The organism is Sphingopyxis sp. LARHCG72 (genome assembly GCF_052871675.1).
Window position 1 is genome coordinate 389,723 of sequence record NZ_JBIXJU010000001.1, and the last position, 219,717, is coordinate 609,439.

226 protein-coding genes, 1 tRNA gene and 1 riboswitch (2 of these 228 only partly in view) are annotated in these 219,717 nt (G+C 66.4%); of the genes, 136 read left to right on the plus strand and 91 right to left on the minus strand.

The window, feature by feature from the left end:
* From ACIPPQ_RS01880 to gp17, 10 genes are all read left to right on the plus strand, one after another.
* On the plus strand, positions 1–596 hold the 3' end of the coding sequence (locus ACIPPQ_RS01880; protein WP_446542513.1) for a DNA-packaging protein. The gene continues 739 nt to the left of window position 1, outside the view; the window shows 596 of its 1,335 coding nt (coding positions 740–1,335); its start codon lies off the left edge, out of view; its stop codon occupies positions 594–596.
* A gap of 92 nt (positions 597–688) precedes the next feature.
* On the plus strand, positions 689–1,795 hold the full coding sequence (locus ACIPPQ_RS01885) for a phage portal protein (RefSeq protein WP_446542514.1): 1,107 nt from the start codon (positions 689–691) through the stop codon (positions 1,793–1,795).
* Positions 1,796–1,809: 14 nt separating this feature from the next.
* Positions 1,810–2,127: a DUF6127 family protein gene (locus tag ACIPPQ_RS01890; RefSeq protein WP_446542515.1), complete on the plus strand. Its 318-nt coding sequence runs from the start codon at positions 1,810–1,812 to the stop codon at positions 2,125–2,127.
* On the plus strand, positions 2,124–2,513 hold the full coding sequence (locus tag ACIPPQ_RS01895; RefSeq protein WP_446542516.1) for an HK97 family phage prohead protease: 390 nt from the start codon (positions 2,124–2,126) through the stop codon (positions 2,511–2,513). Before ACIPPQ_RS01890 ends, ACIPPQ_RS01895 begins: the two co-directional genes overlap by 4 nt.
* A gap of 5 nt (positions 2,514–2,518) precedes the next feature.
* Positions 2,519–3,658, plus strand: coding sequence for a phage major capsid protein (locus ACIPPQ_RS01900; protein WP_446542517.1), 1,140 nt, complete (start codon positions 2,519–2,521; stop codon positions 3,656–3,658).
* Positions 3,659–3,758: 100 nt separating this feature from the next.
* Positions 3,759–5,162, plus strand: coding sequence for a tail fiber domain-containing protein (locus ACIPPQ_RS01905; protein WP_446542518.1), 1,404 nt, complete (start codon positions 3,759–3,761; stop codon positions 5,160–5,162).
* Positions 5,159–5,314: a hypothetical protein gene (locus ACIPPQ_RS01910; RefSeq protein WP_327453332.1), complete on the plus strand. Its 156-nt coding sequence runs from the start codon at positions 5,159–5,161 to the stop codon at positions 5,312–5,314. Before ACIPPQ_RS01905 ends, ACIPPQ_RS01910 begins: the two co-directional genes overlap by 4 nt.
* A 14-nt stretch (positions 5,315–5,328) precedes the next feature.
* On the plus strand, positions 5,329–5,610 hold the full coding sequence (locus ACIPPQ_RS01915; RefSeq protein ID WP_446542519.1) for a phage fiber-tail adaptor protein: 282 nt from the start codon (positions 5,329–5,331) through the stop codon (positions 5,608–5,610).
* Positions 5,610–6,158 (plus strand): head-tail connector protein, encoded by a 549-nt coding sequence (locus ACIPPQ_RS01920; protein ID WP_446542520.1) that lies wholly within the window; start codon positions 5,610–5,612, stop codon positions 6,156–6,158. Before ACIPPQ_RS01915 ends, ACIPPQ_RS01920 begins: the two co-directional genes overlap by 1 nt.
* The gene (gene gp17 / locus ACIPPQ_RS01925) at positions 6,155–6,547 is read left to right on the plus strand and encodes a tail completion protein gp17 (protein WP_446542521.1); all 393 of its coding nucleotides are present in this window, start codon (positions 6,155–6,157) and stop codon (positions 6,545–6,547) included. The genes ACIPPQ_RS01920 and gp17 overlap by 4 nt, the downstream gene beginning before the upstream one ends.
* Positions 6,548–6,584: 37 nt before the next feature.
* Here the strand turns inward: gp17 and ACIPPQ_RS01930 are convergent, their stop codons facing one another.
* Entirely contained in the window at positions 6,585–6,920 is a 336-nt protein-coding gene (locus ACIPPQ_RS01930) for a hypothetical protein (protein ID WP_446542522.1), read from the minus strand.
* 49 nt (positions 6,921–6,969) lie between these two features.
* Between ACIPPQ_RS01930 and ACIPPQ_RS01935 the strand changes: the two genes are divergently transcribed.
* From ACIPPQ_RS01935 to ACIPPQ_RS01985, 11 genes are all read left to right on the plus strand, one after another.
* The gene (locus tag ACIPPQ_RS01935; RefSeq protein WP_446542523.1) at positions 6,970–7,377 is read left to right on the plus strand and encodes a phage major tail protein, TP901-1 family; all 408 of its coding nucleotides are present in this window, start codon (positions 6,970–6,972) and stop codon (positions 7,375–7,377) included.
* The gene (locus tag ACIPPQ_RS01940) at positions 7,374–7,685 is read left to right on the plus strand and encodes a GTA-gp10 family protein (protein ID WP_446542524.1); all 312 of its coding nucleotides are present in this window, start codon (positions 7,374–7,376) and stop codon (positions 7,683–7,685) included. Before ACIPPQ_RS01935 ends, ACIPPQ_RS01940 begins: the two co-directional genes overlap by 4 nt.
* A gap of 1 nt (position 7,686) precedes the next feature.
* Positions 7,687–7,890 (plus strand): phage tail assembly chaperone, encoded by a 204-nt coding sequence (locus ACIPPQ_RS01945; protein WP_446542525.1) that lies wholly within the window; start codon positions 7,687–7,689, stop codon positions 7,888–7,890.
* Complete coding sequence (locus ACIPPQ_RS01950; protein WP_446542526.1) at positions 7,883–8,467, plus strand: tail tape measure protein; 585 nt, start codon at positions 7,883–7,885, stop codon at positions 8,465–8,467. Before ACIPPQ_RS01945 ends, ACIPPQ_RS01950 begins: the two co-directional genes overlap by 8 nt.
* Positions 8,467–10,791 carry a DUF2460 domain-containing protein gene (locus ACIPPQ_RS01955; protein WP_446542527.1) on the plus strand — a complete coding sequence of 775 codons (2,325 nt, stop codon included), beginning with the start codon at positions 8,467–8,469 and terminating at the stop codon, positions 10,789–10,791. Before ACIPPQ_RS01950 ends, ACIPPQ_RS01955 begins: the two co-directional genes overlap by 1 nt.
* Positions 10,791–11,606: a DUF2163 domain-containing protein gene (locus ACIPPQ_RS01960; RefSeq protein WP_446543095.1), complete on the plus strand. Its 816-nt coding sequence runs from the start codon at positions 10,791–10,793 to the stop codon at positions 11,604–11,606. The genes ACIPPQ_RS01955 and ACIPPQ_RS01960 overlap by 1 nt, the downstream gene beginning before the upstream one ends.
* Positions 11,599–12,009 (plus strand): NlpC/P60 family protein, encoded by a 411-nt coding sequence (locus ACIPPQ_RS01965; protein ID WP_446542528.1) that lies wholly within the window; start codon positions 11,599–11,601, stop codon positions 12,007–12,009. Before ACIPPQ_RS01960 ends, ACIPPQ_RS01965 begins: the two co-directional genes overlap by 8 nt.
* Before the next feature lie 2 nt (positions 12,010–12,011).
* On the plus strand, positions 12,012–14,189 hold the full coding sequence (locus tag ACIPPQ_RS01970; RefSeq protein WP_446542529.1) for a GTA baseplate fiber-binding domain-containing protein: 2,178 nt from the start codon (positions 12,012–12,014) through the stop codon (positions 14,187–14,189).
* Between the two features lie 11 nt (positions 14,190–14,200).
* Positions 14,201–14,653: a DUF2793 domain-containing protein gene (locus ACIPPQ_RS01975; protein ID WP_446542530.1), complete on the plus strand. Its 453-nt coding sequence runs from the start codon at positions 14,201–14,203 to the stop codon at positions 14,651–14,653.
* A gap of 129 nt (positions 14,654–14,782) precedes the next feature.
* Positions 14,783–15,901, plus strand: a complete 1,119-nt coding sequence (locus ACIPPQ_RS01980) for an OmpA family protein (protein ID WP_446542531.1) — start codon at positions 14,783–14,785, stop codon at positions 15,899–15,901.
* A 233-nt stretch (positions 15,902–16,134) separates the two neighbouring features.
* On the plus strand, positions 16,135–16,560 hold the full coding sequence (locus ACIPPQ_RS01985; RefSeq protein ID WP_446542532.1) for an ExbD/TolR family protein: 426 nt from the start codon (positions 16,135–16,137) through the stop codon (positions 16,558–16,560).
* Positions 16,561–16,585: 25 nt separating this feature from the next.
* Here the strand turns inward: ACIPPQ_RS01985 and ACIPPQ_RS01990 are convergent, their stop codons facing one another.
* From ACIPPQ_RS01990 to ACIPPQ_RS02000, 3 genes are all read right to left on the minus strand, one after another.
* Entirely contained in the window at positions 16,586–17,122 is a 537-nt protein-coding gene (locus tag ACIPPQ_RS01990) for a DUF1993 family protein (RefSeq protein ID WP_446542533.1), read from the minus strand.
* Positions 17,123–17,149: 27 nt separating this feature from the next.
* Positions 17,150–18,949 carry an ABC transporter transmembrane domain-containing protein gene (locus ACIPPQ_RS01995; protein WP_446542534.1) on the minus strand — a complete coding sequence of 600 codons (1,800 nt, stop codon included), beginning with the start codon at positions 18,947–18,949 and terminating at the stop codon, positions 17,150–17,152.
* Between the two features lie 118 nt (positions 18,950–19,067).
* On the minus strand, positions 19,068–19,325 hold the full coding sequence (locus tag ACIPPQ_RS02000) for a YjhX family toxin (RefSeq protein WP_446542535.1): 258 nt from the start codon (positions 19,323–19,325) through the stop codon (positions 19,068–19,070).
* 276 nt (positions 19,326–19,601) lie between these two features.
* Between ACIPPQ_RS02000 and ACIPPQ_RS02005 the strand changes: the two genes are divergently transcribed.
* Positions 19,602–20,822, plus strand: a complete 1,221-nt coding sequence (locus ACIPPQ_RS02005) for a polyhydroxyalkanoate depolymerase (RefSeq protein WP_446542536.1) — start codon at positions 19,602–19,604, stop codon at positions 20,820–20,822.
* Positions 20,823–20,954: 132 nt separating this feature from the next.
* Positions 20,955–21,986: an NADP-dependent oxidoreductase gene (locus ACIPPQ_RS02010; RefSeq protein WP_446542537.1), complete on the plus strand. Its 1,032-nt coding sequence runs from the start codon at positions 20,955–20,957 to the stop codon at positions 21,984–21,986.
* Between the two features lie 45 nt (positions 21,987–22,031).
* On the opposite strand, the gene ACIPPQ_RS02015 is transcribed toward ACIPPQ_RS02010, so the two are convergent.
* The gene (locus ACIPPQ_RS02015; RefSeq protein ID WP_446542538.1) at positions 22,032–22,427 is read right to left on the minus strand and encodes a YkvA family protein; all 396 of its coding nucleotides are present in this window, start codon (positions 22,425–22,427) and stop codon (positions 22,032–22,034) included.
* 23 nt (positions 22,428–22,450) lie between these two features.
* On the opposite strand from ACIPPQ_RS02015, the gene ACIPPQ_RS02020 reads away from it, so the two are divergent.
* A complete protein-coding gene (locus tag ACIPPQ_RS02020) occupies positions 22,451–23,434 on the plus strand; it encodes a dipeptide epimerase (RefSeq protein WP_446542539.1) in 984 nt (327 codons plus the stop codon).
* Here ACIPPQ_RS02020 and ACIPPQ_RS02025 read toward each other — a convergent pair.
* Together ACIPPQ_RS02025 and ACIPPQ_RS02030 are read right to left on the minus strand one after the other, a co-directional pair.
* Positions 23,431–23,895, minus strand: a complete 465-nt coding sequence (locus ACIPPQ_RS02025) for a pyridoxamine 5'-phosphate oxidase family protein (protein WP_446542540.1) — start codon at positions 23,893–23,895, stop codon at positions 23,431–23,433. The two genes, ACIPPQ_RS02020 and ACIPPQ_RS02025, sit on opposite strands and share 4 nt — an antisense overlap.
* Before the next feature lie 65 nt (positions 23,896–23,960).
* Positions 23,961–24,356, minus strand: a complete 396-nt coding sequence (locus tag ACIPPQ_RS02030) for a VOC family protein (RefSeq protein ID WP_446542541.1) — start codon at positions 24,354–24,356, stop codon at positions 23,961–23,963.
* An 86-nt stretch (positions 24,357–24,442) separates the two neighbouring features.
* Here ACIPPQ_RS02030 and soxR point away from each other — a divergent pair, with 86 nt between their 5' ends.
* The gene (gene soxR / locus ACIPPQ_RS02035) at positions 24,443–24,913 is read left to right on the plus strand and encodes a redox-sensitive transcriptional activator SoxR (protein ID WP_446542542.1); all 471 of its coding nucleotides are present in this window, start codon (positions 24,443–24,445) and stop codon (positions 24,911–24,913) included.
* Between the two features lie 6 nt (positions 24,914–24,919).
* On the opposite strand, the gene ACIPPQ_RS02040 is transcribed toward soxR, so the two are convergent.
* The 8 genes from ACIPPQ_RS02040 to ACIPPQ_RS02075 form a co-directional block, all read right to left on the minus strand.
* A complete protein-coding gene (locus tag ACIPPQ_RS02040) occupies positions 24,920–25,210 on the minus strand; it encodes a putative quinol monooxygenase (RefSeq protein WP_446542543.1) in 291 nt (96 codons plus the stop codon).
* 19 nt (positions 25,211–25,229) lie between these two features.
* Complete coding sequence (locus ACIPPQ_RS02045; protein ID WP_446542544.1) at positions 25,230–25,814, minus strand: carboxymuconolactone decarboxylase family protein; 585 nt, start codon at positions 25,812–25,814, stop codon at positions 25,230–25,232.
* A gap of 1 nt (position 25,815) precedes the next feature.
* Positions 25,816–26,997: an acetyl-CoA C-acyltransferase gene (locus tag ACIPPQ_RS02050; protein WP_446542545.1), complete on the minus strand. Its 1,182-nt coding sequence runs from the start codon at positions 26,995–26,997 to the stop codon at positions 25,816–25,818.
* 64 nt (positions 26,998–27,061) lie between these two features.
* Positions 27,062–27,520 carry a MaoC family dehydratase gene (locus tag ACIPPQ_RS02055; RefSeq protein ID WP_327453389.1) on the minus strand — a complete coding sequence of 153 codons (459 nt, stop codon included), beginning with the start codon at positions 27,518–27,520 and terminating at the stop codon, positions 27,062–27,064.
* Between the two features lie 93 nt (positions 27,521–27,613).
* Complete coding sequence (locus ACIPPQ_RS02060; RefSeq protein ID WP_446543096.1) at positions 27,614–28,714, minus strand: mechanosensitive ion channel family protein; 1,101 nt, start codon at positions 28,712–28,714, stop codon at positions 27,614–27,616.
* A 126-nt stretch (positions 28,715–28,840) separates the two neighbouring features.
* Entirely contained in the window at positions 28,841–29,851 is a 1,011-nt protein-coding gene (locus ACIPPQ_RS02065) for a DNA topoisomerase IB (protein WP_446542546.1), read from the minus strand.
* Between the two features lie 37 nt (positions 29,852–29,888).
* Positions 29,889–31,271, minus strand: a complete 1,383-nt coding sequence (locus ACIPPQ_RS02070; protein WP_446542547.1) for a putative O-glycosylation ligase, exosortase A system-associated — start codon at positions 31,269–31,271, stop codon at positions 29,889–29,891.
* Complete coding sequence (locus tag ACIPPQ_RS02075) at positions 31,264–31,428, minus strand: hypothetical protein (protein ID WP_446542548.1); 165 nt, start codon at positions 31,426–31,428, stop codon at positions 31,264–31,266. Before ACIPPQ_RS02075 ends, ACIPPQ_RS02070 begins: the two co-directional genes overlap by 8 nt.
* A 65-nt stretch (positions 31,429–31,493) precedes the next feature.
* Here ACIPPQ_RS02075 and ACIPPQ_RS02080 point away from each other — a divergent pair, with 65 nt between their 5' ends.
* Together ACIPPQ_RS02080 and ACIPPQ_RS02085 are read left to right on the plus strand one after the other, a co-directional pair.
* A complete protein-coding gene (locus tag ACIPPQ_RS02080; protein WP_446542549.1) occupies positions 31,494–32,699 on the plus strand; it encodes a TIGR04063 family PEP-CTERM/XrtA system glycosyltransferase in 1,206 nt (401 codons plus the stop codon).
* Between the two features lie 56 nt (positions 32,700–32,755).
* Entirely contained in the window at positions 32,756–33,562 is an 807-nt protein-coding gene (locus ACIPPQ_RS02085) for a hypothetical protein (RefSeq protein WP_446542550.1), read from the plus strand.
* Positions 33,563–33,572: 10 nt separating this feature from the next.
* Here ACIPPQ_RS02085 and ACIPPQ_RS02090 read toward each other — a convergent pair whose 3' ends face one another.
* Together ACIPPQ_RS02090 and ACIPPQ_RS02095 are read right to left on the minus strand one after the other, a co-directional pair.
* Complete coding sequence (locus tag ACIPPQ_RS02090; protein ID WP_446542551.1) at positions 33,573–33,899, minus strand: hypothetical protein; 327 nt, start codon at positions 33,897–33,899, stop codon at positions 33,573–33,575.
* The gene (locus ACIPPQ_RS02095; protein WP_446542552.1) at positions 33,896–34,198 is read right to left on the minus strand and encodes a hypothetical protein; all 303 of its coding nucleotides are present in this window, start codon (positions 34,196–34,198) and stop codon (positions 33,896–33,898) included. Before ACIPPQ_RS02095 ends, ACIPPQ_RS02090 begins: the two co-directional genes overlap by 4 nt.
* Before the next feature lie 99 nt (positions 34,199–34,297).
* Between ACIPPQ_RS02095 and ACIPPQ_RS02100 the strand changes: the two genes are divergently transcribed.
* Positions 34,298–34,972, plus strand: coding sequence for a S24 family peptidase (locus ACIPPQ_RS02100; protein WP_446542553.1), 675 nt, complete (start codon positions 34,298–34,300; stop codon positions 34,970–34,972).
* Here the strand turns inward: ACIPPQ_RS02100 and ACIPPQ_RS02105 are convergent.
* Positions 34,969–35,274: a hypothetical protein gene (locus tag ACIPPQ_RS02105; protein WP_446542554.1), complete on the minus strand. Its 306-nt coding sequence runs from the start codon at positions 35,272–35,274 to the stop codon at positions 34,969–34,971. The two genes, ACIPPQ_RS02100 and ACIPPQ_RS02105, sit on opposite strands and share 4 nt — an antisense overlap.
* A 181-nt stretch (positions 35,275–35,455) precedes the next feature.
* Between ACIPPQ_RS02105 and ACIPPQ_RS02110 the strand changes: the two genes are divergently transcribed.
* On the plus strand, positions 35,456–36,742 hold the full coding sequence (locus tag ACIPPQ_RS02110; RefSeq protein ID WP_446542555.1) for a methyl-accepting chemotaxis protein: 1,287 nt from the start codon (positions 35,456–35,458) through the stop codon (positions 36,740–36,742).
* Between the two features lie 100 nt (positions 36,743–36,842).
* Positions 36,843–37,568 carry an aquaporin Z gene (gene aqpZ, locus ACIPPQ_RS02115; protein ID WP_446542556.1) on the plus strand — a complete coding sequence of 242 codons (726 nt, stop codon included), beginning with the start codon at positions 36,843–36,845 and terminating at the stop codon, positions 37,566–37,568.
* A 34-nt stretch (positions 37,569–37,602) separates the two neighbouring features.
* Here the strand turns inward: aqpZ and galU are convergent, their stop codons facing one another.
* From galU to ACIPPQ_RS02145, 6 genes are all read right to left on the minus strand, one after another.
* On the minus strand, positions 37,603–38,466 hold the full coding sequence (gene galU / locus ACIPPQ_RS02120) for a UTP--glucose-1-phosphate uridylyltransferase GalU (RefSeq protein ID WP_446542557.1): 864 nt from the start codon (positions 38,464–38,466) through the stop codon (positions 37,603–37,605).
* Between the two features lie 52 nt (positions 38,467–38,518).
* Positions 38,519–39,019, minus strand: coding sequence for an OmpA family protein (locus tag ACIPPQ_RS02125; protein ID WP_446542558.1), 501 nt, complete (start codon positions 39,017–39,019; stop codon positions 38,519–38,521).
* Positions 39,020–39,038: 19 nt separating this feature from the next.
* Entirely contained in the window at positions 39,039–40,262 is a 1,224-nt protein-coding gene (locus tag ACIPPQ_RS02130; protein WP_446542559.1) for a diguanylate cyclase domain-containing protein, read from the minus strand.
* Positions 40,259–40,831, minus strand: a complete 573-nt coding sequence (locus tag ACIPPQ_RS02135) for a YfiR family protein (protein WP_446542560.1) — start codon at positions 40,829–40,831, stop codon at positions 40,259–40,261. The genes ACIPPQ_RS02130 and ACIPPQ_RS02135 overlap by 4 nt, the downstream gene beginning before the upstream one ends.
* 105 nt (positions 40,832–40,936) lie before the next feature.
* The gene (gene msrA / locus ACIPPQ_RS02140) at positions 40,937–41,473 is read right to left on the minus strand and encodes a peptide-methionine (S)-S-oxide reductase MsrA (RefSeq protein WP_446542561.1); all 537 of its coding nucleotides are present in this window, start codon (positions 41,471–41,473) and stop codon (positions 40,937–40,939) included.
* 54 nt (positions 41,474–41,527) lie between these two features.
* Entirely contained in the window at positions 41,528–42,463 is a 936-nt protein-coding gene (locus ACIPPQ_RS02145; RefSeq protein WP_446542562.1) for a M48 family metalloprotease, read from the minus strand.
* Positions 42,464–42,564: 101 nt separating this feature from the next.
* Between ACIPPQ_RS02145 and ACIPPQ_RS02150 the strand changes: the two genes are divergently transcribed.
* The 5 genes from ACIPPQ_RS02150 (at position 42,565) to ACIPPQ_RS02170 (ending at position 45,979) form a co-directional block, all read left to right on the plus strand.
* Complete coding sequence (locus ACIPPQ_RS02150) at positions 42,565–43,614, plus strand: COX15/CtaA family protein (RefSeq protein WP_446542563.1); 1,050 nt, start codon at positions 42,565–42,567, stop codon at positions 43,612–43,614.
* Positions 43,611–44,414, plus strand: coding sequence for a hypothetical protein (locus tag ACIPPQ_RS02155; protein WP_446542564.1), 804 nt, complete (start codon positions 43,611–43,613; stop codon positions 44,412–44,414). Before ACIPPQ_RS02150 ends, ACIPPQ_RS02155 begins: the two co-directional genes overlap by 4 nt.
* 178 nt (positions 44,415–44,592) lie before the next feature.
* Positions 44,593–45,072, plus strand: a complete 480-nt coding sequence (gene rplM, locus ACIPPQ_RS02160; RefSeq protein ID WP_446542565.1) for a 50S ribosomal protein L13 — start codon at positions 44,593–44,595, stop codon at positions 45,070–45,072.
* The gene (rpsI, locus tag ACIPPQ_RS02165; protein ID WP_137891966.1) at positions 45,072–45,569 is read left to right on the plus strand and encodes a 30S ribosomal protein S9; all 498 of its coding nucleotides are present in this window, start codon (positions 45,072–45,074) and stop codon (positions 45,567–45,569) included. The genes rplM and rpsI overlap by 1 nt, the downstream gene beginning before the upstream one ends.
* 104 nt (positions 45,570–45,673) lie before the next feature.
* Positions 45,674–45,979 carry a hypothetical protein gene (locus tag ACIPPQ_RS02170; protein WP_446542566.1) on the plus strand — a complete coding sequence of 102 codons (306 nt, stop codon included), beginning with the start codon at positions 45,674–45,676 and terminating at the stop codon, positions 45,977–45,979.
* Here ACIPPQ_RS02170 and ACIPPQ_RS02175 read toward each other — a convergent pair.
* From ACIPPQ_RS02175 to ACIPPQ_RS02190, 4 genes are read right to left on the minus strand one after another with little or no spacing between them, the layout of a single operon-like run.
* Positions 45,976–47,016: a phosphotransferase gene (locus tag ACIPPQ_RS02175; protein WP_446542567.1), complete on the minus strand. Its 1,041-nt coding sequence runs from the start codon at positions 47,014–47,016 to the stop codon at positions 45,976–45,978. The two genes, ACIPPQ_RS02170 and ACIPPQ_RS02175, sit on opposite strands and share 4 nt — an antisense overlap.
* The gene (locus tag ACIPPQ_RS02180) at positions 47,013–48,101 is read right to left on the minus strand and encodes a hypothetical protein (protein ID WP_446542568.1); all 1,089 of its coding nucleotides are present in this window, start codon (positions 48,099–48,101) and stop codon (positions 47,013–47,015) included. Before ACIPPQ_RS02180 ends, ACIPPQ_RS02175 begins: the two co-directional genes overlap by 4 nt.
* A 54-nt stretch (positions 48,102–48,155) precedes the next feature.
* Positions 48,156–49,004, minus strand: coding sequence for a metallophosphoesterase family protein (locus ACIPPQ_RS02185; protein ID WP_446542569.1), 849 nt, complete (start codon positions 49,002–49,004; stop codon positions 48,156–48,158).
* Positions 49,001–49,831, minus strand: a complete 831-nt coding sequence (locus tag ACIPPQ_RS02190) for a diacylglycerol/lipid kinase family protein (protein WP_446542570.1) — start codon at positions 49,829–49,831, stop codon at positions 49,001–49,003. Before ACIPPQ_RS02190 ends, ACIPPQ_RS02185 begins: the two co-directional genes overlap by 4 nt.
* A 122-nt stretch (positions 49,832–49,953) precedes the next feature.
* Here ACIPPQ_RS02190 and ACIPPQ_RS02195 point away from each other — a divergent pair, with 122 nt between their 5' ends.
* The 3 genes from ACIPPQ_RS02195 to ACIPPQ_RS02205 are packed head-to-tail and all read left to right on the plus strand — an operon-like array spanning position 49,954 to position 52,432.
* Entirely contained in the window at positions 49,954–50,880 is a 927-nt protein-coding gene (locus ACIPPQ_RS02195; RefSeq protein ID WP_446542571.1) for an alpha/beta hydrolase, read from the plus strand.
* Complete coding sequence (locus tag ACIPPQ_RS02200) at positions 50,877–51,671, plus strand: nucleotidyltransferase family protein (protein WP_446542572.1); 795 nt, start codon at positions 50,877–50,879, stop codon at positions 51,669–51,671. Before ACIPPQ_RS02195 ends, ACIPPQ_RS02200 begins: the two co-directional genes overlap by 4 nt.
* Positions 51,668–52,432 (plus strand): phosphocholine cytidylyltransferase family protein, encoded by a 765-nt coding sequence (locus ACIPPQ_RS02205; RefSeq protein WP_446542573.1) that lies wholly within the window; start codon positions 51,668–51,670, stop codon positions 52,430–52,432. Before ACIPPQ_RS02200 ends, ACIPPQ_RS02205 begins: the two co-directional genes overlap by 4 nt.
* Here ACIPPQ_RS02205 and ACIPPQ_RS02210 read toward each other — a convergent pair.
* From ACIPPQ_RS02210 to ACIPPQ_RS02230, 5 genes are read right to left on the minus strand one after another with little or no spacing between them, the layout of a single operon-like run.
* A complete protein-coding gene (locus ACIPPQ_RS02210; RefSeq protein WP_446542574.1) occupies positions 52,420–52,848 on the minus strand; it encodes an HIT family protein in 429 nt (142 codons plus the stop codon). The two genes, ACIPPQ_RS02205 and ACIPPQ_RS02210, sit on opposite strands and share 13 nt — an antisense overlap.
* The gene (locus ACIPPQ_RS02215) at positions 52,845–53,945 is read right to left on the minus strand and encodes a CDP-alcohol phosphatidyltransferase family protein (protein WP_446542575.1); all 1,101 of its coding nucleotides are present in this window, start codon (positions 53,943–53,945) and stop codon (positions 52,845–52,847) included. The genes ACIPPQ_RS02210 and ACIPPQ_RS02215 overlap by 4 nt, the downstream gene beginning before the upstream one ends.
* Entirely contained in the window at positions 53,942–55,081 is a 1,140-nt protein-coding gene (locus ACIPPQ_RS02220) for a hypothetical protein (RefSeq protein WP_446542576.1), read from the minus strand. Before ACIPPQ_RS02220 ends, ACIPPQ_RS02215 begins: the two co-directional genes overlap by 4 nt.
* Positions 55,081–55,791 (minus strand): HAD-IB family phosphatase, encoded by a 711-nt coding sequence (locus ACIPPQ_RS02225; protein WP_446542577.1) that lies wholly within the window; start codon positions 55,789–55,791, stop codon positions 55,081–55,083. The genes ACIPPQ_RS02220 and ACIPPQ_RS02225 overlap by 1 nt, the downstream gene beginning before the upstream one ends.
* Complete coding sequence (locus ACIPPQ_RS02230; RefSeq protein ID WP_446542578.1) at positions 55,788–57,335, minus strand: lipopolysaccharide biosynthesis protein; 1,548 nt, start codon at positions 57,333–57,335, stop codon at positions 55,788–55,790. Before ACIPPQ_RS02230 ends, ACIPPQ_RS02225 begins: the two co-directional genes overlap by 4 nt.
* 113 nt (positions 57,336–57,448) lie before the next feature.
* On the opposite strand from ACIPPQ_RS02230, the gene ACIPPQ_RS02235 reads away from it, so the two are divergent.
* From ACIPPQ_RS02235 to zapE, 3 genes are read left to right on the plus strand one after another with little or no spacing between them, the layout of a single operon-like run.
* Complete coding sequence (locus ACIPPQ_RS02235; protein WP_446542579.1) at positions 57,449–58,231, plus strand: succinate dehydrogenase iron-sulfur subunit; 783 nt, start codon at positions 57,449–57,451, stop codon at positions 58,229–58,231.
* Positions 58,228–58,719: a PaaI family thioesterase gene (locus ACIPPQ_RS02240; protein ID WP_446542580.1), complete on the plus strand. Its 492-nt coding sequence runs from the start codon at positions 58,228–58,230 to the stop codon at positions 58,717–58,719. Before ACIPPQ_RS02235 ends, ACIPPQ_RS02240 begins: the two co-directional genes overlap by 4 nt.
* Positions 58,716–59,843 (plus strand): cell division protein ZapE, encoded by a 1,128-nt coding sequence (gene zapE, locus ACIPPQ_RS02245; RefSeq protein ID WP_446542581.1) that lies wholly within the window; start codon positions 58,716–58,718, stop codon positions 59,841–59,843. Before ACIPPQ_RS02240 ends, zapE begins: the two co-directional genes overlap by 4 nt.
* On the opposite strand, the gene ACIPPQ_RS02250 is transcribed toward zapE, so the two are convergent.
* Entirely contained in the window at positions 59,840–60,883 is a 1,044-nt protein-coding gene (locus ACIPPQ_RS02250; RefSeq protein ID WP_446542582.1) for a polysaccharide deacetylase family protein, read from the minus strand. The two genes, zapE and ACIPPQ_RS02250, sit on opposite strands and share 4 nt — an antisense overlap.
* A 322-nt stretch (positions 60,884–61,205) precedes the next feature.
* Between ACIPPQ_RS02250 and mdh the strand changes: the two genes are divergently transcribed.
* The 11 genes from mdh to ACIPPQ_RS02305 all read left to right on the plus strand — a co-directional run bounded on the left by mdh (position 61,206) and on the right by ACIPPQ_RS02305 (position 74,013).
* Positions 61,206–62,168: a malate dehydrogenase gene (gene mdh / locus ACIPPQ_RS02255; RefSeq protein ID WP_446542583.1), complete on the plus strand. Its 963-nt coding sequence runs from the start codon at positions 61,206–61,208 to the stop codon at positions 62,166–62,168.
* A gap of 349 nt (positions 62,169–62,517) precedes the next feature.
* Positions 62,518–63,408 (plus strand): succinate--CoA ligase subunit alpha, encoded by an 891-nt coding sequence (gene sucD / locus ACIPPQ_RS02260; protein WP_327453466.1) that lies wholly within the window; start codon positions 62,518–62,520, stop codon positions 63,406–63,408.
* Positions 63,409–63,476: 68 nt separating this feature from the next.
* Positions 63,477–63,767: a GIY-YIG nuclease family protein gene (locus ACIPPQ_RS02265; protein ID WP_294047981.1), complete on the plus strand. Its 291-nt coding sequence runs from the start codon at positions 63,477–63,479 to the stop codon at positions 63,765–63,767.
* Between the two features lie 82 nt (positions 63,768–63,849).
* On the plus strand, positions 63,850–66,672 hold the full coding sequence (locus tag ACIPPQ_RS02270; protein WP_446542584.1) for a 2-oxoglutarate dehydrogenase E1 component: 2,823 nt from the start codon (positions 63,850–63,852) through the stop codon (positions 66,670–66,672).
* A 25-nt stretch (positions 66,673–66,697) separates the two neighbouring features.
* Positions 66,698–67,936: a 2-oxoglutarate dehydrogenase complex dihydrolipoyllysine-residue succinyltransferase gene (gene odhB, locus ACIPPQ_RS02275; RefSeq protein ID WP_446542585.1), complete on the plus strand. Its 1,239-nt coding sequence runs from the start codon at positions 66,698–66,700 to the stop codon at positions 67,934–67,936.
* A gap of 4 nt (positions 67,937–67,940) precedes the next feature.
* On the plus strand, positions 67,941–68,258 hold the full coding sequence (locus tag ACIPPQ_RS02280) for a hypothetical protein (protein WP_446542586.1): 318 nt from the start codon (positions 67,941–67,943) through the stop codon (positions 68,256–68,258).
* Between the two features lie 48 nt (positions 68,259–68,306).
* Positions 68,307–69,704, plus strand: coding sequence for a dihydrolipoyl dehydrogenase (gene lpdA, locus ACIPPQ_RS02285; RefSeq protein ID WP_446542587.1), 1,398 nt, complete (start codon positions 68,307–68,309; stop codon positions 69,702–69,704).
* Between the two features lie 25 nt (positions 69,705–69,729).
* The gene (locus ACIPPQ_RS02290) at positions 69,730–71,067 is read left to right on the plus strand and encodes an amidohydrolase (protein WP_446542588.1); all 1,338 of its coding nucleotides are present in this window, start codon (positions 69,730–69,732) and stop codon (positions 71,065–71,067) included.
* A gap of 10 nt (positions 71,068–71,077) precedes the next feature.
* Positions 71,078–71,704 carry a trimeric intracellular cation channel family protein gene (locus tag ACIPPQ_RS02295; RefSeq protein ID WP_446542589.1) on the plus strand — a complete coding sequence of 209 codons (627 nt, stop codon included), beginning with the start codon at positions 71,078–71,080 and terminating at the stop codon, positions 71,702–71,704.
* 48 nt (positions 71,705–71,752) lie between these two features.
* The gene (locus tag ACIPPQ_RS02300) at positions 71,753–73,081 is read left to right on the plus strand and encodes an oxygenase MpaB family protein (protein WP_446542590.1); all 1,329 of its coding nucleotides are present in this window, start codon (positions 71,753–71,755) and stop codon (positions 73,079–73,081) included.
* A 26-nt stretch (positions 73,082–73,107) separates the two neighbouring features.
* The gene (locus tag ACIPPQ_RS02305) at positions 73,108–74,013 is read left to right on the plus strand and encodes an alpha/beta fold hydrolase (protein ID WP_446542591.1); all 906 of its coding nucleotides are present in this window, start codon (positions 73,108–73,110) and stop codon (positions 74,011–74,013) included.
* A gap of 126 nt (positions 74,014–74,139) precedes the next feature.
* On the opposite strand, the gene sppA is transcribed toward ACIPPQ_RS02305, so the two are convergent.
* From sppA to ACIPPQ_RS02335, 6 genes are all read right to left on the minus strand, one after another.
* The gene (gene sppA / locus ACIPPQ_RS02310) at positions 74,140–76,122 is read right to left on the minus strand and encodes a signal peptide peptidase SppA (RefSeq protein WP_446542592.1); all 1,983 of its coding nucleotides are present in this window, start codon (positions 76,120–76,122) and stop codon (positions 74,140–74,142) included.
* Positions 76,123–76,200: 78 nt separating this feature from the next.
* Positions 76,201–77,097 carry an NAD-dependent epimerase/dehydratase family protein gene (locus ACIPPQ_RS02315; protein ID WP_446543097.1) on the minus strand — a complete coding sequence of 299 codons (897 nt, stop codon included), beginning with the start codon at positions 77,095–77,097 and terminating at the stop codon, positions 76,201–76,203.
* Between the two features lie 17 nt (positions 77,098–77,114).
* A complete protein-coding gene (proB, locus tag ACIPPQ_RS02320; RefSeq protein ID WP_446542593.1) occupies positions 77,115–78,218 on the minus strand; it encodes a glutamate 5-kinase in 1,104 nt (367 codons plus the stop codon).
* A 45-nt stretch (positions 78,219–78,263) separates the two neighbouring features.
* On the minus strand, positions 78,264–79,055 hold the full coding sequence (locus ACIPPQ_RS02325) for a MipA/OmpV family protein (protein WP_446542594.1): 792 nt from the start codon (positions 79,053–79,055) through the stop codon (positions 78,264–78,266).
* A gap of 51 nt (positions 79,056–79,106) precedes the next feature.
* Positions 79,107–80,147 carry a GTPase ObgE gene (gene obgE, locus ACIPPQ_RS02330; protein ID WP_446542595.1) on the minus strand — a complete coding sequence of 347 codons (1,041 nt, stop codon included), beginning with the start codon at positions 80,145–80,147 and terminating at the stop codon, positions 79,107–79,109.
* 160 nt (positions 80,148–80,307) lie between these two features.
* Positions 80,308–80,916: a TetR/AcrR family transcriptional regulator gene (locus tag ACIPPQ_RS02335; RefSeq protein WP_446542596.1), complete on the minus strand. Its 609-nt coding sequence runs from the start codon at positions 80,914–80,916 to the stop codon at positions 80,308–80,310.
* A 56-nt stretch (positions 80,917–80,972) separates the two neighbouring features.
* Here ACIPPQ_RS02335 and ACIPPQ_RS02340 point away from each other — a divergent pair, with 56 nt between their 5' ends.
* The 3 genes from ACIPPQ_RS02340 to ACIPPQ_RS02350 all read left to right on the plus strand — a co-directional run bounded on the left by ACIPPQ_RS02340 (position 80,973) and on the right by ACIPPQ_RS02350 (position 83,127).
* Positions 80,973–81,863, plus strand: a complete 891-nt coding sequence (locus ACIPPQ_RS02340; protein ID WP_446542597.1) for a metal-dependent hydrolase — start codon at positions 80,973–80,975, stop codon at positions 81,861–81,863.
* 153 nt (positions 81,864–82,016) lie between these two features.
* Positions 82,017–82,565, plus strand: coding sequence for a hypothetical protein (locus ACIPPQ_RS02345; RefSeq protein WP_446542598.1), 549 nt, complete (start codon positions 82,017–82,019; stop codon positions 82,563–82,565).
* A 31-nt stretch (positions 82,566–82,596) separates the two neighbouring features.
* Positions 82,597–83,127 (plus strand): GNAT family N-acetyltransferase, encoded by a 531-nt coding sequence (locus ACIPPQ_RS02350; RefSeq protein WP_446542599.1) that lies wholly within the window; start codon positions 82,597–82,599, stop codon positions 83,125–83,127.
* On the opposite strand, the gene ACIPPQ_RS02355 is transcribed toward ACIPPQ_RS02350, so the two are convergent.
* Both ACIPPQ_RS02355 and ACIPPQ_RS02360 read right to left on the minus strand, forming a co-directional pair.
* The gene (locus tag ACIPPQ_RS02355; RefSeq protein WP_446542600.1) at positions 83,124–83,570 is read right to left on the minus strand and encodes an NfeD family protein; all 447 of its coding nucleotides are present in this window, start codon (positions 83,568–83,570) and stop codon (positions 83,124–83,126) included. The two genes, ACIPPQ_RS02350 and ACIPPQ_RS02355, sit on opposite strands and share 4 nt — an antisense overlap.
* 1 nt (position 83,571) lies before the next feature.
* Positions 83,572–84,489: an SPFH domain-containing protein gene (locus ACIPPQ_RS02360; RefSeq protein WP_446542601.1), complete on the minus strand. Its 918-nt coding sequence runs from the start codon at positions 84,487–84,489 to the stop codon at positions 83,572–83,574.
* 79 nt (positions 84,490–84,568) lie between these two features.
* On the opposite strand from ACIPPQ_RS02360, the gene ACIPPQ_RS02365 reads away from it, so the two are divergent.
* The 3 genes from ACIPPQ_RS02365 to ACIPPQ_RS02375 all read left to right on the plus strand — a co-directional run bounded on the left by ACIPPQ_RS02365 (position 84,569) and on the right by ACIPPQ_RS02375 (position 86,959).
* Positions 84,569–84,985 (plus strand): aldolase/citrate lyase family protein, encoded by a 417-nt coding sequence (locus ACIPPQ_RS02365; RefSeq protein ID WP_446542602.1) that lies wholly within the window; start codon positions 84,569–84,571, stop codon positions 84,983–84,985.
* Positions 84,986–85,032: 47 nt separating this feature from the next.
* Positions 85,033–85,383, plus strand: coding sequence for an aldolase/citrate lyase family protein (locus ACIPPQ_RS02370; protein ID WP_446542603.1), 351 nt, complete (start codon positions 85,033–85,035; stop codon positions 85,381–85,383).
* Between the two features lie 67 nt (positions 85,384–85,450).
* Entirely contained in the window at positions 85,451–86,959 is a 1,509-nt protein-coding gene (locus tag ACIPPQ_RS02375; RefSeq protein ID WP_446542604.1) for a M28 family peptidase, read from the plus strand.
* Positions 86,960–87,069: 110 nt separating this feature from the next.
* On the opposite strand, the gene ACIPPQ_RS02380 is transcribed toward ACIPPQ_RS02375, so the two are convergent.
* A complete protein-coding gene (locus ACIPPQ_RS02380; RefSeq protein ID WP_446542605.1) occupies positions 87,070–88,443 on the minus strand; it encodes a class II 3-deoxy-7-phosphoheptulonate synthase in 1,374 nt (457 codons plus the stop codon).
* 251 nt (positions 88,444–88,694) lie between these two features.
* Here ACIPPQ_RS02380 and ACIPPQ_RS02385 point away from each other — a divergent pair, with 251 nt between their 5' ends.
* Genes ACIPPQ_RS02385 through ACIPPQ_RS02400 form a run of 4 tightly spaced genes read left to right on the plus strand, consistent with a single transcriptional unit; the run spans position 88,695 to position 91,780 of the window.
* Positions 88,695–89,372 (plus strand): Crp/Fnr family transcriptional regulator, encoded by a 678-nt coding sequence (locus tag ACIPPQ_RS02385; RefSeq protein WP_446542606.1) that lies wholly within the window; start codon positions 88,695–88,697, stop codon positions 89,370–89,372.
* A 58-nt stretch (positions 89,373–89,430) separates the two neighbouring features.
* On the plus strand, positions 89,431–89,781 hold the full coding sequence (locus ACIPPQ_RS02390; RefSeq protein WP_446542607.1) for an ArsC family reductase: 351 nt from the start codon (positions 89,431–89,433) through the stop codon (positions 89,779–89,781).
* On the plus strand, positions 89,778–90,854 hold the full coding sequence (locus ACIPPQ_RS02395; RefSeq protein ID WP_446542608.1) for a glycerophosphodiester phosphodiesterase: 1,077 nt from the start codon (positions 89,778–89,780) through the stop codon (positions 90,852–90,854). The genes ACIPPQ_RS02390 and ACIPPQ_RS02395 overlap by 4 nt, the downstream gene beginning before the upstream one ends.
* Complete coding sequence (locus tag ACIPPQ_RS02400) at positions 90,851–91,780, plus strand: aldo/keto reductase (protein WP_446542609.1); 930 nt, start codon at positions 90,851–90,853, stop codon at positions 91,778–91,780. The genes ACIPPQ_RS02395 and ACIPPQ_RS02400 overlap by 4 nt, the downstream gene beginning before the upstream one ends.
* Before the next feature lie 58 nt (positions 91,781–91,838).
* On the opposite strand, the gene ACIPPQ_RS02405 is transcribed toward ACIPPQ_RS02400, so the two are convergent.
* From ACIPPQ_RS02405 to ACIPPQ_RS02415, 3 genes are all read right to left on the minus strand, one after another.
* Entirely contained in the window at positions 91,839–92,060 is a 222-nt protein-coding gene (locus tag ACIPPQ_RS02405) for a helix-turn-helix transcriptional regulator (protein WP_446542610.1), read from the minus strand.
* Positions 92,053–92,478 (minus strand): hypothetical protein, encoded by a 426-nt coding sequence (locus ACIPPQ_RS02410; protein WP_446542611.1) that lies wholly within the window; start codon positions 92,476–92,478, stop codon positions 92,053–92,055. Before ACIPPQ_RS02410 ends, ACIPPQ_RS02405 begins: the two co-directional genes overlap by 8 nt.
* Before the next feature lie 65 nt (positions 92,479–92,543).
* Positions 92,544–92,966: a hypothetical protein gene (locus tag ACIPPQ_RS02415; RefSeq protein WP_446542612.1), complete on the minus strand. Its 423-nt coding sequence runs from the start codon at positions 92,964–92,966 to the stop codon at positions 92,544–92,546.
* Between the two features lie 128 nt (positions 92,967–93,094).
* On the opposite strand from ACIPPQ_RS02415, the gene panB reads away from it, so the two are divergent.
* From panB to ACIPPQ_RS02445, 6 genes are all read left to right on the plus strand, one after another.
* Entirely contained in the window at positions 93,095–93,958 is an 864-nt protein-coding gene (gene panB / locus ACIPPQ_RS02420) for a 3-methyl-2-oxobutanoate hydroxymethyltransferase (RefSeq protein WP_446542613.1), read from the plus strand.
* A gap of 106 nt (positions 93,959–94,064) precedes the next feature.
* Positions 94,065–94,868, plus strand: coding sequence for a tetratricopeptide repeat protein (locus ACIPPQ_RS02425; RefSeq protein ID WP_446542614.1), 804 nt, complete (start codon positions 94,065–94,067; stop codon positions 94,866–94,868).
* A gap of 1 nt (position 94,869) precedes the next feature.
* Positions 94,870–96,204: an outer membrane protein assembly factor BamB family protein gene (locus ACIPPQ_RS02430; RefSeq protein WP_446542615.1), complete on the plus strand. Its 1,335-nt coding sequence runs from the start codon at positions 94,870–94,872 to the stop codon at positions 96,202–96,204.
* A 48-nt stretch (positions 96,205–96,252) separates the two neighbouring features.
* Entirely contained in the window at positions 96,253–97,641 is a 1,389-nt protein-coding gene (gene der, locus ACIPPQ_RS02435; protein ID WP_446542616.1) for a ribosome biogenesis GTPase Der, read from the plus strand.
* On the plus strand, positions 97,634–97,855 hold the full coding sequence (locus ACIPPQ_RS02440; RefSeq protein WP_446542617.1) for a sulfurtransferase TusA family protein: 222 nt from the start codon (positions 97,634–97,636) through the stop codon (positions 97,853–97,855). The genes der and ACIPPQ_RS02440 overlap by 8 nt, the downstream gene beginning before the upstream one ends.
* 117 nt (positions 97,856–97,972) lie before the next feature.
* Positions 97,973–98,377 carry an Hpt domain-containing protein gene (locus ACIPPQ_RS02445; RefSeq protein ID WP_293648964.1) on the plus strand — a complete coding sequence of 135 codons (405 nt, stop codon included), beginning with the start codon at positions 97,973–97,975 and terminating at the stop codon, positions 98,375–98,377.
* A gap of 67 nt (positions 98,378–98,444) precedes the next feature.
* Here the strand turns inward: ACIPPQ_RS02445 and ACIPPQ_RS02450 are convergent, their stop codons facing one another.
* Entirely contained in the window at positions 98,445–99,686 is a 1,242-nt protein-coding gene (locus tag ACIPPQ_RS02450) for a DUF418 domain-containing protein (protein WP_446542618.1), read from the minus strand.
* 130 nt (positions 99,687–99,816) lie between these two features.
* On the opposite strand from ACIPPQ_RS02450, the gene ACIPPQ_RS02455 reads away from it, so the two are divergent.
* Positions 99,817–100,596 carry a Coq4 family protein gene (locus ACIPPQ_RS02455; protein ID WP_446542619.1) on the plus strand — a complete coding sequence of 260 codons (780 nt, stop codon included), beginning with the start codon at positions 99,817–99,819 and terminating at the stop codon, positions 100,594–100,596.
* Positions 100,597–100,647: 51 nt separating this feature from the next.
* Here the strand turns inward: ACIPPQ_RS02455 and ACIPPQ_RS02460 are convergent, their stop codons facing one another.
* Positions 100,648–101,295 carry a flavodoxin family protein gene (locus ACIPPQ_RS02460; protein ID WP_446542620.1) on the minus strand — a complete coding sequence of 216 codons (648 nt, stop codon included), beginning with the start codon at positions 101,293–101,295 and terminating at the stop codon, positions 100,648–100,650.
* Positions 101,296–101,430: 135 nt separating this feature from the next.
* On the opposite strand from ACIPPQ_RS02460, the gene ACIPPQ_RS02465 reads away from it, so the two are divergent.
* On the plus strand, positions 101,431–101,769 hold the full coding sequence (locus ACIPPQ_RS02465) for a winged helix-turn-helix transcriptional regulator (protein ID WP_446542621.1): 339 nt from the start codon (positions 101,431–101,433) through the stop codon (positions 101,767–101,769).
* A gap of 6 nt (positions 101,770–101,775) precedes the next feature.
* Here the strand turns inward: ACIPPQ_RS02465 and ACIPPQ_RS02470 are convergent, their stop codons facing one another.
* The 5 genes from ACIPPQ_RS02470 to ACIPPQ_RS02490 form a co-directional block, all read right to left on the minus strand.
* Entirely contained in the window at positions 101,776–102,513 is a 738-nt protein-coding gene (locus ACIPPQ_RS02470; protein ID WP_446542622.1) for a DUF72 domain-containing protein, read from the minus strand.
* Positions 102,514–102,520: 7 nt separating this feature from the next.
* The gene (locus ACIPPQ_RS02475; RefSeq protein WP_446542623.1) at positions 102,521–103,075 is read right to left on the minus strand and encodes a nucleoside 2-deoxyribosyltransferase domain-containing protein; all 555 of its coding nucleotides are present in this window, start codon (positions 103,073–103,075) and stop codon (positions 102,521–102,523) included.
* Complete coding sequence (gene purL, locus ACIPPQ_RS02480; protein ID WP_446542624.1) at positions 103,075–105,330, minus strand: phosphoribosylformylglycinamidine synthase subunit PurL; 2,256 nt, start codon at positions 105,328–105,330, stop codon at positions 103,075–103,077. Before purL ends, ACIPPQ_RS02475 begins: the two co-directional genes overlap by 1 nt.
* Before the next feature lie 83 nt (positions 105,331–105,413).
* Entirely contained in the window at positions 105,414–105,710 is a 297-nt protein-coding gene (locus ACIPPQ_RS02485) for a hypothetical protein (protein ID WP_446542625.1), read from the minus strand.
* Positions 105,711–105,841: 131 nt separating this feature from the next.
* Positions 105,842–106,495 carry a hypothetical protein gene (locus ACIPPQ_RS02490; RefSeq protein WP_446542626.1) on the minus strand — a complete coding sequence of 218 codons (654 nt, stop codon included), beginning with the start codon at positions 106,493–106,495 and terminating at the stop codon, positions 105,842–105,844.
* A gap of 83 nt (positions 106,496–106,578) precedes the next feature.
* Between ACIPPQ_RS02490 and ACIPPQ_RS02495 the strand changes: the two genes are divergently transcribed.
* The 9 genes from ACIPPQ_RS02495 to tgt all read left to right on the plus strand — a co-directional run bounded on the left by ACIPPQ_RS02495 (position 106,579) and on the right by tgt (position 115,879).
* Positions 106,579–106,839, plus strand: coding sequence for an exodeoxyribonuclease VII small subunit (locus ACIPPQ_RS02495; protein WP_327453560.1), 261 nt, complete (start codon positions 106,579–106,581; stop codon positions 106,837–106,839).
* A 6-nt stretch (positions 106,840–106,845) separates the two neighbouring features.
* Positions 106,846–107,766, plus strand: coding sequence for a polyprenyl synthetase family protein (locus ACIPPQ_RS02500; protein WP_446542627.1), 921 nt, complete (start codon positions 106,846–106,848; stop codon positions 107,764–107,766).
* Positions 107,766–108,272, plus strand: coding sequence for a pantetheine-phosphate adenylyltransferase (gene coaD, locus ACIPPQ_RS02505; protein ID WP_446542628.1), 507 nt, complete (start codon positions 107,766–107,768; stop codon positions 108,270–108,272). The genes ACIPPQ_RS02500 and coaD overlap by 1 nt, the downstream gene beginning before the upstream one ends.
* 86 nt (positions 108,273–108,358) lie before the next feature.
* On the plus strand, positions 108,359–109,162 hold the full coding sequence (locus ACIPPQ_RS02510) for a peptidylprolyl isomerase (protein ID WP_446542629.1): 804 nt from the start codon (positions 108,359–108,361) through the stop codon (positions 109,160–109,162).
* A gap of 36 nt (positions 109,163–109,198) precedes the next feature.
* Positions 109,199–110,263, plus strand: coding sequence for a tRNA preQ1(34) S-adenosylmethionine ribosyltransferase-isomerase QueA (queA, locus tag ACIPPQ_RS02515; RefSeq protein ID WP_446542630.1), 1,065 nt, complete (start codon positions 109,199–109,201; stop codon positions 110,261–110,263).
* A gap of 110 nt (positions 110,264–110,373) precedes the next feature.
* Complete coding sequence (locus ACIPPQ_RS02520) at positions 110,374–111,888, plus strand: acetyl-CoA hydrolase/transferase family protein (RefSeq protein ID WP_446542631.1); 1,515 nt, start codon at positions 110,374–110,376, stop codon at positions 111,886–111,888.
* A 124-nt stretch (positions 111,889–112,012) separates the two neighbouring features.
* Entirely contained in the window at positions 112,013–114,157 is a 2,145-nt protein-coding gene (locus ACIPPQ_RS02525) for an EAL domain-containing protein (RefSeq protein WP_446542632.1), read from the plus strand.
* A gap of 61 nt (positions 114,158–114,218) precedes the next feature.
* Positions 114,219–114,707, plus strand: a complete 489-nt coding sequence (locus ACIPPQ_RS02530; protein ID WP_446542633.1) for a hemerythrin domain-containing protein — start codon at positions 114,219–114,221, stop codon at positions 114,705–114,707.
* Positions 114,708–114,754: 47 nt separating this feature from the next.
* On the plus strand, positions 114,755–115,879 hold the full coding sequence (gene tgt / locus ACIPPQ_RS02535; protein WP_446542634.1) for a tRNA guanosine(34) transglycosylase Tgt: 1,125 nt from the start codon (positions 114,755–114,757) through the stop codon (positions 115,877–115,879).
* 1 nt (position 115,880) lies between these two features.
* Here the strand turns inward: tgt and ACIPPQ_RS02540 are convergent, their stop codons facing one another.
* On the minus strand, positions 115,881–116,051 hold the full coding sequence (locus ACIPPQ_RS02540) for a NepR family anti-sigma factor (RefSeq protein ID WP_446542635.1): 171 nt from the start codon (positions 116,049–116,051) through the stop codon (positions 115,881–115,883).
* 210 nt (positions 116,052–116,261) lie between these two features.
* On the opposite strand from ACIPPQ_RS02540, the gene ACIPPQ_RS02545 reads away from it, so the two are divergent.
* The 7 genes from ACIPPQ_RS02545 (at position 116,262) to xth (ending at position 123,157) form a co-directional block, all read left to right on the plus strand.
* On the plus strand, positions 116,262–117,056 hold the full coding sequence (locus ACIPPQ_RS02545) for a response regulator (RefSeq protein WP_446542636.1): 795 nt from the start codon (positions 116,262–116,264) through the stop codon (positions 117,054–117,056).
* A gap of 64 nt (positions 117,057–117,120) precedes the next feature.
* Entirely contained in the window at positions 117,121–119,823 is a 2,703-nt protein-coding gene (locus ACIPPQ_RS02550; protein ID WP_446542637.1) for a bifunctional [glutamine synthetase] adenylyltransferase/[glutamine synthetase]-adenylyl-L-tyrosine phosphorylase, read from the plus strand.
* Between the two features lie 11 nt (positions 119,824–119,834).
* Complete coding sequence (locus tag ACIPPQ_RS02555; RefSeq protein WP_446542638.1) at positions 119,835–120,302, plus strand: peroxiredoxin; 468 nt, start codon at positions 119,835–119,837, stop codon at positions 120,300–120,302.
* A 1-nt stretch (position 120,303) separates the two neighbouring features.
* Positions 120,304–121,095 (plus strand): ferritin-like domain-containing protein, encoded by a 792-nt coding sequence (locus ACIPPQ_RS02560; protein WP_446542639.1) that lies wholly within the window; start codon positions 120,304–120,306, stop codon positions 121,093–121,095.
* A 186-nt stretch (positions 121,096–121,281) separates the two neighbouring features.
* Complete coding sequence (locus ACIPPQ_RS02565) at positions 121,282–121,914, plus strand: M23 family metallopeptidase (protein WP_446542640.1); 633 nt, start codon at positions 121,282–121,284, stop codon at positions 121,912–121,914.
* A 91-nt stretch (positions 121,915–122,005) separates the two neighbouring features.
* A complete protein-coding gene (gene erpA, locus ACIPPQ_RS02570) occupies positions 122,006–122,347 on the plus strand; it encodes an iron-sulfur cluster insertion protein ErpA (protein ID WP_446542641.1) in 342 nt (113 codons plus the stop codon).
* A 39-nt stretch (positions 122,348–122,386) separates the two neighbouring features.
* Positions 122,387–123,157, plus strand: a complete 771-nt coding sequence (gene xth, locus ACIPPQ_RS02575) for an exodeoxyribonuclease III (RefSeq protein ID WP_446542642.1) — start codon at positions 122,387–122,389, stop codon at positions 123,155–123,157.
* On the opposite strand, the gene ACIPPQ_RS02580 is transcribed toward xth, so the two are convergent.
* The 4 genes from ACIPPQ_RS02580 to ACIPPQ_RS02595 all read right to left on the minus strand — a co-directional run bounded on the left by ACIPPQ_RS02580 (position 123,154) and on the right by ACIPPQ_RS02595 (position 127,281).
* On the minus strand, positions 123,154–124,275 hold the full coding sequence (locus ACIPPQ_RS02580; RefSeq protein ID WP_446542643.1) for a DUF1501 domain-containing protein: 1,122 nt from the start codon (positions 124,273–124,275) through the stop codon (positions 123,154–123,156). The two genes, xth and ACIPPQ_RS02580, sit on opposite strands and share 4 nt — an antisense overlap.
* 5 nt (positions 124,276–124,280) lie before the next feature.
* The gene (locus tag ACIPPQ_RS02585; protein WP_446542644.1) at positions 124,281–125,708 is read right to left on the minus strand and encodes a DUF1800 domain-containing protein; all 1,428 of its coding nucleotides are present in this window, start codon (positions 125,706–125,708) and stop codon (positions 124,281–124,283) included.
* Positions 125,709–125,816: 108 nt separating this feature from the next.
* Entirely contained in the window at positions 125,817–126,104 is a 288-nt protein-coding gene (locus ACIPPQ_RS02590) for a putative quinol monooxygenase (protein WP_446542645.1), read from the minus strand.
* A 7-nt stretch (positions 126,105–126,111) separates the two neighbouring features.
* Positions 126,112–127,281, minus strand: a complete 1,170-nt coding sequence (locus tag ACIPPQ_RS02595) for an N-acetyltransferase (RefSeq protein ID WP_446542646.1) — start codon at positions 127,279–127,281, stop codon at positions 126,112–126,114.
* 126 nt (positions 127,282–127,407) lie between these two features.
* Here ACIPPQ_RS02595 and ACIPPQ_RS02600 point away from each other — a divergent pair, with 126 nt between their 5' ends.
* Positions 127,408–128,496, plus strand: coding sequence for a fatty acid desaturase family protein (locus tag ACIPPQ_RS02600; RefSeq protein WP_446543098.1), 1,089 nt, complete (start codon positions 127,408–127,410; stop codon positions 128,494–128,496).
* A gap of 397 nt (positions 128,497–128,893) precedes the next feature.
* Here ACIPPQ_RS02600 and lptG read toward each other — a convergent pair whose 3' ends face one another.
* Together lptG and lptF are read right to left on the minus strand one after the other, a co-directional pair.
* A complete protein-coding gene (gene lptG / locus ACIPPQ_RS02605) occupies positions 128,894–129,991 on the minus strand; it encodes an LPS export ABC transporter permease LptG (protein WP_446542647.1) in 1,098 nt (365 codons plus the stop codon).
* Positions 129,992–131,212 carry an LPS export ABC transporter permease LptF gene (gene lptF, locus ACIPPQ_RS02610; protein WP_446542648.1) on the minus strand — a complete coding sequence of 407 codons (1,221 nt, stop codon included), beginning with the start codon at positions 131,210–131,212 and terminating at the stop codon, positions 129,992–129,994.
* A 133-nt stretch (positions 131,213–131,345) separates the two neighbouring features.
* On the opposite strand from lptF, the gene ACIPPQ_RS02615 reads away from it, so the two are divergent.
* The 3 genes from ACIPPQ_RS02615 to ACIPPQ_RS02625 are packed head-to-tail and all read left to right on the plus strand — an operon-like array spanning position 131,346 to position 133,669.
* Complete coding sequence (locus tag ACIPPQ_RS02615; RefSeq protein WP_446542649.1) at positions 131,346–131,819, plus strand: DUF2141 domain-containing protein; 474 nt, start codon at positions 131,346–131,348, stop codon at positions 131,817–131,819.
* A gap of 7 nt (positions 131,820–131,826) precedes the next feature.
* Positions 131,827–132,801, plus strand: coding sequence for a diacylglycerol/lipid kinase family protein (locus ACIPPQ_RS02620; RefSeq protein WP_446542650.1), 975 nt, complete (start codon positions 131,827–131,829; stop codon positions 132,799–132,801).
* A 7-nt stretch (positions 132,802–132,808) separates the two neighbouring features.
* Complete coding sequence (locus ACIPPQ_RS02625) at positions 132,809–133,669, plus strand: hypothetical protein (protein WP_446542651.1); 861 nt, start codon at positions 132,809–132,811, stop codon at positions 133,667–133,669.
* Positions 133,670–133,702: 33 nt separating this feature from the next.
* Here the strand turns inward: ACIPPQ_RS02625 and ACIPPQ_RS02630 are convergent, their stop codons facing one another.
* The 3 genes from ACIPPQ_RS02630 to ACIPPQ_RS02640 all read right to left on the minus strand — a co-directional run bounded on the left by ACIPPQ_RS02630 (position 133,703) and on the right by ACIPPQ_RS02640 (position 137,239).
* On the minus strand, positions 133,703–135,679 hold the full coding sequence (locus ACIPPQ_RS02630) for an ATP-binding protein (RefSeq protein ID WP_446542652.1): 1,977 nt from the start codon (positions 135,677–135,679) through the stop codon (positions 133,703–133,705).
* Between the two features lie 113 nt (positions 135,680–135,792).
* Positions 135,793–136,995, minus strand: coding sequence for a serine palmitoyltransferase (gene spt / locus ACIPPQ_RS02635; protein WP_446542653.1), 1,203 nt, complete (start codon positions 136,993–136,995; stop codon positions 135,793–135,795).
* A 7-nt stretch (positions 136,996–137,002) separates the two neighbouring features.
* Complete coding sequence (locus tag ACIPPQ_RS02640; RefSeq protein ID WP_056372169.1) at positions 137,003–137,239, minus strand: acyl carrier protein; 237 nt, start codon at positions 137,237–137,239, stop codon at positions 137,003–137,005.
* Positions 137,240–137,391: 152 nt separating this feature from the next.
* Here ACIPPQ_RS02640 and ACIPPQ_RS02645 point away from each other — a divergent pair, with 152 nt between their 5' ends.
* From ACIPPQ_RS02645 to ACIPPQ_RS02665, 5 genes are all read left to right on the plus strand, one after another.
* On the plus strand, positions 137,392–137,961 hold the full coding sequence (locus ACIPPQ_RS02645; protein ID WP_446542654.1) for a Pycsar system effector family protein: 570 nt from the start codon (positions 137,392–137,394) through the stop codon (positions 137,959–137,961).
* A gap of 277 nt (positions 137,962–138,238) precedes the next feature.
* The gene (locus ACIPPQ_RS02650; RefSeq protein ID WP_446542655.1) at positions 138,239–139,636 is read left to right on the plus strand and encodes an MATE family efflux transporter; all 1,398 of its coding nucleotides are present in this window, start codon (positions 138,239–138,241) and stop codon (positions 139,634–139,636) included.
* Between the two features lie 131 nt (positions 139,637–139,767).
* Positions 139,768–140,055 carry a co-chaperone GroES gene (gene groES / locus ACIPPQ_RS02655; protein WP_037514464.1) on the plus strand — a complete coding sequence of 96 codons (288 nt, stop codon included), beginning with the start codon at positions 139,768–139,770 and terminating at the stop codon, positions 140,053–140,055.
* A gap of 63 nt (positions 140,056–140,118) precedes the next feature.
* Entirely contained in the window at positions 140,119–141,762 is a 1,644-nt protein-coding gene (gene groL / locus ACIPPQ_RS02660) for a chaperonin GroEL (RefSeq protein ID WP_093511951.1), read from the plus strand.
* Between the two features lie 111 nt (positions 141,763–141,873).
* The gene (locus ACIPPQ_RS02665; RefSeq protein ID WP_446542656.1) at positions 141,874–142,641 is read left to right on the plus strand and encodes a glutaminyl-peptide cyclotransferase; all 768 of its coding nucleotides are present in this window, start codon (positions 141,874–141,876) and stop codon (positions 142,639–142,641) included.
* On the opposite strand, the gene ACIPPQ_RS02670 is transcribed toward ACIPPQ_RS02665, so the two are convergent.
* The 4 genes from ACIPPQ_RS02670 to ACIPPQ_RS02685 form a co-directional block, all read right to left on the minus strand.
* Positions 142,638–143,315 (minus strand): DJ-1/PfpI family protein, encoded by a 678-nt coding sequence (locus ACIPPQ_RS02670; protein WP_446542657.1) that lies wholly within the window; start codon positions 143,313–143,315, stop codon positions 142,638–142,640. The genes ACIPPQ_RS02665 and ACIPPQ_RS02670 overlap by 4 nt on opposite strands.
* Positions 143,316–143,336: 21 nt before the next feature.
* A riboswitch (ZMP/ZTP riboswitch) is annotated at positions 143,337–143,429 on the minus strand.
* 34 nt (positions 143,430–143,463) lie between these two features.
* On the minus strand, positions 143,464–143,679 hold the full coding sequence (locus ACIPPQ_RS02675; protein ID WP_446542658.1) for a hypothetical protein: 216 nt from the start codon (positions 143,677–143,679) through the stop codon (positions 143,464–143,466).
* 75 nt (positions 143,680–143,754) lie between these two features.
* Positions 143,755–144,084, minus strand: a complete 330-nt coding sequence (locus ACIPPQ_RS02680) for an entericidin EcnAB (protein ID WP_446542659.1) — start codon at positions 144,082–144,084, stop codon at positions 143,755–143,757.
* 169 nt (positions 144,085–144,253) lie between these two features.
* A complete protein-coding gene (locus ACIPPQ_RS02685) occupies positions 144,254–144,586 on the minus strand; it encodes a hypothetical protein (RefSeq protein ID WP_446542660.1) in 333 nt (110 codons plus the stop codon).
* A gap of 230 nt (positions 144,587–144,816) precedes the next feature.
* On the opposite strand from ACIPPQ_RS02685, the gene ACIPPQ_RS02690 reads away from it, so the two are divergent.
* The 6 genes from ACIPPQ_RS02690 (at position 144,817) to ACIPPQ_RS02715 (ending at position 152,007) form a co-directional block, all read left to right on the plus strand.
* Complete coding sequence (locus ACIPPQ_RS02690; protein WP_446542661.1) at positions 144,817–145,803, plus strand: ArsR/SmtB family transcription factor; 987 nt, start codon at positions 144,817–144,819, stop codon at positions 145,801–145,803.
* Positions 145,800–146,738 carry a methylenetetrahydrofolate reductase gene (gene metF / locus ACIPPQ_RS02695; protein ID WP_446542662.1) on the plus strand — a complete coding sequence of 313 codons (939 nt, stop codon included), beginning with the start codon at positions 145,800–145,802 and terminating at the stop codon, positions 146,736–146,738. The genes ACIPPQ_RS02690 and metF overlap by 4 nt, the downstream gene beginning before the upstream one ends.
* Positions 146,735–147,784, plus strand: coding sequence for a homocysteine S-methyltransferase family protein (locus ACIPPQ_RS02700; protein ID WP_446542663.1), 1,050 nt, complete (start codon positions 146,735–146,737; stop codon positions 147,782–147,784). Before metF ends, ACIPPQ_RS02700 begins: the two co-directional genes overlap by 4 nt.
* A 4-nt stretch (positions 147,785–147,788) precedes the next feature.
* Positions 147,789–148,313 (plus strand): N-acetyltransferase family protein, encoded by a 525-nt coding sequence (locus tag ACIPPQ_RS02705; RefSeq protein ID WP_446542664.1) that lies wholly within the window; start codon positions 147,789–147,791, stop codon positions 148,311–148,313.
* A 22-nt stretch (positions 148,314–148,335) separates the two neighbouring features.
* On the plus strand, positions 148,336–150,954 hold the full coding sequence (gene metH, locus ACIPPQ_RS02710; protein WP_446542665.1) for a methionine synthase: 2,619 nt from the start codon (positions 148,336–148,338) through the stop codon (positions 150,952–150,954).
* Between the two features lie 93 nt (positions 150,955–151,047).
* Positions 151,048–152,007: a right-handed parallel beta-helix repeat-containing protein gene (locus ACIPPQ_RS02715; RefSeq protein WP_446542666.1), complete on the plus strand. Its 960-nt coding sequence runs from the start codon at positions 151,048–151,050 to the stop codon at positions 152,005–152,007.
* Positions 152,008–152,010: 3 nt separating this feature from the next.
* Here the strand turns inward: ACIPPQ_RS02715 and ACIPPQ_RS02720 are convergent, their stop codons facing one another.
* The 5 genes from ACIPPQ_RS02720 to ACIPPQ_RS02740 all read right to left on the minus strand — a co-directional run bounded on the left by ACIPPQ_RS02720 (position 152,011) and on the right by ACIPPQ_RS02740 (position 156,439).
* Positions 152,011–152,517: a YbjN domain-containing protein gene (locus ACIPPQ_RS02720; RefSeq protein ID WP_327453647.1), complete on the minus strand. Its 507-nt coding sequence runs from the start codon at positions 152,515–152,517 to the stop codon at positions 152,011–152,013.
* 100 nt (positions 152,518–152,617) lie between these two features.
* Positions 152,618–152,971: an accessory factor UbiK family protein gene (locus tag ACIPPQ_RS02725; protein ID WP_446542667.1), complete on the minus strand. Its 354-nt coding sequence runs from the start codon at positions 152,969–152,971 to the stop codon at positions 152,618–152,620.
* A 36-nt stretch (positions 152,972–153,007) separates the two neighbouring features.
* Positions 153,008–153,565 (minus strand): TspO/MBR family protein, encoded by a 558-nt coding sequence (locus ACIPPQ_RS02730; protein WP_327453651.1) that lies wholly within the window; start codon positions 153,563–153,565, stop codon positions 153,008–153,010.
* A gap of 61 nt (positions 153,566–153,626) precedes the next feature.
* Positions 153,627–154,367 (minus strand): TlyA family RNA methyltransferase, encoded by a 741-nt coding sequence (locus ACIPPQ_RS02735; RefSeq protein ID WP_446542668.1) that lies wholly within the window; start codon positions 154,365–154,367, stop codon positions 153,627–153,629.
* Positions 154,367–156,439: a protein-disulfide reductase DsbD family protein gene (locus ACIPPQ_RS02740; RefSeq protein ID WP_446542669.1), complete on the minus strand. Its 2,073-nt coding sequence runs from the start codon at positions 156,437–156,439 to the stop codon at positions 154,367–154,369. Before ACIPPQ_RS02740 ends, ACIPPQ_RS02735 begins: the two co-directional genes overlap by 1 nt.
* Before the next feature lie 117 nt (positions 156,440–156,556).
* Here ACIPPQ_RS02740 and ACIPPQ_RS02745 point away from each other — a divergent pair, with 117 nt between their 5' ends.
* Positions 156,557–158,209 (plus strand): alkaline phosphatase family protein, encoded by a 1,653-nt coding sequence (locus ACIPPQ_RS02745; protein ID WP_446543099.1) that lies wholly within the window; start codon positions 156,557–156,559, stop codon positions 158,207–158,209.
* Positions 158,210–158,230: 21 nt separating this feature from the next.
* The gene (locus tag ACIPPQ_RS02750; RefSeq protein ID WP_446542670.1) at positions 158,231–159,061 is read left to right on the plus strand and encodes a pyrroline-5-carboxylate reductase family protein; all 831 of its coding nucleotides are present in this window, start codon (positions 158,231–158,233) and stop codon (positions 159,059–159,061) included.
* Position 159,062: 1 nt separating this feature from the next.
* On the opposite strand, the gene ACIPPQ_RS02755 is transcribed toward ACIPPQ_RS02750, so the two are convergent.
* Positions 159,063–159,575 carry a MarR family winged helix-turn-helix transcriptional regulator gene (locus ACIPPQ_RS02755; RefSeq protein WP_446542671.1) on the minus strand — a complete coding sequence of 171 codons (513 nt, stop codon included), beginning with the start codon at positions 159,573–159,575 and terminating at the stop codon, positions 159,063–159,065.
* 78 nt (positions 159,576–159,653) lie between these two features.
* On the opposite strand from ACIPPQ_RS02755, the gene ACIPPQ_RS02760 reads away from it, so the two are divergent.
* Together ACIPPQ_RS02760 and ACIPPQ_RS02765 are read left to right on the plus strand one after the other, a co-directional pair.
* Positions 159,654–160,739, plus strand: coding sequence for a branched-chain amino acid aminotransferase (locus ACIPPQ_RS02760; RefSeq protein ID WP_446542672.1), 1,086 nt, complete (start codon positions 159,654–159,656; stop codon positions 160,737–160,739).
* Between the two features lie 56 nt (positions 160,740–160,795).
* A tRNA-Gln gene (locus tag ACIPPQ_RS02765) sits at positions 160,796–160,870 on the plus strand.
* 142 nt (positions 160,871–161,012) lie between these two features.
* Here the strand turns inward: ACIPPQ_RS02765 and ACIPPQ_RS02770 are convergent.
* Genes ACIPPQ_RS02770 through alr form a run of 3 tightly spaced genes read right to left on the minus strand, consistent with a single transcriptional unit; the run spans position 161,013 to position 163,778 of the window.
* Entirely contained in the window at positions 161,013–161,357 is a 345-nt protein-coding gene (locus ACIPPQ_RS02770) for a RidA family protein (protein ID WP_327453680.1), read from the minus strand.
* 34 nt (positions 161,358–161,391) lie between these two features.
* Entirely contained in the window at positions 161,392–162,651 is a 1,260-nt protein-coding gene (locus ACIPPQ_RS02775) for a D-amino acid dehydrogenase (RefSeq protein ID WP_446542673.1), read from the minus strand.
* Positions 162,648–163,778: an alanine racemase gene (alr, locus tag ACIPPQ_RS02780; RefSeq protein WP_446542674.1), complete on the minus strand. Its 1,131-nt coding sequence runs from the start codon at positions 163,776–163,778 to the stop codon at positions 162,648–162,650. Before alr ends, ACIPPQ_RS02775 begins: the two co-directional genes overlap by 4 nt.
* A gap of 143 nt (positions 163,779–163,921) precedes the next feature.
* Between alr and ACIPPQ_RS02785 the strand changes: the two genes are divergently transcribed.
* Positions 163,922–164,383 carry an Lrp/AsnC family transcriptional regulator gene (locus ACIPPQ_RS02785; RefSeq protein WP_446542675.1) on the plus strand — a complete coding sequence of 154 codons (462 nt, stop codon included), beginning with the start codon at positions 163,922–163,924 and terminating at the stop codon, positions 164,381–164,383.
* A gap of 72 nt (positions 164,384–164,455) precedes the next feature.
* Here the strand turns inward: ACIPPQ_RS02785 and ACIPPQ_RS02790 are convergent, their stop codons facing one another.
* A complete protein-coding gene (locus tag ACIPPQ_RS02790; RefSeq protein ID WP_446542676.1) occupies positions 164,456–165,460 on the minus strand; it encodes a LacI family DNA-binding transcriptional regulator in 1,005 nt (334 codons plus the stop codon).
* Positions 165,461–165,605: 145 nt separating this feature from the next.
* Here ACIPPQ_RS02790 and ACIPPQ_RS02795 point away from each other — a divergent pair, with 145 nt between their 5' ends.
* From ACIPPQ_RS02795 to ACIPPQ_RS02820, 6 genes are all read left to right on the plus strand, one after another.
* Positions 165,606–167,027, plus strand: a complete 1,422-nt coding sequence (locus tag ACIPPQ_RS02795) for an MFS transporter (RefSeq protein ID WP_446542677.1) — start codon at positions 165,606–165,608, stop codon at positions 167,025–167,027.
* A 257-nt stretch (positions 167,028–167,284) separates the two neighbouring features.
* Entirely contained in the window at positions 167,285–170,689 is a 3,405-nt protein-coding gene (locus ACIPPQ_RS02800) for a TonB-dependent receptor (protein WP_446542678.1), read from the plus strand.
* Positions 170,690–170,762: 73 nt separating this feature from the next.
* Positions 170,763–172,310 (plus strand): tryptophan halogenase family protein, encoded by a 1,548-nt coding sequence (locus tag ACIPPQ_RS02805; RefSeq protein WP_446542679.1) that lies wholly within the window; start codon positions 170,763–170,765, stop codon positions 172,308–172,310.
* The gene (locus ACIPPQ_RS02810) at positions 172,307–173,794 is read left to right on the plus strand and encodes a tryptophan 7-halogenase (RefSeq protein WP_446542680.1); all 1,488 of its coding nucleotides are present in this window, start codon (positions 172,307–172,309) and stop codon (positions 173,792–173,794) included. The genes ACIPPQ_RS02805 and ACIPPQ_RS02810 overlap by 4 nt, the downstream gene beginning before the upstream one ends.
* Entirely contained in the window at positions 173,787–174,833 is a 1,047-nt protein-coding gene (locus tag ACIPPQ_RS02815; RefSeq protein WP_446542681.1) for a cupin-like domain-containing protein, read from the plus strand. Before ACIPPQ_RS02810 ends, ACIPPQ_RS02815 begins: the two co-directional genes overlap by 8 nt.
* 25 nt (positions 174,834–174,858) lie before the next feature.
* Positions 174,859–176,880 (plus strand): glycoside hydrolase family 97 protein, encoded by a 2,022-nt coding sequence (locus ACIPPQ_RS02820; protein WP_446542682.1) that lies wholly within the window; start codon positions 174,859–174,861, stop codon positions 176,878–176,880.
* A gap of 17 nt (positions 176,881–176,897) precedes the next feature.
* Here the strand turns inward: ACIPPQ_RS02820 and ACIPPQ_RS02825 are convergent, their stop codons facing one another.
* A complete protein-coding gene (locus tag ACIPPQ_RS02825; protein WP_446542683.1) occupies positions 176,898–178,481 on the minus strand; it encodes a Na+/H+ antiporter in 1,584 nt (527 codons plus the stop codon).
* A gap of 374 nt (positions 178,482–178,855) precedes the next feature.
* On the opposite strand from ACIPPQ_RS02825, the gene ACIPPQ_RS02830 reads away from it, so the two are divergent.
* From ACIPPQ_RS02830 to ACIPPQ_RS02840, 3 genes are all read left to right on the plus strand, one after another.
* Entirely contained in the window at positions 178,856–179,635 is a 780-nt protein-coding gene (locus ACIPPQ_RS02830) for an SDR family NAD(P)-dependent oxidoreductase (protein WP_446542684.1), read from the plus strand.
* Entirely contained in the window at positions 179,632–180,420 is a 789-nt protein-coding gene (locus ACIPPQ_RS02835) for an enoyl-CoA hydratase/isomerase family protein (protein WP_446542685.1), read from the plus strand. Before ACIPPQ_RS02830 ends, ACIPPQ_RS02835 begins: the two co-directional genes overlap by 4 nt.
* A gap of 193 nt (positions 180,421–180,613) precedes the next feature.
* A complete protein-coding gene (locus tag ACIPPQ_RS02840) occupies positions 180,614–182,338 on the plus strand; it encodes an arylsulfatase (RefSeq protein ID WP_446542686.1) in 1,725 nt (574 codons plus the stop codon).
* A 3-nt stretch (positions 182,339–182,341) separates the two neighbouring features.
* Here ACIPPQ_RS02840 and ACIPPQ_RS02845 read toward each other — a convergent pair whose 3' ends face one another.
* Positions 182,342–182,968 (minus strand): TetR/AcrR family transcriptional regulator, encoded by a 627-nt coding sequence (locus tag ACIPPQ_RS02845; RefSeq protein WP_446542687.1) that lies wholly within the window; start codon positions 182,966–182,968, stop codon positions 182,342–182,344.
* Positions 182,969–183,089: 121 nt separating this feature from the next.
* Here ACIPPQ_RS02845 and ACIPPQ_RS02850 point away from each other — a divergent pair, with 121 nt between their 5' ends.
* The 3 genes from ACIPPQ_RS02850 to ACIPPQ_RS02860 all read left to right on the plus strand — a co-directional run bounded on the left by ACIPPQ_RS02850 (position 183,090) and on the right by ACIPPQ_RS02860 (position 187,061).
* The gene (locus tag ACIPPQ_RS02850) at positions 183,090–184,724 is read left to right on the plus strand and encodes a sulfatase-like hydrolase/transferase (protein ID WP_446542688.1); all 1,635 of its coding nucleotides are present in this window, start codon (positions 183,090–183,092) and stop codon (positions 184,722–184,724) included.
* 46 nt (positions 184,725–184,770) lie between these two features.
* Positions 184,771–185,778, plus strand: a complete 1,008-nt coding sequence (locus tag ACIPPQ_RS02855; RefSeq protein WP_446542689.1) for a substrate-binding domain-containing protein — start codon at positions 184,771–184,773, stop codon at positions 185,776–185,778.
* Between the two features lie 68 nt (positions 185,779–185,846).
* The gene (locus tag ACIPPQ_RS02860) at positions 185,847–187,061 is read left to right on the plus strand and encodes an MFS transporter (RefSeq protein ID WP_446543100.1); all 1,215 of its coding nucleotides are present in this window, start codon (positions 185,847–185,849) and stop codon (positions 187,059–187,061) included.
* Here ACIPPQ_RS02860 and ACIPPQ_RS02865 read toward each other — a convergent pair.
* Positions 187,058–187,504 (minus strand): Lrp/AsnC family transcriptional regulator, encoded by a 447-nt coding sequence (locus ACIPPQ_RS02865; RefSeq protein ID WP_327453722.1) that lies wholly within the window; start codon positions 187,502–187,504, stop codon positions 187,058–187,060. The two genes, ACIPPQ_RS02860 and ACIPPQ_RS02865, sit on opposite strands and share 4 nt — an antisense overlap.
* Positions 187,504–189,441 carry an isoaspartyl peptidase/L-asparaginase gene (locus ACIPPQ_RS02870; protein WP_446542690.1) on the minus strand — a complete coding sequence of 646 codons (1,938 nt, stop codon included), beginning with the start codon at positions 189,439–189,441 and terminating at the stop codon, positions 187,504–187,506. Before ACIPPQ_RS02870 ends, ACIPPQ_RS02865 begins: the two co-directional genes overlap by 1 nt.
* A gap of 185 nt (positions 189,442–189,626) precedes the next feature.
* On the opposite strand from ACIPPQ_RS02870, the gene ACIPPQ_RS02875 reads away from it, so the two are divergent.
* From ACIPPQ_RS02875 to ACIPPQ_RS02885, 3 genes are all read left to right on the plus strand, one after another.
* Positions 189,627–192,371, plus strand: coding sequence for a TonB-dependent receptor plug domain-containing protein (locus tag ACIPPQ_RS02875; RefSeq protein WP_446542691.1), 2,745 nt, complete (start codon positions 189,627–189,629; stop codon positions 192,369–192,371).
* A 120-nt stretch (positions 192,372–192,491) separates the two neighbouring features.
* On the plus strand, positions 192,492–193,334 hold the full coding sequence (locus tag ACIPPQ_RS02880; RefSeq protein WP_446542692.1) for an amidohydrolase family protein: 843 nt from the start codon (positions 192,492–192,494) through the stop codon (positions 193,332–193,334).
* 3 nt (positions 193,335–193,337) lie between these two features.
* Positions 193,338–194,240, plus strand: a complete 903-nt coding sequence (locus ACIPPQ_RS02885) for an aldo/keto reductase (protein ID WP_446542693.1) — start codon at positions 193,338–193,340, stop codon at positions 194,238–194,240.
* A 173-nt stretch (positions 194,241–194,413) separates the two neighbouring features.
* On the opposite strand, the gene ACIPPQ_RS02890 is transcribed toward ACIPPQ_RS02885, so the two are convergent.
* The 4 genes from ACIPPQ_RS02890 to copC all read right to left on the minus strand — a co-directional run bounded on the left by ACIPPQ_RS02890 (position 194,414) and on the right by copC (position 197,423).
* Positions 194,414–194,839, minus strand: coding sequence for a GNAT family acetyltransferase (locus tag ACIPPQ_RS02890; RefSeq protein ID WP_446542694.1), 426 nt, complete (start codon positions 194,837–194,839; stop codon positions 194,414–194,416).
* A gap of 10 nt (positions 194,840–194,849) precedes the next feature.
* Positions 194,850–196,016: an iron-containing alcohol dehydrogenase gene (locus ACIPPQ_RS02895; protein ID WP_446542695.1), complete on the minus strand. Its 1,167-nt coding sequence runs from the start codon at positions 196,014–196,016 to the stop codon at positions 194,850–194,852.
* A 95-nt stretch (positions 196,017–196,111) separates the two neighbouring features.
* Positions 196,112–197,035, minus strand: a complete 924-nt coding sequence (gene copD, locus ACIPPQ_RS02900; protein ID WP_446542696.1) for a copper homeostasis membrane protein CopD — start codon at positions 197,033–197,035, stop codon at positions 196,112–196,114.
* Positions 197,036–197,039: 4 nt separating this feature from the next.
* Entirely contained in the window at positions 197,040–197,423 is a 384-nt protein-coding gene (gene copC, locus ACIPPQ_RS02905) for a copper homeostasis periplasmic binding protein CopC (protein ID WP_446542697.1), read from the minus strand.
* Between the two features lie 147 nt (positions 197,424–197,570).
* On the opposite strand from copC, the gene ACIPPQ_RS02910 reads away from it, so the two are divergent.
* The 9 genes from ACIPPQ_RS02910 (at position 197,571) to ACIPPQ_RS02950 (ending at position 206,922) form a co-directional block, all read left to right on the plus strand.
* Positions 197,571–197,819, plus strand: a complete 249-nt coding sequence (locus tag ACIPPQ_RS02910; RefSeq protein ID WP_446542698.1) for a hypothetical protein — start codon at positions 197,571–197,573, stop codon at positions 197,817–197,819.
* Positions 197,819–198,259, plus strand: coding sequence for a periplasmic heavy metal sensor (locus tag ACIPPQ_RS02915; RefSeq protein ID WP_446542699.1), 441 nt, complete (start codon positions 197,819–197,821; stop codon positions 198,257–198,259). The genes ACIPPQ_RS02910 and ACIPPQ_RS02915 overlap by 1 nt, the downstream gene beginning before the upstream one ends.
* Positions 198,256–198,822, plus strand: coding sequence for an RNA polymerase sigma factor (locus ACIPPQ_RS02920; protein WP_446542700.1), 567 nt, complete (start codon positions 198,256–198,258; stop codon positions 198,820–198,822). The genes ACIPPQ_RS02915 and ACIPPQ_RS02920 overlap by 4 nt, the downstream gene beginning before the upstream one ends.
* Before the next feature lie 98 nt (positions 198,823–198,920).
* Positions 198,921–200,708, plus strand: a complete 1,788-nt coding sequence (locus tag ACIPPQ_RS02925) for a copper resistance system multicopper oxidase (RefSeq protein WP_446542701.1) — start codon at positions 198,921–198,923, stop codon at positions 200,706–200,708.
* Complete coding sequence (locus tag ACIPPQ_RS02930; RefSeq protein WP_446542702.1) at positions 200,705–201,802, plus strand: copper resistance protein B; 1,098 nt, start codon at positions 200,705–200,707, stop codon at positions 201,800–201,802. Before ACIPPQ_RS02925 ends, ACIPPQ_RS02930 begins: the two co-directional genes overlap by 4 nt.
* Positions 201,803–201,838: 36 nt before the next feature.
* The gene (locus tag ACIPPQ_RS02935) at positions 201,839–202,351 is read left to right on the plus strand and encodes a DUF411 domain-containing protein (protein WP_446542703.1); all 513 of its coding nucleotides are present in this window, start codon (positions 201,839–201,841) and stop codon (positions 202,349–202,351) included.
* A gap of 413 nt (positions 202,352–202,764) precedes the next feature.
* Positions 202,765–205,476 carry a TonB-dependent receptor domain-containing protein gene (locus ACIPPQ_RS02940; protein WP_446542704.1) on the plus strand — a complete coding sequence of 904 codons (2,712 nt, stop codon included), beginning with the start codon at positions 202,765–202,767 and terminating at the stop codon, positions 205,474–205,476.
* A 10-nt stretch (positions 205,477–205,486) separates the two neighbouring features.
* Complete coding sequence (locus tag ACIPPQ_RS02945; protein WP_446542705.1) at positions 205,487–206,191, plus strand: hypothetical protein; 705 nt, start codon at positions 205,487–205,489, stop codon at positions 206,189–206,191.
* Positions 206,188–206,922, plus strand: a complete 735-nt coding sequence (locus tag ACIPPQ_RS02950; RefSeq protein WP_446542706.1) for a PepSY domain-containing protein — start codon at positions 206,188–206,190, stop codon at positions 206,920–206,922. Before ACIPPQ_RS02945 ends, ACIPPQ_RS02950 begins: the two co-directional genes overlap by 4 nt.
* Positions 206,923–206,940: 18 nt before the next feature.
* On the opposite strand, the gene hutC is transcribed toward ACIPPQ_RS02950, so the two are convergent.
* From hutC to ACIPPQ_RS02965, 3 genes are all read right to left on the minus strand, one after another.
* On the minus strand, positions 206,941–207,729 hold the full coding sequence (hutC, locus tag ACIPPQ_RS02955; RefSeq protein WP_446542707.1) for a histidine utilization repressor: 789 nt from the start codon (positions 207,727–207,729) through the stop codon (positions 206,941–206,943).
* 115 nt (positions 207,730–207,844) lie between these two features.
* Positions 207,845–208,129, minus strand: a complete 285-nt coding sequence (locus ACIPPQ_RS02960) for a hypothetical protein (RefSeq protein WP_446542708.1) — start codon at positions 208,127–208,129, stop codon at positions 207,845–207,847.
* A 139-nt stretch (positions 208,130–208,268) separates the two neighbouring features.
* The gene (locus ACIPPQ_RS02965; protein WP_446542709.1) at positions 208,269–208,673 is read right to left on the minus strand and encodes a MerC domain-containing protein; all 405 of its coding nucleotides are present in this window, start codon (positions 208,671–208,673) and stop codon (positions 208,269–208,271) included.
* A 79-nt stretch (positions 208,674–208,752) separates the two neighbouring features.
* Between ACIPPQ_RS02965 and ACIPPQ_RS02970 the strand changes: the two genes are divergently transcribed.
* Positions 208,753–210,843 carry a TonB-dependent receptor domain-containing protein gene (locus ACIPPQ_RS02970; protein WP_446542710.1) on the plus strand — a complete coding sequence of 697 codons (2,091 nt, stop codon included), beginning with the start codon at positions 208,753–208,755 and terminating at the stop codon, positions 210,841–210,843.
* A gap of 72 nt (positions 210,844–210,915) precedes the next feature.
* On the opposite strand, the gene ACIPPQ_RS02975 is transcribed toward ACIPPQ_RS02970, so the two are convergent.
* Both ACIPPQ_RS02975 and ACIPPQ_RS02980 read right to left on the minus strand, forming a co-directional pair.
* The gene (locus ACIPPQ_RS02975) at positions 210,916–211,719 is read right to left on the minus strand and encodes a hypothetical protein (protein ID WP_446542711.1); all 804 of its coding nucleotides are present in this window, start codon (positions 211,717–211,719) and stop codon (positions 210,916–210,918) included.
* Positions 211,720–211,788: 69 nt separating this feature from the next.
* Complete coding sequence (locus tag ACIPPQ_RS02980) at positions 211,789–212,799, minus strand: serine hydrolase domain-containing protein (RefSeq protein ID WP_446542712.1); 1,011 nt, start codon at positions 212,797–212,799, stop codon at positions 211,789–211,791.
* 130 nt (positions 212,800–212,929) lie between these two features.
* On the opposite strand from ACIPPQ_RS02980, the gene ACIPPQ_RS02985 reads away from it, so the two are divergent.
* From ACIPPQ_RS02985 to ACIPPQ_RS03000, 4 genes are all read left to right on the plus strand, one after another.
* Positions 212,930–213,673 (plus strand): GntR family transcriptional regulator, encoded by a 744-nt coding sequence (locus ACIPPQ_RS02985; protein WP_088474317.1) that lies wholly within the window; start codon positions 212,930–212,932, stop codon positions 213,671–213,673.
* A gap of 513 nt (positions 213,674–214,186) precedes the next feature.
* Positions 214,187–214,984: a hypothetical protein gene (locus tag ACIPPQ_RS02990; protein WP_446542713.1), complete on the plus strand. Its 798-nt coding sequence runs from the start codon at positions 214,187–214,189 to the stop codon at positions 214,982–214,984.
* 97 nt (positions 214,985–215,081) lie between these two features.
* Entirely contained in the window at positions 215,082–217,325 is a 2,244-nt protein-coding gene (locus ACIPPQ_RS02995) for a TonB-dependent receptor (protein WP_446542714.1), read from the plus strand.
* 73 nt (positions 217,326–217,398) lie between these two features.
* Complete coding sequence (locus ACIPPQ_RS03000; protein WP_446542715.1) at positions 217,399–218,631, plus strand: serine hydrolase domain-containing protein; 1,233 nt, start codon at positions 217,399–217,401, stop codon at positions 218,629–218,631.
* An 82-nt stretch (positions 218,632–218,713) separates the two neighbouring features.
* Here the strand turns inward: ACIPPQ_RS03000 and ACIPPQ_RS03005 are convergent, their stop codons facing one another.
* Positions 218,714–219,322 carry a TetR/AcrR family transcriptional regulator gene (locus ACIPPQ_RS03005; protein ID WP_446542716.1) on the minus strand — a complete coding sequence of 203 codons (609 nt, stop codon included), beginning with the start codon at positions 219,320–219,322 and terminating at the stop codon, positions 218,714–218,716.
* A gap of 173 nt (positions 219,323–219,495) precedes the next feature.
* Here ACIPPQ_RS03005 and ACIPPQ_RS03010 point away from each other — a divergent pair, with 173 nt between their 5' ends.
* Positions 219,496–219,717 carry the 5' portion of a TonB-dependent receptor gene (locus ACIPPQ_RS03010; protein ID WP_446542717.1) on the plus strand. The gene runs 2,082 nt beyond the window's last position, so the window shows 222 of its 2,304 coding nt (coding positions 1–222); its start codon is at positions 219,496–219,498; the stop codon falls past the right edge of the window.

The following is a 219,717-nucleotide window of genomic DNA, read 5'->3' on the forward strand; positions in this document are numbered from 1 at the left end:
AGATGCTGGAAGATGTCGAGGGCGCGATGTGGACGCGCGCGCTGATCGAGCGGTGCCGGGCCGACGCCGACGCGGCGGCCAAGCCGGTGCGCGTCGTGATCGGGGTCGATCCGCCCGCGACGAGCCGCGGCGACGCGTGCGGGATCGTGGTGGCGGCGTTGCTGCGTGACGGGCGGCTCGCGGTCGTCGAGGATGCGAGCGTTGAAAATCCGCCGCCCGGCGTCTGGGCGCAGGCCGCCGCCGCAGCCGCGGCGCGCTGGGGTGCCGACCGGATCGTCGCCGAGAGCAATATGGGCGGGGAGATGGTCGAGGCGACGCTGCGCCAGGCCGACTGCACGCTGCCCGTGGTGCCGGTCCATGCGAGTGTCGGCAAGGCGCGCCGCGCCGAGCCGGTCGTGATCGCTTACGAGCGCGGCGAGGTGGTGCATGCGGGGGTATTCGTAGAGTTGGAGGACCAGCTTTGCGGGTTGCAGGTGGGTGGCGGCTATGCCGGGCCGGGGCGCTCGCCCGATCGGGCGGATGCTTGCGTTTGGGCGTTGGCGGCTTTGCTGGAGGGGAGAAGGAAGGGACGGGCGCCGGGGGTAAGGCGGGTTTGAAGTTCCGTGCCCCGGTGAAAACCGGTGTTCATTGACGTCGTGCCATGCCGCACTGGCCCCGGCTTTCGCCGGGGTACACATAGGAGATCAACATGAACTGGTTTGGCCGCAAGGCCGCGCAGCTTCCTGCGCGGCCCGCTTTGTCGCGTGTGTATGGGACGTGGAGCGCGCCTGCTCCGATGAGCTGGGAGGCGCAGGTGCGCGAGGGGTATTTGTCCAATGCGATCGCGCAGCGGGCGGTGCGGCTGGTCGCCGAGGCGGCGGGCAGCGCGCCGGTGGTGGCGAGCGATCCCGCGCTCGGCGCGCTGGTGTCGGCGACGTCGGGCGGGCAGGGGCTGATCGAGACGCTGGCGTCGCAATTGCTGCTGCACGGCAATGGCTATGTGCAGATATTGACCGATGGTGCGGGCGCGCCGGCGGAGCTGTTTGCACTGCGGCCCGAGCGGGTGACGGTCGAGGCGGATGGCCGCGGATGGCCGGTCGCCTATCGCTACAAGGCGGGCGGGTCCGCGGCGGTGCTGCCCGCCGAGGATGGCGCGGGGCGCGTCGCGGTGGTGCATGTGAAGGCGCTGCATCCGCTCGACGATCATTATGGTGCGGGGTGTCTGGGCGCCGCGTCTGGCGCGATCGCGGCGCATAATGCGGCGGCGAAGTGGAATGCGGCGCTGCTCGACAATGCGGCGCGACCGTCGGGGGCGCTGGTGCACGATCCGGGGGACAAGGGCATGCCCTTGTCGGCGGAGCAGGTCGACCGGCTGCGCGAGGAGCTGGCCGAGAGTTTCGCGGGCGGCGCGAATGCGGGGCGGCCTTTGCTGCTTGAAGGCGGGCTGAAGTGGCAGGCGCTGTCGCTGTCGCCGGCCGAGATGGATTTTCTGGCGCTGAAAGACAGCAGTGCGCGCGAAATTGCGATGGCGTTTGGGGTGCCGCCGATGCTGCTCGGGCTGCCCGGGGACGCGACCTATGCCAATTATCGCGAGGCGAACCGCGCGTTGTGGCGGCTGACGGTGCTGCCGCTTTGCGCGAAGATTTTGGGGGCGATTGCGCAGGGTTTGAGCGGGTGGTTCGATGGCGCCGAGCTGCGCGTCGACCTCGATCGCGTGCCGGCGCTGGCCGAGGACCGGATGGCGCTGTGGCGCGAGGTGTCGGCGGCGGACTGGCTGACGGCGGACGAGAAGAAGGCGCTGCTCAGCGTCAACTAACCGGAGAAATCGACATGGACGAAGACGAAGCGCTGGCGCGGTTGATCGCGCTGGCGGGGACGGGTGTGGCCGGTGTGCCCGACGCGGCGTTGCTGCGAGCGGTCGTCGAGGAGGCGAGCGAGCTCGGGGCTCGGCGCGCGCTGGCGAGGCTCGGCCTCGCCGACGAGGCGGCGCGCGACGATATCGGCGATTTGCGCCAGCTGCTGGGTGCGTGGCGCGATGCGAAGAAGAGCGTGTGGGCGGCGGTGGTCGACTGGGCGGTGCGCGGGATGCTGGCGCTGCTGGTCGTCGGGCTGGCGATGAAGCTGGGGCTGCCGGGGCTGCTCAAATGAGCGTGCGCTTTGCGGGCTATGCTTCGGTGTTCGACCGGGTCGATCGCGGGGGCGATGTCGTGCGCAGCGGGGCCTTTGCGGCGAGTTTGCGCGAACGGCGGGCGGTGCCCCTGCTGTGGCAGCATCGGCCGGGCGCCAGCATCGGCGTGATCGAGACATTGGCGGAGGACGCGCGGGGGCTGCGGGTCGTGGCGCGGGTGACGCATCCGGCGGCGGCGAAGCTCGTCGCGGCGGGCGCGCTGACGGGGCTCAGCTTTGGATATCGGGTGCAGGCTTCGCGCGGCGGCAATCCGCGCGAACTGGTCGCGCTCGATCTCGCCGAAGTGAGCCTGGTCGCGGCGCCGATGCAGCCGCTCGCACGGGTGATTCAGGTGGTGAAGGAGTGACAAGCATGGACGATATGGAAGTGAAAGCCGACGCGCTCGACGGCGCGTTCGACGCGGTGCTGGCGGCCGAGGCGGTCGACGAGCTGAAGGCTTCGGTCGCGGCCTTGCAGCGCCAAGTCGACGCGCAGGCGGTGGCGGCATCGCGGCTGCCGCTCGACGGCGCGAAGGCGGCGGATCCGGCGCGCGATGCCTTTGTCGAGCGATACCTGCGGCGCGGGATCGATGCGGGCGTCGAGATGAAGAGCCTGTCGGGGGCGAGCGGCGGCGAGGGCGGTTATGCGGTGCCGCGCGAGATCGATGGTTCGATCGCGGCGACGCTGAAGACGCTGTCGCCGATCCGGTCGATCGCAACCGTCGTTCAGACGGGGACGAGCGGATACCGCAAGCTGGTCGCGACGGGATCGATGGGCGCGGGCTGGGTCGGCGAGACCGCGGCGCGGCCCGAAACCGCGACGCGCAGCTTTGCCGAGATCGCGCCGCCGTCGGGCGAGCTCTATGCCAATCCGGCGGCAAGCCAGGCGATGCTCGACGATGCGATGTTCAACGTCGAGGACTGGCTGGCCGAGCAGCTCGGCCGCGAATTTGCGGTCGCCGAGGGCAGCGCGTTCGTGAACGGCAACGGGACGAACCGGCCCAAGGGCTTCCTGACCTATGCGACGACGAACGAGATCGACAGCGTGCGTGCGTTCGGGACGTTGCAGCATCTGGCAACCGGGACGGCGGGCGCCTTTCCGGCGTCGAACCCGCAGGACAAGCTGGTCGAGCTGGTCCATTCGCTGAAGGCGCCGTACCGGCAGGGGGCGTGCTGGGTGATGAACAGCGACACGCTCGGCCGCATCCGCAAGTTCAAGACGTCCGACGGCGCCTTCATCTGGCAGCCGGGGATGGTCGAGGGGCAGGCCGCGACCCTGCTGGGTTATCCGGTGGTCGAGGCCGAGGATATGCCCGATGTCGGGGCGAACAGCCTGTCGATCGCGTTCGGCAATTTCCGCGCCGGCTACCTTGTCGCCGATCGCGGCGAGACGCGCATCCTGCGCGATCCGTTCAGCAACAAGCCCTTCGTGCATTTCTATGCAACCAAGAGGGTCGGCGGCGCGATCATCGATTCGCAGGCGATCAAGCTGATGAAGTTCGCCGCCAGCTAAGCTGGCGCGCGATGGGCGCCCGGCGCCGGCTTCTTCCCTTTCGGAAGCCGCGCCGGGCGCCAATTTTCCTGCTATCGATACTGGAAAGGATGGCCTCGCCATGCCGACCCCCTTTTTCGCCGACCTGGTGCGCGAGCTGTGCCAGGAAGGCGGGACCGGACCGCTGATGCCCACGGGCGCGGTGCCGGGCCATCGCCGCTTTGCGGGCGCCGTCCCGCCGAACATGCCGTTTCATTACGCCGTCGCGGGGATCGCGCATCCCGACCAATGGGAAGCCGGCGAGGGGTGGATCGACGCGCTGGGCCGGCTGGTCCGCGACAGCGTCGCCGCGTCGTCGAGCGGCGGCGCGACGGTCGATTTCCTTCCCGGCCTCAAGACGATCGCGCTGACCGTCGGGGCGAGCTGGTTCGCCGCGAGCGATGGCGGCGAAGCGGCGCAGGACGATGCGATCGCGGCGCTGGAAACCGGCCTCGCCGCGAAGCAGCCGCTTTCGACGACGCATGGCGTCGCGGCGAATGCGGCCGCGGGCGACCTGGTGACCGTCCGCCGCGACGACGGCTGGGTGAATGTGCCGCTGGCCACCTTTCCGTTTCGCGACGCCGGCGGACGCCACGGGCTGAGCGGGCCGCTCGGCGCGGCGGACGGCAGCGCGGCAGTGCCCGCGATAAGCTTTGCCGCCGACCCCGATTGCGGGCTGTTCCGTCCGGGCGCGAACATGATCGCGATCGCGACGGGCGGGACCGAGCGACTGCGCCTGTCGGCGTCGGGAAACCTCGGTATCGGGACGAGCGCGCCGGCGGCCGCGCTGCACGTCGTGCAGCCGAATGCGACGCTGGTGACGGTCGAGGCGACCAACGCGGGCGCGACCGATACGCAGCTGCGCATCGTGACCCCCGACCGCGATTGGCGGATCGGGCAGAATGTCGGCGGCGTCGGGGTCGGATCGCTGATCTTTTACGATGTGACTGCGGGGGCGCCGCGCCTGATCGCCGAACCCGGCGGCCCGGTCCGGCCGGGCATCGACGGGGGCCAGACGCTGGGCACCGCGACCGCGCGCTGGTCGCTGCTGTTCGCCGCGACGGGGGTGATCAACACGTCCGACGCGCGCGACAAGAGATGGCGCGGCGGGGCGAGCGACGCCGAAATGCGCGCCGCGGCCCGCATCGTCGCCGAACTGGGCTTTTACCAGTGGAACGAGGCGATCGCCGAAAAGGGCGCCGATGGCGCGCGCTATCATTTCGGAGCCCGCGCGCAGACGGTTTGGGCGATCATGGCCGACGAAGGGCTGATCGCGCCGCTGGACGCCGATGGGAGGCCGGGAGCCGCACGCTATGCCTTTTTGTGCTGCGACGCGTGGGACGCGGCGGTCGCAACCAATCCCGATGGTGCGGAGCGGTGCGCGCGTGCCGCCGGATATCGTTTCGGCCTGCGCCCCGACCAGCTGGCCCTGTTCCTGATCGCCGCGCAGGAGCGCCGGATCGCGGCGCTGGAGACGGCGGCATGACCGGCGGATCGGCGCTGGGTTCGCGCGCGATCGGCGATGTCGCACGCCGCGACCTCGCCAGCGAATGGAGCGGCCCCGCGCCCGCGGCGCCGCAAGTCGGTGTGCCGCTGGTCCGCGAGGCGGGTCGCCGCGTGATCATCCGCAAACCCTGAACGAAAGGACCGGCATGACGATGATGGTGAAGGATCCGGACAGCCGGATCGATTTCGAATTCGACTGGGCGGTCGCCTATCCCGACGGGCAGGCGGTGACCGCGAGCGCGTGGACGGTCGTGCCGGACGAGGCGGGCGGCGTCGCGGTTGCGGGCGCGGCGCACGACCTGATGCGCGCGACCGCGACGCTGGCGGGCGGGGTCGCGGGGCGTGTCTATCGCGTCACCAACCGCGTGACCTTGAGCGACGGCCAGATCGACGAACGGTCGATGACGGTGCGGGTGGAGGAGCGGTGATGGCGGAAAGTCTGGTGCCGGGCGAAGTCCCGGTGAGCCTGAACGAGGCGCGCAGCTGGCTGCGGCTGGGAGCGACGATCGACGATGCGGTGGTGGCGGGGCTCGTTCGCGCGGCGACCAGCGTCTGCGAAGCCTTTGTCGGCCAGTGGCTGATCGTGCGGGCGGGCGAGGATATCCTGCCGCTCGCGCCGGGCGGCGTGATCCAGCCGGGCGCGCGGCCGGTCGTGGGGATCGACGCGGTCGACCTGCTGTTGCCGGATGGCGGCACGGTGGCGCTGGCCGCGGGCGACTATCGGACGGCGATCGGCCGCGACGGCACGGCGCGGGTGACGATCGACGATCCGCGCGGCGCAGAGCGCGCGTGCGTCGCGTATCGCGCGGGAATCGCCGAGGGCGCAAACGACATTCCCGAGGCAATCCGTCAGGGCATCCTTCGCATGACGCAGCATTTGCACGATGCGCGCGACGGTGCGGGCGCGGCGCCGCCGGCGGCGATCGCGGCGCTGTGGCAACCGTGGCGGCGCCTGACGCTGGGGGGCGGGCAATGACGAGCGCCGAAGGCGCGCTGCGCGCGCGGGCGCTGGACCTGCTGGCGAAGGACGCGGCGCTGGCGGGGCTGGTCCATGGCATTTTCGACGGCACCCCGCCGCGTGCGAGCGCGCCCTATGTCACGGTCGGTACGGCGGAGGGCAGCGACTGGGGGACCAAGGACCGCGCCGGGCGCGAAATACGCCTGGCGCTGACGCTGGTGGGCGTCGGCGGCGCGGACGGCGATGCAGCGGCGGCGCGGATCGATGCCGTGGCGCACGCGATGCGCGGGCCAGCCGGCGCCTGGACGGTGGTCGCAGCGCGGACGATCCGGACGCGCTTCACCTTCGCTCGCGATGGCGGCTGGCGGCATGAAATGGTCGTGCGGTGCCGGTGTCTCGCGGCGTGAACGCCCCTTCCCCGAAGGGAAGGGGGAGCTGGAGCGATCAGTCGCCCGGCAGCGTGTTGGTCGATTTATAGTCCTTGAACTTGTCGGTGAAATTGGCGTGGTAATCGTCGATCTGCATTTCGGCGTCCTCGCCCGCGACCTTTTCGGAATCGCCGCCCGAGCGCCCGAGCGCGATCACCGCCTTGCGGAAGGCTTCGCGCTCGGTGGAGCAATTCGCCTTCACCGTCATCTCATATTCGGCCTCTTCCATCTTGGCCTCGAGCGCCTTCTTCATGTCGGTGCGCAGGCACTTGGTGAAGGCGGCGCGCGTCGTGTCGACCGTCGCCGAGGGCGACTGCACCATGAGGGCCAAAACTATTGTCGTGATCAGCATCCTGCGACTCCCCGTTAGCGGATGATTTTTTACCCGAGGAGATTAGACGATGGCGATTGAAAATGGGAGCGATTTTCTGCTGAAGATCGGCGATGGCGACGTGCCGCCGGCGTACCGGACGGTCGCGGGCCTGCGCACCACGCAGATGTCGGTGAACGGCGAGGCGGTGAACGTCACGACCAAGGATTCGGGCGGTTGGCGCGAACTGTTGTCGGGGGCCGGGGTGCGGTCGGTTTCGGTAAGCGCGGCGGGCATCTTCACCGGGTCGGACGCCGAGGTGCGGCTGCGCGGCGCGGCGTTGTCGGGAGTCCTCGACGATTATGAATTGAGCTTTGAAAGCGGGGAACGGATGCGTGGGCGCTTCCTTGTCACGCGGCTCGATTATGCCGGCGATTATAACGGCGAGCGCAATTACACGCTGAACCTTGAATCGAGCGGCGCGGTGGTGAGCCTGTGAGCGCCGCCAATGCGCTGCGCGGCGAGGCCGAGCTGCTCGTCGGCGAGCGCGTACTGGTACTGCGTCCGAGCTTTGCGGCCCTGGTGGCGGCGGAGGCCGAACTGGGGCCGTTGTTCGCGTTGGTCGAGCGCGCCGCCGATGGACGGCTGGCGCTGGGCGAGCTGGCGAGCCTGTTCTGGCATTGTGTGAAAGAGCGGCCCGAGGCGCTGACGCGCGAAATGGTCGGCGAAGCGGTCGTCGCAGAGGGGCTGGCGGCGGTGACGCCGGCGCTGCGCGTGCTGTTGGGGCAGATATTGCAGGGACGATAAGATGGCGGACGAGCGGCTGGGCCGGGCGGCGATGGCGCTGGCCGGCGTGATGGCGCGCGTCGCCGGATGGCGGCCCGACGAGTTCTGGGCCGCGACCCCCGCCGATGTGTGCGCCGCGCTGGCGGGATGGGTCGAGACCGATGCGGATGCGCCGGTCGATGGCGCGGCGCTTGCCGCGATGATGGAGAGGTTTCCCGATGGGTGACGAGATCGACGAGATGGTCGTGGCGGTGCGTGCCGATACCGGCGCCTTCCGGCGCGACATTGCGGCGCTGCGCGCCGAGCTGGGCGGGCCGCTCGTCGCGGGCGCCGAGGATGCGGGGCGTGCGATCGAACGCGCGCTGTCGCGCGCGATCGTCAGCGGCAAGATGGGGTTCGAGGATCTGAAACGGCTCGCGCTGTCGGTGATGAACGAGATCGCGCGTGCGGCGATTTCGGGCGGTATCAACGCGGCGATGGGCGGCGGCGGCGGATCGGGGAGCGGAGCTGGAGGATTGCTGTCGCTCGGCACCTCGATCGCGATGGCGCTGTTCGGGGCGCCGGGGCGCGCGACGGGCGGGCCGGTGAGCGCGGGACGCGCCTATCGCGTCGGCGAGCGCGGCCCCGAACTGTTCGTGCCGACGGCGAGCGGGCGGATCGAGGCGGCGGGAGGCGCAGTACGCAACATTGCTATCACGGTGAATGTACGCGGCGAGGCGGGAGGTGAGCCGCAGCGGCTGGCGCAGACGGGGCGGCAATTGGCGCGCGCGGTGCGGCGTGCAGTCGCGGCGGGAGAAGATTGATGGGGTGGGCGCTGGTGGCGGCCGCCGAGCCCCATCATCGGAAAGGCTGGCTCAAGCGGTTCGATCCCCGCTTTTGGACGGTCGATTTTGCGCGGCCGATGATGGCGAGCGTGACGAGCGATGCACCGGGGGTGCTGCGCGTCGAGGCGGTCTTTTATCGGAAAGAGGACCTCGCGGGGCTGATCTGGGAGGCGGAGGATCGGTGGGATCATCCTTTGCTGGCGTATGAGACGAAGCGTGATTTCCGGCATACGCAGCTCAAATTTCAGTGGCGCTCGGGCGGGATCAAGCCGCTCGATGCGCTGCACGGGCCGACGCTGACGATCGAGGGACGCGATGCGGAGGGAAACCCGCGCGCCTGGTATGTGCGGCTGTGGAATTATGCCGAGGGGACGGGCGAGGATGCGGTCGTTCGCCTTGATTTCGACGCGCTCGACGGCGGCTTCCTGTTGCCGGGCGAGGCCGACCCCGTGTGGGCGGGTGACATCGACCGGATGTTCATTTCGCTGGTGCCGCCGGACTATGACGGCGGCGACGCCGTGCTGACGGTACCGGTGGCGGGCTGGGCCGAGATGAGCGCGATCGCCGCATCGGGATCGGGGTCGGTGCTCGCGGTCGGCGACGCGGTGATGCCCGAGCACGGCCTCGGGATCGCGAGCGGCTATGACGACAGCTACCACCTGACCCCGGCGCGGCTGGTGCGCCAGGTCGTGCAGCTCGGCTATCGCGGCGATATCGTCCATTATGTCGGGATGAGCCATTATATGCGGCTCGAAGCGGCGGGTGGCAGCTTTCACGCGAGCGTTGCGGGCGGGGCGATCAATGCGCCGTGCGCGGCGTGGCATGCGGCGTTCGCGGCGGCGTGCCGCGATGCCGGGCTGGGGGTGATCTGGTCGCTCTCCTACGAGCTGTTCGACGCCTATTGCCCGGCCGACTGGAAGCAGCGCGATGCGGACGGAGCACCCGCGCTGACGGGGTGGGAGCCGCCATCGACCTTGCTGTCCCCGGCGAACGCGGCGGCGATGGGATATTTGCAGCTGGTCGCGCGGACGTTTGTGGCAATTGCGGCGGCGGCGGACTTGCCGATGAAATTCCAGGTCGGCGAGCCATGGTGGTGGATCGCCGCGGGCGGACGGATCTGTGCCTATGATGCGGCGACGACGGCGGCGCTGGGGTCGGCGAGCGTGGCGATTGCCGACGTGCGTGGGGCACTGGGCGCGCCGCAGCTGGCGATGCTCGATGCGCTGGGGACGTTGCTCGCGACGTCGACTGCGGCGCTAGTCGCGGCGGCGCGCGATGAGGCGGGGGCGGCGCATTTGGTGAGCCATTTGCTCGTCTACCTGCCGACCGTTCTCGACCCCGCGGCTCCGGCGGTGCGGCGCGCCAATGTACCGCTCGGGTGGGCGGCGCCGGCGTTCGATGTGCTGCAGCTCGAAGATTATGACTGGGTGACCGGTGGGCGCGGGGCGGAGACGGCAAGCGCGCGTGCCGCGATGGTGCTGGGGCTCGGTTATGCAATTGAAGATCAGCATTATTTTTCGGGTTTCGTGCTGCGCGCGGAAGACCGCGCGCAATGGGCGGCGATCGCCGATGCGGCCGATCGCGCGCGGGGTGCCGGCGTGGCGCGCGCCTTTGTCTGGGCGCTGCCGCAGGTGGCGCGCGACGGGTTCGTGACATTTGACGGGGAGGGTGCGGTGCAGGCTTTCGATGCGGTGGATTTCCCGCTGGCGATCGGGCGCGAAGCGATGGTCGCGACCGAATTTTCGACGCAGATCGTGAGCTCGCCATCAGGGCATGAGCAGCGCGCGAGCGAATGGGCGGAGGCGCGAATGCGTTATGACGCCGGACCGGGAATCCGGTCGGAGGCCGATGTGCGGCTGCTTGCCGATTTTTTCCGCGCACGGCGCGGGGCGGCGCGGGCGTTCCGCTTTCGCGATCCGTTCGATGGCAGCTCGGCGGCGGACGACGGCCTGCCGACGGCGGGTGACCAGATGCTGGGGGCCGGCGACGGCGCGCGGCGGCAGTTTGCGCTGGTGAAGCGCTATGGCGCCGGTGATGCCGAGCAGGTGCGGAACATCAGGTTACCGGTCGAAGGCAGCGTCCGTGTGTCGGTCGACGGGCTGGAGACGGCGGCGTTCCTGCTGACCGATGAGGGCGAGGTGCTGCTCGACGTCGCGCCGGCGGTCGGGGCGGCGGTGCGCGCGGGCTTCCTGTTCGACGTGCCGGTGCGCTTTTCCGAGGATAGGCTGGAGGTGAGCCGTGCGACCTTCCTTGCCGGCGAGCTGGCAAGCGTGCCGCTGGTCGAAGTGCGGGCACCATGGTGATGCTCGAAGCGCCGGGATGGCTGCGCGAAGAAGTCGTGACGCTCGCGTGGTGCTGGCGGCTGGCGCGGCGCGACGGGGTCGTAGTCGGGCTGACCTCGCACGACCGCGACCTCGCGGTAGGCGGGATCGTCTATCGCGCGGCACCGGGGATGAAGCCGTCGGCGCTCGAGACGAGCGACAGCCTCGACGCCGCGACGATGGACCTGGAGGGCGCGATCGCCAGCGATGCGATCGCGGCGCGCGACCTCGACGCCGGGCGCTGGGACGGCGCGGAGCTGGAACTGTTAGTGACCGACTGGAGTGCGCCCGGCGTCGCGCCGGTGACGGTGGCGCGGGGATCGCTGGGCGCCATCGAGCGGCGCGGATCGGCCTTTGCGGCGGAGTTGCAGGGAGTGACGCGGCTGCTCGACCGGCCGGTGTGCCCCGCGACGTCGCCGTCGTGCCGGGCGGAGCTGGGCGACGGCGCGTGCCGCGTCGACCTTGCGCCCTTGACGCATTTTCGGCGCGTGGTGGCGGTCGACGGCCGCACGGTGACGCTCGACGCCGTCGCGGGCGGCATGGGATTTGGCGAGCTGATGTGGATGGAGGGCGCCAATTGCGGGCTGGCGAGCCCGGTGATCGCAGCCGACGGGGCGGTCCTGCATCTCGCCGAGGCGCCGGCTGTTGTTCCGGCGGGTCCGGTCCGCGTGCGGTTGATCGAAGGATGCGACCGGCAGCTGGCGACCTGTCGCGACCGCTTTGCCAATGCGGTGAATTTCCGCGGCGAGGCGCATCTGCCCGGCAACGACCTGCTGACGCGTTATCCCGGTGGATGACCTTGCGGCGCGGGCCTTTGCGGCGGCGCGGGCGATGGTGGGGGTGCCGTTCCGGGTGCAGGGAAGCGACCCGGTGACGGGGCTCGACTGCGCGGGGCTGGTGTGGGCCGCCTATGCCGCGGCGGGGCGGCGGCTGATGCGGCCGGTGGGTTATCCGCTACGCGGCTGGTCGCGCGAGCGGGTCGAAGCGGCGCTGGTCGAAGCGGAGTTTTGCGTCGGCGTCGATGCCGCCCGCGTCGGGGATGTCGCGGTGATCGTGCATCCGGCGCGGCAATATCATCTCGGCCTGTTGGGGTCGGAGACCTTGATTCACGCCCATGCCGGGCTGCGCCGCGTGGTGGAGGCACCGCTCGATGCCCCGGCGCGCGCGGCGGTGCGATGGCGCCTTTCAAACGGGGAATAGCAATGGCGACTTTGGTGCTGACGGTGGTCGGCGGGATTGTCGGTGGGCCGGTGGGGGCCGCGATCGGCGCGGCGATCGGCCAGCAGGTCGATGCGGCGATTTTCAAACCCAAGGGGCGTGAAGGGCCGCGGCTCGCCGACCTGAAAGTGCAGGCGTCGACCTATGGCCAGCAAATCCCGAAACTGTTCGGGACAATGCGTGTCGCGGGGAGCGTGATCTGGGCGACCGACCTGATCGAGCGGCGGAGCAAGCGAGGCGGCGGCAAGGGGCGGCCGTCGACCAACGAATATAGCTATTCGGTGTCGCTCGCGGTGGCGCTGTCGTCGCGGCCGATTGGCGGCATCGGGCGGATCTGGGCCGATGGCAATCTGCTGCGCGGATCGAGCGGGACGTTCCAGGAGCGCTGCACCTTTCGCTGGCATGACGGAAGCGAGGACCAGGCGGTCGACCCGCTGATCGCCTCGGCGCTCGGGGTCGGTTCGGCGAGCGCTTTTCGCGGGCTCGCTTATGCCGTCTTCGAGGACCTGGAGCTGGGGTCATTCGGCAACCGGATTCCCTCGTTGACCTTCGAGGTCGAGGCCGATGCGGGGAACATCGACGCCGGGCTGGTCGGCAACAGCCTGCTCGGCGAGGCCGGGCTTTGCGCGGGCGATTGGCCCTTTTCGGGCTATGCAGCATCGGGCGACCGGGCGCGCGACGCGCTGGCGCCGCTGTTCGACGTCGACGGTGTCCGATTGGCGAGCGGCCCCGGCCCGTGGCGCCTCGCGCCCGCCGCGATGACGGGTGCCGCGCTGGCGTTGGCCGATTTTCGTGAAGCGCGCCGCGACGAAGCGGAGGCCGACCGGGCCGAGCAGCGCCGCGCGCCGTTGTCGGCGCTGCCCGGCTCGATCCGGCTGCGCCATTACGAACCCGACCGCGATTACCAGCTTGGACAGCAATCGAGCCGCGTCGCGGGGGGCGGGCTACGCGAGGAGCGGATCGACCTGCCCGCGGTCCTGCCCGCGGCGTCCGCGCGCGCGCTGGCCGAGCGGCTGGCGACGACGGCCGCCGACGGGCGCGAGACGTTCATCTGGCAAGCCGATCTGGCGGCGCTCGCGCTGCCGGTCGGCCGGGTGGTGGTGCTGGCCGACGGCAGTGCGTGGCGGCTGGCGGGGCGGACGGTTCGGGCGCGCGAAATCCTGCTCGAACTCAAGCGCCATGCGCCGCTGCCGGCAGTCGAGCTTCCGGCGGCGCCGGGGATTCCGGTTCCTGCGCCCGACTGGCCCGATGCCGCGGGCACGGTGCACCTGTTCGACCTGCCCAACACCGGTAGCCCGGCCGCTTCGGCGCCGCATATCCTGATCGCGGGGGCCGGAAGCAATAATGGCTGGCGCGGCGCCGATTGCTGGGTCGTTGCGGTGCCGGGTGCGGAACCGATCCCCGTCGGTACGCTGCGGCCGTCGGCGGCGCTGGGGCAGCTTGTTGCGCCGCTCGCCGCGGGGGCCGAGGGCCTGTTCGATCTTTCCAACACCGTGCTGCTCGAACTGGTCAATCCGGCGATGACACTCGAATCGGTGGACGATTCGGCCCTGCTCGGCGGCGCGAACCGGGCGATGGTGGGCGGCGAACTGTTGCAATTCGGCACCGCCGATATCGTGGCGCCGGGGGTCTGGCGCCTGTCGCGCTTGCTGCGCGGACGCGCCGGCACCGCGGCCGATGTGCCACATATGGCGGGTGCGCCTTTCGTCCTGCTCGACGACCCCGCGCTGCTGACGCTGCCCGAAACGGTCGCGGGATGGGCGGAAGCGGGCGGGGCGGTGCTGCAATGGGCGCCGCGCGGCGGGACGGATCTCTCCGATGTCGCGGTGCCGGGATCGGGCCGGGCGCTGCGGCCGCTGGCGCCGGTGCACGGACAGATCCGGCCCGATGGCGCGGGCGGGGTGACGGTCGGCTGGATCCGCCGCAGCCGCGTCGACACAGGCTGGCGCGACCATGTCGACCTGCCGATGGGCGAAAGCCGCGAGGCGTGGCGTGTCGCGATTTCCCCGCCGATTGCCGGCATCGGCCCGTGGGAGAGGGCCTCGCCGACCCTCGATATCAGCGCGGCCGAACTCGCCGAACTGCCGCCGGGATGCACCCTCGAGATTCGTCAGGCGGGCGACTTCGCACTGTCGTCCCCGTTGTCCTTGCCGCTGACCTGAAAGGATTAGTCATGACCGACATGCCCTCTACATCGCGTTTTGCGTTACCGTTACTCGCCGTCGCGCAGGCGCAAAAGGAGGTCACGCACAACGAGGCTTTGACGCGGCTCGATGCGCTGATCCATGCCGCGATCGAGGCGGGGCCGCTAGCCAGTCCGCCGTCCGGCCCCGCCAGCGGGCAATGCTGGATCGTCGGCGCCGCGCCGACCGGGGACTGGACGGATCAGGAAAATGCGCTGGCGCTTTGGACCGTCGGCGGATGGCGCTTCGTGCCGCCGCGCGAGGGGATGTCGGTGACCCGGCTGACCGACGGGGCGCAGCTGCGTTTCGAAGCGGGCGCATGGATCGCGCCCGGCGTGATCGAGGCACCGGCGGGAGGATCGATAATCGACTCCGAAGCGCGTAGTGCCATCTCAACGTTGATCCTTCACCTCGCCGCGCAGGGTCTTCTGATTTCAGGCTGAATTTCCGTTCGATCGCGTTGTTAGTGCGACTTTTTGGCAACAGATTGACGATTTGTTCACTTGCACGGAACCAAAGCGGCGAGTAGGACGTCTGCCGAGACGTATATCTCAATTGAAAGGGGAATTACTATGAGGAAGCTTGCCGTCGCTCTGGCGTTGGCCTCCACCACCCTGGCGTCGCCCGTTCTGGCGCGCGACAACTCCTGGTATGTTGGTGTGGGTGCTGGCGCAATGCTCGTCGAGGACCTTGACCTCGATATCGGCACTTTCAACAATGCCGGTACGCTCGATCATCGCGCTGGCTATGATTTCGAAGGTACCGTCGGTTATGACTTCGGCGGTTTCCGTGCGGAAGTCGAAGTCGGCTATCGTGAAGCCGACATCAAGTCGGGCCGTTTCGCCACCCCGGGTATCCCGCAGTCGGTTAGCGGCGCAGGCAATCTGGCAACGGGTTCGTTCGATCTCGCCGGCGACACCAACGCGCTGAGCTTCATGGTCAACGGCATGCTCGACTTCGGTGACGACGACGGCCTTCAGGGCTTTGTCGGCGGTGGTGCCGGTGTTGCCCGCGTTTCGGTTGAGCCGGTCTATGCCGGTAACTTCCTCGACGATTCGGACACCGGCTTTGCATGGCAGGCGATCGCGGGTATCCGCGCTCCGCTCAGCAGCAACATCGACGTTGGCCTGAAGTATCGTTTCTTCAACGCCGACAACCTCGACCTGGTCGACCAGCGCGGCCGCGACGTTTCGACGCGCTTCCGTTCGCACTCGATCCTCGGCACGCTGACGTTCAACTTCGGTGGCGCTCCGGCGCCGGTGGAACCGGCTCCTCCGCCGCCCCCGCCCCCGCCCCCGCCGCCCCCGCCGCCTCCGCCGCCGCCGCCGGTCGTGCAGTGTGAGCCCGGACCGTACATCGTGTACTTCGACTGGGATAAGTCGGACATCACGCCGGAAGCGGCTTCGACGCTCGACAACGCGATCAGCGCCTACAACCGTGGTTGCACGGGTACGCAGGTCATGCTCGCCGGTCACGCTGACCGTTCGGGTTCGGCCAAGTACAACGTCGGCCTGTCGGAACGTCGCAACACCGCGGTTCGCAGCTATCTCACCGCTCGCGGTATCTCGGATGGCTCGATCAGCGCGCAGGGCTTCGGCGAAAGCCGCCCGGCCGTTGCAACCGCCGATGGCGTCCGCAACGACCAGAACCGTCGCGTGGAAATCACTTACGGTCCGAACTCGGGCATGTAAGACGGGTTTCCATCCCCGACGGGGACTGGAAGAAAAGAGGGGCGGTACCGAAAGGTGCCGCCCTTTCTTTATGCGCGGCGCGTGCGGGTGCACCGCGACGAAATTGTCCGAATTGCGCTTGCTTTAGCGGTATTATGATATACCATCACAAATAGAGCGGGGTCACCCCCGCTCCGATGACGGGGTGGGCTCCCGATAGTCGCGGACCGCCTCCCCGAACCGGGAGAGAAGCCATGCGCCGACGCCGCAGCATTTTCCGTACAGATCCCAACGCCAGCCCGATGATCAACACGACGCCGCTGATCGACGTGATGCTGGTGATGCTGGTGATGTTCATCATCACCATCCCGCCGCCGACGCACAGCGTCGATGTCACGCTGCCCGTCGGGCCACCGCGGGATGCGAGGGTGCTCGACGCGAATCGCGTGACGATCGACACCGCAGACGTGATCCGCTGGAATGAGGAGGCCGTCGACTTGGCGCAACTCGGCTTGTTGGTAAAACAAGCCGCGGAGCGTCCCGACCCCGCTACGATCCTGCTCGAACCCGACGCCCGCGCGCGCTATTTGCGCGTCGATGAAGCGATCGGTGCGATCCGGCGCAACGGTGGGTCGAAACTCGCCTTCCCCGGGATCCACAGCTACGCTGGCCTGATCTGATCCGTGACGCGGTTCTCGTCGCCGATCAGGCGGCGGGGGCCGTCCCGGGACGGAGGTAGCGCATCATATAGCTGACATAGTCGGCCTTACCGAGCGGGACGCCCATATGGCGCAGCACCGCATAGGCCGCGGTCCGGTGGAAGTAGAATTGCGGCTGCGCCCAGTCGCGGACATAGTCGAACGCGCGCATGTCGAACGCCATGCCGTTGGGCAGCGTGAAGCTGACACCGCGGTCGCCGTCATCGCCGAGCGCGGCGGGATCGACTGCGTCGAGGAAGGCGAGGGCGGCCGCGAGCTGATCCTGCATCCCCGCGAAATCGATGGCGTCCTCGGCAAAATCCGGGACAGCGGTACCTGCGAGACGCGCGAGCGGCTGCAGCGCCTGGATGCACGTAAAGCGGACCTGTGCGGCGAGCGGGAACATGTCGGGCGCGAGGCGCGCGACCGCGAACTGCAATTCGCCGATGCCATTCTCCTCGCCCCATGTGCGGGCCCGCGAAAGCTCCCCGGACAAGGCGCGCAGGCCGTTCTGATACGCCGGTACGGTGAGGTCGTAGAGCATCGTCATATCCTTCGTTGGTCGGGTCGGTCAGGCGGCGGCGAATTTGTCCTGGAACTGGAGCCGCGCGAGGCGGGCATAGAGACCGTCGGCGGCGACGAGTTCGTCGTGCTTGCCTTCCTCCACGATGCGGCCGTCGTCCATCACGACGATGCGGTCGGCGGCGCGCACGGTCGCGAGGCGGTGCGCGATGACGATTGTCGTGCGGTCGTGCATCAGCGTTTCGAGCGCGTCCTGAACGAGCTTTTCGGATTCGGCGTCGAGCGCCGAGGTCGCTTCGTCGAGGAGGAGCAGCGGCGCGCGGCGGAGCAGCGCGCGCGCGATCGCGACGCGCTGGCGCTGGCCGCCCGACAGGCGTGCACCGCCCTCGCCCATGAAGGTGTCGAGGCCTTGCGGCAACTTGCGGAGGAACTCCTCGGCATTGGCCGCGCGCGCGGCTTCCCACAGCTCTTCGTCGCTCGCCGACCAATTGCCGTAGCGAAGGTTGTCGCGCGCCGAGGCGGCGAAGATTACCGTTTCCTGCGGGACCATCGCGATACGCGCACGGATGTCGGCGGGGTCGGCCTCGGTGAGCGGGACGCCGTCGAGCAGGATCTGTCCACGCTGCGGATCATAGAAACGCTCGGCGAGCTGGAACAAGGTCGACTTGCCCGCGCCCGACGGGCCGACGATCGCCACCGTTTCGCGCGGGCGGATCGCGAGGCTGAAATCGTGGAGCGCCGGCGCGTCGGGGCGCGTCGGATAGCGGAATTCGACGTTTGCGAACTCGAGCGTGCCGACGGGCGGCTCGGGGAAACGGCGCGGCTTTGCCGGGGGGGCGATGCTGGCTTCGGCATGGAGCAGTTCGCTCAGCCGCTCGGCCGCGCCCGCGGCGCGGAGCAGGTCGCCATAGACTTCGGTGAGCGCGCCGAACGCCCCCGCGACGAGCCCGCCGGTAAGCACGAAGGCGGCGATGGTCCCACCCGTGATCGTACCCTGCGCGACGCCTTCGGCGCCGTACCAGAGCAGGGTGGTGATCGCGCCGAAGAGCAGCCCGATGACCGTCGCGGTGATGATCGCGCGGAGGCGGATGCGGCGCTTGGCGGTGGCGAAATTGGCTTCGACGGCAGTCGAGAAACGTTCGGCCTCGCGCGTTTCCTGTCCGAATGCCTGGACGATCTTCATCGCGCCCATCTGTTCGGCGGTCGTCGCGCCGATGTCGGCGACGCGGTCCTGACTCGTCCGCGAAACCTTCTGGAGCCGCCGTCCGAGGAGGACGATCGGCAGGATGATGACGGGGATTCCGAGCAATATGCCTGCCGTCAGCTTGGGCGAAAGGCTGAACAGATAGATGATGCCGCCGATGCCCATGACGGTGTTGCGTAGCGCGACCGAGACGGTGGTGCCGACGACCTGCTCGATGATCGCGGTATCCGACGTCATGCGCGAAGCGATTTCGGACGGGCGGTTTTCCTCGAAGAAGCCGGGAGCGAGGCGCAGCAGGTTTTGCTGCACCGCCTGGCGGATGTCGGCGACGGTGCGTTCGCCGAGCCAGCTCACGAAATAGAAACGCAGCGCGGTCGCGACGGCGAGCGCGATGCAGATGGCGTAGAAGAGCCGGAAATGCGGCGCGACATTGCCGCCGCCGGCGATGAAGCCGCTGTCGATCATTTCCTTGAACTGATACGGGATCGCGAGCGTCGCGAGCGCCGCGATCCCCAGCGCGATCGCGGCAATAACCAGCTGCAGCGGATAGCGGCTGGCATAATGCCACACCATGCGCAGGCTGCCGAGCTTGCGGCGGGATTCAGCGGAAGCTTTCGCGGCGGAAAGGTCGGTTTGGCTGGCCATCGCACCGGCCCTAGCAGCGGTAGAGACCGCGCTCAACGATGCAGAATGCGGCGCTGCTTCAAGCGCTTTGAAGTCGCGCTGCAAGGAGCGCGGCAAGGACGCCGCGCTCCACCCTTTGTCAGCGATTGTCGAGCTGCGCGCGCACGGCGCGAAGCCCCGCCTGCGTGATGCGGTACGGCGCGCCGCCGTGCGAGCCGATGAAGCCGCGGCGCCGTAGCCGGTGAAACAAGGACAGGCCGGTACTGGCGAGGACAAAGCCGTCGCGGGTGAAGCACAAGGCCTCGACGATATGGCCGTCCTCGCCGCGGCGATGGCGGATCATGCCGCCCTGCGCCAGCACATGGAGCACACGCTGCTCCGCTTTCGAGATATTCATGGGATATGTCCGGATTTTGCATGCAACAACGGCGCGCCGACCGGGGGTCGGCACGCAGCGCACATCCCGTTTTCGCCGGGATGTTAGCGGTTGCCCGCAATCTCAGACATAATCACTCCATCGGCGCATCAGGCGCCTGCGACGGGAAGATTATTCGCAATCGGTACGCCCCGCAATGATTATGATGCATTGCACAATGAGACGGAGCCCCTAGACTGCTAACCAATGAGCAGGCGCCGAAGAGCGCCGCCGGGGTCACGCAAGGAAGAATCGAATATGCTTTATCACGCGTTTGACATGCAGAAGAACTGGCTCGCGGGGGCGAGCGCGCTCGCCACGGCGGGGGCGCAGGTGATGCAGCACCCGGCGAATCCGCTCGGCTATTTCAGCGGCAGCCCGATGTTCGCGTCGGCGCTCGAGGTGTTCGCGCACGCGTCGGCGCCGCGCGGCAAGCCGGGGTTCGAGTTGTACGAAACCGAAGTCGCGGGCGAGACGGTGCGGGTGACCGAGGTGGTCGAAGCGCGCAAGCCGTTCGGCCAGCTCAAGCATTTCAAGCACAAGGGGGCGAAAGACGCGCCCAAGCTGCTGATCGTCGCGCCGATGTCGGGTCATTATGCGACGTTGCTGCGCGGCACGGTCGAGCGGATGCTGCCGGATCATGATGTGTGGATCACCGACTGGCGCGACGCGCGCAACGTGCCGCTGGAGGCCGGCAAGTTCGACCTCGACGATTATGTCGATTACCTGATCGCGTGGCTCGAGCATATCGGCCCCGGCGCGCATATGCTCGCGGTGTGCCAGCCGTCGGTGCCGAGCCTCGCCGCCGCGGCGATCATGGCGGCGAACAAGCACAAGTGCCGGCCGAAGACGCTGACGATGATGGGCGGGCCTATCGACACGCGGAAAGCGCCGACCGCGGTGAACGAGCATGCGACGACGCGGCCCTATGCCTGGTTCCAGGAAAATGTGATCGCGACCGTTCCGGCCTGGTATCCGGGCGCCGGGCGCCGGGTCTATCCGGGCTTCCTCCAGCTCGCGGGCTTCATGTCGATGAACCTTGGCAATCACATGATGAGCCATTGGGAGATGTTCAAACATCTCGTCGATGGCGACGGCGAAAGCGCCGACAAGACCAAAGAATTCTACGACGAGTATCGCGCTGTGTGCGACATGACCGCCGAATTCTATCTGCAGACGGTCGACGCGGTGTTCCAGCGCCATCTGTTGCCGAAGGGCGAGATGACGCATCGTGGCCAGCCGGTCGATGTCGGCCTGATCGAAGATATCGCGATCCTCGCGATCGAGGGCGAGCGCGACGATATTTCGGGGATTGGCCAGACCAAGGCGGCGCTGACGATCGCCAAGGCACTGCCGGCCGAAAAGAAGAAATATCTGATGGCCAAGGGCGTCGGCCATTACGGCATTTTCAACGGCCGCAAATGGCGCGACGAGATCGCGCCGGTGGTCGAGAAGTGGATTCGCGCGCACGGCGGGTAAGGTTCGGCTGCGACGGGTGGCCCGCCGCCCCCGAAAACAATATGTGCGCGCCGCAGGACAATGGCGGGCTGGCGACGGCGGCGAGCGGCAGCCATAACAATCCGGCCCTGTCCCGGGCACCGGAGTGTTGCCATGCCCCAGCCGATCATCAATCGCCAATGGTTGCTGGCCCGCCGTCCCACGGGGCAGGTGCTTGTCGATGATTTCCGGCGATATGATGCGCCTCTGCCCCGTCCCGACCTGGCTGCGGGGGAAATTCTCGTCCGCAATCTCATGTTCGGTTTCGACCCCGCCCAGCGCGGCTGGATGGACGACGTCGCGAGCTATATGCCGCCCATCGCCATCGACGAGCCGGTGCGCGGCAGCGCCGTCGCGCGCGTAATCGCCTCCGCCAACCCCGCCTATCCCGAGGGGGCCATGGTGCGCGGACTGTTCGGCTGGCAGGATTATGCCGTCGCAGCGCGGGCAGGCGAAGCCGATCCGGTGCCAATAGCGGCCGACGTCGCACCCGAAGAGGCGTTGGGCGTGCTGGGCGCGGCCAGCCTCACCGCCTATGTCGGTATGCTGGATGTCGGGCGCCTCGGCGCGGGCGATTGCGTACTGGTTTCAGGCGCAGCGGGCGCTGTCGGATCGATCGCGGTGCAGGTCGCGCGCCTCCATGGTGCGCGTGTCATCGGGATCGCCGGCGGGCCCGAAAAATGTCGTTGGCTGATCGAGGATTATGGCGCCGACGCCGCAATCGATTATCGCAACGAGGATATACGCGCGCGGCTCAGGGCCCTCGCACCGGACGGGATCGACCTGTTTTTCGACAATGTGGGCGGCGCCACCCTCGAAGCGGGAATTGCGCATATCGGGCGTTTCGGCCGGATCGTCCTGTGCGGCGCAATCGCGGGTTACAATGACGAGCGCCCGGCTCCCGGTCCGCGCAATCTGATGCGCCTGGTCTCGCAGCGAGCAGAAATGCGCGGTTTTATCCTGCTTGATCATCTGGATCGGGTGCCCACGGCGATGGAGCAGCTCGGGCAATGGGTTCGCGGCGGCGACATACGCTATCGTACCGACATTCAGTCCGGCTTCGAGGCGGTCCCGCACACCTTCCTGCGCCTGTTCAGCGGCGCCAGCCATGGCAAGCAGCTGTTGCGGATCGACGGGACGGAATAGCCCGGCGCCGTCGGCATACCGCTTGCTGCGGGGCTGCGCACCGGGTCAATGCCAGGGCGATGTGCGCACCGACCAATAGACGATATAGAGCAGCCCCGCCCAGAGCATCAGGATGAAGGCCATCCCGGTGCGGCTCGACGGGCGTTCGCTTGCCGCCTCGGCGGCGGCGTGAAGCTCGGCCCAGAGCGGCGCGGGGATCAGGCGGCGCACAGCGAGCAGGCCCAAGGGCACGATGATCAGGTCGTCGAGCCAGCCGAGCACGGGGATGAAATCGGGGATCAGGTCGATCGGCGACAGCGCATAGGCGGCGACCGCGATCGCCAGCGCGCGCGCGAGCCAGGGTACGCGGGGGTCGCGCGCGGCGAGCCAGGCGGCGTGCGCCTCGACCGCGAGACGGTGGCCAAGGTCGCCGATGCGTTCGGAAAGGGATTTGCCGGTCATCATTTGATCATTACTGTCCCCGCATGGCTATCCAACTGAAAAGCGCGCGCGTCGAACGCTGGCCGGTCGCGGGCGCGTTCGTCATCAGCCGCGGCGCGAGGACGCATGTCGATGTCGTCGTTGCAGAAATCGAGGGAGAAGGTGCCGTTGGGCGCGGCGAGGGGACGCCGATCTATTATCTCGGCGAAGATGCGGCGGGCTGCCGCGACCAGATATTGCTCGCCGCGCCGCATATCGCCGACCTCGACGCCGCGAGTGCGCGTGCCGCGGTGCAGGAATTGATGGCGGCGGGGGCGGCGCGCAATGCGCTCGACTGTGCGCTGTGGGATCTCGAGGCCAAGCAGCGCGGCCTTCGGCTCTGGCAACTCGCCGGATGCGACGAGGCGCCGACGTCGCGGGTGACCGCGTTCACCATCTCGCTCGGATCGCCCGGCGCGATGGCCGAGCAGGCGGCGACGGCGGCCGCCGACGGCTATCGCCTGCTCAAGCTCAAGCTGACCGGCGAGGATGACCGCCTGCGCGTCGCTGCGGTGCGCAAAGGCGCGCCCGAAGCGCGGCTGATCGTCGATGCGAATGAAAGCTGGGGCGCGATCGACATATTGAGCGAGGCCGAGGCGCTTGCCGACATGGGGGTCGAAATGATCGAGCAGCCGGTGCCGGTGGGCGCCGACGCGCTGCTCGACCCGATCTATGCACCGATCCCTTTCCTCGCCGACGAAAGTTGCCAGACAGCAGCCGACATCGCGCGGATCGGTCCCTTTTACGACGGGGTGAACATCAAGCTCGACAAGGCGGGCGGGCTGACCGAGGCGCTACGCATCGCCGACGCCGCCGATGCAGCGGGGCTGTCGATCATGGTCGGGTGCATGTTGTGTACCAGCCTTGCGATCGCGCCGGCCTTTGTTCTGGCGCAGCGCGCGCGCTGGGTCGACCTCGACGGTCCCGCCCTGCTCGAGCGCGACCGCGAGGGCGGATTCGAGTTCCGCGAGGGGCGGATCGGAATCTAGAGCGCCACCTCGGCGTGCTGGCCGAGTTCGCCTTCCTTCATCGTCATCCCCGTCGCGAGCTTGAACAGCCCCTTGATGCTCGGGTCGGCGGTCCAGATTTCGGCATTGTCGAGATCGAAGCGGAGCAGGACCAGCTTGGGGTCGTCCTTGCCGCCTTCGTACCAGGCCGCGATGCTGTTGTTCCATAATTTGTCGAGCACGGCGCGGTCGCTTTCGCGGACAAGCGTACCCGAAATGCAGGCGAACAGGTCGTGACCCTTCGCGGAAAACTGGGCCATCGCGGGGCCGCCACCCGAAAGCCGGTTGTCGGTCGCTGTGAAGAACCAGAAGGCGCTGTTGGCGTCCTTGTCGAGCTGCGCATTCATCGGGATGTGATGTTCGCGTTCGCCGGTCGCGCCGACCATGACATAGGGGCTGTCGGCCAGCGCTTTCCAGAATTGCTTTTTTATATCGTCGCTCATGGGAACGGCTCCTTTCGTCCCCTCGATGACTGATCAATGCGGCAATCGGACGGTCGTTGCCCCGTTCAACGCAGCCGGGGCTCGGCATAGCTGACGACTTCATATTCGATGCCGTCGGGGTCGAGGAAATAGAAGCGGCGGCCCGGCTCGTAATCGCCATGCTCGAACGGGACGAGGCCCACCGCCTTGACGCGCATCTCGATCGTGTCGAGATCGTCGACCTGCACCCCGACATGGTTGAGCGGGACGCCCTTTTCATATTGGGCGCCGGCATGCTGGCCGTCGGGGCCGGTGTAGAGCGCGATATAGGCGGAGTCGCTGCCGAGATGGATCGTGCGGCCGCCGTCGCGCGCGGGGCCGCGCCAGCGCTCGTGCCAGCCGAAGATGGCGGAGAGAATTCCCGCCGTGCGGTCGGGATCGCTGACCGTCAGATTCACATGCTCGATGAAGGGGTGCGTCACCTTGTCTTCTCCTGATTCGCGTTGACGCGCGGCTTATGAAAGCTCAAGTGAGGTTTAGATCAAGCGAAAAGCAAGGAGCGCCCGCGATGCACCGGACCGACCTGATCGCGATCGGCGAGCTCGCGGCGCGCACCGGCGTCGCGGTGTCGGCGATCCGCTTTTACGAAGCGAAGGGACTGGTCGAGGCGCTGCGCACCGGGGGCGGGCAGCGGCGCTTCCTGCGTGCAGACATCCGCCGCGTCTCGTTCATCCTGATCGCGCAGCAACTGGGATTGAGCCTCGAGGAGATCGCCGCCGAACTGACGCGGCTTCCCGCAGGGCGGACGCCGAACGGTGCTGACTGGACGCGGATCAGCACGGGGCTTCGCGCGCGGATCGACGCGCAGATCGCGGCGCTGCAGCGGACGCGCGAACTGCTCGGCGATTGCATCGGGTGCGGCTGCCTGTCCCTGAAGAAATGCGGGCTCTATAACCGCGACGACAAGGCGGCGCAGCGCGGCGCCGGACCGCGCTACTTGCTCGGCGACCGGGCGAAAGAGATTGCCGAGCTGGGCTAGCGGCGATCAGACTGCGGCGAGACGCTCGATTTCGGGCGCGCCGGCAAGGCAGGGACCGAGTTTCGCGCCGAGGGTGCGGAAATGGTCCGACGCGCGGTGCGCCTCGACTGCCGCATCGTCGTCATAGCATTCGAGCACCTTGTAGACGCCGGCCTCGGCGGTACGGAACAGGCGGTAATAGCTGTTGCCGGGCTCGTTCGCGGCGACCGCGGGCGCAAGTTCGGCGAACACGCCTTCGAATTCGGCTTCTTTACCAGCTTGCACGCGCAGCGTGGCGATCACACCGATGGCACTCATCTTCATTCTCCCAATTTGATCAGGCCCTGAGGTCGGGGTCGACGTCCCAACCGTCCTCGACCTGGATGCCGAAGCTGTTCAAAATCATCGAAACTTGCGTGTACTGGCCGACGGTCATGACGAGGTCCATGCGGCCCTTGTCGCCGAGCGGCGCGAGCGCGGCCCAGATGGCATCGCTCACGAAATGGCTGGTCGAGAGTTCGTCGGTGGCGCGGAGCATCGCGCGGTCGAGGTCGCTCCAGCCTTCGGCGTCGGGACCGGCCTTGATGCGCGCGATCTCGTCTTCGGAAAGGCCGCAGTCGAGCCCGATGCGCTTGTGCTGGGTCCATTCGTAACCCGATCGGCAGTTGTAGCCGGTGCGCAGGATGACGAGTTCGCGATCTCGCGCGCTGAGCGCGCTCCGCTTCGAGAGGATATAATTGCCCCAGCCGAGGAAGGCGGTCAGCGCCTTCGGCGCATGGGCAAGGGTGCGGAAGATGTTGAGGATCTTTCCGCCCCCGACCTTGCCGCCATCGGTGGCAAGGAAGGGTTCGAGCGCGGCGCGCTGGTCGGCATCGAGCCGGTCGAGGTCGACCGGCTCGATACGCGGAGCGTTCAGGCGCAAATCAGAAGACCTCGAACAGGCCCGCTGCGCCCTGGCCGCCACCGATGCACATGGTGACGACGGCATATTTCACGCCGCGGCGCTTGCCTTCGATCAGCGCGTGGCCGACGCAGCGCGCGCCAGTCATGCCGAAGGGGTGGCCGATCGAAATCGAGCCGCCATTGACGTTGAGCAGCTCGTTCGGGATGCCCAGCTTGTCGCGGCAGTAGAGGACCTGCACTGCGAAGGCTTCGTTGAGTTCCCAGAGGCCGATATCGTCCATCTTGAGCTCGAAGCGTTCGAGCAGCTTGGGGATCGCGAAGACGGGGCCGATGCCCATTTCGTCGGGTTCGGTGCCCGCGACCGCCATGCCGACATAGCGACCGAGCGGCTGGAGACCGCGCTTCTCGGCGACCTTGGCTTCCATCACGACGCACGCCGACGAACCGTCGGCGAGCTGGCTGGCGTTGCCTGCGGTGATCGTGTGGCCTTCGCCCATCACCGGCTTCAGGCTCGAAAGGCCTTCGAGCGTCGTGTCGGGACGGTTGCACTCGTCCTTGTCGGCGACGACGTCCTTGAAGCTGACTTCCTTGGTTTCCTTGTCGACGACCGCCATGGTCGCCTTGCACGCGACGATCTCGTCGTCATACTTCCCCGACGCCTGCGCGGCGGCGGTGCGCTGCTGCGACTGGAACGAATATTCGTCCTGCGCTTCGCGGCTGATGTTGTAACGCTTCGCGACGACCTCGGCGGTGCCGATCATCGGCATGTACGTGTCCTTGTGCATCGCGATCAGTTCGGCGTCGGTTTCGATGAAGACCTTGCCGCTGCCGCTGACCTTCGAGATCGATTCGATGCCGCCGGCGACGGCGATGTCCTGACGATCGACGATGATCTGCTTCGCGGCGGTCGCGATCGTCATCAGGCCCGACGAGCACTGGCGGTCGATCGACATGCCGGGGACGGTGACGGGCAGGCCGGCGCGCAACGCGACGAGGCGGCCGATGTTCATCGTCTGCGATCCCTGCTGCATCGCGGCGCCGAACAGCACGTCGTCGATTTCGCCGCCCTCGAGGCCGGCGCGCTCGACCGCCGCGCGGACCGAATGGGCGCCGAGCGTCGGGGCGAGGGTGTTGTTGAACGAGCCACGCGCCGCCTTGGTCAGCGGGGTGCGGGCGGTGGAAACGATGACGGCGTCACGCATGATTGGGGTCCTTCTTGTTGGTTCCGGTTATCTTTTCGGGGGAGGTCTGCCGGTCAAATCCTGTTCAGACGAAGAATTGCGTAATCCACTCGGCGATCAGCGCAGGCTTTTCCTCGCCTTCGATCTCGACGGTGATTTCGTTGGTCTGCTGCCACTGGCCGGGGCGCTTTTCCTCGAGCTCGAGCAGCTTCACATGGCTGCGCACGCGCTTGCCCGAGCGGACGGGAGCGAGGAAGCGGACCTTGTTGCCGCCGTAGTTGACGCCCATCTTGACGCCCTCGATCTTCGGCGCGTCGGTCTTTGCGCCGAGCATCGGGATCAGCGAGAGCGTCAGAAAGCCGTGCGCGATCGTGCCGCCGAAGGGCGTCAGCTTCGCCTTTTCCTCGTCGATATGGATGAACTGGTGATCGCCCGTCGCGTCGGCGAATTTGTTGATCATGTCCTGATCGACGAGCACCCATTCGGACGTGCCGATATTCTGCCCGACCTTGGTCTGCAGCTCCTGCGGCGTGGTGGTGGCCATAAATCATCCCCTATATGCTGGTTCGGGGCGCGTTCTAGGCCTCTCTTGACGCGTTGCACAAGGCCCAACCCCCGCGGCCCCGGCGCCGTAGCGTCAGCCGGGCTTGGCTGCCTTCGCGGCGCTCCCCTTGGGTTTCGGAGACTCGGAATAGGGCATGATCATCGTCCCGTCGGGCGCCGCGGTAAAGGTGGTCTGGGTCGGATAGGCGAACTCGTATCCCGCCTTCGCCATCGCTTCGAACAGCCGGATGCCGATATCGGTGCGCGCCGCGGCGACGACGTCGAACTCGTCGCTGAACACGTCGAACAGCAGTTCGAAGTCGAGGCTCGACGGCCCGAAGGTCAGGAAGCTCGAGCGGATGAATTCCTGTCCGCCCGCGACCACCTGTTCCTCGAGCAGCGCGGGAAGGTCGCGCAGCATCTCGGGGCTCGTCTGATAGATGACCCCGATCTTGAAGGTGATCCGGCGGCGGTGGAGATGCGCGAAATTGGTGATCTCCTTGCTCAGCAAATTGGTGTTCGAGATCACCAGCAATTCGCCGTTGAGTGAACGGAGGCGCGTGCTTTTCAGCCCGATACGTTCGACAGTTGCGGTGCTCGTGTCATATTTGATCGTCTCGCCGACGCGGAACGGCCGGTCGAAGATGATCGACAGCGAGGCGAAGAGGTCGGAGAAGATGCCTTGCGCGGCAAGGCCGATCGCGATGCCGCCGATGCCGAGACCGGCGATCAGGCCGGTGACATTGACCCCCATATTGTCGAGGATGACGATCGCTGCGATCGCGAACAAGGCGACGCTGATCAGCAGGCGGATGATCCCCATCGCGTTCGACAGCGTCTCGTTATGCCCCTCGGCGGCGCGGCGCTGGATCAGCCCGAGCACGATCTCGCGCGCCCAGATCGCGACCTGGAGCACCACCGCGACGGTGAAGACGAACTGGACCGTCTGCATGATGATCGCTGGCGGCTGCGCATAGCCCGCGACCATGCGGATCGCGATGATCGCAAGCACGCCGGATCGCGTCTTGTGGATGACCCGCCCGGCGATATGCGTCAGCGTCATCTCGCCCTCTGCCCGCTGGGCATGTTTGAGGGCGAAGCTGCGGACCATCGACAGCAGGAAATAGATGATCAGGCCGACGCCGATCGCGATGCCGATTTGCAGCCAGTGGCTGTCCACCCAGGCGACGCTCATGTCCCACCAACGCTGGAGGTCGTCGAGCGGGTTGGTCGGGGACGCCCGCGCGGGCGCGGTTTTCGGGGCGGCGGAGGTCGCAGCGGCAAGCAGGGAGAAAGTCACGTCGGGTCCTCTTGAATCGGATCAGGCGGATTGGAGCAGCACCGCGGCCGCGGGCGCCTGCTCCAGATAGGTCAAAAATCCGCGTTCGTAACGCGAAAGATAGCGCGTCGCGCGTGGCAGCTTGCCGGCGGCTGCGGCGAAGCGCTCGCGCGCCTGCGCCGCCGCGAGCATCGCGGGGTGGACATAGGCCTTGCGCGCGATCGCCGGCGTGTTGCCGAGGCGGTCGGCGACATGTTCGAGCATCGCCTTCAGCGTTGGCGGTTCGGGCGCGTCGTAAAGGAAGGCGAAGGCCTCGACGCTCGCCGACCAGGTACGGAAATGCTTGGCGCTGAATTCGTCGCCCATCGCCTCGCGGATATAGGCGTTCACATCATCGGAGCCGACGGCGCAGAAGCCGTCGTCCTCGGCATATTGGAACAAATTCTGGCCGGGCAGGTCCTGCAACCGGCGGACGAGCGTGGAAAGGCTGCGGTCGCTGATCGCCACTTCGCGCTTCGCGCCGCCCTTCGCGACATATTTGAGGCGGAGCGTCTTGCCCGAGAGTTTGGCGTGGCGCTGGCGCAGCGTTGTCGCGCCGAAACTCCTGTTCGCGGCGACATATTGTTCGTTCCCGACGCGGAGCGCGGCGAGGTCGAGCAGGCGCACGACCGCCGCGACGACACGTTCGGAGCACAGCGTCCGGCGGTTCAGATCGCCCTCGAGGCGCGCGCGCAGCAAAGGCAGCGCATGGCCGAAAGCGGCGCAGCGGTCATATTTGTCGGCCTCGCGTGCGATACGGAATTCGGGGTGGTAGCGATATTGCTTGCGTCCGCGTGCATCATAACCGGTCGCGAGGATATGGCCGTTCGCTGCCGGGCAGAACCACGCATCCTCATAGGCGGGCGGTAGCGCGATCGCGTTCAGGCGGTCGATTTCGTCGCGATCACGGATAATCTTTCCCTTGGCGTCGCGGTAGCGCCATCCGGCCCCCGAGCGTTCGCGGCCGATGCCGGGCAGGCTGTCGTCGACGTGGATCAGGCGCGTGGCGGACATGGCTCCATAGCGCCCCGGCGGCCTGTTGGTTCCGGCGTCATCCCGGGTTTGTCACCGGATGGCGCGCCGGAACCTGCGCCGGGCGCGCGGTCAGCGGGCGCCACCCCGCTTCCTGCTCGCGCCGCCGGACATAGGTCGACAGTCCCATTTCAAGCGCGAGCATCATGTAGATGAACGGCTGGAATGCGATGCCGACAAACAAGGATCCGACCATATAGGTGATATGGCCGTGCTGGAGCGCGGTCGCCAGCGGCGCGATCCATTGCTCCTCGGCGCGCCGCGTCTTGAGGTAGCGCCGCCGGAGCTGCTCCATGCGGACAAGGCTGATGGCGTGGATCAGCAGCCAGAGCGCGAGCCCCGGATAGCCCTGTTCGCCGAGCATTTCGAAATAGCTCGAATGATAGGCGCGCGATTTTTCTTCATAGACCGTCGCCTGCGCGTTCTGCGGCGCGTTCGGGTCATAGGCGCTTGCGGCCTTTTCGACGCGGACATGGTTCTGGATATAGGCTTCGAAGCCGCCGCCGAACGGATTCTCCTTCGCATATTCCCATGTCCACGCCCACACGGCGACGCGCGTCGAGGCCGACTGGTCGGACTTATGGTCACGGATCGTCTCCATGCGCTCGGTAAAGCTTTGCGGCAGGAAGGGGATCGCCGCGATGGCGAGGAGGCCCGCACCCGCCATATAGAGGAAGCGATGCTTCACCGCGCGCAGCGACATGACCGCGAGGATGACGAGGCAGACGAGCCCGGTGCGCGCCTGCGTCCCGATCGGAAGTAGCGCGCAGGCGAAGACGAGCGCGAAGCAGAAGATCGAGACGCGCCAGTCGGGCGGGAAGATCGTGCCATGCTTGCGATACCAGAGGATCAGCGGGATGATCGAAATCCCGACCGCCGACATGATCGATCCTTCGTAGAGGCCGTAATTTTCGTTGAGCAGCAATTGCAGCGTGCCATAGCCGCCGCCGCCGGCCGCGGTCTTGATGCCGCCGGCGATCGCGATCGCAGCCGCCGAGAGCAGCATGATGAGGACGAGCGATTCGATCCGCAGCTTCGTTCGCAAGGTAAGCGGCAGGAAGATTGCCCAGACGAGCGCCTTCCAAACCCAACTCCACTTGTCCGCCGCCTCGACCGGGAAGTCGGCATTGATCGTCGTCATCCAGCAATAGAAGAGCAGCGCCGCCAGCAGGAATTGTCGCCCCGACCACCGTGTGTCGCGCTTGTCGTCGACCGCGAGCCAGCCGACGATCGCGAGTCCGAAGACGATCAGCGAGATCGGGATCGAATTGATCAGGAAATAGCTGAGGCGCTGCGGCGCGACGATGTCGATGTAGCAAAAGCACAGTATGAAGAGGAACGGCTTCCTGAAGCCGACCCCGATGAAGGCAAAGAGAAAGGCGACAAACGCGAGGTCACGCATCGGGGCGGGCATCCGCTTCGGCGCGTTCGGCGTCGCGGCGCTGCTGCCACAGCATACGCGGGCTGACCTCGCGGTCGAGATCGTCGCGATGGAGCAGGCGCCAGAGTGCAATCGCCATCAAGACGTGCGTCAGGCCAATGGAAAAATTGTCGACCATGTCCGCTCCCGCTACGCGATCGGGGTTGACGCCGCGTTAAGGCTTGTATGTCAGTGCACTGGCCTATGACACGCATCCTGCACGTCCTCGATCATAGCCTGCCCGCGCACAGCGGCTACACCTTTCGTACCCGCGCGCTGATGAAGGCGCAGGCCGCGAAGGGATGGGCAGTCGCTGGGGTCACCGGCGTACGCCATCCCGATCCGGGGCCGGATGGCGAGACGGTCGACGGACTGACCTTTTACCGCACCCCGCCGATCGCGCCCGCGCGCGCGCCGATCCGCGAATGGCGCGAAATCGGCGCGCTGGCGAAGCGCGTCGAGGCGCTGGCGAACGAGTGGAAACCCGACGTGCTGCACGCGCATTCGCCGGTGCTCGACGGGCTCGCGGCGCTGCGCGTCGGCAAGAAGCTGGGCATTCCGGTCATTTACGAAATCCGTGCATTCTGGGAGGATGCGGCGGTCGGCAACGGCACCGGGCGCGAGGGCAGTCTGCGCTATCGGCTGACCAAGCACCTCGAAACCCATGCGGTCAAATCGGCCGACGCGGTTGCGGTGATCTGTGAAGGGCTGCGCGGCGACTTGATCGCGCGCGGTATAGACCCCGACAAGATCACAGTGTCGCCGAACGGCGTCGACCTCGACCTGTTCGGCGATCCGCCGCCGCGCGACGACGCGCTCGCCGAAACGCTGGGGCTCGCCGCCGACGATGCGGTGATCGGATATATCGGCAGCTTCTACGATTATGAGGGGATCGACGACCTGATCGCGGCGATGCCCGCGCTCGTCGCGGTGCAGCCCCGGGCCCGGCTCCTCCTTGTCGGCGGCGGCCCGATGGAGGCGGCGCTCAAGGCGCAGGCGGCGTCGTCGCCCGCGGCGGCGCAGATCCATTTCGTCGGCCGTGTGCCGCACACCGAGGTCGAGCGTTACTATTCGCTGATCGATATCCTCGCCTATCCGCGCAAGAAGATGCGGCTGACCGACCTTGTCACGCCGCTGAAACCGCTCGAGGCGATGGCGCAGGGCAAGCTGGTTGCGGCGTCGAGCGTCGGCGGTCACCGCGAGCTGATCGACGATGGGGTAACGGGCACTTTGTTCGCGCCCGACGACCCGGCCGCGATTGCCGACGCGCTCGCCAGGTTACTGGAAAACAGGGGAATGTGGACCGAGCGCCGGCGCACGGCACGTATTTTTGTCGAAACCCATCGTAACTGGTCATCAAACATTTTACGTTACGAGCCGGTTTACCAGCGATTGCTGCGCGGCGCCTGACGTTGCCGCGCGAACTGACGACAGATGGCCCGCCGGGCAGATGGATTTGGGACGATATGGAAGAGACCAGCGAGAACCGGGCCCGGGATATAGCGACCGCGCTGCTGCGCGCGCTCCAGCCCGCGATTCCGGCGGTGATCGGCGCTGCGGCGCTGACCTTCCTGTTCGCCGCCGTGATGCCCTTTTCGTGGGTCGCGGGGATCAGCTGGAACCTCTATCTCGACCGGCTTTCGGACCTGTTCGTGCCGCCAATCGGCAATGGCGGACGACTGGCGCTCGCGTTCGGCATGGCGGCGATCGCCGCGGTGCTGGCGGGGCTTGTCGCGCTGTTGATCGCCAAACCCGAAGCGGCAGGGCTGTCTTCGCTGCGCGACCGCTTCCGCCGCACGCCCGGCGAGGCGAGCGATGACGAACCTGTGCTGACGCGCCGCCGCGTCGACCTGCACCCCGACGATCCGCCGCGTCCGCCGATCCGTGCCGGCCGCGACCTGCCCGCGGGCGGGTTGGGGGCGATCGGTGCCGGTATCGTCGAGCCTGTCGTCGACGAACCCGATGTCGACGCATCGGACGAGCTCGTCCTCGCCGACCTGGCGCCCGAACACGAGTTCGACGGCGACGCGCCCTGGCTGCAACCCGCCGAAATGACCGCGCCGCCGCCGCTGCCCGATCCGGCCGACAAGTCGCTCGGCGCGATGGTCGCGCGCTTCGAGGCAGGGCTTTCACGCCGCCGGCAGGATGCGATTGCGAAGGCGGCCATCCCGGTATCCGATAGCGCCGCTCCGGAGGCGGAGCCCGAAGTCGACTTCGCGCTCGAAGCCGCGCTCAGCACCTTGCAGCGGATGACACGCCAGTCGGTCGGCTGACGCGCGCGGGCTAGTCCTCGACCGTCAATATTTCGATCCGCAGCCGGTCCGGCCCGGCGCCGCATTCCACCACGACATCGGCGACGATGTGCCCGGGCAGCGCCCATTCGGTCGCACCCAGCCGGTCGTGCAGCGCGCGGCGCACCATTTCGGCGTCGCCGGCCGCGAGTGTGCACGGGAACAGGTGCCGCGCGCCGACGAAGCTCGCGCTCGCCCAAGGGCGAAAGGTCGAGGCGCCGACCGCCAGCCCGGGTGGCAATTCGCGGAGCAGCAGGTGGCGAAGCCGGCGGTGCGGGCAGCCGGGCCGCGGCGGCGCGGCGGGCGACCAGCGCATCATGCCCGCGCCCCCGCATCAAGGCGGCGAACCGCGCGCGTGCGGCGGTCGCCCTGTGGCACCACATGGCCCGCGCGACGGTCGGCACGCCATTTGTTCATGAAATGTTCTATACGACATATCAGCTGAAGCCCCGGTTCGCGCCCCCCGCGCAGGTCGCTGACAAGCCGCGGATCGCGCACCGCGTCGCGGCCGAACACGCTCGGCGGCATCTCCGATTCCTTCAGAAAGGCCTCGATCCGTTGCAACAGGCTGCGCTCCATATTGTCCTCCCAGATCGCAGTGGAAATCGGGCGACTCACCCGATAGGATATTTCCTATTTGATATTCGATTTCCTACTTGTCTAGGAAAAATCCTCTTGCTAGGAACGAAATAGGAAGGACCGGCCCCAGCGAACCTTATGACCGATTTTGCCCAGGACCCGCGCGCGGCGCTCGACCGCCTCCTGACCGAAAGGGGGGTCGACTATACGCGCATCTCGCAGGTGATCGGGCGCAACCCTGCTTACATCCAGCAATATATCAAGCGCGGATCGCCGCGGCGGCTCGCCGAAGACGATCGCGCGCGCATCGCCGCCTATCTGGGGGTGCCGGAGGCGATGCTGGGGGGGGCGGTGCAGCGCGTCGCAAGCCCGGCGCGCGCGCGTGGCCCCGGAATGATCCTCGTGCCCAAGCTCGCCATCGGGGCCTCGGCGGGGGCGGGCGCGAGCGTCGATGGCGAGGCGGTCGAGGGCGAGGTCGCGTTCGACCCGAAATGGCTGCGCGATCTTGGCGCCGATCCGCGCGCGCTGAGCATCATTCGCGTCGAGGGCGATTCGATGGCGCCGACGCTCGACGACGGCGACGATATATTGGTCGACGGCGGCGACGCCGCGGCGCGGCTGCGCGACGGCATCTATGTGCTGCGCATGGACGATGTGCTGATGGTGAAGCGCGTCGCTCGCGCGCCGGGGCAGGGGCGCATTTCGGTGATCAGCGACAATCCGCACTATCGCAGCTGGGACAATTTGCCGATGGCGTCGGTTCAGTTGGTCGGCCGGGTCGTGTGGACGGGCCGGTGCCGCGATACATTCTAACGCGGCGCCGCCATCAACGCCTCGATCTCATGCTCGAGCACCTCAGCGCGCTGGCATTGGTCGGCCTTGCCGTCGCGGCATTTTTCGGCCGCCTTGTCGCGCTGGCGCGACAGCTTGCCCATCTGTTCTTCGCGCTTGCGCATCTCGCGACCGCGGTTGCGATCGGCCTCGTCCTGGCTGGTCGTCGACCAGTCGGCGACCTGGCCGACGGCTTTGACCGGCGCGGTGACAACAGTCTTGACCGCGCTCACGCAGCCAGCGAGCAGGGGGGCGGCCAACAGGGCAGCAATCAGGACGCGCATTTCTCTTCTCCTCGCCGATCGGCGTGCCATCGCATAACCGCTGCGATCTGAACAGGATATTGCGACGGGGCGCCGCGATCCGCGGCTCATGTGTCACATCACTGAAATAAATGGTTAAATTACTGTTTACCAACAAGCCCTAGGTCGGTGCGCGAACGGGTCGCAGCATGAAGAGAGACAGATGAACGCCATGGGATATGCCTTTACGCCATCGCCGGGCCACGCGTCCGCGATCGGCGCCGACGCGCATATGTCCGAGGTCATCGACCTGTTTCGCGGCAACCCGCAACTGCGCGCGCTGGCGGTGATCGATGCCGGCGAACGCCCCATCGGCATCATCCGCGAACAGCGCGTGCGCGAACTGCTTTTCTGCCCCTTCTGGTTCTCGCTGATGCAGAATCCGACAATCGGCGGCTCGATCGCCTCGATGATCGAACCCTGCCCGGTCGCCGATGTCGCCTGCTCGACCCCCGACCTGCTGCGCATCGTCGCGCGGTCGCCGGGGCAGCAGGAACTGATTCTCGTCCGCGCGGGGCGGTTCGTCGAAACGCTCGACGGCGGCCAGATTGCGAAGCTGGCGATGCTGCGCGAGGTTGAATTGGCAGAGGAGCGCGCCGCGCGCGCGACGCATATCGACGACGCCGGGCGTCTGTTCCAGCAGGACATCACGGCGCTGACCGCCGCGCTGTCGGAGATGGCGCGCAGGGTCGAGGCGGTCGCGGGGACGCTGTCCGAACGCGCGCGCCAGACCGGCAGCGACGCGGTGACCGTCGCCGGCGCCACCGCGCAAACGCTCGCAGGATTGCAGGAACTCGGCGATCGCGGTCATGCGCTCGCTGCGACGATGACGAAGATCGTCGACGACGGATCGCGCGCCCGCGCGGTCCGCGGCGATGCCTATCGCAAGATCCAGCAAGCAAGCGAGCGGGCGATCGCGCTCAAATCCGCAAGCCAGTCGATCGAACAGATGCTTGCGTTGATCATCGACATGGCGAGCCGCACCAACATGCTCGCACTCAACGCGGGGATCGAGGCGGCGCGCGCCGGCGATGCGGGCCGCGGCTTTGCAGTGGTCGCGTCGGAGGTGAAGGTGCTGGCGAACCAGACGCGCGTCGCAGCGGGCGATATCACCCAATATGTCGACCGGATCCGCGACATCGTGGGGCAGGTCGCGGCGGGTTTCGACGAGGTCGAAAAGGCGATCGACGCGAACAACGGCTTCTCCGACGCGATCGACGAAGCGGTCGACGGGCAGAGTGCGACCACGCTGATGATCGCAAGCTATGTCGAGCAGGCGGTGTTCGCGGGGCGCGAGATCGATGCGCGTGTCCGCGAGATCGGGCATGGCGCGACCGCGGTCGGCGACGGCGCACAATCGCTCGGCAAATTGTCCGCCGGGCTGACCGAAGCCGCGCTGTCGCTGCACCAGCGCGCGCAACGCTTTGTCGAAGCGGTTGCCGTGGCCTGATTCCTCGCGTTCGGACAAGGGGTTGCCCGATGGCGCAGCGCTGATAGGATGGCCCGAGCGCCGGAGGCGTCTGAGGCCGCCGGCGGGGAGGAGGGTCAAGATGACGAATATCCAAAAGGGTTTGGCCGAATTTATCGGCACGTTCTGGCTTGTGTTCGGCGGTTGCGGCAGCGCGGTTCTGGCGGCTGCATTCCCCGACGTCGGGATCGGACTGCTCGGCGTCTCGCTCGCTTTCGGCCTGACGGTTGTCACCATGGCCTATGCGATCGGCCATATTTCGGGCTGTCACCTCAATCCCGCGGTCACCGTCGGGCTGTGGGCCGGCGGGCGTTTCGATGCGCGCGACATCCCGCTTTACGTCATTGCGCAGGTGCTCGGCGCGATCGTCGCGGCGTTCCTGCTCTTTTACGTCGCCAGCGGCAGCCAGTCATACGACCTTGCGACCAACGGCCTCGCCGCCAATGGGTTCGGTGCCGGATCGCCGGGGCAATATGACATCTGGTCGGGTTTCATCATCGAGATCGTCCTGACCGCCTTCTTCCTGTGGATCATCATGGGGGCGACCGACGGGCGCGCGCCCGCGGGCTTTGCGCCGATCGCCATCGGCCTTGCGCTGACGCTCATCCACCTGATCTCGATCCCGGTGACCAACACCTCGGTCAACCCGGCGCGCAGCACCGGCCCGGCGCTTGTCGTCGGCGGCATTGCGCTCCAGCAATTGTGGCTGTTCTGGGTTGCGCCGCTGATCGGCGGGGCGGTCGGCGGGCTGCTGTACAAGACGCTGGGGGCGGACACTTCCCCCAAGCCGAATATCGAAGGCGAATAGCCGCGTTCCCGGCGGGGGCGAGACCTCCGCCGGGCTATTTCAACAGGTCGACCGCAAAGGCGCGGACCTCGTCCGCCATGTCGGGCCGTTCGAGCGCGACCGCGAGATTGGCCTGGATATAGCCGGCCTTCGACCCGCAGTCGTACCGCGCGCCGTCGAAGGTGACGGCGTGGAAGGGCTGGTTGCCGATCATCGTTGCCATCGCATCGGTGAGCTGGATTTCGCCGCCCGCACCCTTTTCCTGTTTTTCGAGCACGCGCATCACTTCGGGTTGCAGGATATAGCGCCCCGAAATGATCAGGTTCGACGGCGCGGCTTCGATCGCGGGCTTTTCGACGAGGCCCTTCACCTCGGTCAGCGCGCCGTCGCGCGCGCCGGGCGCGATGACGCCATAAGAGGACACCTGTTCGTGCGGCACTTCGAGCACCGAGATCAGGTTACCGCCCACTTGGGCATAGGCATCGACCATCTGCTTCATGCAGCCGGGCGACCCGTGCATGAATTCGTCGGGCAGGAAGATCGCGAAAGGCTCGTCGCCGACGATGTCGCGCGCGCACCAGATCGCATGGCCGAGCCCGAGCGGTTCCTGCTGGCGGACATAGGCGCAATTGCCGGGGCCAAGGCGCGTTGGTTCGAGCACCGACAGGTCCTTGCCGCGTTCGGACATCGTCTTTTCGAGTTCGAAAGCGACGTCGAAATGGTCTTCGATCGCGCTCTTGCCGCGGCCGGTGACAAAGATCATCTGCTCGATCCCCGCCTCGCGCGCCTCGTCGACCGCATATTGGATCAGCGGCCGGTCGACGACGGGCAGCATCTCCTTGGGGATCGCCTTGGTCGCGGGAAGGAAGCGGGTGCCGAGGCCGGCGACGGGGAAGACGGCTTTGCGGATCGGTTTCATGGCTGCGGGCTTAGCGGCGAACGTCGGCCAAGAAAAGCGGCGCCGATCCGCGTCACTGCGGCGTGACGATGATGACGACGCGCCGGTTGTCCTGGCGGCCTTCGACCGTGTCGTTGCTCGACATCGGGACCACCTCGCCGCGCCCGACGATCTGGTCCGCCGTAAAGCGCATCCCGCCCGCGGTCAGCGGCGCGGCAACAGCCTGCGCGCGCGCCTGCGACAGGGTCAGGTTATAGGCCGAGGTGCCGGTCGAATCGGTGTGCCCCTCGACGCGCGCGGTCATGATGCCCACCGATGTCAGGTTGCGCGCCAGCGTCGCGATCCGCGCTTCCTGTTCGGGCTGCACCGCGCTTTCGTTCGTGGCGAAGAGCAGCCGTTCGTTGAACGTCAGCGCCCAGCCCGCGTCGCCCTCCACAAATCCTTCGGTTTTCAGTGCGGCGATCTGTTCGGGCGTGAAGCCGGTGGGGGCAGGCACGCTCTGGCACGCCGCGAGCATCGCGGCGAAGGCGGACAGGAAAAGGATTCGGATCGATCGGGGGAAATGGAAAGCCACGGGGTATCTCCGCTGGTGATTATCGGGAACGGCTGGTCATCTTGTTCGCATACATCGCGGCGTCGGCGGCGGTGAGCAGGGCGGTCGCGTCGCGGCCGTCGTCGGGGAAAATCGCGGCACCAACGCTGACCGCGGCGCGATAGGTCTCGCCGCCCGGCAGCGCGACGGGTTGCGAAACGCACTTGCGGATCCGGTTCGCCAGTTCCTCGGGGATCGCTTCGGTGTCGAGCGGGTCGATGATGACGATGAACTCGTCGCCCCCGATGCGCGCTGCAAAGTCGCCCTTGCGCAGCGTGTCCTTGATACACGCCGACAGCGCAACGAGCACGGTGTCGCCCGCGGCGTGACCGAAATTGTCGTTCGCCGCCTTGAAATTGTCGGCGTCGATAAACAGCAGCGCAAAGCGGCTGCCGCGTCCTTCGGCCGCCTCGATGCGCAGCGCGAGCTGCTCGTCGAAGGCAGCGCGGTTCGGCATCGCGGTCAGCGGGTCGTGCGAGGCGCGGTGCGCGAGTATGGCGCGCTCGCTTTCCATATGCCCCTGCCAGCCCTGCAGCTCGTCGAGCAGCGCGTTGATATCGCCGCCCAGCCGGTCGAGTTCGGCGATGCCGAGCGGCTGGACGCGCTTGTCGAACCGGCGGTGCAGGCGCACGTCATGCGCGACGGTGGCGATCTCGTTCAGCGGCTTGACCAGTTCATATTCGAACCGCCGCGCGAGGAAGATCGTCCCGAACGCGGTGACGAGCAGGCAGCCGAGCCCCGCAAGCAGGCCGAGCCGGACATAGTCGATCAAGGTCGAGCTATCGCCCCACACCTCGATCGTCCCGATGGCCGATCCGTTGCGCTGCACGGTCACCGCAAACGGGCGCGGGAAGAATATGCGCGTGAGCATCGGCGCCGGGTCGGCGGCGGGCGAGGTCCATTCGGTGACCGGCCGCCCGACGTCGTTCAGCACGCGCAGCCGCGCGATACCGGGAATGCGGGTCAGCGGCTCGAGCCCTTCGCGCACCGCCTGCGGATCGTTGAACACGAGCGCGGGCTCGACGCCATAAGCGCCCAATTGTGCCGCCAGCTCCATATTGCGGTCGGCATAACCGCGCAGCGCGGTAACCCCGGCGAGCAGGATGGTGAGGCCCGACAGCGCTACTGCGAAGAGCGTGATCCCGAAATGAAAGCGTGACAGCAGCTTTTGCAGCGTCGTGCGCGCGCCGATCCGTTCGACCGGCGGAGGGGTCTGGCCGGTCATGACGCCCCTCCCTCGCCGCGGCCGATTCGCAGGACGCGTGGGTCGATGCGCAGTGGTCCGCGCCCGATCGCATCGAGATTGACCGAAAAGCTGAGGCTTGCGGCCCGGCTGTTCAGGCAGAACATCGCGCCATAGATGCACGCCGCGTCGTCGTCGGTGATCGTCAGGATCGGACGTCCGCGCACCCACGCGATCAACTGGCGCCGGTCGGCGACGGGCATCCGGCCGAGGAACAGGATGTCGCATTCGGGCGTCACGGCGGTCGCGCTCATCCGGCGGACTATGACCGCGCCCGGACCCGGAAGGTCGGGTGCCATACGCTCGCTCAGCCGCGGCGCGCCAACGAGGCACATCACGCGCCCCCCCGGCGGTGTGGCGTCGGGCCAGCGAGCATAGCTGACGATGCCGCCCACCATCCGGTTGACGGCACGCGTCATCCCGCCGGTGCCGTCGTCGACAAGCGTCTGGCTCGCGGCCTGGACCGACATCGGTGGCGTCGTGAACAGCGCGCCGATCAGAAACAGTGATGCCAGCACCTGGCCGTGCCCCCAACTGCGGTTCAGGGGCATCCTGCCCCAGCGAAGGCGCGTCCGCTAGACAAAACTATTGGAAAGTCAATGAAAAGTGACGTCATGCGGCCATATGACAACATGGCCGCGACGCCATGCCCCATCCTAGGCGGTGCGGAGGCGGTCGCTGAAACCCTTGCGCAATTTGGCGAGTTTCGGCGGGATCACCGCCATGCAATAGGGGTTGCGCTGGCCTTCGCCTTCCCAATAGGCTTGGTGATAATCCTCGGCGGGATACCAGTTCGACGCATTCTCGACTGTCGTGACGATCGGCGCCGGCCAGTCGGGCGCTGCACGCTCGATCCCGGCGCGTGCGGCGTCGGCCTGTGCGGCATCGAGGGGGAAGATCGCGCTGCGATACTGGGTGCCGATGTCGTTCCCCTGACGATTGAGCTGCGTCGGATCGTGCGTCGCGAAGAAAACGTCGAGCAGGTCGGCGTAGGAGATGACCGCAGGATCGAAGGCGACGCGGATCGCTTCGGCATGGCCGGTGTCGCCACCACACACCTGCTTGTAGGTCGGGTCGGGGACGGTGCCGCCGATATAGCCGCTCTCGACGCCTTCGACCCCGCCGAGCGACTGGAACACGGCTTCGGTGCACCAGAAACAGCCTCCGGCGAAAATCGCGGTCTCACGGGTCATGGCGTCGTCCTTGTTGGGGGGATGGAATATTCCCGAAATAGGGTGCGTCGTACCTTATTCCAAGGGTGGCGGCGCGTCGATCAGCGGCGGCCTTGCCGCAGCACCGCCCGCGCGAGCCGCTTGCATCGCCGCGATTTCGGATTGGATCGCGGCAATGCGTTCGCTGCGCGGCGGATGCGACGCAGCGCGGACGAGCGGACGCTTGTGCCGGTTCCAGAACCGGATGGCGGCGGCGGGATCATAGCCCGCATCGGCCATCAGCCAGACCGCAAGCCGGTCGGCTTCGAATTCGGTCTGCCGGACACGCACAGCCGAACGGTCGGCGCCCAGTCGGTCGCGATGGCGCAGGATATTATGCGCGAGTTCGTGCGCGACGACGGCGGCGAGTTCCTCGTCATCGGCAATCGACCGGGCAAGCTTCAGCGTGATCCGCACCAATATCCCGTTCGCGGCGGCCTGTGCTCCGCCAAGCTCGACGCGAAAGGCGCTCGCGCAGCCCGGCGTGGGCGCCATCCGGTACAGGCGCCCGGCGTCGTCGGTGACCGTCCAGGGCGCGGTCGGATCGATCGTGTAGAGCTTCACTATCGCCGTATCGATCCGGATCGTCGGCCCGCTATCCGCTGGCGCGATCGCATCGCCTTCTATCGCCGCGATCCGCGTGCCGCGGGCCAGGCCGGCGCGATCGGCCGGTGAGCCGGGCGCGACGGCTGCGATGAATGCGCCGTCGCCGGCCCGATAGATCTTGCTCGCGGCCGAGCGGTCGCCCGCCTCGAACTGGCGCAAGTCGCCTAGGATCCATCCGGGCTGCGGGGTGACGACGTCGCACCAGCGCGCGTTCGCCGTGGTCAGTCGATAGCCGACGGTGGCGAGGCGCGTTTCCTGATCGGCGAGGGTGGAATAATAGTCCGCGCGTGCGTCGCCTGCTGTCGCGGTCGCCGGCGACAGCGCGAACGACAAGGCGAAGGTCAGGAAGCGAATGGGACGTAACATCGACACCGCTTATCAATGCCGCGCTGTCGGGGCCATGAATTTCCCCGGATCTGCGGTTTCCTACCCTTGCCTATCTTGGGGCAAGCGCCGATAGGGCGGCGATGACGAACGCCTCCGCCATGCCGGCGCCCGCCGCCCGCGCACCCCGGCCCGCAGCGCTTGCGCGGTGGCTCTGGGCCGTCGCGCTGCTCGTGATCATCGTGGTCGGGGTCGGCGGCATCACCCGTCTCACCGAATCGGGGCTTTCGATCACCGAATGGCGTCCCGTTTCGGGCGTCATCCCGCCGATGACCGAGGCGGGGTGGATCGCCGAGTTCGAGAAATACAAGCGGATCCCCGAATATAAGGAGATCAACCTCGGCATGACGCTCGCCGGCTTCAAGGCGATCTTCTTCTGGGAATGGCTGCACCGCATCCTTGGCCGCCTGGTCGGCATGGCGCTTCTCGTGCCGCTGATCTGGTACGCCTGGCGCCGTGCGATCCCCGCGGGTTACAGTTGGCGGCTGCTTGCGCTCGCGGCGCTCGTCGGGCTGCAGGGCGCGATCGGCTGGTGGATGGTCGCCTCGGGTCTCGAATATCGCGTCGACGTCAGCCATTTCCGCCTCGCGACGCATTTGCTGACCGCGCTGTTCCTGCTCGCGGGGCTTGTGTGGACTGCGCGCGACCTTGGCGCGCTGGCGCAGGATTCGGGTGCGCGGCCGGCGCGCCTGACCGGCGCCGCGATGGGCGTCATCGCGATCCTGTTCGTCCAATTGCTGCTCGGCGCGTGGGTCGCGGGGCTCAACGCGGGCTATGTCGCGAGCACATGGCCGCTGATGAACGATCATTTCGTGCCCGAAGGTATCGATTGGGCGGGCGGCGCCTGGCTGGCGCTGACCAACGATCCGTTCCTCATCCATTTCCTCCATCGCTGGTGGTCGTGGGTCGCCGCGATTGCGTTGCTGCTTCTTGCGCGCAGCCTGTCGCGGCGCGGCGCGCGCATCGAGGCGCGGCTGCTTGTGGCGGTGGTCGTCGCGCAGATGCTGCTCGGTATCTGGACTGTCGTGTCGGGCGTTTCGATGTGGGTCGCGGTGATGCATCAGGTGGTGGGTGCGATCCTTGTCGCCATCGCGGCGGCGGCGCTGCACCGGCTGGGTCGCAATACCGCATGACGCTGGCGGGCAGCCTCGGCAGTGCGTTGCTGCTGCTGGCCCAGCCCCTGCCGGCCGCCTTGCCCGCCGATGCTACGGTCGCCGCGCCTGCGCAGGTCCGCTTTGCTCCGCCGGTCGGCGTGCCGATGACCTATCGCGTCACGACGCGCCGCATCGGCCGCGACGGCGCGCTGATCAATTTCGCGCTCGTCTATGCGCTCGAATGGCAGCAAGTCGGGCGCGGCTATCGGCTCGAGGCGGTGCTGCAGCGGATCGATTCGGATGCCCGGCCCGACGTCACCCGCGCTCTCACCATGATGCTCCAGCCGCTCGTTGGTGAAGCGATGGCGTATCTTGTGGCGCCCGACGGCAGCCGGATCGACCTCGTCGATCCCGAACAGCTTTGGGCGCGCGTGACCGCGCGGATCGAGACGACGGGCGCCGGGGCCGGACGGCCCGAAGCGAGACGGCTGGCCGAACTGATCGCCGCGCTTCCCGCCGCCGAGCGCGACCGGATTGCGACCGCGGATATTCGCGCGCTGATCGCGCCGGCAAACCACGCCATTCCCGCGCGGGCGCCCGCCGACGGCGCGAGCGTATCGATTACGCACGACGGCGCGTTGCAGACGATCGCGAGGGTCGAGCAGGTCGCGACGCCCGTCGGCGGCGCCGAGCAACCGCTGGCGATCGACAATCTTTGGACCGTCGACACCGGCACGGGGCTCGTGATGCGCGAGCGGCGGCAGAGCTGGATCGTCGAAGCGGGCGGCGGACGAACGCTCGTCGAGGAAAGGGTGCGCGCGCTCGAATCCCTCCGATAGCGGTGATGGTATCATGATACCCGTCAGCAAAGCCGCTCCATGCTTGACTTTCCGCTCGTTGAGCGCCATTGGCCCGCTCCGAAGCGCCGCTGCGTTCCTTCGGGATTCGGGCGGCGCGGTTTGTTTCGGGCGGCGGCATCGCCGTTCGTCCTAGTCCATCTCTGTCAAGGAGCGTGCCATGAAGGCGCTGACCAAGACGACTGCATCGGCCAATGCCGCGACGGTCGAAAAGAAATGGGTGCTGATCGACGCCGAGGGTCTCGTTGTGGGCCGCGTGGCATCGATCATCGCCAACATCCTGCGCGGCAAGCACAAGCCGTCGTTCACCCCGCACGTCGATTGCGGTGACAATGTCATCGTCATCAACGCCGAGAAGGTGGCGTTCACCGGCAAGAAGCTGCAGGACAAGCGTTACTACAAGCACACCGGCTATGCCGGCGGTATCAAGGAAACGAGCCCCGCGAAGATCCTCGAAGGCCGTTTCCCCGAGCGCGTGCTCGAAAAGGCTGTCGAACGTATGATCCCGCGCGGCCCGCTCGGCCGCCAGCAGATGCGCAACCTGCGCATTTTCGCCGGCACCGAACATCCGCATGAAGGGCAGAGCCCCGAAGTGATCGACGTCGCGTCGATGAACCGCAAGAACAAGGTGGGTGCATAATGGCTGACGAACAGACCATGACCGATCTCAAGGATCTCGCCGGCGCCGTCGAAGGCACCGTCGCCGCTCCGGTCTCGACCGCGCCGCTGCGCGAAAAGATCGTCGACAAGCAGGGCCGCGCTTATGCGACCGGCCGCCGCAAGGACGCCGTCGCGCGCGTGTGGGTCAAGCCCGGCACGGGCAAGATCACCGTCAACGGCCGCGACCAGGAAGTCTATTTCGCACGTCCGACGCTGCGTCTCGTCATCAACCAGCCCTTCGGCCTGACCGAACGCGTTGGCCAGTACGACGTGATCGCGACCGTCAAGGGCGGTGGTCTCTCGGGCCAGGCCGGTGCGGTTCTGCACGGCATCGCGCAGGCACTGACCCGCTTCGAACCGGCGCTTCGCAGCCCGGTCAAGGCGGCCGGCTTCCTGACGCGCGACAGCCGCGCGGTCGAGCGTAAGAAGTACGGTAAGGCCAAGGCCCGCCGCAGCTTCCAGTTCTCGAAGCGCTAATACGCTTTTTCCGTCGACGGACGGAGAAGGAAGGGCGGTCCGGCAACGGGCCGCCCTTTTCTTTGCGCGTTGAAGAAACATGTCACGCGGGGTAGATCACGGGCATGGCGTTCGACCTCCGCAGGGCCCTTCTCGCCAAGGAGGAAAAGGATTCGGCGCGGCTGATGGATTTCGAGTTCCGCCAGCGCGCGCGGAGCTTCCGCCTGCTCGCCGCGATCCTCGATATCGACCCCGGCGTGCTCGTCCGTGAAATCGCGGTGCACGACGATCCGGCCATCCTCGACGCGCTCGCGAACGACTTGCCGATGTCGCGCGAAGACCTGGGCCATCATTACGCCAAATGCCGTGCCGAGGCTTACCGCCAGCTGGTCGGCGAACTCGGCGATCCGACGCCGCACAAGCTCGGCTAGAGCAGGTCGAGGCTTCCGAGCGCGAGCGCTTGCCGCGCCGGACGTTCGGCCATCACCGCGAACATTTCGTCGCCGCGTTCGGTACGTTCGACACTCATCGATGCGAAGACCGCCATGAAATAACCGCTCAGCGCCCCGACGCGATAGTCGGTCCACAGGGCGTCGACATCGGGCGCAACGCCCGCCGCGACCAATGCCGCGATCCAGTGGTCGAACGCCGGCCGGTCGGCGGCGGCGCGCTCGAACGGGTCGGCGATGCTGGTGCCGACCAGATAGGCAAGGTCGGCGGCGCCGCTGCCCCGCCCCAGCGTCTGCCAGTCGACGAGCCAGCAGGCTTCGCCGCCGGGCGCGAAAAGGATATTGTCGATCCTGAGGTCGCCATGGACGATCGTCCGGGCCGAGGGTTCGCGCGCCAGATAGGCATCCAGCTTGTCGACGAGCCCGGCGCCCAGGTCGAGAACGTCGGGCGCCAGCCGCGCCGCGTAGCGTTCGCGAAAGCCGCCATAAAGTTGCGGAAAGAGCGCGCGGATCAGATCGCCATTGTCGCGCGACAGCCATGCGAAATCGGCGAGCCGCGTGTCGTTCCACAGATGGGCATGGAGCTGGGCCGCGGCCTCGATGCATGGGATGAGCGCGGCGAGGCCCAGCCCGGCGAGCTGGTCGCCGGCTCGCGCGGGAGCGAGGTCGGACAGGATCAGGACGAAATCGACATCGTCCGCCGCAATATCGGCGAAGTGGCAGGTCGGCGCGGCGACCCCGCTTGCCGCCGCCAGCTCGCGATACCAGCTGACCTCCTTGACATAAGTGCCGGTAAGCTTGGCGATATTGCGGCTCGCCTCGTCGTGGCTCGGACATTTGGCGATCACGCTCGTCGGCGCATCGATGCCCTCGTCCCAGTCGAGCGTCAGGCGATAGCTGTCGCACATCTGCCCGGTGCCGACCTTCGCCGAGGAGAAGCCTCTGAGCTTCCCCGGCTGCCCGAGCACCGCGCCGAGCCATTGCGCCTCGATCACCTCGGGCGAGGTCGGGAAGCTCATGCGGCGGGGTCCAGCAGGCCGGTGAGGCCGGTCGGTGCGTGCGGTCCGACGAACAATTGTTCGAGCACACCGACGCCGCTTTCGCGGCGGTCGCCGTCCACTAGCTCGGCCTGGACGAGCGCCTGCACATGCATCGCCAGCGGATTGCCCCAGTGTCGCTCGGCCTCGGACAGGCTGTCGTGCGCTACCTCGAGTCCGCCATGGTCGAAGCCATGTCCCCAGACGGGGTGCGTGTAGCCGAGCCCGCTCATTGCGAACACCGGCCCGCGCGGAGTCAATGTGAGGTGCGTGCTGCGGTCCAGCTCGGCGGTCAGCTTCGACAGGCGCCGCGTGCCCGGATGCCATTCGGCGGCAAAAGCGGGATCGGCGAAATGTCGTTCGCTGCCATGATCTTCGGCGAGCACCGCGCGGCGGTTCCACGGCGCTCCCTCGCCATCGTCGTTGCTGTGGAAGAACAGCGAACGGTCGGCGAAATTGCACGGCGTCCACAGCCAGAAGAACCGGCTGAAATTGCCCTCTGGCGGCGGCTGCGGTTCGGCGGCGCCGACCGGGCGGATGCCCCAGCTCCGGTCGCGCGTTCCCGCCCAACCCGGGCCGACATCGACGCGCCGGCCATCGACCGACAGCCAGCCCGACCAATGGCCGTTCTGCGTCATGCGCGTATAGTCCATGAACAGGCGCGTGCCGTTGCGGCGGGTGAAGCGCGGCTCCTCGATCGGAAAGTGGCGCGCGGTGAAGCGCAACTCGGCGGCGAGCGGGCCGTCGTTCGCGGCGATGCGGAGCGTCAGCGTTTCGAGCGGTGCGTCGATGCTGATCGCGATCGGCCCCACCGACAGGTCGAGCCTTTCACCCCCGGACCGGCGGCTGGCGCGCAAATTATGCTGCACGCCGTCCGCCAGCACGCAAAAGGCGGCGTCGACGATGCCGAGCTGCGGGTAGAAGCCCATCGCCGCGGCAAAAAAGACCGAACCGTCGGGCGAGGTGCCGTTGAAGAAATAACGGTCGTAGAAATTGCGGTCGGTGCCCGCGAACGCGATCGGCTCGGCGCTCTGGTGAAGCGGGAAATCATCGCCCTTGGTCAGCATCGTTTCTCATCCCATTTGGTTTTTTCTTGCAACGTAACGGGATAAGGCGCCGCGTCAATGGATGGGGGGATCGACCGGCGGCACCGCCTGGATGGGCGCGACGGGCTCGCCCGGTTCGCGCGGCGGCAAGGCGTCGGGCGGGATATCGGGAATCTGCATATCGGGGGTCGGAACCGCTTCGACGTTGCGCACGCGCACGGTGATGGCACCGCCGTCGATGCGCAGTTCGTTGAAGCTCGGCGGGGTCGACCGGATCCGCTGCGACAGCGTGCCCGCGCCGATCATGCGGATCGGTCCGGCGTCGGTTTGTGCGACGAGGTCGAAGGCATCGTGGACATGGCCGGTGAGCACAGCGGCGACCCCGCGCGCCGCGAGTTCGCGAAGCGCGCGCGCGCCGCCGCGGGTGAGCGCGCGGCCGCGCGTACCCGCCTCAGCGAGCGGGTGGTGCGCGGTCACGAGCGCTGTGGTTCCGCGCGGCAGGGCGTCGATCGCGGCGAGTGTCTTGGCGAGCGCTTTGGGCGTCACCCAGCCTTTCGACCAATCGAATCGCCACTGCGCGCGCGCCGTCGTCTTCAGCGGCACCACCGCGACGCCGGGCAGGTCGAGTTCGCGTTCGACGAGCCGTTCGATTCCGCGAATCCGGCGATAGGGCCAGAAGAAGCGCTCGATCGGGTTGAAATAGGGGAGGTCGTGATTGCCGACCTCGACTGTTACCGGCACATCGAGCGCGCCGATCCAGTCGCACGCCGCGGCGAATTCATGGCTGCGCGCGCGCATCGTCAGGTCGCCGGTGATCAGCACTGCGTCGGGCTGCTCGCGGCGCACGCATTCGCGGAACCAGCCGAGCGCGGCAGGGTCCTCGAGCCCGAAATGCAGGTCGCTGATATGGAAGAGCCGCGTCATGCCGTCGCCAGAAAATCCACCGCGCTCGCCCCCAGATCGAAGCGGGCCGGCGAAGGGGCCTCGTCCATCTCGCCATCATATTCGAGGCTGATCGGCGCCTCGCTTTCGAGGGTGATCGTCGCGGCGCACGCAATTTCTTCGCTCGGCCCGTCGCGAAAATCGCCGCCCAGCCATGCGAGGCCGTGGCGCAGCACGTCGCCCGTGCCTTCGGTCAAAATCCCGTCGGCACGGATGCCTTCGGGCGTGGGGGTGAGGATGACCGCAGGATAGGCCGTGTCATGCCCCGCGACCCTGACCCCGGGAGCATTGGTCATCGCATCGAGCGCGTCGGGCGCCGCGCGGCTCGCCTCGATCAGCCCGTCCTGCCGCATCGTTTCGCGCACCTCGGCCCAGCGCGTCGCCGGCCCCGCGACGACGGTGATGAACGCGTCCCCGCCATCCGCCCGAATCGTCGGGATCGGACCGCGCCGACCCGTGCCTTGCAATGCATCGGCCAATATCTCGACCACGGCGCGGTCGCCGTGCAGCGCCTTCGATAACAGGTTGAGCGTGCCGCCGGGCAACGGCAGGATCGCGCCGTCCCAGCCCGCCGCACCGCGCGCCGCGGCATTGATCGTCCCGTCGCCCGTCCACACGAGCAGCAGGTCGATGCCCTGCCGGTCCAGTTCTGCCGCGCCGGGAATATCGTCGTCGGGCAATGCGAAGATGGCGATGAGCGGCGTCCCTGCCGCGCGGCAGCCTTCCGCGATCTCGGCAAGAATGGCGTCGTCATGGCTGCCGCTCTGGCTGTTGCAGACAAGGGCGGGGCGAGAGAAGGGGCTGGTCATTGCCATGTCCTACGCGCGAACGCGGAAAAGGTCGCGGCGCTTTGTCGCGCAGCCGCTTGTTCGCCGAACCGCCGCCCTGTAGGGCGCGGAGGATGACGGGGCCGGTTTCCAGAGGACGACGGTTGATCAAATTCCTTTTCGTGGTGATCCTGCTCGTGCTGCTGTTTGGCGGCGGGGCGAAGATGATCGTCGCGGGCGGCGCGAAGTCGCTCAACATGGCCGATCGGCTGCTCGGGCAGGGCGACGGCGCGCGGCTGCTGCTCGGCGACCAGCCCTATGGCCGCGGGCCGCGCCAGTCGCTCGACATCTGGGTGCCCGATAGCCTCAAAGAGGGCGACCGCCTGCCGGTGATCGTCTTTTTCTATGGCGGCGGCTGGGACAGCGGCGAGCGGGACAGTTACGGCTTTGCCGGGCGCGCGCTGGCGCGGCAGGGCTTCGTTGTCGTGATCCCCGACTATCGCCTTGTGCCCAAGGCGCATTGGCCCGACTTTATCGAGGACAGCGCCGCTGCGGTCGCATGGACGCACGAGCATATCGCCACGCTCGGCGGCGACGCCGACCGGATCGCGCTGATGGGGCATTCGGCGGGGGCCTATAACGCCGCGATGCTTGCGCTCGACCCGCAGTGGCTGCGCGCGGCAAAGAGCGATCCGTCGATCATCCGCGGCGTCGCGGGGCTTGCCGGACCCTATGACTTCCTGCCGCTCGAAAAGGGTGGCCGTGGCGACAGGGCGATGGGGAAGGTGCGGCCGCTCGAGAAGACGCAGCCGATCCATTTCGCGCGCGGTGATGCGCCGCCGCTCTGGCTCGCGACGGGCGATGAGGATGACACGGTGCGCCCGCGCAACAGCCAGAACCTCGCCGCCGCGATCGAGAAGGCGGGCGGCCCGGTGACGCTGCGCATCTATCCGGGCATGGGGCATACCGGCATCGTGATGGCGCTTGCCGCGCCGTTCCAGAACAAGGGGCCGGTGCTCGAAGAGGCGACCGATTTCCTGCGCGGGGTGACCGGCCGCCGCATCGCGCCCGCATCGGACGCGGCCCAGTGAGCGCCCCGATCCCGGCGATCGTCCTTGCCGGCAGCCGGCCCGGCCCCGACCCCTTGCTGACGGGCAGCGGCGTATCGACAAAGGCGCTGCTTCCGATCGGGGGGCAGGCGATGCTTGTCCATGTCGTAACGGCGCTGCGCGGATCGCCGCTGGTCGGGCCGATCACGATCCTCGCGCAGAAAAGCGCCGAACTCGCGGCCGAGCCGGGCCTTGCCGGGTTCGCCGACCTGCATTTTTCGGATTCGGGGCAGGGGATTAGCAGCTCGCTCGCCGCCGCCCTGCCGCCCGGTGACGATCCGCTGTTCGTCACCACCGCCGACAATGTATTGCTGACGCCGACGATGGTCGCCGAATTCCTGGGCGGTGCTGCGGACAGCGATGTCGCGGTCGCGATGGTCGAGCGCGATGTCCTGCTCGCGCGCTATCCGCAGTCGCAGCGCACCTGGCTCAAATTTCGCGGCGGCTGGTGGTCGGGGGCGAACATGTTCCGCCTGCGCGGGCGCCGCGTCTTGCCGTTGCTCGATTTCTGGGGTCGCATCGAACGCGACCGAAAAAAGGGGCTCAAGATCATCGCGGCCTTCGGCCCGTGGCTGCTGCTCGGCGCGCTGCTTCGCCTCTTCACGATCCAGCAGGGGGTGGCGCGCGCCGGCCTCCGTTTCGGCCTCAACGCGAAGGTCGTGCCGATGTCGGAGGCCGAGGCGTGCATCGACGCCGACAAACCTTCGGACATCGAACTGATCGAAGCGATATTTGCCGCACGGCGGGAAGCGGCTATAGGCCAGCCCCTATGAGCATCGACAAAGCCATCATCCTGTCGGCCGGGCAGGGCTCGCGCCTGCTGCCGCTGACCCGCGACATTCCCAAATGCCTGATCGAGTTCAACGGCCGCAGCCTCATCAGCTGGCAGGTCGCGGCGCTCGTCGCGAACGGGATCAAGGACATCGTCGTCGTCACGGGCTTTCGCACCGAACGCGTCGAGGACCATGCGCTCCAGCTCTACCGCGACACCGGCGCGCGCATTCGCACCCTGTTCAATCCCTTCTTTCAGGTCGCCGACAATCTTGGCACCTGCTGGATCGCGCGCGAGGAGATGGACCGCGACTTCATCATCCTCAACGGCGACACCATCATTTCGGACGAGATTGTCGCGAAGCTGATCGCGGGCGCGAACGAGCCGATCAACGTCACGGTCGACGTCAAGGCCGACTATGACGACGACGACATGAAGGTGAACCGCGACGCCGAGGGGCGGCTGCATCACATCGGCAAGCGGCTTTTGCCCCCCGACACCAATGCCGAGTCGATCGGGATGCTCGCGTTCGTCGGCGACGGCCCCTCGATCTTCCGCAACCAGGTCGACCAGATGATGCGCACCCCCGACGGGGTCGAGCGCTGGTACCTGCGCGCGATCGACATCATCGCCAAGGGCAACCGCGTCGGCACCGTGTCGATCGAGGGGCTCGAATGGCAGGAAGTCGACTTCCCGCAGGATGTCGAAGCCGCCGATGCGCTTACCGCGAAATGGGCCGCCGAAGGCCGCTACGCGAAATAGGGTTTGAGCCAGCCGACGAGTTCAGTGGTCTGGGCTTCGTCGAGTTTGATGGCCTGCCCGAGGTCGGGCTGACCCGGCCAGCCGGCGTCGGCCACCGTCAGGCCAGCCCCGCTGCGTTCGCCATCATAGCGCGGCAGGACGTGGAAATGGACGTGCGGATCGACCATCATCAGCATCAGATAGTTGATTTTCGCATAGCCGACCGCCTCGCCCAGCGCGGCTTCGATCGCGGCGGTTGCGACCTTGAGTTCGGCATGCGCTTCGGCCGGCAGGTCGCCGAACGCCGTCGCGTCCGATTTCGCCGCCAGAACGAGCGCGCCGAGCGTCGGCTGCGCCGGACGCAGCAGCACGACCCAATGCGCATATTCGGCGATCAGCGTCGCGGGATGGCCGAATTTTGCGATCGTGTCGTTCATGCTTCTTCCATCCAGCTGGTGATCGGGCGGCCCGAACGTTTGACGGCATAGGCCTGCACCAGCCGCACCGCATGGACGACCAGCGAGATGATCGTCCACCATGCGAGCAGGATCAGGCCGATATCGGGGCGCCCGGCGAGTGTCGCGAAGAACAGGATGACCATGTTCGGGTTGCGCCGCGCGGTGATCAGGCGGAACCGGCTGTCGAACCTCTCCCAGACATGGATGTCCATGCCGAAATCCTTGATGAACAGCCCCTCGATCACGCGCTGGAGCACATAGCCCGCAACGACCGCGGCCATCACCCAGGCGAAGGCCTGCGTCGACAGCGCGAGTCCCCAGGTGCCGAGCCCGACACCCCAGAAATACCACCAGAAGGGCGGATGGATCAGGTCGACGCCATGGTCGGCGACATTGCCCCATTTCGACGAGGTGATCGTGCAGCGCGCGAGCTTTCCGTCGACGGTGTCGAGCACCATGAAGACGAAGCCCGCGAGCATCCCTTGCCAATAATGGCCATAGGCGAACAGATATGTCGCATAGACGCACAGCGTCGCGCCGATCGCGGTCACCATGTTCGGTGTCATGCCGATGCTCGCGGCGATCCGCGTCAGCCACAGCGCGAGTTCGGGCCACAGATATTTGGTCAGCGCGTCGGTGACACCCTTGTACGCGCCGAAATAGCTTTTCCGCTCGATCGCGCGCCGCGTTTCGGGCGTCAGCCGCTGGATGAACGGGCAGTCGAGCTTGCGGAGCTGGCGGTTATAGATTTGCGGATTGCCCCGATAGTCGATGATCGTGAGTTCGCTGCGGTGCTGCGCGATATCTTCCGGGCGCAGTCCGCCGGGAAGATGCGCAAGCACCAGCTCGTCGCCGTCCATGACGACGGTACCCGGAAGCGGCACGATATGGCGCAGCCACACGGGGTCGAAAACATAGGCGAGGTTGGCGTAGATATGCGCGCCCGACGGTCTCGCGGTTTCGGGCAATCCCTCGGCGCGTGCGAGGCGGCGCAGCCGCTCAGTGTTGGACATGCCCCAGATCGGGGTCGGATTTTCGCCGATCGGCGACAGCGCGGGCAAGTTTGCGTCGGTCATCCGCCGCTCTTATCCTGTAGGGCGTCCTTTGCAAGAAAGGCCGAAATCGCCTCGGCACCGCGCCGCGCGGCGCCGGCGGGGTCGCCGCCGATCGATTCGGCGAGCCGTTCGCGCTGCGCGTCGGCGTAGCGCTCATGGTGCGCGGGCGCCGCGTCGAGCGCCGCCGGCAGGTCGGCCAGATCGTCGACGACGTCGCCGAGCGTCCAGAACAGATAATCGGGATCGCCCTGCCAAGGAACGCGATGCGCATTGAGGAACAGGCACGGGCGCGGGGTGGCGAGAAACTCGTACACCTGACTGCTGACGTCGCCGATATAGATGTCGGCGCCGCTGGTATAGCTCATATCGAACAGCCGGTCGGACCCGAGGTCGATCAGGATCTTGCCCGGCACCGCGAGCCGCTCGATGGCCGCGCGCTCGGCGTCGCTCGCCTCGGCGAACAGGCGGACGTGCGGCGCGACGACCAGATTATAGCGGTCCTGCGCAGCGAACCACGCGATCAGGTCGCGCCCGAAGCGGTCCCACGACGACAGGTCGCGCCGGAAGTGCGGGGCGTAAAGCACCGTAGGCCGGCCGTTCGCAAACAGGGGCGCGCGTGCCGCCTGAAGCCGCGGCATCAGGTCGAGCTTCACATAGCCGTTCACGGCATAATGCCCCGGCCGGATCGTCCCCGCGCCCAGCAGCCGCTGTTCGCTTTTTTCGCCCGCGACGAGCACGAAATGGAAATGCCGGTCGCGCGGGTCGAGCATGATCGCACGGTCGCCTGCGCCGTGCGGGGTGAAAATCAGCCGCGTGCGGCGCGGCAGGAAATGCCGGATCGCCGTCGTCGTCCGTTCGGGCACGACAATCGCATCGAAGCCGCGCAGGAACGGCAGCGCGCCGAACAGCATCGGAAGCCGCGGATTGCGGAACAGACCCCAGTCGCGCAGCCAGCGCGCGACGCCGCGCTGGCCAAGCATGGTGATGCGCGGCGCAAAGCCCGGATAGGCGAGCGCGACCTGTTCGACCATGCGCAGATGGTTGCCGCTCGCGACCGCAACCTCGACCTCCTCTCCGGCCGCCGCCATCTCGGCGGCAATCGGCAGCGCGTGGAAAATCTGGTGCGGTTCGCCGATGAACAGGAACAGCGTGCGCATCAGGGGAGCCTCCCCGCTGTCGCATCCTCGAAATCGGCAACCCGCCAGCCATGCTTCGCGGCCAGCCGTACGAACTTGTCGCCGCGCCCGACCAGCCAGGCCTCGCTGGCGAGCGCAAAGGTCGGCGCGTCGCTGACATGGTCCGAATAGGCGCGGATATGGGGGGCACCGTGCGCGGCGTTGGCCGCAAGCCACTCGGCGACGCGCCGCGCCTTTTCCTCGCCATAGCAATTGGGCCCGTCGAGCAGCGAAAGCCAGTTCCCTTCGGCATCGCGGTGGTGGCGCGAGGCGACGATCGCGTCGAAGCCCAGTGCGTCGGCGATCGCGCCCGCGTAGAATTCGGGCGCTGCGGTCGCCATCAGCAACCGGTACCCTTCGGCGCGGTCGCGCGCGATGCACGCCGCGGCGCCCGGCGGGACGTCGCGCGGCACGCGCCACGCGGCGAAAGCGGCGGCGAGCGCGCTGGCGCGTGTCGGCGCGATGCGCCTGCCCAGCATCAGGCGGATGGCGGCGGGCTTGAACCGGTCGCGGCCGTAGAGGCGCAGCGCATAACCGATCATCAGCGCCGCGAGCGCGGGCAGCAAAAGCAGGCGCCACGGCGCTTCGCGCCACGCTGCCCAAAGCAGGAAGAGCGTGAAGGTCGGCTTGCGGAGTATGGTGCGGTCGAGATCATAGATCGCGACGCCCGCGGGCGGGACGGCGTCGGTCATGGCGCCTCGCGTTCGAAGAGCCGCAGCGTGCGGCCGGTCTTGCCCAGCGAGGTGCGGTCGGCGAGCGGGAGGGCGAAGCGGAGCGCGAGCCAGATCGACGCCGCGGCGATCAGCACGATCAGCGGCAGCGCGACCGGGTCGGGCAGGCGGCTTGCGAACAGCGCGGCCACGCCCGCGGCGGCCGTGACCACGAGCCCGCGGAGCGCGACGCCCGGGAATTGCGCATCGAACGGCTGGAGTCTTTCGGTGATCGCGAGCTGGAGCATCGGGACGGCAGCCATGACCACGAGGCCGGTCGCGGTCGCGAGCGTCACTCCCGTCAACGCGTCGAGATGCCCGACGATCAGCCAGCCGGTGCCGAGCGCGACTGCGACGCCGAAGATGCTGGCGGTGAGCTGGTGCCGGAAGGCCGCGACGACTTGCAGCACCGGCGCCGAAATCCCGAGCACGGCTTCGGCGGCGCGCGCGAAGAGCAGAGTGATCAGCGCCGCCTGCGCGCCCTGCGCCTGATCGCCGAACAGGCTGAGCAACGAGGTACTCCCCGCTGCGAGCACCGCCGCGAGTGGCAGCGCGATCGCCGATATCAGCCGCGTCGCATAGGCGTAGATGTCGGCGACCTGCCGCCGGTCCTGCCGCTCGGCGCTGGCTGCGAGCGGTGCCATGACATAGGTGAAGGCGATCCGGACGAGCTGGACGACGCTCGACAGCTTGCGCGCGATGGTGAACAGCCCCGCCGCCGCCGCGCCCGCCGCGCCGGGCAGCAACAGGTTGAGGATCAGCGCGGGCGCGTCGCCGAACAGGCGCGCGATGATGTTCGATGGCAGGATCGACAGCCCGGCCCAGAAGGTGTTGCGCGCCGTGTTGCTCGCCCGTGGGCCGCGCCACATATCGGCGAGGCTGTAGTGGCGCGCGAGCAGGCGGACGCTGAGCGCCGCGGTGATCGCCAGCGAACAGAGATGCGCGATGAACAGCCCCTTGAGCCCGAGCCCGCCCGCGAAGAACAATCCCGCGAACACCAGCCGCATGATCTGTTCCCAGACGATCCGGAGGCGGATTTCGGCGCCGAACACCATGCGCGCGCGCAGCGCCGAGGTTGCGATTTCGACAAAGGCCCACAGCGGGAGCGCCCAGACGAAGATGCGGATCGCCGGCGTGACGAGGTCGCGGTCCTTCGCCGCGACGTTGAGCAGCGGGCCGAGCTCGGCTGCAAAGATCGCGATCAGCGCTGCGACGACCAGGCATGGACCGACGCCGAAGAGCATCGCGGTGCGCAGCGCCGCCGCGGCGTCGGCGTCGCTCGCCGATTGCGGCACGGTGCGTTGCATCGCGCTGGTCATGCCGAGGTCGAAGATATTCTCGAGCAGGTTGATCGTTGCCCACAGCACGGCATAGAGGCCGTATCCGGCCAGCCCGAACATCAGGACATAAAGCGGCTGCGCGACGATCTCGACCACTGCGCCGAGCCGGGCCAGCACGGTGGTGCCGAGCCCGCGCGCGACGCTGCGGCTGGTAACGGCGGGCTGGTCGGCGCTTTCGCTCATCATCGCCGCCCTAGCGCCTTGCCCGCGCGCCTGCCAGCGGCTTTCGCGCTTCACCCTCTTGTCGACTCTGCCAATCGGGTCTAGGCAGCGCGCGATTGCATAGGGAAGACCGCGATATGGCTCAATTTGTCCTGCCCAAGAACAGCCGCCCGCAAAAGACGGGCAAGGTCCACAAGGCCGATGGCGCGACCGCCGTCAAGAAATTCAAAGTCTATCGCTACGACCCCGACAAGGGTCAGAACCCGCATTTCGACACGTTCGAGATCGATACCGAAAAATGCGGCCCGATGGTCCTCGACGCGCTCATCAAGATGAAGAGCGAGCAGGATTCGACGCTGACCTTCCGCCGGTCGTGCCGCGAAGGCATTTGCGGCAGCTGCTCGATGAACATGAACGGCAAGAACGGCCTCGCCTGCACGACCGCGATCGAGGATCTGAAGGGCGACGTCACGATTACCCCGCTGCCGGCGATGGACGTGATCAAGGACCTCGTCCCCGACTTCACCCATTTTTACGCGCAATATGCGTCGATCGAGCCCTGGCTGAAGACCAAGACGACGACGCCGAGCGGCAAGGAACGACTGCAGTCGCCCGCCGAGCGCGAAAAGCTCGACGGCCTCTACGAGTGCATCCTGTGCGCCTGCTGCTCGACGAGCTGCCCGAGCTATTGGTGGAACAGCGACAAGTTCCTCGGCCCCGCGATCCTGCTCCAGGCGTATCGCTGGCTCGCCGACAGCCGCGACGAGATGACCGGCGAACGGCTCGACGAACTCGAGGATCCGTTCCGCCTCTATCGCTGCCACACGATCATGAACTGCTCGAACGCTTGCCCCAAGGGCCTGAGTCCCGCGCGCGCGATCGCCGAGATCAAGAAGCTCGAGGCCGAGCGGCAGGTGTGAACGACGGGATCGAGGAACCGAAGCGACGGGACCATTTCAGCGCGGAGGCGCTGGACGATGGTTGGGTTAGCTGGAACCTCAAGGACCCGACGCGCTTCAACGCCTTCATCGAACCGCTGACTGTCCGCGCCGAACCGCCGACGTCCGACGGCCGGCCGTGCGCGCGGGTGCGAATGCTGCCCGAACGCAAGCACAGCAACCTTGGCGACAATGTCCATGGCGCGGTGACGCTCGCGCTTGTCGACATCGCGCTGTTCGCGGCGTCGCATCAGTTCGGTTCGCTCAACGCCGGCCATTCGGTGACGCTCGACCTGTCGACCCAGTTCGTCGGCGCGGGCCGTGTCGGCGAACCTTTGGATGCTGTAGTCGAGCTGGTGCGCGAAACCGGCCGCCTGATCTTCCTGCGCGGCCTCGTCGTGCAGGGCGAAGGCGACAGCCATATCGTGCTGAGCTTCGCCGGGACGATCCGCAAGGCGAGCGGCAAGTGATCACCGTTCTGGCGGCCTATGACGCCCTCGTCGCCGCGGGCGAACTCAAGCCCGATCCCGAACAGCGCGCCGCCGCCGAACGGCTGAACCGGCTGCAGGCCGAGCTGGAGGCGGTGCCGCCGCGTGGCAGCCTGCTGTGGCGCCTGACGGGTCGCAAGCCCGCGGCGCTGCGCGGCGTCTATCTATGGGGCGCGGTTGGGCGCGGCAAGTCGATGCTGATGGATCTTTTCTACGACCATCTCGCCATCCAGCGGAAAAAGCGCGTCCATTTCCACGCCTTCATGCTCGACGTCCATGCGCGGATGCGCGAGGTGCGCAAGAGCGAGAGCGGCGACCCGATCCCGCTCGTCGCCGACGCGCTCGCCGAAAATACGCGCTGCCTCGCGTTCGACGAGATGGTCGTGAACAACAGCGCCGACGCGATGATCCTCTCGCGCCTGTTCACCGCGTTGATCGACCGCGGGGTGACGATGGTCGCGACGTCGAACCGGCCGCCGAACGATCTCTACAAGGACGGGCTCAACCGCGAGCATTTCCTGCCCTTCATCGCGCTCGTCGAGGACCGGCTCGACGTGATGAGCCTGAACGGCCCGACCGACTATCGCCGCGACCGCCTCGGCGACGGCGCGCGCTGGTTCGTTCCCGCCGACGATACGGCGAGCGCCGCATTGTCCGCCGCCTTCTTCCGCCTTACCGACTATCCGCCCGAAGACCGCGCGCATGTCCCGAGCCTTGAACTCGACGTCGGCGGCGGGCGGATGCTGCATGTGCCGAAGGCGCTGAAGGGCGTTGCGGTGTTTTCGTTCAAGCGGTTGTGCGGCGAGGCACGCGGCGCGGCGGACTATCTCGCCGTGGCACGCCATTTCCATACCGCGATCATCGTCGGCATCCCGCGCATGGGTCCCGAGAACCGCAACGAAGCCGCGCGCTTCGTCACGCTGATCGACGCGCTCTACGAATATAAGGTCAAGCTGCTCGCGAGCGCCGCGGCGATGCCCGACCAGCTTTATGTCGCGGGCGACGGGGCGTTCGAATTCGAGCGTACCGCAAGCCGCCTGGCCGAAATGCAGTCGGACGATTATCTGGCGCTAGGCCACGGATCCACCGAAGGCGCGATCGCTTAGGCGATCGCGAGGAAAACGCCGCCCAAGACCTTTCCCCAGCGTGACGAATTGACCGTGACCGAAATCAGGTCGCGGACGTAGCGCACCTCGTGCACGAGATGGCCGATACCTTGCTCGATTGTCCGCCGCAGCGTGCGCAGCGGCTTGGGCGCGGCGACGGCGATGCGCGCCGGGCGCGCGGGCGGTCCGGGCAGCGTTGCGAAGCCACCGCTGGTCACGCGTGCGTCGTCCGCAACCGCGCGGCACAGCGCTTCCATTCGCGAGATCGCGAGGCGGTTCGGAACTTCGCGGTCGCGGCTCAATAATTCGAAACTGTGACTGAACGCCGAAAACTGGATCGCACCGCTCGCCGCGCTATGGTCGAGTGCATCGCGCATCTCCTCTTCGGACATCGCGCAAAGCTGTGCGGGGCGGAAACGGCTCGCGCGGTCCATCAGCCCGCTGACCGGCACCTCGACCACGCCGTGGTGGCCTCGCATCCCGAGGTTGCCCGCGTCGAGCGAGATGTCGCAGCCATGGCCCTGGTACGCGCCGTTGAAGCTGCTGTCGAAACGGAAACCGAGCGCGGCGAGCGCGCGCAGCGTGTCATCGTTCGCGCCGAAGTTGCCGGCACGAAAGGCCGTCGGTTTCGGCGCCCCCGCGCCGACGAGGATGTCGCGGGCGAGCGCGATCAGCTTTTTCTGCGCCGCCAGCGGGAAATCGCCGATGTTGCGGCCGGTGAGCCGTCCGACCGGGTTGAAGCGCGCGAAGGCGAGCCATTCGGTGTGGATATGGACCTGCACCTCGTGCCCGCGCGCGATGACGGGGCGGACGATCGCGTCGATCACTTCGGGGCCATAGACGAGCGCGGGCATCGGATCGATGAAGAACACGCCGGTAAGGCCGTGGCGCTCGAGCATGTCCATCTGGAAGTGAATCCCGAAATCGCCGTCGCGGCAGCGGCCGAGGATCGAGCTTTCGAAATTGGCGCGCGCGTCGGCGCCCCGTTGATAGAGGCCGGCCGACAATTCGGTGTCGAAGCTGATGATCGCCCGCGTCATGCTACCCGCGCGTAGCATCGCAGCGATAAGGGAGGGTTAACCCGCCGCTGCGGGATTTGCCCCAAAGATGGTGCACGCAATCGCTTCGTGCTTGTCACATCGCAGCGTTATTCCCATCTGGAGAGTGTCTCGCGAGAGGCTTTATCGTTATTGCGAACTATTAGCAAAGAAACGCAGTTTTTCGTCCTTTTGGCGGTTGTTTCCTTAAGGGAATCGGCGTAGGGGCGTCGCCAGTCTTGGGACCGGAGCGGAGCTTTAGCCCGTGCTCCCGCCGGTCTGTGAACCAATTGCCGGGCTTGCCAGGAAGGGAGTGCCGCGCGCCATGGGACGCAAGAAGATCGCATTGATCGGAGCCGGGAATATCGGCGGAACGCTGGCGCTGCTCGCCGCGCAGAAGGAACTGGGCGATGTCGTCCTGTTCGACGTCGTCGAAGGCGTGCCGCAGGGCAAGGCGCTCGACCTGTCGCAGGTCGGCCCGATCGCGGGTTTTGACGCGAAGATCACCGGTACGAACGACTATGCCGACATCGCCGGCGCCGACGTCATCATCGTCACCGCCGGTGTCGCCCGCAAGCCGGGCATGAGCCGCGACGACCTGCTCGGCATCAACCTGAAAGTAATGAAGGCCGTCGGCGAAGGCATCAAGGCGAACGCCCCCGACGCTTTCGTCATCTGCATCACCAACCCGCTCGACGCGATGGTGTGGGCGCTGCGCGAATTCTCGGGCCTGCCGCACAATAAGGTCGTCGGCATGGCCGGCGTGCTCGATTCGGCGCGCTTCAGCCACTTCATCGCCGACGAATTCGACGTCTCGGTCAAGGATGTGAACACCTTCGTCCTCGGCGGTCATGGCGACACGATGGTTCCCGTGGTGCGCTATTCGACCGTCAACGGCATTCCCGTTCCCGACCTCGTCAAGATGGGCCTGTCGTCGCAGGACAAGATCGACGCGATCGTCAAGCGCACGCGCGGCGGCGGCGGCGAGATTGTCGCGCTGCTCGGCACCGGTTCGGCCTTTTATGCGCCCGCAGCCTCGGGCATCGCGATGGCCGAAGCCTATCTGGGTGACCAGAAGCGCATCCTGCCCTGCGCCGCCTATGTCGATGGCCAGTACGGTCTCGACGGCCTGTACGTCGGCGTTCCGGTGCTGATCGGTGCTGGCGGCGTCGAAAAGATCGTCGAGATCGAACTCGACGACGCCGACAAGGCGGGCCTGCAGGTCTCGGTCGACGCGGTCAAGGAACTGCTCGACGCGTGCAAGGCGCTGGATTCGAGCCTCGCCTGAGTTCGGCATGGATGATGTCAAACTGTGGCTGGCATTGCCCTGGTTCGCGGGGCTCTTTTGGGCCTGCTTCCGGGGCAATCTGAGGGTTTGGAGCATAATGCTCTTCCTCACATACTGTGTCAGTTTGGCGGTGATCTGGACGATGAGTTGTAGCGCGATGGAGCAAGGATATGTCTGTGGCAGCAGAGACAGTTTTGCCCTTGCTTTCTTGCATCTGCTTTTCAGCCCTTTGACCTATCTGACGTTTGGCGCCTTGGTCATACTGACTGGCATTGCAACAGCAATTCATGTGACTTTTGCGTCATGGCGACGAGATAATGCAAAACCAATTTCCTAGAGGTGCAATAAAATGTCTATTCTCATCGACAAAAATACCAAGGTCATCACGCAGGGGATGACCGGTGCCACCGGCACCTTCCACACCGAACAGGCGCTCGCCTATGGCACTCAGATGGTCGGCGGTGTGACGCCGGGCAAGGGCGGTACGACGCATATCGGCCTGCCCAACTTCAACACCGTCGAGGAAGCCAAGGCCGCGACCGGCGCGACCGCGTCGGTCATCTATGTGCCGCCGCCGTTCGCCGCGGACTCGATCCTCGAGGCGATCGACGCCGAGATCGAACTGATCGTCGCGATCACCGAAGGCATTCCGGTGCTCGACATGGTCAAGGTGAAGCGCGCGCTTTCGGGCTCGAAGTCGCGCCTGATCGGCCCGAACTGCCCCGGCGTGCTGACGCCGGGCGAATGCAAGATCGGCATCATGCCGGGCAGCATCTTCTCGAAGGGCAGCGTCGGCGTCGTGTCGCGCTCGGGTACGCTCACCTATGAAGCCGTGTTCCAGACGACGAACGTCGGCCTCGGCCAGACGACCGCGGTCGGCATCGGCGGCGATCCGGTCAACGGCACCAACTTCATCGACGTGCTCGAACTCTTCCTCGCCGACGAAGCGACCAAGTCGATCATCATGATCGGCGAAATCGGCGGCGACGCCGAGGAACAGGCCGCGCAATTCCTGATCGACGAAGCCAAGCGCGGCCGTAAAAAGCCGATGGCCGGCTTCATCGCGGGCCGCACCGCCCCTCCGGGCCGCCGCATGGGCCACGCCGGCGCGATCGTGTCGGGCGGCAAGGGCGACGCCGAAAGCAAGATCGCGGCCATGGAAGCTGCTGGCATCAAGGTGTCGGCGAGCCCGTCGGAACTCGGCTCGACCCTCGCCGAGGTGCTGAAGGAACGCGTGTAATTCAGATCGTGCCGCTCGTTCAACGTGCCCCTGCGAAGGCAGGGGTCCATCTCCTGCCCGGGCGATGAATGAAGAGCGGCGCGGTCTATATCATGGCGAACCGCAAAAACGGCGCCATCTATACCGGATCGACATCGAAGCTGGTGCAGCGCGTTTATCAGCACCGCACGATGTTGATCGAGGGTTTTACGAAGACCCATGGCTGTGTGCTTCTGGTGTGGTTTGAAGCGCATGAGGATTTGCAGGAAGCGCGAAGACGCGAACTGCAGATTAAGCGATGGAAACGAAGTTGGAAGGTGCGGATGATCGAGGAAACAAATCCCGATTGGCGGGATTTGTGGTTCGCGATTCAGGGCTGATGAAAATCTGCTCCGTCGGCACCATGTTTAGGCCCCAGGAGATGGGCCCCTGCCTTCGCAGGGGCACTGCGAGTTTAAGACTATGAACCTCGAACGACAAAGCTTCGACATCGACGAGCCGCAGGCTGGCCCGAGCTGGGCGCCGAAGAACTGGCCCCAGATCGACAGCGACGACCTGACCGCCGCGCTCGACCCGCAGCAGATGCAGGTCGCGGTGAAGGCCGCCGCCGCCAAGGCGGGTGCCGCGCTGTCGAGCGCCGAGGTCGAGCGCGCCGCCGACGATTCGATCCGCGCGATGATGCTGATCCGCACCTATCGCGTGCGCGGTCATCTTGCGGCCAATCTCGATCCGCTCGGGCTCAGCACGCGCGAACTGCCCGCCGACCTGACCCCCGAATTCCACGGCTTCGTTGGTGCCGACCAGGATCGCCCGGTTTTCATCGGCGGCACGCTGGGGCTGGAAAAGGCGACGATCCGCGAGATCGTCGCGATCCTTCGCGCCAATTATTGCGGCAATGTCGGCCTCGAATATATGCACATCGCCGACATCGAGGAGCGCCAGTTCCTGCAGGAACGGATGGAAGGCGCCGACAAGATCATCGAATTTTCGGTCGAGGGCAAACGCGCCATCCTGAACAAGGTGATCGAGGCCGAGGAATGGGAGAAATTCCTCGCGCGCAAATATGTCGGGACGAAGCGTTTCGGTCTCGACGGCGGCGAATCGATGATCCCCGCGATGGAAGCCATCATCAAATATGGCGGCCAGTATGGCGTGCGCGAAATCGTGTACGGCATGGCGCACCGCGGGCGCCTCAACATGCTCGCGAACGTCATGGCAAAGCCGTACAAGATCATCTTCCACGAATTTGCCGGCGGCAGCGCCAACCCCGACGACATCGGCGGTTCGGGCGACGTCAAATATCACCTCGGTACCTCGACCGACCGCGAGTTCGGCGGCGCGTCGGTGCATATGTCGCTCGTCCCCAACCCGTCGCACCTCGAAGCGGTCGATCCCGTTGTGCTCGGCAAGGTCCGCGCCCAGCAGGTCGTGCGCGACGACCTCGAAAAGCATGAGCAGGTGCTGCCCGTGCTGATCCACGGCGACGCGGCGTTCGCCGGGCAGGGCATCGTCTGGGAATGCCTCGGTTTCTCGGGCATCCGCGGATACAACACCGGCGGCTGCATCCACTTCATCGTGAACAACCAGATCGGCTTCACGACCAGCCCGCAGTTCGCGCGCTCGTCGCCCTATCCGTCGGACGTCGCGAAGGGCGTGATGGCGCCGATCCTGCACGTGAACGGCGACGACCCCGAGGCGGTAACCTTCGCGTGCAAGCTCGCGATCGATTTCCGCCAGCAGTTCAAGCGCGACGTCGTGATCGACATGTGGTGTTACCGCCGCTTCGGCCATAACGAAGGCGACGAACCTTCGTTCACCCAGCCGTTGATGTACGCGAGCATCCGCCAGCATCCGCCGGTGTCGCAGCTTTGCGCAACGAAGCTCGAAGCCGAGGGCGTGATCGACGCGGGCTGGGCCGACGCCCGCCGCGCCGAATTCACCGCGCGGCTGGAAGCCGACTTCGAATCGGCTAAAAGCTACAAGCCCAACAAGGCCGACTGGTTCGCCGGGCGCTGGTCGGGGCTCCACGCTCCCGCCGATCCCGAAAACGCGCGCCGTAACATCGCGACCGGCGTTTCGGACAAATTGTTCGATTCGATCGGCCGTACGCTGACGACGATCCCCGCCGACGTCGAAGTTCACAAGACGCTGCGCCGCGTGATCGACGCGCGCGGCGCGATGTTCGCCGACAAGAGCGACGGCGAAGTGTTCGACTGGGCGACTGCCGAGAGCCTCGCTTTCGGAACGCTGCTCAGCGAAGGCTACCAGGTCCGCCTGTCGGGTCAGGATTCGGGACGCGGCACCTTCAGCCAGCGCCACGCGGTCTGGGTCGACCAGCGGACCGAGGCGAAATATATCCCGCTGACCACCGTGCCGCACGGCCGGTTCGAGGTGCTCGACAGCCCGCTCTCCGAATATGGCGTGCTCGGCTTCGAATATGGCTATGCGATGGCCGATCCGAAGAGCCTCGTGCTCTGGGAAGCGCAGTTCGGCGATTTCGCCAACGGCGCGCAGATCATGATCGACCAGTTCATCGCGTCGGGCGAGGCCAAGTGGCTGCGCGCCAACGGCCTCGTGATGCTGTTGCCGCACGGTTACGAAGGGCAGGGACCCGAGCATAGCTCGGCGCGTCTCGAACGCTTCCTCCAGCTCTGCGCAGGCGACAATATCCAGGTGTGCAATATTTCGACCCCGTCGAACTATTTCCACGTCCTCCGCCGCCAGATGTTGCGTCCGTTCCGCAAGCCGCTCATCATCATGACGCCGAAGTCGCTGCTCCGTCACAAGCTCGCGGTGTCGCAGCGTTCGGACTTTATCGGCGACGCGCATTTTCGCCGCCTGATGTCCGATCGCACACCGCCCGCCGACAAGGACATCAAGCGCGTCGTGCTCTGTTCGGGCAAGGTCGGCTACGACCTGATGGAGGCGCGCGACGCCGCGGGCCTCACCGACACGACCATCGTCCGCGTCGAGCAGATCTATCCCTTCCCGGGTGAGCCGCTCAGCGTCCGCCTGAAGCGGATGCCCAACCTCGAAGAGGTGGTGTGGGCGCAGGAAGAACCGCGCAACAATGGCGCGTGGTTCTTCGTCAACGAGCTGATCGAGGAAGCGCTGACCAATGCAGGCCACAAGGGCATGCGCCCGCGTTATGCGGGTCGTGCTGCCGCCGCGTCGCCTGCGACGGGCCTGATGAGCCGCCACCAGACCGAACAGTCGGCGCTCGTCGCCGATGCGCTCGGCCTTTCGGTTCGCGCCGAAATCCGCCGCGCCAAGAACAAAGCCTGAGCTTAAGCCCCAAGGAACTGCACCTATGAGCACCGAAGTCAAAGTCCCCACGCTGGGCGAAAGCGTTACCGAAGCGACGATCGGCGAATGGCTGAAAAAGCCCGGCGAGGCCGTTGCGCTCGACGAGCCCATCGCGAGCCTCGAAACCGACAAGGTCGCGGTCGAAGTGCCGTCGCCCGTCGCCGGCGTGATGGGCCAGCAGCTCGCCGCGGTCGGCGACACGGTCAACGTCGGCGCGACGATCGCGACGGTCGAAGCCGGCGGCGCGGCTGCTGCTCCGGCACCCGCCGCCGCACCTGCTCCGGCTGCCAAGGCGGAAGTCGCCGCACCGGCACCCACCGCGACCGCTGCCCCGGCGAGCGATGGCGTCGACACCGTCACGACCATGTCGCCCGCGGTGCGCCGCCTCGTGCTCGAACATGGCGTTGACCCGACGAAGATCCAGGGCAGCGGCAAGGACGGCCGCCTGACCAAGGAAGATGTGCTCGCCGCCGCCAGCGCCGCGCCTGCGGCCGCCCCCGCTCCGGCCGCTGCGCCCGCGCCCGCCGCGAGCGGTACCCCGGGCCGCCGCGAGGAGCGCGTCAAGATGACGCGGATGCGCCAGACGATCGCCAAGCGGCTGAAGGCGGCGCAGGACACCGCTGCGATGCTGACGACGTTCAACGACGTCGACATGTCGGCGGTGATGGCGACGCGCGACAAATATCGCGAAAGCTTCGAGAAGAAGCATGGCGTCCGCCTCGGCTTCATGAGCTTCTTCACCAAGGCGGTCGCGCTCGCCGCGCATGACATTCCGGCGGTCAACGCGCGCATCGACGGCGACGAAATCGTCTATCACGACTATCTCGACGTCTCGGTCGCGGTCAGCGCGCCGAACGGCCTTGTCGTTCCCGTCGTGCGCAACGCCGACAGCCTGTCGTTCGCCGACATCGAAAAGGCGATCGCCGACCTCGGCAAGCGCGCCAAGGATGGCACGCTGACGATGGACGACATGACCGGCGGCACCTTCACCATCTCGAACGGCGGCGTGTTTGGCGGCCTGATGTCGACGCCGATCATCAACCCGCCGCAATCGGCGGTGCTCGGCCTCCACCGCATCGAGGATCGTCCGGTCGTGCGGAACGGCGAGATCGTGATCCGTCCGATGATGTATCTCGCGATGAGCTATGACCACCGCCTGATCGACGGCCGCGAGGCGGTGACCTTCCTGAAGACGATCAAGGAAGCGATCGAGGATCCGACGCGCCTGCTGATCGACCTTTGATCCGATGACGGCGCTCCTCCCCATCCGCGCAATTCTGGTCCTCGCCGCCGCCGCCCTCGCGGGCTGCGGCGAGGGCGAAAGCCGCATGGCGAAGGGGTTCGAGGACGGGCTCAGGACCAGCTTTGTCGAGAGTTTCGGCGAATCGTGCCGCGCCGCGGCCGAGGGTGGCGGCGCGGCCGCCGGCCTCGCTGCCGAGGTCTGCAAATGCGCGGCCGACGAATTGATCAAGAAATATAGCGCATCTGAACTGATCGGCCTGTCGCCCGAAATGGCGGCACCCGTTATGAAGTCATGCGCGGCGAAATCCGGGCTGCCCGTTTGAGCGGAGTCGCTGTTGACGGTGCCAGGCAGAAATTGAGGTAGATTGAACATGGCTGATTACGACTACGACGTCCTTGTCATCGGTTCGGGTCCCGGCGGTTATGTCGCGGCGATCCGCGCGGCGCAGCTCGGCCTGAAGACCGCGTGCGCCGAAGGGCGCGAGACGCTGGGCGGCACCTGCCTCAACGTCGGCTGCATCCCGTCGAAGGCGATGCTCCACGCTTCGGAATATTTCGAGGCGGCGGCGGGCGGCGCTATGGCGGCGATGGGCATCAAGGTGAAGCCCGAACTCGACCTCGGCACGATGCACGGCCAGCGCAAGGATGCGGTGAAGGGCCTGACCGGCGGCATCGAGTTCCTGTTCAAGAAGAACAAGATCGACTGGCTGAAGGGCTATGCCCAGTTCACGTCCAAGGACACGGTCGAAGTCGCGGGCAAGGCCTATCGCGCCAAGAATATCATCATCGCGACCGGCTCGTCGGTGACCCCGCTTCCGGGCGTCGAGGTCGATAACGACAAGCAGATTATCGTCGATTCGACCGGCGCTCTCGAACTTGCGAAGGTTCCGGGTCACATGGTCGTCATCGGCGGCGGCGTGATCGGGCTCGAACTCGGCAGCGTGTGGCGCCGCCTTGGTGCGAAGGTCACTGTCGTCGAGTTCCTCGACCAGATCCTGCCCGGCATGGACGGCGACGTTCGCAAGGAAGCGAACAAGATCCTCAAGAAGCAGGGCATGGAATTCAAGCTCAAGACCAAGGTCACCAAGGCCGACGTCAAGGGCAAGAAGGCGGTGCTGACGCTCGAGCCCGCGGCCGGCGGCGACGCCGAGACGCTCGAAGCCGACGTCGTGCTCGTGTCGATCGGGCGCCGTCCGAACACCGATGGCCTTGGCCTCGACAAGGCGGGCCTTGCGGTCAATCAGCGCGGCCAGATCGAAACCGACCATGACTTCAGCACGCAGGTCCCCGGCATCTGGGCGATCGGCGACGTGATCCCCGGCCCGATGCTCGCGCACAAGGCCGAGGACGAAGGCATCGCCTGCGCCGAGAATATCGCCGGGCTGACGGGCATCGTGAACCACGACGTCATCCCGTCGGTCGTCTACACCTGGCCCGAAATCGCCGGCGTCGGCCTGACCGAAGAGCAGGCGAAGGAAAAGGGCGAGGTCAAGGTCGGCAAATTCCCGATGATGGCGAACAGCCGCGCGAAGACCAATCATGAGCCCGACGGTTTCGTGAAGGTCATCGCCGACGCCAAGAGCGACCGCGTGCTCGGCGTGTGGTGTATCGCGAGCGTTGCCGGCACGATGATCGCGCAGGCCGCGCAGGCGATGGAATTCGGCGCCACGTCGGAAGACATCGCCTACACCTGCCACGCGCACCCGACGCACAGCGAAGCAATCAAGGAAGCCGCGATGGCGGTGACGGGCAAACCGATCCACATCTGACGCGAACATAATGGGGGAGAGAAATATGGCGAAGCATTGGCTCCGGGCAGGGGCTTCGCTGGCTCTCTCCCTTATGGCGACCGGCGCGCAAGCGGCGCCCGACGTCAATGCCGCGAACGCGCGGCTGACCGCGCTGCTCGACAAAAATTACCCGGCGCTCGACGCGCTCTACAAGGACCTCCATCAAAACCCCGAACTCGGGATGCAGGAGGTGCGGACTGCTGGCATCCTCGCGCAGCATCTGCGCAAGGCGGGCTTCACCGTGACCGAGAAGGTCGGTGGCACCGGCGTCGTGGGCGTGCTCAAAAATGGCGAAGGTCCGACCATCCTCGTGCGCGCCGACATGGACGGGCTGCCGATGGAGGAAAAGACCGGGCTCGCCTGGTCGAGCAAGGCGCGCGCGACTTATGAGGGCAAGGATGTGCCCGTGATGCACGCGTGCGGTCACGACACGCATGTCGCCTATCTGGTCGGCGTCGCGCAGGCGCTTTCCGCGATGCGCGATAGCTGGTCGGGCACCGTGGTGCTGATCGGCCAGCCCGCCGAGGAGCCGCTCGTGGGTGCGCGCGCGATGCTCGACGACGGGCTCTTCACGCGCTTCCCGAAGCCCGATTTCGGCTTCGCCGCGCATGTCTCGAACCTTCCGGCCGGTGTGGTCGCGATCAAGGCGGGCGCCGGGTCGTCGGCATCGGACAGCTATTCGATCACCTTCCACGGCCGCGGCGGGCACGGCTCGATGCCCGCGGCGACGATCGACCCGATTCCGATCGCCGCGCGCTTCGTCACCGACACGCAGGTGGTGATCAGCCGCGAAAAGGACCCCGCTGCCTTCGGCGTGCTGACGATCGGCGCGATCAATGCGGGCAGCGCGCCCAACATCATCCCCGACAGCGCCGAGGTGAAGGTCAATCTGCGTTCGCAGTCGCCCGAGGTGCGCAAGCTGCTCCAGGACGGCACCGCGCGCGTCGCGAAATCGGCGGCGGCTATGGGCAAGGCGCCCGAGCCGACGATCCGCTATCTCAGCGGCACCGGCGTCCTCACCAACGATGAGGTGATGGCCAATGCCGCGGTCACGGCGCTGACGCCAGTGTTCGGCAAGGGCCTTGTCTTCGCGCCGGCGAGTGCGGCGCCGATGTCGGGAAGCGAGGATTATTCCGAGTTCGTCGACGCGGGCGTTCCCTCGCTCTTCTTCGGTATCGGCGGCTATGATCCGGCGGTCCTCGCGGACCTCAAGGCAAAGGGGGAGCCCGCGCCGACCAATCATTCCCCCTTCTTCGCGCCGAAGGCCGAACCCGCGATCCGCAACGCCGTGACCGCGATCGTCCTGTCGATCGTCGGGGGCGTGCGCCCGGCGGCGAAATAGGGGGGGCGCGTTGCTCGACTTCGACAATGCGCTGATCGTCCGCCTGCTCGACCTTGCGGGCATCGGCGTCTTCGCGCTGTCGGGGGCGCTGATGGCGGTGCGGCTGCGGCAGACTTTGGTGACCGCCTGCTTCTTTGCGCTCGTCACCGGCGTCGGCGGCGGCAGCGTGCGCGACCTGCTGATCGGCGCGCCCGTGTTCTGGGTGCAGGATGGGGCGATCGCGGCGGTGTGCATCGCGATCGCGCTGGTCGTCTGGCTCACCCCCGAACGCTGGTGGCAGGGGCAATTGCTCGAGTGGGCCGATGCGGTCGGGCTTGCCGCCTATGCGGTGTTCGGCACCGCGAAGGCGCTGGCGTGGGGCGTTCCGCCCGTGCCCGCGTTGATGATGGGCGTCATCACCGGCTGTGTCGGCGGCACGATCCGCGACATCCTCGCCGGGGTGCCGTCGATCATCATGCGCCCCGAAGTCTATGTCACGGCGGCCGCGCTCGCGTCGGGGCTGTTCCTGCTGCTGCAATGGCTCGGTACCGGAACGCCCGTCGCGGCGGTCACGGGCGCGGTCGCGGGTTTCATCCTGCGCGGCGCGGCGATCCGCTGGTCGCTCGCGCTGCCCGCCTATCGCGGGCACGAGGGCTAGGACAAGCGACAGGCTTGCCAAATCGCGAATCTGTGGCAGGTTCGCATTATGAACACTGATGTCAGCACCATCGCACGCCGGGTGCGGGGTCAGGCGGACGCCTTGCCCGAGCTGTTCGGCCGTTTCGATTTCGACAAGGCGCCCGAGCGCTGGGCGCCCGAGGCCGGAGCGGTGAGCGAGCTCAGTCGCGTCCGCAGCATCGATCGATCGGCCTATCTGGACGATCCCGACCTGCTTGCGCGCATCCGCGAGTATACGATGCTCGGCGACCGCACGGGCGACGCCTATGCCGCGCTGATGCCGGGGCTCGGTTTCCAGCGGACCGTCGCGATGCTGGTCGAGGCATGCGACAAGGGCATCGAGGCGGTCGAGGATGCACCGCCCGAACTCGCCGCACTGATCCACGAGATGGAACAGAAGCCCGACTGGCTGGATATGGAACTGGTCGAGGAGGGCGCGGCCTATGAACGCAACGCCACCGCGAACCTGTCGCCCTTCCTGATCCGCGGCGCGTTCATCGCGACCTTCCTCAACAAATATTCGGCGCTGCCGATGGCGCTGACCGGCACGCTCGGTCACGCGACCGCGGCGCGGCGGGTCAAGGAAACCGCGACCTTCTTTGCCACCACGGCGTTGCCGGGCGCGCTCGACCGTTATGGCCCGGGGTTCAAGGCGGCGGCGATGGTGCGGCTGATGCACTCGATGGTGCGCGTCAATGTGCTGTCGCGTCCCGGCATGTGGGACACCGAAACCTATGGCATGCCGATCCCGCAGCTCGACCAGATGCCCGCGGGGCTGATCCCGGTCTATTTCCTGTCGCAGGAGGTGCTGGCAAAGGGCCGCACGAGTTTCACGCGGCTCGAACGCGGACGCGTCGAGCTGGCGCGCTATCGCTGCTACCTGCTCGGCTTGCCCGAGGATCTGCTCGCCGACACGCCGCAGGAGATTGTCCGTATCTGGCGCACGCGGAGCGCGACGCTCCGCTACGAATATGACGACCAGGTTTGCGGCGGGCTGCTGCGCGCGACGATGGACGCCGAATTGTCGAAGGACATGTCGCCCAAGGGACAGGTCAAGCGCCGCCTCGAACATTCGGTGAGCCGCGTCTTTTTCGTGAAGGCGTTCCTCGCCGGGGACGAAGAAAGGGCGGCGAGCGTCGGGGTGCCGGTGAAGCGCCGCGACCACCTGATTTATGGCGCGACGATGCTCGGCATCGCGGGGCGGATGGCCGCGTACCGCATCGCCTCGCGCCTGCCCGTCGTTCGCCATCTCGCCGACCGCCGCCTCGTGCGCCGGATCGAGCGTCAGCTTGACGGCTATGGCCGCGCCGAATTCTCTTCGAACGCGGCAAATTACAAACCCGCCACGGCGGGCTGATCCGTTTTTCCAGCCAAGGGATATCCATGCAGACACAGCAGGCGGCCGTGAACGGCATCAGCATCACCTATGAGGACAAGGGACCGCGTGATGCGCCCGTGATCCTGCTGGTCATGGGGCTTGGCGGTCAGTTGACGCTCTGGCCCGACGAGTTCGTCGATGCGCTGAACGAACGCGGTTTTCGCACGATCCGCTACGACAACCGCGATGTCGGCCTGTCGACGCGCTTCGATGCGGCGGGGGTGCCCAACGTCAAATGGATGGTCGTCAAATCGATGCTCGGGCTACCCGTGCGGCCGGCCTATACGCTCGCCGACATGGCGGCCGACGGCATCGCGCTGCTCGACCATCTGGGCATCGCGCGCGCGCATGTCGTCGGCGTGTCGATGGGCGGCATGATTTCGCAGCATATCGCGGCGCGCTATCCCGATCGCGTGCTGTCGCTGACCTCGGTGATGTCGACCAGCGGCAACCGCCGCTTGCCGCGCGCGAAGAAGGAAGCGATGCAGGTGCTCGCGAACCGCCCGATGAGCGGCGACAAGGAAGCGCTGATTGCCTATTCGGTCAACGCGGCGCGCGTGATCGGCAGCCCCGGCTACCCATCAGCTGAAGACCGGCTCCAGCGCCGCGTGCGCGCCGATTTCGAGCGCGGCTGGTATCCGCAGGGTGTCGCGCGGCAGATGGCGGCGATCATTGCCGACGGCGACCGGCGGGTGCTGCTCAAATCGGTCAAAGCGCCGACGCTCGTGATCCACGGCGAGGACGATCCGCTCGTGCCGCTGCCGGGCGGTCGCGACACGGCGGAGAATGTCGCGGGAGCGCGGCTGCTGACGATCCCCGGCATGGGCCACGATCTGCCGCTCGCGCTCGTCGATACGATGGCGGAGGCAATTGCGGGGCACATCACCGAAACGACCGCCGTCGCGGCGTAATCCTCCCCTCCCGCTTGCGGGAGAGGTTCGGGGTGGGCAGCAACCTTGCAGTTGCCCACCCCGTTGCGACCAGCGCGCCAAGCGCGCAAATCTCGCTGTCCCTCCTGCAGGCGGGAAGGGCAAAAGTTATTTCAGCAACAGCGCCATCGTCGCGAAGAACCCCTTCGCTTCGGCCTTGCCCGGCCGCGGAACGACGGGAAGGTAGGCGCGGCAATCGAGACATGACGCCTGCACCGACCCCGCCTGCGTCAGCATCGTCAGATCCTGTACCAGCCGGCGTTCGGTGAGCTGACGGTTCATCGCCGCGATCCCGAACCAGCCGCGCGGGAGCGCTGCGGTTTCTTCCTCGGCGCCCGACCAGCTGGCGAGCATCTTCGAAAATTCGCTCGGTTCGTCCTCGAAATATTTGGCGTGGAAATCGCCCTTGACCTTGGCGAGCCCGGCGGCCGCCTTCAGCGCGTCGGGCAGGCCGCCGAACTGATCGACGAGGCCGATCTGGCGCGCGGTGCCACCGGCCCACACGCGCCCTTCGGCGATCGTCCGGACCTTCTCGATCGGCTGCTTGCGGCTCTTGGCGACAAGGCCGGTGAAGCGGCCATAAATGTCCTCGACGCTGGCCTGCGCCAGTGCGTTGAACTCGTCGTTCACCCCGCCGAACACATCGGGCTGCCCCGACAGCGGCGTCGTCGCGATGCCGTCGGCATTCACGCCGATCTTGGCCAGTGCCTGGTCGAAGCTGGGCAGGATACCGAACACGCCGATCGATCCGGTGATCGTCTCCGGCTCGGCAAAGATGCGGTCGGCGGGGGTCGAAACCCAATAACCGCCCGAGGCCGCGACATTCGCCATCGACACGACGATCGGCAGCTTCTTCGCTTTCGCGGCGAGCAGCGCCTGGCGGATTTCTTCGGACGCGAGCACCGACCCGCCGGGCGAATCGACGCGAAGGACGATCGCCTTGACGCTGCTGTCGGTCGCGGCGTCGAGGATATGCTGCGCGATGGTTTCGCCGCCGGCGACCCCACTCGGCGCTTCGCCGTCGACGATTTCGCCGATGACGGGGACGACCGCAATCGTGCTCCCCTTCGTCGAGGGCGGATTGGCGGCGACCCAGTTTTCGAGCGGGATCGCGTTAAATTCCCATGGCTTGCTGTCGTCGGCGGTGCCGCTGATCTCGGCGACGCGGCGGTTGAACGCCATGCGGCTGCCAACCTTGTCGACGAGGCCGGCATCGACCGACGCCTTCGACAGGTCATTGCCCGCCGCGCGCACCGCTCCCGCGGTGTCGGCGATGAAGGCGTCGAGCTTTGCCCCGGGGCGCGCTTTCTTGACGTCGGTCAGCCAGTTTTCCCATAGCACGCTGGCGTAGGCGAGGTCGGCTTCCTTCGCTTCGGGCGACTGGTCGGTGCGCAGGAAGGGCTCGACCGCGCTCTTGAAGGTGCCGACGCGATAGATATGCGCTGTGACGCCGAGCCGGTCCATCAACCCCTTGTAATAGAGGCGCGATCCGCCGGGGCCGGCGATCGCGACGCCGCCAATGCCGTCAGCCCAGATTTCGCTGGCGTGCGACGCGACCTGATAGCTGTCGGTGGTATAGGCGGTGGCGAAGGCGAGCACGGGCTTTTTCTTCGCGCGCACCTTGTCGACCGCGGCGCCGATTTCGGCGAGCGAGACCTGTCCGCCGCCGAGGAAGCGGTCGAGGTCGAGCACGACCGAGGTGATGCGCTTGTCATCGGCGGCAACCTCGAGTGCGTGGACGACGTCGCGGACGCGGACTTCCTTGAGCTGCGCGCCGCCCGACAAGGCCGCGAACGGATCGACCTCCGACGGCTGTTCGCTGACGATGCCGTCGAGTTCGATCAGCAGTGCGCCCTGGCTGACGGGCAGGCCCGCGTTGGGGCGTCCCGCGAGCAGGCCGAACAGCGCGACGAAGAAGAGCAGCAGGAAGACCAGCGCGAGCGCATCCTTGATCCCGACGAGCAGGTGCCAGACTTTGCGCGGAAAGCTGGTCGTCGATTTCGGCTTGTCGTCGCCCGGCAGCGGGCGGCGCACCGGGATGGCCCAGGGGCCGGCGGGATCGTTGGGCGTGTTCGCGGTCGTTTCGGTCATACCCGCGAACCTAGGGACGCGGCTCGCCCTTGGCAATGCACGCTTCGACGGGCGGGCGATGACGCGGTACCGGCGACGTCAGAGCCAGCCTTCGCGGCGATACCAGCGCACGGTCTCGGCGAGCGCGTCGTCGGTGTCGCGCTCGGGGCGCCAGAGCGCGGCGGGCGGGCATTTCCCTTCGCTCGCGACCCAGTCGGGATGCGCGATATAGCGCGCGCGGTCGGGGGTGAGCTTCGCGCGGCTGCGGCGGACGAGCTTGTCGAGCTGCCCGCCTGCCTTGAGCAGCAACGCCGGGGTTGCGACCGTCGATAAGCGCTGCCGCCCCACCGCGCGCGCGACCGCGCGCGCGAAGCCGCGGTGCGACCAGCCCGTGGGCTTGCCGTCGTCGGGCTCGTAAATCTGCCCGATGCTCGCGCCGCGGTCGGCGGCGAGCGTGACGAGCAGCCGCGCGAGTTCGTCGACATAAATCGCCGACATGCGCCCGCTCGGTACCAGCGCGATGCCGCGCCGCGCCATGCGGAACAGGTCGAGCATCTCGGTATCGCCGGGACCGAACACCGCGGGCGGCCGCACGATCGTCCAGTCGAGTCCGCTTGCCATGACCACCGCTTCGGCGCGCTCCTTCGACCAGCCATAGTTGGAGATGCCGGGTTCGCGCGCGGCGAGCGAGGACACATGGACGAAGCGCGTGATGCCTGCACCGCGCGCGGCATCGACGACGTTGGCGGTCGCGGTCGCATTGCCCGCCTCGAACGCCGCGCGGGTCGGGACGTTGACGACGCCCGCGATGTGCATGACTACTTCGGCGCCCTTCGCCATTTCGGCGAGGCTGGCCGTGTCGTCGAGCGCGCCCGCAATCCACGTTACGCCTTCGCGTTCGGGCTGCGGACGGCGGGTAAGCGCGCGGACGTGCCAGCCCGCCGCGACCGCATCGCGCATCGTCGCGCCGCCCACGAAGCCGGTCGCGCCGGTCATCGCGAGCACAGGCTCGCTCACAGCAGCACCATATGGTCGCGATGCACCATCGCGCTTCTGGGCGCGTAACCAAGCGCCGCCTCCTGCGCGTCGCGGCCGAGGCCGACGATGTTGGCGGCGTCGGCGCCGGGGTATTCGGAGAGGCCGCGCGCGATGACGCGTCCGTCGGGGCCGGCGATGTCGAGGATGTCGCCGCGTGCGAAACTGCCGCTGACCGCGGTTACGCCCGCGGCGAGCAGGCTCGCGCCGCCGTGCAGCGCCTTCGCGGCGCCCGCATCGATCTCGATCCGGCCCTTGGCGGTGAGCCCGCCTGCGAGCCAGGCCTTGCGCGCGCTCGCGCCCTTGTCGGCGACGAACAGGCTGTGCCGCGCTTCGGTCGATAGCGGCCGGTCGATGCGCCCCGACGCGATCGCGAGATGCGCGCCCGCTGCGTTGGCGATGCGCGCCGCCGCGATCTTCGACACCATGCCGCCCGATCCCATGCCCGACGCCGACCCGGTGTCTGCCATCGCCTCGATGCCCGCATCGATGCGCTCGATGCGCGCGATATGGACGGCGCCGTCCTGCGCGGGGTTGCGGTCGTAGAGGCCGTCGATGTCGGACAGCAGGATCACACCGCCCGCCGCTGCAGCTTGCGCGACGCGCGCGGCGAGGCGGTCGTTGTCGCCGAAGCGGATTTCCTCGGTCGCGACGCTGTCATTTTCGTTGATGATCGGCACGACACCCAGCGACAGCAACCGGTCGAGCGTCGCGGCGGCGTTGAGATAGCGGCGGCGATGCTCGAGGTCGTCGAGTGTGACGAGCATCTGCGCCGCGGTCAGCCCCTCGGCGCCGAGCACGTCGGCCCAGACCTGTGACAGCGCGATCTGGCCAGTTGCAGCCGCCGCCTGTGCATCTTCGAGCGTCCCGCGTCCGCCCTTGGCAAGGCCCAGCCGCCGCGCACCGAGCGCGATCGCACCCGACGAGACGACCGCGACCTGCTGGCCCGCGCGCGTGCGCTCGGCAATGTCGGCGGCGATCCCGACCAGCCAGTCGCGCCGCACCGCGCCCGACGGATCGACGAGCAGCGCCGAGCCGATCTTGACGATGAGGCGGGGGCAGGAGGTAGGTGCGAACAACATCCGCCGCCGATAGCGTGCGGGCGCCGCCACGCCAATGCTATTACGTCAGCGTGATCCGCCGAAAGTATAGCTGAGCGCGATGCCGCCCGAAGGCTGGCTGCGCGATCCCAGTTGGCGCGTCACCGGCGAGTCCGCCGCGTCGCCGACAAGCCGGTCGTAACGGCCGTAGACGGCGATGCCCCAGCGCTTGCCGAGCATCCGGTGATAGCCCGCGGTGACCCCGACCGACTGGATGCCGCCGCCCGGATCATAGGCGGGGAGCCCCGATGTCACCGCCGCGGCGGGGGTCACGCCGAAATAGGCGCGGGTATATTTGGCGTCGCCGAGCGTCACGCGCGGGCCGATCGAGAAAAGCCAGTCGTCGCCTTCGCGCGCCACATAGTCGGCGCTGATTTCGCCGGTCCAGCCCTTGTGACCGCTTAGGCCCTTGCGGCCGTCGAGGCGGAGACGCAGCGCCGGGGTCAGGTGGACCTGTGCAAAGGCGCCCGCCTCGACCGACAGGCCGACCTTGGGCAGGTCGGCACCGATATCGGACGCCTTGCGCTTGCCGACGAAACCAAAGGCGGGCCCGAAGGCGAAATTGCCCGAACGGAGCAGCGGCGACCCGAAGCTTTCGTCGGGTGCCTCGAACGCAAACTCGCTGTCGCGCGTGCGCGAAAGGTCGACATAGGGGCCGACGCTGAACTTGTCGGCGCCCGGCCACGACGGCGAAAGCTGCGGCCCGAGGATCAGGCGCGTGCGCTTTTCGCCTCCCTCGCTTTCCTGCGCTTTCGCCGTGATCGAGACGAGCGGCGCGGCGAGGACGGCAATAGTCAGTAAGGTGCGACGGACGGCCATGCGGAACTCCTTGTTGTTCCGCATGAAATCCCCTGCGGCGGGTTTTTGTTCCTAAACCGGTGACCAGCCGGTCGCTTCTTCGCCGTCATCCGCGCCCGGTTCGGGGTGGCCGATCGCCTCGAGCAATTTATCGAGCACCGCGGGCACGCCCGCGCCGCTCGCGCCCGACAGCGCCATCACCGGATGGCCGCTTTCTTCTGCCAGTTCGGCCGAGAGCGCGGCAATCAGCTCGTCGTCGAGCGTATCGGTCTTGTTCAGAGCGACGATCACGGGCTTGTCGATCAGGTCGGCGCCATAGGCTTCGAGTTCGTCGCGGACGATGCGGTAGCTCGTCGCGACATCGGTATCGTTCGCGTCGACGAGGTGGAGCAAAACGCGGCAGCGTTCGATATGGCCGAGGAAGCGGTCGCCGACCCCGGCGCCTTCGGCGGCGCCCTCGATCAGGCCGGGTATGTCGGCGATCACGAATTCATGCCCCTTGTGGCTCACCACGCCGAGTTGCGGACGCAGCGTCGTGAAGGCATAGGCGCCGACCTTGGCCTGCGCGTTGGTGACGCCGTTGATGAAGGTCGACTTGCCGGCGTTGGGAAGGCCGACGAGGCCCGCGTCGGCGAGCAGCTTGAGGCGAAGCCACACCCATGCTTCCTCGCCCGGCCAGCCCGGGCCGTGCTGGCGCGGGGCGCGGTTGGTCGAGGTCTTGTAGCTCGCATTGCCGCGGCCGCCGTCGCCGCCGCGCAGGAAATGGAGGCGCTCGCCCTCTTTGGTCAGGTCGGCGAGCAGGCTGCGATCCTCGTCATCGTCGAGAATCTGCGTACCGATCGGCACCTGGATGATGAGGTCGGGGCCGCCCGCGCCGGTGCGGTCGCGGCCCGCGCCGGGGGTACCGCGCTTCGCCTTGAAATGCTGGGTGTAGCGAAAGTCGATCAGCGTGTTGAGGCCGGCAACCGCTTCGAACACGATGTCGCCGCCCTTGCCGCCATTGCCGCCGTCGGGGCCGCCATATTCGACATATTTCTCGCGCCGGAACGACACGGCGCCGGGGCCGCCGTCGCCGGACTTGATGAAGATCTTGGCTTGGTCGAGGAAATGCATGGCGGGGCCTTTGGGCGGAAAAGCTACCGTTCGTGTCGAGCGAAGTCGAGACACCCATCAAAATGGCGCAACGCCGACGGGCATCTCGACTTCGCTCGATGCGAACGGAATGAGGGGATTGGCGTGGCCCCTAGCGTAGGGGCCACAAAATTACCAGCCCCTAGCCCTGCGGCTTGCTGCCCTGCTCGGCCCAGAACTTCGCGATCCGCCCGGTGATCAGTTCGGTCGCGAGGACGCGCGAGGTGTCGCGCGGCAGGTCGAGCGCCTCTGCCATCGGTCCGCCGAGTTGCGCATCGCCCAATGCCATCAGCACCAATGCGAGCGTATCTTCGTGCATCAGGCGCTTTTCGTGCGCGTCGGGAGCCATGCCGTCGATCAGCCGGTGGATCGCCTCGACGATCGGGTCGAGCGCGTCGTCGTTGCCCGTCGCCGCCATCCATGTCGCGAGCGCGCCCGCGCCGCCTTCGTTGAAGGCATCGAAGGCGAGGTCGACGATCTCGCGCACATTGCGTTCGCCCGGCGGCGATTCGGCCATCTTCCGGCCGATCGTCGCGCACACGGTTTCGGCCTGATAGGCGGCGAGCGCCTTTTGCAGCCCCGCGGCGCTGCCGAAATGGTGGAGCAGGTTCGCGTGCGTGCGGTCGATCCGCGCCGCGACCGCCTTCAGCGTCACCGCCGCGGGTCCCGTTTCCACCAGAATCTGCCGCGCGGCCTCGAGCGCGGCCGAACGGCTTTCCTCGGGACTCAGGCGCTTCTTCACTATTGACATATATGTAAGTAAACCCTATTGCTGGCCCATCTCCTCTTTTCGACGGTATGAGCCATATGTCCAGCCTTTCCCAGTCGCCGACGCCTGCAGACCTGTCGATCACGCCGCGCGACATGCGCTTTGGCCGCGACGACAAACAGGGCCGCTGGTGGCTGAACGGCGACCCGATCGCGTCGGCGTTCCACACCGCGCTGTCGGTGACGTTCCCGCGCGGCGAGGCGATGTTCATCGAGGCGGTCAAGGCGCACCGCGACGGCGTGCCGGACAAGCTGGCACGCGAAATCCGCGCCTTTACCCAGCAGGAAGTGATCCACAGCCGCGAGCATGTCGTCTTCAACAAGAAGGCGGCGGAGGCGGGTTACGACCTCAGCGAGCTTGAGGACGATGTGAACCAGGTCCTCGACCTCATCAAGACGCGGCCGCAGATCGTCAACCTGATGGCGACGATCGCGCTCGAACATTATACCGCGATGATGGCGGCGGTGATGCTGCGCGAGGACAAGATGTACGCGGGCGCCGAACCCGAATGGGCCGCCTTGTGGAAATGGCACGCGATCGAAGAGATCGAGCATAAGGGCGTCGCCTATGACACCTGGCTCCACGCGACGAAGGACTGGAGCCGCTTCAAGCGCTGGCGCGCCAAGTCGCTGATGATGCTGCTCGTCACGACGCGCTTCTGGCCGAAGCGCGTGAAGGGGATGAAGGCGCTGCTCAAACAGGACGGCCTGACCGGCTGGCGCGTCACGGCGCGTATCTGGTGGTATCTGCTCGGCCCGCCCGGCGTGCTGCGCAAGAGCTTCTTCCCCTGGCTCAGCTATTTCATGCCGGGCTTCCATCCGTGGAACCATGATGATCGCGCGCTGATCGGCAAATATGAAAGCGATTATGCCGACGCGATCATGCCCGCGCATTCGTCGCGGCCCGAACTGGCGGCAGCCGCCGCCTGATCCCTTTCTCCGCGGATGCGGGGGTCCAGAGCGGTTCTCTCTCCCGGTCTCTGGGCCTCCTCATCCGCGGAGAGGAGGGGTGTCGATGCCCGCTGGACGCGGCCGATGCGGTCCCATATCCCTTCACCGGTGGAGGGGACCATGCAGCCACATATGACCGCGGCCGAAGTCACGCAGTTCGAACTGCAACTGGCAGGGCTTTCGTCGTTGCTCGAATTCGGTTGCGGCGGCAGCACGCTCGTCGCGGCGCGGCAGGTGCGGCGGATCGTCAGCGTCGACAGCGACCCGCTGTGGCTGGCGAAGGTCCACGCCGAAATCGCGCGCGAAGCGGTCGATTTTACTCCGGTCCACATCGACATCGGTCCGGTGGGCGAATGGGGCTATCCCGCGGACGAAAGCCGGCTCCGCGACTGGCCGCGCTATCACACGCGGATATGGCAGAGCATGGGGGGCAGTCCCGACGCGGTGCTCGTCGACGGGCGTTTTCGCGTCGCCTGCCTGTTGCAGGCGATCATCCATTGCAAGCCCGACTGCATCTTCCTGTTCCACGATTTCAACGACCGGCCGCATTATCATCGCGTGCTTCGGCACGTCGACGTGCTGACGCGGGTCGACACGCTCGCAGTGCTGCGCGCGAAGCAGCAGGTCGACGGCAAGGCAGTGCTGCACGACCTGTTCGATCATTATCTCGACCCCGATTGACCCGTTCGACGGGCTTCGGCACACCCGCGCGATGTTCACTGCACCCCCCCTCATCGAAACCGACCGTTTGCGCCTGCGTCCGGGGCGCCTGTCCGACAAGGACGTCCATATCGCGATGTGGGCCGACGCGCGCGTCACGCGCTTCATCGGCGGCGAACCGCGCACGGCAGACGTGAGCTGGGGCAAGTTCCTGGGCTCGGCCGGGCTGTGGCCGGTGATGGGCTTCGGCTACTGGGTGTTCGCCGACCGGCAAAGCGACGCGCTCGTCGGCATGGGCGGCCTCAGCTATTTCTGTCGCGGCATCCCCGAACTCGAAGACCTGCCCGAGGCGGGCTGGGCGTTTGACGCCGACCATTGGGGCGCGGGCTATGCGACCGAGGCGATGACCGCCGCGCTCGGCTGGGCCGACGCGAACCTCGAAGCCAAGGAAGTCCGCTGCATCATCGATCCGGGCAATGATGCGTCTGAACGCGTGTCGGCGAAGCTGGGTTTCCGCCGCATCGGGGAGAGCGATGCGTTAGGGCATGTCGTCGCGATCTATGGCCGTCCCAAGGGCGGTTAGGCCAGCTCGACCACCAGCACGCCGCCGTCTGCGCTGACGACGCGGACCTTGGTGCCTTCGGCCGCGTCGGGTCCGCGCACCGGCCATTCGCCGTCGCCGACCTTTGCGCGGCCGCGGCCGTTTTCGATTCCGCGGGTCAGCGTCAGCACCTCGCCGACCAGCCGCGCCCCGCGCTGGTTAAGGTGCGGGTCGGTGCTGGTGATCGGGTTCGCCTTCAGCCAGCGCCGCGTTGTGTAGAGCGCGACGAAGGACAGCGCTGCGAAAACGACAAGCTGCAGCGGGATGCCGATCGGCAGCACCCAGGCGAGGAGCCCGGTGGCGATCGCGGCGGCGCCCAGCCAGACGAGGAAGAAGCCCGGCGCGACGATTTCCGCGGCGGCGAGCAGCACGCCGAGCGCGAGCCACGCCCAGTGCGGTTCCATATTCGTCAGCCATTCGGGCATGTCAGGCTCCCGTCTTGCGCTCGATCGCGTCGCGGGCGAGTTCGCCGATGCCGCCGAGCGTCCCGATCAGCTGTGTCGCCTCGACCGGGAACAGAATCGTCTTGGCGTTCGGGCTGGTGGCGAACTGGCTGACCGCCTCGACATATTTTTGCGCGATGAAATAATTGATCGCCTGCGCGTTGCCGCCGGCGATCGCGTCGGACACCATCTGCGTCGCCTTGGCTTCGGCCTCGGCCTCGCGTTCGCGGGCTTCGGCGTCGCGGAAGGCGGCTTCGCGGCGGCCCTCGGCCTGCAGGATCTGGCCCTGCTTCTCACCCTCGGCGCGGAGGATTTCCGAAGCACGCGCGCCCTCGGCTTCGAGGATGTTGGCGCGCTTCTCGCGCTCGGCCTTCATCTGCCGCGCCATCGCGTTCGAGATGTCGGCGGGCGGGCGAATGTCCTTGATCTCGACGCGGGTGATCTTGACCCCCCAGGGCGTCGTCGCATCGTCGACGACGTGCAGCAGCCGGAGGTTGATTTCGTCGCGTTTCGACAAGGTTTCGTCGAGGTCCATCGACCCCATCACGGTGCGCAGGTTCGTGGTCGTCAGGTTCATGATCGCGAGATAGAGATCGCTGACTTCATACGCGGCCTTCGCGGCGTCGAGCACCTGGAAGAAGACGACGCCGTCGACCGCGACCATCGCATTGTCCTTGGTGATGATTTCCTGGCCCGGAATGTCGAGTACCTGTTCCATCATGTTCACCTTGCGACCGACGCGGTCGAAGATCGGCATGATGAAATTGAGTCCCGGCTGCGCGGTATGCGTGTAACGGCCGAAGCGTTCGATCGTATAGGCATAGCCCTGCCGCACGGGCGTCAGCGCCCAAAGTACGAACACCAGCGCCAGCACGACCCCGGCAATCGCCACATAACCCATCGCTTGACCCCTCCGCAAATTACCGCCTGCAAGTCCTTCTTTATTGCGGCTTTGGGCCCTTTGCGCCAGACAAAAGCGCATGACTGTTCCCGCCTTCGCTCCCCGCTCGCTCCTCTATGTCCCCGGATCGAATGCCCGCGCGCTCGAAAAGGCGGGCGGGCTGGCCGCCGACATGCTGATCATCGATCTGGAAGATGCCGTACCCGCCGACCGCAAGGCCGAAGCGCGGGGCGCGATGCGCGCGGCGGTGGCCGCGGGCTATCCGGGCAAGCGTGTCGCGGTCCGGGTGAACGCGACGGGCGCCGGCGAACAAGCGGACGATATTGCGGCGCTCGCCGGGCTGGCGCTCGATGCGGTCGTGCTGCCGAAAGTCGATGCGACATCCGATCTCGACCCGCTGCGCGGCCTTGGCCTGCCGATCCTCGCGATGATCGAGACGCCGACGGCGATTTACGCCGCGCGCGACATTGCCGCCGATCCGGCGGTTGCGGGCTGATTGCGGGCCTCAACGACCTCGCGCACGAGCTCCAGCTTCCCGATGGCATGGATCGCGGCGCGATGAGCCATTCGATCCAGGCGATCGTTCTCGCTGCGCGCGCGGGCGGGATCTGGGGTTTCGACGGCGTCTATAATGCGATCGACGATGCCGCGGGTTTCGCCGCCGAAGCCGCCGAGGGCCGTCGGCTTGGTTTCGACGGCAAGACGCTGATCCATCCGTCGCAGGTCGACCCGTGCAACACCGCCTTCGTGCCCTCGCAACGCGAGATCGCGGCGGCCGAAGCGCTCGTCGCGGCAGCGACGGGGGGTGCGCAGCGGCACGCGGGCCGCATGGTCGAGGATATGCACGTCGAGGCGGCGCGCGCCTTGCTCGAACGCGCGGCGCGCGGCGCCTGACACCGCCGTTCGTCGTTCGACGAACGCGTCTTGCCTGTCCCCGGCGATCATGCCATGCGGCACGCCCATGCAAGCAATAAAGTTTCGCGCCGCGATCGCGGCCGTCGCCCTGGCCGCTTTCGTCGCCGTCCCCGCCGCTTCAGCGAAAGCGGCCGACGCCCCGGTCACCGAGGCGCAGCTCGCCGACCATATCAGGATACTCGCGAGCGATGCGTTCGAGGGCCGCGCGCCGGGCACCGAGGGCGAGGATCGCACCATCGCCTATATCGTCGGCGAATGGGCCAAGGCGGGCCTCGAAGCCGTGCCGGGCAGCACGACCCCCTGGCTCCAGCCGGTGCCCTTCGTCGAGACGCAGGCGCTGGGCGGCACCGCCAAGTTCAAGGTCAGCGGCCGCGACTTCGCCCTCGCGAACGACGGCATCATCCTGACCGGTCGCGACCCGTCGGTGTCGCTGACCGGCGTCCCCGCGGTCTTCGTCGGCTATGGCGTCGACGGCGCGGGCAAGGTCAACGCTGACGTCAAGGGCAAGCTCGCGATCATGCTGTTCGACAATGCACCGTTCGGCGACAAATTGCCGCGCTATCGCGAGCGGCGCCAGATGCTCGCCGATGCGGGTGCGAGCGCGGTGCTCGTGATCGCGACCGACGCGGTGCCGTGGACGACGCTGCGCGAAAGCGCCGGCGCCAAGGCGATGCGTCTCGCAAGCGCCAAGCCCGGTGCCCCGATCACCGGTTTCCTTTCGCCCGAAGCCGCCGACGCGCTGCTGAAAAAAGCGGGGCAGGATGGCGGCGCGGCGCGCGAAGCGGCGAAATCACCCGACTATAAGGGCGCCGCGCTGCCGGTTACCGCCGACCTTGCGGCGCAATCGGCGATCCGTCCCTTTGCCAGCAACAACGTCATCGCGAAGCTGCCCGGCGCGAAGCCCGACGGCAAGGCGGTGCTGTTCCTGGGGCATTGGGATCATCTCGGCATCTGCGAGCCCGAAGGCACCGCCGACCGCATCTGCAACGGCGCGGTCGACAATGCGAGCGGCATTGCGGTGCTGATCGAGGTTGCGAAGCGGCTCGGATCGGGCGTCCGCCCCGACCGCGACATCTATTTCATGGCGACGACCGCGGAAGAAAAGGGCCTGCTCGGCGCGCATTATTTCGCCGATCATCCGGTGGTGCCGCTTTCCGACATCACCGTCGCGCTGAATGTCGACACGATCGCGATCTCGCCGCGCGGAACGCCCGTCGCGACGATCGGCCGCGGCAAGCCCGCCTATGACGCGGTCGTGCGCGAAGCGGCGACGAAGCTCGGCCGGACGCTCGACGAGGATGGCGAGGCCGATGCCTTCATCCAGCGGCAGGATGGCTGGGCGCTCGGCGCCAAGGGCGTGACCTCGCTGATGGTTGGCGGCAGCTTTTCGGACATGAAGCTGCTCGAAGCGTTCCTCGGCAGCGACTATCATACCGCTGCGGATAATTTCTCCGACAAGATCCCGCTTGGCGGCGCGGCGGAGGATGCCGACCTGCATGTCGCGCTCGGCCGCGCGTTCGCCGATACGAAAGCCTGGTCGGGAACGGCGAAATAAAAATCAAGTGTGTCCCCGCGAAGGCGGGGACCCATCACCGAGTGTTTCGGAATTAGACGGCAGGAGATGGGTCCCCGCCTTCGCGGGGACACACGATCCTTTAACTTGGCTTACGCCGCCTGCTTTGCCCGATCCGCCATTTCCTGGTTGAGCATCTCGGCCAGCAGGAAGGCGAGTTCGAGGCTCTGCCCCGCGTTGAGGCGCGGGTCGCAATGCGTGTGATAGCGGTCGGCGAGATCCATCTGGGTCACGTCCATCGCGCCGCCGGTGCATTCGGTGACATTCTGGCCGGTCATTTCGATATGGATGCCGCCGCCATGCGTGCCCTCGGCGCGGTGCACCGCGAAGAAGCCGCGCACTTCGGCGAGGATGCGATCGAAGGGCCGCGTCTTGTAGCCGTTGGGCGTCTTGATGACATTGCCGTGCATCGGGTCGCACGACCAGACGACGGGGTGGCCCGATTCCTTCACCGCGCGCACGAGCTTGGGCAGATGCGCCTCGATCTTGTCGTGGCCATAGCGCGTGATCAGCGTCATGCGGCCCGCGACATGGTTCGGGTTGAGCGTGTCGAGCAGGCGCAGCAGCACGTCGGGTTCGAGGCTGGGTCCGCACTTCATGCCGACCGGATTGCCGATGCCGCGCAGATATTCGATATGCGCCGAGCCTTCGAAGCGCGTGCGGTCGCCGACCCACAGGAAGTGGCCCGACGTGTCGTACCAGCCGCCGGTCAGGCTGTCCTGGCGCGTGAGTGCCTGCTCATAGGGGAGCAGCAGCGCCTCGTGGCTGGTGTAGAAGCTTGTGCCCTTGATCTGCGGCACCGTTTCGGGCGTCACGCCGCACGCTTCCATGAAGGCGAGCGCTTCGGAAATCCGCGCGGCGGTTTCCTGATATTTCTTCGCCCACGGGCTGCGGTCCATGAAGTCGTGCGTCCAGGCGTTGACCTGATGCAGGTTCGCATAGCCGCCGTTCGCGAAGGCGCGCAGCAGGTTCAGCGTCGCCGCCGACTGGTTATACGCCTTGACCATGCGCTGGGGGTCGGGCTCGCGGCCCGCTTCCTCGAACGCGATATCGTTGATGATGTCGCCGCGATAGCTCGGCAGTTCGACGCCATCCACATCTTCCATGTCGGCCGAACGCGGCTTGGCGAACTGGCCCGCCATGCGGCCGAGCTTCACCACGGGCATCTTCGACGCGAAGGTCAGGACGACCGCCATCTGGAGGAGAACGCGGAAGGTGTCGCGGATGTTGTTCGGATGGAATTCGGCAAAGCTTTCGGCGCAATCGCCGCCCTGCAGCAGGAACGCCTTGCCCTCGGCCACGCGGCCGAGCTCGGCGGTCAGGTCGCGCGCTTCGCCGGCAAAAACCAGCGGCGGATAATTGCTGAGTTCGCGTTCCGCCGCTGCGAGCGCATCGGCGTCGCGATAGGTGGGAAGCTGGCGGGCCTCGTGCGAGCGCCAGCTATGCGGTTGCCAGTTTTTCGTCATCTGCCTGTCTTTTCATCTTCGAATCGTGCGCCCCATGGCGCGGATACCGCGCGGAAGCAATGTTGCGGGCGCGCGAAAATCCGAAAATTAGCATTATCGTGACCTTTGCGCACCTATGCTTTTCTTCGGACCAGTGAACTGATAGTTTATTATAGGCTTGGCGCGGTGAGGGGCGGGCCAAGGCGATCGGCTATCGGCAACGTTATACACCCGGTGACCTGACTTCGGGTCTCGACGCGAAGCGATTGGTTATGGCGAGTTTCGATTCCGCGTGGTTCCTATATGGGGCGCTCCTGCTCCTGCTCGCGACAAGTTTTGTCGTGCGCATCGACTATGTCCGCTTCGGGCTTGCCGCCGCGGCGCTGGTGGCGCTCCCGCTCGTGCTGTTTCGCGAACCCGATATCGGCTCCGGCCTGCTGGTACTCGCGATCCTCGTCGTCAATATCGGCATCCTCGCGCGCTTGTGGCTGCGCGGGGCACAGCTGCGCTTCTCGGCCGAGGAAGACGAGCTCCGCCGCCAGCATTTTGCGGGCCTGAGTCCCGCGTTCGCGCGCGACCTGATCGACCAGGGGCACTGGATATCGGCGCGCCGCGGCGAAGTGCTGATCCGCGAGAACCAGGCGGCACCCAGCCTCTTCTACCTCGCCGAAGGGCAGGCGAGAATCCTGCGCGAGGGCGTCGAGGTCGGGCGATTGTCCGACGGCGCACTGATCGGAGAGGCGACCGTGCTCGACGGCACCCACGCGACAGGGACGGTGACGCTCAGCAGCAACGCGCGGCTCTGGTTCGTTCCGGCGGCGGCGCTGCGCGCCTATCTCGCAGCCAATCCCGCCATCGCCGGCGCCCTTCACGAAGGCTTCGCGCGTGCGCTGCGCGGCAAATTGGCGAGCGCGAACACGCGCCTCGCCGACCGTCCGCTCGCCTCGTGACGCGGCGGGCGCTTTCGCGTCTCGAATCTGCCACCGGCACCTGCTAGGCATCCTATCCATGACGCTGATTCTCTATGGCATTTCGAACTGCGACACGGTGAAGAAGGCGCGCCGCTGGCTCGATGAACAGGGTGTCGCCTATCGTTTCCACGATGTGCGCAAGGACGGGCTCGACGCTGCGCGGCTCCAAGGCTGGATCGACGCGCTTGGCTGGGAAAAGCTGCTTAACAAGGCGGGCACGACCTTCCGCAAGCTGCCCGATGCGCAAAAGGACGGGCTCGACGCGGCCTCGGCGAAGGCGCTGATGCTCGAACAGCCCGCGATGATCCGCCGTCCCGTGGTCGAGGCCGCGGACGGCGTCAGCGTCGGTTTCGCGGCCGGCGATTGGCAGACGCGTTTTGCGGCATGACCCGCTGGCCGCTGGCCCTTATGGCCCTGATGCTGTCGGCGGGCTGCGCGGCTGACGACATGACCGTAGAACCCACCCTCGACGGCCAGCCGCCGATCATCATCGCGCACCGCGGCGCGTCGGGCGAGCGGCCCGAACATACGATCGCCGGCTATCGGCTCGCGATCGACCAGGGCGCCGATTATATCGAACCCGATCTTGTGCTGACCAAGGACGGCGTGCTCGTCGCGCGGCACGAGAACGAGATTTCGGAAACCACCGACGTTGCCGATCATCCCGAGTTCAAGGCGCGGAAGGCGACCAAGACGATCGACGGGCAGCAGGTCACCGGCTGGTTCACCGAGGATTTCACGCTTGCCGAACTGAAGACGCTGCGCGCGCGCGAACGGCTGCCGAAGCTGCGCAGCACCGCCTATGACGGCAAGTTCGACATCCCCACCTTCGAGGAAATCCTGACCTTGCTCGCCGAGGTCAATAAGGGCCGTGCCAAGCCGGTCGGCGTCTATCCCGAAACCAAGCACCCGAGCTACTTCGCCGCGATCGGCCTGCCGCACGAGGCGCCTTTGCTCGCGATGCTCGATCGTTTCGGGTATCGCGGCCGCGCCGCGCCGGTGTTTATCCAGAGCTTCGAGGTCGGCAACCTGATGGACCTGCGCGCCAAGAGCGACCTGCCGCTGATCCAGTTGATGGATGCCGAGGGCGGCCCGGCCGACAAGCCCGACATGCGCTATGCCGCCATGGCGTCGCCCGCGGGGCTGAAGATGGTTGCGGGCTATGCCGACGGCATCGGCCCGAACAAGGCGATGGTGATTCCGCGCGCTGCGCTCGGCCGGCTAGGTGATCCGACGACCCTGGTGCGCGATGCCCATGCCGCGGGACTCAAGGTGCATCCGTGGACCTTCCGCCGCGAAAATTATTTCCTGCCGCTCGGCGAAAAGGGCGGGGTCAATCCCGCCGGTCACGGCGACCTCGGTGCCGAAATCCGCGCCTATCTCAGGACCGGGATCGACGGACTGTTCAGCGACAATTCGCGCGAAGCGGTGGCGGCGGTGAAGCAAGGAGGCGAGCCATGACCGAACGGGCCCTGGGTGCGAGCGGGCTGTCGATCCGCCCCTTTGTCCTTGGTGGCAATGTCTTTGGCATGACCGCGGGGCGCGAGGCGAGCTTCGCGGTGCTCGACCGTTTCGTCGAACATGGCGGCGGGATGATCGACACCGCCGACGTCTATTCGGCGTGGGTGCCTGGCCACAAGGGCGGCGAATCCGAAAGCATGATGGGCGCGTGGCTCAAGGCAAGCGGCGCACGCGACAGCATCCTCATCGCAACAAAGGTCGGCATGATGCCCGGCGGGCTGAAGCCCGAACGCATCCGCGAGGCGGTGCAGGGATCGCTCGACCGGCTCGGCGTCGACACGATCGACCTCTATTTCGCGCACAAGGACGATCCCGACGTTCCTTTGGGCGAGGTGCTGGGCGCATTCGCCGAACTTGTCGACGCGGGCATCGTGCGCGCGATCGGCGCGTCCAACTATTCGGCGGACCGGCTCGCCGAGGCGCTGCGCGTCGCCGACGAGGCGGGCTTGCCGCGCTTCACCGCGATGCAGCCCGAACTCAACCTGCTCGACCGCGCGCAATATGAAGGGACCTTGCAGGATCTGTGCGTGGCGGAGGGGCTTGGCGTCGTTACCTATTTCAGCCTCGCTTCGGGCTATCTGACGGGCAAATATCGCAGCGTCGACGACATCGGCCGGAGCGCACGCGGGCCGCGGGTAAAGCCCTATGTCGAGGGCAAGGGACCGGCAATGCTCGCGGCGATGGATGCGATCGCGGCGGAGACCGGCGCCACGCTGTCGCAGATCGCGCTCGCCTGGGTCGCGGCGCAGCCCGGCGTCACCGCACCGATTGCGAGCGCGACGACGGTCGAACAGCTCGACGAATTGATCGGCAGCCTCGACCTCGCCCTGAGCGACGAACAGCTTGCGGCGCTGAGCGTGGCCTGAAGTCCGGCCCGCCGCCCCCGGGGAGAGGCGGGAGCCGGACCCGCGCGGCCGCGCTGTCTCAATTGCTGCCGCCGTCCCACTGGAACACCGCTTCGAGCGGCTTGTCGAAGCAACGCGCGATGCGAAAGGCGACTTCGAGCGAGGGCGAATATTTGCCCTGTTCGATCGCCGCGATCGTCTGGCGCGTCACTCCGACGCGATCGCCGAGTTCGCCCTGCGTCATTTCGCCGGCGAGGAAGCGCAGCGTGCGGATGTCGTTGGTGAAGGGCAAACTAGCCATGCCAGCCCCTCCGGTAGCTCGTCAGCACGATGACGCTGTTGACCAGTTCGGCGATGACGATCGCGAGCAGGCCCATGTTCGCCAGCGGCACGCCGCGCTCGACGAAGGGCATATATACGCCGACGACCATCATCCCTACCAGCAGCACATAATAGGCCATGGTCGCGCCGCGGCGGCGGATCGCGCGGTCGCGCTCGTCGGCGCGCGCCCGTTCGGATTTCGGTGCCTGCGCCGACAGGATGACCGTGCCGATGATGACCGTGACCGCATGCGCGATGGCGATCGAACCGAAGAGCCACAGCATCGGGAAGACTTCGCGCCCGGCAGGGTGACCGGAAAGCAACAGCCCGAAATAGACGGTATAAGCGGCGACCATCGCGATGACGTTCAGCCAAGCGGTCTTTTCACGGAAGTTCATCGAAAATCTCCGGTGTCGGCGCCGGCTCGCCGGCGCGCGGATTCGAGGATCGCGGGGGACATGGCTCAATAGCCTCGGCGATAGAGAAACAGCTGGGTGCCGATGCGGACCAACTCGGCGATAACCAGCGTAGCCAGCATCAGGTTGAGCTGTTGCGCCTGGTTCACGCCCCAGAAGATCAGGAAGATATTGGCCCAGATGCCGACCACCAGCGGGTAATAGGCATAATGGGTACCGCGCATGTGAAAGCTGCGGTCGCGCTCATCCTCTTTCAGATCGACTTCGGCGCGGTTGCGGATCGCGAGGAAGGCGGTCGCCACCGTCATCGCCACGATGATAGCGATGGTGACCGGCACGAGCAGCCCCGCCGTCGCCCACACGCCCGCCGGGCTGTCCGCGACCTGCCAAGGGTAAGCGAGGAAATACCAGCCGAACGCCAGAATCATCGTCACCAGCGTGACCCAGTGAATTTTCTCGCGGAACGCCATGCGATTCGCCTCCATGTTATAAATTACGAACTCTATGTTCGATATTTTTAACATCGAGTCAAGCAGGAATAACATTGCTCGGCTTTGGCGCTTTCGCGCCCCGGCTTTTGGGGCTAAGCCGCCGCCCCATGTCCACACTCCCCAAAACGCTCACCCTCGACACCTCGACGAGCCGCGCCAATCCGACCCCGCAGCCGATGAAGCGCCTGACGGTGCCGCGCATCCGCCAGCGCAAGGGCGGCGAGCCGCTCGTCATGCTGACCGCCTACACTGTCCGCATGGCGCAGCTGCTCGATCCGCATTGCGACATGCTGCTCGTGGGCGATTCGCTGGCGCAGGTGATCTATGGCCTGCCGCACACCGTCGGCGTGACGATGGACATGATGGCGCTCCACGGCGCGGCGGTGGTGCGCGGCAGCTATCACGCCGCGGTGATCGTCGACATGCCCTTCGGCAGCTATGAGGGCAGCCCGCAGCAGGCGTTCGACAATGCCGCGCGCCTGCTCAAGGAAACCGGCGCGGCGGCGGTGAAGGTCGAGGGCGGCAAGGTGCTCGCCCCGACGATCGAATTCCTGACCCAGCGCGGCATTCCGGTGATGGGCCATGTCGGGCTGACCCCGCAGGCGGTGAACATCCTCGGCGGCTATGGCGTGCGCGGCAAGAGCGAGGAAGAAGCGCGCTCGATCGTCGAGGACGCCGTCGCCGTGGCGCAGGCCGGCGCCTTTTCGATCGTCATCGAGGGCGTGCTCGAATCGATCGCGATCGAGATCACGAACAAGGTCGATTGCCCGACGATCGGCATCGGCGCGTCGGCGCAGTGCGACGGGCAGGTCCTCGTCACCGACGACATGCTCGGCATGTTCGAACGCGTCCCGAAGTTCGTGAAGCGCTATCAGGACATGGGGGCGGTCGTCAGCGGCGCGGTGAAGGACTATGCGGACGAAGTCAGGTCCCGTTCATTCCCGACCGAGGATCAGATCTACGCTGGCTGAATCCGCGCGGCGTGCCGACCGGGCCGAGTGAATCGCTTGGCCTTTTTCGGTGCCGTCGCTAAGGAAGCGGCCGGCCCAGAGCCATGACGAATATATGGAGGTTTGATTGGCCCTGAGCCCGACGAACGACGCCGCGCTGTTGCAAGAGGTCGATGAAGCCGTCCGCAAGGACCAGCTCGATACGATCATGCAGCGCTATGGCCGCTGGATTCTCGGCGGTGTCCTCGCCGCGCTGCTCGCGTTCGGCGGCTATCTTTTCTGGGGCCATCGGCAGGAGGCCGCGCGCGGCGAACAGGCCGAAGAGCTGATCGCCGCCTTTGAAAAGCTGGGAACGAACCAGCCGCGCGCCGCCACCACCGAACTCCAGAAGCTCGCTGCCGAGGGCAATCCCGCCTATCGCGCGGTTGCGCAGATGCAGGAAGCGAACATCAAGGCGCAGACCGGCGACCTGAAGGCCGCCGCTGCGTTGATGGCGAAGGTCGCGGCCGACACGAAACTCGACCAGTCGCTGCGCGACCTCGCGCTGATCCGCCAGACCGCGTTCGAATATGACACGCTCAAGCCCGAAGCGGTGATCGCGCGCCTGAAGCCGATGGTCGACGCCAAGGATCCGGCGTCGAGCTGGTTCGCCAGCGCGGCCGAACTGTCGGCCACCGCGCATTACCAGCTCGGTCAGTTCGACCAGGCCGGCGCGCTGTACGGCCGCATCGCCAAATTGCCGGGCGTCGCCAAGTCGCTGCAATCGCGATCGGTGCAGATGGCGGGGATGCTCGGCGTCGATGCCGTCGCCGACAAGGCGGCCGAAAGCGCCAAAGCCGAACAAAAGGCGGCGCCAAGCGCCGCCGGGGACCAGAAAGGCAGTGCTGCGCCGAAGGCAGCGGCAGCCGGAAAAGCTGAGGAAGCCAAATAATATGCGGAAATCGCGTTACGGACTCTATGCGGCGCTGATCGCGCTGCCCCTCGCCGGTTGCGGCGTGCTGAAAGGCGACGGCGGGCCGAAGACGCCGACGGTCGGCGACCGCGTGTCGATCCTGTCGAACGACAACAGCGTCAAGGTCGATCCGGCCACCGCGGACATCGCGGTGGTGCTGCCCGAACCCGCGGTCAACGCGGCGTGGGCGCAATCGGGCGGTAATGCGTCGAAGTCGATGGGTCATCCGGCGCTCGCCGCGACGCGCAGCAAATTGTGGCAGGCGAATATTGCCGGCAGCACCAATAAGCAGCGCCTCGCCGCGTCGCCGGTCGTCGCCGACAATCGCCTGTTCGTCGTCGATACCGACGCCGTCGTGACCGCTCTTTCCGCCGACACGGGCGCGCCGCTCTGGCGCACGCCGATCGGCAGCGAGGGCAAGGATTTCAAGGCGTCGCTGTTTGGCGGCGGTGCCGGGGTCGACGGCAATGTCGTCTATGCGACCAGCGGCGTCGGCGACGTCGCGGCGCTGAACGTCGCCGACGGATCGGTGATCTGGAAGGTCAAGCCGGCGGGTCCGCTGCGCGGTGCCCCGACGATTGCCTTTGGCGGCGTTTATGTGATCAGCCAGGACAACCAGATTTTCGCGCTCAATGCCGCGACCGGGGCGGTGCAGTGGCAGGCGACGGCGTCGATGGAACCCGGCAGCGTGTTCGGTGCGGCGTCGCCCGCGGCGGGGCAGGGAACGATCGTCGCCGGCTATTCGTCCGGCGAGGTTCAGGCCTATCGCTACGAAAACGGCCGCGACCTTTGGGAAGACGCGCTCGCGCGCACGTCGATGGCGCTGTCGGTGTCGACGCTCACCGACGTCGATGCCGATCCGGTCGTCGACCGCGGCCGCGTTTTCGCGCTCGGCCAGGGCGGCCGCATGGCAAGCTATGAGCTCGTCACCGGCCAGCGAAGCTGGGAAATCTCGATCGCGGGCATCTCGACCCCCTATGTAATCGGCGAGTGGGTTTATGCGATGACCGACGACGGCAAGCTGCTGTGCGTGTCGCGCGCGAACGGCAAGGTGCGCTGGCTGCAGCAGCTCGCGCGCTTCCGCGTCGAAACCGAAAAGAAGAAAAAGGACCCGATCCGCTGGACCGGGCCGATCCTTGCTGGCGGACGCCTGATCGCGGTCAATAGCGAAGGGACGCTTTCCGAATTCTCGCCGACCGACGGATCGCTGCTCGGATCGACCGAATTCAAATCGTCGCTGTCGCAGCCCCCGGTGGTTGCGAACAATATTTTGTACGTCCTCGCGGACGACGGGCAGATCACGGCCTGGCGCTGATACGGCGTCCGGGCCGGGGCGGCCCGGTTGGATACAGGGAATAGTCTCATGTCGCGATTCGCGACGATTGCCATTGTCGGCCGTCCCAATGTGGGCAAGTCGACGCTGTTCAACCGGCTGGTCGGCAAGCGCCTCGCGCTCGTCGACGACCAGCCCGGGGTGACGCGCGACCGGCGCGAGGGCGACGGTCAGTTGCTCGGACTCGAATTCCGCATCGTCGATACGGCGGGTTTCGAGGATTATGACGCCGCGACCCTGCCCGGCCGGATGCGTGTGCAGACCGAAAAGGCGGTGCGCGAAGCCGATGCGGCCCTGTTCATGATCGACGGCCGCGCCGGAGTGACCCCGCTCGATGAGGAAATCGCGCGCTGGCTGCGCAGCGAGGACACGCCGATCATCCTCCTCGTCAACAAGGCCGAGGGGAAGCAGGGCGAAAACGGCCTGATGGAAAGCTATTCGCTCGGTTTCGACAATCCGATCGCGCTCAGCGCCGAGCATGGCGAAGGGGTCGTCGACCTGTTCGATGCTCTCCGTCCGATCGTCGAGGCCTATGATGCGGCCGAAGCCGAAGCGCTGCCGCCGCCCGTCGAGGGCGAGGAAGACGACGACGCGCCGCTCGGCCCGATGAAGCTCGCGATCGTCGGCCGCCCGAACGCGGGCAAGTCGACGCTGATCAACCGGATGATCGGCGAGGACCGCCTGATCACCGGGCCCGAGGCCGGGATCACCCGCGATTCGATCCGCGTCGACTGGCAATGGGAGAATGACGGCGAGGTCCACGAGATCCAGCTGTTCGACACCGCGGGGATGCGCAAGCGCGCCAAGGTCGTCGACAAGCTGGAGAAACTGTCGGTCGCCGACGCGCTCCATGCGGTCGATTTCGCCGAGGTCGTCGTGCTGCTGCTCGACGCCACCAAGGGGCTCGAGGCGCAGGATCTGCGCATCGCCGACAGGGTGCTGCAGGAAGGCCGCGCGCTGATTGTCGCGCTCAACAAATGGGACATCGCCGAGGATCCCTCGTCGCTGTTCAACGGCGTGCGAAATGCGCTCGACGACGGGCTCAGCCAGGTCAAGGGCGTGCCGGTGCTCAGCATTTCGGGCGCGACGGGCAAGGGCATCGATACGCTCGTCCGCGTCGCGTTCGAACAGCGCGAAATCTGGACCAATCGCGTTTCGACCGCGCGCCTCAACCGCTGGTTCGAAGGCGCGGTCGAAAACAATCCGCCGCCGGCGCCGGGCGGCAAGCGCATCAAGCTGCGCTATATCACGCAGGCGCGCACCCGGCCGCCGACCTTCGTCGTGTTCGGGACGCGCACCGACAGCCTGCCGGGCAGCTACGAACGCTATCTGGTCAACGGCATGCGCAAGGAACTGGGTTTCCAGGGCGTTCCGGTGCGCCTCAATTTCCGCAATTCGCGCAATCCCTACGATGAGTGACGCATCGACGCTGGTCGTCGATGCGCGCGGGATGCGTTGCCCCTGGCCGGCGCTCAGGCTGGCGCGCGCAATGCGCGATGCGTCGGACGTGCTGCTGATCGCCGACGATCCGCAGGCGGGGCGCGAGGTCGCGGCGCTGGCGGGCGAGCATGGCTGGCAGGTCGAGGACGGCGCGACCGACGCCGGCGAAGGGCGCTGGCGCGTCCGGCGCTGATCCAAAGCGGGACGGCTTCCCGCATGCCCCCGCTGACACCGTAACGTCTTTTTTACCCAAACTCGGCATGGACCGGGTGGGACCACGGCCGAATTTGAACACCAAGGGACGAAAGCATTGGACGAAATCCTGGTCGATTGGGATGAGTTTCGCGCGACGCGCACCCAGTTGGGCGCCGCGTTTGTGCGGATTCTCGGCTATTTTCGCGAAGACGGCACCAAATCGGTCGCCGCGATCGAAGAGGCGATGCGCGCCCGCGATGCGCGCGGCCTCGTGATGCCCGCGCACACGCTGAAAAGCGAAGCGCGCCAGTTCGGCGGCGAAAAGCTCGGTGCGCTGTCCGAAGATATCGAAATGTTTGCGCGGCGCTGCGTCGAAAGCCAGACGAGCCCCGAAGAATATCTGCCGCGCGTCGTCGAACTGCGCCGGCTGTTCGAAGAGACGCTCGGCGCGCTCGAGCGCGAAGCGAACCCGCTTGTCCAGCGCCGTCCCGCAGGTTTCGGCCGCGCAGTCGGTTACTGAATATTATTGGCGGCTTCGATGAATCGGAGCGGGCCGGTGCCGTTTCCGACGTCAGTCGGAAATGACATTACCCTTTCCGCATCGGCTGGAGCGTTCCGCGCGCAAGGCTGCGCCATAGCCATTCGAGCGGGCCGTAACGAAAGTGATCGAGCCACGGCTTCGACCACAGCAGCATGACGGCCCACATGCCGATGCAGAACAGGTAGAGCGTCCAGCGGCCGACATCGCCGAACAGCCCGATCCCGTAACCATAGAAGATCGTCGTCATCACGATGCTGGTGCCGAGATAGTTGGAGAAGGCGGCACGCCCCGCGGCGGCAACGCGCGCGATCCCCGCACTGGCGCCCACGCGCTGGATCAGCAGCACGAGCAGCGCGGCATAGGCGATCGTCATCATCAGCCGCCCCGGCCCCGCCCACGCCATGAACGCGTTGACGCCGACGAGATAGTCGAAGCCCGATCGCCACTGGAGCCAGCCGACCAGCAATGTCAGCACCACGCCGGGCGGCAGCCAGCGTCGTACCGTCCGCCGGTAATCGGCGGCGGCCCATGCGCCGGTCAGGAAGCCGTTGCGGAACAGCGCCATGCCCAGCATCATCAGCGGCAGCGTTTCGAGTATCGTCATCAGCACGCCGATGAACGGATTGATCGCAGTATCGAGCCGCGAGTCCAGGATCGGCAGGTAGGGACCGCGATGGAGTGCGAGCTCCTCGGTCACTTCACCGTCGATCTTGGCATATTCGGCGCGGACCTCGCGCCCGGCTTCGGCCATCGGCGAGGCGGGGTCGTCGGCGGCGCTGGCGATCGCAAGCTGCGCACCGAAGAATAACGAGGTCAGCACGACGCCGATGGTGAAAAGGCCGAGCGCCCATTTGATCAGCCGGCGTGCCTCCCACGCGCGAAAGCGGAAGGCGATGCAGCCGACCGCCGCATAGAGGAACAATATGTCGCCCCACCAGATGAAGAAATAGTGGCAGAGGCCGAAGACTGCGAGCCACGCCATGCGGCGATAATGCACCGACCCCGGGTTCTGGCCGCTCGCTTCCGCGCGGTCGATGATCAAGAGCATGCTCGCCCCGAACAGGATCGAGAAAAGCCCGCGCATCTTGCCGTCGAACAGCAGGAAGCCGAGCGCCCAGGCGGCGATGTCGGACGGCGTTTCGCCGCCATAGGCGCGCGGCGAGACATAGGCCATTTCGGGCATCGCAAAGGCGACGATGTTCATCGCCAAAATGCCCATCACGGCGAAGCCGCGCAGCGCGTCGAGGGTGACGAGGCGTTCGCCCGCAACTTGTCGATCTTCGCGCATATCGCCCTCCACTGTATTATCCGCCTATAACGGCTGCGGCGGCGATCCGTCCAGCGCTTTAACCTGCTATTGACATCTATGTCAGTAATGCTATTTCACCAGCATCAGATGATTCGAACGGGAACGACCTATGACCCCCACCATCTTCTCCCATCCCGACCGCCAGCCGCAGAAGTTCCGCCCGTTCAAGGCGTTCGCGCACTTCCGCAAGCTCATCAAGGACAAGGAAGACACCGAACAGGTGTTCCACATCTTTGAAAACCTGCCGCGCAAGGGCTTCATGGACGACGCGCGGGCCTTCGTGACAAGCGATTTCGGCCAGAAGCTGATGGAACGCGAACCCTATCTGCCCGACCTGCTCGACGACCATGCGTGGATCGACGAACTGCCCGAGGGCAGCGTCGGCCATGCCTATGTGACCTTCATGCGCCGCGAGGGCCTGTCGGCCGCGGGCCTCGTCGCCGAAAGCGACAAGATGGGCCGCGCGCAATATGACGATCAGGTGCAATGGTATTCGAACCGCCTGCGCGACACGCACGACCTGTTCCACATCCTGACCGGCTATGGCCGCGACGCGCTCGGCGAACAGTGCGTGCTCGGCTTCACCTATGGCCAGACGGGCAATTACGGCAATTTCTTCATCGCTTATGCCGGCGGTTACGAAGTGAAGCGCAGCATCAAGAGCGACGCGCCGGTGATGGGCGCGATCCGTCAGGGCCAGCGCCACGGCAAGGCGGCAAAGGCGATCATCGAGCAGGACATCCGCTCGCTGCTCGCCGAACCGCTCGAAGCCGCGCGCGCGCGCCTCGGCATCGGCGAGCCGACGCTGTATCAGGAAGCGCACCGCGCGTACCGCAACCGCGGGATCGATCCGTATAATTTCCTCGCGGCAAAGGCCGCGATGGCCTGAACTGGTCCCCGGCGAAAGCCGGGGACCCACCGGCGCCGGGCTACCCGGCGCTCAGCTTGCGCTTTCCAGCCAGACACGCGGACTGCGCGGGGTTTCCAGCCGATAGTCCGAATAGGACCGGGAAAATATCTCCCGGCCCAGACGTTCGGCGTCCGCGACCGGGTTCGTCGGATCGTGACGCACTTCGCCGCGGCTGTTGCCGGCGCCGCGCACCACGCCGACAAGGTCCGATCCCGTGTAGCGGGAAAATTCCTGAATCTGGTGGACGATGCCGAGCGCCACACCGGGATAGGTCTCCTCCGACGCCAGCACCAGCCCGAGCCGCTTGCGCGCCATCGCGGCGAGTGCGTCTTTCGATCCCGGATAGGAGGCCGCATAATAGCAGAAGCTGCGGTCGAAGAACGCCTTGATCTGGGCTGACACGCCATACCAATAGATGGGCGAGCAGAAAATCACCCCGCGCGCAGGCAGGAACTCGTCGAAGAAGAGGGCGCGATAGGGGTCGTCGATCGCGCATTCGCCGTCGGCGCGGCGGCATGTACGGCAATCGCGCAGGAACCCAGAAATATGGTCGTCCAGAAATTGCAGGGCGACATCGCTGCCTGCCGCCTCGGCGCCGCGCCGAACGGCTTCGGCAAGCGTCGCGCTGTTGCCGTTGCGGCGTGGGCTCCCGACAAGAATGAGCAGTTTTTCGGGCATATCGACCGATCCTTTCGCGTGGGGCGCGGCACGGTTGCCGCACCTTGTTGACGAAAAGGGGTGACGCTATACTTTCAATTGATCAACTACCCACTATTTTGTCATATACCCACCATAAGGTAAGAATTGGCGCGCATGACGATACGCAACCAGCCCTATAATGACGGCCTTGGGCCGGTGTTCGGGATCATCGGCGGCAAGTGGAAGGCGCTGATTCTCTGGGAGCTTCACGATACGCCCGTACGCTTCGGCGCACTCAAGCGCCGCATTGCCGGAATCAGCGAAAAGATGCTGATCCAGCAATTGCGCGAGATGGAAGCCGACGGCCTTGTCCACCGCGAGATGTTCCATCAGGTCCCGCCGCGCGTCGATTATTCGGTTACGCCGCTGGGGGCGTCGCTCAACGAAGCGCTGACGCCGCTGTGCGAGTGGGGGAAAAGCAATCTGCAACCCCCGGTCATCGGCGATCGGTAACGCCGGTCAGGCGAGCCTGGCGATCAGCGCCTGTGCCGCCGCGGGGTTGCGGACCTTCGCGCCCGAGATGAAGAAGATATAGACGTCGCGGTCGCCTTTCGCCCAATCTTGGGCGCGCTTGGCCCAATGATCGAGCGCCTTGGCGTCATAGCCGGTTTCGACATCCTCCTGGCTGCGCTGGAGCCTCGCATAGGTGAAGTCGGCGGTCTGTTCGTCGATGCACGGAAATTCGTCGCTGTCGGCGAACACGACCGCCATGTTCCGCTCGCGCAGCATGTCGATGAAGGCCGGGTCGCGGAAGCTTTCGTGACGCACCTCGATCGCGTGGCGCAGCTTCAGTCCGTCCTGTGTGTCGGGAAGCAGGTTGAGGAAGCCCGCGAAATCGTCGCGGTCGAACTTCTTCGTCGCCATGAACTGCCAGTGGATCGGGCCGAGCCGGTCGCCGAGCCGCGTCAGCCCCTGCGTCAGGAATTTCTCGATCGACGCCGCACCCTCGGCCAATATCTTGCGGTTCGTGGTGAAGCGTGACGCCTTGACGCTGAACCGGAAGCCGTCGGGGACCGAAGCAGCCCAGTTCGCAAAGCTTTCGGGCTTCTGGCTGCCATAATAGGTGCCGTTGATCTCGATCCCGGTGAGGTGCTGGCCGGCATATTCGAGTTCGCGTTTTTGCGGATGTTTGGGCGGGTAAAAGGTTCCGCGCCACGGTTCGAAGGTCCAGCCCCCGATTCCGATATGGATGCTCATCGGCTCGTCACTCCCTGACCGGCGTCTCCGGCGGCGTCCAGTTCGCCGCCCGTCGCCGCACGGCCGCGGCGAGTTCGTCCATCGTCGCGACCTGTTCGACGCCATAGCGTTCGGCGGTGATATCGACATTGCCCTTGCGCCAAAAGCCCTCGGGGCACAGCAGGATCAATTTTCCGCCGCGCGCATGGAGGCCCATCTCGAGCAGGCTGACCGGGCTTTGCGATCCCGGGGCGAAATACATGACGATGATGTCGGCCGATTCGAGCGCGCCCAGTTCCCATTCGACCTGGCGGCGAAATTCGGGCTCTTCCGCGACGGGTTTCCATGCGGCGTTCCAATCGGGGCGCCGCGGATTGAGAAAGACGACGTCGAGGTCGCCGAGCGATTTCACCAGCTCGGCCTGCCAGTCGACGGCGCGACCCATGTCGATGCTGCCGCCCAGAAAGATGCGCGGCCGCGCGTGATCGGCGGGCAGTTGCTGCGGCGATGTGACCGTGCGGGGCGCGGCCTGAGCGGGCAGGGCGGTCGTCAGCAGCGCGAGTGCGACGAGCGCGCGCCGCATCAGGCGAGCGCCGCGTCGGCGCCCATCAGGTTCGGGAAGAAGCCTTCATGCGCCTCGCGCAGTTCGGCGAGCGTCACCTGATGGTCGCTGCCCTCCAGTTCGAAGACGATGCGGTCCTTGATCGTGCGGCCGACCGGATCGACCGGCACGTCGGCGCGGCCGGCGGCGTCGAGGAAGTCGGCGAGGCAGGTGTCGCACACCGTCACGAGGTAAAGCCCCTGATCCTCGCCGAAGAAGCTCTCGGCGACGCCGAAGGGCTGTTCTTCGCTGACGAGGACGCCGATGTTCGACTTCAGCGCCATTTCGGCGAGCGTCACCGCCATGCCGCCGTCCGACACGTCGTGGCACGCCGTAATCCAGCCGGCGTTGATCGCCCCGCGGATGAAATCGCCGGTGCGCTTTTCGGCGCGGAGGTCGACGGGCGGCGGCGGGCCTTCCTCGCGGCCCAGAATTTCGCGCAGCCACACCGACTGGCCGAGGTGGCCGGCGCGTTCGCCGACCGCGAGCACGATGTCGCCGGTGCGCTTGAAGCCGATGCCGACCGCCTTGTTCCAATCCTCGATCACGCCGACGCCGCCGATAGCGGGGGTCGGCAGGATCGCGCTGCCGCCGCCGGTCGCCTTGCTCTCGTTATAGAGGCTGACGTTGCCCGAGACGATCGGATAGTCGAGCGCGCGGCACGCCTGCGCCATGCCGTCGAGACAGCCGGTGATCTGGCCCATGATCTCGGGGCGCTGCGGGTTGGCGAAATTGAGGCAGTTGGTGATCGCAAGCGGCGTCGCGCCGACGGCGCTGATGTTGCGCCAGGTTTCGGCGACCGCCTGTTTGCCGCCCTCGACCGGGTCGGCGTAGCAATAGCGCGGGGTGCAGTCGGTCGACATCGCGAGCGCGCGGTTGGTGCCGTGGATGCGGACGAGCGCGGCGTCGCCGCCGGTCTGCACCGTGTCGCCGCCGACCTGGCTGTCATATTGTTCCCAGATCCAGCGGCGGCTGGCGATGTCGGGGGTGCCCATCAAGGTCTTGAGGTCGGCCGCGACGTCCTTCGTTTCGGGGACGTTCGTCAGCTCGGCCTGCTTCGGGGTCGGGACGTGCGGGCGGTCATAGAGCGGCGCATCGTCGGCGAGCGGGGCGAGCGGGATGTCGCAGACGATCTCGCCATGGTGCTCCAGCACCATGCGCCCCGTGTCGGTCACGGTGCCGATGACGGCGAAATCGAGTTCCCATTTGTGGAAGATCGCGGCGGCGAAATCCTCGCGGCCGGGCTTCAGCACCATCAGCATGCGTTCCTGCGATTCGGACAGCATCATTTCATACGCCGTCATGCCGGTTTCGCGCTGCGGCACATCGTCCATCTTGAGGTGGAGGCCGACGCCGCCCTTGGACGCCATCTCGACCGACGAGCTGGTGAGGCCCGCGGCGCCCATGTCCTGGATCGCGACGATCGCGTCCGACGCCATCAGCTCGAGGCACGCCTCGATCAGCAGCTTCTCGGTGAAGGGATCGCCGACCTGAACCGTCGGGCGCTTTTCCTCGGCATCCTCGCCGAAGTCGGCCGACGCCATCGTCGCGCCATGGATGCCGTCGCGGCCGGTCTTCGAGCCGACATAGACGATCGGATTGCCGACGCCCGACGCGGCCGAATAGAAAATCTTGTCCTGCTCGGCGACGCCGACGGTCATCGCGTTGACGAGGATGTTGCCGTCATAGGCCTTGTGGAAATTGACCTCGCCGCCGACGGTGGGGACGCCGACGCAATTGCCATAGCCGCCGATGCCGTGGACGACGCCTGAGATGAGATGCTTCATCTTCGGATGGTCGGGGCGGCCGAAACGCAGCGCGTTGAGGTTCGCGACGGGGCGCGCGCCCATGGTGAAGACGTCGCGGAGGATGCCGCCGACACCGGTCGCCGCACCCTGATAGGGTTCGATATACGACGGGTGGTTGTGGCTCTCCATCTTGAAGATCGCGGCGAGCTTCTTGCCGTCCGGGCCTTCGCCGATGTCGATGACGCCGGCATTCTCGCCGGGGCCGCAGATCACCCATGGGGCTTCGGTGGGCAGTTTCTTCAGATGGAGGCGCGAGCTTTTGTAGCTGCAATGCTCCGACCACATGACCGAGAAGATGCCGAGTTCGACAAGGTTCGGCTCGCGCCCGAGCGCGTTCAGGACGCGATCATATTCTTCCGGAGACAGGCCGTGTTCGGCGACGATCTCGGGGGTGATGACGGAGGCGGGCGCGGCTGCTGTCTGAGTCATGGCGCGCCTTTAGCGATGTAGGCGCGAAACGAACAGACCCCATGATGCGAAAACATCATGGGGTCTGCGGTCGGAGAGACGGTTTAGCGCGAGGCGAGCGTGGCGGCGGGCTTCACGAGCGGTTCGACGTCGCGAAGCGCGAAGCTGACCTGCTGCGAGCCGACGGTGCCGCGGACGCGGTGCTGGCCGACGCGGAGCGTGAACGGCTTGCCGGTGCGCTCCTCGACGCCGCTGATCACGCGCGTGTCGCCCACCTTGGTGACGGTGTAGCTGTAGGTCGCGCCTTCATGTTCGAAACGCTTGGTGGCGTCGTCCTGCGCCAGCGCGGCGGTCGGTGCCAGCGCGAACAGGCCGAGGGCGGGGAGAATGTAATTTTTCATGATGCAAGTCCTTGTCTAAAAACAAAACTTGCCTTCGAGCCCCTCTCTTCTTGTGCGGTGCAGCATGACGCGCGGTGGGCTTGCCAGCAATTGCAAAAAACAGAAGCGCGATTGCGCCGAAGCGAATGGGTTCAGCGGACCGCGCGCCGCCGGTTTGCGCCCGCCCACGCCGCGGTGCCGGCGAGCAGCGCATAGGCAAAAAGCATCGTCGCCGGGACGGCGAGCGAATAGGCCGGCTCCTTCGGCCCGAACCAGTCGACCGCCTGCGCGAAGGCGAGCACGCCCGCGAGCACCCACAGCCGCCGGTTGCCCTGCGGCGCATCGGTGCGGCGCAGATAATAAAGGAAAGCGCCGCCGATCAGCAGGATTTCGAGCGGCATGGCGATCAAGGGGTGATTCCAGAGGCCGAGTCCGAGCTTTGGCGGTGCGCCGTAAAGCGTGAGGTCGGGGATGTGGACGGCGAGGTCGATGAACCAGTGCGAGGCGACCACCAGCGCGGCGCCGATCGCCGCCTCTTTCCGTTTCGTCGCAAACCAGACGATCACGCCGAAAATCTTCGCCCATATCAACGTTCCGAGCAGGCTGTGCGTGTAAGGCATGTGGTGGAGGTCCATCGGGTTCATCGCGGTGATGCCGGGGACGATCCGCATCGCCTCGATTCCCGGGATCAGCAGGACGGCAAAGCCGATGTCGACGAGCTGCGCGGCGACGAACAGCGTTCCGAGCCCCGCGGCCCGCGGGCGGGCCGCCGCGATCAGCGCCGGGGCGAAGTGGCCGATGAACATGATTGGAGCCTATCGCGGCGCGGGATGACGTCAAGCTCGACCGCACTTGACCGCGGGGGGGCGAAGGGGCCAAAGCAAGGCGCATGACGGACACCCCCGAAACCGCCGCCGCCGACATCGCCTCGCTCTCGTTCGAAGCCGCGATGGGCGAGCTTGAGACGATCGTGCGGCGGCTCGAAAGCGGCGACGTCAGCCTCGAGGAATCGGTGACGCTCTATGAGCGCGGCCATGCGCTGCGCGGCCATTGCGAAGCGCGTCTCGCCGCCGCGCAGGCGCGGATCGAGCAGGTCAGCCTCGGCGCCGACGGCCGGCCCGCCGGAACCACGCCCTTCGGCGAAAGCTGATCCGCGATGGCGTCCGTCGACAGCGATATTTCGCGCGGAACGCAATTGCTCCTGGACGCTCAGGCCGAGGTGGCCGAGGGGATCGACCGGCTGTTCGACCAGCTGCTGACCATCCCCGCCGACCCGCGCGGACCGCTGTATGAAGCGATGCGCCATGCCGCGATCGCGGGGGGCAAAAGGCTGCGCCCGCTGCTCGTGCGCGCGGCGGGCGACCTGTTCCACGTCGATCGCGCGCTCAGCCTGCGCGTCGGCGCGGCGGTCGAGGCGATGCACGTCTATTCGCTGATCCACGACGATTTGCCGTGCATGGACGATGACGATGTGCGCCGCGGCAAGCCGACGGTGCACAAGGCCTTCAACGAGGCGACCGCGGTGCTTGCGGGCGATTCGCTCCATGCCCTCGCGTTCGAATGGCTGTGCGACCCGGTGACGAGCGCCGACCCCTTCGTGCGCAGCGAGCTGTGCTGCGAACTCGCGCGCGCCGCGGGGCCCGCGGGCATGGCGGGCGGGCAGATGATGGACCTCGCCGCCGAAACGTCGAATTTCGACCTGCCGACGGTGACGCGGCTCCAGCAGCTCAAGACCGGGGCGCTGATCGCCTTTTCGGTCGAGGCGGGCGCGATCCTCGCGCGTATCCCGGCCGAGGGGCGCACGCCGCTGCGCGGCTATGCGCGCGACATCGGCCTCGCGTTCCAGATCGCCGACGACATCATGGACGTCGAGGGCGACGAACATCTTGCAGGCAAGGCGCTGCACAAGGACGACGCCGCGGGCAAGGCGACCTTCGTCACCTTGATGGGGATCGAGCGCGCGCGCGAACAGGCGACCGCGCTGGTCGAACAGGCGATCGCGCATCTGTCGAGTTTCGGCGACGAGGCGGCGCTGTTGCGCGCGATCGCGCGCTATGTCGTGGAAAGGGACCGTTGATGCGGGTGGGGGTTTATCCGGGGACGTTCGATCCGATCACGCTCGGGCATATGGATATCATCCGCCGCGGCGCGAAGCTCGTCGACCGGCTGGTGATCGGGGTGACGACCAACATCACCAAATCGCCGATGTTCGACGACGACGAACGGATCGCGATGGTCGAGGCCGAGGTCGCGTCGATCGAGGGCGATATCCGCGTCGTCGGCTTCAACTCGCTGCTGATGGATTTTGCCGAGCGCGAGGGTGCGAGCGTCATCGTGCGCGGGCTGCGCGCGGTCGCCGACTTCGAATATGAATATCAGATGGCGGGCATGAACCAGCAATTGAACGACCGGATCGAAACGGTGTTCCTGATGGCCGACGTCGGATTGCAACCGATCGCATCGCGGCTGGTCAAGGAAATCGCGATCTTTGGCGGCGACATCCGCAAATTCGTGACGCCATCGGTTCGCGATGCCGTCGTCGGCCGTATCTCCGAGCGGGGGCTCCTCCAGGGTGAGCGCTGATACCGATCATTGAGCGTTCAGCTTTTTCCGGCTAGGGCGCGCCATCGGGGCGCAAATCCAGTTTATTATCCAAAGGCCGATCCAGCATGAAATCTTCCTTCCGCCCCATGATTCTCACGGCGATGGTGTTCGGTCTCACAGGCGCGGCCGTCGCGCAGGATGCGCCGCCCGCACCGGGGCCGAACCCCGAGCAAAGCCAGCCGGCACCGCCCGTCGAAACGCCCGCGCCCGCTCCGGTCGAAACGCCGACCGCACCCGCGCCCGCGGCCGCCGAGGCAACCCCTGCGGCCGAAGTCCCCGCGGTGCCCGCGATGACCCCCGACCAATATATCAACAACCCCGAATATATGCTCAACCTCGACCTTTCGACGGGCGGGCGCGTCGTGATCCAGCTCTTTCCGAACATTGCGCCGAACCACGTCGATCGCATCAAGCAGCTGGCGCGCGCGGGCTTTTACGACGGGATCAAGTTCCACCGCGTGATCGACGGTTTCATGGCGCAGACGGGCGATCCGTCCGCGACCGGACAGGGTGGTTCGCAGCTTCCCGACCTCAAGGCCGAATTCAACGGGCAACCGCACCTGCGCGGTGTCCTGTCGATGGCGCGCGCACAGAGCGAGGACAGCGCGAACAGCCAGTTCTTCATCATGCTCCAGCCGCGCTTCTCGCTCGACCGCCGTTACACGGCGTTCGGCCGCGTCGTGTCGGGCATGCAATATGTCGACGCGGTCCATAAGGGCGAGCCGCCCGAAGTGATGTCGCGGATGGTCCAGGTGTCGGTCGCCGCCGACAACAAGCCGATGCCGCCGGCGTCGGCGCTCGTCGAAGCGGTTCCCGCACCCGCGCCCGCCGTGACCGTCGACGAGCTCAACGCCCCGATCAAGCAGTAAGCGCGGCGACGCGCACGCCGGGATCTGAGCTGCACCATGCGCGTCGACGCCTTCGATTTCGAACTGCCCAACGAGCGCATCGCGCTCCGCCCCGCGCGGCCGCGCGATGCGGCGCGGATGCTCGTGGTCGATGGCGGCGCGATCGTCGACGCGGGGGTTGCCGATCTGCCCAAATGGCTGCGGCCCGGCGACTGCCTCGTCTTCAACGACACGCGCGTCATCCCGGCGCAGCTCGAGGGGCGACGCGCGCCAAGAGAAGAAGACGGCGCGCAGGGCGCGCCTGGGGCCAGGATCGGCGCGACCTTGCACAAGCGGATCGACCTGCGCCGCTGGCAGGCGTTTGTGCGCAACGCCAAGCGGCTGCGCGTCGGCGAGAGTGTCGACTTCGGCGCCGGGGTCGCAGCGCTCGCCGAGGAGCGGCTCGCCGACGGCAGCTTCATCCTGGCCTTTGCCGGCGACGAACCCGTCGAGGTGCTGCTCGAACGCGCCGGTACGATGCCGCTGCCGCCCTATATCGCGGGCAAGCGTGCGACCGACGAGGACGACCGCAGCGATTACCAGACGATGTTCGCGCGCGAGGATGGCGCGGTCGCGGCGCCGACCGCGGCGCTCCACTTCACGCCCGGCCTGCTCGCTGCGCTGGCCGCCGCGGGCGTCGCGAGCGAAACGCTGACGCTGCACGTCGGCGCGGGCACTTTCCTGCCGGTGAAGGCCGACGATACCGAAGACCATGTCATGCACGCCGAATGGGGGCGGATCGAGGCCGACACCGCGGCACGGCTCAATGCGGTGCGCGCCGCGGGCGGCCGCGTGATCGCGGTTGGCACCACCAGTCTCCGCCTGCTCGAAAGCGCGGCGCGCGATGACGGCACGATCGCGCCCTTTGCCGGCGACACCGCGATCTTCATCACGCCGGGCTATCGGTTCAAGGCGATCGATGGGTTGATGACCAATTTCCACCTGCCGCGCTCGACCCTGTTCATGCTGGTCAGCGCCTTGATGGGGCTCGATGTCATGCAGTCGGCCTATGCCCATGCGATCGGGGAAGGTTATCGCTTTTACAGCTATGGCGACGCGAGCCTGTTGCTGCCGAAGCGATAGTGGCAAAGAGGCTGCCGGGGCAGGTCGGCAGTGGTATGATCGAAGCGCTGAGCCCGTCGGCCGGCACCCGCGCGGCGTGGCACGCCGCCGGCCATGAAAGGGACGTCACCATGACGAACAGCCGAATCGCCCCGCCCGGACTGCACGGCCGGATCATGAGCGCCGACGCCGCCGCCGCGCTGATCGGCCATGAAACGACGGTGGGGATGAGCGGCTTTACCGGTTCGGGCTATCCGAAAGCGGTGCCGATCGCCCTCGCCGCACGGATCGAGGCCGAACATGCGGCGGGCAACCCGTTTCGCGTGCGCGTGTGGACGGGCGCCTCGACCGGCCCCGAACTCGACGGCGCGCTCGCCAAGGCCGACGGGATCGAATTTCGCCTGCCGTACAACAGCGACCCCATCGCGCGCGAAAAGATCAACCGCGGCGAGATGAACTATTTCGACATGCACCTGAGCCAGGTCGCCCCGATGGCGTGGCAGGGGTTCCTCGGGCCGCTCGACACCGCGGTGATCGAGGTGGCGGGCATCACCGCCGACGGCGGGCTGATCCCGTCCTCGTCGGTGGGCAACAACAAGACGTGGATCGACCGCGCCGACCGGATCATCCTCGAGGTGAACAGCTGGCAAAATCCGGCGCTCGAGGGGATGCACGACATATATTACGGCACCCGGCTGCCGCCCGACCGCGTGCCGATCCCGCTCGTGCGTCCCGACGATCGGATCGGCGAGCCGCTGTTCCGCTGCGACCTCGACAAGATCGCCGCGATCGTCGTGACCGACATGCCCGACCGCAACCTGCCCTTTACCCCGCCCGACGGCGCGGCGCGGGCGATCGCGGGGCACCTGCTCGACTTTTTCGCGCACGAAGTGGCGGTGGGCCGGATGCCCGCGTCGCTGCTGCCGATCCAGTCGGGGGTCGGCAATATCGCCAACGCGGTGCTCACGGGTCTGGTCGACAGCCGGTTCGAGAATATGACCGCCTATACCGAAGTCATTCAGGACGGGATGCTCGACCTGATCGATGCCGGCAAGCTGCGGATGGCGTCGGCGACCGCCTTTTCGCTGTCGCCCGAGGCGGCGCTGCGGGTGAACGCCGACATGGCGCGATACCGCGACCGGATGATCCTGCGCCCGCAGGAAATCAGCAATCATCCCGAACTGGTCCGCCGCCTCGGCTGTATCGCGATGAACGGGCTGATCGAGGCCGATATCTATGGCAACGTCAATTCGACGCACATCATGGGCTCGCGCATCCAGAACGGCATCGGCGGGTCGGGCGATTTCGCGCGCAACGCCTTCGTGTCGATCTTCATGACGCCCTCGACCGCGAAGGGCGGGGCGATTTCGGCGATCGTGCCGCAGGTCAGCCATGTCGATCATATCACGCAGGATGTGCAGGTGCTGGTAACCGAACAGGGGCTGGCCGATTTGCGCGGGCTCGCGCCGAAACAGCGCGCGGCGCTGATCATCGAGAAATGCGCGCATCCCGATTTCCGGCCGATGCTCGAGGATTATTATGCCCGCGCGCTCGTGTCCTCTTACGGCAAACATGCCCCGTCGCTGCTGACCGAGGCGTTGTCGTGGCACCAGCGCTTCATCGAAACGGGGTCGATGCGCCCGTAAACGCGCCAGGGCATTTACGGATTCGCAAGGCATTTCAGGCAAATCGCCCCTGTTGGTGGGGACCAACGCGACAATGCAGCAGGATGATCCGGCGCCTCGCGCGGACCATGACAGGGGACCATGAGTGCCGGGCGGCGCCGAACGCGGATTTTTCGGGAAGATCGGGGTGCGCCGCGCGCCGCCGCGGGCCGAGCTGGGGTCGGTGCTCGCGGCCGCTGATGCGCTCCTGCTCGTCCGCAATTACGAGGAATGCGGCCAAGGGTGGTTCTGGTCGACCGACGCCGGCGGGCGGCTCACCTATATCACCGATTCGGTGGCGCAATTGATGGGGCGCACGACCGGGACATTGCTCGGTACGCCGCTTGTCGACCTGTTCCTGCCCGCCGACAGCCACGGCGAACGCCAGCGCACGCTACCCTTCCTGCTGACCCGGCAGTCGCGGTTCGACGAACTGCCGCTGCGCAGCGCGTTCGAGGGCGATGATCGCTGGTGGGCGATTTCGGGCTGTCCGCAATTCGACGGCGGCGGCAAGTTCGCCGGCTATCGCGGTAGCGGTACCGACATCACCGCGCAGCGCCGCTCGGCCGAGGACGCCTCGCGCCTCGCGCTCTATGATTCGCTGACCGGGCTCGCCAATCGATTCCATATTTCCAAGAAGCTCGAGGCGACGCTTGCCGCATTCGCGCAGCAGCAGCGGTCGTGCGCGATCATGCTGCTCGACCTCGACCGCTTCAAACAGGTCAACGACACGCTCGGCCATCCGGCGGGCGACGCGTTGCTGAAGCAAGTCGCCGAACGCCTGCTCAAGATTGCCGGTGACCGCGAGATGGTCAGCCGCCTTGGCGGCGACGAGTTCCAGATCATCCTTCCCGACATCGAGGATCGGGGCAAATTGGGCGACATGGCGGCCGAGATTATCGCCAGCCTGTCGCAGCCCTATTCGGTCGAGGGCAGCCGTTGCATCATCGGCGCGTCGGTCGGGGTCGCCATCGCGCCCTTCGACGGGCTCAGCAGCGACGACCTGGTGCGTAACGCCGACCTCGCGCTCTATGCCGCGAAAGGCAATGGCCGCGGCCGCTTCGCCTTTTATTCGAGCGACCTGCACCAGGCGGCCGAAGACCGGCGCGTGCTCGAAGAGGATCTGCGCGACGCACTCGCGCGCGGCGAGATCGAGCTCGGCTACCAGCCCGTCGTCCATTCGCGGTCGGACATGGTGACGGGGGTCGAGGCGCTTGTCCGCTGGAACCACCGCGAGCGCGGCGCGATATCGCCCGCCGTGTTCATCCCGATCGCCGAGGAAGCCAATCTGATCTGGCCGCTCGGCGAATGGGTGCTCCGCAAGGCGTGCGAGGATGCCGCGCGCTGGCCGGGCGAGATGCGCGTCGCGGTCAACGTCTCGCCGATCCAGTTTGCGAATCCCGACTTGCCCAAGATCGTCGCGAACGCGCTCGCGGCGACGGGGCTGGCGCCCGACCGGCTCGAGCTCGAAATCACCGAAAGCGTGTTCCTCGCCGATTCGACGGAAACGAGCCGGATGTTCAAGGCCTTGAAGGGGCTTGGCGTGCGCCTCGCGCTCGACGATTTCGGCACCGGCTATTCGTCGCTCGGCTATCTGCAATCGGCGCCGTTCGACAAGATCAAGATCGACCAGAGCTTCGTCCGCGATGCGACGATTCCCGGGTCGCGCAACGGCGCGATCATCGCCGCGATCGTTGCGCTCGCCGAGGCGCTGGAGATGGAGACGACCGCTGAAGGCATCGAATCGCTCGACCAGCTCGACCTCGTGCGCAAGCTCAACGTCAGCCACGTCCAGGGCTATGTCTACAGCAAGGCGGTGCCGCAGGCCGAACTGCTCGAACATGCCGAGGCCGGGTCGTGGACGATCAAGCCCGCGGGACCGGCGCGCCAGCGCAACGATCGTTTCTCGCTGTTCCGCAAGGTCGGGGCGATCCACGACAACCACCGCTACGGGGTCGTCATCCGCAACCTGTCGGCCACGGGCGCCTTTATCGAGGGGCTGCTGGACGTCCCCGTCGGTACGCGCTTCGTCATCGATTTCGGCGAGGGCCAGCTCGTCACCGCGACCGTCCGACGGTCGATGCGAGATCAGCAGGGGGTCGAATTCGAACAGACGATGGTCAGCGACGGCAATGGCGGGCTGTGCACGCGGCACCGCGTCTCGCCCTATCTGATCGCCGCGGCCGCGCAGCAGACGAGCGGGCTCGCGCTGCCGTCGTTCACGACCACCGCCGACTGGCGGGCGGCCTGATGCCGGAACCCTGCTGGCGCTGAACCGTATTGTCTTTGACCGCCAACGGACGGAGACCGACATGACCGAGACCAAGATCTTCGCGCGGCTGAAGGCCGATCACGACCGGCACCGCGACCTCCTCGACCGGATCGATGCGACGCAGGGCGACAGCGACGAGCGCCGTTATCTGTTCGAAACCTTCCGCGTCGAGGTGACCGCGCACGCGGCGTCCGAGGAAATGTCGCTCTATGCGACGATGCTCGCGAACCCCGAGCTGCGCGACGAGGCGCAGCACAGCGTCGCCGAGCATAAGGAGATCGAGGATTTCCTGACCGAGCTTTACGAGATGGACTTTTCCTCGACCGGCTGGCTCACCCGCTTCCGGACGATGAAGGACCGCTATCTCCACCATATCGACGAGGAGGAGGAAGAGATGTTCCCGCAGGCGGAAAAGGGCCTGTCGGACGCCAAGAAGCGCGAGCTCATCAAGATATTCGAAAAGGAAAAGCCGAAGGAAAAGGCGAAGGCAGCCGAAGAGGAGCCGTCGAGCGAACACGCGAAGGCGTGACCGGCCGGCCTCGACTTTTGGCCCGCGCGCCGTCATAGGCGCGCGCCATGACCGACAGATTCGCTTTTCATGTCGCCGCGACCGACGGCGCCGCGCGCACGGGCGTGATCCGGATGCAGCGCGGCGACATCCGCACCCCCGCCTTCATGCCCGTGGGCACCGCGGCGACGGTGAAGGCGATGCGCCCCGCCGAAGTGCGCGCGACCGGCGCGGACATCATCCTCGGCAACACCTATCATCTGATGCTGCGCCCGACCGCCGAACGCATGGCGCGGCTGGGCGGACTTCACAATTTCATGGGCTGGGACCGGCCGATCCTGACCGACAGCGGCGGTTACCAGGTGATGAGCCTGTCGGCGCTGACCAAGCAGAGCGAAGAGGGCGTCGCGTTCAAGAGCCACCTCGACGGCTCGCGCCACATGCTGACCCCCGAACGCTCGATGGAAATCCAGCGCCTGCTCGGCAGCGACATCGTGATGGCGTTCGACGAATGCCCGCCCAACGGCGTCGATGCCAAGCGCGCCGAAGCGAGCATGGAGCGATCGATGCGCTGGGCCGTGCGCAGCCGTGCGGGCTTCGACGCGGGCGGCGAGCATGCCGAGCGGTCGGCGCTGTTCGGGATCCAGCAGGGCTCGCTCGACGAGAAACTGCGCGCGCGCTCGGCGGCGGCGCTCACCGACATCGGTTTCGACGGCTATGCGATCGGCGGGCTTGCGGTGGGCGAGGGGCAGGACGCGATGTTCGACGTGCTCGATTTCGCGCCGGGCCAACTCCCCGCCGACAAGCCGCGTTACCTGATGGGGGTCGGCAAACCCGACGATCTCGTCGGCGCGGTCGCGCGCGGGGTCGACATGTTCGACTGCGTGCTTCCGACGCGGTCGGGACGCAATGGGCAGGCCTTCACCTGGGACGGTCCGGTCAATATCCGCAACGCGAAACATGCCGAGGATAGCGGGCCGCTCGATCCGTCATGCAGCTGCCCGGTGTGCACGACCTGGTCGCGCGCCTATCTGCATCATCTCGTGCGGTCGGGCGAGATGCTCGGCGCGATGCTGATGACGCAGCATAATCTGCATTTCTACCAGGATCTGATGCAGGGGATGCGCGATGCGATCGCGGCGGGAACGTTCGCGGTTTTCCAGCGCGATTTCGACGCGCGCTACCGGCGCTAGATCAGTCGAGCTTGCTCAGCAAATCGAGCAGCGATTGGGGAATCGTCTCGTCGACGGTCGATTCATAGGCGCGGCGCAGGGCGCCGTTGACGTCCTGCCCCTTGGCGGAAGGTTTTTTCTCGGCGTCCTTGCCGGAGGTCTCGCCGCGTGGCGAACCGGTTTTAGACGACATTATAGAAGCATCCGCTGGACATGGGGCCTTTTGCTAACCGCGCATACACCAAAGCGCAATGGCGCGTTTGTTCCTTCCCCATGAAACCAATTTACGGTTAAATCGTTCCATAACGTCGAAATATATCGGATGCGGGGCGGGGAGGCGCGCGAATTTGTCCCTTTTCCGGACGCGTTCGCCCCGAATTCTGCGGCTTTCAGGAGGTAAAATATGTCATTGAGTCAGTCGGTTGCGCCGCATCTTCCCTATCTGCGGCGTTATGGCCGATCCATTTCCGGAAACCAGCAGAGCGGCGATGCGCTGGTCGCGCGGCTGCTCGAAACGCTGGTGGCGAACCCGGGCGCGGTCGATATCGGCGCCGATTTGCGCGTCCAGCTCTACCGGATGATCCACGACAATTTCGGGCTGATCGCCGAACAGGCGGCAGCGAAGGACGACGGCACGATGACCGAAATCGCGATCGCCGACGCGCGGTTGCGCCGCATTCCGTCGCTCGCGCGGCAGGCGCTGCTGCTGACCGCGGTCGAGGGTTTCAGCTTCGAGGACACGGGCCGCATCATCGGCCGCGATGCCGAGACGGTGCGCGCGCTGATCGCCGATGCGACCGACGAGATCGACCGCCAGACGCGCGCGCGCATCCTGATCATCGAGGATGAGCCGATCATCGCGATGGACATCGAAATGATCGTCCGCGAACTCGGCCACGATGTTGTCGGGGTCGCGACGACGCACCGCGAGGCGGTCGACGAGGCGCAGAAGCACCAGCCGGGCCTCGTGCTCGCCGACATCCAGCTCGCCGACAACAGTTCGGGGATCGAGGCGGTGCAGGAAATCCTGGCGGACCTCCAGGTCCCCGTCATCTTCATCACCGCCTTTCCCGAACGGCTGCTCACCGGCGACCGGCCCGAACCGGCCTTCCTGCTGACCAAGCCGTACCAGCCCGCGACGCTGCGCGCGGCGATTTCGCAGGTGCTGTTCTTCGACGAATCGACGATTCCGGCCTGACAGCGCGGCGCGGCCCGGCTCTCGCCCTTGTCACGCGCCGCGGCGCGGGTGATAGGGCGAGGCGATGACACTCGTGGATGCTTCCCGCCGCCAGTCGGCGTTCGACCGGCTTGCCGCACATGCCCCGTTCCTCGCGCGGCTGGCCGAGCTCAATCCGGCCGACGTCGATCGCTTCCTGACCGACGGCACCGATGCGGCGCTCGCCGATGTCGCCGCGCCCGCGGTGGACGGCGATATCATGCGCACGCTCCGCCAGTGGCGCGGGCGGATGGCGCTGCTGCTTGCGCTCGGCGACCTGTCGGGCGAACATGATGTGGCGACGACGACGCGGCTCCTGTCCGATTTTGCCGACCGGGCGTGCGACGCCGCCCTCGCGGCGGCTTTTGCCGAACGCGTGCCGGACGAGGAGCCGCGCGGGCTGTCGGTGATCGCGCTCGGCAAGCTCGGCAGCTACGAGCTCAACTATTCGTCCGACATCGACCCGATCCTGATTTTCGACCCCGAAACGCTGCCGCGCCGTTCGCGCGATGACCCGGGCGAGGCGGCGGTGCGGATCGCAAGGCGGATGACCGAAATCCTGTCGGCGCGGACGGGCGACGGCCATGTGCTGCGCGTCGACCTGCGCCTGCGTCCGCATCCCGAAGTGACGCCGATCGTCCTCCCCGAAAGCGCGGCGATTTCCTATTATGAATCCGAAGCGCTCGCGTGGGAGCAGGCGGCGTTCATTCGCAGCCGCGCATCGGCGGGCGATCGCGCGCTGGGCGAGGATTTCCTCGCCGCGATCCAGCCCTTCATCTGGCGCCGCAGCCTCGATTTCCGGCAGCTCAAGGAAATCGGCGCGATGAGCGACCGGATCCGCGACCATTTCGCGCAGGGGCAAGCGTTCGGCCCCGGATTCGACTTGAAGCGCGGGCGCGGCGGCATTCGCGAGATCGAGTTTTTCGCACAGGTCCACCAGCTCATCTATGGCGGCCGCGACCCGTCGCTGCGCGTTCCAGCAACGGTCGATGCGCTTGCCGCGCTCGCCGCGGCGGGGCGCGTCGAGCCCGAGGTCGCCGCCCGGCTGTCGGACCATTATGCGGTGCTGCGCCGGATCGAGCATCGGCTGCAGATGATCGAGGACCAGCAGACGCACAGCCTGCCGACGCACGAGGCGGCGCTCGATTGCGTCGCGCGGCTCGACGGCGAAGCCGACGGTGCGGCGCTGCTCGCCGCGCTGGCGCCGGTCGTGACCGACGTCGGCGCCTGTTACGACCGGCTCGTCGCCGAGCGCGCGGTGACGACGGGCTTGCCGCGCGACGAGGCGGGGCTGGCAGCGCAACTGATGGCGGCGGGGTTCGACCCGCCCGATGCGGCGCTGCGCACGATCGCCGAATGGCGCGGCGGCAAGCTGCGCGCGCTGCGGAGTCCGGCGGCGCAGGGCGCGCTCGAAACGGTGCTGCCCGAACTGGTCAAGGCGCTGGGCGCGGCACCCGATCCGCAGGCGACGCTACTGCGCTTCGACAAGCTCGTCGGGGGCCTGCCGAGCGCGATCAATTTCTTCCACCTGCTCGCCGCGCAGCCCGAACTCGCCAAAATCGCGACGCGCACCCTGTCGCTCGCGCCGACGCTCGCCGAGGCGCTGGGCGCGCGCGTCGAACTGATCGAGGGGCTGATCGACAAGCGCGCGTTCGAGGCGCCCGCGAACAAGGCCGGGCTGCTCGCCGAATGGGCGCCGGGGCTTGCGGGGCTCGACTATGAACGGCTGCTCGACCGCGTGCGCGACCGCGTCGGCGAGCGGCGCTTCGCCTATGGCGTGCAGCTGATCGCCGGGGCGACCGATCCGCTGGCAATCGCGTGCGGTTATTCCGAACTCGCCGAAGCCGCGCTGCAGGTGCTCGCCGATGCGACGGTCGCCGAATTCGTCGCGGCGCACGGGCGTGTGCCCGACAGCGAGCTCGTCGTGCTCGCGCTCGGGCGGCTCGGGGGCAGGGCGCTGACGCACGCGTCCGACCTCGACCTCATCTACCTGTTCACCGGCGACCATCTCGCCGAATCCGACGGGCCGCGCCCGCTCGGCGCGACGACCTATTACAACCGCCTTGCGCAGCGCGTTACCGCGGCGATGTCGGTGCCGACCGCAGCGGGCAAGCTCTATGACGTCGATACGCGCCTCCGGCCGCAGGGCGCGCAAGGCCCGCTCGTCGTCACGCTCGACAGCTTCGAACGCTACCAGCGCGAAGAGGCGTGGACGTGGGAGCATATGGCGCTGCTGCGCGCGCGGCCGGTCTATGGTTCGGATGCGGCGAAGGCGGAGGTCGGGCGCATCATCGCCGAACTGCTCGCGATCCCGCGCGATTCCGTAAAGCTTGTGGCCGATGCCGCCGACATGCGGGGCAAGATCGCCGCGCACAAGCCCGCGAAGGGCGCGCTCGACATCAAGGGCGGGCCGGGCGGACTCGTCGACCTCGAATTCGCGATGCAGGTGACGCAGCTTGCGAGCGGGCAGTGCCACGATCCGAATATCGCCGCGGCGCTCGGGTGTCTGAAGGCGGCCGGGCTAGCGCCGCCCGAAGTCTGCGACGCGCACGGCTTGCTCGCGCGGATGCTCGTGATGCTGCGGCTCACCGCGCCCGAAGGCGAGCCGCCGACCGCCGCGGCGCGGCAGCTCGTCGCGGCGGCGTGCGGCGAGCCCGGCTGGCCGCAACTGCTTGCCGCGCATGACGCGGCGCGGCAGGAGATCGCAAACTGGTGGGCCGCGATTCGGCCCGCCGCACCCCCTCAGTAGGAGACAGGACAATGAGCGGCCCCCAGATCGGCGACGCGATTCCCGCGGTCAAACTTCTCGATGCCGATGGCGCGGCGATCGACCTCGCCGCGATGAAGGGCGCGCCGTTGATCGTCTATTTCTATCCCAAGGCCGATACGCCGGGCTGCACGACCGAGGCGCAGGACTTCACGCGCCTCGCGCCCGAATTCGCGCATCTGCACGCGCAGGTGCTCGCGGTCTCGCGCGATGCACCCGCGAAACTCTGCAAGTTCCGCGACAAATATGGGCTGACCGTCCGTCTTGCTTCCGACGAGGATGGCGCGGTGTGCGAAGCGTTCGGCACCTGGGTCGAAAAGCAGAATTACGGCCGGACCTATATGGGAATCGAACGCTCGACCTTCCTGTTCGGCGCCGATGGCAAGCTCGCGAAAGAATGGCGCAAGGTGCGCGTGAAGGGGCATGCCGACGCGGTGCTGGAGGCTGCAAAAGCGCTTTGACATGACGACGTTGGGTGAAGCCGCGCGCGCGGTCCTGCTGACGCCCGATCCGCACGACAAGCGCCGCGCGGCGCGCGGCTTCGCGCGGGCGTGGCGGCGCGGCGAACTCGTCCATCGCTGCGACACGGCGATGCCCGACCGGCCCGCCTGGCCCGCGGCACCCGAATTGCTCGCGCCGAATGCGATGCCCAAGCGCGGCAAGGGCGGGTCGGCGCGCGGCCGGACCGCGCTGCTCCACGCGCTCGCGCATATCGAATTTGTCGCGATCGACCTGGCCGTCGATCTGGTGGGGCGTTTCAGCGGCGAATTTCCGCGCGCCTTCGTCGACGACTGGATCGCGGTCGCCGCCGACGAGGCGATGCATTTCGCGCTGCTCGACCGGCGCCTTCGCCAGCTCGGCAGCTTTTACGGCGAACTGCCCGCGCATGCCGGTTTGTGGGAAGCGGCCGAGGTCACCGCCGACGACGCGCTGGCGCGGCTCGCGATCGTGCCGATGGTGCTCGAAGCGCGCGGGCTCGACGTCACGCCGTCAACGGTCGAACGCTTCCGCGCGGCCGGCGACGCGGTGTCGGCGAAGATTTTATCGCGGATTTACAACGATGAAATCCGGCATGTGAGCGCCGGCACAGCCTGGTTCGGCTGGAAGTGCGACGAAAGGGGATTCAACGTCGTCGAAACGTGGCAGAGCCTCGTAAAATCGCGCTTCCGCGGCTCGCTGAAGCCTCCGTTCAACGACTCGGCGCGCCACGACGCCGGTTTAACGCAAGAATTCTACGCTGTTATTGCTTCATAAGGATTGGAACAGCACACAGGCTTCCGCGGGGGATGAGCAATCATCCAAACCTAGAAAACACCGGCGCCAAGGCCCTTTTCCGGACTTTGGCGACATGGCAAACGCGGGGTCGTCGTTTTGATTAACACTCTTCTGGCGCAGAAGTTGCACCAAGTCGCGATTCTCTGCGCGGCAGCATGTTTCGGATTGGCCACACCGGCCGCCCACGCTGCCGAAACCAGCGCCGATGCCGGCATTGTCGTTCCCGACGAACCCGATGACGACAGCTTCACCGCTGGCGTTCCGTCGACCGGCGAAGACAGCGAAGCCCGCGCAATCTTTCAGGCGTGGAAGCGCCTCGACACCGGCCTGACCGCTTCGCTCGGCGTTGCAGTCCCCTCGCGCCGCCCGATCGACCAGATGTCGCTGTCGTCGTCGTACGGCATGCGCGTCCACCCGGTCACCGGCAAGGTCGCCCGCCACAATGGCATCGACATTCCGGCGCCGCGCGGCACCCCGATTTACGCAACCGCCGACGGTATCGTCGGCCGCGCCCAGCGCCTCGGCGGCTATGGCAATTATGTCGAAGTCGAGCATGGCAACGCGATCCAGACGCGCTACGGCCATATGTCCTCGTACATCGTCGCCCCCGGCCAGCAGGTGAAGAAGGGCGACATCCTCGGTTACGTCGGTTCGACCGGCCGTTCGACCGGCAACCACCTCCATTATGAAGTCCGCATCGAAGGCGCGCCGGTCAATCCGATGCCGTTCGTTCGTTCGGACCAGATGGCGATCGCCGCGATCACCGGCAAGAATGTCGCGATGGGCGGTCCCGAATAAAAAGCTTTCCTGGGTCGGAGAGGAGGGGCGCCAGGCGGGTCACCGTCGAGGCGCCCTTTTTATTTGGGAACAGGACGCCTATCTAGCGGTCATGGCCACGCAGCTTTCCGATATCACCCTCTCGCCCGCCGCCGCGGCGCGCGTCCGCTGGATTGCGACGCGCAAGGGCGACACCGACGCCGCGCTCCGCCTCGCGGTCGATGGCGGCGGCTGTTCGGGCTTCACCTATCGCTTCGGCCTCGCCGAAAGCATCGACGCCGATGACATTGTCACCGAAACCGACGGGGTGAAGCTGGTCGTCGATCCGGTGAGCATCGACCTTGTCCGCGGCTGCATCGTCGATTTCGTCGATTCGCTCGGCGGATCGTCGTTCAAGGTCGAAAATCCCAATGCGGCCTCGGGCTGCGGTTGCGGCTCCAGCTTCTCGATCTGACGCCTTTCACAGCGGCGTGCTTGCTGGCATAGCAAGCCGATGAAAATCGCGACCTTCAATATCAACGGGATCAAGGCCCGTTTGCCGCGCCTCGTCGAATGGCTCGAGGAAACGCAGCCCGATGTCGCCTGCCTGCAGGAACTGAAATCGAGCGACGAGACGATGCCGACGAAGGAGATCGAGGCGGCGGGTTACGGCTTCCTTTATCACGGGCAAAAAGGCTTCAACGGCGTTGCGATCCTCGCGAAAGGAACGCAGCCGGTCGAGGTGCAGCGCGGGCTTGCCGGCGAGGCCGAGGACGAACAGTCGCGTTACCTTGAGGCCGATGTCCATGGCCTCCGCGTCGCGTCGATCTACCTTCCCAACGGCAATCCGCAGCCGGGACCGAAATTCGACTACAAGCTGCGCTGGATGGCGCGGCTGCGCGAGCGCGCGAAATTCCTCCTCGCGAGCGAAATCCCGACGATCCTGACCGGCGATTATAACGTCATCCCGCACGACGACGATGTGTGGGATCCGCGTGCGATGTCGACCGACGCGCTGATGCAGCCCGAATCGCGCGACGCGTGGTTCCGGATGCTCGGCGACGGCTGGACCGACGCGATCCGCAGCCGCCATCCGGCAGGCGGCGTGTGGACCTTCTGGGACTATCAGGCGGGCGGCTGGCAGCGCGACCATGGCTTCCGCATCGACCACCTGCTTTTGAGCCCCGCGCTCGCCGACCGGCTGGTCGATGCGGGCGTCGACAAGGATCATCGCGGGCGCGAGAAAGCGAGCGACCACGGCCCGACCTGGGCGATCCTCGACTAAGCGTCGGGATAAAGCGTCGTCATCACCCGTTTCGGGTCGAGCGCATAATGATGCGCGACCGCACCCGCGATCACGCTTTCGAGGCTGCGCGTCGGTTTGAGGTCGCGGCCTTCGTAGCGCGCCGGGGTGCCGAGCCCCGGCCAGTCGGCCGACACCTTGCCGCCCGCCGCCAGCCCGCCGCCGAGCAGCATCGCAGTCGAGGCGGTGCCATGGTCGGTCCCGCCGGTGCCGTTGACCTCGACCGTGCGGCCGAATTCGGTCGCGACGATCACCAGCGTGTCGCTCCACGCGGGGCCGAGGCCGGTTTGCAGCGCGCCGACGAGCTGGTCGAGCCCGCGAAGCTGCGCCGCGAGCCGGCCGCGCTGGGCACTGTGCGTGTCCCAGCCGCCGGTTTCGACCATCATCACGCGCGCGCCGTCGGCGGGGGGCATCAGCGAGGCGGCGAGCTTGCCGAGGTCGGCGCCGTTGCGGCCGTTGTTGCCGCCGATGTCGCTCGCCAGTTCCTGCGTCTTCACCGCGCTGTCCCATAAGGGGTGAAGCAGCGGGTCGTTCGCATACATCGCGGTCAGCCGCGCGATCAGGTCTGCGTCGGCCTGCGGCAGGCGGCTCGGTGCATAGGTTCCGACCTGCACCGTCCCGCGCAGCGCGAGCGGTACCGCGGGAGCGATCGCGATCGCGTCGCGCTCGGCGGCGGGGAGCAGGGTGAGCAGCCGCCCAACCCAGCCGTCGTCGCGCCCATAGGGCCGCGCGCCGCCACCCTCGAGCATATTCTGCCCGTCGAAATGCGACCGGTCGCGATAGGCGGTCGCGACGGCGTGCGCGAAATGCGCCTGCTTCCCTGAATAGAGGCTCGCGGTCTGCGCCAGCGACGGGTGCAGCGTGAACATCGCGTCGAGCTTTGCGCCGCCCGCGGTCTCGTCGGCCATCGCGCGGCGCGCGGCAGCGAAAGCGGGGTCCCCGGTCGGCGCGACGGTGGCGAGGCCGTCGGCGGCGCCGCGCTGGATGATGAAGACGAGGCGTTTCGGCGTGCCGGCGGCGGCATAGGCGAAGCCGGGGAGGGCGCCCGCGGCGGCGACGGTGATTCCGGAGAGGATGATCGAGCGGCGTGAGAGGATCATGAGGTCTATCTCCGCAGGAAGGCCGGGCTGGCGAACAGCATCGCGAGCCCCTGCCCGGGGCTGTCGGCGCGCGCGATCGCCTGGCTCGTGTCGGGGGTGAGCGCGTCGGCGAGGACGAGCGGCGCGAGCAGGCGCGCATCGGCGCGGTCGCCGATCCGTGCGGCGATGCGGCTCGCGAGTTCGACGCGCTGCATCAGCGCTGCCGATCCGGCCCACGTCGCGACCTTGTCGTCATAGCCCGCGGGCGATCCGGGGCGCCACACCGGCTGGCCGAGCTGGGTGAACATCGCGGCGATATTCTGCCGCTCGCCGAACGCGGGCGCCTTCAGCGCGCGCAGCATCGACACCGTCCAATCCCACGGTGATTTGAACATCGCCGGCGCCGCAGCCCATGGCTCGGGCGAGGCGATCAGCGTGCGGTAGAGCGAAGGCAGGTCGCCGCCGGTTTTGAGGAAGTCGGCCGAGAGCCGGTCGACGAGCGATGTGGGCGGTTCGTCGCCGGTGAAATGGCGCGCGAGCTTGGTCGCGACATGCCGCGCGGTCGCAGGGTGGACGGCCAGGTCGCGCAGCACCGCTTCGGCCTGCCGCGCGCCGGACTGGTCGTACCGCTTGCCGAGGATCGTCTGCGCGCCCGGCTGGTGCAGCCGGTCGACGAACAGGGTTGCGCCGGGCGCCGCATCGGCGGGCATCAGCCGCTGCCCCGCACCGCGGCCGAGGCCCGCGACGGTCAGGCCGGTGAGCGCCTTGGCAAAGCTCGTCACATCGGCCTGCGTATAGCCGGTGCGGACGCCGAGCGTGTGCAGCTCCAATATCTCGCGCGCCAGATTTTCGTTGAGCCCCGGCGCCTGCCGGTTGCCACGGTTCCGCACGCGCGTCGCAAAGTCGCTGTCGGGACCAAAGCTTTGCGCCTGGTCGAGGTAGAGCAGCATCGCGGGATGGCGGACCGCGGCGACCAGCAGGTCCGAAAATTTGCCCATGATGTGCGGGCGGATCGCCTCATTCTCGTAATTGCCCGCGAAGCCGATGACCGTCTGCTTGTCCGCCGACACGGCGAAATGGTTGGTCCAGAAATGGACGAGCCGCTCGGGGAAGGGGGTCGGGGTCGCGACCGCGGCGGCGAGGCGCGCGCCCGCGGCTTCGGCATAATGGCGGCGAAAGCCCGTGCGCGCCATCCGGCGCATCGCTTCGGGCATCGGATCGTCGTCGCGCATCGCCGCGTCGTTCGCCTCGCGGCGCATCGCCTGCCGCTCGTCGCGATATTCGGCATAGGCGGCCGCGATTGCTTCGCGTCCGGCAAGTCCTGCCAGTGCGGGCGGCGCCGGATCATAATCGCCGATCTGGCGCGTCAGCCAGGCTTTCGGGTCATCGATGGCCGGATCGTCGAACCGGCGGCCGAGGCCGAAGCGACTGGCGGCAAGATATTGGACAGCCATGACAAAGCCTTTCCGTGCCTCCAACGCACGATGGGCGGTATTTGTCGCAAAGCTGTCCCATCGCGTTCGGTGGGCGCTTCGTTCCGGTTCAGCCGTCTGCCGGAAGAATCACGCGACCATATCCATCAGAAGGAAGGTTCCGTCCTGCCGCTGATGCGCGTTGATCAGCGGGACCAGCCGGGTGAAATGTTCCGACCGGCAATGGATATCGAGCGCGGCGCGATCGGGCCATTCCTCGATAAAGATGAAGTGGCCAGGTTCCTTCTGATCTTCGAACAGGTCATAGGCGATGCACAGCGGCTCCATTCGCGTCTTTTCGACCAGCTCGCGATAGAAGGGCAGGACGATATCGATGGCATCGGGGTCGATGAAATCCTGCGCGATGACCTTGAGCACGCCGCGCCTAGACCAGCGCTTTGTCGTAAATCTGGTACACGCGGTTGACCTTGGCCTCGATCGCGTCGGCGACCGCATTCATCCCCTGATTGTCGTCGAGCACCCAGCCGATATCGCCGCGCTGGGTGCCGTAATCGCGCACCGCGTCGCGGCGGATATATTCGATCATCATGAAGGCGAGCGTGCTCGCCATGCGGCTGTTCTGCAATTTCTTCGCGACGCCCATCAACGGCACGCGCAGGATGTCGCTCTGCGGTTTGCGCAGCCACCAGAGCAGGCGTGCCCAGTTGAAGGGCAGCAGCGACCCGTCCATGTCGATCAAGAGCTGGTTGATGTTCGGCAGCACGATCATGAAGGCGACCGGCTCGCCATCGACTTCGGCGACGCGGATCAGGTCTTCGAAGACGATGTCCTTCAGCTTCTTGCCGACATAGGCGATCTCGCTGTCGGTCAGCGGGACAAAGCCCCAATTGTCCGACCAGGCGTCGTTGAGCAGCCCCATGATCAGCGCCGCTTCGGCGGCGAAGTGCCGCTTGTTGACCTTGCGGATGCGGATGCGCGCATTTTTCTCGCCCGCCGCGACGATGCGGTTGACCAGCGGCGGGAAGCCGTCGGCGATCGCGACATCATAGTTGAAGAGCTGCTTCACCGGCTGATAGCCCGCGCCCTCGATCCAGCCGCGATAAAGCGGGCTGTTGTGCCCCATCATCACCGTCGGCCGCTCGTCGAACCCTTCGATCAGCAGGCCAGGTTCGTCCCAGATCGAAATCGACAGCGGGCCCAATGAGCGGTGCATGCCCTGCGTCCGCAGCCAATCCTCGGCCGTCGCGAGCAGCGCCTGTGCGCACGCTTCGTCTTCGGCCTCGAGCAGTCCCCAATTGCCGGTGCCGGGGCCCATGCCCTGTTCGGCGGGCTGCGCGAGCGCGAGGCTGTCGATATGCGCCGAAATGCGTCCGATCGTCCGCCCATCGCGGCGCGCGAGGAAAAATTGCGCCTTGCCATGTTCGAACCACGGATTCTTGCCGGGGGTGAGAAGGCCGTAAACCTCGCCCTTCAGCGGCGGTACCCACGCCGGATCGCCGCGATTGAGCCGGTAGGCGAGCTCGACGAACTCGCGCAGATCCCCCTTGTCCTTGACCGGGTGGATGGTGATCGGGCCTTCGTTATGGGCGCTCATATTGGTTTCCTGAAAAGGGCGTCCTATATTTGTGGCGACGCATTAGGGCATAGAAATGGCGCTGGCGACCCGCATTCGGCCATTTTGCTGCCACGAAATCATGGTCAAGAACCGGATATGTTGACGATGAATACCCTTGTTGATCGGCTGTCGGCCTCCCCCGCCGCGCCCATGCCCAAATCCGCGATCGCGGACGATATGGCGATGATCCGTGCAGCTTCGGAGCTGACGCGCGATCTCGTGCAACCGTCGGCGCGCATCTACTGGACCGATATGCTCGCCTCGGCCTTCATCGGCTATGCCGGCATCGCGGCGGCGATCCTTGCGCCCTCGACGGCGTGGATGCTTGTTGCCGCAGTGATTTCGGTGATCGCGCTTTATCGCGCGGGCAGTTTCATCCACGAACTGACGCATATCCGCAAGAATGCGCTTCCGGGCTTTCGCCTCGCATGGAATATCCTTGTCGGCGTGCCGATGCTGATCCCGTCCTTCATGTATGAGGGCATCCACAGCCTGCACCACAACCGCACCAAATATGGCACGGTGGAGGATCCCGAATATCTGCCGCTCGCGCTGATGAAGCCGTGGACGGTGCCCTTGTTCGTCGTCGCCGCGGCGTTCGCGCCGCTCGCGCTCGTCTTCCGCTATGCGGTGCTCACCCCGCTGTCGTTCCTGATCCCGCCGCTGCGCAAGATCGTCGTCGAACGCTATTCGGGGATGATCATCAACCCGATGTTCCGCCGCAAGCCGCCCGAGGGCGAGTTCCGCCGCCAATGGGCGTGGCAGGAGGGCGGCGCATGGGCGTGGTCGAGCCTGCTGATCGCCGCGGGCGTCTTCGGCTGGGTGCCGCTGCGCGCGCTCGCCATTTTCGGCGCGATCGCCGCCGCGACTTTGGTGCTCAACCAGATTCGCACGCTCGTCGCGCATCTCTGGGAAAATGACGGCGCGGTGCTGACCGTGACCGGCCAGTTCCTCGACAGCGTCAACGTCCCGCCGCCGGGCCTGCTGCCCGAATTGTGGGCGCCGGTGGGGCTGCGCTATCACGCGCTGCACCATCTGCTGCCGGGCGTGCCCTATCATTCGCTCGCCGAGGCGCATCGCCGCCTGAAGGGCGCGCTGCCCGCCGATTCGCAGTATCATGGCGCGAATTACGACAGCCTGCCGAAGCTGGTGATGAATCTGGTTGCGGGGTCGGCGAAGGGTGCGGCCGCCTGAATGTCGAAGAGGCTGCCTGCGGCAGCTTCTTCGGGGCCATCAGCAGGCGGACACATCCGAGTAATCGGATGAGCAGCTCCGCCGTTTTCCTGTTATCGTTGCGCATCCCGAAGCGCGCACGATGGCGCTCAGGTGGTCGACACGGCCTTCGGGAATCGGACCGAATTCCATGACGCTGTGTCCGCCTTTCCGTTCGGGAAAGCGCGCGATGTCCATTCTTGCCTCCGTCAATGCTTGCGTTAACCGACCCAGGCAACCCGGGCTCCCGCTCACCCCAATTCGCCAATGCGCGGCGTCGGGCGGCGGGGCTTCACTGCACGAGACAAGGAGAAGGGCCGACGCTGCCAAAGCGGCTTGCGGAAAGCTTGCGGTTCGCTTTTCCGAACCGGACAAGCCCCTATTCCTCGGTCCGGATCAGGATCATCTCGCCGATCAGCGCGAACAGGATGAACGGCCCCCACGCCGCGAGGAACGGCGAGTAGGCGCCGAGGTCGCCCATCGCGAGCGCGAAATTGTCGGCGACGAAATAGGCGAAGCCGAGCCCCATGCCGAGGATCGCGCGGATGAACAGCTTGCCCGATCGTGCGAGGCCGAATGCCGCGACTGCGCCCAGCAGCGGCATCAATATCGCCGACAGCGGCCCCGAAATCTTGTGCCACAGCACGCCCTTCAGCGCGTCGACGGGCCGCCCCGCGGCCTCGAGATCGTCGATCGCCGATTTGAGCTTCAGGAAGGGCAGTTCGTCGCCATCGACCTGCGCCAGCGTGAACTGGTCGGGGCGCACGCCCTTCGCCGCGACGATCGTACCCAGGGGTTCGAGCGTGCCCGACCGGCGCATGAAGCGCCGCGCGTTGGTCATTTCCCACCCGCCCGCCACCGCGCGCGCGCTGTCGGCGGACAGCATCGACGACAGAACCCCGCCGGTGCGTTCATAGATGGTCACATAGCCGAGGGTGATCACCGGGCCGCTGGTGTCGACCGTCGCCGCGTTGATCAGATTGTCGCCGTCGCGGACCCAGATGTTGGTGCGTATCCCGCTGTCCTTGGGGACCTTCTTATATTCGACCTTTTGCCAGGCGCTGAGCGCCGCGGTCGAGCGCGTGACGATGCGTTCGTTGAACGCGAAGCTGATCCCCGCGACGAGCAAGGCGGCGAGAAACAAGGGCGCGAGCACCTGATGCGCCGACATGCCCGACGCCTTCATCGCGATGACCTCGCTGTTCTGGTTCATCGTCACCATCGTCAGGATCGTGCCGAGCAGCACCGAAAAGGGCAGGAAGGTCTCGACGATCTGCGGCAGCCGCATGCCGACATAGCGCCACACGTCCGAATCGCTGTTGCCCGCGACCGCGAGGATCTTGCCGCTCTCGCCCAAGAGGTCGAGCGTCTGGAGGATCAGCACCAGCGCAAAGAGGATCGAGAAGGAGCGGACGAGGAACAGGCGGCCGACATAGAGCGCCATCGTTCGCGACGGGAAAAAGTGGAGCTGGTGCATTTAGGTCAGGCTCTCCACCGTCCGCGGCTTGCGCTGGAACATCGTGAGCATCGTGCGAATCTTCTGCGCCGCCTTTGCCGCGACGCGTTCGAGCGCGCCGATCGGCTGGCCGCCGGGGACGTGCGCGACGGTATAATACATCCAGATCGCGAGGGCGGAGAACAGCAGGAAAGGAACCCAAAGCGCGATCAGCGGGTCGATCACGCCGCGCGCACCGATGTCCTCGGCATATTGGTTGATCTTGTGCTGGGTCACGAGCAGCACGATCGACAGGAAAACCCCGAGCGACGAGGTCGATCGCTTCGGCGGGATGGCGAGCGCGACCGCGATCAGCGGGATCAGGAACATCGACATCACTTCGACGATGCGGAAGTGGAAATTGGCGCGCGATTCGAGCCGCGTCTGGACCGACTGGCTCTTGTCCTTGCCCGCGACGAACAGCTCGGGGATCGTCATTTCGCGATCGGCGCCGCCGCGCAGGCGGAACGCCTCGATCTTGGGCAGCGGGATCGGCAGGTCGTGATTGTCGAAGGTCAGGACGCGCGGCACCGAGAATTTGGGCGATTCGTGGATCAGCACGCCCTGCGAGAGGCGGAGGATGATCGTGTTCGGATCGTCGGTCGCGAGGAACTGTCCGCGCGCCGCGGTGGCCGACACGCGCTGGCCGTCCTTGTTGTCGCCGCGCACGAATATGCCGCGCAAAGACCGTCCGTCGTTATAGCTTTCCTCGATCCTGAGCGTCATGCGGTCGCCCAATTTGGTGAATTCGCCGACCTTGATCGACGCACCGAGCGCGCCCGAGCGCAGTTCGAACTGGAGCCCCTCATAGGCATAGCGCGCAACGGGCTGGATGAAGCCGACGATCGCGAGATTGAGCGCCGCGAGCGCGATCGCATAGACATAGGGCATGCGCATCAGCCGCCCGAAGCTCATCCCCACGCCCTTCAGCACATCGAGCTCGCTCGATGTCGCAAGGCGCCGGAAAGCAAGGAGAATCCCGAGCATCAGGCCGATCGGGATGCCGAGCGAAAGATATTCGGGGATCAGGTTGGCGAGCATCCGCCACACGACGCTGACCGGGCCGCCTTCGGTTGCGACGAAGTCGAACAGCCGGAGCATTTTTTCGAGCACGAGCAGCATCGCCGACAGGACGAGCGTGCCGAGCATCGGGAAGAAGATGAGCCGCGCGATGTAGCGGTCGATGGCAGGAAGCTTATTCAATCTTTGGTCGCCCCATCACCATGATTTGGCCGCAGTTGTTTCCGATATGCCGTTTCAAGGGCGACAGGGACCCGTGTCAGCGCGCGCATTTGCGCTTGCTGGGATGGCTATAGCCTCTGGAGGTTTTGAGGTCATGTCGAAATTTGTATCCGCGCTGCTTGGCGTTTCCTTGCTGGCTTTCGCGGCAACGGCGCAGGCGGAAGGCCGGGTCATCTCGAACGATCTGTCGAAGTGCAGAAGCGGTCCGTCGACGCTGGTCCAGATCAGCGGAGTCAAGGCGTCGACCGGCAGGATTCGCGTGCAAAGCTATCGTGGAACGGCCGCCGACTGGCTCACCAAGGGACGCTGGCTCGCCCGCGTGGAAGTGCCCGCGCGCGCCGGAACGATGACTGTCTGCGTGCCTCTGCCCGAAGCCGGTGTTTACGGCATTGCAGTGCGTCACGACGTCAATGGCAATGGCAAGACCGACCTGCGCGCCGATGGCGGCGGGATGTCGAACAATCCCAGCATCAACGTCTTCAACCTCGGCAAGCCGAGCTACAAGAAGACCGCCTTTTCGGTCGGGGAAGCCCCCAAGACGATCGCCATTTCGATGAAATATATGTGATCCATAGATGGCCAGCGTCGCGCTCCTTTCGAATCCTCGCTCCACGGGCAACCGCTCGCTGTTGCCGCGGGTTCGCGAATATTGCGCGGCGCACCCCGACATCTTTCACTATGAAGTCGAGGATGTCGACCAGATCGAAAAGGCCATCCGCACGATGGCGATGGTCGGCCCGCGCGTCGTCGTGATCAACGGCGGCGACGGCACGGTGCAGGCCGCGCTCACCGAAATTTATTCTGGCGACCATTTCGGCGGCTCGCCGCCGCCGGTCGCGGTGCTTCCCAATGGCAAGACCAATTTGATCGCGCTCGACCTCGGCGCCGAGGGCGATCCGATCAAGGCGTTGCAGCGCGTCGTCGAACTGGTCGAAAGCGGCCGGCTTGAGGATCATGTGATCGAACGCCAGCTCATCGCGCTCGACAGCGGGGGCGAGGAGCGGCCGGTGCTCGGCATGTTCCTTGGCGGCGCCTATCTCGCCGACGTGATGCTTTATTGCCGCAACCGCATCTATCCGCTCGGCCTGCCCAACGGGATTTCGCATTTCCTCGCGGCGATCCTCGGGCTGTTCGCGATCATCTTCGGGATCGGCGGCGGCCGCCTGCCGCCCAAGCCCGAAAATATGACGGTGTCGTTGATCCGCCAGGGCGAGTTCAAGGGCAAATTCTCGCTGCTGATCGTCACGACGCTCGAGAAATTGCTGCTCAGCATCCGCACCAGCGAAGCGCATGGCACCAACGGCAATATGAAATTGCTCGCGACCGACACCAGTGTCGGCGCGCTGTTCCGCATGCTCGGCGCGACCTGGCGCGGCACGCTGGGGCAGAAGCAGCTCGACGGCGTCCATTTCCAGCAGGGCGATGAAATCCGCATCGAGGGCGAACGCTCGAACGTCATCCTCGACGGCGAGATCTTCCAGGCGAAGAACGGCATGCCGATCATCCTGACCTCGACGCAGCCGGTTCCCTTCCTGCGCCTCGCCGCCTGAGCCTTTCATGCCCGCGCTAACCGAACTCGTCCGCGAAGAACTCGCGACCCCGGTCGACCCGCGCGTCGCCGCGATGGCGGCGGCGATCGCGGCCGGATATCCGGGCAGCGCGCGCGCGGTGCTCTTTTATGGCAGCTGCCTGCGCGAGAGCGAGCTCGACGGGCTGATGCTCGATTTCTACCTGATCGTCTCCGACTATGGCGACGCCTATCCGAAGCGCTGGATGGCGGCCGCGAACCGGCTGATCCCGCCGAACGTCTTCCCGTTCCAGCACGGCGGGCTGATCGCCAAATATGCGGTGCTGAGCGAGGCCGACTTCCATCGCCTGAACGGGCCCGAGACGCGCAACGTGTCGGTGTGGGCGCGCTTTGCCCAGCCGTCGCGGCTGGTGTGGGTGGTCGACGACACGGCGCGCGACCGCGCAATCGCAGCGGTGTCGCGCGCCGCGCCGACGCTGCTCGCGGCGGCGGGATCGATCGATGGCGAGGCGCCGCTCGACTGGTGGCGGCGCGCCTTTTCACTCACCTATTCGGTCGAGCTGCGCGCCGAACGGACGGGCCGCGCGCAGTCGGTGGTCGACGCCGATGCCGGCCGCTACGAACGGTTCAGTACCCCGGCGATGGCGGCGATCCCCGCCGGCGCGCCGCGCGGCGGATGGGCGCGGCGGCGGATCGAGGGCAAGCTGCTCAGCATCGCGCGGCTCGCCAAGGCTAGCCTGACCTATGCCGGCGGCATCGATTATCTGGCGTGGAAGATCAATCGCCACGCGGGAACGAAGATCGAGATCAAGCCCTGGCAGCGCCGCTGGCCCCTCGTCGCCGCGCTGACGCTGGTGCCGCGCCTGATCAGGGGCGGCGCGATCCGCTAAGCATTTTCGGCAGGAAAATGCGGCAAATCAGACTCAGCTCGCGAGCCGCTGTCCCTCGGGCCGGGCTTCGCCGCTGCGGCGGATCGCCTGGTCGAGCGCGCTCAGCGTGAAGGGTTTGCGCAGCACGTCATGGTCCCCGAAGGCGGCGTCTTCGCTGGCATCGCCGGCATAGCCGGTCACGAACAGCACCGACAGTTCGGGCCAGCGCTGCTTGAGCTGCGCGACCATTTCGGGGCCGGTCAGTTCGGGCATGAGCACGTCGGAGAGGATGAGGTCGAAGCCGCCCTGTCCGTCGGCGAGGCGTCCTTCGACCAGCGCTTCGGCCTCGAGCGGGTTGCCGCACGCGACCGCGGTATGACCGAGCTCGCTGACCGCATCGACCGTCGCCGCAAGCACGCGCGCATCGTCCTCGACGACGAGAATGCTGAGCGCGTCGGCGGGCGTGTCGGCGCGGGTATCCTCGCCGGGCAGCGCTTCGGCGGCGGCATCGGCCTGTGGCTGCGCGACGGGCAGCAGCATCGCGACGCTCGTTCCTTCGCCTTCGGTCGAGGCAATCTGCACCTCGCCGCCCGACTGGCGGCAAAAGGCGAAGACCTGACTCATCCCGAGGCCCGTGCCCTGGCCCGCGGGCTTGGTGGTATAGAAGGGGTCGAACACGCGTTCGAGCACCTCGGGCGACATGCCGCAGCCGGTGTCGATCACCTGCACCGCGAGCGCTGCCGACTGATTTTCACCATCGTCGAGCGTCTGGATCGTCAGCGAGCCATGGCCGTTCATCGCGTCGCGCGCGTTGACCGCGAGGTTGAGCAGCGCGTTTTCAAATTGCTGCCGGTCGATCCAGCAGGCGAGTCCGTCGGCATGGAGGTCGAGCGTCAGCGCGATGCGGTCGCCGATCGTGCGTTCGATCAGCTGCGCGAAGCTCGTGATGCACTCGTCGATCGGCGTCATCTCCGGACGCGCGGGTTCCGAGCGTGCGAAGGTCAGCAGCCGGCGCGTGAGGTCGGCGGCACGGTTGGCGCCGTCGAGCGCGTTGGCGAGGTGCCGCTGCGCCTTTTCGGGCTTGCCCGGCAGCCAGCGCTGCGCGAGTTCGAGCCCGCCCACGACCACCGCGAGCATATTGTTGAAATCGTGCGCGATGCCGCCGGTGAGCTGCCCGACCGCCTCCATTTTTTGCGCCTGCCGCAGCTGTGCCTCGGCCGCCTCGCGCTCGGTCATTTCGCTGCGCAGCGCGTCGTTCGCATGGGCAAGCTCGGCAGTCCGTTCCTCGACCGCGGTTTCGAGCTGCATCGCGCGGTCGCTCTCGACGATCTGTTCGCGCCGCGCGAGGCGTCGCTCGCCTTCGGCGCGGATCAGCGAGAAGGTCGCGCCGATCGCGATGACCGCCGCGGCGGCACCGAGCAGCGAAAAGAGCAGGATCGCCTGATTGAGGTTCGCCCGGTCGGCCGCGGCGAGCCGGTTGCGCTCGCGGAGCAGCGCGCGTTCGTTCGCGATGATTTCGGAAAGCAGCTTGTCGATCCGGCCGAGGCCCTCGCCCTTGCCCGCGGCATAAAATTTCGAGATGGCGGCGACGGTCTGGTTGTAATTCGCGCTGAGTGCCGCGTCGCCGAGCTGCGCGCCGCGGCTGTCCATTTCGATCGTCAGCTGCTCGACCAGCACGATCTGTTTGGGATTGTCGCGGACGTTGCGCCGCAATTGCGTCAGGAACTGGCGCGCGCGGCCCCATTGATATTCATAGACGCGCCCGTCCTCTTTCTGCAGCCCCACCGCAAAGCGGCCGAGCGCGGCTTCGGCGCGCGCGATCGCGGCGTCGACCGAGCGCGTCTGCGAGATCACCTCCATGCTCTGCGTCTGCCAGCCGAGCGAGCGGTCGTAATTGTCGTTGGCGCGCGCGAGCAGCACGACGAGCGCCCCGACCACGCCGGTCAGGATCGCGCCGAGGACGATCGTCGACCAGAAGCGAATACGCTCCCGCCGGCCGTCGTTTTCGCTATCGATATCCCGCTCGAACACGCGTTTCTCTTACCGGACAAGCAAGGCGCCGCAAAGCGCCGAAGCCGCTGTCGCATCGACGGCGCTTCAACTCGCCCCGAAAAGGAATCCGCTGGTCGGCGGATGCGCTCGGTTCAGCCGATAATCTGCGCGCGCTTGCCCGCACGCTCGAAGCGGGCGAGGATCTCGCCGACCTGTTCGATCGTGTGCTCGGCGCACAGCGAACAGCGCAGCAGGGTCATGCCCGCGGGGGTCGCGGGCGGGCGCGCGAGGTTCACATAAAGCCCTTCTTCGAGAAGCGCTTCCCACATCATCGCGCCGCGCTCGAGGTCGGGCATGATCACCGCGATGATCGCCGACTGCGGCTCTTCGGTGCCGAGCTGGAAGCCGAGGTCGCGAAGCCCCTTGTGCAGGACCTTCGAATTTTCCCACAGGTGTGCGCGCTTGTTCGATCCGTGCATCAGCTTGCGGATGCTCGTCGCGGCGGTCGCGACAACGCTCGGCGGCAGCGAGGCGGTGAACACATAAGGACGGCAGACGAGCCGCATGATCTCGAACTTCGGATGGTTCGACACGCAGAAGCCACCGACGGTGCCGACGCTCTTGCTGAAGGTGCCGATGATGAAATCGACATCGTCGATCACGCCCTGCGCCTCGGCGACGCCGCGGCCATGTTCGCCGATGAAGCCCATCGAATGCGCCTCGTCGACGAGGACCATCGCGCCATTTTCCTTCGAGACGCGGATCATTTCCTTCAGCGGCGCGATGTCGCCCAGCATCGAATAGACGCCTTCGAGCACGACGAGCTTGCCCGCTTCGGGGGGCAGGCGCTTCAGCCTTTTTTCGAGCGCTTCGACGTCGTTGTGGCGGAAGGCGACGATTTCGGCGTCGCCCATCTTGCACCCGTCATAGATCGACGCATGGCTGTCGATATCGAGGATGACATAGTCGCCCTTGCCCGCGATCGTCGAAATGATGCCGAGGTTCGCCTGGTATCCGGTCGAGAACACCATGGCATGATCCATGGCGTAAAATTCCTTGAGCGCGTCCTCGCACTCCTTGTGCCCCTGATAGGTGCCGTTGAGCACGCGGCTGCCCGTGGTGCCGCTGCCGAATTTGTCGAGCGCATCCTTGCCCGCGGCGATGACATCCTCGTCGAAGGTCATGCCCATATAGTTGTAGGTGCCGAGCAGGATCGTCTCGCGCCCGTTGCAGATCGCGACGGTCGGCGAAACGACCTTTTCCATCACGAGGCTGAACGGATCGGTCACCCCGGTCGCGAGCAAAGCCTCGCGCTGCTGGATCAGCGGATCGAATTTCGAGAAGAGGTCGGTCATCGCGGTATCAGCCCTGCAGCTTCTCGACCGCGGCGACCAGCTGGCCGACCGTTTCGATCTCAGCCTGCATGTTCATGCTGATGATGATGTCGAACGTGTCCTCGACCTCGGCGACGAAGTCCATCACCGTCAGGCTGTCCCATTCGAGATCGCCGGCAAAAGTGGTGGCGTCGGTCAGTTCGACGCCCTTCTTGTTGAAGGGGGCAATCAGCCCGAAAATCTGGTCGCGCAGGGCGGTGCTCATGGGATGCGTCCTATAAAGGAATAAAGTTGCGCGCGGGAATGCCGCGCTGTCGTCCGATTGGCAAGCGAATGCGGCGGGAACAGGGCAGCATCTTGCCGCCCCTGATACTTCATGTCATCCCTGTGGCGGGTCGCCAGCAGGGGCAGCTTGGCATGGACAGCGCAGAATCAAAGCTATCGCCGGACCGGCCGGCGATTTCCTTCCCGCCGAACGCGGTGCACCTCGTGCGCACCAACCAGCAGATCACGATGCAATTGTCGCAGATGGCCGACCAGAAGGCGTCGATCCTGATGGGCGCGACCTTTGTCGTCTTCACCCTCGCGATCGGACAGGCGCGCGCGGGTGGCGGCGCGCTCGCGATACCGCTCGCGATCCTTGCGACCTTTTCCTTCCTGTCGGCGCTGCTCGCGGTCTCGGCGGTGCTGCCGCGCGTCGGCAAGACGCCGCCCGTCGTCTACAAGGATGGCAAGGATCACAGCAATATCCTGTTCTTCGGCCGCTTCGAGCAGATGGACGAGGATGAATTCATCGCCGCGGTGAAGACGCGCCTGCGAACCGAGGAAGACCTGTACGAAACGATGCTGCGCGACACCTATCAGAATGGCGTCGTGCTCGCGCGGCGTAAATATCGCTATCTCGCTTATGCCTACCGCCTGTTCGTCGTGGGCCTGACAGCCACCTTCATTGCGTTCGGCGCCGAGATGGTCGGGATGTGGGCCTGAAAACCTCCCCCTTGATGGGGGAGGCAGCGAGACTTGCCAGCTTGCTGGCTAGTCGCAGCGGAAGGGGTGCGGTCTCGGCCTGAAGCGAACGGGCCATGGACGCACCTTCACCCCCATCCAACTTCGCCTAATCGCTTCGCGATAAGGCTGCATATCCTTCCCCCATCAAGGGGGAAGGCTGTTCGCTGTTGCCTTTCTGCCACCCCCGGCGCCAAATCACTCGCCACCGCCGCGCCGCACTTGAACCGTAACATTCGCGCGCCTATCCGGGCCGGCTATGTTGCAGCAGGCTACCCCCCTGACCGCGGAAACACCGCAGGGTCTTCGCGCCGAATTCCGCGCGACGCTGGCGCTCGCCGTGCCGCTGGCGGCCGCGAATCTGTTGCAGATGCTCGTCCATGCGATCGACGTGATCTTCGTGGCGCGGCTCGGCGACGCGGCGCTCGCGGCGTCGTCGCTCGGCGTTGCGATCTTCGGCCTTCTGCTCTGGACCGGGTCGGGGCTCGTTGGCGCGTCGGCGCCGCTGATCGCCGCCGAGCTCGGGCGCCGCAAGCATGCGGTGCGCGAGGTACGGCGTACGGTGCGTATGGCGCTGTGGCTCAGCGCGCTGGTTTCGATCGTCTTCATGGGTGTTTGCGCGGCGGGCGGGCCGATCATGCTCGCCACGGGGCAGCCCGCCGAAACTTCGGCGCGCGCCGCGGGCTTCCTGCTGATCCTGATGTGGGGCATGTTCCCGATGATCGCGGCGGCGGTGCTGCGTATCTTCGTCTCGGCGCTCGGCCGGCCGACGATCGCAACCGCGATCACCTTCGGCGCGCTGTTCGTCAACGCGCTCGGCAATTGGGTGCTGGTCTTCGGCCATCTCGGCATGCCCGCGCTCGGCCTCCACGGCTCGGCGATTTCGAGCGTGATGACCAGCTTCCTGATGCTGATCGCCTATGTCGTTGTCATCCAGAGCGACCGTCGGCTGCGGCGCTATCATCTGTTCGGCAACTGGTGGCGGTCCGAATGGACGCGCTTTTTCGATATGCTGCGCATCGGTACCCCGATCAGCCTGACCATTCTGGCCGAAGCCGGCCTGTTCACCGGCGCCGCTTTCCTGATGGGCCGGATCGGCGAGACCGAACTGGCCGGGCATACGATCGCGCTCCAGGTCGCGGCGCTTGCCTTCCAAATTCCCTTCGGCGTCGCGCAGGCGGCGACGATCCGCGTCGGCCTCGCTTATGGCGCGCGCGACCACCGCGGGATCGCGCACGCGGGGCAGGCGTCGCTGATCCTCGGTATCGGCTTCATGGGGCTGACTGCGCTGATCATGTGGCTGTTCCCGTCGCTCGTGCTGTCGATCTATGTCGACGTGCATGCGGCGCGCAACGCCGCGCTCGTCGGCTTTGCGATGCAGTTCCTTGTCGTCGCCGCGGCTTTCCAGCTCTTCGACGGCGCGCAGGCGGTCGCCGCGGGCGTGCTGCGCGGCTTGCAGGATACGCGGACCCCGATGATCATCGCGATCTGCGGTTACTGGATCGCGGGATATGGCACCGCCATCTATCTCGGCTTCTGGACCCCGCTCGCCGGCGTCGGGGTGTGGATCGGTCTCGCGGTGGGGCTGGTCGTGGTCTCGGCGGTGCTGCTCGCGCGGTGGCGGATGCGCGCCCGTCTCGGCCTGCTTCCGGGCTGACGCAAAAACTTCGTACGAATCTTGTACCCCGGCGCTTGACGCCTATCTGACTCCCACCCATATGGCCGACTGTTAGCACTCGCACCCTGTGAGTGCTAAACGACATCATTTCCACCTCTGGAGGGTAATCCATGCAATTTCGTCCGCTGCACGACCGCGTGCTCGTCCGCCGTATCGAAGCCGAAGAAAAGACGGCCGGCGGGATCATCATCCCCGACACCGCCAAGGAAAAGCCGCAGGAAGGCGAAGTCGTCTCGGTCGGCACCGGCACCCGCGCCGATGACGGCAAGGTGACCCCGCTCGACGTCAAGGCGGGCGACCGCATCCTGTTCGGCAAATGGTCGGGCACCGAAGTCAAGGTCGACGGCGAAGAGCTGCTGATCATGAAGGAATCGGACATTCTCGGCGTCATCGCCTGAGCGATTTCACCTCATCACGAGTAAAGTTACGCGATTTTCCGCGATTTTTTGAAGGAAGCAATCATGGCTGCCAAGGACGTTAAATTTTCGCGCGACGCGCGCGAGCGCATCCTGAAGGGCGTCGACATCCTCGCCGACGCCGTCAAGGTCACGCTGGGGCCGAAGGGCCGCAACGTCGTGATCGACAAGAGCTTCGGTGCGCCCCGCATCACCAAGGACGGCGTCAGCGTCGCCAAGGAAATCGAACTCAAGGACAAGTTCGAAAACATGGGCGCGCAGATGCTGCGCGAAGTCGCCAGCAAGGCGAACGACAAGGCCGGTGACGGCACCACCACCGCGACCGTCCTCGCCCAGGCGATCGTTCGCGAAGGCATGAAGTCGGTTGCCGCCGGCATGAACCCGATGGACCTGAAGCGCGGTATCGACCTCGCGGTCACCAAGGTCGTCGAAGACCTCAAGGGCCGTTCGACCCCGGTCGCCGGCACCTCGGAAATCGCGCAGGTCGGCATCATCTCGGCCAACGGCGACACCGAAGTCGGCGAGAAGATCGCCGAAGCGATGGAAAAGGTCGGCAAGGAAGGCGTGATCACCGTCGAGGAAGCCAAGGGTCTCGAGTTTGAACTCGACGTCGTCGAAGGCATGCAGTTCGACCGTGGTTACCTGTCGCCCTACTTCATCACCAACCCGGAAAAGATGATCGTCGAGCTCGCCGATCCGTACATCCTGATCTTCGAAAAGAAGCTGTCGAACCTCCAGTCGATGCTTCCGATCCTCGAAGCGGTTGTGCAGTCGGGCCGTCCGCTCCTGATCATCGCCGAAGATATCGAAGGCGAAGCGCTCGCGACCCTCGTCGTCAACCGCCTGCGCGGCGGCCTGAAGGTCGCAGCCGTCAAGGCGCCGGGCTTCGGCGATCGCCGCAAGGCGATGCTGCAGGACATCGCGATCCTGACCGCCGGTGAAATGATCAGCGAAGACCTGGGCATCAAGCTCGAGTCGGTCACGCTGAACATGCTCGGCCAGGCGAAGCGCGTCACGATCGACAAGGACAACACCACCATCGTCGATGGTGCTGGCGACCATGACGCGATCAAGGGCCGCGTCGAACAGATCCGTGCGCAGATCGAAACCACGACCAGCGATTACGACCGTGAAAAGCTGCAGGAACGTCTGGCGAAGCTCGCCGGCGGTGTTGCCGTGATCAAGGTCGGCGGCGCGACCGAAGTCGAGGTGAAGGAACGCAAGGACCGCGTCGACGACGCGCTGCACGCGACCCGCGCTGCCGTTGAAGAAGGCATCGTCCCCGGCGGCGGTACGGCTCTGTTGTACGCGACCAAGGCCCTCGACGGCCTGAAGGGCGCCAACGACGACCAGACCCGCGGCATCGACATCGTCCGCAAGGCGATCGAAGCGCCGCTGCGCCAGATCGCGGCCAACGCCGGTCATGACGGCGCGGTTGTCGCCGGCAACCTGCTGCGTGAAAACAACCAGGATCAGGGCTTCAACGCCGCGACCGACGTTTACGAAAACCTGAAGGCCGCCGGCGTCATCGACCCGACCAAGGTCGTGCGCACCGCGCTTCAGGACGCCGCGTCGGTGTCGGGCCTGCTGATCACCACCGAAGCCGCCGTCAGCGAACTGCCGGAAGACAAGCCGGCGATGCCGATGGGCGGCGGCGGCATGGGCGGCATGGGCGGCATGGACTTCTAAGTCCACGACCGTTCGGCGCTCAGCCAACAGAAATCGGGCCGGGGGAGCAATCCTCCGGCCCTTTTTCATGGGTCATTGCCAGTTCAGGCGATGCGGCATAGCAACGCATCGATGATGTTCGTCCTCGCGCTCGCCATGTTCGCCGACCCGTCCGTCGCGGCGGCACCCGCACCGCCGGCGATCGAGCGCTGCGGTTACCGGATCGTCCAAAGCTATCCGCACGACGCCTCGTCCTTCACGCAGGGCCTCTTCTGGGACGATGGGCATCTCTACGAAGCGACGGGCCAATATGGCCGGTCGCGGGTCGCGCGGCTCGACCTCAAGACGGGCAAGGCGCTCGCCGAAACAAAGCCGCCGTCCGACCAGTTCGGCGAAGGTATCACGCGCTGGCGCGACCAGATCATCGGCGTGACCTGGCAGGGCGGCGTCGGCAATCGCTGGTCGATCAAGGATTTGAAGCGCGTCGGCAGTTTTCGCTACGAAGGCGAGGGCTGGGGCGTCACGATGGTCGGGGACAGCCTTGTCCTCAGCGACGGAACGCCCGAACTCCGTTTCCTCGACCCGGCGACGATGAAGGAACAGAAGCGCGTCACGGTGCGCTTCGGCGGCCGGCCGATCCCGATGATCAACGAACTCGAGACGATCGACGGGCAGGTCTGGGCCAATGTGTGGATGACCGACTTTATCGTCCGTATCGACCCCGCCACGGGCGACGTCGCCTCGCTCGTCGACCTGTCGGGACTCAAGGCCGATGCGGGAGCGAGCGGCACCGACAGCGTGCTCAACGGTATCGCGTGGGACGCAGGCAAGAAACGCCTGTTCGTCACCGGCAAATACTGGCCGAAGCTTTACGAAATAGCGCTCGCCGACTGCAACTAGGTGCGCAGCGCCGCCTCCATTCGCGCCGCGGCGGCATCGTAGACATGCGCCTTCAATCCCGCCGTAACCGCCTTGGGCGCGCGGTCGGGATGGCCGCCGGGAAAGGGCGGGGCGGGATCATATTCGATCGCCAGCTGGATCGCATGTGCGACGGTCTCGCCGCGCAGCCGCGCAATCAGCGTCAGCGCGAAATCGAGCCCCGAGGTCACCCCGCCGCTGGTCACGATATGTCCGTCCTCGACAACACGCGCCTTCACGGGCTCGGCCCCGACCAGCGGCAACAGATGCGTATAGCCCCAGTGCGTCGTGGCGCGCTTTCCCGTCAGCAGTCCGGCGCGCCCGAGCAGGAAGGCGCCGGTGCACACGCTGGTCACCCATTCGGCACCCGCCGCCTGGCGCGCGATAAAATCGATCGTCGCGGCGTCACCGAGCGCGTCGGCGACGCCATGTCCGCCCGGGATGCAGAGGATGTCGGCCTGCGGTGCGCTGGTGAAATCATGCGTCGGCACGATCGCAAAGCCGCTGTCGGTCATGATCGGGTCGATCGTCGCCGCGGCGCCGGCAAGAGCCGCGCCGGGCATTCTCGACAAGGCCTGCGCGGGCGCGGTGAAATCGAGCTGGGTAATACCCGGAAAGAGCAGGAAGACGATATGGGTCGTGGGCGTATCGGTCATGCGGATGTCCCCTCGCTGACGGTGGATCACCCAGGCGCGCGGCTCCTGTCGGCCGGTTGGCCCGCCCCGCTTCCCGATGGGACTCCATCTTCAGCGCCAGTCGCGAGGCCATTCCGGTCTAACGCGGCCGCATCGCGAGGGGAAGGCGCTATTTGTCCGCCTTCGCTGTATCTTCGGCCGGCTTCGGCGTTTCGGCACCCGGCGCGCTGTCGCGGCTTTCGAGCATTTCGGCGGCATCGTCGAGCGCCTTCGCCTCGCTGACAGTCACCCCGCCGGGACCGGGTTCATTGTCGGTGCGGCTGCACCCGGTGGCGAGGATCAGGATCGCGAGCGCCGCGCGCATCGTCCGGAGATCGGCTGTCACATAAGCTCCCATGAAAAAGGGCCCCATCCGCGAAGGATGGAGCCCCTGATAACAGCCCGAAGGCGTGCCGACGACTTACTTCTTGTCGTTGGCTTCGGCCTTCTTCGTTTCTTCGGCGATCTTGTCGCCGGCCTTGTCGGCGGCGTCGCCGGCAGCGTTCACCGTGCCTTCGACAGCGTTGCCGGCGTCCTTGGCGGCATCGGCGGTCGCATCGGCGGCTTCGCCTGCGGCAGCGGCGGTCGCGTCGGCAGCGCCCGCGGCAGCGTCCGCCGCGGCGTCGCCAGCGGCGGCGGCGTCATCGGCTGCCGACGTCGCGGTTTCCGACGCGGCGTCCTGGGTCTTTTCCGAGCAGGCGCCGAGGCTGAACGCAGCAGCGGCCATCGAAGCGATAATGATCTTGCGCATGGGTTTTCCTTTCGAATGCAATGGCCGGCGGCTTGGCCATGGCGCCAAGAGTTAACGGTGGATCAGGGGCTTGGCAACTGCGTCGCTTGATACCTGTCCCAAAAGAAAAAGGGGCCGCCGGCGAACCGGCGACCCCCCCATTTCTTCAGCCGAAAGGCCGACGAGAAGCTTACTTCTTGGCTTCTTCCAGCGCGCCCTTGGCAGCGTCGGCAGCTTCCTTGGCAGCGCCGGCAGCTTCGGTCGCCTTGTCGGCAGCCTTGGCAGCGTCGCCAGCAGCAGCGGCATCGCCAGCGGCTTCGGCAGCGGCACCGGCTTCGCCAGCGGCGGTAGCGGTTGCGTCGGCAGCGCCGGTTGCAGCTTCCATCGCGCCGTCAGCAGCGCCTTCGACGGTCGCAGCCGCGTCTTCGGTGGTCGCAGCGGCGTCGTCGGCAGCCTTGTCGGCGCAGGCGGCGAGGCCCAGCGAAGCGGCGAGGACGAGCGACAGAGTGATCGATTTCTTCATATTGGGAATACCCCTCTCGGTTTGAACTGATCGACCGGCGCAGGAACAGATCGATCCCGAAATGTGCCAATCGCGCGCAGAATTACCCCCTCGCCAAAAGCGGCGCAACGTCCTTTTTTCGAGAGCTTGCCTCTTTCGTCGCAATTCGGTCACGGCCTGATCGCGTCCCGCGGAAATTGTGGCGCGTGGCTCGGTTGACCGGATATAAAGAAAGCTTTATATGATGTTTCGTGAGCGAGCTTCTCGACATTTTCCGTGCCCTCGCGGATCCGACGCGCCTGCGAGTCGTCGCGCTTTTGCGCGAGATGGAGCTCGCGATCGGCGAGCTCGCGGTCGTGCTCGACCAGAGCCAGCCACGCGTGTCGCGCCACGTTCGTATCCTCGTCGAGGCCGGAATTGTCGAGCGGCGGCGCGAAGGAAGCTGGGTTTTCCTGCGCATTGTGGCGGGCGGGCCGGTGGCCGGGATCATCGTGCAGGCAGAAAAATGGCCGTTTTCGCCGCGCGAGGCGCGGGTGATTGCGCATGACGCGCGGCGGCTGGCGGCGGTTCGCGACGAACGCGCTGCCTCTGCCGAGCGCTATTTTGCCGAACATGCCGCCGAATGGGATGCGATCCGTTCGCGCCACGTCGCCGAAAGCGAGGTCGAGGCGGCGATGCTGGCGATGATGCACAATCGCCGACTGGGCCATTTGCTCGACATCGGCACGGGTACCGGCCGGATGGCGGAAATCTTCGCGCCGACCGCGCGGCGCATTACCGCGCTCGACCGCAGCCCCGAAATGCTCCGCATCGCGCGTACCAAGCTCGAGGGGCAGCCGGTTCCCGTCGACCTGCTCCAGGGCGATTTCCTGCACCTGCCCGTCGCCGATGCCAGCATCGACAGCATCGTCATCCACCAGGCGCTGCATTTCGCGCACGAACCCGACCGCGTGATCGGCGAGGCGAGCCGGGTGTTGCGCGGCGGCGGCCATTTGCTCGTCGTCGACTTTGCACCGCACGAGGATGAGGAATTGCGCAGCCTCGCCGCGCACGCGCGCCTTGGTTTCTCGGACGCGCAGATCCGCGGCTGGTTCGCTTCGGCCGGGCTGCTGCTCGAAACCACCCAGACGCTCGAAGGCGGGGAGCTGGCCGTGAAGCTATGGCTCGGCCGCCGTCGCAGCGACGAAGATCAACCCCCCGCCAGTGAAGGCGGACAAAGTAAAAGGCTTGCGGCATGACGTCGAATTTGAACTCGCTGGCAGAGGCGCGCCGCGCCGCGGCGTCGCCGCTGTTCGCCAATCTGGACGGCGATATCGGCGTCAGCTTCGAATTCTTCCCGCCCAAGACCGAGAAGATGGAAGCGCAGCTGTGGGATACGTTCCGTACGCTCGAACCGCTGGCACCGAGCTTCGTCTCGGTGACCTATGGCGCCGGCGGATCGACGCGCGAACGCACCCACGCAACGGTCGCGCGCATCGCCGCTGAAAGCGCGGTGCCGCCCGCGGCGCACCTGACCTGCGTCGAGGCGTCGCGCGCCGAGATCGACGAGGTGGCGCATGCCTATTGGGAAGCGGGCGTCCGGCATATCGTCGCGCTGCGCGGTGACGTTCCCGGCGGTGCTCCCTATCGCGCCCATCCCGATGGCTATGCCAATGCGATCGAACTGGTCGCGGGGCTGAAGGCGATCGCGCCCTTCGATATTTCGGTCGCCGCCTATCCGGAAACCCACCCTGACGCCGATTGCCCGCAATCGGACCTCGATAATCTCAAGCGCAAGCTCGACGCCGGGGCGACGCGCGCGATCACGCAATTTTTCTTCTCGCCCGACAGCTTCCTGCGCTTTCGCGACGCCGCCGCCGCGGCGGGCATCGACGCGCCGATCATTCCCGGTATATTGCCGGTTTCGAACGTGTCGCAGACACGCCGCATGGCCGATATGTGCGGCACCGCCATCCCGTCGTGGATGGTGTCGCTGTTCGAGGGGCTCGACGATCACCCCGCCGCGCGCCAGCTCGTCGCGGCGACGATCGCCGCCGAAATGTGCCGCCGCCTCTATGCGGGCGGGGTGCGCGACTTTCATTTCTACACCCTCAACCGGGCCGAACTCAGCTATGCCATCTGCCACCTGCTGGGACTGCGGCCGGTCTTGACCGCAAAGGATCAGGCAGCATGAACAGCGCGCGCGAAGCCCTGACAGCGGCGGCGAAGGATCGCATCCTGCTGACCGACGGCGGCTGGGGAACCCAGATCCAGCTCCGCAAGCTGGTCGAGGCCGATTATGCCGGATCGCTTGGCCTGTCGCACGACCAGAAGGGCAATAACGACATCCTCGCGCTGACGCGTCCCGACGTCGTCACCGCGATCGGCGAAGCCTATCTGGCGGCGGGGTCGGACATCGTGTCGACCAACACCTTCAGCGCGAACCGCATCAGCCAGGCCGATTATGGCGCCGAACATCTGGTCGCCGACATCAACCATGAAAGCGCACGGCTGGGCCGCGAGGCGGCGGACAAATATGAAGCGATGGACGGCCGCCGCCGTTTCATCGCGGGCGCGGTCGGGCCGACGAACAAGACGCTGTCGCTGTCGCCCGACGTCAACAACCCCGGCTATCGCGAGATCGATTTCGACGAGTTGAAGGCTGTCTACCTCGACCAGGTCGTCGCATTGGCCGAGGGCGGCGCCGACTTCATCCTGATCGAGACGATCTTCGACACGCTCAACGCCAAGGCGGGGATCGCCGCGACATTGGAAGCCGAGGCGAAGGTCGGGCGCGAGCTGCCGCTGATGATCTCGATGACGCTCACCGACCTGTCGGGCCGGAACCTGTCGGGACACACGGTCGAGGCCTTTTGGTATGCGGTGCGTCATGCGAAACCGCTGACGATCGGGCTCAACTGCTCGTTCGGCGCGTCGCAGTTGCGTCCGCATGTGAAAGTGCTGTCCGACATCGCCGATGCGCTCGTCATGGTCTATCCGAACGCCGGCCTGCCCAACGAACTCGGCGAATATGACGAGCTGCCCGACACGACCGCAGGGCTGGTGCGCGAATGGGCCGAGCACGGACAGGTCAACATCCTCGGCGGCTGCTGCGGCTCGACGCCCGCGCACATCGCGGCGATGGCGCGCGCGATCGAGGGCCTGCCCGGACGGGTGATCCCCGAAGTGCCGGTGCGCACGCGGCTCGCGGGGCTTGAGCCCTTCACCATGGCGGCCTGAACCGATGACCGACATTCCGACATGGACGATCCGGGAGGCCGGAGCCGACGACGCGGCGGCGCTCGCGCTGATCGGCGCGGCGACCTTCCTCGAAACCTTTGCAGGCATTCTCGATGGCGACGCGATCGTCGGCCACTGCGCGGCGCAGCACAATGCGGCTGCTTACGCGGCCTATCTGGCCGGCGGAGCGCGCGCGTGGCTCGCCGAGGCACAGCCGGGCGGCGCGCCGATCGGTTTCGCGCTGGTCGGCAAGCCCGACCTTGCCGCGGCGCTTGACGGCGATATCGAGCTGAAGCGCATCTATTCGCTTTCGCGCTTTCACGGCTCGGGCCTCGGCGCCGCGTTGATGCAACGCGCGCTGGAGGCCGCGCAGGGTCATCGCCGCCTGCTGCTCGGCGTCTATGCGCAGAACGACCGCGCGCTCGCCTTCTACCGAAAACAGGGGTTCGCCGACCTCGGTACGCGCCAGTTCAACGTCGGCGGCAAGCTCTACGACGATCTCGTCCTCGCTCGCCCGCTCGCCGCCTAATGCCCAGATTCAGGATATCCCGATGACCACCGCCGCTTCCTCCAGCTTCGTCAATATCGGCGAACGCACCAATGTTACCGGATCGGCGGCGTTCAAGAAGCTGATCCTCGCCGACGACTATACCGCGGCGGTCGAGGTCGCGCGCCAGCAGGTCGAGAACGGCGCTCAGGTCATCGACGTCAATATGGACGAGGGCCTGCTCGACGCCGAATATGCGATGACGACCTTCCTCAAGCTGATCGCCGCCGAGCCCGATATCGCGCGCATCCCGGTGATGATCGACAGCTCGAAATGGGATGTGATCGAGGCGGGGCTGAAGTGTGTGCCCGGCAAGCCGATCGTCAATTCGATCAGCATGAAGGAAGGTGAGGAGCAATTCCTGAACCATGCGCGCAAGTGCATGGCCTATGGTGCCGCGGTCGTCGTCATGGCGTTCGACGAGGTCGGACAGGCCGACACCAAAGAGCGCAAGATCGAGATTTGCGAGCGCGCCTACAAGCTGCTGATGACAATCGGCTTCCCGCCCGAGGACATCATCTTCGACCCGAACGTGTTCGCGGTCGCGACCGGGCTGGAAGAGCATGACAATTATGCGGTCGACTTCATCGAGGCGGTGAAGGAAATCCGCATCCGCTGCCCGCACGTCCATTTTTCGGGCGGCCTGTCAAACCTCTCCTTCGGTTTTCGCGGCAACGAGGTCGTGCGCCGCGCGATGCACAGCGTCTTCCTCTATTATGCGATCCCCGCCGGGCTCGACATGGCGATCGTCAACGCGGGGCAACTCGACGTCTACGACACGATCGATCCCGAACTGCGGCAGGCGGTCGAGGATGTCGTGCTCAACCGCAAGGTCGAAGGCGAGGCGGAATCGCCGACCGAACGGCTGATCGCGCTCGCCGAACGCTACAAGGGTACCAGCGCGGCGCAGGAAAAGGCGGCCGAGGAATGGCGCGGCTGGGCGGTCGAAAAACGGCTCGAACATGCGCTGGTCAAGGGCATCGACGCCTATGTCGTCGACGATACCGAGGAAATGCGCCTGCTGATGCCGCGCCCGATCGAGGTGATCGAAGGGCCGCTGATGGACGGCATGAACGTCGTCGGCGACCTGTTCGGATCGGGCAAGATGTTCCTGCCGCAGGTCGTCAAATCGGCACGCGTGATGAAGAAGGCGGTGGCGCACCTGCTGCCCTTTATCGAGGCGTCCAAAGAGCCGGGCGCGAAGGGCAAGGGCAAGGTCGTGATGGCGACCGTCAAGGGCGACGTCCACGACATCGGCAAGAATATCGTCGGCGTCGTGCTCCAGTGCAACGGCTTCGAGATCGTCGACCTCGGCGTGATGGTGCCCTGGTCGAAGATCCTCGAGGCGGCGAACGAGAATGACGCCGACATGATCGGCCTCTCGGGCCTCATCACCCCCTCGCTCGACGAAATGGTGACGGTCGCCGAGGAGATGCAGCGCGCGGGAATGACGATGCCGCTGCTGATCGGCGGCGCGACGACGTCGAAGGTTCACACCGCGCTGCGCATCGACCCCGCGTACAAGGGCCCGGTGCTCCACGTCCTCGACGCGAGCCGCGCGGTCGGGGTCGCGACCGCGCTCGTCAGCGACACCGGGCGCGACGCCTATGTGCAGGGTTACAAGGACGATTATGAGCATGTCCGCGACGTGCGCGCGGGCAAGGGGCAGAGCGTGCTGCATACGCTCGAAGAGGCGCGTGCCAATTATTACGACGCCTATCTCAGCGACAAGCCGGCGCCGCCGTTGCAGCCCGGGCTGCACCGTTTCGACGACTGGTCGCTCGAAGATTTGCGCGAATGTATCGACTGGACGCCCTTCTTCCGCGCGTGGGAATTGCACGGCACCTATCCGTCGATCCTTCAGGACGATGTGGTCGGCGAAACGGCGCAGGCGCTGAAAGCCGACGCCGACGCGATGCTCGACAAGCTGATCGCCGAGAAATGGCTGACCGCGCGCGGCGTCTGCGCCTTCTGGCCGTGTGCGCGCGATGGCGACAGCGTGACGATCCATCTCGCCGAGGAAGAACGTCATGTGACGCTCCCCTTCCTGCGCCAGCAGATCAAGAAGAGCCGCGACCGCGCCAATATGTGTCTCGCCGATTTCATCGATCCCGCGGGCGACTGGATGGGCGGCTTCGCGGTCGGCATCCACGGTATCGAACCCCATTCGGAGCGGTTCCGCGCCGACAAGGATGATTATTCGGATATCCTGCTGAAAGCGCTCGCCGACCGCTTCGCCGAGGCGTTCGCCGAGCGGCTGCACCAGCATGTCCGCACCACGCTGTGGGGCTATGCGCCCGGCGAGCAGCTCACCAACGAGGCGTTGATCAAGGAAGAATATCGGGGGATCCGGCCGGCGCCGGGCTATCCCGCCTGTCCCGACCACAGTTTGAAGCCGATCCTGTTCGACCTGCTGCAGGCGGGCGAAAATGCCGGGCTGGTGCTGACCGAAAGCTTTGCGATGCTGCCGACGGCGGCGGTGAGCGGATTCTATTTCGGGCATCCCGAAAGCCAGTATTTCGGCGTCGCCCGGATCGGGAGCGACCAGCTCGAAGATTATGCGCGGCGGCGCGGGGTCGATATCGAGACCGCGACGCGCTGGCTGCGGCCCAATCTGGATTAACCGGCGCGCGCCCGCCTGTCCGATAAGGGGACAGGCGGCGGATTAACCAGCTTCGCCAACGACTAAAGCGGCGAAAACGGTTATGGGGCGCGCATGTTCAAGGCAATTTTCCGCCGGCCGTTGCTGCCGCTGCTCGCCCTCCCGCTGCTTCTCGCGCCGGTGCCGCTGCCCGCACAGGCCGGGGCGGGGCCTTATGTGGTGGCCGAAAGCGGCCGCAGTTTCGGGCGGCTCCAGGATGCGGTCGATGCGATCGGCGAAGGCGAGGGGACGATCCGTGTTGCCCCGGGCTATCACCGCGACTGCGCGGTGCAGACTGCGGGCCGCATTGCGTTTGTTGCGGTCGAACCCGGCCGCGCGATCTTCGACGGCGTGACCTGCGAGGGCAAGGCGGCGCTCGTGCTGCGCGGCGACGGAGCGCGGGTCGACGGCATCGTGTTCCAGAATATGCGCGTCCCCGACGGCAATGGCGCGGGCATCCGCCTCGAAACAAGCGACCTCGACGTCGTCAACAGCCTGTTCCGTAACAGCGAGGAAGGCATTCTCTCGGCCGACGACCCCGAAGCCACGCTGACGATCGACCGGTCGACCTTCTCGCGCCTCGGCCGCTGCGATCGCGGCCTCAGCTGTGCGCACAGCGTCTACACCGGCATCTATGGCCGCGTCGTCGTCACGCGCAGCCGCTTCGAAAAGGGCAGCGGCGGCCATTATCTGAAGACGCGTGCGATTGCAGTCGACATCAACGACAACAGCTTCGACGACACGCAGGGCAAGGCGACCAATTATATGATCGACCTGCCGTCGGGATCGGTCGGGCGGATCGCGAACAATCTGTTCGTGCAGGGGCGCGACAAGGAAAATTATTCGGCGCTGATCGCGGTCGCCGCCGAAGAGCGCAAGAACCCGTCGCGCGGCCTGTCGATCGCCGGCAACCGGGCGAGCCTGCCCGCCGGGATCGATCGCAAGTCGGTGTTCGTCGCCGACTGGAGCGGCGAGGCACTGGCGATCGGCGCGAACGAACTGGGTGCGGGGCTGACGCGCTTCGAGAAAAGGTGAGGCTTAGGCCTCGCCGCGTGTTTCGATGAGCGAAGCGGCGAGCGCTTCGGCAGGGGTCTTGCCGCCCCACAGCACGAACTGGAACACCGGGTAGAAACGCTCGCACTCGTCGATCGCGCTTTCGATCAGCGTTTCGGTGAGGTCGAGCGAAAGCGAGGCCTCGCTGCCGACGAGCATCCCGTGACGGAAAAGCACCGTGCCGCTGTTCGACCACAGCTCGAAATGGCCGAGCCAGAGCTGTTCGTTGATCATCGCCAGCGCCTCGTGCGCGACCGCACGCTTGTCCTCGACGACGCGGATGTCGGGAAAGGCGAGGAGCTGGATCACGCCGTCGTCGGCGCGCCACACCGCGCGCAGCTCATAGGTCGTCCAGCTGCCCTGCGCGGTCGCGACGATCTCGTCCTCGCCGACCATCTCGTGCGGCCAGTCGTGCGCGGCGAAATAGGACGCCAGCATCTCCATCGGTGCCGCGTCCTGTCCGTCTTCGTCGTCGTAGATATCGTCACTCATGCGCGCGCCTTAGCCCGGATGGCGTGGCGACGCGAGTCCGCGTCCCGTGCCATCCGGGGAATAATCTGTGTACAATCGGCAAAAGGCGCTGCGGGGCGCCTCAGGCCTTGGGCTTGCGCGCCGCAGGCTTGGCAGCGGGTTTCGCGGCCGGCTTCGCCGCAGCGGGCTTGGTCGCAGCCTTTGGCGCTGCAGCAGCCTTGGGCGCGGCAGCGGGCTTCACGCCTTCGAGCTTGTCGAGGCGCGCTTTCAGCGCTTCGGCTTCGGCGCGCGCGGTGGCGGCCATTTTTTTCACCGCCTCGAATTCCTCGCGGCTGACGAAATCCATGCGGCCGACCCATTCCTTGGCGCGGTCGCGCATCGCGGACTCGGCCTCGCGGCCTGCGCCCGCCACGGTTCCGGCGATGCCGTTCACCATCTTGGCCAGATCGTCGAAAAAGCGGTTTTCGCTCTGCATCTCATATTCCTTCGTCGGGGGAGTTTCCCCTTGCCGTCACCCTATTTGGGTGCTGGCGGCGGGGACGACAAGCCCCTTGTTTTCGGCATTCGGATTGCGCTGGTCGATCTGGAAATTGAGGATCGCGGCAAAGCTGAGCCAGATCATATAAGGGACGAGCAACCACGCCGCGGCCTTGCGGATGGGCGCAAAGGCAAAGGCGGTCGCGATCGTCACCATCAGGATGAAGATGATCAGGTAGAGCGCGGTCGTCACCTGATGCTGCCCGAAGAACAAAGGCGACCAGGCGAAATTGGCGATGAGCTGGACGAAGAAGAGCAGGAGCGCAAAACCGCGTCCCTTTGCGCCGCGCGCGTGGAGGATCATCGCGAGCGACAGGCCAAGACAGATATAGAGGATCGGCCAGACGGTGCCGAAGACCCAGCCCGGCGGCGTGATCGGCGGAAGGTCGAGCGAGGCGAACCAGCGATTGTTGTAGCCGCTGTTCGACAGCAGCCCCATCAGGCTGCCGATCAGCACGATCGCCGGAACGGTGACGAGCGCCCAGCGCAAATAGGACATGCGAAGCTGGCCCGGCGTTGCGATTTCGGTCATGTCCGCAATATCCCCCACATGCGAATCCGTTGCATTTGTGTCGCGATTGTGCGGCGCAGCGTCAAGCGCCTCGCTTCACAGCCGCGATCAGAAATTCGACATTGCCTTCGGGACCGGTGATCGGGCTTTCGACAAGGTCGGCCACGTCCCAGCCTTCGCCGGTCAGCCATTCGCGGACTTTGTCGCAGACACGCGCGTGCACCGCGGCGTCGCGCACGACGCCTTTCTTGCCGACTTCGTGGCGTTCGGCCTCGAACTGCGGCTTGATCAGCGCGACGATGCGCGCGCCGGGCTTTGCGAAGCTCATCGGTACCGGCAGAACCTTCGACAGCGCGATGAAGCTCGCGTCGCAGACGATCAGGTCGACGGGCTCCGGGATATGGTCCTCAGTGAGGATCCGCGCGCTCGTCTGTTCGTGGACGATGACGCGATCGTCCTGCCGCAGCTTCCACGCGAGCTGGTTGGTACCCGAATCGACGGCGTAAACGCGCGCTGCACCCCGGCTGAGCAACACGTCGGTGAAGCCGCCCGTCGACGATCCGACGTCGATCGCGACCGCGCCCGTGACGTCCCAGTCAAGGTGCGTGAGCGCGTGATCGAGCTTGATCCCGCCGCGCGACACCCAAGGGTGGTCGCGGCCCTTGACGCTGATCTCGGCGTCGTCGGCGATCTGCTGTCCCGCCTTGTCGATCTTGCGGTCGCCGACAAAGGCCAGCCCCGCGAGGATCAGCGCCTGCGCACGCGTCCGGCTTTCGGCGAGGCCGCGGTCGACGAGCAACTGGTCGGCGCGCTGTTTCGCCATCAGCGTTCTACCTTGTCGGTCAGCATCGTGGGGGTCAGGATCTGCGGCAGGATTTCGGGCTTCGCGGCGCCCGGCGCGTACCAGAGGTAGAGCGGCACGCTGTTGCGGCCATGCTCGGCCAGCGTGCGCGTGATGACCGGATCGCCGTTCGTCCAGTCGCCGACGAGCGTCACGACGCCGGCCTTGTCGAACGCCTTTTGCACCGCCTCGCGGTTGATCGCGCCCGCTTCGTTCGCCTTGCACGACAGGCACCAGTCGGCGGTGAAATAGACGAAGACGGGCTTGCCGGTCGCGCGCGCCTTGGCGAGGGCGTCGGGCGAGAAGGTCGATCCCGCGGCGCCGGTCGTGCGCTCGGCGTCGGCGACTTCGCCGACCGTGCCGGCGAGGCTGCCCATGAAGAGCAAGCCGGCAGCGATCAGCAGCCACGAACGGCGGTCGCCGCGCTGGATCGCGCCATAATGGGTGAACAGGACGACCGCCATGGCGACCGCAACCGCGGGCCATGCGAGCTGCGACCCGCTGCCGAGCTGGCGCCACAGCAGCCATGCCAGTCCCAGCGCCGTCAGGCCCATCGGCAGCGCCATCCATTTGCGGAATTTGCCCATCCACGGCCCCGGCTTCGGCAGGCGATTGCGGAGCGCCGGGACGAAGCCGATCGCGAGGAAGGGCAGGGCAAGCCCCAGCCCCAGCCCGCCGAAGATCGGCAGCGCGGCCCATGCGGGCAGCGCCAGTGTCGCACCGAGCGCGGCACCGAGCAGCGGCCCGCTGCACGGCGTCGCCACGAAGGCGGCCAGCGCACCGGTCCAGAAGCCGCCGGCCGCACCGCCCTTGTCGGCCAGTGTCTGTCCGCCGCCGAAGGAGGGCAATTCATAGGCGCCGAGCAGGTTCAGGGTGATCGCGAGCGCGAGGATCAGCAGCGCCAGCACGCTCAGCGGATGCTGCAACTGGAACGCCCAGCCGACCTGTTCGCCTGCGGCGCGCAGCAGGAGCAGTGCGCCGCCGAGCAGGAGCGCGGTGACGATCGCCCCCGCGGTATAGGCAAGCGCCTCGACCTTCGCGGCACGCGCATCGCTGCCCGAGCGCGCGAGGCTCAGTGCCTTGAGGCTGAGGATCGGGAAGACGCACGGCATCAGGTTGAGGATCAGCCCGCCGAGGATCGCGCCGCCGAGCGCGGTCCAGAACAGGCCTGCGTCGATGCCTTTCGCCGACCCTGCAATCGGTTCGCCTGCGGCGGGTACCGTGCCGGGTTCGAGTTGCAACGACAGGCCGCGCCCGTCGCCGAGTTTCAGCAGTGCCGAAACCGCGCCGGTCTTCTCGCCCTTGGCGCGCGCTTCGACAATGATGCGATCGCCGTTGCGGCTGAAGCGCTGCGGCGCGGCATAGTCGATGACGTCCTGCGTCTCGACGAACAGATGCGGCGCGTCGACCGTGGTGCTTGCGGGAAGCGGGATAGCGAAGCGCAGCAGGTCGCCGCGCCGTTCCCACGTGCCGTGGCGATCGAGCGGCTGCGGCAGCAGCGCGCGCCAGCTATCGAAGCGCGTGCGCTCGGCGGGAGCGATCTTGCCGTCGCCCGCCTTCAGCGCGACCGAAATCACCGCCTTTTCGGGAACGCATACCTTGTCGGTGCAGGCGAGCCAGTTGGCGACCCCCGACAGGGTGAGGTCGGTGCCGGGGGCAACGCTCTTGTCGACCTGCACCTCGGCGAGCAGCGCGTAGGGATGTTCGTAGACATGGTTCATCATGCCGAAGAGGATCAGCGCGTCGGGCACCGGATAGCGAAAGGGGGCGATCGTGACGCCTTCGGGCGCGTTCCATTCGACCGACAGGCCGAACCCCGCGTCGCCGCCATTGACCCAATAGCCGTGCCATGTCTTGTCGGGCGCCATGGTGAGCGCGAGCGTCGTCGCGCCGCCCGGCGCGGGCGCCGCCGACTCGGCAACCAGCTTCGGCTGGATATGCGTCGATTGCGCCGCCGCCGGGCTGAAGGCGCCGAGCATAGAGGCCAGCACCGCCAATAATGCCAGCACCGCACGCCGTGCGCGTGTCACAAAAGCCTCACTTAGCAAATTCATGGCCCGTCCGCAGCTGTTCACCCTTCGAAGGCTTGCCATATAGGCGGCTTTCGACGAGAGGACAGCCCGCGCTGACACCCCTCTTTTTCGGAGACGCCGTCCGTGAAGCTGAAATATCTGACCACCGCCCTCGCCGCCGTGCTTTGCGTTGCCGCCGCCGGAACCGGAATCGCACAGGATACGGCGCCGCCAGCCCCCAAGGTGACGGCAATGACCCCGGCGCCGAAGCTGGTGGTGATGATCGCGGTCGACCAGTTTTCGGCCGACCTGTTCGCCGAATATCGCGGCAGCTTCACCGGCGGGCTCGCGCGGCTCGCTTCGGGGATCGTCTTCCCGTCGGGCTATCAGGCGCATGGCGCGACCGAAACCTGCCCGGGGCATTCGACGATCCTGACCGGCAGCCACCCCGCGCGCACCGGGATCGTCGCCAACCATTATTTCGACCTGTCGGCGGCGCGCGAGGACAAGCGCATCTATTGCGCCGAGGACGAGAGCGTGCCGGGAACCAGCTCGGGCAACAATAAATATGCGCCGTCGGTGGAGCATCTGCTCGTCCCGACGCTCGGCGACCTGATGAAGGCGCGCGATCCGAAGGCGCAGGTCGTTTCGGTTTCGGGCAAGGATCGTTCGGCGATCATGATGGGCGGCCGGCAAGCCGACGAGCTGATGTGGCTCGCGCCCACCGGGCTCACCAGCTATCGCGGCACCACCTTGTCGCCGACGGCGCAGCAGGCGAGTGCCGCGATCGCCGCGGCGATCAACCAGCCGCGCGCCGCGCTGGCGCTGCCCGCCGATTGCGCCGCCAATGACATCGCGATCCCGCTCGAAAAGGGCGGATCGGTCGGCACTGGCCGGATGGCGCGCGATGCTGGCGACTTCCGCCGCTTCCAGGCGTCGCCCGAGGCCGACGGCGCCGTGCTCGCGACCGCCGCGGCGCTGCGCCAGGTGCGCAAGATGGGCGAGGGGACAAGCACCGACCTCCTCATCCTCGGCCTGTCGGCGACCGACTATGTCGGCCACAGCACGGGCACCGAAGGCAGCGAAATGTGCCTCCAGATGGCGGGTCTCGACCGCGAGCTCGGCGATTTCTTCGCGCGGCTTGACGCGACGGGGATCGACTATGTCGTTGCGTTGACCGCCGACCATGGCGGCCATGACCTGCCCGAACGCAACCGCCAGAATGCCTGGCCCGACGCGCAGCGGGTCGACAAGGCGCTCGACCCCGCGGCAATGGGCAAGGCGGTTGCGGAGAAGCTCGGCCTGCCGCAGCCGCTCCTCTACGGCGACGGCGGCGATTATTATCTCGCGAAGACGCTGACCGCAGCGCAGCGCAAGGCGGCGCTCGCCGAACTGCTCCCGCGCCTGCGTGCGCACCCGCAGATCGAGGCGGTGGTGACGCGCGAGGAACTCGCGGCGCATCCGGTGTCGAAGCGCGCGCCCGATACCTGGTCGCTGATGGACAAGCTCCGCGCCTCCTATCACCCGCAGCGGTCGGGCGACTTCATCATCGCGCTCAAGCCTCGGGTCACCCCGATTCCGGAATCGGGCATCGGATATGTCGCGACGCACGGGTCGGTGTGGGACTATGACCGCCGCGTGCCGATTCTCTTCTGGCGCAAGGGTCTCACCGCGTTCGAACAGCCGAATGCGGTGATGACGGTCGATATCATGCCGACGCTGGCGTCGGTGATCGGCCTGCCCGTCGATGCGGGAAAGATCGACGGCCGCTGCCTCGACCTGTTGTCGGGTCCCGAGAGCAGCTGCCGCTAAAGGACAAGAAAAGAAGGACCTATGACCAAAGCTTTGCGGAATTTTTCCGGCCGTCTCCTGCTGGTCGGCTGCGGCAACATGGCGGGCGCGATGCTCGATCGCTGGCTGGCGGCGGGGCTCGACCCGGCGCTGGTCGCGATCGTCGACCCCTATGCGGCGCCGCGCGCCGGTATCGTCCAGCACGCGTCGCTCGGCGAATGGCAGGCCGCGGGGGGCGCCGCCGACTGGATCATGCTCGGCATGAAGCCGCAGCAGCTCGGCGATGTCGCCGATATCCTCGCACCGCTCGCCACCGGTGAGGTCCACCTGCTCTCGATCCTTGCGGGCGTGTCGCTGTCCGACCTTGCGGCGCGCTTCCCCGACGCCGGGGCGCAGGTCCGCATCCTGCCCAACCTTGCCGCGCGGATCGGTGCCGGCGTGTCGGCGGTGGCGACGCTCGGCGACGCCGACGCCAAGGCGATCAATGCGCTGCTCGACCCGCTCGGGCAGACGGTGATTCTTGCCGACGATTCGACGATGGACCTTGTCACCGCCTTTACCGGCAGCGGCCCCGCCTTCGTGTTCCGGTTGATCGAATCCTATGCGGCCGCGGGCGAACGCCTTGGCCTCTCGGCGGAGGATGCGCTGGCGCTGGCGACCGCGACCTTCGGCGGCGCGACCGCATTGCTCGCCGACAGCGGCGAAAAGCCCGGCGTGCTGATCGCGCAGGTCGCAAGCAAGGGCGGCACAACGCAGGCGGGCCTCGACGTGCTCGACAGCGACGGCCAGCTCGCCGCGCTGCTCACCAATGTGCTGCGCGCGGCGCGCGACCGCGGGCGCGAGCTCGCCGATATCGCGCGCGGCGAGGGCTGAGCTAGCCCCCGTCCTTTCCGAGCATCGCGATCCGGCGGCGCTCGCGCGGCGGCACCAGCGCTTCGCTGACCTGCCAGAAGCCCGTCACCGCTTGTTGCCCTGCGTGGGTGTAAGCGCGGCTCATCGTGTCGCGCAGCGTGGTGAAGATCGCGCTCTCGGCTGCGCGGCCGGCGTCGGTCAGGCGCAGCTCCTTCTGGCGGCGATCGCGGTTTCCGGGGCGCGTCGTCAGAAATTCGCGCGCCTCCAGCTCCTTCACGACGCGGCCGAGCGATTGCTTGGTGATGCCGAGCAGCGCGAGCAGGTCCGAAATCGTCAGCCCGGGTTGCCGCGCGATGAAATAGAGTGCGCGATAATGCGCGCGCCCCAATTCCTTTTCGGCCAGCCGCGCGTCGATCGCGCGCCACAGCGATGCGTGCGCGAAAAACAGAAATTCGATGCCGCGGCGTACCTCGTCTTCACGCAAGAAAAGGGCAGAGGCGGCGGGTACTTGTGAAAGAAAATTGTCATCCGGCATAGCCACTACCGTTGCGCGCCGCGCCGGTCTTTGGCAAGAGGCGCGCTCCTTAAACCCCAAAACCACAGGTGTTTTCGCATGTCCGCTCCCGCCTTCACCCATCTGCCGCACCCCAATCTGATCGCGGACGATGTACGGGCGGCGGCGATCGCCGACCCGGCGTTCGGGCGCGTCTTCACCGACCATATGGTGTCGATCCGCTATACCGAGGGACAGGGCTGGCACGATGCGCAGGTGATGCCGCGCGGGCCGCTGACGCTCGATCCCGCGACCGCGGTGCTCCATTATGCGCAGGAAATCTTCGAGGGGCTGAAGGCGTATCGCCTCGACGACGGCTCGATGGCGCTGTTCCGGCCGGAGGCCAATGCTGCGCGCTTCAACGCGAGCGCACGCCGCATGGCGATGGCCGAACTGCCCGAAGAATTGTTCATCGCCGCGGTGAAGGAAGCCGTCGCCGCCGACGCGAGCTGGTTCCCGCCGGTCGACGGCGGCGCGCTGTACCTGCGTCCCTTCATGTTCGCGAGCGAGGTGTTCCTCGGCGTCAAACCCGCGGCCGAATATCAGTTCCTCGTCATCACCTCGCCCGTCGGCAATTATTTCAAGTCGGGCGCGCCCGCGATCTCGCTGTGGGTGTCGGAGGATTATACCCGCGCCGCGCCCGGCGGCACCGGCGCCGCCAAATGCGGCGGCAACTATGCCTCCAGCCTTGTCGCGCAACGCGAGGCGATCGCCAAGGGGCACGACCAGGTCGTCTTCCTCGACGCCGCCGAACATCGCTGGATCGAGGAACTGGGCGGCATGAACATGTTCTTCGTGTTCGACGACGGCAGCATCGTCACCCCGCCGCTGACCGGCACGATCCTGCCGGGGATCACGCGCGACGCGATCATCACGCTGGCGCGCGACGCCGGGCTGACGGTGCGCGAGGAACCCTATGCGATCGATCAGTGGCAGGCCGATGCGGAAAGCGGCAAGCTGACCGAAAGCTTCGCCTGCGGTACCGCCGCGGTGGTGACCCCGGTCGGCAAGGTGACGCGCGGAGAGAGCAGCTTCACGATCGGCGCGGGCGGTCCGGGGCAGGTGACAACGAAGCTCAAGGACAAGCTCGTCGACATCCAGCGCGGCCGCGCCGAAGATCCCTACGGCTGGGTTACGCGGCTTTAAGTCGCCAACTTGCCATTCATGTCGGGCGCGCTATAGACGCGCTCGCAACCGGCCGTTGGGGCGTCGCCAAGCGGTAAGGCAGCGGCTTTTGATGCCGCCATGCGCAGGTTCGAATCCTGCCGCCCCAGCCAGCCGGTGCTTAAGCTGCTATTTTCCTGCCTCGATACAAGCCGCCGATCGGCGCGGCCCACGGCTTGCCGTGATCGTATAAGCCAACATTCGGTCGAATGATTGGCGGAGACCGGCTTTCGGCGGGTCTCCGCCCTAGTCCGGTCAGCGCGCCGCGATGACGATGATTTCGACCTTATAGTCGGGCGTCGCCAGCTTCGCTTCGCCGGTCGCGCGGGCCGGCGCGTCCTTTCCGTCGACCCATTTGTCCCAGACGGCGTTCATTTCCGCGAAGTCGGCCATGTCCGCGAGCCAGATCGTGGCCGACAGGATCTTTGCCTTGTCCGAGCCGGTTTCGGCGAGCAGCGCTTCGATCTGGCCGAGAATCGCCTGCGTCTGGTTCGTGACGCTTTCGCCCGGGGCACCGACCTGCCCTGCGAGATAGACGGTATCGCCGTGGACGACCGCCTGGCTCATGCGCGCGCCGGCCTGGATGCGGGTGATAGTCATGTTTTTTCCTTTCGTCTGGGTGGAGTGGGTGGAATCAACGGGCGCCATAGCGCGCGATCGACAGATCCGCAGCCTCGATATCGGTCGGGCGCTCGCTGACCAGGTCGGCGATCAACCGGCCCGATCCGCACGCCATCGTCCAGCCGAGCGTTCCGTGCCCCGTATTGAGGAAGAGGTTGTCGTAAGGCGTCGCGCCGATGACGGGCGTGCCGTCGGGGGTCATGGGGCGCAAGCCCGACCAGTAGCTGGCGGCTTCGACATCGCCGGCGCCGGGGAACAGGTCGGTGAGCGAATGGACGAGCGTGGCGCGGCGGCGTTCGGGCAGCGCGTTGTTGTAGCCCGAAATTTCCGCCATCCCCCCGACGCGGATACGGTCGCCGAGCCGTGTGATCGCGATCTTGTAGCTTTCGTCCATCAACGTCGATTCGGGCGCGCGCGCCGGATCGACGATCGGGACGGTGATCGAATAACCCTTCACCGGATAGACGGGCAGGCGAAGGCCCAGCGGTCGCAGCATCGCCGCCGAATGGCTGCCGAGCGCGAGGACATAGCGGTCGGCGGTGATCCGGCCGCGATCGGTTTCGACCCCGGCGACACGGCCGCCCTCGATGACCAGCGACCGGATCGCTTCTCCATATCGGAACCGGGCGCCGCGTTCGGCGGCCATGGCGGCGAGCGCGCCGGTGAATTTGAAGCAATCGCCGGTCTCGTCGCCGGGCAGGCGGAGGCCGCCGACGATCTTTTCGCGCGCCGCGGCGAGTCCGGGTTCGACCGCGATGCAACCTTCGCGGTCGAGTATTTCGAACGGAACGCCGCCGGCGCGAAGCACGGCAATATCCTTGGCGATGCCGTCGAGCTGCTTTTGCGTCCGGAACAACTGCAGCGTTCCCTGCATCCGTTCGTCATAGGCGATGCCGGTGTCGGCGCGCAGCGCAATGAGCCGGTCGCGGCTATATTCGGCAAGCCGCACCATCCGCGCCTTGTTGACCGCGTAGCGGGCGCTCGTGCAGTTGCGCAGCATCGCGAACAGCCAGCCGAGCATCTCGCGATCGACCGCGGGCTGGAGGATCAGCGGCGCATGGCGCATCATCAGCCAGCGGATCGCCTTTTGCGGGATGCCGGGCGCCGCCCATGGCGAGGCATAGCCCGGGGAGATTTCGCCGGCGTTGGCAAAGCTCGTCTCGAGCGCCGGGCCGGGTTGCCGGTCGATCACGACCACCTCATGTCCGGCCTCGGCCAGATACCAAGCCGACGCGACGCCGATGACGCCGCCGCCAAGGACCGCAACCTTCATGCCGCATCCTCCCGCTGCCGGGCGGTGGCCGGCGCATAGGTCCGATCATATCGCGCGCCGAGGCTGGTCAGCATCTCGTAGGATATGGTGTCCGCATCGGCTGCGAGCCGGTCGAGCGATTGATGCGGGCCGATCAACTCGACCCAGTCGCCGGCCCCGATGCGGCCGGAGGGGAGGGCGGTGACGTCGATCGTGATGCTGTCCATCGACACGCGGCCGACGATCGGCAACCGGTCCCCGGCGTGCCATGCCGCACCGCGATTGCCGAGCGAGCGCGGCAATCCGTCGGCATAGCCGACCCCGATCGTGGCGATGCGGCTTTCGCGCTCGCAAACATGGCTATGACCATAGCCGACCGCGCCGCCCGCCGCGATCGTCCGGATCTGGATGACGCGCGCCTCCAGCCCGACCACCGGCTGCATCGGGTTGGGGTCACCCCGGTTCGGGGCGCCGCCGTAAAGCGCGATCCCCGCCCGCACGATATCGGCGTGAAAATCGGCGGGGAGGAAGGCGCCGCCCGAATTGGCGAGGGCGTGGGGGACGCCCGGAAACAGCGCGGCCGCGGCTTTGAAGCAGGCAAGCTGCGCGGCGTTGGCCGGGTGTTCGGGCGTGTCCGCGCAGGCGAGATGGCTCATGATCATGACGGGATCGACCGCCGACCGGAATGGCGCGTCGCCGGCGAGTGCCGCGAGCTCGGTTGCCGCCATTCCCAGCCGTCCCATGCCGCTGTCGACCTGGAGCGCGGCGGGCAGCCGTTCGCCGGAATGCCGCGCGGCCTCCGCCCATCGATAGGCCTGCTCGGGTGAATTGATGACGGGGGTGATCGCCGCTCCGGCGCACAGGGCCTCCGCGCCGGGGGGAAGGCCGTTGAGCACGACCAGCCGGCACGCGGCCGGCAAGATGGGGCGTAGCGCGAGTGCTTCGCCCAGATGGGCGACGAAGAACAGCTGGCACCCCGCTTCGCACAGCGTCCGCGCCACCTCGGCCGCGCCGAGACCATAAGCGTCGGCCTTGACGACGGCGCCGACCGCGGCGGGCGCGACGCGCCCGGCGATCAGCCGATAATTCGCGGCGATTGCCGCCAGGTCGATGCGTAGCCGCCCGCCGCTTATGCCCGCGATACCCATATCCTCATATCCCCGCTGGTGCCTCCAGTCGGTATCGCTTCTAGGCAAACATCATTCGAATGTTCGTGCAAACTGTTGTTCAAATCGGCAAATATCGGTGATAGATGCAATAATCGACGACACAAACAGAATGATATTGCGTCATGGACTCGATCGACAGGAATATCGTGAGGTTGCTGCGCCTCAATGCCCGCATGCCGAACAGCCAGTTGGCGGCGGAGGTCGGCTTGTCGCCTTCGGCCTGCCTGCGGCGCGTCGGCAATCTTGAGGCGCGCGGGGTGATCCGCGGCTACACCGCCATCGTCGCCGCGCCCGAGGAAGGGGGCGTCATCGCGATCGTGCGCATCAGCCTCGAACGGCAGACCGAGGCCTATCTCAACCGGTTCGAGGAGGCGGTGCGCCAATATCCCGAGATCGAGGAATGTTTCCTGATGACCGGCGATGCCGACTATCTGCTCCGTGCTTCAGCGGCCAGCGCCGCCGCTTATGAAGCGATCCACAAGAACATCCTCTCGCGCCTGCCGGGTGTCGCGCGCATCCATTCCAGCCTCGCGATGCGAAGCGTGCTCAGCCACATTCCGGGACGCGGCAGGCGGGAGGCATAGCCGGCCCGATCCTGAAACGGGAAAGCGGACGGGCGGCAATCGCCGTTCGCGGCAGCATCGCGTCGATCGTCGTCAGGCGCCGCAGGATTCGCGCACGATCAGGTGCGTTGGCAGGTAATCGAGATATTGTTCGGCGTTCGGGTCCATGACCTGAGCAACGAGCCGTCGCCCCGCCTCCAGCGTATCCTGCTGGATCGTCGTCAACGCCGGCGTGCTGAGCCGCGCGAGCAGCATATCGTCATAGCCCGTCACCGACACATCCTTCGGCACCGACAGGTTGGCCTTGCGCAGGGCGCGGATCGCGCCGAGCGCAATGAGGTCGCTTGAGGCGACGATGCCGTCGAGCTTGCGCCGGCGCGAGAGGAGCTGGTTCAGCGCCCGCTCGGCCGATTCGAAGCCGAAGTCGACGCGAATGTCGAGCGACGGGTCGGGTTCCAGCCCGTTCGCCTCGAGCGCCTCCAGATAGCCCTGCCGCCGCTGCATCGCCTCGGGGTCGTTCGATCCCACGAAAGCGATCGCCTTTCTGCCGAGGCGCGCGAGGTGCATCGTCGCGCGGCGGCCGCCCATGACATTGTCCGATCCCACCGACGGATATTTCTGTCCCGGCAGATGGGCGCCCCACACGACGAAATTGCTGTTCGTCTCGGCAAGGCGGTTGAAGCCGTCGTGAAGCATCGACTGGCCGAGGAAGATCACGCCGCTCGCGCGGCCGCTGTTCATCACCGTCGTCAGGTCTTCGAAATCGCGCGGCGCGGTGTGGCTGACGGTGAAGTCGCAGTCGCGTGCGCGCGCCGCCTCGCCGATGCTGGCGAGAAGTTCGAGGAAGAAGGGGTGCGACAGCGGCAGCGGGCGGCCCTGCATATGCGGGGTGACGACGACGATCGATCCCTCCGCGCCGATCGGCGCTGCCGGCATATACGAACGAAAGGGATAATTATGCTCGCGCGCGAGCGCCCAGACCTTTTTCTTGGTCGCGAGGCTGATCAGCGGATGGTCGTTGAGCGCGCGCGACACGGTCGAAATCGAGACACCCGCCATCCGCGCCAGGTCTTCCAATCTGATTTTGTTGGTGCTCATAAGGGCCAATCCGTGTTCGACGTCGCGAGAGCGTTAGCACAAGGAGGGGAGGGGTATGCAAGATTTGCATGCCGTAGACGGTCTGGAAGCCAAGGAAAATCCTGTTCGGCAGTCGCGCGCTGTGCCGCCTTTGCAGATATGGAGCATGTGTTTTGCATTATTTGGCATCCAGATCGTCTGGGGGCTGCAGAACGCGAACACGAGCCGCATCTTCCAGGCGCTCGGCGCCGACGTTGCCGAACTGCCCTTGCTGTGGATCGCGGGGCCGATCACCGGGCTGATCGTCCAGCCGATCGTCGGCCATTTGTCGGACCATTCGCGGTCGCGATTCGGGCGGCGGCGCCCCTTCCTGCTCGGCGGGGGACTCATCACGGCGCTCGCCTTGCTCGTCATGCCCAATGCGCCGACCCTGTGGGCCGCGATCGGCGCCTTGTGGCTGCTGACGGCCTCGATCAACATCGCGATGGATCCGTCGCGGGCGCTGGTCGCCGACAATCTTCCCGAAGCGCAGCGTGCACGCGGCTATGCGATCCAGGTCTTCTTCATCGGCACCGGGGCGGTCTTTGCCTCGTCGCTTCCGTGGATATTGGTCAATTGGTTCGGCGTATCGGGAAGCGCGGCGGCGGGCGGCCTGCCGACCGCCGTGCGCTATGCTTTCTACATCGGCAGCGCCTGCCTGTCGGTTTCGGTCTTGTGGACGGTCGTTTCGACGCGCGAAGTGCCGCGAACCGACCCCGGGCCGCCGGAAACCGGGGAGGCGCGGCCCGTGCGCCGTTTCGGCTGGCCGCTCGCGCTTTCCGGCGCGCTGCTGCTCATGGCGGCGGCGGCGTTCGGGTGGCAATGGGAGATATTCGTCCTCGCCGCCGCCGCGCTGATCGTCGGGCTCGCGCATTTCGCAGCGACGCGGCGGCAGGCGCGGGGCAATGCGCCGCTGGGCTTGCTCCAGATCGTCGAGGATTTCCTGTCGATGCCCGCCGCGCTCAGGCGTCTCGCGATCGTGCAATTCTTTACCTGGTTCGGCCTTTTCGCGATGTGGATCTATGCCGTGCCCGCGGTTGCGCGTCGTCATTTCGGGAGCGGCGATCCCGCGTCGGCCGCCTTCAATGCCGCCGCCGACTGGGTGGGCATATTGTTCGCGGGTTACAACGGCGTCGCGGCGGTTGCGGCGCTGCTCCTCCCTTCGGTCGTCACGCGGATCGGCGAGCGCGCGACCTATGCGCTGTGCCTGCTGGCCGCGACCGCGGGAATGGCGGGGTTCGTCCTGATTGCCGACGCGCAATGGCTCTGGCTATCGTCGCTTGGCATCGGCCTCGGCTGGGCGGCCATCCTGTCGCTTCCCTATGCGATTATCGTCAACGCGGTGCCGCCCGAGAAGGTCGGCGTGTATCTCGGCATCCACAACGTGTTTCTCGTCATACCGCAGCTTGTCGCAGCGGTGTGTCTCGGCCCGCTCGTCGCCGGGGCGTTCGGCGGCGATCCGGCCATGGCACTCGGAATCGCCGCCATCTTTGTGGGAATCGCGGCACTCGCCGCGCTGCTCGTCCCCCGCGACGCCCACCCTTGCTGATGGATTATGCAAATATTTGCATAAAATGACCACGACGCAAACGTATGCAATTTTGCCGGCCCACCCCTTCATCTTTCTGTGAAATTGGCGCTTAAACATTGATAATATTAAGGTATTTGGCGCATTTTTGCCGCGGACAAATGCGCTTGCCATTTCTGCAACAATACGCAAAAACATGCAAAAGGATCGCAGGCGCCGCCCTGACGTGTCCGCAATGAAAAGCTCCGGAACAAGGGAGCGCGAATGGGAAGGGGAGGATGATGAGGCTCAACGGTTTCGCGAAGGATTGTGGTCGCCGCCTATTGGGTCGTGCCTCGCTGTCGGTGATGGTGATCGCCGCGGCGCCCGCGTTCGCGCAGGATGCTGCGCCCGAAGGGGGTTCGGGCAACGACGAGATTGTGGTGACCGGCGTGCGCGCGGCACTCGAAGATGCCGCCGGCCGCAAAAGGGACGCGCTGACGGTCGTCGACTCGATCACCGCTACCGACATCGGCGCCTTTCCCGACAAATCGGCCGCCGAGGCGCTGCAGCGCCTTCCGGGCATCACCGTCAACCGCCTGCAATCGGCGGATGACTCGACGCACCCGTCGGGCGAGCCGACCGACGTCCTCATTCGCGGCCTCACCTTTGTGCGGACCGAGATCAACGGCCGCGACAGCTTCTCGGCGGACTCGGCGCGCGGGCTCCAGTTCAACGACATCGCACCCGAACTGCTCGCCGGGATCGATGCTTATAAGAACCAGACGGCGGACATGATCGAAGGCGGGATCGCGGGCACCGTCGACCTTCGCACGCGCGTGCCGTTCGACCAGAGCGGGCTCGTCGTCACGGGCACTTTCCGGATGAATTATGGCGATCGTTCGGGTCGCTGGACGCCCGAATTCTCGGGCCTGATCAGCAACACCTGGGATACCGCCATCGGTCGCTTCGGCATTCTCGCGAGCTATGCGCAAAGCCATGTCGTCACGCGGACCGAGAGCGTGATCATGGACAAGATCGACACCTATTGCTCGGCGGGTTTCGGCACCACGGGGCCGGACAATGTCGTTCGGGCCACCCCCGGTGCCGATGGCAGCCTGGGTTGTACCGCCAATCCGTTCGGGGGAACGGGCTGGGCCTATGCGCCCGACGGCATCCGTTATTCGCAGGTCGATTATGACCGCAAGCGGCGCGGCATCGCCGGCGCCCTGCAATATGAAAACAACTCGGGCAGCCTGCGCGCGACGCTGCAATATATCGACTCGCACTATACCAACGCCTGGCTCGAACGCGCCAGCCACGCGATCCTTGACGGCAATTATTTCGGCACCCGCGCCTACAATCCGCGTACCGGATCGGTGCTCGTCGGAAGCAGCGGCCTGACCTTCGGTCCCGACGGCATGTTGACCGGGGGAATTCTGACGCAGCCGCACGGCAGCTTCAGCGGAACGACCGAGAGCCTGCAGGCGGCGATCAACGCGGGCTCGGCAGTGCCGGGCCAGCCGTTCGTCAACTATTGCGGTCCGGGCCCCGGCGGAAACTGCACGACGCAGCGCGACGGGCTCTATTTCCAGAACGAAGCGCGCAATTTCGACCATCGCGAAGGCACACGCGATTTTTCGGCCAACATCAGCTGGGATGCCAGCGACCGGCTGCATTTCGACCTGGACGCGCAATATATCGACGCGTCGACGTATAATAACGACATCCTCGTCGCGGCGGGGTCGATGGCCAATTACGACTATAGCGTGAATGGCGACGGCACCCCGCACATCACCCTGCTGCCGGGCTCGAACGTCAATTATGCGGCGGGCGGCCTGGCCAATGCGCACAATTATTGGATCCCGTTCATCCAGGGGCATGTCGAGGACAATGATGCCAACGAACTCGCGCTGCGCGGCGACGTGGAATATGATTTCCCCGAGAGCAACTGGCTCGACTCGCTGAAAGTCGGCGTGCGTTACGCCGATCGCGAGCAGACGGTGCGCTATTCGACGTTCAACTGGACGCCGATCGCCGCCAACTGGAATTGCAACGGGCCGGGCTTCAATGCCGACAATACGACGGGCGGCGCGTATCCGACGAACAGCGGGAACTGCGGCGGGAATGCCGGTCATGCGCCCTTCAAGGGCTATGGCGCGGGTATCTGGGAATCGCAGAGCCTCGGCGACTTCTATAATGGCAGCGCCTATGCCAACGGGCCGCTCGTCTTCCTCAACCGCGACACGCTTCGCGATTTCCCGCGGCTGATCCAGTCGCTGGGCGGCGCGAACACCGCATCGCCGCTCGGCACGGGCTATACTGCGATTTGCGACCGTCCCGAAGCGACCGTCGACGAATGCTTCACGGCCGGCGAAAAGCTCAAGGTTCGCGAACAGACCGAAGCGGCCTATGCGATGGTCAAATTCGGCGGCGGCGACAAGCTGATGCTCGGCAGCGTGGCGCTGCAGGGCAATGTCGGCCTGCGCGTGGTGCGCACGAAGATCGAGAGTACGGGCAGCGTCGCCTTTCCCGCCACGAATATCTTCGACAATCTGGTGCCCTGCAACACGCCTTTGACCGGCAACAATGTCGTCAATCCGCGCTGCTATCTGACGCCGGAGATCCTCGCCTTCGCCAACGGCGCCGCATCCGAAGACAAGTATAAGACGTCGCGCACCGACTGGCTTCCGAGCCTCAACCTGCGCTTCGGATTCGACGACAAGACCTTCGTCCGCTTCGCCTATTCGCGGGCGATATCGCGGCCGCAGTTCGGCTATCTGCGCAATACGCTCGCAATCAATGCGCCGGTGATCAACACCACCGCGGATTCGCCCTATGTCGTCTATAGTTCGCCGACTGCGGCGCACACGCCGGAGAATGTCAGGGGCTATAATTTCGTGTTCCTGGCCAATTCGGGCAATGCGGCGCTGAAACCGCTGAGGGCCGACCAGTTCGACCTGACGTTCGAGCGCTATATGGGATCGAACAGCTCGCTGACCGTAGGCTTGTTCTACAAGAAGCTGACCAACGCGATCTCTTTCGGGCAGTTCAGCCGCGACGTCGCCAACGGGTCGTCGACGCAGACGGTGCAGATCAGCGGGCCGAGCAATGTCCGCAAGGGCGGCGAAATCTGGGGAACCGAGTTCGCCTACCAGACCTTCTTCGACTTCCTGCCCGGGTTCCTCAGCGGCCTCGGTATGCAGGCGAACTACACCTATGTGCACCAATCGGATATCAACAATTCGAACCTGTTCACCGCGTCGTCGAGCGGCGATGTCGGTGCGTTCGGTGCCGGCCAGCAATCGCTCGGCGGATCGGGCTTCGTCATCGACTCGCACCGGCTCGCGGGCATCTCGAAGCACACCTTCAATCTCGTCGGACTATACGAGAAGGGACCGATCGGGCTGCGCGTCGCCTATAACTGGCGGTCGCGATACCTGACGCAGAACCTCGACTGCTGCATCGGTTTGCCGGTGTTCCAGAAGGGGGCGGGTTTCCTCGACGCTTCGCTGCGCTATTCGCCGACGAAATGGCTCGAACTTTCGGTCGACGGGACGAACCTGCTGAATACCACCACGGTGTATCAGCAGCAGATATTCGGCGATTCCCCGCAGACGCCGGGGGCCACGGCGAAATATTTCGACTCCGCCTGGAGCCGGGTCGACCGTCGCTTCCAGTTCGGCGCGCGCGTCAAATTCTGATCCCCGGGATGGCGCGGCCGCCACGTCCACACGCGGCCGCGCCATCCCGACCAACAGGGAATGAAGGATCGGCATGACCGGGGCGGAACCTTATCGGATCGTCATTCTCGGCGGCGGGACCGCCGGCTGGATGAGCGCCGCGGCGCTGGCCGGCCTGCTTCCCGCCGCCGACTATGACATCACGCTGATCGAGAGCGACGAGATCGGCACCGTCGGCGTCGGCGAAGCGACGCTGCCGCATATCAAGACCTTCAACGACATGCTCGGCATCGACGAGGCCGAGTTCATGCGCGAAACCGCGGGCACGATCAAATTGGGGATCGAGTTCGTCGACTGGCTGCGCGAGGGCGCGCGATATATCCATCCCTTCGGCACCTTCGGCGACCGCTGGGGCGGCGTCGATTTCCAGCATCACTGGGCGCAGGCGCGGCTCGACGCGAGCGACGACCGGTCGCTGCAGGCGTACAGCTTCGCGGTCGCCGCCTGCCATGCCAATGGGTTCGAGCATCCGAACACCGATCCCGGGTCGATCCGATCGACATACAGCTATGCCTATCATTTCGACGCCGGACTCTATGCCCGCTATCTGCGCGGCTGGGCGACCGCCCGCGGCGTGCGGCGGTTGGAGGGCAAGGTCACGAGCGTCGTGCGCGACGGCGAAAGCGGCGCCGTCTCCGCGCTGACGCTCGAAGCGGGCGCGCAGGTGGCGGGTGACCTGTTCGTCGATTGCTCGGGCTTTCGTTCGCTGCTTGTCGGGCAGACGATGCAGGTGCCGTGGATCGACTGGAGCGAGTGGTTGCCGTGCGACCGGGCGCTTGCCGTGCCGTGCCTCGGCGTCGAACCGATCACCCCCTATACGCGTTCGACCGCGCGGCGCGGCGGCTGGCAGTGGCGCATCCCGCTCCAGCACCGCATCGGCAACGGCTATGTGTTTTCGAGCCGCTTCTGCGGCGAAGAGGAGGCACGCCGTACGCTGCTCGCCAATCTCGATGGCGAAGCGCTCGACGAGCCGCGCCTGCTGCGCTTTGCGGCGGGGCGGCGCGCGCAGGGCTGGGCGGGCAATTGCGTCGCGATCGGGCTCGCCAGCGGCTTCCTCGAACCGCTCGAATCGACGAGCATCTTCCTAATCCAGGCGGCGGCGATCGATCTGGTGGCGCTGATGCCGCGCCGCGGCGAGGGCATTGATGCACGCGCGGTGCGCGAGTTCAACCGGCTGTTCGGAATCCATTACGACCGGACCCGCGACTTCCTGGTGCTTCACTACACCGCGAACGAACGCGTGAGCGAACCCTTGTGGGACCATGTGCGTACGATGGTGCTGCCCGAGAGCCTGGCGCACCGGCTGGCCTTGTTCCGCGAGAGCGCGGCGGCGCCCGAATATAGTCTTGGCCTCTTTTCCCGCGATAGCTGGCTCTCGGTTCTCGAGGGGCAGGGCGTTCTGCCGTCGGCTGCGAATCCGCTAACCCATCGCATGCCGGCGACAGAGCGCCAGGCGCGTCTCGACGATCTGGCCGCGCGAATCGCGCTCAACGCGGCGGAGATGACGCCGCATGGCGAATTCCTCACCGGCTATTGCGCGTCGAAAGCGACCGCGCGGCCGGGCGCGGCGAGCGCGGCGTGAGCGTGCGTCGCCTCGTTGTCGTCGGCAGCGACGCGCCGCTGTGGCTTGCCGCCGCGGCGCTGCGCCGCGCACTGGCGCCCGCGGGGATCGCGGTCGCCGCGGTCGCGCTGCCGTCCGAAGCCGGCGCGGCGGATATCCATGCGACGCTTCCGGCGATCGAGGCATTGCATAACCAGATCGGCATCGACGAGGCGGCGCTGCTGCGCGGGGTGCGCGGCGCCTTCACGCTCGGACAGAATTTCGTCGACGCGACCGGTGCGGGGCAGGTACCCTTCCTGCACAGCTATGGCGCGCATGGCACCGGCATCGGCGGCAGCGATTTCTTTCCGCACTGGGTCAAGGCGCGGCACCACGGGCTGGGTGTCGGGATCGACGATTTCTCGCTGACGGCGACCGCCGCGCACAACGGCCGGCTGTTCCTGCCCGATGCCGACAGCGAGAAATATGCCCGCGCCGATTATGGCTATCACTTGCCCGCCGCCGCCTATGCGAAAAGCCTGATGGCGATCGCGCGGCACCTGGGGGTCGAGGTCACCGAAGCAGCAAGCGTCGGGGCCGAACGCGACGGCAGGGATGTCCGGGCGCTGTTGCTCGATGGCGGGCGCCGCGTCGAAGGCGACCTTTTCGTCGATGCGACGGCCGGCGGGCTGTTGTTGCGCAGCACGCCCGGCATGTCGTTCGAAGCATGGCAGACACCGGGCGACCGGATGCTGTCGGCGCTGGCGCCGCGCTTTGCGGCCTTGCCCGTCTATGCCGAGATGCGCGCCGGAACGGCCGGGTGGACCGGGCTGATCCCCGCCATGGCGCACACGCATGTCGTTCACATCTGGTCGAGCATGGCGATGTCGGACGATGAGGCGGTCGATGCCGCCGCCGCCGCCAGCGGGCTGCCGCTCGAGGCTGTAACCATTCGCCCCGTCCAGCCCGGCATCGCCGCCGAACTCTGGGCAGGCAATGTCGTCGGGATCGGCGAGGCGGGCGTCGTTCTCGACCCCGTGCACGGTGTCGCGCTCCACGCCTTGCAGCTCGGCATTGTCCATCTTCTCGCCAATTTCCCGGCCGACGGCGACAGCCACGCCGCGCGCCGCGCCGAATATGACCGCACGATGCGTTCGCATCTGGCCCGCGTCGCCGATTTTCAGGCCGCCCATTATGCGCTGCAACATTATGCCGGGTCTTTCTGGGACGCCGCGCGCGCGGTCCCGATGTCGGACGAGCTGGCGCACCGGATCGACTTCTTCGGCGCACGCGGCGAACTCGCGCCGTTCGAGGACGAAAGCCTGCCGCCCGACAGCTGGCGCGCGCTGTTCCTCGGTCATGGCTTGATGCCCGAGGGCTGGCGCCCCGAAATCGACCGGCTGCCACCCGAAGAGGTCAAGGCGCATTTCCGCAAGATGCTCGGCTTCGTGCGCGAGGCGGTGCTGCGGCAGCCGACCCATGACGCCTTGCTCGCGCGGATCGTACAGCGGCCCGCGCATGGCTGAGCCCGCACGCCTCGGCAGCGGCGCGGCGGGGGCGTCGCCGCTCGACGCACTGCCGCGCATCGCTGCCCGCGGTGCGCCCGCGCCGGCCGATTTCGCCGCGATCGTCGCGGCCGGAATGCCTGTCGTCATCAAGGGGTTGATCGGCGACTGGGTCGCGCTGGCGGCCGGGCGTCATTCGCCCGGCCGCCTCAACGCTTATCTTGCGGGCATGGATCGCGGCATGCCTGTTCCGCTGATGGAGGCGCCGGCGCGGGCCGAGGCGCGCTTCGCCTATCGTGCCGATATGCGCGAATTCACCTTCACCAAACGCAATGTGCCGCTGCGCGAGGCGCTTGCCCGGATCGAGGCATTGACCGGGCAGGATGGCGCGCCGACCGCGGCGATCCAGATGCTTCCGCTCGCCGACGCGATGCCCGGCTTCGTGCGCCAGAATCCGATGCCGCTGCTTCCCGCCGATGCCGGGCCGAAGCTCTGGCTCGGCGGAGCGGTGAAGACGCAGACGCATAACGACCGCGATCATAATCTCGCGTGCGTTATCGCCGGTCATCGGCGCTTCCTGCTCTTTCCGCCCGATCAGGTCGCGAACCTCTACGTCGGGCCGCTCGACAATCCGCCCCCCTTATCGCTCGTCGATCCCGAAACGCCCGACCATGATCGCTTCCCGCGGTTCGGCGAGGCGATGGCGGCGGCGCGGATCGCGTTCCTCGAACCCGGCGATGCCCTCTTCATCCCCCGTTACTGGTGGCACCATGTGACGTCGCTCGATCCGTATAATGCGATGGTCAATTACTGGTGGGGGCCGCCGGCGGGGGAGGGTGAGGAACCCAATAATGCCTTCCTCGCCGCCTTGCTCGCGCTGAAACATCTGCCGCCCGGCGAACGCGCTTATTGGCAGGCGATGTTCGCTGCGCATGTTTTCGGCGAACCCGAGATTTCGGCTGGCCACATCCCCGAGGCGCTGCGCGGCGCGCTCGGCACGATGCGGCCCGCCGACCGCGCGGCATTGCGCCAGAAGATCGCCGCGGCATTCCGCAAATGACTCCTCCCCCCGAAAGAGATTGTCCATGAAATCGAAGACGTTCCTGTTGTTTGGCCTTTCGATGTCGGCGATCGCCTCGCCCGCGGCGGCGCGCGAGTGTACGCAGTCGCCAGGCAAGCTGCTCGAGCTTTGCGTGTCGGTCGAGGATGGCGAGGCGCGCTACGAGGTCAAGCGCGGCGGCACGGTCGTAATTGCGCCGTCGCGCCTCGGACTCGCGTTCGCCGGCGAAGCCGACCCGCGCTACTCGACGCTTGGCGACGTGAGGCGCTCGGCGTCGGATACGAGCTGGGAACAGCCATGGGGCGAACAGCGCCTGATCCGCGATAACCACAGTGAGCTGAAGGTGACCCTCGCGGGCGATACCCCGCTGAGCAAGGCGGTCGGCGTCACTTTCCGCCTCTTCGACGACGGCTTCGGCTTTCGTTATGACTATGGCGCGATCGCGGCGGGGCAGGCGGTCGCCGTCACCGCCGACCACAGCCAGTTCCGAACCGTCGGCGACTGGCAGGCCTGGTGGTACGAGGGGCTGGGACAGGAACGCGACGAATATCTTTACAAGCAGACCGATGCGCGGCGCGTCACGCTCGCCGAAACCCCGCTGACGCTGAAAGGCGATAACGGCCTCTATCTGAGCTTCCACGAGGCCGCGCTCGTCGACTTTCCGTCGATGCTGCTCCAGGGCAATGGCGCGGGCAGCTTCAGCGCCTGGCTGATGCCCTGGCCCGACGGAACGCTTGCGAAGAAGACCGGGTCGTTCACGACGCCGTGGCGTACCGTGCTGGTCGGCGACAGCCCCGCGGCGCTCGCCGACAGCCGCATCACGCTCAACCTCAACGAGCCGAATAGGCTTCCCGATGTCGGCAAATGGTTCAAGCCGGGCAAATATGTCGGCGTCTGGTGGGAAATGCACCTTGAGAAATCGACCTGGGGCAGCGGGCCGAAACATGGCGCGACCACCGCGAATGTGAAACGCTATATCGATTTCGCGGCCAAATATGGCTTCAATGGCGTCCTCGTCGAAGGCTGGAACAAGGGCTGGGACGGCGACTGGATCGCCAATGGCGACAAGTTCAGCTTCACCACCGCCTATCCCGATTTCGATCTCGCCGCGATCACCCGATACGGCAAGGCCAAGGGGGTCGGGCTGATCGGTCACCACGAAACCGGCGGGGCGATCGAAAATTATGCCCGCCAGCTCGACGACGCGCTGAAACTCTATGCGGATCATGGCGTTGCGGCGATCAAGACCGGCTATGTCCGGCACAGCGGCACGATCGTGGACGGCGAGGGCGGGCTGCAATGGTTTGCCGGCCAATATGCGGTGCGCCACCATCTCGATGTCGTGAAGCGCGCCGCAAAGCACCATATCGTCATCGATACGCATGAACCGGTGAAGGATACCGGCCTTCGCCGGACCTGGCCGAACTGGGTGAGCCGCGAGGGCGCGCGCGGGCAGGAATTCAATGCCTGGGGCAACCCGACCAACCCGCCCGAACATATGACGATCCTGCCCTTCACGCGCCTGCTCGCGGGCCCGATGGATTTTACGCCCGGCATCTTTGACATCGCGCGCGGCGGCATGGAGCTGACACGGCGGGTGCAATCGACGCTCGCGACGCAATTGGCGGAATATGTCGTGGTCTATTCGCCGATCCAGATGGCGGCCGACCTGCCCGAAAATTACGAAAAGCGCCTCGACGCCTTCCAGTTCATTCGCGACGTCCCCGCCGATTGGGAGACGTCGAAGACCCTGCAGGGCGCCATCGGCGACTATGTCGTCGTCGCGCGGCAGGAGCGGGGGAAGGGCGACTGGTATCTTGGCGCCATCACCGACGAAGAGGCCCGGACGCTGGAACAGCCGCTCCGCTTCCTCCCATCGGGCAAGCGGTTCGAGGCGCAGATATACGCCGACGGTCCGGGTGCCGATTTTCGGACCAACCCGGACGCGCTGACGATCGAGAAGCGGATCGTGACGCGCTCCGATACGCTCAGGTTCGTGCTGGCGCCGGGCGGCGGAACGGCGATCCGTTTCCGCCTGCTCGATTGATGGGGCGTCTTCTGGGCCTAGTCGCCGCGCTGCAATGTCATCGCCAGTTCCTCGACGTCGAGATCGCGTTCGAGTTCGTGGAGGACCTCGTCCTCGATCAACCCCGCGCGGTGGATGCGGATCAGCTCCGCGCGGCCGGCCGCGATGGCTTGCAGCAGAACGTCGAAATGCGACCGTAACCCGTCCATCGTGGTGCTGGCGTCGGCCTCGTAGCGCTCCATGAAATTCAGCCGCTTGCGATGTTCTTCGAGCATCATCGGATGGATCAACGTCCCGTCCTCGTCATAGGCGAGCCTTTCGATCACCGCGAATCGAGCGCGCGCCATCGCCGCTTCGGCGGCGGGCATCGCCATTTTGGCGGGCGGATCGGTATCGGCCGGCCGAACCGCACGAATGAGCGCGCCGAGGCTCGACCCCTGGACGACGACGGTGACAAAGATGACCGCGAAGGCGCAGATCAGCATCAGGTCGCGGCCGGGCATGTCGACCGGCAGGGTCAGCGGGACCGCGAGCGTCACGACACCGCGCATCCCCGCCCAGCTCAGCACCGTCGCCTGCCGCCAGCCGAGCGGGCGGGCGCGTTCGAGGCCGAGCCTGCGCGCGAGGCCGAGAATCGCCTCCGATCCGAAAATCCAGATGAAGCGCGCGATGGTGACGGTGACGACGACGGCGACGATCACGGTGATCATCGACATCGGGATCGCCCAGATCCCCCCGATCCGTTCGATCGCGCCGCGCAGCGAAAAGCCGATCAGGATGAAGACGAGCGCCTCGAGCACGAACACCATGATCTGCCAGGCCGAATTGGCGCGCAGGCGCACTGCCGCGGGCAGGATCACATGCTGGTACCAGCCCATCGCCAGCCCCGCGGTGACGGTCGCGATGACGCCCGAGACATGCGCGGCCTCGCCGGCCAGATAGGCGGCCCAGCACAGCAAGATGGTGATGAGCATGATCAGCATCGGGTCGCGAAAGCGCTTGGCGAGGAATATCCAGCCCGCCGCGACGGCGGCACCGACGATCACGCCGCCGATCGCGACGACCGCAAAGCTCTGCACCGCTTCGCCCGTATGGAAGACCCCGCTGAGCGTCGCGGCGACCGCGAAGCGGAAGAGGATCAGTCCGGTCGCATCGTTGAGAAGGCTCTCGCCCTCGAGCAGCGCCTCGAGCCGGCGAGGCAGGTGCACGCCCTTCAGCACCGCGCGCGCCGACACCGCATCGGGCGGCGAGACGATCGCGCCGAGCGCGAAGCAGGCGGCCCACGGCAATTCGGGGATGATCGTGTGCACGACCACGCCGACGACGAGGGTGGTGAAGACGACCGCGCCGACCGCGAGCGACAATATCCCCGGCAAGTGGCGCCTGAAGCGCCCGAGTGCGGTGTAATAGGCACCGTCCATCAGCAAGGGCGGCAGGAAGAGGACGAGCGCGAGTTCGGGGTCGAGCGAGATTTGCGGGAGGCCGGGAACGAAGGCCAGCGCGCCGCCGCCGACGAGCAGCGCGGTCGCGGGGGGCCAGTGCAGCTTGAGCGCCAGCCAGTGTAGCCCGATCACGAGAACGAGCAGCCCCAGGACAAGCTCGAACGCTTCGACGGCGTGCATCGCCTAAGAGCGATCCATAGCGATGCCGAACGACGATGACATGATGCGGCCCCTTGTTATTCGTCCAATCCCACGGTGTCTTTTGTGACGCTGTTTGCGGCGGCGATCAATGCCGGAGATTGTGCAAGCTCAAAAGCTTGGCGGCAGCCGGATTTCAGGAGCTGGGTTGGCCGGCGCGCAAAGGGAGGGACCTTTATCCCCCGCCCGCCGCGCTTGGCAGCCGCGACGGGGGATGAGGTTCGTTGTGCACAAGAAGAACAATAGGAGAACAAAATTACTTCGTCAACCCCTGTGCCGTCGTTTTCCGCACGGCCTCGCCCGGTTGACGTAAACGTCAATCAGGACCAATGCATAGAAAACGAAGGAAAGGGATCATGATGGCCGAACAACCGAAATTCGATCTGTCGGGGCGCGTCGCGCTGGTCACCGGCGCCTCGTCGGGGCTCGGCGCCGGATTTGCGAAGGCGCTCGCCGCAGCGGGGGCAAAGGTCGTGCTCGCGGCGCGCCGCGCCGACAAGCTTGCCGAGCAGGTCGCCGAAATCGAGGCCGCGGGCGGGCAGGCGGTCGCGGTGAGCATGGACGTGACCGACGAGGCATCGACCATCGCCGCCTATGACGCCGCCGAGGCGGCGTTCGGCACCGTCGACACGATCGTCGCCAACGCGGGCGTCGCGACCGAGAAGATGGCGATGGGCCTGTCGGTCGCCGACGTCGATTTCCTGCTTGCGGCCAATGTCCGCGGCGTCTTCCTGACCGCGACCGAGGGCGCCAAGCGCCTCGACAAGGCGGGGAGCCGCGAAAAGCAGCATGGCCGCATCGTTCTCATCGGCTCGATCACCGCCGAGAAGGTGTTTCCCGCGACGTCGGTCTATGGCGCGACCAAGGCGGCGGTGCGGCATCTGGGCAAGGCATTGGCGCGCGAATGGGCGCGGCGCGGGATCAGCGTCAATGTGATCCAGCCCGGCTATTTCGAATCCGAAATGACCGCCGAACTGTTCGAGGGCGACGTCGGCGCGGCGATGGTGAAGGCCTTCCCGCGCCAGCGGATGCGCCCGCCGAGCGACCTGCACGCACCGCTGCTGATGCTCTGTTCCGACGCCGCGCTCGGCATCACGGGCAGCGTGATCACGGTCGACGACGGGCAGACGCTGTGAGCGAACTGCTCGTCGAGGCGCGCGGGGCGGTCGAGATCGCAACGCTCAACCGCCCCGAGCGATTGAATGCGCTGAACGAAGGGCTGGTCGGGGAACTCAACGCCTATTTCGGCGGGCTTGCCGAGCGGCCGGAGGTGCGCGTCGTCATCCTGCGCGGGGCGGGGCGCGGCTTTTGTGCGGGGCTCGACATCCAGGAGGACCGGTCTTCGGACGAGACGCCGGTGCTCCGTACGCTGCGTACCCAGACGAGCATCGGCAATATCTATCGCAAGATGCGCGCCTGTCCGCAGCCGATCATCGCGCTCGGCCATGGCGCCGCGGCGGGGGGCGGCCTGTCGTTGCTGCTCGCCTCCGACGTGCGTTACGCGGCGCCGTCATTCCGCTGCAACGCCGCCTATATCCGCATCGGCCTCGGCGGATGCGACATGGCGTCGAGCTATTTCCTGCCGCGCCTCGTCGGCGCGAGCCTCGCGTCCGAGATGATCCTGACCGGGCGTTTCATCGATGCCGAGCGCGCGCTGCGCGCGGGGCTGGTCAGCGAGATCGTCGAGGAGGAAGCGCTGCTGACCCGCGGCCTCGCGCTCGCCGACGAGATGCTCGCGACCTCGCCCTATGGCCTTCGCCTCTCGAAACAGGCGCTGAACCTCAACATCGACGCCCCGAGTCTCGAGGCGGCGATGGCGATCGAGGACCGCCAGCAGGTGATCCTTTCGGCGACCGAGGACCATCGCGAAGCGCTCGCCGCCTTCCTCGAAAAACGCGCGCCCGACTATCGCGAACGATAAGGTTACCGCTGCGATATCCTGCCCATTGACTCGCGAATATATTGACATAGTAAGTGCCATATCCCGAGGGGGTGGGAGTGATGGCAGTACGCAGGAGGACCACTAAATGCCGGGTCGCTTAGGCGGGTCCCGGCGTGCTGCCATCATCATATCCGGCGCGCTGATCGCCGCATTTCCCGTTCAGGCGCAGCGCGTGGAAAGCGCGCCGCCGCGCCATCCCAACATCGTCATCCTGCTCGCCGACGATTGGGGCTTTTCCGATGTCGGCGCCTTCGGGTCCGAGATGGCGACACCCCATATCGACGCGCTGGCGAACGCGGGAATGCGCTTTTCGAACTTCCATGTCGCCGGGTCGTGCTCGCCGACGCGCGCGATGCTGCTGACCGGGGTGATGAACCACCGCAACGGGCTCGGCAACATGCCCGAGACGATCCCCGACGAACATCGCGGCAAGCCCGGATACGACACGGTGATGAACCACCGCGTCGTGACGATGGCCGAGCTTTTGAAGGCGGCGGGCTATCGCACCTATCTCACCGGAAAATGGCATCTGGGCAGCGACAAGACGCGGTTGCCGCACGCGCGCGGATACGACCGCGCGTTCAGCCTCGCCGATGCGGGCGCCGACAATTTCGAACAGCGCCCCATCGAGGGCATGTACGACAAGGCGAACTGGACCGAGAACGGCAAGCCCGCGACCCTGCCCAAGGATTATTATTCGTCGCGTTTCGTCGTGCAGCGGATGATCGACTATATCGAGGCCGACCGGAAGAGCGGCAAACCCTTCCTCGCTTCGGTCAACTTCCTCGCCAACCATATCCCCATACAGGCGCCCGACAGCGATATCGCGCGCTATTCGGCGATGTACCGCGACGGCTGGACCGCGCTGCGCGAAGCGCGGGCGAAGCGGGCCGCGGCGCTCGGCGTGATGCCCGCGGGCGCACCGCTGGTGACGATGCCGACGACCCCCGACTGGAAAAAGCTGACTGCCGAAGAGCGCGCCGCGGCGGTGCGCGTGATGCAGGCCTATGGCGGCATGGCGACCGCGATGGACCGCGAGGTCGGGCGGCTCGTCGCGCATCTGAAGGCGACCGGCGATTATGACAACACGATCTTCGTCTTCCTGTCGGACAATGGGGCCGAACCGACGAACCCCTTCAGCAGCCGGCGCAACCGCCTGTTCCTCGACATGCAATATGACCTCGCGACCGCGAACATCGGCCGGCGTGGGAGCTTTGCCGCGATCGGGCCCGGCTGGGCGAGCGCCGCGGCGTCACCCCTGTCGGGGTACAAGTTCAGCGCGACCGAAGGGGGGCTGCGGGTCCCGCTGATCATCGCATGGCCCGGCAATGCGCAGGTTCGTGCCGGTGGTATCAGCGACGGGCTCGCGCATGTCACCGACATATTGCCGACGCTGACCGAGCTTGCGGGCGTGACGGGACATGGCGCAAGCTGGCGCGGACGCGCGGTCGAGGCGGTCACCGGGCGCAGCCTCGTGCCGATGTTGAAGGGCGCGCCGGGCAGCGTCCATGGCGATGCCCCGCTCGGCTATGAACTGTCGGGCAATGCCGCGCTGTTCCGCGGCGATTACAAGCTGGTGCGCAACCTCGCACCGACCGGCGACGGTAAATGGCGGCTCTACGACCTCAAGGCCGACCCCGGAGAAACGCGCGATCTTGCGGGCGCGATGCCTGATCGTTTCGCCGCGATGATGGCCGATTACCGCACCTATGCGAAAGCGAACGGGGTGCTCGAAATGCCCGCGGGCTACACCGCCGACGAACAGATCAACCGCTATGCCTTCGCGCAGCAGGGCAAGCCGCGCCTGATCCGCCTCGGATTGTGGGTCGGCGGGATTATCGTGCTGGTCGCCGGGCTTGTCTGGGGCTTGCGCCGTCGTCGGCGCCGCACCGCTTAGCCATTACGCCTCTTCGACGATCGTCGCCATCACCGCGTCGACCATCTGCCCCATCACCGCGCCCGCCTCGTCGGGCGACAGGCTCTGGTCGTGGCGCAGCGTGCGCCAGGTGTGGAACGACAGCGCCGCGCACAGCGCCTCGACGCCGATGCGGTCGGTGCGGACCGACGCGGGCAGCAGGCGGACGATCAGTTCGCGCTCGAGCATCACGACGCGGCTGTATTGCCCCATCAGGAAGGGCGACTGGTAGCGCTTGATATTGGCGGCGAGGCGGAAGGGCAGCGTTGTCTCGAACACCTCGACCCGCCGGCGTACGAGCTCGCCGATGTTGGCGCGCCACGGCTGGTCGGGATAGGGCGCGATCACGATCGGCATCACGCGTTCGGTGATCGTGCGCGTGATCTCGGCATAAAGCGCGTCCATGTCGTCGAAATGGCGAAACACGGTGCGCAGGCCGATCCCGGCTTCCTCGGCGACGCGTGCCGCGCTCGGCGACAGGTCGCCTTCGACGATCAGCTCCATCATCGCCTCGACGATGCGCTTGTAGCTCGACCGGCCGCGTTCGCGCCGGCCGTCGACCCGAGCGGGTTCGGCCTTTGCCGCGTTCGATTTCCTCACCCCTGTCGTCATGGCGCCCCTGCTGGCCCGGCTTGGCGCCGGGGTCAAACAATCTTGCGTATCGACCAATATAGTGACACATATAGTGTCAATAGTTTTACACCCGCCGGCAGCGTGAGAATAGGGGATGAAGATGAAGAAAAGGTGGGTCGCGCTTGGGGTGCTGGCACTGGCGGCCGCCGGTGGTTACTGGGCGTTCGAGGCGAATAAATATCGCATACCCGGCATGCTTCAGGACTGGCGCGATCCGGTGCAGCCGAACCGCGCGGTGGCCTGGCAACAGGGGCCGAGCGCGGCACCCGAGGGCAAGCGTCCGCCCAATATCATCCTGATCGTCGCCGACGACCTCGGCTACAATGATATCAGCCTGAACGGCGGCGGGGTCGCGGGCGGGATCGTCAAGACCCCGAACATCGACGCGCTCGCGCGCGAAGGCGTCAATTTCACCACCGCCTACGCCGCCAATGCCACCTGCTCGCCGTCGCGCGCAGCGATGATGACGGGGCGCTATCCGACGCGCTTCGGCTTCGAATTTACCGCGGTGCCGGTCGAGTTTGCCGAGAATCTGGCGCATGGCGAGGGTGTCGGCCCGCACCGCGCGATCTTTCACAAGGATCTGATCACGCCGGACATCCCCGCCTATCCCGACATGGGTGTCCCCGCGAGCGAGGTTACGATCGCCGAGGCGGTGAAGGCCGCGGGCTATCACACGCTCCACATCGGCAAATGGCATCTCGGCGAATCGCCGCAGCTCCAGCCGCAGCGCCAAGGCTTCGACGAAAGCCTCGCCATCCTCGCCGGCGCGGCGATGTTCCTGCCCGAGGACGATCCGGACAGCGTCAACGCCAAACTGGCATGGGACCCGATCGACCGTTTCATCTGGGCCAATCTTCGCCACGTGGTGACCTTCAACGGCAGCAAACGCTTCAACCCCAAGGGCCACATGACCGACTATTTCGCCGACGAGGCGATCGAGGCGATCGAAGCGAACAAGAACCGGCCCTTCTTCATGTATCTCGCGTTCAACGCACCGCACACGCCGCTTCAGGCGACGAAGGCGGATTATGACAAATTCCCGCAAATCAAGGATCACAAGACGCGCGTCTATGGCGCGATGATCGCGCAGCTCGACCGGCGCATCGGTGACGTGATGGCGAAGCTGAAGCAAGCGGGGATCGACGACAATACGCTCGTCATCTTCACCAGCGACAATGGCGGCGCCTGGTATAACGGGATGCCCGACCTGAACGCGCCCTTCCGCGGCTGGAAGGCGACTTTCTTCGAAGGCGGGATCCGGACGCCGCTGTTCATGCGCTGGCCGGGCGGGATCGCGCCGGGAACCAGCCGCGCCGACGTCACGGGCCATCTCGACATCTTCTCCACCATCGCCGCCGCGGCGGGGGCGAAGCCGCCCGAGGACCGGACGATCGACAGCGAAAATATCCTCGCCGGCCCGGCGAAGCGGCCTGCGATGTTCTGGCGCTCGGGCGATTATCGCGCGGTGCGCGCGGGCGACTGGAAATTGCAGGTGACGAAGCGCCCCGAAAAGGCGCGTCTCTACAATCTGGCCGTCGACCCGACCGAGCGCCACGACCTCGCCGCGAGCGACCCGCAGCGCGTCGCGGCGCTGCGCGCGATGATCGAGGCGCAGAACAAGGGCATGGCGAAGCCGATCTGGCCCGGCCTTGTCGAAGGGCCAGTGCGTATCGACGTGCCGCTCGACGCGCCGTGGAAGGACGGGCAGGATTATATCTACTGGACCAACTGACGCAGGCGGCTTGTGAAACATCGACACCGCGCGGTAAGGGGCGGGGATGGCAAGTGGATCGGGTTCCAATGGCGGCGGCAATGCGCGCCCGACGATGGCGGACGTCGCGAAGGAACTCGGCATCGCGAAAATCACCGTGTCGCGTGCTTTGTCGAACCAGTCGACGGTCAAGGAAAGCACGCGGACGCTGATCCGCGAAACCGCCGAACGGATGGGCTACAGGCTCAACGTCTCGGCGCGCAATTTGCGGCAACAGCGCACGCGCACGATCGCGGTCGTCATCGAAATGACGCCGTCGCACGAACGCCTGATGAGCGAGCCCTATCCCCTGCTGCTGCTCGGCGGCATCCTGCAGGAACTGACCGCGGCGGGGCAGAATATGGTGCTCACCACGATCGACCTGTTTTCCGAAGCGCCGCCTTCGGCCGACGGGGTGATCCTGCTCGGACAGGGGGTGCATGACGACGCGGCGGCGGTGATCGAGGCGACCGGGCTTCCCTATGTGGTCTGGGGCGCCGAACATGGTCCGCCCGAACGGATCGTCGTCGGCAGCGATAATCGCGAAGGCGGCCGGCTCGCCGCCGAATATCTGCTGGGGCGCGGGCGGCGGCGGCTGTTGTTCCTTGGCGACGCCGGGCATGGCGAGGCCGAGGACCGCCTCAATGGTTTCCATGCCGGGCTCGCGGGTTCGGACGCCGCGCTGGTCGCGAACATTCCCTGCGCCTTCACCCTCGCCGCGGGCCGCGACGCGGTCGCGCCGTTGCTCGATGACGGCGAACCCGGCTTCGATGGCATCTTCGCCAGCAGCGACGCGATCGCGATGGGCGCGATCGAGGCGTTACAGGCGAGGGGGCACCGGGTGCCGGACGACGTCTCGGTGGTCGGCTTCGACGATTCGCCGGGCGCGGCGCTGTTTTCGCCGCGGCTGACGAGCATCCGGCAGGACTGGGGCATCGGCGGCGAATTGCTCGCGCAAAAGGTGCTCGACCTTGTCGCCGGCAAAGCGGTCGAATCGCGCGCGATGCCCGTCGCCCTCATCGTCCGCGACAGCTAGCAGTCAGGATCGTTTCTCCCTTTCCTTCCAGCACCTTCCCGTAAAATGGTATCGATATCTTAACATCGATACCATTTTACGGGAAACCGGTCCGCAGAGCGAAGGGCCAAGCAGCCTTCAACAGCGTCGGGACGGTGATTCTCCAGTCGATTTCGAGCTTTGGCGTGACCAAGCCAGAGGCGAGCACGCTGGAAGGCTTCAAGGACATCACGATCGCGGTCGTGTCGTTCCTGACCGCGAGTTATTTGCCGCGGCTTGGCCTCCGCAACGCGCTGATCGGGGCGCTGCTGCTTGCCGTCGCCGGCTGTATCGTCATGCCGCTGGTCGGCAGCTTCGGCGCCGCGCAGCTCCATTTCGCGATGGTCGGCGCCGCCTTCGCGGTCGCCAAGGTGGTCGTCTATTCGATGATCGGCCTCGTCACCGACAGCCCGCGAAAGCACGCCAGCCTGACCAGCCTGATCGAGGGCATGTTCATGGTCGGCGTCCTCTCTTCCTATTGGGTGTTCAGTGCCTTCATCGACCCGGCCGGCCTTCGTTGGCTCAACGCCTATTGGGTGCTCGGCGCGATTACCGCGCTGGCGCTTGCCCTGTTGCTCACCGCGCGGGTCGACGAGCATCGCACGCACGAGGGCGAAGAAGCGGCGGCAGGTGAGGGCCGGCCGTTCGTCGCGATGCTCAAGCTCGCGGCGCTGCCGCTGGTGCTGGTCTTCGTCGCCTGCGCTTTCCTGTTCGTGCTGATCGAGCAGGGGATCCAGAGCTGGCTCCCGACCTTCAACAACGAGGTGCTGCATCTGCCCGCCCAGATGAGCGTCCAGGCGGCGAGCCTGTTCGCGGCATGCCTCGCGATCGGGCGCTTCGGCGCGGGCGCGGTGATGGCGCGCTTCGACTGGTATCCGGTGCTCAACGCCTGTCTTGCGGCGCTCGCGGCGCTGATCATCCTCGTGCTGCCGCTCGCCGACGGCCTCACACCCGGCGCGATCCACAGCTGGGGCGATGCACCGGTCGCGGCCTTCCTCTTCCCGCTGATCGGCATCGCGCTGGCGCCGGTTTATCCGACGATCATCTCGGTGATGCTGAGCGCCATGCCCAACCGCCAGCACCCGCCGCTGATGGGGCTCGTCGTGGTCTTTTCGGCGCTTGGCGGTACCACCGGGTCGATCATCACGGGCGCGATCTTCGCCCATCTCGATGGCCAGACCGCCTTCACGCTGATGCTGGTGCCGACCGCGCTCCTTGCGGGTGGGCTGTTCCTGCTTCGTCGCCGGATCGCGCTCGCGTCCTAGCGTTCGACCTTGGTCGCGAGGATTACCGATGTGGTCGTGCGCTCGACCCCGTCGAGCAGGCCGATCTCGTCGATCAGTTCGTTGAGCTGCGCGCCATCCTCGGCCTCGAGCATCGCGATGATGTCATATTCGCCGCTGATCGCATGGATCGCCTGCACCAGCGAGAAGCCCGCGAGTGCCTGTTCGACCTCGCGGTGAAAGCGCGGCAGCGTCTTGATCATCATATGCGCGCGCACGCGGCTGGCGGCGAAGGCGTTGCCCAGCCGCACCGTATAGCCCGCGACGATTTTTTCCTCTTCGAGCCGCGCGAGCCGCGAATAGATCGCGCCGCGCGAAATGCCGAGCTCCTTGGCGAGCTGCGCGATCGTCTGCCGCGCATCGTCGCGCAGCAGGGTGAGCAGGCGTTCGTCGATCTCGTCGAGATTGACGCCCGATTGCGCCATCAATCGGCCAGCTTTTCGTCGGCGAAAATCGCGTTTTGTGGAGTCCCCCCGGCGCTCATGCGGCCACGATACATGCCGAGGTCGTTGATGGCAAAGGCGGGGCGCCCGTCGGGACCCATCGCAATCAGTCCGCCGTCGCCGCCGATCGCGCCTACCGCCATGATCGCACCCTGCGCGGCGTCCTTCAGGCTCTCCCCCTTCCACGCGACGCGGTCGCACACTTGCCGCGCCGCGCTCTCGCGGATGAAATATTCGCCCGACCCGGTGGCCGACACCGCGCACTGGCCATTCTTCGCATAGGTGCCTGCGCCGATGATCGGCGAATCGCCGATGCGGCCCCAGCGTTTGCCGGTCATCCCGCCGGTCGAGGTCGCCGCGGCCAGATTGCCTTCGGCGTCGAGCGCGACCGCGCCGACGGTGCCGAACAGATGCGTCGGGTCGATCGCCGACACCTGCTTTTCACGCCAGCGCAGCAGCCCCTGCCAGCGTTCCTCGGTGCGGAACCAGCTCGGGTCGACCTGTTCGAGCCCGCGCTCGACCGAAAAACGGTCGGCGCCGTCGCGCGCCAGCATCACATGCGGGCTCTTGTCCATCACCGCGCGCGCGAGGTCGATCGGGTGGCGCGTCCGCGTCACCCCCGCGACCGCGCCGGCCTTCAGCGTTTTGCCGTCCATGATCGCGGCGTCGAGTTCATTCTTGCCCTCGGCGGTGAACACCGCGCCGCGCCCCGCGTTGAACAGCGGATTATCCTCGAGCACGCGCACCGCGGCCGCCACGGCATCGAGCGCCGCGCCGCCCTTGTCGAGCACAGCGCTGCCCGTACGCAGCGCTTCGTCGAGCCCGGCGCGATAGGCCTTCTCCTTTTCGGCCGAGAGCGAGCCGCGCTCGATCACCCCCGCGCCGCCGTGGATCGCGAGCGACCAACGCGGAACCTCGACGATCTCGCCCGCGCGCGCGGCATAATTGCGCACGAACACCGGTGCGTCGACCTGACCCGAAGGGAGATGGAGAACCGAACCGGGGCCGACCCCCGTCACCTTGACGCGCGGCGCGTCGAGCGAGCCGCGCGGAGGCAGATTGCGAAGGCCGGTACCGTCGACGACCCACGCATAGCCGTCGGGTTCGGTGGCATAGATGCGCGCCCGGCCGTCGGGTTCGACCGCGAGCGCCGCGCTTTCGTCGACGCCGAGCCCGAGCATCGCGGGCTGGTCGGCTGCGCGCCCGGCCTGCGCCTTGGCGACGAAGGCGAACAGGCGGCCGAGCCGCTCGCGTTCCTTGAAATGCGTGTCGGTGACGATGCCTTTCAGCAGCGCGAAATGTAGAAAGTCGCCCTCGATCGTGTTCGCCGGACCGAAGGGGTCGGCGAGCGCCTCGGGGCTCTTGATGCTGCCGTCGTCCATCGCGCCGTAAAGCTTCTCGCCCTGAATCGCGAGGCCGGCGCTGGTGCCCGCGAGCGGCTTGCCCGCCGCGACATGCGCGTTGAGGATGTCGCCGACCGGCGTCCCGCGCCAGTATCGGACGTAGCGCGCCTGATCGCCGCCCGCGATGAAGATGCCGTCGGCCTTTTTCAGCCGGTCGAGGATCTTCCTGTTCGCCGCCTGCGACCGGGCGTGGAAAACGAAGATTTCGGTCGACTGGATGCCGCCGATGTCGTGGAAGAACTCCTCGCCGATTTCCTTGCCGTAAGATGCGCTGATCACGACGATATGGCCGTTCCCGGCTTTGCCGAAGAACCATTTCATCGCATCGATATTGCGGTCGCCGCCACCCATCAACAGCAGCCCGCCCGATACCGGTCCCGGCGTCGGCGTGTTCAATTTGCCGAAGACATAATGTTCGGTCGGCTTGTCCTTTGCTTCCTTCGCCCCCGCGGGCGCGAGGCAAAGACCCGTTGCCGCGAGCAGCAGCCAAAATCCCCGCACGATCGAACGCAGCATCCGTCTTCCTTTTTGCGACCCCTGAAGGTGCGATGTTACATAATGACCGCACCAAAAGACAATATGATTTCCCATTTCACCATTATGATTGAAATTATCGACGTTTTCTGGTCGAGAGGCTGAAATATCCGGTGGGGCGGCGCTTGGGATCGAGTCGCCCTGCGATAGAAACAAGGGGTTGATAGATGACGAATTTCGGGAAGCGGGCGTTTCGGATTGCCCTCGGGCTGGGTGTTTGCGTGCCGGCACTGGCCGCGCCGGCCTATGCGCAGGACGCCGCCGAAGGCAGCGAACAGGAAATCATCGTCACCGGATCGCGCATCCCGACGATCAAGGACCAGGGGCCGTCGCCCGTCACCACGATCGATTCCGATGCGATCCGCGCCAACGGCTACACCAGCGTTCCCGAACTGCTCGCGGCGATGACGCAGAACAGCGGCGAAACGCAAAGCCCGCAGTCGGGGAGCAGCGCCGATTTCACCCCCGGGGCGCAACAGGTCGACCTGCGCGGGCTCGGCCCCAATCATACGCTCGTGCTGGTCAATGGCCGCCGCATCGCCGACTTCCCGCTGCCCTATATCGGGCGCAGCAACTTCACCGATATCTCGAACATCCCCGTCAGCCTGATCGACAAGGTCGAAATATTGAGCGGCGCCGCCTCGGCCATTTATGGTTCGGATGCGATCGCGGGGGTCGTGAACTTCAAGATGAAGGAAAAGCTCGACGGCATCACGCTCGACTATCGCCACGGCCGGACCCAACATGGCGGCGGCCTGTCGCACCGCGTGACCGCGACGGGCGGCTGGTCGACCGACCGGTTCAGCATCGTCGGCGGGATCGAATATCTCGACCAGCGGCCGCTCTGGGGTTTCCAGCGCAAGATCCAGGACAGCACCGAAGACAGCCCGGTCGCTTCAACGGCGAGCGCGCGGCGTACCTTCTATCGCGCCGACTATAACGACGATTATATCACGCCCGACGCCGGGACGTGCGAGCGGCTGTCGAACCTGAATTTCGGGACGGTCGCGCTCTATAACCGCCCGCGTTACGGCGATTTCTGCGGCAGCAAGGAATCGATCGGCTACGGCACGATCATTTCGGGCCGCAAGGGTTTCAACAGTTTTGCCAGCGCGACCTACGAACTGTCGGACAATGCCAAGCTGTTTGTCGACGCACAGCTCGGGATCAGCAAGGTCCGGCTGATGTACGACACAACGAGCTGGGCCTTCGAACAGACATCGAGCAGCTCGGACAATTATTTCTACAACAGCTTCACGGGGCAGATCGAGGACTGGGGCCGCCAGTTCACGCCGGAGGAAACCGGCGGGTTCGAAATGCAGCGCACCAAACAGACGACCTATAGCATCACCCCCGGCGTCCGCGGCAATTTCGGCAATGCGTGGAATTACGAGGCGTCGTTCAACTACAGCCGTTACCAGTCGATCGTCCGCTGGCCGCAGATCATCAACAGCAAGGCGAAGGCCTTTTTCCTCGGCACACAGAACGGGCTTGGCGATGACGATTATCCGTCGTTCAATGCCAACCCCGCCAACCTCTATCGCCAGCTGACGCCCGCTGAATATGACAGCATCTCGGCCGACACCGTCTATCGTCCCTATAGCTGGACGAGCAATGCGCAGGCGACGCTGACCAACGGCGAATTGTTCCAACTGCCCGCCGGGCCGGTCGGCATCGCGCTCGTCGCCGAATATGGCAAGCAGGGCTATAATCTCCGCCCCGATCCGCTCGCGCTCACCGATTATTATTACAGCTGGAAGGACAGCGACGGGTCGGGCAAGCGCAGCCATGCCGCGATCGGCGGCGAAGTCCGCGTGCCGGTGCTCGATTTCGTCACGCTGACCGGCGCCGGCCGCTACGACCGCTTCGGCTACGCCGGGCGGCACGCCGACAAATTCACCTATAATGGCGGCATCGAGGTGCGCCCGACGAACAGCCTGCTGTTCCGCGCTGCCTATGGCACCGCCTTCCGCGCCCCAGACCTCCATTATCTGTTCACCGGCCCCGGCAATGTCGAAAGCAGCGTGATCGATTATTATGCCTGCCGACAGGATGACGCGAGCGCAGGGATCAGCGACTGCGAGGATTATGACGTCGATATCGTCGCGCAGCGCAGCGGCAACCGCGACCTCAAGGCCGAGACCGGCAAGACGCTGACCGCCGGCGCGGTCTTCTCGCCGTCGCGCAACTTCCATGTCTCGGTCGACTATTTCCGCGTGTCGCTCGACAACCAGGTCAACGACCTGCGCGCCAGCGAGCTGACGCGCGACGAGGCCGATTGTCGGCCCGACCGCAATAACAACACTACGCTCGATCCGAATTCACCGACGTGCCAGGCGGCGCTCGCGCGCATCAAGCGTTTCGCCAGCGGTGCGCTCGTGAACCAGATCGAGTCGATCTCGATCAACCCGATCAACGTCGCGCGCGAAAAGACGAGCGGCATCGACGTCGCGTTCCGCGGTACGCTGCCCACCAGCTTCGGCGACTTCACCCTGTCGCTCGCGCACAGCCATGTGTTCAAGCACACGCTGGTCCAGTACACGGGCGATCCGGTCGAAAACAAACTGGCGGCGGACAGCGGCTATTACACGCCGCGCGACAAATCGAACGGCAGCATCACCTGGGCGTCAGACGGCATGCAGTTCACCCTGTCGGGCACGCGCCTCGGCAAGCTGCCCAATTATGACGAAGATGCCTTCATCAAGGCGAGCTATCTGTTCAACGCGACGCTGCAATATGATTTCACCGATCATATGCGCGGGTCGCTGACGGTGCGGAACGTCTTCGACAAGATGCCGGTGAAGGACCCGACCTGGTCGAGCTATCCCTATTACAACACCAGCTGGTTCGACAGCATCGGCCGCAGCGTCTTCCTGCAGCTGACCTACAAGCTCGGCGGTTCGGCGCTCTGAGGATCATTGGGGAGGGCGGGAGATGATCCCGCCCGAACCTCTTTCGCCGTCGAGGTAATTGGCCGCGGCGTCGCTTTGTGGCAGGTCGGGGACATTCCCGCCTTACGCAATGGAGACTTCATGCGAGCCCTGCTGCTTTCGATCGCCCTGCTGGCGTCCGCTTCGCCTGCCTTTGCGCAGGGCGCGGTCATCGACACCCATGTCCACCTCCACAAGGGCGAGGCGTCGATTGCCGAGTACCGGGCGCAGCTCAAAGCCGCCGGCCAGTCGGTCGATGCGTTCGGTGCGATGTGGTTCGGCGGCCCGAACCAGGCGCTCGCGGGCAATCCCGGCGACATAGCCAGGCGCAACGATGCGCTGATCGCGCTCGCCGCGAAGAATCCGGACATGATCGCGATCGCGACGGTGCATCCCTATGACGGCGACGCCGCGCTCGCCGAAGTCGACCGCGTCGCCGCGCGCGGGGTGCGGCTGCTCAAGATCCACCCGCACACGCAGAAATTCGACGCCGCCGACCCGCGCGTGCTGACGCTCGTCAGGCGTGCCGGAGAGGCGGGGCTGGTCGTCGTGATGGACAATGCGAGCATCGTGCCGAGCGATAACGAGAAACTCTTCAACCTCGCGCTCGCGGCGCCGAAGACGAAGTTCATCTTCGGCCATATGGGCGGGCTCGGCTTTCGTTTCTGGAACATCCTTGCGCTTGCGCGCACCGCCGAAAATCTTTTCGCCGACAATATCTATTTCGACATTTCGGGGACCGTGATCCTCGCGGCGGATTCGCCGGTCGAGGCCGAATTTGTGTGGACGATCCGCAACGTCGGGGTCGACCATGTGCTGATCGCGTCGGACTTCCCGCAAATCTCGCTGGCGAAGACGCTCGATGCCTTTGCGAAGCTCGACCTGACCGACGAAGAGCGCGCGAAGATCCGGTCGGGCAACGCACGCAAGCTGCTCGGGCTCTGATCGATGACCGACCATCTTCCCGCGCCCGCCAATGTGAACCTTGCCGGTCATGAATTTTCCCCCATCGCTTGGGGCATGTGGCGTTTTGCCGGCACCGATGTCGCGACGGCGCGCGCGCGTATCGACGCCGCATTCGAGGCGGGGGTCACCCTCTTCGACACCGCCGATATCTATGGCGCCGATACGCCAGGGGGCTTCGGCTCGGCCGAAGCCTTGCTCGGGGAGGTCCTTGCCGAAGCGCCGGGGCTGCGCGGACAGATGGTGCTCGCGACCAAGGGCGGGATCATTCCCGGGGTGCCCTATGACAGCGGCGCGCCCTATCTGGCGTCGGCGATCGACAATTCGCTCCGGCGCCTGCGCACCGACCATGTCGAGCTATGGCAGGTCCATCGCCCCGACCTGCTTACCCATCCGCAGGAAATCGCGCGCGCACTCGAAGAGGCGCACCGCGCGGGCAAGATCGGCGCGATCGGCGTCTCGAATTTCGCCGCGGCGCAAACCGCCGCGCTCGCCAAATTCCTGCCCGTTCCGGTGGCAAGCCACCAGAGCGAATTTTCGCCGCTCCACCTAGCCCCGCTTTTCGACGGCATTTTCGACCAGTCGATGGCGGAGGGCATGGCCTTTCTCGCCTGGTCGCCGCTCGGCGGCGGCCGGCTCGGCGATCCCGCCGACAAGCGCACATGGGCCATCGCCGGGCTGCTCGATGCGAAGGCTGCGGACTATGGCGTATCGCGGGCGGCGGCAACCTATAGCTGGGTGATGGCGCATCCGGCGCGTCCGATCCCGATCGTTGGGACGCAGAATGTCGACCGCATCAGGGAGATCCCGCAGGCCTTCGCGCCGCGCTGGACGCGCACCGAATGGTATGCGGTGCTGCAGCTGGCGATGGGCGAGAAGCTGCCGTAGCCGGGCGGCCGCGTTCGCAGCGATTATCTTGGGAGGATGCCCCGCCCCACGTTTGAGACGTAGGAGAGAGGGGGACGGGGCGAGCGCGCTTAACCACCCGGTGGGTTACGGGGCGATGAACAGGGATATAAAAAGCGGGGCCGCGACATGCGGACGCGCACCCGTGGCGGCGGCTATTCGCCCGACACCGAAAGACGCCGGCCGAGGCTGATCCGGTCCTCTGCCGCATATCCCAGCCGTTCGTAGAACTGGACGACCTCCGCGTTCGTCGCCCGGACCTGCAAATTGACCTTTGCGCATCCGAGCGCCTGCAATGCCTCTTCTGCGTGTCGGATCAGCGCCCGGCCGATGCCCGCGCGCTTCGCATCGCGCCGGACCGCGACCGAGTAGAGCCAGCCGCGATGCCCGTCATAGCCCGCCATCGCCGATCCGGCGATCTGGCCATCCTCGACGGCGACAAAGAATAGTTCGGGCTGGAACGCGAGCTTGGCGGGTATCGCGGCTTCGGCGCGATTCCACGGCGGATCGTTCGGGAACGCCTCCTCCCAAAGCGATTTCACCCCGTCAAAGTCGGAAGCCTTATAGCGCCTGATTTCCATGCTGCGCGCCTTACCCGGCCCAGACCTGCGCATAGAGCGCCGCCATCTCTTCCGCATCGGGCACGCGCGGATTGTTCGCGGGCGAACCCGACGCCGCCGCTTGCGCGCACATCGTCGGGACCAGCGCATCCCAGCGCGCCGCGTCGATGCCCCATGCCGCCGGCCCCGGGACCTCGAGCTCGTGGTTGAGCGCCGCCAGTTCGTCGAGCAGCCGCGCCACGGCCGACTGGTCGCCCTCGGCCTCGTCCGCTACCCCCATAGCGCGTGCGCAATCGGCATAGCGATGCAGCGCCGCGGGCGCCGACCAGGCGGTCACCGCGGGTAGCAACATCGCGTTCGACAGCCCGTGTGGCACATGGAAATGCGCACCGATCGGCCGGCTCATCCCGTGGACCAGCGCGACCGAGCTGTTCGAGAAGGCGATCCCCGCCTGCGTCGCGCCCAGCATCATCGCCTCGCGCGCCGCGGCATCCGTCGGGTCGCTACACACGCGCCGCAGGTTCGGCGCAATCGCGCGCATCGCGAGCAAGGCCATACCGTCGCTGAAGGGATTCGCGCGCTTCGAAACATAGGCCTCGATCGCGTGCGTCAGCGAATCGATCCCCGTGTCGGCGGTCAGCCGCACCGGCTTGGTGAAGGTCAGCTCGTAATCGACGAGCGCCGCGACGGGCAGGTAGGCGAGGCCGGGGCACAGCATCTTCTCGTCGGTCGCCTCGTCGGTGATGATCGTGAAGCGCGTCGCCTCCGACCCCGTCCCTGCGGTGGTCGGGATTGCGATCACCGGCAAGCCGGCCGTATCCTGCACATGCGGCGCCTTGTAATCGGCCATCGCGCCGCCGAACTTTCCGAGCAGCGCGATCGCCTTGGCACTGTCGAGCGGGCTGCCGCCGCCGAAGCCGATGACGCAGTCATGCTCGCCATCCAGCAGATATGCGACACCCGCGTCGATCGACGCGACCGTCGGGTCGGGAACCGTATCGGCGAACACCCGCGCCGAGATCCCGGCTGCCGTCAGGCCGTCGGTCAGTTCCGCGACCCGCCCGCTGCTCACCAGCCAGCCGTCGGTGACGATCAGCGGCCGCGACAGTCCGAGCGTACCGAGCACATCGGGCAATTGCTTCGACGCGCCGCCGCCGACGCGGAAGATGCGGGGCAGGGCGATACTCGCGATACTCAACTGGCCATCTCCTCACCGATATATCCGGGCTCCACGCCGACCCTAGCCCCATCGGGCGCGCGAGGGAATCGCCGACCTTCTGCTGTCTCGACGCCCTATGGTTCGAGCGTCCCGAACCAGGCGACCAGCGCGAGGATCGTCCCGGCCGCCGCCGCCTCGGCGGCGATGCTTCGGCGGATCGCGGCGGCTGCACGGCTGGAATCGGCGTCGATCGATGCGGCCGTCAACGCGGGCGTCAACCGCCAGCGGTTCGCTGCGGCAAGCGTCAGCATCGCCCCGAAGAGCAGGAGCTTGATCAGAAGGAGTTGGCCATAGGGCGATGCGATCGATCGGCCGGCGTTTTCTAGCCCCAGAATGAGCTGGGCATTGATGAGGCCTGTCGCCGTTATGACGAGCACGCAAATCGTCCCGACGCGCCCGAACCGGTCGAGGCTCCGCGCGGCCAGCGCAATTCTTTTGACGGGCAGGCCGCGGCGGCGCGGCCGCAACAGGATAAGGAAGGCGGCGATCGCCCCGAGCCATATGGCGGCAGCGATCATGTGCAGCGCATCGCTGATGCGGTGCACCGTCCCTGTCAGCCCTTCGGTCGCTCCGGCGTGGCCGGACCATGCCAGCGTCGAAAGCGCGGCCACGCCGGCCGCTGCCAGAATAGTCGCGGCGATCCTCGGCCGCCGGGTGAAGCTCCACGCGGCGATTGCCGCGACAAGCAGCGCCGCAGTGCGGACGAGCCACGCAGCGCCCACGTCGGTCTCGACCAATATGGTACGGAGCATTCCCGGCGCGACGGAAGATGGCGCGACGCCGTGCATGGTCGCTGTGAGGACGACGATGTCTGCGGTCGAAACCAGCAATCCAAGCGCGCAAAGCCAGCGTTGGAGGCGCACCAACATCGCCGCGAGCAGCCGGTTCGTGCGCGCGCCGCGGCGGAAGGTATAGAGCGGAAAGGCAGCCAGCCCCGTGAACAGCATGAGCGCGGCAAAAAGCGCGAACCGGATGCCGATCACGGGGAGGTCGGCCATGGCCTTATTTGACGGTGAAGCTGAATTCGCTGCCCATGCGGTGCGTATCGGCGCCCGCGGCCGACCATTTGACCTTGTAGGTGCCGGGGACGAGGGCGCGCTTCAGTTGCAGCGTCATCGATTTGCCATCCTTGCCCATCGCCGAGGTGAAGGGGATTTTCATCGGGGGATGATCCTTCATGCCGGGCATGCCGGTCATGACCAGTTCGGCCTTGACGGTCGAGGCGATAAGCTTTTCGCTGAATTTCAGGTTGACCGTCGTGACTTTGGCCACCGCGGAGTTGGCGGCCGGGGTCGAGCCGACAAGTTTGGCATGCGCCAGCGCGGTGCCGGGCGCCGATGCCAGCACGAGCATGGCAGCGAGGTGGAGGGGGAGCCACTTGTTCATAAAAAACTCCAATTGGATGTCTGTCCTGGCTATTACGCAGGGCAGTGCAGTAGCCCTTGGGAAAAACATCACCCGAAACCGAATGATCGGTGAGGGTTGGCTGGCCACGGTGCGTATACTGCTTCTGAAAGGATTGGCGGAAAGCCGATGGACGACGAACTTCGAATTTTGAACGCGGCGACGATGCCGGCGGCGCTCGATACATTGGACGACCGCGTCCTCGCTGCGCTGGCGGCGCGGCAACGCGAGGCGGCGGCGCTGAAGCGGACGATCGCGCTCGCCGCGTTCATTTCGCTTGGCGGCGGGGTGATCGCGGGCAGCGCCTTTGCGCCCTCGGCGGTCGCGGCGAGCCCGCTCACCCCGCTTGTCCCCGCCAGTCCGCTGGACCTGCGTTGATGACGCCTTCGCGCCGTTTGCTCATCGTCGGCCTGATCGCGTTCCTCGCGGCGCTTGCGGGTGTGTTCGTCGGCCGCGCTCTGGTCGATGCACCGCGCGCGAACGAGACCGAACTGCACGCGATGTTGCATCGCGAGCTGAAGCTGTCCGCTGACCAGCAGCAAAAGCTCCGTCCGATCGAGGCGCGCTTTGCTGCCCGGCACGAGGCGCTCGAACTCGAAATGCGCGCCGCGAATATCCGGCTCGCGCAGGCGATCGAGGCCGAGCATGGATATGGGCCGCAGGTGACCAAGGCGATCGACGAGACGCACGAGGTCATGGGCGACCTGCAGAAGGAAACACTCCAGCATCTGTTCGCGATGCGCGATGTTCTCGATCGCGATCAGGCCGCAATGTTCGACAAGGTCGTGGTCGAAGCGCTGACCGCCGATGCGCGGTGAGCCTCGACCTTTCGCGATGTAGCGACGGCGAACTCGCCGCGCTGGCCCGGACCGGACGGCAGGACGTCTATCGCGAATTTCTGGCACGCTACAAGGCACCGGTTTTCCGATTGATCCGAAGCAATATCGCCGACGCCGACGAGGCGATGGACCTGACGCAGGAGACCTTCGTGGCGGGTTTTGCGGCGCTCGCGCGCTATGATGGCGAACGGCCCTTCCGGACCTGGATTTCGCGCATTGCGATCAACAAGTGCCGCGACTGGGCGCGGCGCCGTGCGGTGCGCTCCTTCTTTGCGCGCGCGTTGCCGCTCGAAAGCGCGCACGACGTCGCGAGCGAAGGGCCGACGCCCGACGTCGAAGCCGGCGACCGCGCCGAACTGGCCCGCGTTCGCGCCGCGATGGGCGAGCTCCCCCACAATCTGCGTGAGGTGTTGGTGCTGCGCGGGGTCGAAGACCTCAGCCAGTCGGAGGCTGCCGAAATCCTGAAGGTCAGCGAAAAGACGATCGAGACACGGCTTTATCGCGCCCGGGCCAAGCTGCGCGTGCTGCTCGGCGGCGAATAGGGCCGGCACCGGCTACCCAAAAATCTCCGCATGCGGCAAGGGACATTTCGCCCCGCTGCGTAAGGGTTTGCAGACAGGCGTTAACAATCAGGAAGATCATGCAGATAGACAGGCGTCGTTTCGTGAGCGGAGCATTGGGCGGCGGCGCGGTGGCCGCGCTGGCACCGTGGTTCCCTGCCTGGGCACAGACGGTGTCGCCCGGCATCGCCTCGACCCTCCCGACCGTATCGGGGAACGACATCACCCTGCGCATCGCGCGCCAGACGATGCGGATCGATGGCAAGGTCAGCCGCGCGATCGGAATCAACGGCACTATACCGGCACCGCTCGTCCGGCTGCGCGAAGGGCAGACCGCGCGCCTGACGGTCGTCAACGATCTCGACGAGGACAGTTCGATCCACTGGCACGGGCTGATCCTGCCTTTCCATATGGACGGGGTGCCCGGGGTGAGCTTTCCCGGCATCAAGCCGAAGTCGACCTTCGTCTATGAATTCCCGGTCGTCCAGTCGGGCACCTACTGGTATCACAGCCATTCGGGGCTGCAGGAGCAGCTTGGCCACTATGGGCCGATCGTCATCGACCCCGCGGGTGCCGACCCGATCGGCTACGACCGCGAGCATGTCATCGTGCTATCGGACCACAGTCGGCTGTCGCCCGAAGAAATCTTCCGCAAGCTGAAGGTCAGCCCCGGCCATTTCAACATGCAGCGCCAGACGCTCGGCGGGCTGCTCGCGGGCAGGGACCAGCCGCTGAAGGATCGTATCGAATGGGGTGCGATGCGGATGGACCCGGCCGATATCGCCGACGTCAACGGTTCGACCTACAGCTTCCTCGTCAACGGTCATGGTCCGCGCGACAACTGGACCGGGCTGTTCAGGCCGGGCGAGCGCGTCAGGCTGCGCATCATCAACGCGTCGGCGATGTCGATCTTCAACGTCCGTATTCCCGGCCTTCGCATGACCGTCGTGCAGGCCGACGGCCTCAACATCGTGCCGGTCGAGATCGACGAATTCCAGATCGCCGTCGCCGAAACCTATGACGTGATCGTCACCCCGGTCGAGGATCGCGCCTATACCCTGGTCGCCGAAGCCAACGACCGGTCGGGCATGGGACGTGCGACGCTGGCGCCGCGCGCCGGGATGGTCGCCGAGGTGCCGCCGCTACGCGAACGGCCGCTCGCGACGATGAAGGATATGGGGATGGGCGCGATGGCGGCGGGCGACGCGTCGTGCACGCCCGAACATGCAGCCATGGGCCATTGCACGCCGCCGCCCGCCGACGGCGCGGCTGTCGATCATGCGGCGATGGGGCATGGCTCGGGCGGCATGAACCACAGCATGCGCGACTTCGACGTCGCGCCGCAGGTGAAGCGCGACCCGAGCGTGCAGTCGATCTCCCCCATGCCGGTCGACCGCATGGGCGAGCCGGGGCAGGGTCTGGAAGATGTCGGGCACAAGGTGCTGACCTATCACGACCTTGTCGCGCTCGAGCGCAATCCCGACGTGCGTGCGGCGTCGCGCTCGCTCGACATCCACCTCACCGGCAACATGGAGCGTTTCATGTGGTCGTTCGACGGGGTGAAGATGTCCGATCATCACGAACCGATCCCCTTCATCGAGGGCGAGCGCGTGCGGATCAACCTCATCAACGATTCGATGATGAGCCACCCGATCCACCTCCACGGCCACTTCTTCGAGCTGGTGACGGGGAAGGGCGACCGCTCGCCGCGCAAGCATACGGTGCTCGTCCAGCCGGGCGGCACCGCCAGCTTCGACTTCACCGCCGACGCGCTCGGCGACTGGGCGTTCCATTGCCACCTTCTCTATCACATGCACGCGGGGATGATGCGCGTCGTCAGCGTGCGTCCGAAGGGAGACGGCGAATGACCCGGATCGCGCTCCTCCTCGCCGGTATCGCGCCTTTCGCTTTCGCAGCGCCGGCCGGCGCGCAGCCGGTGGATCATTCGATGCACGGCGCGCAGCCCGCGTCGGAACCGGCACCCGAAGCGCCGGCCTGCACTCCCGAACATGCCGCGATGGGCCACTGCACCCTCGACAGCGCGCCGCAGGAAGGAACGCCCGATGCCGGGATGAAGGCGATGGATCATGGCGCACCGGCGTCCGATCCCGACTGCCCGCCCGACCATGCGAGCATGGGCCATTGCACCCCGAAGCAGACACCCGCGCACGACATGACGAGCATGCCCGAAGCGGCGGAGGCCAGCGGCACCGACTTGCCGCCGGGCGATGCGCCCGCGCCGCCGCCGCCGGGTGACTGGTACGCCGACCGCATCTTCCCGAAGGGCGAGATGGAGCATTCTCGCCATGAAATGATGGTGGAAAACGGCGCGCAGAAGGTGGGTTTCGTTAGCCTGAACCTCGCCGAATATCAGGCGCGCAAGGGGCGCGACGGCTTCCGCTGGGAAGGCGAGGCCTGGTACGGCGGCGACATCAACCGGCTGACGCTGAAAAGCGAAGGCGAGACGGCGTTCGGTGAAGGCATCGAAAGCGGTGAGGTGCAGGCGCTCTACAGCCGCGCGATCGGACCCTATTTCAATGCGCAGGCGGGCGTCCGTCAGGACTTCGGCCACGGCCCCGACCGGACCTATGCGACGGTCGGTTTCGAAGGGCTGGCGCCATACTGGTTCGAGGTCGAGGGCGCGCTGTTCCTGTCGAACAAGGGCGATGTGCTGGCGCGCCTCGAAGGAAGCTACGATCAGCGCATCACCCAGAAACTGATCCTGCAGCCGATGGCCGAGGTCAATTTCGCGTTACAGGATGTGCGCGAAAGCGGGATCGGGTCGGGGCTTTCCGGTTTCGAACTGGGCCTGCGCCTTCGCTACGAGGTGGTGAAGGAGTTCGCGCCCTATGTCGGTGTCGAATGGGGGCGCAAGGTCGGCGATACCGCACGCTTTGCGCGCGCCGCGGGCGAGGACGCCAGCGGCGTCAGCTTTGTGATGGGCGTGAAAGCCTGGTTCTGATCGGCGGGTGACCGGCCCGCTGCGCGAGGGATGACGATGACCGATGTGTTGAGCCGCCGTACCCTGATCGCCTTCATGGCGGCGGGAACCGCGGCGGTGGTCGCTGCTTGCGGTGCATCGCCGCGCCCGCCCGCAGCCGACAAGGAAGGCGGCTCAGGGAAGCGCGGCTCCGAGATCCGGGCGATTCATGTCTATCGCGATCCCGAATGCGGATGCTGCGAGGCATGGGCACAGATCGCGCGCGAGGCGGGATATGAGGTGACGGTCGAAAGCCGCGCCGACATGCCCGCGATCAAGGCGCGATATGGCGTGCCCGCAGACCTGCAGTCGTGCCACACCGCTGTCGTTGGCGGCTATGCCATCGAAGGTCATGTGCCGCTGAAGAGCGTTGCGCGCCTGCTTGCCGAAAAGCCCCTCGATATTCGCGGGATTGCTGTGCCGGGAATGCCGCGCGGTTCGCCGGGGATGGAGATGCCCGACGGCAGCGTCGACGCCTACGCTGTGATGGCGTTCGGAGCCGCGGGCGGGATTTCGACTTTCGAGGGCTGACCCGGACGCGGCCGCGACTCGGCACGCTTTCCATTTCGTATCGCGAACCGGGCCGGGGTGCCCCTGGCTGACCTCTATGCGAGGCACGGCGGCGATCGCGCGCGGCCCTTTCGGCCTGGCCAGTCGCGCGCCCCGCGCGATCCGCGGTCCGTACTAGCCGCTCTTGCCAATTCTCCCGATATTTCATTGCGGTGGGCTGCCGGTCAGCGACCGTTCGTTATCGCGGCACTCATATCGAGGCAAAAAAAGTTCAAACCGGGTGAGGGGTGGGGGCGTGCGATGCGTATTATCCATGCTCTTCTCGTGTTGAAAACGCATTCTAACTAAATGAAATAATTCAGTAATTTTCTATTGACCTGTATATACATTTGATGCTCCTTCCCGCCCATCAGGTAACCAACAGGGGGTTCGTGATGACGACCAAGAAACTTTTGCTCACGACCGCGGCCTTTGCCGCAACCATCGCCACGCCGGCGTTCGCGCAGAGCGATGCTGTGCCTCAGGCGGGCGCCGACGCGGCCGAGGCCGGAGGCAACGCATCCGACATCGTGGTGACGGGATCGCGTATCCGGCGTCAGGATCTGGCCGGGGTCGGTCCCGCGACGGTCGTCTCGGCCGAGCAGATCGAGAACACCGGCCTCGTGAACATCGAGACGGTGTTGCAGCGGCTGCCGGCCAACGCGGGCTTTGCAGGCAACCAGACCTCCGCCTATTGGGCGAACAACGGCTATGGCACCGCGCAGGTCAACCTGCGCGGGCTCGGCATCAAGCGCACGCTCGTGCTGCTCAACGGCCGCCGTCTCGTTGCCGGCGGCACCGGCGCAAACTCGTCGCCCGACCTCAATATGATCCCGGTGGTCGCACTCGCGCGTACCGACGTCCTGAAAGACGGCGCCTCGGCGATCTATGGCGCCGATGCGATGGCCGGGGTGGTCAATCTCGTGACGCGCACCGACTATGAAGGTCTCGGCGTCAGCCTGCGGCAGGGGATCACCGAAAAGGGCGACGGTTCGGATTTCACCGCCGACCTCATCTGGGGCGTGCGAAACGATCGCGGCGGCTTCATGGCGGCGGTCACCTATCAGAAGACGCAGGCGGTCAACATGGCGTCGCGCGCGCCCTGCTCGCTTGCCGAAACGACGCCGGGAGCGCTGAGCTGCGTGAACAGCGCCTCGACGATCGGCGGCCGCGCGGTGCTGCCGAACGGCCAGCAAATCAACTTCAACCAGACGCTGGGCGGCAACGGCAATTTCTTCGAGCCGTACAGCGCCGTCAAGCATAATTTCAATTCGAACCCGTTCCTCAACGCGGTGAGCCCGGTCGAGCGCGTGAGCACGGCATTTTTCGCCGACTATGATCTCACCGACAATATCGAGGCGTTCGGCGAGTTCCTCTATACGTTCCGCAAGTCGAAGCAGATCGCGACGCCGGGAACGCTGCGCAATCTCGCGATATCGGCCAGCAATCCGACCAACCCGACGGGCCAGAATATCGTGCTCGTCCAGCGGCGTCTTGCCGAGCCCGGCCCGCGCCACTTCTTCCAGGAAACCGATACCTGGCAGGGCACGTTCGGTCTTCGCGGCAAGCTGTCGAACGATTGGGGCTGGGAAGTCGCGGGAGCCTTCGGCCGCAACACCGGGGTCGACGGTTCGACGAACATCGCCAATCTCGAACGCGTCCGCAACACGATCGACACGACCAAGTGCAGCCTTGCGGCCGGCGCGTCGATCCCGTGCGGCGACTATCTGGGCTTCGGCGACCTGACGCCGCAGGTTCTCGACTATATCCTCTTCACCTCGCGCGATCGCGGCGGCAACGAGCTGGCGACCTTCACCGCCGATCTCAACGGCGATCTGTTCAAGCTGCCTGCGGGACCGGTCTCGTTCGCGGCGGGCGTCGTCTATCGCAAGGAAAAGGGCTGGCGCGATCCCGATCCGCTGACCGTGCTCGGCATCGCCAACACCAACCAGCAGAGCCCGATCTCGGGGACCAGCACCGCGAAAGAGGCCTATCTCGAACTGTCGGTGCCGATCCTTGCCGATACGCCCTTCTTCGAGGCGCTGACGGCGGGCGGCGCGGTGCGCTATTCCGACTATGACCTGTTCGGCAGCGACTGGAACTACAAGGCCAGCCTCGACTGGGTCATTAACGACAGCTTCCGCCTTCGCGGTACCTATGGCACCGGCTTTCGCATCCCGAATGTCCCCGAACTGTTCGGCGGGGTTTCGGAAGGCAACCTCACCACCACCGATCCCTGTTCGCGTTATGCGACCAGCGGCAATACGACGCTGATCGCCAATTGCCAGGCGTCGGGCGTTCCGGCGAACTATGTCCAGCTCGGCACGACGATCCTGACCACGGTGGGTGGCAATGAAAATCTGAAACCCGAAAGCTCGACGACATGGACCGTCGGAACGGTGATTTCTCCAAAGGGACTGGTCCCCGGCCTGTCGCTCACCGCCGACTGGTTCGACATCAGGATCAAGGACGCGATCCGCGCCATTCCGGGGTCGACCAAGCTGTCGATCTGTTACGCCAGCCAGAATCTGTCGCATCCCTTCTGCGACGATTTCACCCGCAGCCCGCTGACCGGCGAAGTGACCTTCCTGTCGGCGCAACCGATCAACACGGGCCGCGAGGAAATGAACGGGCTCGATCTCGGTCTCGTCTATGCGGGCGGTATCGGCAGCGTGAACATCTCGCTCGACGTCAACCTGACCTACCTCAACAAATATGTCGTCCTGCCTTTCCCCGGCGGCGCGCCGATCGATTTCGACGGGTTCATCGGCGGCGGCAACGGCGGCTATTCGAAGTGGCGCGGCTATGGTGTGCTGACGGCCGAGAAGGACGGCATCAGTGCGACCTGGTCGACGCAATGGATCGGCAAGGCGACCGACTTCAATGCGTCGCCCGGCGAAATCGGCTATCGCACCCCGAATGTCTTCTATCACAACCTTCAGCTGGCATACGAGATCGACGAGAAAACGCGCTTCCAGCTCGGGGTCGACAATCTCTTCGATCGCAAGGCGCCCTATATCCAGAGCTTCACCGATGCGAACACCGACACGATGACCTACGACCTGCTTGGCCGTCGCTTCTACGTCGGTTTCCGGACCGCGTTCTGAGGAACGGCAGATGGCGATCCGCTGGCCGCTTCTCATCCGCCGGACACATAAGTGGCTGGCACTGGTCGTCGGCGTCCAGACGCTGCTCTGGACGCTGACCGGCTTCTATATGGTGGCGGTGCATATCGACATCATCCACGGCGACGATCTGGTGCGCTCCCCGGTGGCCCAGCCCTTCGACCTCGATGGCCTTGCCGCGCCATCGAAGGTCGTCGCGGCCGCGCCGGGGGTGTCCGAAATCGCGCTCCGCAATTTCGCGGGGCGACCTGTGTGGCGCGCCGAGACCCCGGAAGGTGCGCGGCTCTTCGACGCGCGGACGGCCGAATTGCTTCCACCGCTCACCGAGGCGCAGATCCGCGACGCGGCACGGCGCATCTATACCGGCGACGGCAAGATCGTGTCGGTGCGTTTGCTGACCAAGGCACCGCAGGAGATGCAGGCGCGGAAGCCGCCCTATTGGCAGGTCGAGTTCGCAGGCTGGAACCGGCCGACGCTCTATCTGTCGCCGCAGACGGGCGAGCTCATCTCGCGCCGGCACGCCCTGTGGCGCGTCTTCGACGTCGCGTGGATGCTCCACATCATGGATTATGACGAACGGACCGACGTCAACAACCCGCTGCTTCGCGTTGCGACGTGGAGCGCCTTTGCGATGGCTGCCACCGGTGCCTGGCTGCTGATCTGGTCCTTCCCGCGCCGCAAGAGGAAAAAGGCATGAAGAAGATCCGTTTCACGCCGCTTTTCTTCCGGCGTATCCACAAATGGGTCGGCCTGATCATCGGCCTCCAGTTCCTCCTCTGGGCCCTGAGCGGCTCGGTGATGGCGCTGCTCGACAAGGACAAGGTCGGGGGACATGGCGGCGGGATGGGGCATTCGCATCCGCTGCCGGCGGGCGAATATTTCGACGTTGCGGCGCTGCCGCGCGGCGAGCCGGTGGAGGGGCTGATCCTCCGCGACCTCGGCGCGCGGCCGGTGTATGAAGTGCACACCGCAAAGGGGGCGCGGCTGATCGATGCGACCAGCGGCGAGCCTGTCCGCGTCGACCAGCAGCTCGCGCGCGATGTGGCGTCGATGATGAACGAGGCGCCGGTGCGCGAGGTCAGCGTGCTGGCGAAGGCGAACCTCGAGGCGCGCGATTTCGAAGGGGCGATGTGGCGGGTCGATTTCGCCGATACCGAGAATAGCAGCGCCTATGTCTCGCTCGATACCGCGCGCTTCCTCGTGATGCGCGGCGATACCTGGCGCACCTGGGACTTCTTCTGGATGCTCCACAACATGGATTATCTGAACCGGAAGAGCTTCAACCACCCGCTGATCATCTTCGTGGCGTTCGGCACGCTCTGGCTCTCGGGAACCGGCTTCTATCTGCTCTTCAAGAGCTTCAGTCGCGCGGACTTTCGGTGGTTGCGCCGGCGCCGCAAGCCGGTGGCAAGCCAGAGCCCCGCCTGATGATCCCGGCCTGACGGATCAATCGTCGACCGAGAATGCCGCCGACAGTTCGAACCGCGTGCCGGGGTGCGTCAGCCAGGCGTGGCTGACGAGCCGGCCGCGGCTCCACGTCCGGCGCGTCATCCGCAGCACCGGCTCGCTGTCGGCAAGGCCCAGCATCGCGTGGGTGCGCGCGTCGGGCATCACGGCGCTGACCCGGTGTTCGACGCGCTCGAGCGGCGCGATGCGCGTCAGATATTCGTTCGGCGTCATCTGTGTGAAATCGATCCGGGCATAGTCGGGGGCGACCGAAGCGAGGACGAAGCGCTCCTCGAGCTGGATCGGGAACTCGGCCTCGTGGTGGATGATGAGCGAATGGAACAGCCGGGTGCCGACCGGCACGCCGAGCAGCGGCGCGGTTTCGGCGGTCGCGCGCTCCTCCGAATTCCGGACGACGCGCGCGCGATACTCATGGCCGCGCCCCCGGATTTCGTCCGCAATGTTACGGATCTCGATCATCTGGCCGATCGGCCGCGGCTCGGCGATGAACGACCCGACCCCCGCGCGGCGGACAATAATGCCCGATGCCTGCAGCTCGCGGAGCGCGCGGTTCGCCGTCATCCGCGAGACGCCGAACTGGTCGACCAGCTCGGATTCGGAAGGCACGCGGTCGCCGGGTTTCAACTGGCCACCGCGCGCGGCATCCGCGATGCTCTGCTTGATGGCGGCATAGCGCGGGGCGGCGCGGCCATCGTCGGTTGGCGCTTCGGCCTTCTTGCCATTTGTCGATACCCTCTTGCGGGGCGATGCGAGCGAATGCGAAGTCATCACCCGTATATACAAGTGGCAGCGGGAAATTTCCAACCCGCATCGAAGCTGGGCGCGCCAGCATTTGCGGACGCCATCGGCCATGGCCCGCCGAGAATCTTGCGGCCGGGCAGCTTCACACGCAATCCGAGCATTTGCCATAGACCTCGATGATTGTCCTGGAAGCGCGAAAGCCGACGTCGCGGCCGAGGCGTGCAACGCGATCGCCAAGTTCGACCTGGAACGTCTGCGCTCGACCACAGCAGTGGCATATGGCGATTGCCGGCTCATCGCCCGTGTCTTCAAAATAGGCATTCAGCGTCTCGACCCGCCGCACACGCCCACGCAACCGCTCAAGGACGCGATAGACCTGATTGGGCGCCATCGGGGCGCCGAGCGAGCGGCTTTTGCGCGCGATCACATAGGCGCCCAGCGGTCGCGGACTCGCGCGCAGGATCGACAGGACGATCGTTTCCAGCTCGGCCGACGTCCGCTTCGTGCCGCCGCGCGCCGCATCGCGACCTGCGCCGTCACCGGGCGGGCGGGGTTGGCCTTCGGCATCAGGCAAGGGTCCGGCGCAGCCGCCAGTTGAAGATATGGCCGCCGATCAGCAGCAGGCTGCCGGTGGTTGTCATCACAGCTGCGGCTGGTTCGCCGAGCGCGGGAAATAGCGCTGCGACGATGCAGGCGACCCCGGCGGACCCGAGTGTCGCGGGGCGAAGACTGCGGTGCCGGCGATAGCCGAGAAGGAAAGCGAGCACAGCCGCCGGCACGACGAGCGCCGCAGCGACGATGTGAAAACTCTCCGCTTCGAAGATGGTCCCCGCGATCACCGGCAAGGCGAGCAGGAGCAAGGGCAGGGCGAGGCAGTGGACGAGGCAGAGGAACGAGGCCGAAACGGCGGCCCCTTCCACCATATCGGTCGTCGAGGGGCGCCGCGAAGGGCGCGAGGGGAGAGCGCACATGAAAGAAAAGCCCTGACAGGGTTGTGATATGAGATAACGTATCATATACGGCCCGCGTCCAGATAAGAAAGGGGTTTTTGTGAAGTTTCGAGCTCTCCTCCTGTCCGCCGCGGTTCCGGCGGCTGTTCCGCATATTGCCTTCGCGGCCGAACCGGCTCCGTCCGTCAAGCCGGCCGCCGCGCCGCATGCGGGCTATCTTCAAGCCGGCAGCACCGCCGATCCCGAGATCGTCGTGTCGGCCAATGTCCTCGGCCTGCGCGCCGACGAAACCGCGACGCCGGTGATCACGCTCTCGGGCGAGGAGCTGATCCATCGCCGCCAAGCCACGCTGGGCGACACGCTCGCCGGACAGCCGGGCATCCATTTCGACAATTTCGGCGGCGGCGCGAGCCGGCCGGTCATTCGCGGGCAGACCGCGCCGCGCGTCCAGGCGCTCTCCGACGGCGCGAGCGTCCATGACGCCTCGGCGATTTCGCCCGACCATGCGGTCACCACCGAACCGCTGCTGCTGCGCGGGATCGAAGTGCTGCGTGGCCCCTCGGCGCTGCTCTATGGCGGCAGCGCGATCGGCGGCGCGATCAACCTGCTCGACGAGAAGGTTCCGACCTCGATCCCCGACGGCGGCATCGCGGGCACCGTCGAGGGCCGCTTTGGGACCGCCGACGACGAACGATCGCTGGTCGGCGGGATCACCATCGGCGGACAGGGGCTCGCCCTGCGCGTCGAGGGCGTCCACCGATCGTCGAACGACTATCGCGTGCCCAAGGGGTTCGGCGAACGCCATGTCGACGGGTCGTACAACGACACGTCGACCTTCACCGTCGGCGGTTCATGGGTGGGCAGCGGCGGCTATCTGGGCGTCGCCTACACGCGCCAGCGCAGCGAATATGGCCTGCCCGGGCACAGCCATGATTATGAGGGCTGTCACCCGCACGGCAGCAGCCTGCACTGCGGCAGCCACGGACACGACGACGAAGATCATGACCACGACCATGATCATGACCACGAGCATGAAGAGGTGCCCTTCGTCAAATTGCGCAGCGAACGTTTCGATATCCGCAGCGAATATGAAGATCCGCTGCCGGGGTTCGAAAAGGTCCGCTTTCGCCTGTCGTTCACCGATTATGAGCATGACGAGATCGAGCATGACGAGGTCGCAACGACCTTCAAGAACAAGGCGCACGAGCTGCGCTTCGAACTGGCGCACAAGCCGATCGGTCCTTTGCGCGGCGCGTTCGGGGTCCAGCATTCGGAGAGCAAGTTCAGCGCGGTCGGCGAAGAAGCCTTCCTGCCCGAAAGCGAGACGCGGAGCACCGCGCTCTTCCTGATGGAAACGCTGACAGCCGGTCCGGTGCGCTTCGAACTGGCGGCGCGGCAGGAATGGCAGCGGATCGAGACGACGCGGAACCGCGAGGTCAGCCACAGGCCCTTCTCGATCTCGGGCGCGGCGATCTGGGACATCGGGGGCGATTATTCGCTCGCGCTGTCGCTCGCGCGCTCGCAGCGTGCGCCCAATGTGCAGGAGCTTTATGCGCGCGGCATCCACCTTGCGACGAACACCTATGAACTCGGCACCCCGACGCTGGGCAAGGAAACGGGCAAGTCGGTCGACCTGACCTTCCGCAAGACGAAGGGCGCGACGACCTTTACCATCGGCGCCTATCATCAGGATTTCGACGATTATATCTTCGCGAACACGCTCGACCGGTTCGAGGATTTCCGCCTGATCCGCTACACCGCCGCCGACGCCACCTTCACCGGGGTCGACGGCGAGGTACGGCATGACTTCGGCGATGTCGGCGTGTCGCTGTTCGGCGATTATGTCCGCGCCAAGCTTAAAGGCGACCTTGGCGACCTGCCCCGCATTCCCGCCGGCCGTCTTGGCGCGCGCGCCGATGGGCGTTGGGGGGCTTTGTCGGGTGACGTCGAATATTATCATGTCTTCGAACAGGAGCGAATCGCCGCGTTCGAAACGCGGACGCCGGGTTACGACATGCTCAACGCGACCCTCGCCTACAAGCTGGAGCTCGGGCCGAAGGCCGATGCCGAATTGTTCGTGCGCGCGACCAATTTGACCAACGAGCTCGCCTATAACCACGCATCCTTCATCAAAAATGCGTCGCCGCTGCGCGGACGCAATTTCGTCTTCGGGCTGCGGACCAGCTTCTAGGCCAAAGGGGGCGGCCGGAAGGAGGGGCACTTCGTCTCGCGTCCCTCCTTCCGCCGATCCGGCGCGCGCCGGTCAGGCGGGTTCGGCCGCCAATATATAGTCGAAGCCGTGGCGCAGCCCGTCCGCGCTTTCGGCAAGCGCGAGGGCTTCGGCGCGCAGCGCCTCGCCGCGCGCGGCAAGCGCGGCGGCGAGGTCGCGATCGGCGATCTTCGCAAGCCGCGGGGCGCACATGTCGATCTGGCTGTTGACGAAGCGTTCCTTGTACCGGTTCGCGAAGCGCTTCGCCGCGATGACGCGGTATCCCGACGCCTCGAGATGATCGACCGCCCATTGCGGCGGATATTCGCGATAGGGCTGTTCGCCAGCAAGCAGCAGGCAGGCATCGCGAAAACGCCCGATCTCCCAGACAAGGCGCGCCTCCGCGCTGCCGGGTTCGCCGACGACATAGGGTTCCAGCCCGACGACATAGAGCCGCCGCCCGACGAGCGGACGCAGCCGCGCGAACAGCCGGTGCTGGAAATAGGGGGCAAAGCCGTCGATTGCGCCGAGCAGATAGTCGGCGAGCACCGTGTCGTAACGCTCGCCGGCGAGCAGCGCGGGATCGGCCCAGTTGCCGACGACGATCCGGTCGACCGCGCGGCGCTTGGCTGCAATCGCGTCGGCCGTTTGCGCGGCATGGGCTTCGGCGCCGCTCACCGCGGTCCAGCGGTCGGTCGCAAGCGATCCGACCCAGCCGATCGAATGGGTGCCGGTCCCGGCGTCGAGCAAACTGCCCCAGGGAAGCGGGCCGTGAAGCTTGGTGATTTCGTGGAAAAGCCCATGATCAGGCTGGCGAGCGTCGAAATCTGTCTCCATCTGAATGATATAGAGTATCATCCCGCGCGATCAAAGTTGAATATCTGACCGCCTGAATGCGAACAGCCTCCAATCGCCCGCAACATCCCGTCATTTGCCGACCGGAGAGAGGAAGAAAGACAGGAAATTTGTATCGGACCAGCCACTCTTTTTCCCGGCGGCAAGCGCTGCGATATCCAGTTTCGCCTGCCGCACGATCGTCAGCCGCTGTGACGGGATGACGTACAGGCGCTGGTCGCCGGCGCCTGCCGCGACCACGAGGTCGGCCGGGAGCGTCGCGGCATGGGCGACGATGTCGGTCGAGCGCGTGACGGGGTCGCCGGAGGGGCTCGCCCGCGGAAGCCACCAGGTCAGGCCATAGGCCGGGTTGGCCTCGCTTCCCTTGAACAGCTCGGGCAATGCCGCGGGATCGACAAGCGCCTTGCCGTCCTGCGTGCCGCCGCGGCGCACGAATTCGCCGACTTTTGCCCATTGCTCTGCGGCGAGCACCAGCCCCTGCGGCATCAGAGGCGCGCCGTCCGGTCCATTGCGCCAGTCGCCGATCGTCACCCCGATCGGGGTCAGGATGCGGCGCTCGAGATAGCGGCGCGGATCGGCATCGAGGCTTGCGGCGGCCAGCTTGCGGCGCATGATCTCGCCGATGATCTGCATCGGCGCGGGGCCATATTGGAACGTCGTGCCGGGATCGGCGGCGAGCGGGGCGTTCACCGAGTCGAGATAGCCCCGTGGCCGGCCGACGGTCGACGCCTGTCCGCTGGTCATCGCCAGCAATTGCCGGATCGTGATCGCGGCCTTTTTTGGGTCCTCGCGCCATTCGGCGAGCGTGGCCGACGCGGGTTCGTCGAGCGTGAGCAGTCCGTCCTGGACCGCCGCCGCCGCCATCAGGCCGACCAGGCTCTTGGTCCCCGACCAGAGTTCCTGCGGTGTCGAGACGTCGTCGGAGGCGCAGCGAACCTTCCCGTCCTCGAGGACGAGCACGGCGACGCCTTGATGCGCCGACGAATAGGCCAGCGCCGCGGCACAGCCGGAAGCGGGGGCGGCCCGCACCGCCGGGGCTGCCGCGCAGCCCGCGAGCAGGAGGAGGAGGGCAATGCGTTTCAAATCCGGCTCCCGATTCCGATGCTTGTTTTTGTCATTATTATCGATAATATCCCGAACTTCAATGATCGTTTGCTCCCGTGTTTTCCCGATCTAGGATGGCACCGGCAGACAGGGAGCCGAACGGGTAAAAATGGCCGCGACGAAGACCGACGACGAGCAGGCGCCGACACAGGACCGGGTAATCGCACGGTTGCTGACCGACGACATCGTCGAATGGCGGATTCCGCCGGGGTCGTGGCTGCGCGAGCGAGAGATTGCGGCGCGCTTCGGGGTCAGCCACGCGCCCGTTCGCGAGGCCTTTCGGCATCTCGCCAGCATCGGGCTGGTCAAGGTCGTGCCCTGGCGCGGCGCTTATGCGATCGACGTCGACGATCATGGGGCGGATGAGATCTACGAGCTGTGGAAGGCGCTCTTCGGGGTCGTTTGCCGCCTCGCCTGCACGGCGATGAGCGACCGCGACGGGCGCGAGCTGATGCACCGGCTGATCGAATATAAGGATGTGACCGAACGAACCACCAATTCCGCCGAGCACCTCAGGGTCTCGAACCGGATCGGCCGTTTCATCGCCAAGCGATCGAATGCGCCGATGGCGCTCGAGCTGCTCGACCGGCTGGCGCTGCTCGCGCGGTGGCAGCACAATGTCTACACCGATGAGTTTGTCGCGACGCACGGCGAGGGCGAGGTCGGCCGCCGGTCGGCGGTGCTCTATGAGCAGCTTTGCCGGCATATCGTCGCGCGCGAACCCGACGACGCCGACCGCGTCGCGCGCGACCTGATCGCTACATCGCAGCAGAATTTCGCCGAGGCGCTGGCGGAATATAAGGCGCGGCGGACCAAGGCAAAGCCCGGCCGTCGCCGCGCCCGCGCGTCGTGACGCGGGGATACGCCGGCCGGCGGAGCCTGCTGAAGGCAGGGCTTGCGGCGCCGATCGCTTTTCAGGCTGCTACCGCCCTCGCCGCGAGGGGCGATGATGCCATATTTGCGGCCGAACGGCTTTTCGCCGATGTGAAGGCTTACGCCGAAGCGGGCAATAAGCAGTCGGGCGGGGCGGGCGATCGCTGGGCGGCCGACTGGGCCGCGCGGCGGCTTGCTGCGGCGGGCTTTGCGGTCGAGCGCCAGTCGTTCGACGTGCCCTGGTTCGAAACGGCGACATGCGAATTGACGCTCGGCGACCGGAAAATTCCCCTGGTGGCGCAGCCGCTCGCCGTGCCGACGGGCGTTGGCGGGATCGAGGCGCCGCTGCGGCTTGCGGAGGTCAGCGATCGGCTCGATGGCGCGATCGCGGTGGTGCGGCTGCCCTATCGCCGCTGGTCGAGCCTGCTCGACCGGGCGGTGCGCGATCCGCTGGCCGACGCGCTGGCGCGGGGGGGCGGCCGCGGTCATCCTTGTGACCACAGGACCCACCGGCGAAGCGCTGCTCCTCAATGCGCCGGCCGATGCGCCGCTGTCGGGCAAGCCGTTGGCACTGCTGGCGCCGCGCCTTGCGGCGCCCGTCATCGAAGCGGCGCGGCAGGGGCGGCCGGCGACGCTGGTGCTGAACGGAAAGGGCGGTTCGCGCGTCGCGGAGAATGTCGTGGCGCGGCGTGTGCGCGAGGGGCGCCGCTGGCTCGTGGTCTCGACCCCGCGCTCGGGCTGGACCGATTGCGCGGGCGAACGCGGGCCGGGTTTCGCGATCTGGCTCGCGCTCGCCGAATGGATGCCGCGCGCCTTCCCCGATCATAGCCTGCTCTTCGTCTGCAACAGCGGGCATGAATATGAAAATCTGGGTGCCAGCCATATCGTCGAAAAGGTCGGGCCGCCTCCCGCCGACGCCGATCTCTGGCTGCATCTCGGCGCCAATGTCGCGACGCGCGACTATCAGGACATGCCGGGGCGCCTGTTGCCGTTGCCGAGCGCCGATCCCTTTCGCTTCCTGATGACCTCGGCCGCCTTCGTCGATCGCGCCCGGTCGGATTTCAGGGGGTTGCCGGGACTGGAGATGGCTTATCCCTCGACCGAAGGGGTCGCGGGCGAACTCTCCGAAGTGGTCAAGGCCGGCTATCCGCATCACGCCGGGATTTTCGGCGCGCACCGCCATCATCACGCGCCGACCGACAATCTTTCGGTCGTCGCGCCCGCGCCGCTTGCCGCTACGGCGCAAGCGGTTCGCGACTTCCTCACCGCCATCATTCCCGTCCGCCGCTGACCGGCGTCGCCGCAAGGGCGATGTTTCCGGCTTGACTCGCGTTGCCATATGCACAAAATTATCGATAATAATTGCAATAACGACATGGGAGGGATTTATGGGACGCAAGGCGCAGCTTCTTTTCGGCACGGCCGCGCTCTGGGTGGCGGCCGCCGCGCCCGCTTCCGCCCAGGATCGGGCTCCCGAGGCTCTTCCGGCCGATACGGCGGCGGAAGCGGGGGATGACGGCGCGATCGTCGTCACCGCGCGGCGCCGCGAGGAACGCCTGTCCGACGTGCCGACCGCGGCATCGGTGATCGACGCGACGTCGCTCAACGATCGCGGCGGGGCGACCGGAAGCGGCGACCTCCTCGCCGACCAGCCGAGCGTGCGCTTCAACAATCTCAGCTCGTCGATCACGTCCGAAATTTCGATCCGCGCGTCGTCGACAGCGCGCGCGACCAACGGTGACCCGAGCGTCGGCCTCTATCGCAACGGCGCCTATATCGCGGGCGGTCCGGTCGGCGGGCGCAACTTCACGCGCCTCGATATGCTCGACATCGGCCGCGTCGAGGTGCTGCGCGGGACGCAGGGTGCGCTCTACGGCCGCAACGCGGTCGGCGGCGCGATCAACATCATATCGGCCGAGCCCGAATTCGACCTGTCGGGTTGGGCGAGCGTGCGATACGGGTTCGAGAACAACAGCCTGCAATTGCAGGGCGCGGTGAATGTGCCGCTGGGCGACGGGATCGCGGCGCGGATCAGCGGCGACCTGGTCGAACAGGACAAGGGCTTTTTCTACAACCCCGACAACGACGTCTATTTCGACCGGCAGAAGGGGCATGGCCTGCGCGGGCAGATCCGCCTGAAGCGCGGACCGGTCGACGCGGTGATCATGGCCGAGACGCAGCGGCTGACGACGCCGTCGATCCATTATCAAATCTTCATTCCGGCCGGCACGCCGGGCTTTCCGGGCGGCTATATCCAGGACCGTTTCCGCTATCCGTGGAGCACCGCGCCGCGGGCGTCGCAGGACGTCGACGGGTTGCAAGCGATCGTGCGCGTCGACCTTGGCGGCGCCGACCTCACCTCGACGACCTCCTTCCGCAAGCGGCACAGCGAATATGATCTCGACAATGATGCGGTCAGCCCCGCCGAACTGGCGCGTGCGCGCGCCGCGGGCGAAGTCGGGCCGCTGACCCCGCTCGACCCGGGCAGCGCGTCCTATGTGGTCGATACGACCGACAATTTCTCGCAGGACATCCATGTCAGCGGATCGAACGACCGGCTGACCTGGCTGGTGGGGGCAGAAATGCTCCTCCTCGACAGCGATTTTTCGGTGACGACGACGCGCACGCCGACGCTCGTCAATGTGTCACCGGGCAATATCGCGCCCGCGCGGCTCCATTTCGAAAGCTATGCCGCCTATGGTTCGCTCGGCTTCGACCTGACCGACAGCCTCAATATCACCGGCGAATTGCGCTATACGCACGACAGCCGCAGCATCAGCGCGCGGCTCTATGATCTCGGCACCGGGCTCCCGACCGGCGGGCCCTCGCGGATCATTGACGACAGCATCACCGCCGACAATCTCTCCTACAATGCGACGCTGTCGTACAAGCTGGCGTCCGACATCCTCGCCTATGCCAAGGTCGGGAGCAGCTATCGCGCCGGCGGCTTCAACACGCGCCTGTCCGACCCGCGCGCGCCGAGCCCGGTGCAGGTGTTGTTCGGCAACGAAAACAGCACCAGCTACGAGGTCGGTTTCAAGGGCAGCCCGATGCGGCGCGGCTATTTTGCGGTCGCGGGCTATTATACCCAGCTCGACGATCTGATCGCGCAGGTCGACGACGGCTGCGCGCTGACCAACCCGACCTGCCCGGTCGCGGCGGTGAGCTATCTCACCAACGCGGGCGATGCGAAGAGCTGGGGCGTCGAAGCCGAATACAGCCAGGGCTTCGACCTTGGCCAAGGCAACGGGCGTCTGGCGCTGAGCGGGTCGCGGCAGGGCGGCAAGGTGAAGAGCGGGCGGTACGACGGGCTCGACCTCGCGCAGGTGCCCGACTGGCTCGCTTCGGCGAACCTCAACCTGCGCACCCCGGTCGCGGACGATGTTTCGCTGACCGGCAACATCCTGGTCAGCGGCCAATGGGGCGGGAAGCAGGAGCTGACCGCGACCTCGGTCGACCTCGACGACTATGTGCTCGTCAACCTGCGTGTCGGGATCGAGTTCGGGAAGGTGAGCATCAGCGCCTTCGCGAACAACCTGTTCGACAAGGTCTACTATGTCGCGCAGGCGCCGACGATCAACCGTTACAGCCAGCCGCGAGTGATCGGGGTCGAGGGACGCATCTCCTTCTGATCCGGCGGCCGCCGCGCCGCATTCCGCGGCGCCTCCTTTCGAAACGTGCAACGAAGAGGATGGGAGAGACGATATGGTTGAACGAAAGACATGGGCGTGGCTCGCCGCGGGTGCGGTCGTCGTCGGCGCGGGTGCCTTTGCGCAAAGCGGCGTGGCGGACCGCGGCAGGGGGGATGCGCGTCCGATGGTGCAACTGCCCCCGGCAGCGGCCGTCCCGGCCAGCTCCGCGGCGTCGGCCCCGACGGCGTTGTCGCCTGCCAGCCTGACCACAACCGTGGGCGGTTATACCTACGACTGGACAGCGCTGCAGGCGGCCATCGATGCCGACGCCGAAGTCGCGAACGGCTATTTCATCGTCGGTAACGCCACCGACCCCGACTATCTGTTTGCATATGAGAAGGGCAGCTTCGGAATCGATCGGGTGACGCCGCTCGCCTCGGCCACCAAATGGTTCGCAGGAACGCTCGCCATGCGGATGGCGCAGGCGGGGATTGTCACGCTGGACGACCCGATGCGGCCGCCGCTCGCCTTCTGGACGACGACCGGGACCAAGAAGGACGTCAAGCTGAAGCATGCGCTGTCGATGACGTCGGGGTTCAACGGTAGCCCGCTGGTCGGAGGGTGCCAGCTGACACCGGCGCTGGTCCTGTACAATTGCGCGAAGAATATCCACGACCTGCGATACGACATCCTGCGTCCCGGCAACGCGCCGGGTGCGCAATATAGCTATGGCCCGCATGGGATGCAGGTCGCCGCCGCCTATCTCGAGGCGAAGGATGTGAGCATCCAGCCCGGAACGACGCCGGCGCGCCAGCGCAACTTCCACGAACTTTTCGCCCAGCATGTCACGACGCCGCTCGGGATGACGAGCACGACATGGTATGATCCGGCGGGCAGCGCGCCGACGAATCCGTGGGTGGCGGGGGGCGCCTATTCGACCCCGCGCGACTATGCCAAGCTGCTGCGTGCGCTCCTCGGCGGCGCCTTCGTGACCGATATGGCCGCCTTTACCCAGCCGCGCACGACGGGCCTGCCGCGCGTCTTCGTGCCCTCGGGCGCTTCGAACTGGGAATATGCGCTGGGCTCCTTCGTCGAATGCGACACGCCATCGGCCTGCGCGACGTCGATGATCAATTCGGCGCCCGGCGCTTATGGCTGGGTTGGCTGGATCGACCGCGAAACCGGCTATTACGGCCTGATCGCGACCGAGATTTCGAGCGGCGGAGATCGCAAGGGCACCGAGCTGGAGCACGAAATGCAGGGCCTGATCGAGGCGGCGATCGCGGGCCGGACGCCGGCGCCTTAGGGCGTCGTTCGCGATGCCTTTGGCCCGTTTGCCTGCATGTTCGGGCGGCGGGCCAAAGCATCGCCGCCCGGGCGAACCACCGTCAGGGGGCGGTCAAAAGGGCCTGGCAGGCGTCGCGGATCGCCGCGCGATCGCCCGAAAGCAATGTATCGCCGATCACATAGCTGTAGATCAGGAAAGCGCGTGCGGGGACCTGTTCCCTTGGCACGCCGTTCGCCGCGAGCACCGATTCGAAATACACCAGCCGGTGCCGGTCGATCTCTTCGAGTGCGCGTTTGGGGCGTTCGTCGGTCAGCGCCCAGGTGCGCATCGCCACCTCGATCCACGCCCCCGTCCGGGCGCGATCCATGCGCGAGATCGCGAAGAGTCGCGTCAGCCGATCCTCGGGTCCCGAATCCATCGCGATCAGTTCGGCGACGAGGCCGGTGGTCGTCCGCTGGCGCCAGTAATCGACCATCGCTTCGAGGAAACCCTCCCGCGTGTCGAAGCGCGCGTAGAACATGCCCTTGGTGACGCCGAGCTTCTCGGCGAGCAGCTCGACACGCACCGCATCGATTCCACCGAGCGCGAGCTGTTCGAGCGCGGCGATGAACCAGCCTTCGGCGGTCAGCTTGGGCTTGGGGCCGCGTTTGACCGGCGCGCCGGTCGCGCCCGGAAGGATCGGCTGGATCGGGAGCGGCGGCAGCGACATGGAGCAAGGCGTAGGGCGTGCGGTCCGCAAGGTCAATGCTCGCGACATTTTACATCCGCAATCGAACTGATTTTTGAAATCATATACGAAAATGTTGACCTAACACGCCAGTCGTAACTAAGAGTATCTCATACGGAATCGTATTAAATGATTCGAATGGGAGGGACGATCTGATGACCGAATATCGCCGGGCGCTGAAAAACATGCTGCTTGCCGGATCGACGCTGGGCGCGATGACGAGCGGAAGTGTCGCCGCGCAGGAGGTGTCCCCCGACGGCGCGAGCACCGCGCAGGTCGAGGAAATCGTCGTCACCGCGCGGCGGCGCGAGGAGAGCCTGCAGGATGTTCCGATTTCGGTCACCGCCTTCACCGCCGACGCGCTCGACCAGAAGGGC

Excerpts from the sequence above, each read along its gene's own strand:
- ACIPPQ_RS01885 (WP_446542514.1), top strand. The coding sequence starts at position 689 with ATGAACTGGTTTGGCCGCAAGGCCGCGCAGCTTCCTGCGCGGCCCGCT.
- ACIPPQ_RS01890 (WP_446542515.1), top strand. The coding sequence starts at position 1,810 with ATGGACGAAGACGAAGCGCTGGCGCGGTTGATCGCGCTGGCGGGGACG.
- ACIPPQ_RS01895 (WP_446542516.1), top strand. The coding sequence starts at position 2,124 with ATGAGCGTGCGCTTTGCGGGCTATGCTTCGGTGTTCGACCGGGTCGAT.
- ACIPPQ_RS01900 (WP_446542517.1), top strand. The coding sequence starts at position 2,519 with ATGGACGATATGGAAGTGAAAGCCGACGCGCTCGACGGCGCGTTCGAC.
- ACIPPQ_RS01905 (WP_446542518.1), top strand. The coding sequence starts at position 3,759 with ATGCCGACCCCCTTTTTCGCCGACCTGGTGCGCGAGCTGTGCCAGGAA.
- ACIPPQ_RS01910 (WP_327453332.1), top strand. The coding sequence starts at position 5,159 with ATGACCGGCGGATCGGCGCTGGGTTCGCGCGCGATCGGCGATGTCGCA.
- ACIPPQ_RS01915 (WP_446542519.1), top strand. The coding sequence starts at position 5,329 with ATGACGATGATGGTGAAGGATCCGGACAGCCGGATCGATTTCGAATTC.
- ACIPPQ_RS01920 (WP_446542520.1), top strand. The coding sequence starts at position 5,610 with ATGGCGGAAAGTCTGGTGCCGGGCGAAGTCCCGGTGAGCCTGAACGAG.
- gp17 (WP_446542521.1), top strand. The coding sequence starts at position 6,155 with ATGACGAGCGCCGAAGGCGCGCTGCGCGCGCGGGCGCTGGACCTGCTG.
- ACIPPQ_RS01930 (WP_446542522.1), bottom strand. The coding sequence starts at position 6,920 with ATGCTGATCACGACAATAGTTTTGGCCCTCATGGTGCAGTCGCCCTCG.
- ACIPPQ_RS01935 (WP_446542523.1), top strand. The coding sequence starts at position 6,970 with ATGGCGATTGAAAATGGGAGCGATTTTCTGCTGAAGATCGGCGATGGC.
- ACIPPQ_RS01945 (WP_446542525.1), top strand. The coding sequence starts at position 7,687 with ATGGCGGACGAGCGGCTGGGCCGGGCGGCGATGGCGCTGGCCGGCGTG.
- ACIPPQ_RS01950 (WP_446542526.1), top strand. The coding sequence starts at position 7,883 with ATGGGTGACGAGATCGACGAGATGGTCGTGGCGGTGCGTGCCGATACC.
- ACIPPQ_RS01955 (WP_446542527.1), top strand. The coding sequence starts at position 8,467 with ATGGGGTGGGCGCTGGTGGCGGCCGCCGAGCCCCATCATCGGAAAGGC.
- ACIPPQ_RS01960 (WP_446543095.1), top strand. The coding sequence starts at position 10,791 with ATGCTCGAAGCGCCGGGATGGCTGCGCGAAGAAGTCGTGACGCTCGCG.
- ACIPPQ_RS01970 (WP_446542529.1), top strand. The coding sequence starts at position 12,012 with ATGGCGACTTTGGTGCTGACGGTGGTCGGCGGGATTGTCGGTGGGCCG.
- ACIPPQ_RS01975 (WP_446542530.1), top strand. The coding sequence starts at position 14,201 with ATGACCGACATGCCCTCTACATCGCGTTTTGCGTTACCGTTACTCGCC.
- ACIPPQ_RS01980 (WP_446542531.1), top strand. The coding sequence starts at position 14,783 with ATGAGGAAGCTTGCCGTCGCTCTGGCGTTGGCCTCCACCACCCTGGCG.
- ACIPPQ_RS01985 (WP_446542532.1), top strand. The coding sequence starts at position 16,135 with ATGCGCCGACGCCGCAGCATTTTCCGTACAGATCCCAACGCCAGCCCG.
- ACIPPQ_RS01990 (WP_446542533.1), bottom strand. The coding sequence starts at position 17,122 with ATGCTCTACGACCTCACCGTACCGGCGTATCAGAACGGCCTGCGCGCC.
- ACIPPQ_RS01995 (WP_446542534.1), bottom strand. The coding sequence starts at position 18,949 with ATGGCCAGCCAAACCGACCTTTCCGCCGCGAAAGCTTCCGCTGAATCC.
- ACIPPQ_RS02000 (WP_446542535.1), bottom strand. The coding sequence starts at position 19,325 with ATGAATATCTCGAAAGCGGAGCAGCGTGTGCTCCATGTGCTGGCGCAG.
- ACIPPQ_RS02005 (WP_446542536.1), top strand. The coding sequence starts at position 19,602 with ATGCTTTATCACGCGTTTGACATGCAGAAGAACTGGCTCGCGGGGGCG.
- ACIPPQ_RS02010 (WP_446542537.1), top strand. The coding sequence starts at position 20,955 with ATGCCCCAGCCGATCATCAATCGCCAATGGTTGCTGGCCCGCCGTCCC.
- ACIPPQ_RS02015 (WP_446542538.1), bottom strand. The coding sequence starts at position 22,427 with ATGACCGGCAAATCCCTTTCCGAACGCATCGGCGACCTTGGCCACCGT.
- ACIPPQ_RS02020 (WP_446542539.1), top strand. The coding sequence starts at position 22,451 with ATGGCTATCCAACTGAAAAGCGCGCGCGTCGAACGCTGGCCGGTCGCG.
- ACIPPQ_RS02025 (WP_446542540.1), bottom strand. The coding sequence starts at position 23,895 with ATGAGCGACGATATAAAAAAGCAATTCTGGAAAGCGCTGGCCGACAGC.
- soxR (WP_446542542.1), top strand. The coding sequence starts at position 24,443 with ATGCACCGGACCGACCTGATCGCGATCGGCGAGCTCGCGGCGCGCACC.
- ACIPPQ_RS02040 (WP_446542543.1), bottom strand. The coding sequence starts at position 25,210 with ATGAGTGCCATCGGTGTGATCGCCACGCTGCGCGTGCAAGCTGGTAAA.
- ACIPPQ_RS02050 (WP_446542545.1), bottom strand. The coding sequence starts at position 26,997 with ATGCGTGACGCCGTCATCGTTTCCACCGCCCGCACCCCGCTGACCAAG.
- ACIPPQ_RS02055 (WP_327453389.1), bottom strand. The coding sequence starts at position 27,520 with ATGGCCACCACCACGCCGCAGGAGCTGCAGACCAAGGTCGGGCAGAAT.
- ACIPPQ_RS02060 (WP_446543096.1), bottom strand. The coding sequence starts at position 28,714 with ATGAGCGTCGCCTGGGTGGACAGCCACTGGCTGCAAATCGGCATCGCG.
- ACIPPQ_RS02065 (WP_446542546.1), bottom strand. The coding sequence starts at position 29,851 with ATGTCCGCCACGCGCCTGATCCACGTCGACGACAGCCTGCCCGGCATC.
- ACIPPQ_RS02070 (WP_446542547.1), bottom strand. The coding sequence starts at position 31,271 with ATGCGTGACCTCGCGTTTGTCGCCTTTCTCTTTGCCTTCATCGGGGTC.
- ACIPPQ_RS02075 (WP_446542548.1), bottom strand. The coding sequence starts at position 31,428 with ATGGTCGACAATTTTTCCATTGGCCTGACGCACGTCTTGATGGCGATT.
- ACIPPQ_RS02080 (WP_446542549.1), top strand. The coding sequence starts at position 31,494 with ATGACACGCATCCTGCACGTCCTCGATCATAGCCTGCCCGCGCACAGC.
- ACIPPQ_RS02085 (WP_446542550.1), top strand. The coding sequence starts at position 32,756 with ATGGAAGAGACCAGCGAGAACCGGGCCCGGGATATAGCGACCGCGCTG.
- ACIPPQ_RS02090 (WP_446542551.1), bottom strand. The coding sequence starts at position 33,899 with ATGATGCGCTGGTCGCCCGCCGCGCCGCCGCGGCCCGGCTGCCCGCAC.
- ACIPPQ_RS02100 (WP_446542553.1), top strand. The coding sequence starts at position 34,298 with ATGACCGATTTTGCCCAGGACCCGCGCGCGGCGCTCGACCGCCTCCTG.
- ACIPPQ_RS02105 (WP_446542554.1), bottom strand. The coding sequence starts at position 35,274 with ATGCGCGTCCTGATTGCTGCCCTGTTGGCCGCCCCCCTGCTCGCTGGC.
- ACIPPQ_RS02110 (WP_446542555.1), top strand. The coding sequence starts at position 35,456 with ATGAACGCCATGGGATATGCCTTTACGCCATCGCCGGGCCACGCGTCC.
- aqpZ (WP_446542556.1), top strand. The coding sequence starts at position 36,843 with ATGACGAATATCCAAAAGGGTTTGGCCGAATTTATCGGCACGTTCTGG.
- galU (WP_446542557.1), bottom strand. The coding sequence starts at position 38,466 with ATGAAACCGATCCGCAAAGCCGTCTTCCCCGTCGCCGGCCTCGGCACC.
- ACIPPQ_RS02130 (WP_446542559.1), bottom strand. The coding sequence starts at position 40,262 with ATGACCGGCCAGACCCCTCCGCCGGTCGAACGGATCGGCGCGCGCACG.
- ACIPPQ_RS02135 (WP_446542560.1), bottom strand. The coding sequence starts at position 40,831 with ATGCCCCTGAACCGCAGTTGGGGGCACGGCCAGGTGCTGGCATCACTG.
- msrA (WP_446542561.1), bottom strand. The coding sequence starts at position 41,473 with ATGACCCGTGAGACCGCGATTTTCGCCGGAGGCTGTTTCTGGTGCACC.
- ACIPPQ_RS02145 (WP_446542562.1), bottom strand. The coding sequence starts at position 42,463 with ATGTTACGTCCCATTCGCTTCCTGACCTTCGCCTTGTCGTTCGCGCTG.
- ACIPPQ_RS02150 (WP_446542563.1), top strand. The coding sequence starts at position 42,565 with ATGACGAACGCCTCCGCCATGCCGGCGCCCGCCGCCCGCGCACCCCGG.
- ACIPPQ_RS02155 (WP_446542564.1), top strand. The coding sequence starts at position 43,611 with ATGACGCTGGCGGGCAGCCTCGGCAGTGCGTTGCTGCTGCTGGCCCAG.
- rplM (WP_446542565.1), top strand. The coding sequence starts at position 44,593 with ATGAAGGCGCTGACCAAGACGACTGCATCGGCCAATGCCGCGACGGTC.
- rpsI (WP_137891966.1), top strand. The coding sequence starts at position 45,072 with ATGGCTGACGAACAGACCATGACCGATCTCAAGGATCTCGCCGGCGCC.
- ACIPPQ_RS02170 (WP_446542566.1), top strand. The coding sequence starts at position 45,674 with ATGGCGTTCGACCTCCGCAGGGCCCTTCTCGCCAAGGAGGAAAAGGAT.
- ACIPPQ_RS02175 (WP_446542567.1), bottom strand. The coding sequence starts at position 47,016 with ATGAGCTTCCCGACCTCGCCCGAGGTGATCGAGGCGCAATGGCTCGGC.
- ACIPPQ_RS02180 (WP_446542568.1), bottom strand. The coding sequence starts at position 48,101 with ATGCTGACCAAGGGCGATGATTTCCCGCTTCACCAGAGCGCCGAGCCG.
- ACIPPQ_RS02185 (WP_446542569.1), bottom strand. The coding sequence starts at position 49,004 with ATGACGCGGCTCTTCCATATCAGCGACCTGCATTTCGGGCTCGAGGAC.
- ACIPPQ_RS02190 (WP_446542570.1), bottom strand. The coding sequence starts at position 49,831 with ATGACCAGCCCCTTCTCTCGCCCCGCCCTTGTCTGCAACAGCCAGAGC.
- ACIPPQ_RS02205 (WP_446542573.1), top strand. The coding sequence starts at position 51,668 with ATGAGCATCGACAAAGCCATCATCCTGTCGGCCGGGCAGGGCTCGCGC.
- ACIPPQ_RS02210 (WP_446542574.1), bottom strand. The coding sequence starts at position 52,848 with ATGAACGACACGATCGCAAAATTCGGCCATCCCGCGACGCTGATCGCC.
- ACIPPQ_RS02215 (WP_446542575.1), bottom strand. The coding sequence starts at position 53,945 with ATGACCGACGCAAACTTGCCCGCGCTGTCGCCGATCGGCGAAAATCCG.
- ACIPPQ_RS02220 (WP_446542576.1), bottom strand. The coding sequence starts at position 55,081 with ATGCGCACGCTGTTCCTGTTCATCGGCGAACCGCACCAGATTTTCCAC.
- ACIPPQ_RS02225 (WP_446542577.1), bottom strand. The coding sequence starts at position 55,791 with ATGACCGACGCCGTCCCGCCCGCGGGCGTCGCGATCTATGATCTCGAC.
- ACIPPQ_RS02230 (WP_446542578.1), bottom strand. The coding sequence starts at position 57,335 with ATGATGAGCGAAAGCGCCGACCAGCCCGCCGTTACCAGCCGCAGCGTC.
- ACIPPQ_RS02235 (WP_446542579.1), top strand. The coding sequence starts at position 57,449 with ATGGCTCAATTTGTCCTGCCCAAGAACAGCCGCCCGCAAAAGACGGGC.
- ACIPPQ_RS02250 (WP_446542582.1), bottom strand. The coding sequence starts at position 60,883 with ATGACGCGGGCGATCATCAGCTTCGACACCGAATTGTCGGCCGGCCTC.
- mdh (WP_446542583.1), top strand. The coding sequence starts at position 61,206 with ATGGGACGCAAGAAGATCGCATTGATCGGAGCCGGGAATATCGGCGGA.
- sucD (WP_327453466.1), top strand. The coding sequence starts at position 62,518 with ATGTCTATTCTCATCGACAAAAATACCAAGGTCATCACGCAGGGGATG.
- ACIPPQ_RS02265 (WP_294047981.1), top strand. The coding sequence starts at position 63,477 with ATGAAGAGCGGCGCGGTCTATATCATGGCGAACCGCAAAAACGGCGCC.
- ACIPPQ_RS02270 (WP_446542584.1), top strand. The coding sequence starts at position 63,850 with ATGAACCTCGAACGACAAAGCTTCGACATCGACGAGCCGCAGGCTGGC.
- odhB (WP_446542585.1), top strand. The coding sequence starts at position 66,698 with ATGAGCACCGAAGTCAAAGTCCCCACGCTGGGCGAAAGCGTTACCGAA.
- ACIPPQ_RS02280 (WP_446542586.1), top strand. The coding sequence starts at position 67,941 with ATGACGGCGCTCCTCCCCATCCGCGCAATTCTGGTCCTCGCCGCCGCC.
- lpdA (WP_446542587.1), top strand. The coding sequence starts at position 68,307 with ATGGCTGATTACGACTACGACGTCCTTGTCATCGGTTCGGGTCCCGGC.
- ACIPPQ_RS02290 (WP_446542588.1), top strand. The coding sequence starts at position 69,730 with ATGGCGAAGCATTGGCTCCGGGCAGGGGCTTCGCTGGCTCTCTCCCTT.
- ACIPPQ_RS02300 (WP_446542590.1), top strand. The coding sequence starts at position 71,753 with ATGAACACTGATGTCAGCACCATCGCACGCCGGGTGCGGGGTCAGGCG.
- ACIPPQ_RS02305 (WP_446542591.1), top strand. The coding sequence starts at position 73,108 with ATGCAGACACAGCAGGCGGCCGTGAACGGCATCAGCATCACCTATGAG.
- sppA (WP_446542592.1), bottom strand. The coding sequence starts at position 76,122 with ATGACCGAAACGACCGCGAACACGCCCAACGATCCCGCCGGCCCCTGG.
- ACIPPQ_RS02315 (WP_446543097.1), bottom strand. The coding sequence starts at position 77,097 with ATGACCGGCGCGACCGGCTTCGTGGGCGGCGCGACGATGCGCGATGCG.
- proB (WP_446542593.1), bottom strand. The coding sequence starts at position 78,218 with ATGTTGTTCGCACCTACCTCCTGCCCCCGCCTCATCGTCAAGATCGGC.
- ACIPPQ_RS02325 (WP_446542594.1), bottom strand. The coding sequence starts at position 79,055 with ATGGCCGTCCGTCGCACCTTACTGACTATTGCCGTCCTCGCCGCGCCG.
- obgE (WP_446542595.1), bottom strand. The coding sequence starts at position 80,147 with ATGCATTTCCTCGACCAAGCCAAGATCTTCATCAAGTCCGGCGACGGC.
- ACIPPQ_RS02335 (WP_446542596.1), bottom strand. The coding sequence starts at position 80,916 with ATGTCAATAGTGAAGAAGCGCCTGAGTCCCGAGGAAAGCCGTTCGGCC.
- ACIPPQ_RS02340 (WP_446542597.1), top strand. The coding sequence starts at position 80,973 with ATGTCCAGCCTTTCCCAGTCGCCGACGCCTGCAGACCTGTCGATCACG.
- ACIPPQ_RS02345 (WP_446542598.1), top strand. The coding sequence starts at position 82,017 with ATGACCGCGGCCGAAGTCACGCAGTTCGAACTGCAACTGGCAGGGCTT.
- ACIPPQ_RS02350 (WP_446542599.1), top strand. The coding sequence starts at position 82,597 with ATGTTCACTGCACCCCCCCTCATCGAAACCGACCGTTTGCGCCTGCGT.
- ACIPPQ_RS02355 (WP_446542600.1), bottom strand. The coding sequence starts at position 83,570 with ATGCCCGAATGGCTGACGAATATGGAACCGCACTGGGCGTGGCTCGCG.
- ACIPPQ_RS02360 (WP_446542601.1), bottom strand. The coding sequence starts at position 84,489 with ATGGGTTATGTGGCGATTGCCGGGGTCGTGCTGGCGCTGGTGTTCGTA.
- ACIPPQ_RS02365 (WP_446542602.1), top strand. The coding sequence starts at position 84,569 with ATGACTGTTCCCGCCTTCGCTCCCCGCTCGCTCCTCTATGTCCCCGGA.
- ACIPPQ_RS02370 (WP_446542603.1), top strand. The coding sequence starts at position 85,033 with ATGGATCGCGGCGCGATGAGCCATTCGATCCAGGCGATCGTTCTCGCT.
- ACIPPQ_RS02375 (WP_446542604.1), top strand. The coding sequence starts at position 85,451 with ATGCAAGCAATAAAGTTTCGCGCCGCGATCGCGGCCGTCGCCCTGGCC.
- ACIPPQ_RS02380 (WP_446542605.1), bottom strand. The coding sequence starts at position 88,443 with ATGACGAAAAACTGGCAACCGCATAGCTGGCGCTCGCACGAGGCCCGC.
- ACIPPQ_RS02385 (WP_446542606.1), top strand. The coding sequence starts at position 88,695 with ATGGCGAGTTTCGATTCCGCGTGGTTCCTATATGGGGCGCTCCTGCTC.
- ACIPPQ_RS02390 (WP_446542607.1), top strand. The coding sequence starts at position 89,431 with ATGACGCTGATTCTCTATGGCATTTCGAACTGCGACACGGTGAAGAAG.
- ACIPPQ_RS02395 (WP_446542608.1), top strand. The coding sequence starts at position 89,778 with ATGACCCGCTGGCCGCTGGCCCTTATGGCCCTGATGCTGTCGGCGGGC.
- ACIPPQ_RS02400 (WP_446542609.1), top strand. The coding sequence starts at position 90,851 with ATGACCGAACGGGCCCTGGGTGCGAGCGGGCTGTCGATCCGCCCCTTT.
- ACIPPQ_RS02405 (WP_446542610.1), bottom strand. The coding sequence starts at position 92,060 with ATGGCTAGTTTGCCCTTCACCAACGACATCCGCACGCTGCGCTTCCTC.
- ACIPPQ_RS02410 (WP_446542611.1), bottom strand. The coding sequence starts at position 92,478 with ATGAACTTCCGTGAAAAGACCGCTTGGCTGAACGTCATCGCGATGGTC.
- ACIPPQ_RS02415 (WP_446542612.1), bottom strand. The coding sequence starts at position 92,966 with ATGGCGTTCCGCGAGAAAATTCACTGGGTCACGCTGGTGACGATGATT.
- panB (WP_446542613.1), top strand. The coding sequence starts at position 93,095 with ATGTCCACACTCCCCAAAACGCTCACCCTCGACACCTCGACGAGCCGC.
- ACIPPQ_RS02430 (WP_446542615.1), top strand. The coding sequence starts at position 94,870 with ATGCGGAAATCGCGTTACGGACTCTATGCGGCGCTGATCGCGCTGCCC.
- der (WP_446542616.1), top strand. The coding sequence starts at position 96,253 with ATGTCGCGATTCGCGACGATTGCCATTGTCGGCCGTCCCAATGTGGGC.
- ACIPPQ_RS02440 (WP_446542617.1), top strand. The coding sequence starts at position 97,634 with ATGAGTGACGCATCGACGCTGGTCGTCGATGCGCGCGGGATGCGTTGC.
- ACIPPQ_RS02450 (WP_446542618.1), bottom strand. The coding sequence starts at position 99,686 with ATGCGCGAAGATCGACAAGTTGCGGGCGAACGCCTCGTCACCCTCGAC.
- ACIPPQ_RS02455 (WP_446542619.1), top strand. The coding sequence starts at position 99,817 with ATGACCCCCACCATCTTCTCCCATCCCGACCGCCAGCCGCAGAAGTTC.
- ACIPPQ_RS02460 (WP_446542620.1), bottom strand. The coding sequence starts at position 101,295 with ATGCCCGAAAAACTGCTCATTCTTGTCGGGAGCCCACGCCGCAACGGC.
- ACIPPQ_RS02465 (WP_446542621.1), top strand. The coding sequence starts at position 101,431 with ATGACGATACGCAACCAGCCCTATAATGACGGCCTTGGGCCGGTGTTC.
- ACIPPQ_RS02470 (WP_446542622.1), bottom strand. The coding sequence starts at position 102,513 with ATGAGCATCCATATCGGAATCGGGGGCTGGACCTTCGAACCGTGGCGC.
- ACIPPQ_RS02475 (WP_446542623.1), bottom strand. The coding sequence starts at position 103,075 with ATGCGGCGCGCGCTCGTCGCACTCGCGCTGCTGACGACCGCCCTGCCC.
- purL (WP_446542624.1), bottom strand. The coding sequence starts at position 105,330 with ATGACTCAGACAGCAGCCGCGCCCGCCTCCGTCATCACCCCCGAGATC.
- ACIPPQ_RS02485 (WP_446542625.1), bottom strand. The coding sequence starts at position 105,710 with ATGAAAAATTACATTCTCCCCGCCCTCGGCCTGTTCGCGCTGGCACCG.
- ACIPPQ_RS02490 (WP_446542626.1), bottom strand. The coding sequence starts at position 106,495 with ATGTTCATCGGCCACTTCGCCCCGGCGCTGATCGCGGCGGCCCGCCCG.
- ACIPPQ_RS02495 (WP_327453560.1), top strand. The coding sequence starts at position 106,579 with ATGACGGACACCCCCGAAACCGCCGCCGCCGACATCGCCTCGCTCTCG.
- ACIPPQ_RS02500 (WP_446542627.1), top strand. The coding sequence starts at position 106,846 with ATGGCGTCCGTCGACAGCGATATTTCGCGCGGAACGCAATTGCTCCTG.
- coaD (WP_446542628.1), top strand. The coding sequence starts at position 107,766 with ATGCGGGTGGGGGTTTATCCGGGGACGTTCGATCCGATCACGCTCGGG.
- ACIPPQ_RS02510 (WP_446542629.1), top strand. The coding sequence starts at position 108,359 with ATGAAATCTTCCTTCCGCCCCATGATTCTCACGGCGATGGTGTTCGGT.
- queA (WP_446542630.1), top strand. The coding sequence starts at position 109,199 with ATGCGCGTCGACGCCTTCGATTTCGAACTGCCCAACGAGCGCATCGCG.
- ACIPPQ_RS02520 (WP_446542631.1), top strand. The coding sequence starts at position 110,374 with ATGACGAACAGCCGAATCGCCCCGCCCGGACTGCACGGCCGGATCATG.
- ACIPPQ_RS02530 (WP_446542633.1), top strand. The coding sequence starts at position 114,219 with ATGACCGAGACCAAGATCTTCGCGCGGCTGAAGGCCGATCACGACCGG.
- tgt (WP_446542634.1), top strand. The coding sequence starts at position 114,755 with ATGACCGACAGATTCGCTTTTCATGTCGCCGCGACCGACGGCGCCGCG.
- ACIPPQ_RS02540 (WP_446542635.1), bottom strand. The coding sequence starts at position 116,051 with ATGTCGTCTAAAACCGGTTCGCCACGCGGCGAGACCTCCGGCAAGGAC.
- ACIPPQ_RS02545 (WP_446542636.1), top strand. The coding sequence starts at position 116,262 with ATGTCATTGAGTCAGTCGGTTGCGCCGCATCTTCCCTATCTGCGGCGT.
- ACIPPQ_RS02550 (WP_446542637.1), top strand. The coding sequence starts at position 117,121 with ATGACACTCGTGGATGCTTCCCGCCGCCAGTCGGCGTTCGACCGGCTT.
- ACIPPQ_RS02555 (WP_446542638.1), top strand. The coding sequence starts at position 119,835 with ATGAGCGGCCCCCAGATCGGCGACGCGATTCCCGCGGTCAAACTTCTC.
- ACIPPQ_RS02560 (WP_446542639.1), top strand. The coding sequence starts at position 120,304 with ATGACGACGTTGGGTGAAGCCGCGCGCGCGGTCCTGCTGACGCCCGAT.
- erpA (WP_446542641.1), top strand. The coding sequence starts at position 122,006 with ATGGCCACGCAGCTTTCCGATATCACCCTCTCGCCCGCCGCCGCGGCG.
- xth (WP_446542642.1), top strand. The coding sequence starts at position 122,387 with ATGAAAATCGCGACCTTCAATATCAACGGGATCAAGGCCCGTTTGCCG.
- ACIPPQ_RS02580 (WP_446542643.1), bottom strand. The coding sequence starts at position 124,275 with ATGATCCTCTCACGCCGCTCGATCATCCTCTCCGGAATCACCGTCGCC.
- ACIPPQ_RS02585 (WP_446542644.1), bottom strand. The coding sequence starts at position 125,708 with ATGGCTGTCCAATATCTTGCCGCCAGTCGCTTCGGCCTCGGCCGCCGG.
- ACIPPQ_RS02595 (WP_446542646.1), bottom strand. The coding sequence starts at position 127,281 with ATGAGCGCCCATAACGAAGGCCCGATCACCATCCACCCGGTCAAGGAC.
- ACIPPQ_RS02600 (WP_446543098.1), top strand. The coding sequence starts at position 127,408 with ATGAATACCCTTGTTGATCGGCTGTCGGCCTCCCCCGCCGCGCCCATG.
- lptG (WP_446542647.1), bottom strand. The coding sequence starts at position 129,991 with ATGCACCAGCTCCACTTTTTCCCGTCGCGAACGATGGCGCTCTATGTC.
- ACIPPQ_RS02615 (WP_446542649.1), top strand. The coding sequence starts at position 131,346 with ATGTCGAAATTTGTATCCGCGCTGCTTGGCGTTTCCTTGCTGGCTTTC.
- ACIPPQ_RS02620 (WP_446542650.1), top strand. The coding sequence starts at position 131,827 with ATGGCCAGCGTCGCGCTCCTTTCGAATCCTCGCTCCACGGGCAACCGC.
- ACIPPQ_RS02625 (WP_446542651.1), top strand. The coding sequence starts at position 132,809 with ATGCCCGCGCTAACCGAACTCGTCCGCGAAGAACTCGCGACCCCGGTC.
- spt (WP_446542653.1), bottom strand. The coding sequence starts at position 136,995 with ATGACCGACCTCTTCTCGAAATTCGATCCGCTGATCCAGCAGCGCGAG.
- ACIPPQ_RS02640 (WP_056372169.1), bottom strand. The coding sequence starts at position 137,239 with ATGAGCACCGCCCTGCGCGACCAGATTTTCGGGCTGATTGCCCCCTTC.
- ACIPPQ_RS02645 (WP_446542654.1), top strand. The coding sequence starts at position 137,392 with ATGGACAGCGCAGAATCAAAGCTATCGCCGGACCGGCCGGCGATTTCC.
- ACIPPQ_RS02650 (WP_446542655.1), top strand. The coding sequence starts at position 138,239 with ATGTTGCAGCAGGCTACCCCCCTGACCGCGGAAACACCGCAGGGTCTT.
- groES (WP_037514464.1), top strand. The coding sequence starts at position 139,768 with ATGCAATTTCGTCCGCTGCACGACCGCGTGCTCGTCCGCCGTATCGAA.
- groL (WP_093511951.1), top strand. The coding sequence starts at position 140,119 with ATGGCTGCCAAGGACGTTAAATTTTCGCGCGACGCGCGCGAGCGCATC.
- ACIPPQ_RS02665 (WP_446542656.1), top strand. The coding sequence starts at position 141,874 with ATGATGTTCGTCCTCGCGCTCGCCATGTTCGCCGACCCGTCCGTCGCG.
- ACIPPQ_RS02670 (WP_446542657.1), bottom strand. The coding sequence starts at position 143,315 with ATGACCGATACGCCCACGACCCATATCGTCTTCCTGCTCTTTCCGGGT.
- ACIPPQ_RS02680 (WP_446542659.1), bottom strand. The coding sequence starts at position 144,084 with ATGCGCAAGATCATTATCGCTTCGATGGCCGCTGCTGCGTTCAGCCTC.
- ACIPPQ_RS02685 (WP_446542660.1), bottom strand. The coding sequence starts at position 144,586 with ATGAAGAAATCGATCACTCTGTCGCTCGTCCTCGCCGCTTCGCTGGGC.
- metF (WP_446542662.1), top strand. The coding sequence starts at position 145,800 with ATGACGTCGAATTTGAACTCGCTGGCAGAGGCGCGCCGCGCCGCGGCG.
- ACIPPQ_RS02700 (WP_446542663.1), top strand. The coding sequence starts at position 146,735 with ATGAACAGCGCGCGCGAAGCCCTGACAGCGGCGGCGAAGGATCGCATC.
- ACIPPQ_RS02705 (WP_446542664.1), top strand. The coding sequence starts at position 147,789 with ATGACCGACATTCCGACATGGACGATCCGGGAGGCCGGAGCCGACGAC.
- metH (WP_446542665.1), top strand. The coding sequence starts at position 148,336 with ATGACCACCGCCGCTTCCTCCAGCTTCGTCAATATCGGCGAACGCACC.
- ACIPPQ_RS02715 (WP_446542666.1), top strand. The coding sequence starts at position 151,048 with ATGTTCAAGGCAATTTTCCGCCGGCCGTTGCTGCCGCTGCTCGCCCTC.
- ACIPPQ_RS02720 (WP_327453647.1), bottom strand. The coding sequence starts at position 152,517 with ATGAGTGACGATATCTACGACGACGAAGACGGACAGGACGCGGCACCG.
- ACIPPQ_RS02725 (WP_446542667.1), bottom strand. The coding sequence starts at position 152,971 with ATGCAGAGCGAAAACCGCTTTTTCGACGATCTGGCCAAGATGGTGAAC.
- ACIPPQ_RS02730 (WP_327453651.1), bottom strand. The coding sequence starts at position 153,565 with ATGACCGAAATCGCAACGCCGGGCCAGCTTCGCATGTCCTATTTGCGC.
- ACIPPQ_RS02735 (WP_446542668.1), bottom strand. The coding sequence starts at position 154,367 with ATGGCGAAACAGCGCGCCGACCAGTTGCTCGTCGACCGCGGCCTCGCC.
- ACIPPQ_RS02740 (WP_446542669.1), bottom strand. The coding sequence starts at position 156,439 with ATGAATTTGCTAAGTGAGGCTTTTGTGACACGCGCACGGCGTGCGGTG.
- ACIPPQ_RS02750 (WP_446542670.1), top strand. The coding sequence starts at position 158,231 with ATGACCAAAGCTTTGCGGAATTTTTCCGGCCGTCTCCTGCTGGTCGGC.
- ACIPPQ_RS02755 (WP_446542671.1), bottom strand. The coding sequence starts at position 159,575 with ATGCCGGATGACAATTTTCTTTCACAAGTACCCGCCGCCTCTGCCCTT.
- ACIPPQ_RS02760 (WP_446542672.1), top strand. The coding sequence starts at position 159,654 with ATGTCCGCTCCCGCCTTCACCCATCTGCCGCACCCCAATCTGATCGCG.
- ACIPPQ_RS02770 (WP_327453680.1), bottom strand. The coding sequence starts at position 161,357 with ATGACTATCACCCGCATCCAGGCCGGCGCGCGCATGAGCCAGGCGGTC.
- ACIPPQ_RS02775 (WP_446542673.1), bottom strand. The coding sequence starts at position 162,651 with ATGAAGGTTGCGGTCCTTGGCGGCGGCGTCATCGGCGTCGCGTCGGCT.
- alr (WP_446542674.1), bottom strand. The coding sequence starts at position 163,778 with ATGGGTATCGCGGGCATAAGCGGCGGGCGGCTACGCATCGACCTGGCG.
- ACIPPQ_RS02785 (WP_446542675.1), top strand. The coding sequence starts at position 163,922 with ATGGACTCGATCGACAGGAATATCGTGAGGTTGCTGCGCCTCAATGCC.
- ACIPPQ_RS02790 (WP_446542676.1), bottom strand. The coding sequence starts at position 165,460 with ATGAGCACCAACAAAATCAGATTGGAAGACCTGGCGCGGATGGCGGGT.
- ACIPPQ_RS02795 (WP_446542677.1), top strand. The coding sequence starts at position 165,606 with ATGTGTTTTGCATTATTTGGCATCCAGATCGTCTGGGGGCTGCAGAAC.
- ACIPPQ_RS02800 (WP_446542678.1), top strand. The coding sequence starts at position 167,285 with ATGATGAGGCTCAACGGTTTCGCGAAGGATTGTGGTCGCCGCCTATTG.
- ACIPPQ_RS02805 (WP_446542679.1), top strand. The coding sequence starts at position 170,763 with ATGACCGGGGCGGAACCTTATCGGATCGTCATTCTCGGCGGCGGGACC.
- ACIPPQ_RS02815 (WP_446542681.1), top strand. The coding sequence starts at position 173,787 with ATGGCTGAGCCCGCACGCCTCGGCAGCGGCGCGGCGGGGGCGTCGCCG.
- ACIPPQ_RS02820 (WP_446542682.1), top strand. The coding sequence starts at position 174,859 with ATGAAATCGAAGACGTTCCTGTTGTTTGGCCTTTCGATGTCGGCGATC.
- ACIPPQ_RS02825 (WP_446542683.1), bottom strand. The coding sequence starts at position 178,481 with ATGCACGCCGTCGAAGCGTTCGAGCTTGTCCTGGGGCTGCTCGTTCTC.
- ACIPPQ_RS02830 (WP_446542684.1), top strand. The coding sequence starts at position 178,856 with ATGATGGCCGAACAACCGAAATTCGATCTGTCGGGGCGCGTCGCGCTG.
- ACIPPQ_RS02845 (WP_446542687.1), bottom strand. The coding sequence starts at position 182,968 with ATGACGACAGGGGTGAGGAAATCGAACGCGGCAAAGGCCGAACCCGCT.
- ACIPPQ_RS02850 (WP_446542688.1), top strand. The coding sequence starts at position 183,090 with ATGAAGAAAAGGTGGGTCGCGCTTGGGGTGCTGGCACTGGCGGCCGCC.
- ACIPPQ_RS02855 (WP_446542689.1), top strand. The coding sequence starts at position 184,771 with ATGGCAAGTGGATCGGGTTCCAATGGCGGCGGCAATGCGCGCCCGACG.
- ACIPPQ_RS02865 (WP_327453722.1), bottom strand. The coding sequence starts at position 187,504 with ATGGCGCAATCGGGCGTCAATCTCGACGAGATCGACGAACGCCTGCTC.
- ACIPPQ_RS02870 (WP_446542690.1), bottom strand. The coding sequence starts at position 189,441 with ATGCTGCGTTCGATCGTGCGGGGATTTTGGCTGCTGCTCGCGGCAACG.
- ACIPPQ_RS02875 (WP_446542691.1), top strand. The coding sequence starts at position 189,627 with ATGACGAATTTCGGGAAGCGGGCGTTTCGGATTGCCCTCGGGCTGGGT.
- ACIPPQ_RS02880 (WP_446542692.1), top strand. The coding sequence starts at position 192,492 with ATGCGAGCCCTGCTGCTTTCGATCGCCCTGCTGGCGTCCGCTTCGCCT.
- ACIPPQ_RS02885 (WP_446542693.1), top strand. The coding sequence starts at position 193,338 with ATGACCGACCATCTTCCCGCGCCCGCCAATGTGAACCTTGCCGGTCAT.
- ACIPPQ_RS02890 (WP_446542694.1), bottom strand. The coding sequence starts at position 194,839 with ATGGAAATCAGGCGCTATAAGGCTTCCGACTTTGACGGGGTGAAATCG.
- copD (WP_446542696.1), bottom strand. The coding sequence starts at position 197,035 with ATGGCCGACCTCCCCGTGATCGGCATCCGGTTCGCGCTTTTTGCCGCG.
- copC (WP_446542697.1), bottom strand. The coding sequence starts at position 197,423 with ATGAACAAGTGGCTCCCCCTCCACCTCGCTGCCATGCTCGTGCTGGCA.
- ACIPPQ_RS02910 (WP_446542698.1), top strand. The coding sequence starts at position 197,571 with ATGGACGACGAACTTCGAATTTTGAACGCGGCGACGATGCCGGCGGCG.
- ACIPPQ_RS02915 (WP_446542699.1), top strand. The coding sequence starts at position 197,819 with ATGACGCCTTCGCGCCGTTTGCTCATCGTCGGCCTGATCGCGTTCCTC.
- ACIPPQ_RS02925 (WP_446542701.1), top strand. The coding sequence starts at position 198,921 with ATGCAGATAGACAGGCGTCGTTTCGTGAGCGGAGCATTGGGCGGCGGC.
- ACIPPQ_RS02930 (WP_446542702.1), top strand. The coding sequence starts at position 200,705 with ATGACCCGGATCGCGCTCCTCCTCGCCGGTATCGCGCCTTTCGCTTTC.
- ACIPPQ_RS02935 (WP_446542703.1), top strand. The coding sequence starts at position 201,839 with ATGACCGATGTGTTGAGCCGCCGTACCCTGATCGCCTTCATGGCGGCG.
- ACIPPQ_RS02940 (WP_446542704.1), top strand. The coding sequence starts at position 202,765 with ATGACGACCAAGAAACTTTTGCTCACGACCGCGGCCTTTGCCGCAACC.
- ACIPPQ_RS02945 (WP_446542705.1), top strand. The coding sequence starts at position 205,487 with ATGGCGATCCGCTGGCCGCTTCTCATCCGCCGGACACATAAGTGGCTG.
- ACIPPQ_RS02950 (WP_446542706.1), top strand. The coding sequence starts at position 206,188 with ATGAAGAAGATCCGTTTCACGCCGCTTTTCTTCCGGCGTATCCACAAA.
- hutC (WP_446542707.1), bottom strand. The coding sequence starts at position 207,729 with ATGACTTCGCATTCGCTCGCATCGCCCCGCAAGAGGGTATCGACAAAT.
- ACIPPQ_RS02965 (WP_446542709.1), bottom strand. The coding sequence starts at position 208,673 with ATGTGCGCTCTCCCCTCGCGCCCTTCGCGGCGCCCCTCGACGACCGAT.
- ACIPPQ_RS02975 (WP_446542711.1), bottom strand. The coding sequence starts at position 211,719 with ATGATACTCTATATCATTCAGATGGAGACAGATTTCGACGCTCGCCAG.
- ACIPPQ_RS02985 (WP_088474317.1), top strand. The coding sequence starts at position 212,930 with ATGGCCGCGACGAAGACCGACGACGAGCAGGCGCCGACACAGGACCGG.
- ACIPPQ_RS02995 (WP_446542714.1), top strand. The coding sequence starts at position 215,082 with ATGGGACGCAAGGCGCAGCTTCTTTTCGGCACGGCCGCGCTCTGGGTG.
- ACIPPQ_RS03000 (WP_446542715.1), top strand. The coding sequence starts at position 217,399 with ATGGTTGAACGAAAGACATGGGCGTGGCTCGCCGCGGGTGCGGTCGTC.
- ACIPPQ_RS03005 (WP_446542716.1), bottom strand. The coding sequence starts at position 219,322 with ATGTCGCTGCCGCCGCTCCCGATCCAGCCGATCCTTCCGGGCGCGACC.